This window comes from Cronobacter sakazakii, assembly GCF_000982825.1.
GTDB lineage: Bacteria > Pseudomonadota > Gammaproteobacteria > Enterobacterales > Enterobacteriaceae > Cronobacter > Cronobacter sakazakii.
Genome location: NZ_CP011047.1, coordinates 53781 through 284466 on the forward strand (window position 1 = coordinate 53781; position 230686 = coordinate 284466).

The 230686-nt window shown below is 56.0% G+C and carries 197 protein-coding genes, 3 pseudogenes, 1 riboswitch and 1 other annotated feature (2 of these 202 only partly in view); of the genes and pseudogenes, 82 read left to right on the forward strand and 118 right to left on the reverse strand.

The genetic code is table 11. The annotated features are described in order from the left end of the window. Positions 1-126, reverse strand: the start of a protein-coding gene (gene gmhB / locus CSK29544_RS00340; RefSeq protein ID WP_007864591.1) for a D-glycero-beta-D-manno-heptose 1,7-bisphosphate 7-phosphatase. 435 nt of this gene lie to the left of the window's left edge; the window shows 126 of its 561 coding nt (coding positions 1-126); its start codon is at positions 124-126; the stop codon falls past the left edge of the window. A gap of 190 nt (positions 127-316) precedes the next feature. Between gmhB and metN the strand changes: the two genes are divergently transcribed. From metN to proS, 6 genes are all read left to right on the forward strand, one after another. Continuing rightward, complete coding sequence (gene metN, locus CSK29544_RS00345) at positions 317-1348, forward strand: methionine ABC transporter ATP-binding protein MetN (RefSeq protein ID WP_007896674.1); 1032 nt, start codon at positions 317-319, stop codon at positions 1346-1348. After that, on the forward strand, positions 1341-1994 hold the full coding sequence (locus tag CSK29544_RS00350) for a methionine ABC transporter permease MetI (protein ID WP_004385437.1): 654 nt from the start codon (positions 1341-1343) through the stop codon (positions 1992-1994). Before metN ends, CSK29544_RS00350 begins: the two co-directional genes overlap by 8 nt. A 42-nt stretch (positions 1995-2036) precedes the next feature. Beyond that, positions 2037-2852 (forward strand): MetQ/NlpA family lipoprotein, encoded by an 816-nt coding sequence (locus tag CSK29544_RS00355; RefSeq protein ID WP_004385438.1) that lies wholly within the window; start codon positions 2037-2039, stop codon positions 2850-2852. 112 nt (positions 2853-2964) lie between these two features. Further along, positions 2965-3369, forward strand: coding sequence for an envelope stress sensor lipoprotein RcsF (rcsF, locus tag CSK29544_RS00360; protein WP_004385439.1), 405 nt, complete (start codon positions 2965-2967; stop codon positions 3367-3369). Next, a complete protein-coding gene (gene tsaA, locus CSK29544_RS00365; protein WP_004385440.1) occupies positions 3366-4073 on the forward strand; it encodes a tRNA (N6-threonylcarbamoyladenosine(37)-N6)-methyltransferase TrmO in 708 nt (235 codons plus the stop codon). The genes rcsF and tsaA overlap by 4 nt, the downstream gene beginning before the upstream one ends. A 110-nt stretch (positions 4074-4183) precedes the next feature. Beyond that, positions 4184-5902: a proline--tRNA ligase gene (gene proS, locus CSK29544_RS00370; RefSeq protein WP_007896678.1), complete on the forward strand. Its 1719-nt coding sequence runs from the start codon at positions 4184-4186 to the stop codon at positions 5900-5902. Between the two features lie 69 nt (positions 5903-5971). Here the strand turns inward: proS and nlpE are convergent, their stop codons facing one another. The 3 genes from nlpE to CSK29544_RS00385 are packed head-to-tail and all read right to left on the reverse strand — an operon-like array spanning position 5972 to position 7662. Beyond that, a complete protein-coding gene (gene nlpE, locus CSK29544_RS00375; protein ID WP_007896680.1) occupies positions 5972-6670 on the reverse strand; it encodes an envelope stress response activation lipoprotein NlpE in 699 nt (232 codons plus the stop codon). Positions 6671-6697: 27 nt separating this feature from the next. Then, positions 6698-7120, reverse strand: coding sequence for an alternative ribosome rescue aminoacyl-tRNA hydrolase ArfB (gene arfB, locus CSK29544_RS00380; protein WP_004385443.1), 423 nt, complete (start codon positions 7118-7120; stop codon positions 6698-6700). After that, a complete protein-coding gene (locus CSK29544_RS00385) occupies positions 7117-7662 on the reverse strand; it encodes a YaeQ family protein (RefSeq protein ID WP_007896682.1) in 546 nt (181 codons plus the stop codon). Before CSK29544_RS00385 ends, arfB begins: the two co-directional genes overlap by 4 nt. Before the next feature lie 206 nt (positions 7663-7868). Here CSK29544_RS00385 and CSK29544_RS00390 point away from each other — a divergent pair, with 206 nt between their 5' ends. Continuing rightward, positions 7869-8069, forward strand: coding sequence for a YaeP family protein (locus tag CSK29544_RS00390; RefSeq protein ID WP_007896683.1), 201 nt, complete (start codon positions 7869-7871; stop codon positions 8067-8069). Further along, complete coding sequence (rof, locus tag CSK29544_RS00395; protein WP_007776988.1) at positions 8056-8316, forward strand: Rho-binding antiterminator; 261 nt, start codon at positions 8056-8058, stop codon at positions 8314-8316. Before CSK29544_RS00390 ends, rof begins: the two co-directional genes overlap by 14 nt. 47 nt (positions 8317-8363) lie before the next feature. Here the strand turns inward: rof and CSK29544_RS00400 are convergent, their stop codons facing one another. From CSK29544_RS00400 to rpsB, 22 genes and pseudogenes are all read right to left on the reverse strand, one after another. Beyond that, entirely contained in the window at positions 8364-8678 is a 315-nt protein-coding gene (locus CSK29544_RS00400) for a c-type cytochrome (protein ID WP_029039290.1), read from the reverse strand. Next, positions 8671-9975 carry a tRNA lysidine(34) synthetase TilS gene (gene tilS, locus CSK29544_RS00405; protein ID WP_029039291.1) on the reverse strand — a complete coding sequence of 435 codons (1305 nt, stop codon included), beginning with the start codon at positions 9973-9975 and terminating at the stop codon, positions 8671-8673. The genes CSK29544_RS00400 and tilS overlap by 8 nt, the downstream gene beginning before the upstream one ends. A gap of 64 nt (positions 9976-10039) precedes the next feature. Beyond that, positions 10040-10429 (reverse strand): VOC family protein, encoded by a 390-nt coding sequence (locus tag CSK29544_RS00410; RefSeq protein ID WP_007790895.1) that lies wholly within the window; start codon positions 10427-10429, stop codon positions 10040-10042. Positions 10430-10486: 57 nt separating this feature from the next. Beyond that, positions 10487-12625, reverse strand: a complete 2139-nt coding sequence (locus CSK29544_RS00415; protein WP_029039292.1) for a lysine decarboxylase LdcC — start codon at positions 12623-12625, stop codon at positions 10487-10489. A 147-nt stretch (positions 12626-12772) separates the two neighbouring features. Next, positions 12773-14520 (reverse strand): annotated as a pseudogene (locus tag CSK29544_RS00420) (glycoside hydrolase family 19 protein). A 163-nt stretch (positions 14521-14683) separates the two neighbouring features. Beyond that, the gene (accA, locus tag CSK29544_RS00425; protein WP_007896688.1) at positions 14684-15643 is read right to left on the reverse strand and encodes an acetyl-CoA carboxylase carboxyl transferase subunit alpha; all 960 of its coding nucleotides are present in this window, start codon (positions 15641-15643) and stop codon (positions 14684-14686) included. A 103-nt stretch (positions 15644-15746) separates the two neighbouring features. Continuing rightward, on the reverse strand, positions 15747-19229 hold the full coding sequence (gene dnaE, locus CSK29544_RS00430; protein ID WP_029039293.1) for a DNA polymerase III subunit alpha: 3483 nt from the start codon (positions 19227-19229) through the stop codon (positions 15747-15749). Positions 19230-19258: 29 nt separating this feature from the next. Next, on the reverse strand, positions 19259-19855 hold the full coding sequence (rnhB, locus tag CSK29544_RS00435) for a ribonuclease HII (protein WP_007896690.1): 597 nt from the start codon (positions 19853-19855) through the stop codon (positions 19259-19261). Then, positions 19852-20994 (reverse strand): lipid-A-disaccharide synthase, encoded by a 1143-nt coding sequence (gene lpxB, locus CSK29544_RS00440; protein WP_007896695.1) that lies wholly within the window; start codon positions 20992-20994, stop codon positions 19852-19854. Before lpxB ends, rnhB begins: the two co-directional genes overlap by 4 nt. Beyond that, positions 20994-21782 carry an acyl-ACP--UDP-N-acetylglucosamine O-acyltransferase gene (lpxA, locus tag CSK29544_RS00445; RefSeq protein WP_029039294.1) on the reverse strand — a complete coding sequence of 263 codons (789 nt, stop codon included), beginning with the start codon at positions 21780-21782 and terminating at the stop codon, positions 20994-20996. Before lpxA ends, lpxB begins: the two co-directional genes overlap by 1 nt. Positions 21783-21785: 3 nt before the next feature. Beyond that, positions 21786-22241 carry a 3-hydroxyacyl-ACP dehydratase FabZ gene (gene fabZ / locus CSK29544_RS00450; RefSeq protein WP_004386127.1) on the reverse strand — a complete coding sequence of 152 codons (456 nt, stop codon included), beginning with the start codon at positions 22239-22241 and terminating at the stop codon, positions 21786-21788. 116 nt (positions 22242-22357) lie between these two features. Next, on the reverse strand, positions 22358-23383 hold the full coding sequence (lpxD, locus tag CSK29544_RS00455; RefSeq protein ID WP_007896697.1) for a UDP-3-O-(3-hydroxymyristoyl)glucosamine N-acyltransferase: 1026 nt from the start codon (positions 23381-23383) through the stop codon (positions 22358-22360). A gap of 3 nt (positions 23384-23386) precedes the next feature. Next, complete coding sequence (gene skp, locus CSK29544_RS00460; protein WP_004386129.1) at positions 23387-23881, reverse strand: molecular chaperone Skp; 495 nt, start codon at positions 23879-23881, stop codon at positions 23387-23389. A gap of 122 nt (positions 23882-24003) precedes the next feature. Next, a complete protein-coding gene (bamA, locus tag CSK29544_RS00465; protein ID WP_004386130.1) occupies positions 24004-26418 on the reverse strand; it encodes an outer membrane protein assembly factor BamA in 2415 nt (804 codons plus the stop codon). Between the two features lie 30 nt (positions 26419-26448). Beyond that, entirely contained in the window at positions 26449-27801 is a 1353-nt protein-coding gene (rseP, locus tag CSK29544_RS00470; RefSeq protein ID WP_007896698.1) for a sigma E protease regulator RseP, read from the reverse strand. 11 nt (positions 27802-27812) lie between these two features. Next, the gene (gene cdsA / locus CSK29544_RS00475) at positions 27813-28670 is read right to left on the reverse strand and encodes a phosphatidate cytidylyltransferase (RefSeq protein ID WP_004386133.1); all 858 of its coding nucleotides are present in this window, start codon (positions 28668-28670) and stop codon (positions 27813-27815) included. A gap of 12 nt (positions 28671-28682) precedes the next feature. Then, positions 28683-29441: a (2E,6E)-farnesyl-diphosphate-specific ditrans,polycis-undecaprenyl-diphosphate synthase gene (ispU, locus tag CSK29544_RS00480; RefSeq protein ID WP_004386134.1), complete on the reverse strand. Its 759-nt coding sequence runs from the start codon at positions 29439-29441 to the stop codon at positions 28683-28685. Positions 29442-29629: 188 nt separating this feature from the next. Next, positions 29630-30826 (reverse strand): 1-deoxy-D-xylulose-5-phosphate reductoisomerase, encoded by a 1197-nt coding sequence (gene ispC, locus CSK29544_RS00485; RefSeq protein ID WP_007896699.1) that lies wholly within the window; start codon positions 30824-30826, stop codon positions 29630-29632. Between the two features lie 124 nt (positions 30827-30950). Next, positions 30951-31508: a ribosome recycling factor gene (gene frr, locus CSK29544_RS00490; RefSeq protein WP_004386136.1), complete on the reverse strand. Its 558-nt coding sequence runs from the start codon at positions 31506-31508 to the stop codon at positions 30951-30953. 168 nt (positions 31509-31676) lie between these two features. Beyond that, positions 31677-32402, reverse strand: a complete 726-nt coding sequence (gene pyrH, locus CSK29544_RS00495; protein WP_004386137.1) for a UMP kinase — start codon at positions 32400-32402, stop codon at positions 31677-31679. A 146-nt stretch (positions 32403-32548) separates the two neighbouring features. Next, positions 32549-33400 (reverse strand): translation elongation factor Ts, encoded by an 852-nt coding sequence (gene tsf, locus CSK29544_RS00500; protein ID WP_004386138.1) that lies wholly within the window; start codon positions 33398-33400, stop codon positions 32549-32551. Between the two features lie 156 nt (positions 33401-33556). Then, positions 33557-34282 carry a 30S ribosomal protein S2 gene (gene rpsB / locus CSK29544_RS00505; RefSeq protein WP_004386139.1) on the reverse strand — a complete coding sequence of 242 codons (726 nt, stop codon included), beginning with the start codon at positions 34280-34282 and terminating at the stop codon, positions 33557-33559. Between the two features lie 309 nt (positions 34283-34591). Here rpsB and map point away from each other — a divergent pair, with 309 nt between their 5' ends. The 4 genes from map (at position 34592) to CSK29544_RS00525 (ending at position 39471) form a co-directional block, all read left to right on the forward strand. Further along, the gene (map, locus tag CSK29544_RS00510; RefSeq protein ID WP_007864522.1) at positions 34592-35386 is read left to right on the forward strand and encodes a type I methionyl aminopeptidase; all 795 of its coding nucleotides are present in this window, start codon (positions 34592-34594) and stop codon (positions 35384-35386) included. 43 nt (positions 35387-35429) lie between these two features. Continuing rightward, on the forward strand, positions 35430-38105 hold the full coding sequence (glnD, locus tag CSK29544_RS00515; RefSeq protein WP_007896701.1) for a bifunctional uridylyltransferase/uridylyl-removing protein GlnD: 2676 nt from the start codon (positions 35430-35432) through the stop codon (positions 38103-38105). A gap of 42 nt (positions 38106-38147) precedes the next feature. Then, a complete protein-coding gene (gene dapD / locus CSK29544_RS00520; RefSeq protein ID WP_007896702.1) occupies positions 38148-38972 on the forward strand; it encodes a 2,3,4,5-tetrahydropyridine-2,6-dicarboxylate N-succinyltransferase in 825 nt (274 codons plus the stop codon). A 109-nt stretch (positions 38973-39081) separates the two neighbouring features. After that, a complete protein-coding gene (locus CSK29544_RS00525; protein ID WP_004386143.1) occupies positions 39082-39471 on the forward strand; it encodes a DUF3461 family protein in 390 nt (129 codons plus the stop codon). A gap of 78 nt (positions 39472-39549) precedes the next feature. Here the strand turns inward: CSK29544_RS00525 and degP are convergent, their stop codons facing one another. Together degP and dgt are read right to left on the reverse strand one after the other, a co-directional pair. Further along, positions 39550-40977 carry a serine endoprotease DegP gene (degP, locus tag CSK29544_RS00530; RefSeq protein ID WP_004386144.1) on the reverse strand — a complete coding sequence of 476 codons (1428 nt, stop codon included), beginning with the start codon at positions 40975-40977 and terminating at the stop codon, positions 39550-39552. Positions 40978-41117: 140 nt separating this feature from the next. Further along, positions 41118-42632 carry a dGTPase gene (gene dgt, locus CSK29544_RS00535; RefSeq protein WP_007896705.1) on the reverse strand — a complete coding sequence of 505 codons (1515 nt, stop codon included), beginning with the start codon at positions 42630-42632 and terminating at the stop codon, positions 41118-41120. A gap of 92 nt (positions 42633-42724) precedes the next feature. Between dgt and mtnN the strand changes: the two genes are divergently transcribed. The 3 genes from mtnN to CSK29544_RS00550 are packed head-to-tail and all read left to right on the forward strand — an operon-like array spanning position 42725 to position 44853. Then, positions 42725-43423 carry a 5'-methylthioadenosine/S-adenosylhomocysteine nucleosidase gene (gene mtnN, locus CSK29544_RS00540; protein WP_007896708.1) on the forward strand — a complete coding sequence of 233 codons (699 nt, stop codon included), beginning with the start codon at positions 42725-42727 and terminating at the stop codon, positions 43421-43423. Then, positions 43416-44216, forward strand: a complete 801-nt coding sequence (gene btuF / locus CSK29544_RS00545) for a vitamin B12 ABC transporter substrate-binding protein BtuF (protein ID WP_007896710.1) — start codon at positions 43416-43418, stop codon at positions 44214-44216. The genes mtnN and btuF overlap by 8 nt, the downstream gene beginning before the upstream one ends. Before the next feature lie 16 nt (positions 44217-44232). Further along, positions 44233-44853, forward strand: a complete 621-nt coding sequence (locus CSK29544_RS00550; RefSeq protein WP_007896715.1) for a TRIC cation channel family protein — start codon at positions 44233-44235, stop codon at positions 44851-44853. A 53-nt stretch (positions 44854-44906) separates the two neighbouring features. Here the strand turns inward: CSK29544_RS00550 and erpA are convergent, their stop codons facing one another. Both erpA and clcA read right to left on the reverse strand, forming a co-directional pair. Then, the gene (gene erpA / locus CSK29544_RS00555) at positions 44907-45251 is read right to left on the reverse strand and encodes an iron-sulfur cluster insertion protein ErpA (RefSeq protein WP_004386149.1); all 345 of its coding nucleotides are present in this window, start codon (positions 45249-45251) and stop codon (positions 44907-44909) included. A gap of 81 nt (positions 45252-45332) precedes the next feature. Then, positions 45333-46736 carry a H(+)/Cl(-) exchange transporter ClcA gene (gene clcA, locus CSK29544_RS00560; RefSeq protein ID WP_029039295.1) on the reverse strand — a complete coding sequence of 468 codons (1404 nt, stop codon included), beginning with the start codon at positions 46734-46736 and terminating at the stop codon, positions 45333-45335. Between the two features lie 171 nt (positions 46737-46907). Between clcA and hemL the strand changes: the two genes are divergently transcribed. Continuing rightward, positions 46908-48188, forward strand: coding sequence for a glutamate-1-semialdehyde 2,1-aminomutase (gene hemL, locus CSK29544_RS00565; protein ID WP_004386151.1), 1281 nt, complete (start codon positions 46908-46910; stop codon positions 48186-48188). Between the two features lie 211 nt (positions 48189-48399). Here hemL and fhuB read toward each other — a convergent pair whose 3' ends face one another. The 6 genes from fhuB to hrpB form a co-directional block, all read right to left on the reverse strand. After that, the gene (gene fhuB, locus CSK29544_RS00570) at positions 48400-50385 is read right to left on the reverse strand and encodes a Fe(3+)-hydroxamate ABC transporter permease FhuB (RefSeq protein ID WP_029039296.1); all 1986 of its coding nucleotides are present in this window, start codon (positions 50383-50385) and stop codon (positions 48400-48402) included. Then, positions 50382-51278 (reverse strand): Fe(3+)-hydroxamate ABC transporter substrate-binding protein FhuD, encoded by an 897-nt coding sequence (gene fhuD / locus CSK29544_RS00575; protein ID WP_007896720.1) that lies wholly within the window; start codon positions 51276-51278, stop codon positions 50382-50384. The genes fhuB and fhuD overlap by 4 nt, the downstream gene beginning before the upstream one ends. After that, complete coding sequence (gene fhuC / locus CSK29544_RS00580) at positions 51278-52075, reverse strand: Fe3+-hydroxamate ABC transporter ATP-binding protein FhuC (RefSeq protein WP_029039297.1); 798 nt, start codon at positions 52073-52075, stop codon at positions 51278-51280. The genes fhuD and fhuC overlap by 1 nt, the downstream gene beginning before the upstream one ends. Positions 52076-52122: 47 nt before the next feature. After that, positions 52123-54315 (reverse strand): ferrichrome porin FhuA, encoded by a 2193-nt coding sequence (fhuA, locus tag CSK29544_RS00585; RefSeq protein ID WP_007896722.1) that lies wholly within the window; start codon positions 54313-54315, stop codon positions 52123-52125. Between the two features lie 274 nt (positions 54316-54589). Continuing rightward, on the reverse strand, positions 54590-57121 hold the full coding sequence (gene mrcB, locus CSK29544_RS00590; RefSeq protein ID WP_029039298.1) for a bifunctional glycosyl transferase/transpeptidase: 2532 nt from the start codon (positions 57119-57121) through the stop codon (positions 54590-54592). 103 nt (positions 57122-57224) lie between these two features. After that, positions 57225-59654 carry an ATP-dependent helicase HrpB gene (hrpB, locus tag CSK29544_RS00595; RefSeq protein ID WP_029039299.1) on the reverse strand — a complete coding sequence of 810 codons (2430 nt, stop codon included), beginning with the start codon at positions 59652-59654 and terminating at the stop codon, positions 57225-57227. Between the two features lie 71 nt (positions 59655-59725). Here hrpB and thpR point away from each other — a divergent pair, with 71 nt between their 5' ends. From thpR to panD, 9 genes are all read left to right on the forward strand, one after another. After that, a complete protein-coding gene (gene thpR / locus CSK29544_RS00600) occupies positions 59726-60256 on the forward strand; it encodes an RNA 2',3'-cyclic phosphodiesterase (protein ID WP_007896726.1) in 531 nt (176 codons plus the stop codon). 9 nt (positions 60257-60265) lie between these two features. Beyond that, positions 60266-60970: a DNA/RNA nuclease SfsA gene (gene sfsA / locus CSK29544_RS00605; RefSeq protein WP_004387646.1), complete on the forward strand. Its 705-nt coding sequence runs from the start codon at positions 60266-60268 to the stop codon at positions 60968-60970. Between the two features lie 178 nt (positions 60971-61148). Next, positions 61149-61604: an RNA polymerase-binding protein DksA gene (gene dksA, locus CSK29544_RS00610; protein WP_001155227.1), complete on the forward strand. Its 456-nt coding sequence runs from the start codon at positions 61149-61151 to the stop codon at positions 61602-61604. 69 nt (positions 61605-61673) lie between these two features. Further along, positions 61674-62570 carry a tRNA glutamyl-Q(34) synthetase GluQRS gene (gluQRS, locus tag CSK29544_RS00615; protein ID WP_007896728.1) on the forward strand — a complete coding sequence of 299 codons (897 nt, stop codon included), beginning with the start codon at positions 61674-61676 and terminating at the stop codon, positions 62568-62570. 52 nt (positions 62571-62622) lie between these two features. Continuing rightward, the gene (pcnB, locus tag CSK29544_RS00620) at positions 62623-64023 is read left to right on the forward strand and encodes a polynucleotide adenylyltransferase PcnB (RefSeq protein WP_204352783.1); all 1401 of its coding nucleotides are present in this window, start codon (positions 62623-62625) and stop codon (positions 64021-64023) included. Further along, entirely contained in the window at positions 64020-64499 is a 480-nt protein-coding gene (gene folK, locus CSK29544_RS00625; protein ID WP_007896731.1) for a 2-amino-4-hydroxy-6-hydroxymethyldihydropteridine diphosphokinase, read from the forward strand. Before pcnB ends, folK begins: the two co-directional genes overlap by 4 nt. A gap of 87 nt (positions 64500-64586) precedes the next feature. Continuing rightward, on the forward strand, positions 64587-65381 hold the full coding sequence (panB, locus tag CSK29544_RS00630; RefSeq protein ID WP_007896732.1) for a 3-methyl-2-oxobutanoate hydroxymethyltransferase: 795 nt from the start codon (positions 64587-64589) through the stop codon (positions 65379-65381). A 12-nt stretch (positions 65382-65393) separates the two neighbouring features. Beyond that, the gene (gene panC / locus CSK29544_RS00635; protein ID WP_007896734.1) at positions 65394-66248 is read left to right on the forward strand and encodes a pantoate--beta-alanine ligase; all 855 of its coding nucleotides are present in this window, start codon (positions 65394-65396) and stop codon (positions 66246-66248) included. 97 nt (positions 66249-66345) lie between these two features. Further along, positions 66346-66726, forward strand: coding sequence for an aspartate 1-decarboxylase (gene panD, locus CSK29544_RS00640; RefSeq protein WP_004387652.1), 381 nt, complete (start codon positions 66346-66348; stop codon positions 66724-66726). Positions 66727-66770: 44 nt separating this feature from the next. On the opposite strand, the gene CSK29544_RS00645 is transcribed toward panD, so the two are convergent. The 3 genes from CSK29544_RS00645 to CSK29544_RS00655 all read right to left on the reverse strand — a co-directional run bounded on the left by CSK29544_RS00645 (position 66771) and on the right by CSK29544_RS00655 (position 69876). Further along, on the reverse strand, positions 66771-68018 hold the full coding sequence (locus CSK29544_RS00645; protein WP_007896735.1) for a polysaccharide deacetylase family protein: 1248 nt from the start codon (positions 68016-68018) through the stop codon (positions 66771-66773). A 164-nt stretch (positions 68019-68182) separates the two neighbouring features. Continuing rightward, a complete protein-coding gene (locus CSK29544_RS00650) occupies positions 68183-68953 on the reverse strand; it encodes an ABC transporter permease (protein ID WP_004387654.1) in 771 nt (256 codons plus the stop codon). Beyond that, complete coding sequence (locus tag CSK29544_RS00655; protein WP_007896738.1) at positions 68950-69876, reverse strand: ABC transporter ATP-binding protein; 927 nt, start codon at positions 69874-69876, stop codon at positions 68950-68952. Before CSK29544_RS00655 ends, CSK29544_RS00650 begins: the two co-directional genes overlap by 4 nt. Before the next feature lie 108 nt (positions 69877-69984). Between CSK29544_RS00655 and can the strand changes: the two genes are divergently transcribed. Further along, positions 69985-70647, forward strand: a complete 663-nt coding sequence (gene can, locus CSK29544_RS00660) for a carbonate dehydratase (protein ID WP_004387656.1) — start codon at positions 69985-69987, stop codon at positions 70645-70647. Between the two features lie 54 nt (positions 70648-70701). Here can and hpt read toward each other — a convergent pair whose 3' ends face one another. Continuing rightward, positions 70702-71238, reverse strand: coding sequence for a hypoxanthine phosphoribosyltransferase (gene hpt / locus CSK29544_RS00665; protein ID WP_004387657.1), 537 nt, complete (start codon positions 71236-71238; stop codon positions 70702-70704). A gap of 192 nt (positions 71239-71430) precedes the next feature. Between hpt and CSK29544_RS00670 the strand changes: the two genes are divergently transcribed. Then, positions 71431-73827, forward strand: a complete 2397-nt coding sequence (locus tag CSK29544_RS00670; RefSeq protein WP_029039301.1) for a glucose/quinate/shikimate family membrane-bound PQQ-dependent dehydrogenase — start codon at positions 71431-71433, stop codon at positions 73825-73827. 277 nt (positions 73828-74104) lie between these two features. Here the strand turns inward: CSK29544_RS00670 and cueO are convergent, their stop codons facing one another. Then, on the reverse strand, positions 74105-75667 hold the full coding sequence (gene cueO, locus CSK29544_RS00675) for a multicopper oxidase CueO (protein ID WP_029039302.1): 1563 nt from the start codon (positions 75665-75667) through the stop codon (positions 74105-74107). A 730-nt stretch (positions 75668-76397) separates the two neighbouring features. Here cueO and CSK29544_RS00680 point away from each other — a divergent pair. The 3 genes from CSK29544_RS00680 to speD all read left to right on the forward strand — a co-directional run bounded on the left by CSK29544_RS00680 (position 76398) and on the right by speD (position 78529). After that, positions 76398-76745 (forward strand): YacC family pilotin-like protein, encoded by a 348-nt coding sequence (locus tag CSK29544_RS00680; protein ID WP_015386992.1) that lies wholly within the window; start codon positions 76398-76400, stop codon positions 76743-76745. Positions 76746-76868: 123 nt separating this feature from the next. Continuing rightward, positions 76869-77720 (forward strand): polyamine aminopropyltransferase, encoded by an 852-nt coding sequence (gene speE, locus CSK29544_RS00685; RefSeq protein ID WP_007864424.1) that lies wholly within the window; start codon positions 76869-76871, stop codon positions 77718-77720. A 14-nt stretch (positions 77721-77734) separates the two neighbouring features. Then, the gene (gene speD / locus CSK29544_RS00690) at positions 77735-78529 is read left to right on the forward strand and encodes an adenosylmethionine decarboxylase (protein WP_004387874.1); all 795 of its coding nucleotides are present in this window, start codon (positions 77735-77737) and stop codon (positions 78527-78529) included. Between the two features lie 28 nt (positions 78530-78557). On the opposite strand, the gene yacL is transcribed toward speD, so the two are convergent. Then, complete coding sequence (gene yacL / locus CSK29544_RS00695) at positions 78558-78923, reverse strand: protein YacL (protein WP_007707680.1); 366 nt, start codon at positions 78921-78923, stop codon at positions 78558-78560. Between the two features lie 183 nt (positions 78924-79106). Between yacL and CSK29544_RS00700 the strand changes: the two genes are divergently transcribed. Continuing rightward, on the forward strand, positions 79107-79487 hold the full coding sequence (locus CSK29544_RS00700) for a hypothetical protein (protein ID WP_004387876.1): 381 nt from the start codon (positions 79107-79109) through the stop codon (positions 79485-79487). Positions 79488-79573: 86 nt separating this feature from the next. Here the strand turns inward: CSK29544_RS00700 and acnB are convergent, their stop codons facing one another. Then, on the reverse strand, positions 79574-82171 hold the full coding sequence (gene acnB / locus CSK29544_RS00705) for a bifunctional aconitate hydratase 2/2-methylisocitrate dehydratase (protein WP_085959006.1): 2598 nt from the start codon (positions 82169-82171) through the stop codon (positions 79574-79576). 906 nt (positions 82172-83077) lie between these two features. On the opposite strand from acnB, the gene CSK29544_RS00710 reads away from it, so the two are divergent. Continuing rightward, the gene (locus CSK29544_RS00710) at positions 83078-84562 is read left to right on the forward strand and encodes a DUF3300 domain-containing protein (RefSeq protein ID WP_029039305.1); all 1485 of its coding nucleotides are present in this window, start codon (positions 83078-83080) and stop codon (positions 84560-84562) included. Positions 84563-84575: 13 nt separating this feature from the next. Then, positions 84576-85370: a DUF2950 family protein gene (locus tag CSK29544_RS00715; RefSeq protein ID WP_007897130.1), complete on the forward strand. Its 795-nt coding sequence runs from the start codon at positions 84576-84578 to the stop codon at positions 85368-85370. Between the two features lie 55 nt (positions 85371-85425). Here the strand turns inward: CSK29544_RS00715 and traT are convergent, their stop codons facing one another. The 5 genes from traT to pdhR form a co-directional block, all read right to left on the reverse strand. Next, positions 85426-86157 carry a conjugal transfer complement resistance protein TraT gene (gene traT, locus CSK29544_RS00720; protein ID WP_004388372.1) on the reverse strand — a complete coding sequence of 244 codons (732 nt, stop codon included), beginning with the start codon at positions 86155-86157 and terminating at the stop codon, positions 85426-85428. A 314-nt stretch (positions 86158-86471) separates the two neighbouring features. Beyond that, positions 86472-87896, reverse strand: a complete 1425-nt coding sequence (lpdA, locus tag CSK29544_RS00725; protein WP_004388373.1) for a dihydrolipoyl dehydrogenase — start codon at positions 87894-87896, stop codon at positions 86472-86474. Between the two features lie 206 nt (positions 87897-88102). Then, on the reverse strand, positions 88103-90001 hold the full coding sequence (gene aceF, locus CSK29544_RS00730) for a pyruvate dehydrogenase complex dihydrolipoyllysine-residue acetyltransferase (RefSeq protein WP_029039306.1): 1899 nt from the start codon (positions 89999-90001) through the stop codon (positions 88103-88105). 14 nt (positions 90002-90015) lie between these two features. Then, positions 90016-92679, reverse strand: coding sequence for a pyruvate dehydrogenase (acetyl-transferring), homodimeric type (gene aceE, locus CSK29544_RS00735; RefSeq protein ID WP_007897134.1), 2664 nt, complete (start codon positions 92677-92679; stop codon positions 90016-90018). A gap of 255 nt (positions 92680-92934) precedes the next feature. Continuing rightward, the gene (gene pdhR, locus CSK29544_RS00740; RefSeq protein ID WP_004388376.1) at positions 92935-93699 is read right to left on the reverse strand and encodes a pyruvate dehydrogenase complex transcriptional repressor PdhR; all 765 of its coding nucleotides are present in this window, start codon (positions 93697-93699) and stop codon (positions 92935-92937) included. Positions 93700-94241: 542 nt separating this feature from the next. On the opposite strand from pdhR, the gene aroP reads away from it, so the two are divergent. The 3 genes from aroP to CSK29544_RS00755 all read left to right on the forward strand — a co-directional run bounded on the left by aroP (position 94242) and on the right by CSK29544_RS00755 (position 98132). Continuing rightward, positions 94242-95612, forward strand: coding sequence for an aromatic amino acid transporter AroP (aroP, locus tag CSK29544_RS00745; protein ID WP_029039307.1), 1371 nt, complete (start codon positions 94242-94244; stop codon positions 95610-95612). A 156-nt stretch (positions 95613-95768) separates the two neighbouring features. After that, positions 95769-97169, forward strand: coding sequence for a glycoside-pentoside-hexuronide (GPH):cation symporter (locus CSK29544_RS00750; RefSeq protein ID WP_007897137.1), 1401 nt, complete (start codon positions 95769-95771; stop codon positions 97167-97169). A gap of 9 nt (positions 97170-97178) precedes the next feature. Continuing rightward, a complete protein-coding gene (locus tag CSK29544_RS00755) occupies positions 97179-98132 on the forward strand; it encodes a glycoside hydrolase family 43 protein (protein WP_007897138.1) in 954 nt (317 codons plus the stop codon). A 19-nt stretch (positions 98133-98151) separates the two neighbouring features. Here CSK29544_RS00755 and ampE read toward each other — a convergent pair whose 3' ends face one another. Together ampE and ampD are read right to left on the reverse strand one after the other, a co-directional pair. Beyond that, positions 98152-99006 (reverse strand): beta-lactamase regulator AmpE, encoded by an 855-nt coding sequence (gene ampE, locus CSK29544_RS00760; RefSeq protein WP_007897139.1) that lies wholly within the window; start codon positions 99004-99006, stop codon positions 98152-98154. Beyond that, positions 99003-99566, reverse strand: coding sequence for a 1,6-anhydro-N-acetylmuramyl-L-alanine amidase AmpD (gene ampD, locus CSK29544_RS00765; protein ID WP_007897140.1), 564 nt, complete (start codon positions 99564-99566; stop codon positions 99003-99005). Before ampD ends, ampE begins: the two co-directional genes overlap by 4 nt. A gap of 87 nt (positions 99567-99653) precedes the next feature. Here ampD and nadC point away from each other — a divergent pair, with 87 nt between their 5' ends. From nadC to CSK29544_RS00780, 4 genes are all read left to right on the forward strand, one after another. Further along, the gene (gene nadC, locus CSK29544_RS00770) at positions 99654-100544 is read left to right on the forward strand and encodes a carboxylating nicotinate-nucleotide diphosphorylase (RefSeq protein ID WP_007897141.1); all 891 of its coding nucleotides are present in this window, start codon (positions 99654-99656) and stop codon (positions 100542-100544) included. A 252-nt stretch (positions 100545-100796) separates the two neighbouring features. Next, positions 100797-100880, forward strand: a complete 84-nt coding sequence (locus tag CSK29544_RS25130) for a prepilin-type N-terminal cleavage/methylation domain-containing protein (protein ID WP_071844236.1) — start codon at positions 100797-100799, stop codon at positions 100878-100880. 343 nt (positions 100881-101223) lie between these two features. Next, on the forward strand, positions 101224-102501 hold the full coding sequence (locus CSK29544_RS00775) for a hypothetical protein (RefSeq protein ID WP_007897149.1): 1278 nt from the start codon (positions 101224-101226) through the stop codon (positions 102499-102501). Positions 102502-102506: 5 nt separating this feature from the next. After that, positions 102507-103604, forward strand: coding sequence for a hypothetical protein (locus CSK29544_RS00780; RefSeq protein ID WP_007897150.1), 1098 nt, complete (start codon positions 102507-102509; stop codon positions 103602-103604). A 156-nt stretch (positions 103605-103760) separates the two neighbouring features. On the opposite strand, the gene CSK29544_RS00785 is transcribed toward CSK29544_RS00780, so the two are convergent. The 8 genes from CSK29544_RS00785 to CSK29544_RS00820 form a co-directional block, all read right to left on the reverse strand. Then, positions 103761-104458, reverse strand: a protein-coding gene (locus CSK29544_RS00785) for an IS1-like element IS1B family transposase (RefSeq protein ID WP_095033700.1) whose coding sequence is annotated in 2 segments (ribosomal slippage) — positions 103761-104209 and positions 104209-104458 — 699 coding nt in all. Because the reading frame shifts where the segments join, the coding sequence is not laid out codon by codon here. 60 nt (positions 104459-104518) lie between these two features. After that, positions 104519-105076, reverse strand: a complete 558-nt coding sequence (locus CSK29544_RS00790; protein ID WP_029039528.1) for a recombinase family protein — start codon at positions 105074-105076, stop codon at positions 104519-104521. 234 nt (positions 105077-105310) lie between these two features. Beyond that, the gene (locus CSK29544_RS00795) at positions 105311-105988 is read right to left on the reverse strand and encodes an SLATT domain-containing protein (RefSeq protein ID WP_052367201.1); all 678 of its coding nucleotides are present in this window, start codon (positions 105986-105988) and stop codon (positions 105311-105313) included. 474 nt (positions 105989-106462) lie between these two features. Then, positions 106463-107338, reverse strand: a complete 876-nt coding sequence (locus CSK29544_RS00800; RefSeq protein WP_029039526.1) for a hypothetical protein — start codon at positions 107336-107338, stop codon at positions 106463-106465. Between the two features lie 290 nt (positions 107339-107628). Beyond that, on the reverse strand, positions 107629-107985 hold the full coding sequence (locus tag CSK29544_RS00805) for a hypothetical protein (RefSeq protein WP_029039525.1): 357 nt from the start codon (positions 107983-107985) through the stop codon (positions 107629-107631). A gap of 11 nt (positions 107986-107996) precedes the next feature. Then, complete coding sequence (locus CSK29544_RS22180) at positions 107997-108776, reverse strand: hypothetical protein (protein WP_071844237.1); 780 nt, start codon at positions 108774-108776, stop codon at positions 107997-107999. Positions 108777-109754: 978 nt separating this feature from the next. After that, the gene (locus tag CSK29544_RS00815) at positions 109755-111200 is read right to left on the reverse strand and encodes a DEAD/DEAH box helicase family protein (protein WP_007892858.1); all 1446 of its coding nucleotides are present in this window, start codon (positions 111198-111200) and stop codon (positions 109755-109757) included. A 142-nt stretch (positions 111201-111342) separates the two neighbouring features. Next, positions 111343-112899: a recombinase family protein gene (locus CSK29544_RS00820; protein ID WP_007892860.1), complete on the reverse strand. Its 1557-nt coding sequence runs from the start codon at positions 112897-112899 to the stop codon at positions 111343-111345. A 41-nt stretch (positions 112900-112940) separates the two neighbouring features. On the opposite strand from CSK29544_RS00820, the gene ppdD reads away from it, so the two are divergent. Genes ppdD through hofC form a run of 3 tightly spaced genes read left to right on the forward strand, consistent with a single transcriptional unit; the run spans position 112941 to position 115928 of the window. Next, positions 112941-113339 carry a prepilin peptidase-dependent pilin gene (gene ppdD / locus CSK29544_RS00825; RefSeq protein WP_007892861.1) on the forward strand — a complete coding sequence of 133 codons (399 nt, stop codon included), beginning with the start codon at positions 112941-112943 and terminating at the stop codon, positions 113337-113339. Between the two features lie 14 nt (positions 113340-113353). Next, complete coding sequence (gspE, locus tag CSK29544_RS00830) at positions 113354-114736, forward strand: type II secretion system protein GspE (RefSeq protein ID WP_007892862.1); 1383 nt, start codon at positions 113354-113356, stop codon at positions 114734-114736. Next, on the forward strand, positions 114729-115928 hold the full coding sequence (gene hofC / locus CSK29544_RS00835) for a protein transport protein HofC (protein WP_007892863.1): 1200 nt from the start codon (positions 114729-114731) through the stop codon (positions 115926-115928). The genes gspE and hofC overlap by 8 nt, the downstream gene beginning before the upstream one ends. Before the next feature lie 39 nt (positions 115929-115967). On the opposite strand, the gene CSK29544_RS00840 is transcribed toward hofC, so the two are convergent. Continuing rightward, positions 115968-117011, reverse strand: coding sequence for a GMP reductase (locus tag CSK29544_RS00840; RefSeq protein ID WP_007892866.1), 1044 nt, complete (start codon positions 117009-117011; stop codon positions 115968-115970). Between the two features lie 263 nt (positions 117012-117274). Between CSK29544_RS00840 and coaE the strand changes: the two genes are divergently transcribed. Genes coaE through yacG form a run of 3 tightly spaced genes read left to right on the forward strand, consistent with a single transcriptional unit; the run spans position 117275 to position 118848 of the window. Continuing rightward, a complete protein-coding gene (gene coaE / locus CSK29544_RS00845; RefSeq protein ID WP_007892867.1) occupies positions 117275-117895 on the forward strand; it encodes a dephospho-CoA kinase in 621 nt (206 codons plus the stop codon). Continuing rightward, positions 117895-118638, forward strand: a complete 744-nt coding sequence (gene zapD / locus CSK29544_RS00850; protein WP_004388387.1) for a cell division protein ZapD — start codon at positions 117895-117897, stop codon at positions 118636-118638. The genes coaE and zapD overlap by 1 nt, the downstream gene beginning before the upstream one ends. Before the next feature lie 9 nt (positions 118639-118647). Further along, complete coding sequence (gene yacG, locus CSK29544_RS00855) at positions 118648-118848, forward strand: DNA gyrase inhibitor YacG (protein WP_007892869.1); 201 nt, start codon at positions 118648-118650, stop codon at positions 118846-118848. On the opposite strand, the gene mutT is transcribed toward yacG, so the two are convergent. The 24 genes and pseudogenes from mutT to CSK29544_RS00975 all read right to left on the reverse strand — a co-directional run bounded on the left by mutT (position 118845) and on the right by CSK29544_RS00975 (position 146349). Beyond that, on the reverse strand, positions 118845-119237 hold the full coding sequence (mutT, locus tag CSK29544_RS00860) for an 8-oxo-dGTP diphosphatase MutT (RefSeq protein WP_007892871.1): 393 nt from the start codon (positions 119235-119237) through the stop codon (positions 118845-118847). The genes yacG and mutT overlap by 4 nt on opposite strands. 60 nt (positions 119238-119297) lie before the next feature. Further along, complete coding sequence (gene secA / locus CSK29544_RS00865) at positions 119298-122003, reverse strand: preprotein translocase subunit SecA (protein WP_004388390.1); 2706 nt, start codon at positions 122001-122003, stop codon at positions 119298-119300. Positions 122004-122060: 57 nt separating this feature from the next. Then, on the reverse strand, positions 122061-122564 hold the full coding sequence (gene secM, locus CSK29544_RS00870) for a secA translation cis-regulator SecM (RefSeq protein ID WP_071601446.1): 504 nt from the start codon (positions 122562-122564) through the stop codon (positions 122061-122063). 277 nt (positions 122565-122841) lie between these two features. After that, a complete protein-coding gene (gene lpxC, locus CSK29544_RS00875) occupies positions 122842-123759 on the reverse strand; it encodes a UDP-3-O-acyl-N-acetylglucosamine deacetylase (protein WP_004388392.1) in 918 nt (305 codons plus the stop codon). 101 nt (positions 123760-123860) lie between these two features. Further along, on the reverse strand, positions 123861-125012 hold the full coding sequence (gene ftsZ / locus CSK29544_RS00880; RefSeq protein WP_004388393.1) for a cell division protein FtsZ: 1152 nt from the start codon (positions 125010-125012) through the stop codon (positions 123861-123863). A 63-nt stretch (positions 125013-125075) separates the two neighbouring features. Further along, positions 125076-126332, reverse strand: coding sequence for a cell division protein FtsA (ftsA, locus tag CSK29544_RS00885; RefSeq protein ID WP_004388394.1), 1257 nt, complete (start codon positions 126330-126332; stop codon positions 125076-125078). After that, the gene (ftsQ, locus tag CSK29544_RS00890) at positions 126329-127159 is read right to left on the reverse strand and encodes a cell division protein FtsQ (protein WP_007892886.1); all 831 of its coding nucleotides are present in this window, start codon (positions 127157-127159) and stop codon (positions 126329-126331) included. The genes ftsA and ftsQ overlap by 4 nt, the downstream gene beginning before the upstream one ends. Before the next feature lies 1 nt (position 127160). Then, entirely contained in the window at positions 127161-128081 is a 921-nt protein-coding gene (locus tag CSK29544_RS00895; protein WP_007892889.1) for a D-alanine--D-alanine ligase, read from the reverse strand. Beyond that, the gene (murC, locus tag CSK29544_RS00900) at positions 128074-129540 is read right to left on the reverse strand and encodes a UDP-N-acetylmuramate--L-alanine ligase (RefSeq protein WP_007892894.1); all 1467 of its coding nucleotides are present in this window, start codon (positions 129538-129540) and stop codon (positions 128074-128076) included. Before murC ends, CSK29544_RS00895 begins: the two co-directional genes overlap by 8 nt. Before the next feature lie 67 nt (positions 129541-129607). Then, on the reverse strand, positions 129608-130675 hold the full coding sequence (gene murG, locus CSK29544_RS00905; RefSeq protein WP_007892896.1) for an undecaprenyldiphospho-muramoylpentapeptide beta-N-acetylglucosaminyltransferase: 1068 nt from the start codon (positions 130673-130675) through the stop codon (positions 129608-129610). Then, positions 130672-131916 carry a cell division protein FtsW gene (gene ftsW / locus CSK29544_RS00910; protein ID WP_004386400.1) on the reverse strand — a complete coding sequence of 415 codons (1245 nt, stop codon included), beginning with the start codon at positions 131914-131916 and terminating at the stop codon, positions 130672-130674. The genes murG and ftsW overlap by 4 nt, the downstream gene beginning before the upstream one ends. Beyond that, on the reverse strand, positions 131916-133232 hold the full coding sequence (murD, locus tag CSK29544_RS00915) for a UDP-N-acetylmuramoyl-L-alanine--D-glutamate ligase (protein WP_004386401.1): 1317 nt from the start codon (positions 133230-133232) through the stop codon (positions 131916-131918). The genes ftsW and murD overlap by 1 nt, the downstream gene beginning before the upstream one ends. Before the next feature lie 2 nt (positions 133233-133234). Beyond that, entirely contained in the window at positions 133235-134317 is a 1083-nt protein-coding gene (gene mraY, locus CSK29544_RS00920; protein ID WP_004386403.1) for a phospho-N-acetylmuramoyl-pentapeptide-transferase, read from the reverse strand. Continuing rightward, entirely contained in the window at positions 134311-135669 is a 1359-nt protein-coding gene (murF, locus tag CSK29544_RS00925) for a UDP-N-acetylmuramoyl-tripeptide--D-alanyl-D-alanine ligase (RefSeq protein WP_007892900.1), read from the reverse strand. Before murF ends, mraY begins: the two co-directional genes overlap by 7 nt. After that, positions 135666-137153, reverse strand: coding sequence for a UDP-N-acetylmuramoyl-L-alanyl-D-glutamate--2,6-diaminopimelate ligase (murE, locus tag CSK29544_RS00930; RefSeq protein ID WP_029039522.1), 1488 nt, complete (start codon positions 137151-137153; stop codon positions 135666-135668). The genes murF and murE overlap by 4 nt, the downstream gene beginning before the upstream one ends. Continuing rightward, the gene (ftsI, locus tag CSK29544_RS00935) at positions 137140-138906 is read right to left on the reverse strand and encodes a peptidoglycan DD-transpeptidase PBP3 (RefSeq protein ID WP_007783870.1); all 1767 of its coding nucleotides are present in this window, start codon (positions 138904-138906) and stop codon (positions 137140-137142) included. Before ftsI ends, murE begins: the two co-directional genes overlap by 14 nt. Positions 138907-138921: 15 nt before the next feature. After that, entirely contained in the window at positions 138922-139287 is a 366-nt protein-coding gene (ftsL, locus tag CSK29544_RS00940) for a cell division protein FtsL (protein WP_004386407.1), read from the reverse strand. Further along, positions 139284-140225: a 16S rRNA (cytosine(1402)-N(4))-methyltransferase RsmH gene (rsmH, locus tag CSK29544_RS00945; protein ID WP_007892904.1), complete on the reverse strand. Its 942-nt coding sequence runs from the start codon at positions 140223-140225 to the stop codon at positions 139284-139286. The genes ftsL and rsmH overlap by 4 nt, the downstream gene beginning before the upstream one ends. 3 nt (positions 140226-140228) lie before the next feature. Further along, positions 140229-140687, reverse strand: coding sequence for a division/cell wall cluster transcriptional repressor MraZ (gene mraZ / locus CSK29544_RS00950; RefSeq protein WP_004386409.1), 459 nt, complete (start codon positions 140685-140687; stop codon positions 140229-140231). Positions 140688-141266: 579 nt separating this feature from the next. Then, complete coding sequence (cra, locus tag CSK29544_RS00955; protein WP_007892907.1) at positions 141267-142271, reverse strand: catabolite repressor/activator; 1005 nt, start codon at positions 142269-142271, stop codon at positions 141267-141269. A gap of 177 nt (positions 142272-142448) precedes the next feature. Then, a complete protein-coding gene (gene ilvN / locus CSK29544_RS00960; RefSeq protein ID WP_004386411.1) occupies positions 142449-142940 on the reverse strand; it encodes an acetolactate synthase small subunit in 492 nt (163 codons plus the stop codon). A gap of 2 nt (positions 142941-142942) precedes the next feature. After that, on the reverse strand, positions 142943-144667 hold the full coding sequence (ilvI, locus tag CSK29544_RS00965) for an acetolactate synthase 3 large subunit (protein ID WP_004386412.1): 1725 nt from the start codon (positions 144665-144667) through the stop codon (positions 142943-142945). A gap of 400 nt (positions 144668-145067) precedes the next feature. Further along, positions 145068-145601: pseudogene (gene leuO / locus CSK29544_RS00970) on the reverse strand (transcriptional regulator LeuO); the annotation flags it as partial. 50 nt (positions 145602-145651) lie between these two features. Then, a protein-coding gene (locus CSK29544_RS00975) for an IS1-like element IS1B family transposase (RefSeq protein WP_095033700.1) occupies positions 145652-146349 on the reverse strand; the annotation gives its coding sequence in 2 pieces (ribosomal slippage) (positions 145652-146100 and positions 146100-146349; 699 coding nt in all). 642 nt (positions 146350-146991) lie between these two features. Between CSK29544_RS00975 and leuL the strand changes: the two genes are divergently transcribed. The 5 genes from leuL (at position 146992) to leuD (ending at position 151857) form a co-directional block, all read left to right on the forward strand. Further along, complete coding sequence (gene leuL, locus CSK29544_RS25135; protein WP_100207198.1) at positions 146992-147078, forward strand: leu operon leader peptide; 87 nt, start codon at positions 146992-146994, stop codon at positions 147076-147078. Between the two features lie 97 nt (positions 147079-147175). Further along, the gene (gene leuA, locus CSK29544_RS00980; RefSeq protein ID WP_029039499.1) at positions 147176-148747 is read left to right on the forward strand and encodes a 2-isopropylmalate synthase; all 1572 of its coding nucleotides are present in this window, start codon (positions 147176-147178) and stop codon (positions 148745-148747) included. Next, on the forward strand, positions 148747-149838 hold the full coding sequence (gene leuB, locus CSK29544_RS00985; RefSeq protein WP_007895927.1) for a 3-isopropylmalate dehydrogenase: 1092 nt from the start codon (positions 148747-148749) through the stop codon (positions 149836-149838). Before leuA ends, leuB begins: the two co-directional genes overlap by 1 nt. A gap of 2 nt (positions 149839-149840) precedes the next feature. Then, the gene (gene leuC, locus CSK29544_RS00990) at positions 149841-151241 is read left to right on the forward strand and encodes a 3-isopropylmalate dehydratase large subunit (protein ID WP_007783795.1); all 1401 of its coding nucleotides are present in this window, start codon (positions 149841-149843) and stop codon (positions 151239-151241) included. A 10-nt stretch (positions 151242-151251) separates the two neighbouring features. Then, complete coding sequence (gene leuD / locus CSK29544_RS00995) at positions 151252-151857, forward strand: 3-isopropylmalate dehydratase small subunit (RefSeq protein ID WP_007895930.1); 606 nt, start codon at positions 151252-151254, stop codon at positions 151855-151857. Positions 151858-151974: 117 nt separating this feature from the next. Here leuD and CSK29544_RS01000 read toward each other — a convergent pair whose 3' ends face one another. Beyond that, positions 151975-153153: a sugar efflux transporter gene (locus CSK29544_RS01000; protein ID WP_007895931.1), complete on the reverse strand. Its 1179-nt coding sequence runs from the start codon at positions 153151-153153 to the stop codon at positions 151975-151977. A gap of 119 nt (positions 153154-153272) precedes the next feature. Then, on the reverse strand, positions 153273-153437 hold the full coding sequence (gene sgrT, locus CSK29544_RS01005; protein WP_007847224.1) for a glucose uptake inhibitor SgrT: 165 nt from the start codon (positions 153435-153437) through the stop codon (positions 153273-153275). An 86-nt stretch (positions 153438-153523) separates the two neighbouring features. Here sgrT and sgrR point away from each other — a divergent pair, with 86 nt between their 5' ends. The 4 genes from sgrR to thiQ all read left to right on the forward strand — a co-directional run bounded on the left by sgrR (position 153524) and on the right by thiQ (position 158612). Then, positions 153524-155188: an HTH-type transcriptional regulator SgrR gene (gene sgrR / locus CSK29544_RS01010; RefSeq protein ID WP_007895933.1), complete on the forward strand. Its 1665-nt coding sequence runs from the start codon at positions 153524-153526 to the stop codon at positions 155186-155188. A gap of 35 nt (positions 155189-155223) precedes the next feature. After that, a riboswitch (TPP riboswitch) is annotated at positions 155224-155325 on the forward strand. Between the two features lie 32 nt (positions 155326-155357). Continuing rightward, the gene (gene thiB, locus CSK29544_RS01015) at positions 155358-156341 is read left to right on the forward strand and encodes a thiamine ABC transporter substrate binding subunit (protein ID WP_012125773.1); all 984 of its coding nucleotides are present in this window, start codon (positions 155358-155360) and stop codon (positions 156339-156341) included. Next, the gene (gene thiP / locus CSK29544_RS01020; protein ID WP_029039498.1) at positions 156317-157927 is read left to right on the forward strand and encodes a thiamine/thiamine pyrophosphate ABC transporter permease ThiP; all 1611 of its coding nucleotides are present in this window, start codon (positions 156317-156319) and stop codon (positions 157925-157927) included. Before thiB ends, thiP begins: the two co-directional genes overlap by 25 nt. Beyond that, positions 157911-158612: a thiamine ABC transporter ATP-binding protein ThiQ gene (thiQ, locus tag CSK29544_RS01025; protein ID WP_007895939.1), complete on the forward strand. Its 702-nt coding sequence runs from the start codon at positions 157911-157913 to the stop codon at positions 158610-158612. The genes thiP and thiQ overlap by 17 nt, the downstream gene beginning before the upstream one ends. Here the strand turns inward: thiQ and CSK29544_RS01030 are convergent. Both CSK29544_RS01030 and araC read right to left on the reverse strand, forming a co-directional pair. Beyond that, positions 158606-159376, reverse strand: a complete 771-nt coding sequence (locus tag CSK29544_RS01030) for a DedA family protein (RefSeq protein WP_004386426.1) — start codon at positions 159374-159376, stop codon at positions 158606-158608. The two genes, thiQ and CSK29544_RS01030, sit on opposite strands and share 7 nt — an antisense overlap. 116 nt (positions 159377-159492) lie before the next feature. After that, positions 159493-160338: an arabinose operon transcriptional regulator AraC gene (araC, locus tag CSK29544_RS01035; protein ID WP_085959000.1), complete on the reverse strand. Its 846-nt coding sequence runs from the start codon at positions 160336-160338 to the stop codon at positions 159493-159495. Positions 160339-160677: 339 nt separating this feature from the next. Here araC and araB point away from each other — a divergent pair, with 339 nt between their 5' ends. The 6 genes from araB (at position 160678) to rluA (ending at position 170887) form a co-directional block, all read left to right on the forward strand. Continuing rightward, positions 160678-162390, forward strand: coding sequence for a ribulokinase (gene araB, locus CSK29544_RS01040; RefSeq protein WP_007895944.1), 1713 nt, complete (start codon positions 160678-160680; stop codon positions 162388-162390). Between the two features lie 10 nt (positions 162391-162400). After that, positions 162401-163903, forward strand: coding sequence for an L-arabinose isomerase (gene araA / locus CSK29544_RS01045; RefSeq protein WP_029039497.1), 1503 nt, complete (start codon positions 162401-162403; stop codon positions 163901-163903). Between the two features lie 85 nt (positions 163904-163988). Further along, positions 163989-164684 (forward strand): L-ribulose-5-phosphate 4-epimerase, encoded by a 696-nt coding sequence (gene araD / locus CSK29544_RS01050; protein WP_004386431.1) that lies wholly within the window; start codon positions 163989-163991, stop codon positions 164682-164684. Between the two features lie 133 nt (positions 164685-164817). Next, entirely contained in the window at positions 164818-167178 is a 2361-nt protein-coding gene (polB, locus tag CSK29544_RS01055) for a DNA polymerase II (RefSeq protein WP_007895746.1), read from the forward strand. 133 nt (positions 167179-167311) lie between these two features. Next, positions 167312-170218 carry an RNA polymerase-associated protein RapA gene (rapA, locus tag CSK29544_RS01060; RefSeq protein WP_007895739.1) on the forward strand — a complete coding sequence of 969 codons (2907 nt, stop codon included), beginning with the start codon at positions 167312-167314 and terminating at the stop codon, positions 170216-170218. Positions 170219-170230: 12 nt separating this feature from the next. Then, a complete protein-coding gene (gene rluA, locus CSK29544_RS01065; RefSeq protein ID WP_029039496.1) occupies positions 170231-170887 on the forward strand; it encodes a bifunctional tRNA pseudouridine(32) synthase/23S rRNA pseudouridine(746) synthase RluA in 657 nt (218 codons plus the stop codon). A gap of 83 nt (positions 170888-170970) precedes the next feature. Here the strand turns inward: rluA and djlA are convergent, their stop codons facing one another. After that, on the reverse strand, positions 170971-171783 hold the full coding sequence (gene djlA / locus CSK29544_RS01070; protein ID WP_007864244.1) for a co-chaperone DjlA: 813 nt from the start codon (positions 171781-171783) through the stop codon (positions 170971-170973). Positions 171784-171966: 183 nt separating this feature from the next. Between djlA and lptD the strand changes: the two genes are divergently transcribed. Genes lptD through apaH form a run of 6 tightly spaced genes read left to right on the forward strand, consistent with a single transcriptional unit; the run spans position 171967 to position 178719 of the window. Next, positions 171967-174330 (forward strand): LPS assembly protein LptD, encoded by a 2364-nt coding sequence (lptD, locus tag CSK29544_RS01075; protein ID WP_007895733.1) that lies wholly within the window; start codon positions 171967-171969, stop codon positions 174328-174330. Positions 174331-174383: 53 nt separating this feature from the next. After that, positions 174384-175670, forward strand: coding sequence for a peptidylprolyl isomerase SurA (gene surA / locus CSK29544_RS01080; protein WP_004385577.1), 1287 nt, complete (start codon positions 174384-174386; stop codon positions 175668-175670). Then, positions 175670-176665, forward strand: coding sequence for a 4-hydroxythreonine-4-phosphate dehydrogenase PdxA (pdxA, locus tag CSK29544_RS01085; RefSeq protein ID WP_029039495.1), 996 nt, complete (start codon positions 175670-175672; stop codon positions 176663-176665). The genes surA and pdxA overlap by 1 nt, the downstream gene beginning before the upstream one ends. Continuing rightward, positions 176662-177483: a 16S rRNA (adenine(1518)-N(6)/adenine(1519)-N(6))-dimethyltransferase RsmA gene (gene rsmA, locus CSK29544_RS01090; protein ID WP_004385580.1), complete on the forward strand. Its 822-nt coding sequence runs from the start codon at positions 176662-176664 to the stop codon at positions 177481-177483. The genes pdxA and rsmA overlap by 4 nt, the downstream gene beginning before the upstream one ends. A 2-nt stretch (positions 177484-177485) precedes the next feature. Next, positions 177486-177863, forward strand: coding sequence for a Co2+/Mg2+ efflux facilitator ApaG/CorD (apaG, locus tag CSK29544_RS01095; RefSeq protein WP_004385583.1), 378 nt, complete (start codon positions 177486-177488; stop codon positions 177861-177863). A 4-nt stretch (positions 177864-177867) separates the two neighbouring features. Next, positions 177868-178719 carry a bis(5'-nucleosyl)-tetraphosphatase (symmetrical) ApaH gene (apaH, locus tag CSK29544_RS01100; RefSeq protein ID WP_007895728.1) on the forward strand — a complete coding sequence of 284 codons (852 nt, stop codon included), beginning with the start codon at positions 177868-177870 and terminating at the stop codon, positions 178717-178719. A 168-nt stretch (positions 178720-178887) separates the two neighbouring features. Here the strand turns inward: apaH and folA are convergent, their stop codons facing one another. Beyond that, positions 178888-179367, reverse strand: coding sequence for a type 3 dihydrofolate reductase (gene folA, locus CSK29544_RS01105; protein ID WP_004386239.1), 480 nt, complete (start codon positions 179365-179367; stop codon positions 178888-178890). A 265-nt stretch (positions 179368-179632) separates the two neighbouring features. Here folA and CSK29544_RS01110 point away from each other — a divergent pair, with 265 nt between their 5' ends. Beyond that, positions 179633-180247 carry a LysE family transporter gene (locus CSK29544_RS01110; RefSeq protein ID WP_004386240.1) on the forward strand — a complete coding sequence of 205 codons (615 nt, stop codon included), beginning with the start codon at positions 179633-179635 and terminating at the stop codon, positions 180245-180247. Between the two features lie 51 nt (positions 180248-180298). On the opposite strand, the gene kefC is transcribed toward CSK29544_RS01110, so the two are convergent. The 6 genes from kefC to carA all read right to left on the reverse strand — a co-directional run bounded on the left by kefC (position 180299) and on the right by carA (position 188677). Next, positions 180299-182161 carry a glutathione-regulated potassium-efflux system protein KefC gene (gene kefC, locus CSK29544_RS01115; protein ID WP_007895722.1) on the reverse strand — a complete coding sequence of 621 codons (1863 nt, stop codon included), beginning with the start codon at positions 182159-182161 and terminating at the stop codon, positions 180299-180301. Beyond that, positions 182154-182684, reverse strand: a complete 531-nt coding sequence (gene kefF / locus CSK29544_RS01120) for a glutathione-regulated potassium-efflux system oxidoreductase KefF (protein ID WP_004386241.1) — start codon at positions 182682-182684, stop codon at positions 182154-182156. Before kefF ends, kefC begins: the two co-directional genes overlap by 8 nt. A 213-nt stretch (positions 182685-182897) precedes the next feature. After that, entirely contained in the window at positions 182898-183131 is a 234-nt protein-coding gene (locus CSK29544_RS01125) for a YgdI/YgdR family lipoprotein (RefSeq protein ID WP_007701022.1), read from the reverse strand. A 132-nt stretch (positions 183132-183263) separates the two neighbouring features. Beyond that, positions 183264-184127 (reverse strand): hypothetical protein, encoded by an 864-nt coding sequence (locus tag CSK29544_RS01130; protein ID WP_007895720.1) that lies wholly within the window; start codon positions 184125-184127, stop codon positions 183264-183266. A 159-nt stretch (positions 184128-184286) separates the two neighbouring features. Next, the gene (gene carB / locus CSK29544_RS01135) at positions 184287-187511 is read right to left on the reverse strand and encodes a carbamoyl-phosphate synthase large subunit (RefSeq protein ID WP_007895718.1); all 3225 of its coding nucleotides are present in this window, start codon (positions 187509-187511) and stop codon (positions 184287-184289) included. 17 nt (positions 187512-187528) lie between these two features. Beyond that, positions 187529-188677, reverse strand: a complete 1149-nt coding sequence (gene carA, locus CSK29544_RS01140; protein WP_029039494.1) for a glutamine-hydrolyzing carbamoyl-phosphate synthase small subunit — start codon at positions 188675-188677, stop codon at positions 187529-187531. 190 nt (positions 188678-188867) lie between these two features. On the opposite strand from carA, the gene CSK29544_RS24115 reads away from it, so the two are divergent. Continuing rightward, complete coding sequence (locus CSK29544_RS24115; RefSeq protein WP_155403483.1) at positions 188868-189038, forward strand: hypothetical protein; 171 nt, start codon at positions 188868-188870, stop codon at positions 189036-189038. Between the two features lie 106 nt (positions 189039-189144). On the opposite strand, the gene dapB is transcribed toward CSK29544_RS24115, so the two are convergent. After that, the gene (gene dapB / locus CSK29544_RS01145; RefSeq protein WP_029039493.1) at positions 189145-189966 is read right to left on the reverse strand and encodes a 4-hydroxy-tetrahydrodipicolinate reductase; all 822 of its coding nucleotides are present in this window, start codon (positions 189964-189966) and stop codon (positions 189145-189147) included. A 445-nt stretch (positions 189967-190411) separates the two neighbouring features. Between dapB and CSK29544_RS22200 the strand changes: the two are divergent. The 3 genes and pseudogenes from CSK29544_RS22200 to CSK29544_RS22210 form a co-directional block, all read left to right on the forward strand. Then, positions 190412-190804 (forward strand): annotated as a pseudogene (locus CSK29544_RS22200) (MurR/RpiR family transcriptional regulator); the annotation flags it as partial. Positions 190805-190847: 43 nt separating this feature from the next. Then, a protein-coding gene (locus tag CSK29544_RS01150) for an IS1-like element IS1B family transposase (protein WP_095033700.1) occupies positions 190848-191545 on the forward strand; the annotation gives its coding sequence in 2 pieces (ribosomal slippage) (positions 190848-191097 and positions 191097-191545; 699 coding nt in all). 21 nt (positions 191546-191566) lie between these two features. Continuing rightward, positions 191567-191848, forward strand: a complete 282-nt coding sequence (locus CSK29544_RS22210; protein ID WP_007889605.1) for an SIS domain-containing protein — start codon at positions 191567-191569, stop codon at positions 191846-191848. Positions 191849-191860: 12 nt separating this feature from the next. Here CSK29544_RS22210 and CSK29544_RS01155 read toward each other — a convergent pair whose 3' ends face one another. After that, positions 191861-192604: an oligogalacturonate-specific porin KdgM family protein gene (locus CSK29544_RS01155; protein ID WP_071601447.1), complete on the reverse strand. Its 744-nt coding sequence runs from the start codon at positions 192602-192604 to the stop codon at positions 191861-191863. Between the two features lie 408 nt (positions 192605-193012). Between CSK29544_RS01155 and CSK29544_RS01160 the strand changes: the two genes are divergently transcribed. From CSK29544_RS01160 to CSK29544_RS01170, 3 genes are read left to right on the forward strand one after another with little or no spacing between them, the layout of a single operon-like run. Beyond that, positions 193013-194971 (forward strand): fructose-specific PTS transporter subunit EIIC, encoded by a 1959-nt coding sequence (locus CSK29544_RS01160; protein WP_029039394.1) that lies wholly within the window; start codon positions 193013-193015, stop codon positions 194969-194971. A gap of 17 nt (positions 194972-194988) precedes the next feature. After that, positions 194989-197652, forward strand: coding sequence for a glycoside hydrolase family 38 N-terminal domain-containing protein (locus tag CSK29544_RS01165; protein ID WP_007889615.1), 2664 nt, complete (start codon positions 194989-194991; stop codon positions 197650-197652). Further along, positions 197645-199393 carry a class I mannose-6-phosphate isomerase gene (locus CSK29544_RS01170; protein ID WP_007889618.1) on the forward strand — a complete coding sequence of 583 codons (1749 nt, stop codon included), beginning with the start codon at positions 197645-197647 and terminating at the stop codon, positions 199391-199393. Before CSK29544_RS01165 ends, CSK29544_RS01170 begins: the two co-directional genes overlap by 8 nt. Before the next feature lie 116 nt (positions 199394-199509). On the opposite strand, the gene CSK29544_RS01175 is transcribed toward CSK29544_RS01170, so the two are convergent. Then, positions 199510-200142, reverse strand: a complete 633-nt coding sequence (locus CSK29544_RS01175) for an alanyl-tRNA editing protein (protein WP_007889619.1) — start codon at positions 200140-200142, stop codon at positions 199510-199512. Between the two features lie 94 nt (positions 200143-200236). On the opposite strand from CSK29544_RS01175, the gene CSK29544_RS01180 reads away from it, so the two are divergent. Beyond that, positions 200237-201133, forward strand: a complete 897-nt coding sequence (locus tag CSK29544_RS01180) for a LysR family transcriptional regulator (RefSeq protein ID WP_007889621.1) — start codon at positions 200237-200239, stop codon at positions 201131-201133. Here CSK29544_RS01180 and rihC read toward each other — a convergent pair. The 6 genes from rihC to ribF all read right to left on the reverse strand — a co-directional run bounded on the left by rihC (position 201130) and on the right by ribF (position 207946). Beyond that, complete coding sequence (gene rihC / locus CSK29544_RS01185) at positions 201130-202047, reverse strand: ribonucleoside hydrolase RihC (protein WP_007889623.1); 918 nt, start codon at positions 202045-202047, stop codon at positions 201130-201132. The two genes, CSK29544_RS01180 and rihC, sit on opposite strands and share 4 nt — an antisense overlap. 93 nt (positions 202048-202140) lie before the next feature. Beyond that, on the reverse strand, positions 202141-203091 hold the full coding sequence (ispH, locus tag CSK29544_RS01190; RefSeq protein ID WP_014729624.1) for a 4-hydroxy-3-methylbut-2-enyl diphosphate reductase: 951 nt from the start codon (positions 203089-203091) through the stop codon (positions 202141-202143). After that, entirely contained in the window at positions 203072-203542 is a 471-nt protein-coding gene (gene fkpB / locus CSK29544_RS01195) for an FKBP-type peptidyl-prolyl cis-trans isomerase (protein ID WP_004386255.1), read from the reverse strand. The genes ispH and fkpB overlap by 20 nt, the downstream gene beginning before the upstream one ends. A 103-nt stretch (positions 203543-203645) precedes the next feature. Continuing rightward, a complete protein-coding gene (gene lspA, locus CSK29544_RS01200; protein WP_007864145.1) occupies positions 203646-204143 on the reverse strand; it encodes a signal peptidase II in 498 nt (165 codons plus the stop codon). Continuing rightward, entirely contained in the window at positions 204143-206959 is a 2817-nt protein-coding gene (gene ileS, locus CSK29544_RS01205) for an isoleucine--tRNA ligase (protein ID WP_007889629.1), read from the reverse strand. Before ileS ends, lspA begins: the two co-directional genes overlap by 1 nt. 48 nt (positions 206960-207007) lie before the next feature. Beyond that, on the reverse strand, positions 207008-207946 hold the full coding sequence (gene ribF, locus CSK29544_RS01210; RefSeq protein WP_007864140.1) for a bifunctional riboflavin kinase/FAD synthetase: 939 nt from the start codon (positions 207944-207946) through the stop codon (positions 207008-207010). A 317-nt stretch (positions 207947-208263) separates the two neighbouring features. Here ribF and rpsT point away from each other — a divergent pair, with 317 nt between their 5' ends. Next, the gene (gene rpsT, locus CSK29544_RS01215; RefSeq protein ID WP_004386260.1) at positions 208264-208527 is read left to right on the forward strand and encodes a 30S ribosomal protein S20; all 264 of its coding nucleotides are present in this window, start codon (positions 208264-208266) and stop codon (positions 208525-208527) included. 76 nt (positions 208528-208603) lie between these two features. On the opposite strand, the gene nhaR is transcribed toward rpsT, so the two are convergent. The 3 genes from nhaR to CSK29544_RS01230 all read right to left on the reverse strand — a co-directional run bounded on the left by nhaR (position 208604) and on the right by CSK29544_RS01230 (position 213066). Further along, a complete protein-coding gene (nhaR, locus tag CSK29544_RS01220) occupies positions 208604-209500 on the reverse strand; it encodes a transcriptional activator NhaR (protein ID WP_007889635.1) in 897 nt (298 codons plus the stop codon). Between the two features lie 71 nt (positions 209501-209571). Then, positions 209572-210744 (reverse strand): Na+/H+ antiporter NhaA, encoded by a 1173-nt coding sequence (gene nhaA, locus CSK29544_RS01225; RefSeq protein ID WP_007889638.1) that lies wholly within the window; start codon positions 210742-210744, stop codon positions 209572-209574. 234 nt (positions 210745-210978) lie between these two features. Next, positions 210979-213066 carry a glycoside hydrolase family 18 protein gene (locus CSK29544_RS01230; protein WP_007889641.1) on the reverse strand — a complete coding sequence of 696 codons (2088 nt, stop codon included), beginning with the start codon at positions 213064-213066 and terminating at the stop codon, positions 210979-210981. Between the two features lie 401 nt (positions 213067-213467). On the opposite strand from CSK29544_RS01230, the gene CSK29544_RS01235 reads away from it, so the two are divergent. Both CSK29544_RS01235 and CSK29544_RS01240 read left to right on the forward strand, forming a co-directional pair. Beyond that, positions 213468-213914, forward strand: coding sequence for a winged helix-turn-helix domain-containing protein (locus CSK29544_RS01235; protein WP_004386264.1), 447 nt, complete (start codon positions 213468-213470; stop codon positions 213912-213914). A 21-nt stretch (positions 213915-213935) separates the two neighbouring features. After that, positions 213936-214475 carry a glycoside hydrolase family 108 protein gene (locus CSK29544_RS01240; protein ID WP_007864128.1) on the forward strand — a complete coding sequence of 180 codons (540 nt, stop codon included), beginning with the start codon at positions 213936-213938 and terminating at the stop codon, positions 214473-214475. A gap of 47 nt (positions 214476-214522) precedes the next feature. Here CSK29544_RS01240 and CSK29544_RS01245 read toward each other — a convergent pair whose 3' ends face one another. From CSK29544_RS01245 to dnaK, 5 genes are all read right to left on the reverse strand, one after another. Further along, the gene (locus CSK29544_RS01245; protein WP_004386265.1) at positions 214523-214861 is read right to left on the reverse strand and encodes a phage holin family protein; all 339 of its coding nucleotides are present in this window, start codon (positions 214859-214861) and stop codon (positions 214523-214525) included. 183 nt (positions 214862-215044) lie between these two features. After that, positions 215045-215992 (reverse strand): LysR family transcriptional regulator, encoded by a 948-nt coding sequence (locus tag CSK29544_RS01250; protein WP_029039395.1) that lies wholly within the window; start codon positions 215990-215992, stop codon positions 215045-215047. A 67-nt stretch (positions 215993-216059) separates the two neighbouring features. Beyond that, on the reverse strand, positions 216060-216239 hold the full coding sequence (locus CSK29544_RS01255) for a hypothetical protein (protein ID WP_004386267.1): 180 nt from the start codon (positions 216237-216239) through the stop codon (positions 216060-216062). A 24-nt stretch (positions 216240-216263) separates the two neighbouring features. Next, entirely contained in the window at positions 216264-217403 is a 1140-nt protein-coding gene (dnaJ, locus tag CSK29544_RS01260; protein WP_004386268.1) for a molecular chaperone DnaJ, read from the reverse strand. 84 nt (positions 217404-217487) lie between these two features. Next, complete coding sequence (dnaK, locus tag CSK29544_RS01265) at positions 217488-219392, reverse strand: molecular chaperone DnaK (protein WP_007889114.1); 1905 nt, start codon at positions 219390-219392, stop codon at positions 217488-217490. A gap of 292 nt (positions 219393-219684) precedes the next feature. On the opposite strand from dnaK, the gene satP reads away from it, so the two are divergent. Beyond that, on the forward strand, positions 219685-220251 hold the full coding sequence (gene satP, locus CSK29544_RS01270; RefSeq protein WP_012125808.1) for an acetate uptake transporter: 567 nt from the start codon (positions 219685-219687) through the stop codon (positions 220249-220251). A gap of 57 nt (positions 220252-220308) precedes the next feature. Here the strand turns inward: satP and CSK29544_RS01275 are convergent, their stop codons facing one another. From CSK29544_RS01275 to tal, 3 genes are all read right to left on the reverse strand, one after another. After that, positions 220309-221610 carry an MFS transporter gene (locus CSK29544_RS01275; RefSeq protein WP_007889142.1) on the reverse strand — a complete coding sequence of 434 codons (1302 nt, stop codon included), beginning with the start codon at positions 221608-221610 and terminating at the stop codon, positions 220309-220311. Between the two features lie 127 nt (positions 221611-221737). Next, entirely contained in the window at positions 221738-222325 is a 588-nt protein-coding gene (gene mog / locus CSK29544_RS01280) for a molybdopterin adenylyltransferase (protein ID WP_012125810.1), read from the reverse strand. Positions 222326-222433: 108 nt separating this feature from the next. Beyond that, on the reverse strand, positions 222434-223387 hold the full coding sequence (tal, locus tag CSK29544_RS01285; protein ID WP_004386273.1) for a transaldolase: 954 nt from the start codon (positions 223385-223387) through the stop codon (positions 222434-222436). A gap of 205 nt (positions 223388-223592) precedes the next feature. Here tal and CSK29544_RS01290 point away from each other — a divergent pair, with 205 nt between their 5' ends. Together CSK29544_RS01290 and yaaA are read left to right on the forward strand one after the other, a co-directional pair. Beyond that, positions 223593-225017, forward strand: coding sequence for an alanine/glycine:cation symporter family protein (locus CSK29544_RS01290; RefSeq protein ID WP_007889151.1), 1425 nt, complete (start codon positions 223593-223595; stop codon positions 225015-225017). A 78-nt stretch (positions 225018-225095) separates the two neighbouring features. Continuing rightward, positions 225096-225869, forward strand: a complete 774-nt coding sequence (gene yaaA, locus CSK29544_RS01295) for a peroxide stress protein YaaA (RefSeq protein WP_007889154.1) — start codon at positions 225096-225098, stop codon at positions 225867-225869. A 51-nt stretch (positions 225870-225920) separates the two neighbouring features. On the opposite strand, the gene thrC is transcribed toward yaaA, so the two are convergent. The 3 genes from thrC to thrA are packed head-to-tail and all read right to left on the reverse strand — an operon-like array spanning position 225921 to position 230607. Further along, complete coding sequence (gene thrC, locus CSK29544_RS01300) at positions 225921-227210, reverse strand: threonine synthase (protein ID WP_007889157.1); 1290 nt, start codon at positions 227208-227210, stop codon at positions 225921-225923. A 3-nt stretch (positions 227211-227213) separates the two neighbouring features. Then, on the reverse strand, positions 227214-228143 hold the full coding sequence (gene thrB, locus CSK29544_RS01305) for a homoserine kinase (RefSeq protein ID WP_007889159.1): 930 nt from the start codon (positions 228141-228143) through the stop codon (positions 227214-227216). A gap of 1 nt (position 228144) precedes the next feature. Next, positions 228145-230607 (reverse strand): bifunctional aspartate kinase/homoserine dehydrogenase I, encoded by a 2463-nt coding sequence (gene thrA / locus CSK29544_RS01310; RefSeq protein ID WP_007889161.1) that lies wholly within the window; start codon positions 230605-230607, stop codon positions 228145-228147. Positions 230608-230632: 25 nt separating this feature from the next. Next, positions 230633-230686: a sequence feature (Thr leader region), on the reverse strand (it continues 64 nt past the right edge of the window).

Genomic DNA, 230686 nt, shown 5'->3' on the forward strand with positions numbered 1-230686 from the left:
AAGCTCGCGCATCGCATCGATAACACCGTCGATAAACTCGAAGCGGTCAATCTCAGAGACATAACCGTGATCGATATTAATAGTGCCGTCACGGTCGAGAAAAATTGCCGGTACAGATTTAGCCACCTGAAAAACTCCTGCCTTAAATAATGCCGCCTAGTATCGCATGATTCCTGGACGGAGAAAGTGCTCATTGCAGACAGTCAGATTGATTTAGACGTCTGGATGCCTTAACATCCATTCTGTTTACGGCCAACACCCGTATAAGGCAGAACAAAATGCCACGGCTAACTCCTATAAGATAATAAATAACCAGATGATCAAACTGTCGAATATCACCAAAGTGTTCCAGCAGGGAAACCGCACCATTCAGGCGCTGAATAATGTCAGCTTGCATGTCCCGGCAGGACAGATTTATGGCGTGATTGGTGCCTCAGGCGCCGGTAAAAGTACGCTCATCCGCTGCGTCAATCTACTTGAACGCCCGACTCAGGGCAGCGTGCTGGTCGGCGGCCAGGAGCTGACCGCGCTTTCCGAATCAGAACTGACCAAAGCCCGTCGCCAGATTGGCATGATTTTCCAGCATTTTAATCTGCTGGCATCACGAACTGTTTTTGGCAACATCGCGCTTCCGCTGGAGCTCGATAACACGCCGCGTGACGAAATTAAACGCCGCGTAACCGAACTGCTGGATCTGGTTGGCCTGAGTGAAAAGCAGGACGCCTACCCGGCAAACCTCTCTGGCGGACAGAAACAGCGCGTGGCGATTGCCCGAGCGCTTGCCAGCAACCCGAAAGTGCTGCTGTGCGATGAAGCCACCAGCGCGCTGGACCCGGCCACTACCCGCTCGATTCTGGAATTGCTAAAAGACATCAACCGCCGTCTGGGCCTGACTATTCTGCTCATCACGCATGAAATGGATGTCGTGAAGCGTATCTGCGACTGCGTTGCGGTGATCAGCAACGGCGAGCTTATTGAACAGGACAGCGTCAGCGAAGTGTTCTCGCACCCGAAAACGCCGCTGGCCCAGCAGTTTATTCAGTCCACGCTGCATCTGGATATCCCGGAAGATTACGCCGAGCGTCTTAACGCGCAATCTGATGATGACCGCGTACCGCTGCTGCGCCTTGAATTCACCGGCCAGTCGGTTGACGCTCCGCTCCTCTCCGAAACCGCGCGTCGCTATAACGTGAACAACAACATTATCAGCGCGCAGATGGATTACGCCGGCGGCGTGAAATTCGGCATCATGCTGACGGAAATGCACGGCACACAGGAAGAAACGCAAGCGGCCATCGCTTACCTGCAACAACATCATGTAAAAGTAGAGGTTCTGGGTTATGTCTGAAGCAATGATGTGGTTACTGGTGCGCGGCATCTGGGAAACGCTGGCGATGACCTTTGTTTCCGGCTTTTTTGGTTTTGTGATTGGCCTGCCGGTTGGCGTATTGCTGTACGTAACTCGTCCGGGCCAGATTATCGAAAACGCAAAGCTCTATCGCATTCTTTCTGCGCTGGTGAATATCTTCCGTTCCATTCCTTTTATTATCTTACTGGTATGGATGATCCCGTTTACCCGCGCCATCGTTGGTACTTCCATTGGTCTGCAGGCGGCTATCGTCCCGCTGACCGTGGGTGCCGCGCCGTTTATCGCCCGTATGGTGGAAAACGCCCTGCTGGAGATCCCGTCAGGTCTTATTGAAGCTTCACGCGCGATGGGTGCCACGCCGATGCAGATTGTTCGCAAGGTGCTGCTGCCTGAAGCGCTGCCGGGCCTGGTGAATGCCGCGACCATTACGCTGATTACGCTTGTCGGCTATTCCGCTATGGGCGGCGCGGTCGGCGCAGGCGGTCTGGGACAGATCGGTTATCAGTATGGCTACATTGGCTACAACGCGACCGTGATGAACACCGTATTAGTCTTACTGGTCGTACTGGTGTATTTAATTCAGTTCTCAGGCGATCGCATCGTCCGGGCTGTCACTCACAAGTAACGTTACACACAACATCAATATACTTTCAGTTAAGGAATGGTTATGTCTTTCAAGTTTAAAACCTTTGCGGCAGTAGGCGCCCTTCTCGGCACGCTGGCTCTGGCAGGTTGCGGTCAGGAAGAAAAAGATCCGAACCATATTAAAGTGGGCGTGATTGTGGGTGCGGAACAGCAGGTTGCTGAAGTCGCCAAAAAAGTCGCCAAAGAGAAATATGGTCTCGATGTCGAGCTGGTGACTTTTAACGACTACGTTCTGCCGAACGAAGCGCTGAGCAAAGGCGATATCGACGCGAACGCGTTCCAGCACAAACCGTATCTGGATCAGCAGATCAAAGACCGCGGCTACAAGCTGGTTTCCGTCGGCAACACCTTCGTGTACCCGATCGCTGGTTACTCCCGCAAAATCAAATCGCTGGATGAGCTGCAACCGGGCGCGCAGGTTGCCGTGCCGAACGATCCGACCAACCTTGGCCGTTCCCTGCTGCTGCTGCAGAAAGTCGGTCTTATCAAGCTGAAAGACGATATCGGCCTGCTGCCGACCGTGCTGGATATCACCGAAAACCCGAAAAACCTGAAGATTGTCGAACTGGAAGCGCCGCAGCTGCCGCGCTCGCTGGATGACGACCAGATTGCCCTTGCGGTAATCAACACTACTTACGCCAGCCAGATCAACCTGACGCCAGCGAAAGACGGCATCTTTGTGGAAGACAAAGATTCCCCGTACGTGAACATGATTGTGACCCGCGAAGATAACAAAGACGCAGAAAACGTGAAGAAATTCGTCAAGGCTTATCAGTCTGACGAAGTGAATGAAGCCGCGAACAAAGTCTTCAACGGCGGTGCCGTCAAAGGCTGGTAAGCCGTTTTGATTGCCAGTGGTTATAATTTCAGGACGGGCTTAAGCCCGTCTTGTTATTTCTGCAAGCTCCTGATTCAATAAGCCACGTTTTTATCACCGACGAGGAATTATTATGCGTGCTTTACCGATCTGTCTTTTAGCATTCATCCTGAGCGGCTGCTCCGTGCTAAGCAGATCCCCCGTAGAACCTGTTCAAAGCACCGCGTCGCCGCAAAAATCCGAGCCAGTTCGCCAGAAGACGGTTCGCCCTGCTCCGGTAAAAATCTACACCAACGCAGCCGATCTGGTTGGCAAACCCTTCCGCGATCTGGGCGAAGTGAGTGGCGAATCCTGCCAGGCCTCTAACCAGGATTCTCCGCCGAATATCCCGACGGCCCGTAAGCGCCTGCAGATTAACGCCTCTAAAATGAAAGCGAACGCCGTTCTGCTGCACAGCTGTGAAGTGACCAGCGGCACGCCGGGCTGCTACCGCCAGGCCGTTTGCTTAGGGTCAGCCCTTAGCGTTCCGACCAAATGACGACTTTTGCGTTTGAGCAAATCGGCGTCATCCGCTCGCCTTATAAAGAAAAATTCGCCGTGCCGCGCCAGCCAGGACTGGTTAACAGCGCGCGCGGCGAGCTGCATTTAATCGCGCCTTATAACCAGCCTGACGCCGTGCGCGGGCTGGACGCGTTTAGCCACATCTGGGTCGTGTTTGTTTTTCATCAGACAATGGAAGGCGGCTGGCGGCCTACCGTGCGTCCGCCACGGCTTGGCGGCAACGCCAGAATGGGCGTTTTCGCCACGCGCTCTACCTTTCGCCCGAACCCCGTCGGTATGTCGCTGGTGGAACTTCAGGGCATCCGCTGTGAAAAAGACCGCGTGATCCTGACGCTCGGCGGGCTGGATCTGGTGGACGGCACGCCAGTCATCGATATCAAACCGTATTTGCCCTTTGCCGAAGCGCTGCCCGATGCGCGCGCGGGCTATGCACGGGAAGCACCGGAGGCGGCGATATCCGTCTTTTTTACCGATGAGATTGCGAAGGCCCTGCCGTCGCTTGAGAAACGCTACCCACGGCTTGGCCAGTTTATTTGTGAAGTGCTCGCCCAGGATCCGCGTCCGGCTTATCGTAAAGAGGAAGAAACAGGCAAGAGCTACGCCGTCTGGTTGCTTGATTTCAACGTCCGCTGGCGCGTAACGCCGCAGGGCTTTGAGGTCTATGCCCTGGAGCCGCGTTAATTTCCATAGCCTCTCTTTTGGCGGCCCATTCTCACTGGTACACTAAACCACTTTTTTGTGTCAGGCTTTAGCGTGCCTGAATTCACACGTTCAAACGGAACCGTAACAACATGCGTACTAGCCAATATCTGCTCTCCACTCTGAAGGAGACACCTGCCGACGCGGAGGTTATCAGCCACCAGCTGATGCTGCGCGCCGGGATGATCCGCAAGCTGGCCTCCGGGTTATACACCTGGCTGCCAACCGGCCTGCGCGTCCTGAAAAAAGTCGAAAATATCGTGCGTGAAGAGATGAACAACGCCGGTGCTATCGAGGTGTCGATGCCAGTGGTTCAGCCTGCTGAACTGTGGCAGGAGAGCGGCCGCTGGGAGCAGTACGGTCCGGAACTGCTGCGTTTTGTCGATCGCGGCGATCGCGCGTTTGTGCTCGGCCCGACGCACGAAGAAGTCATCACCGATCTGATCCGCAATGAGCTGAGCTCTTATAAACAGCTGCCGCTCAACTTCTATCAGATCCAGACCAAATTCCGTGACGAAGTGCGCCCGCGTTTTGGCGTGATGCGCTCGCGCGAGTTCCTGATGAAAGACGCCTACTCTTTCCATACCACCCAGGAATCGCTGCAACAGACCTACGACGCGATGTATGAGGCCTACAGCAAAATCTTCACCCGCATGGGGCTTGATTTCCGCCCGGTGCAGGCAGATACCGGCTCAATTGGCGGCAGCGCGTCGCACGAATTCCAGGTGCTGGCGCAGAGCGGCGAAGACGATATCGTCTTCTCTGACACCTCTGACTTCGCGGCAAACATTGAGCTTGCTGAAGCGGTCGCCCCGCTGACCCCACGCGCGGCGGCAACCCAGGAGATGACGCTGGTCGATACGCCGAACGCCAAAACCATTGCCGAGCTGGTTGAGCAGTTCAACCTGCCGGTTGAGAAAACCGTGAAAACCCTGCTGGTGAAAGCGGCTGAAGGCAGCGAGTTCCCGCTGGTGGCGCTGCTGGTGCGCGGCGACCACGAACTGAACGAAGTAAAAGCCGAGAAACTGGCGCAGGTCGCCAGCCCGCTGACGTTCGCGACCGAAGCCGAAATCCGCGCCGCGGTTAACGCCGGTCCGGGTTCGCTTGGCCCGGTAAATATGCCGGTGCCGGTTGTGATTGACCGCAGCGTGGCCGCGATGAGCGATTTCGCCGCAGGCGCGAACATCGACGGTAAACACTATTTCGGCATCAACTGGGATCGCGACGTGGCGACCCCGCAGGTTGCGGATATCCGCAACGTGGTAGCGGGCGATCCAAGCCCGGATGGTCAGGGCACGCTGCTTATCAAACGCGGTATCGAAGTGGGTCACATTTTCCAGCTTGGCACCAAATACTCCGACGCGCTGAAAGCTTCCGTACAGGGCGAAGATGGCCGTAACCAGGTGCTGACGATGGGCTGCTACGGCATCGGCGTTACGCGCGTGGTGGCGGCGGCGATTGAGCAGAACCACGACGAACGCGGCATCGTCTGGCCGGACGCCATTGCGCCGTTCCAGGTCGCGATTCTGCCGATGAACATGCACAAATCCTTCCGCGTGCAGGAACTGGCGGAGAAACTCTACGCTGAGCTGCGCGCCAAAGGCATCGACGTGCTGATGGATGACCGTAAAGAGCGTCCGGGCGTAATGTTTGCGGATATGGAGCTTATCGGCATTCCACACACTGTAGTGATTGGCGATCGCAACCTCGACAACGACGAGATTGAATACAAATACCGTCGCGATGGCGAGAAGAAGATGATCAAAACCGGTGACATCCTCGATTACCTGGTCGCGAATGTGAAGCGCTAAGCGCTCTCCACATTGCATTAAAAAGGCCCTCAGTAGAGGGCCTTTTTCTTATCCGCTTACCTGTCTCCGTTACGGATGATCGCAATCTTTACCGGGCTTAAACGCCACTTTGCGATCGGCGACCAGACGCTTTTGCACCGCGCCGCTCGCCGGATCGACGGTCATGGTAAAGTGCGCTTCCACCACCAGCAGCACCGGTTTCTGGCTCACGCCACCTGCGCTTTGATAGTCATGCGCCAGCGCGGCATGATTTTCTACGTTTGTCTCGCGCCCGGTGGCGCAGTCGGTAAAGGTGGCGGCGCTTGCATTGTGCTGGTACATCCCCGTCATGGTCATCGGCGTTTTCGGCAGCGGATCGCTCACCGGATCGAGCCGGTAATTCAGCGACGACTCAATCGGGTTGCCTTCACGGTCAAGCATCTCCAGCGCCTCGCCGCGCGCGCGGAAATAGGTTTTCTCGCCCTCGCTGTCAGTGAGCACCAGCTTATCAGCGGTGCGCGCCCAGGTGCCGTAAGAGGCGAACACCGCCTGCCCTTTCGCGCCCAGATAGCGTTGATTCATCACCCAGGTGCCGTCTTTTTCTAAAAACAGCGCGGTCTCGATGCCTTCGCAATCGGCGCAGGGCAGCACGCCTTTCCAGCTCTGCTGCATCGGCTTCAGCTCCGCAGCGCTGGTCGGCGCTAAGGTCTGCATTTCTGCCCGGTTGTTACAGCCAAACAGCGTAAACAGGCTTAATGCCGCCGCTGCGCAAAATATGATTTTTTTCACCGTATTTCCTTATTGTTCGTGGTGCTTTTAATCCGGCATACCGCGCACTTTTCCCCGCAGGGCTTTAGTGGCAGATTTATGGGTTTTCGCCTCCAGGCGTCGCACTTTCGAAGCGCGCGTCGGGCGTGTCTCCTTTCGACGCTTTTGGGTGGCGGTAAGTTCCCGCACCAGCATCACAAGACGCGCCAGCGCCGCCTCGCGGTTCATCTCCTGGCTGCGATACTCCTGCGCCTTGATAACCACCACACCCTCGGCGGTAATCAAGTGGTGACTCGCCGCCAGCAGGCGCGCTTTCCACTCATCCGGCAGGCTGGAGGCGTTGATATCAAACCGCAGGTGAATGGCCGTCGAGCTTTTATTTACATGCTGCCCGCCCGCGCCTTGCGCCCGGATGGCGCTGAACGTCACCTCGTCATCGGGCACCGCCACGCTTCGTGAAAACGTAATCATGCCTGAGCTTGCCAGACGGTCGGGTGAAGCTCCAGGTTTTCCTCGCCGCCGGAAAGCCAGATAACGCCTTCCTGCAACGTGGCCTGTAACGTCATGGTTCTCTGCGCCAGCGCGCTCAGCTGGGCGAGCTGGTCATCATTGATATACCAGATAGTCAGGTTCTTATACTGCCGCAGTTTGTCCTGATCCTGCTGCCACCAGATCTGCGCGGCGCGATCATTATAGGTAAACAGCGCCACCTGCTGCGACTGGCTCACCGCCTTCTTAAGGCGTCGCTCTTCCGGCAGCCCGAGTTCAATCCAGAGATCGATGCCGAGATGATCGTTGCGCAGCCAGATCTCCGGCTCGTCATCGGCGCACAGGCCACGGGTAAACTGCAACCGCTCGTCGGCGTACATCATCCAGGCCAGCAGGCGCAGCATCATCCGCTCCTGCGTTTCCGAAGGATGGCGCGCCAGCGTCAGGTTGATGTCGAGAAACTGCTGCCGGTCGAGGTCGGCCACATTGACCGCCGCTTTATAAATGGTTGCTTTTAACGCCATAGGGCCCCCTGAAAAGTTGGGGGGTATTGTAGCGTAATACGTGTCGGCTGGCTGCCGCTTCAAGCGCAGCGCGGTAACGCTGCGAGAGCCTGCGCTATGGCTCTGATGACTATGGTATAGTCACCTTGCTAAACAGAGTTTAACTACGTAGGCTTAGACTTGCATCCCGCGGTGAAGTCTGTCGTCAGGCTCTGACAGGAGGGCATGTGGATAAATATTGTGAATTAATACGACAGCGCTATTCGCAGATAGCCAGCGGCGAACTGGGGTACATTCCCGACGCGCTGGGCTGCGTATTAAGGGCTCTGAATGAGGTGGCCTCTGACGAAACCCTCTCGGAGTCGGTCAGGGAACAGGCGGCGTATGCTGCCGCGAACTTACTGGTGAGCGATTATGTCAATGAATGATGCCTATCAACCCATCAACTGCGATGACTATGACAACCTCGAGCTCGCCTGCCAGCATCACTTATTACTGACGCTGGAACTCAAAAGCGGCGAGGTCATGAAGGCCAAAGCGCAGGATCTGGTTACGCGCAAAAACGTCGAATATTTGATTGCCGATGAAGCCGGTGCCGTACGCGAAGTACGTCTCGACAAAATTGCGAGCTTCAGCCATCCACAAATCGGTACGGTGGTTGTCAGCGAATCCTGACGCGCACGTCACCCTGACGGGCAGCCCTGGCGGCTGCCCGTTTTTTTTCAGGGCTTCTGCCCGGCGTAGTAAGCCGCCAGATTCGCGATATCTTCATCCGACAACCCACTCACATAGGCCTTCATGATTTCCGCCTGCCCGCCGCTGCGCTCGCCTTTTTTGTACGCCTGAAGCGCATGTTCAAGATACGCCTCATTTTGCCCGGCGAGATTCGGATAAATGGGCGCGCTGGCTTTGCCGGACGCGCCGTGGCAGGCGACGCACATGACTGCTTTCTCTTCGCCTGCCGCCGCGTCGCCTTTGGCCTGCGCCGTCACGCTTAACGCCATCAGGCTCGCCAGCCATACGCCATGTTTAATCATCGTTGTGCTCCTTGTGCCAGACCAGACTCCAGCCCGGTTCGTTCTGCGCCTGGCCTTCACGGGTAATGAACAGGCCGGGGGCGCAAATGGGTTGCTCATCATAAAACAGGATTGGCGTTATCTCGCGCTGCCAGGGCGGCACCTGGAGTTCCTGCCAGAGTTTTTTCAGCGTGCGTCCGCGATCGCGCCCGACGATATACAACATCCCTGGCGCGCTGAAGCGCACCGAGACCGTTTCGCCGGGGCGCGGCGGTCGCACCGTGTCGCCTGCCTCACCGAAACGCAGGCAGCCTAGCGATTCCGGCAGGAGCAATGCCTTATGCGGATCGGGCCAGGCAAGCATGGTCTGGCGCTGCCCCTGCCGCGCTCTCACCCACCACAACCGCCCCTGATAACGCCGTGCTTCATAGTCGCCGCATTTCAGGCGCGGCGCGGCATCCTCACGGCTTTGAGCCACTTCATCCCAGATCCGTTGCAGCGTGGCGCGCGAAGGCATCGCCGCGTTCAGCGCGGCCAGCCAGCGGCGGAGCAGCGCGGCGCGTTTCAGCGCGCTCATGGTTTCAAGCGGCGCAATCGCGAGCGTTTTGCCATCCATCAGCGCGGCAAGCTCCGGCGTCAGCAGTTCATCCAGCAGTTGCTCCTGCTCGCCACAGAGTTGTGCGCTGCGCGCCGCCGCCTGGGTGAAGTGCGGCCAGCGCGCTTCCAGCGCAGGCAGAATGCGCAGGCGTAAAAAGTTGCGATCGAAGCGATCGTCCTCGTTGCTTTCATCGTCGATCCACACAAGCTGGTGGCGAGAGGCCCACGCCTCCAGCTGCGTGCGCGGCGTGTTCAGCAGCGGGCGCAGAAGAACGCTGCCCGCAAACGGCAGTTCGGCAGGCATCGCCGCCAGCCCCGCCGGGCCGCTGCCGCGCTTGAGCGCCAGCAGCAGGGTTTCGCACTGGTCATCGAGATGCTGCGCCGTCACCAGCGCTTCGCCCGGCAGAAGTGCAGCTTCAAACGCCTGATAGCGCGCCTTGCGGGCCTGCGCCTCAAGGCCTGAGCCGTCCTGCGCCAGCTCCACGTACGCCAGCTCAAATGGCACCTGCCAGCGGTGACAGAGCGCCTGACAATGCGCCGCCCAGCGGTCGGCGTTCGGGCTGATACCGTGATGAACGTGAATGGCGCGCAGGCGCAGTTCAGGATGCGCCTCGCGCAGCCGCACCAGTTGATGGAGTAACACCGTCGAATCGAGCCCGCCGCTGTATGCCACCAGCAGCTGGCGTCGGCCCCGCAGGGCTGAGAGCAGAGAAGTGTCCATTACATCGCAAGAAAGAAGAGCCATTGCCGGGCAACTTACCGGGCAATGGCGTCGGGAGCAAGCGTTACTGCTGGTAGAGCTCCAGCGGCAGGCCATCCGGATCGTTGAAGAACGTAAAGCGCTTGCCGGTGAGCGGATCCACACGTACCGCCTCGCACGTCACGCCGCGGCTTTCCAGAAACGCCACCGCCGTGTCGACATCGTCCACGCTGAATGCGAGATGGCGCAAACCGCAGGCTTCCGGGCGGCTCGGCCGCGCGGGCGGAAACGGAAACGAAAAGAGCTCGATCACGTACTGTCCGTTCAGCGCCAGATCGCCCTTCCAGGAATCGCGCGCCTCACGATAAACCTCTGACTGCAGGGTGAAGCCCAGCGTATCGCAGTAGAACGCTTTGCTGCGGTGGTAATCCGTCGCGATAATGGCGATATGGTGAATCTGTTTTAAACCCAGCATAATCCCTCCTTATGATTGTCTGGCACGTTACTGAGCCTCATGCGGCAAAACAAGGGGTTACTCGCTTTTTAGGACACGTACCCTATAGACGCCGTCTTCCCCGCACTTCGCGCCGTGGATATCCGTTTCAAAGCCGGGATAGTGCCTGCCGATGGAGCAGAGCATAAGCAGGAAATCGAGCACCGCGCGCGAATCTTCGGTGATCATCTCGCCAGGCATCACCAGCGGCACGCCGGGCGGATACGGCAGGATCATATTGGCAGACACCCGCCCGATCAGCTTTTCGATCTCCACCGTTTCGACATTGCCCTTCACCTGCTGCTGATACATTTCATGCGGCGTCATTTTCATTTCCGGCAGCACGTCAAACGCCCGCAGCATCAGATCCGGCAGATCGTGCTGCTGGATAAGCTTGTGGATCCCCTGCGCTAACTCCTGCACGCGCATGTTGCGGTAGAAATCGGGATCTTCCGCCCAGAGATCGGGCAGCATATTTTTCACCCGCAGGTTGAGATCGTAGGCGCGCTTAAACTCCGTCAGGCCGCGCAGCAGGCCCATCGCGCGGGTTTTATCGATGCCAATGCTAAACAGGAACAGCAGATTGTATGGGCCGGTTTTCTCGACCACCACGCCGCGCTCGTCAAGAAACTTCGCGACCAGCGCCGCGGGGATCCCCTCTTTCTTCATATTGCCCTGCGCGTCCATGCCCGGCGTCAGGATCGTCACCTTCACCGGATCGAGATACATATGATCGCGGTCGGCATGGGTAAAACCGTGCCAGTCGTCGCCGGGCGTAATCGGCCAGCAGTCTGCTTCGTCAATCTCCTCTGGCTGCCAGATATCAAAGAACCAGCTGTCACTCTCCTCGCGAAGACGCTGTACCTCTTTGCGAAAATGCAGCGCGCGCTCCACCGAGCGGTTAATCAAGCGGCGGCCCGGATTACCGCGCAGCATCGCCGCGGCGGTTTCAATCGACGCCACCAGCGGATAACTTGGCGAGGTGGTGGTGTGCATCATATACGCTTCGTTGAACGTCTCTTCGTCATAGTCGCCCTTAATATGGATAAGCGACGCCTGCGACAGCGCCGCCAGCATTTTGTGGGTCGACTGAGTTTCAAAGAACACTTTCCCCGGCACACGCTCGCCGCTCATGCCGCTCTTGCCCTTGTAGATCGGGTGAAAATGGGTGTAAGGCACCCAGGCGGAGTCGAAATGGATCGAGGGAACGTCCAGCGTCTGCTTGATCCAGTTGGTGTTATACAGCAGCCCGTCGTAGGTGGAGTTAGTGATGACCGCATGGACCGGCCAGCTCGCGTCCGGGGTTTGCGCCACTTTTTGGGCGATCGACTCGCGGGTAAATTCCCGCTTCGGAATGCCGCCGAGAATGCCGAGCGCGTTGCGGGTAGGCTTGAGCCATAGCGGCACAATATCGCTCATCATCAGCAGATGCGTCAGCGATTTATGGCAGTTGCGATCGATAAGCACCGTGCTGCCGGCGTGCGCGGCGTACATCCCGATGATTTTATTCGACGTGGATGTGCCATTTGTCACCATATAGCTCTGCTCGGCCCCGAAAGTGCGGGCGATATACTCTTCCGCCTCCAGATGCGGCCCGGTGTGATCGAGCAGCGATCCAAGCTCGGTGACGGAGATCGAAACATCCGCCTTTAACGTATTGCCGCCAAAAAAATCGTAAAACAGGCAGCCGACCGGGCTTTTCTGATACGCCGTGCCGCCCATATGCCCTGGCGTGCAGAACGTATATTTACCCTCTTTCACATAAGTAAACAGCGCTTTGGTAAACGGCGGCGTGATGTTGTCGAGATACTCCTGGGTGTACTGGCGAATGCGCGTCGCGATGTCGTCGGCAATGCCCAGCGAATACTCGAAAAACCAGAGCGCCATGCGCATCTCGTTGGCGCTGACATCCAGCGTCGAGTGCGTATTGATAAACGCATAAAGCGGCAGATATTCATTGAGCTGATTGATTTCACAGCATAAATCGAGACTGTACTCATCCCAGTCGAAAATGACGCCACAGATGCGTGGGTTGTGCTCGATAAACTTCAGCAGATCGTTGCTGTTTTTCGGCCAGATTAGCTGAAAGCCCTGCTGCTGGAGCGCCGCCTGCAACTCTTTCATCGGCTCGTCTTTATAAAAAACGCCGTGCGGCCCCATGATGGCGATGATATTCACTGCTTACCCCCTGGCAAAAAAAACCGTCTGGTAAGCATAGTTGAGCGAAGCGGAACGACGGGCGAGAAGGCAAAAAACCTGCAATCCGCCGTTTGCCTTCTCGCGGTAATCATCCAAAAAGCCAGCCCGCAGGCTGGCTTTGTATGCTTACAGCGCGTTCCAGGCATCCTGCCAGTTAAGGCCTGCGCCTGGCTCATAGTAAGCAGGCGCCACACTGCACCAGCCGCCAGCCGGGAACGGCTTGCACTGATAAAGCGCGCCCTGGTTGAGCACGATGTCGCCCGGCTTCCAGCTATGGCTCGCGGTCCATGACGGGTAGCTCACGGGGCCAGCATCCGGCGTTTTCGCTTTCGCTTTCACGTTGAGGATATAGCTGGTGGTGTCGCTCAGTTTACCGTCGTCCACTTTCAGGCTGATGGTGTACTGCGCGTCGCTGGTGCTCTCTGGCGCGTTAAAGGTCACTACGCTCTTGTCTTTACCGCTCAGCGTCTGCCCGTTTTGCGCCATCCAGGTGTAGGTCAACGCGTCGCCGTTCGCATCGCTGGAGCCCGTCGCGCTCAGCGAGACTTTGCTGCCTGACTCAACCGCGCCCACCGGACCGCTGATACGCGCAACCGGCGCGACATTGCCTGAAGGGGTTGGAGACGGTTGTGGTTGCGGCTCAGGCTGCGGCGCGGGCGTAGTGCCGCCGGAGGCGTCGTTAACGATATTCACGTTAAAGTGATTCTGCACACATTTGGCATAATCCCCCTCTTTGAACGCGCTGAACGGCGTCTGGTAGCATAAGCTTGACCATCCGGCGTTGTGGTGCTCCAGCTCCAGTCCATTTCCCAGTAAATTGGCAGCGCGCCTGCCCCGCCTGCGTCAAATTGCTTCATTTTCTTACAGCCGAGCACTTCATCTGCCGGCACCGGCACTTTCAGGTATTTGGCAAACTCTTTGTAATACGCGATACGGTTCAGCGACTGGGCATTTTCAGCATCGCCGCCACACTCAACGCCGCCGTTGATTATCTGTATGGTCACGCCAAAGCCGGGCACCAGCCCGTTCTCTTTATCGTGTTCGTTCGGCACCCAGGTGCCATCAATCACATGCAGCATGCCAGGCTTAGGCGGTTGCGGATAAACAAAGAAAAAGATCGCGCTGGCGAGATTCAGCCAGGTATCCGCGACCATTTCCGGTTTATCGAGTAGCGGACGCACATCGCCGTACATCGCGTCGGAGAACGGCCCGTAGTTGTAGTTATAGGAGAGCTGCTTGGCGCCGCGCCCGAAATAACTCACATAATCGCCATCTTTATCCTTGCCGCAGGGCCAGGTCTGCCCCTGCCAGGTATCCGGATTACATTCGCCGTTATAACCGCCCTTCTGCCCTTCGCTCCAGCCCATTTCGCGCAGATAAACCAGCGCCTGCCGCCACTCCGGCTGCTCGCGCCAGCTCTCATGGCCGCCGGTCTCCTGTGCGAAGTGCGCAAACATGGTGGCGAGCGATTTCCGGCAAATAGCGTCAGCGTCGCGTCCGTCGCTGTAGCTACCGCACACCGCCGGGAATTTGCCGACGGCTTTCAGAAAGTTGATGTAGGTGTATTCCGGCGCACGCAGCGGAAAGAGATATTCCCAGTCCTGCGCGCTCAGGATTTTCTCGACCCGCTTAACGTTATCCGGGTTCGCGGCGCGCCCCGGCGCTATCTGCTCGACCTGCGCGTTATCCAGCGTGCGGATAGCGCTTTTTACCGACTGCATCAGTGGAAAATTGGTCAGCTCCTGCTCTTTTTTAGTGAGGTCGCTGGCGTTAAGGGTGTAAGGCGTGCTGCTGCTGAGTAGCGGCGCGGCCAGCGCCTGAGCGCCTGCAAGAACCCCTGCGGCACCAATCGCCGCGATTTTTGCTATTTCCATTCCGGTGTCCCCTTGTGGTTGTGGTTCACAAGCGAGTGTAGGAAGGGAGAAAGACGCGTCACCTCACGTTAACTCATTGCAAAAATCACATTTCATCAGCGACGAGCGACCATAAAAAAGGGCCGCTATCGCGACCCTCATTGAGATTTTTATCTGCCGTTTATCAGGCGTAACCGTAGCTCATCAGACGCTGATAACGGCGGTTGAGCAGATCGTCTTTGCTCAGCACGTCGAGATCGGCGAGATCGGCAAGCAGCTGGGTTTTCAGCGACTGCGCCATGGCTTCCGGGTTGCGGTGCGCGCCACCCAGCGGTTCCGGGATCACGCTGTCGATAAGCTTCAGCTCTTTCAGGCGCGGCGCGATGATGCCCATCGCTTCCGCCGCGAGCGGCGCTTTATCAGCGCTTTTCCAGAGAATGGAGGCACAGCCTTCCGGTGAGATAACGGAATAGGTGCTGTATTGCAGCATATTCACTTTATCGCCAACGCCGATAGCCAGCGCGCCGCCGGAGCCGCCTTCACCGATAACGGTGCAGATAACCGGCACTTTCAGGCGAGACATTTCACGCAGGTTGCGGGCGATAGCCTCAGACTGACCGCGCTCTTCCGCGCCCACGCCCGGATATGCGCCCGGGGTGTCGATGAAAGTGATGATTGGCATGTTGAAACGCTCAGCCATTTCCATCAGGCGCAGCGCCTTACGGTAACCTTCCGGGGCGGGCATACCAAAGTTACGACGAATTTTCTCTTTGGTTTCACGGCCTTTCTGATGGCCGATGATCATCACCGGACGCCCATCCAGACGCGCGATACCGCCGACGATAGATTTGTCGTCAGCGTAAGCGCGATCGCCTGCCAGTTCGTCAAATTCGTCAAACGCCAGGCGGACATAATCCAGGGTGTACGGACGCTGTGGATGACGCGCCAGCTGGGCAATCTGCCATGCGCCGAGATCGGCAAAGATTTTGCGCGTCAGTTCTACGCTTTTTTCGCGTAGACGATGCACTTCTTCATCGATGTTAATATCCAGTTTCTCATCCTGACGGCTAACCGCAGTCAGGGAATCGATTTTCGCTTCCAGCTCTGCAATCGGCTGTTCAAAATCAAGGAAATTCAGACTCATAGTATTCCTGTATTAGTCAAACTCCAGTTCCACCTGCTCCGAACCTGGCAGGCCACGCGGATTGAATCCAGCGATTCAGGGGCCTGGCATCTGATGCAACGCATCAGTCAAACTCCAGTTCCACCTGCTCTGAACCAATCAGGCCACGCAGATCGTTGAGTAAACGATCGTTCGGAGAGACACGCCACGTCGCGCCAAAGCGCAGCCGGGCGCGTGCATCCGCCCTCTGATAGTAGAGATGCACTGGAATGGTTCCCGAACGGTGGGGTTCCAGAGACTGACGGAGTCGGTTTAAAAGCTGGTCATCAATTTGCCTGTCCGTCAGCGAGATAGCAAGCCCACGCGCATACTTTTCGCGGGCTTCGTCAATGTCCATGACTTCGCGGGCGGTCATTTTAAGGCCCCCGCTGAAGTCATCAAAGCTGACCTGTCCGCTGACGATAAGGATTCGGTCTTTTTCCAGCAGATGCTGGTATTTTTCCAGAGCGTCGGTGAACAACATCACTTCAAGACGCCCTGAACGGTCATCCAGCGTACAGATGCCGATACGATTGCCGCGCTTGGTGACCATAACCCGCGCGGCAATTATCAAACCCGCCGCCGTGGTCACTTTGCCACGTTCGGTAGGATGCATATCTTTTAAGCGCATGCCGCCGACATAGCGCTCAATCTCTTTCAGATACTGGTTGATGGGGTGACCGGTGAGATACAGCCCCAGCGTTTCACGCTCGCCATCCAGTACCACCTGCTCCGGCCACGGCTGACAGCTGGCGTAGGATTGCTCGATTTGCTCCGGCTCTTCCGCCAGCACGCCGAACATATCCGCCTGGCCGATGGCCTCGGCTTTCGCATGTTGATCCGCCGCTTTCAGCGCGTCGCCGAGCGAATTCATCAGCGCGGCGCGGTGCGGCCCGAGACGGTCGAACGCCCCGGACATGATCAGTTTTTCCAGTACGCGACGGTTGAGCTTTTTGGTGTCGGTACGGGCGCAGAGATCGAACAGCTCGCGGAAGTAGCCGTCTTTATTACGCGCCTCGATGATGGCCTCAATAGGGCCTTCGCCAACGCCTTTGATCGCGCCAATGCCGTAGACAATCTCCCCATCGTCGTTGACGTGGAAATGGTACAGCCCGGAGTTGATATCCGGCGGCAGGATCTTAAGCCCCATGCGCCAGCACTCATCCACCAGCCCCACCACTTTATCGGTGTTGTCCATATCTGCGGTCATGACCGCCGCCATAAACTCCGCCGGATAGTGGGCTTTAAGCCACAGCGTCTGGTATGACACCAAAGCATAGGCGGCAGAGTGCGATTTGTTAAATCCATACCCGGCGAATTTCTCCACCAGGTCAAAGATTTTCATCGCCAGCTCACCGTCGATGCCGTTGTTTTTCGCGCCGTCTTCAAAGATGGAGCGCTGCTTGGCCATCTCTTCGGGTTTCTTTTTACCCATCGCACGACGGAGCATATCCGCGCCGCCGAGGGTATACCCTGAGAGCACCTGGGCTATCTGCATCACCTGTTCCTGATACAGAATGATGCCGTAGGTCGGCTCCAGCACCGGTTTCAGGCTTTCGTGCTGCCACTGAATATCCGGGTAAGAGATAGCCTCGCGTCCGTGCTTACGGTCGATAAAGTTATCCACCATGCCCGACTGCAGCGGCCCCGGACGGAACAGCGCCACCAGGGCTATCATATCTTCGAAGCAGTCTGGCTGCAGACGCTTGATGAGATCTTTCATGCCGCGCGATTCAAGCTGGAAGACCGCGGTGGTTTCCGAGCGCTGAAGCATGTCGAAGCTTTTCTTGTCATCAAGCGGAATGGCCGCGATGTCGATAGGCTCCAGGCCCTGCTTCGCACGACGGGCGTTAATCATCTCCAGCGCCCAGTTGATAATGGTGAGCGTGCGCAGGCCTAAAAAGTCGAACTTCACCAGGCCTGCGTATTCCACGTCGTTTTTATCAAACTGCGTGACCGGATGATGACCCATCTCGTCACAATAGAGCGGCGCGAAATCGGTGATTTTGGTCGGCGCGATCACCACGCCACCGGCGTGTTTACCGGCGTTACGCGTTACGCCTTCGAGCTTGCGCGCCATGTCGATGAGGGCTTTGACCTCTTCATCGGCATCGTAAATTTCCTGCAGCTGCGGTTCGGCTTCAAACGCTTTGGCAAGCGTCATGCCCGGATCGGGTGGCACCAGTTTAGAGATGCGATCGACAAACCCATAAGGATGCCCCAACACGCGGCCTACGTCGCGGATCACCGCTTTCGCCGCCATGGTGCCGAAAGTAATAATCTGGGAAACCGCGTCGCGACCGTACATATCGGCTACGTGCTCAATCACCTGGTCGCGTTTTTCCATGCAGAAGTCGACGTCGAAGTCGGGCATGGAGACACGTTCCGGGTTAAGGAAACGTTCGAACAGCAGGTCGAACTCCAGCGGATCGAGATCGGTGATTTTCAGCGCATACGCCACCAGCGACCCCGCGCCCGAACCACGGCCCGGCCCTACCGGAATACCGTTATCCTTCGACCACTGGATAAACTCCATGACGATCAGGAAGTAACCAGGGAAGCCCATCTGGTTAATCACCTGGAGTTCAATATCCAGGCGCTCATCATATTCCGGGCGTTTCTGCGCGCGGACTTCCGGATCGGGGAACAGGAACTCAAGACGCTCTTCCAGACCCTCTTTCGATTTCATGACCAGGAAATCTTCGGTGGTCATATCGCCGGTCGGGAATTTCGGCAGGAAATATTCGCCAAGGCGAACCGTCACGTTACAGCGACGGGCGATCTCCACGCTGTTTTCCAGCGCCTCCGGGAGATCGGAGAACAGCTCGCACATCTCCTCTTCGGTACGAAGATATTGCTGCGGCGAATAGTGGCGCGGCCTTTTCGGATCGTCGAGCGTAAAGCCGTCATGGATGGCGACGCGGATTTCATGGGCGTCAAAATCGCCAGGCTCGATAAAGCGCACGTCGTTAGTAGCGACGACCGGTACGCCTTTTTCTTCCGCCAGCGCGACGGCGGCATGCAGATATCGCTCTTCATCCGGGCGACCGGTACGCACCAGTTCCAGATAGTAGCGGTCCGGGAAATGTTCCTGATAAAACGCCAGCGCCTGCTCGGCCATGACGTTATTGCCACGAAGTAAACACTTACCAACATCGCCCTGACGGCCGCCGGAGAGCAGGATCAGCCCTTCGCCCAGCTCCGCCAGCCACTGCTGATCGATCCACGGGCCGGCAGCGCCGTAACCACGCTGGTAGGCGCGTGAGATAAGCAGCGTCAGGTTCTGATAGCCGGTATTGTTCGCCGCCAGCACGGTGATATGCGAGAAATCGTCGCCCAGCAACTCGCACTGCATATTGAAGTCGGCGCCGATAATCGGCTTGATGCCGACGCCATGCGCGCCGCCGTAAAATTTGACCAGCCCGCACAGGTTGGTGAAGTCAGTAATGGCAAAGGCAGGCATGCCAAGCGCGGCCGCCTTTTTTACCAGCGGCCCCGTTTTTGCCAGTCCATCAATCATGGAATAGTCACTGTGCACTCTCAGGTGCACAAAACGTGGTTCAGCCATTTCTGTTTCCGGTTAACTCTGTTTCGTCGTTAAGAGGCAATGCCCAGCGCGCGTCTGACCGGCGCAAAGCTACGCCGATGATGCGCCGTCGCGCCGTGCTCGGCAAGCCGCTCAAGGTGAAAGGCGGTCGGATAGCCCTTGTGCTGAGCAAATCCATATTGAGGAAAGGTGAGATCCAGTTCAGCCATTTCCGCATCGCGCGTTACTTTAGCCAGTATCGACGCGGCGCTGATTTCCGCCACCCGGCTGTCGCCTTTGACGACGGCCATGCTCGGCATCGGCAGGGCCGGGCAGCGGTTACCGTCTACCAGCACATATTCCGGCGTAACGGCAAGCCCCGCCACGGCGCGCTGCATGGCGAGCATCGTGGCGTGAAGAATATTGAGCTCGTCAATCTCGTGCGGCTCCGCGCGCCCGAGACTCCAGGCGATCGCCTTCTCTTTGATCTCATCAAACAGCGCGAGGCGACGCTTTTCAGACAGCTTTTTAGAATCCGCCAGCCCCACGATGGGCTTGAGCGGATCGAGGATCACCGCTGCGGTGACTACGGCACCGACCAGCGGGCCGCGGCCCACTTCATCAACGCCCGCCACCAGATGCGTGTGGGGATAGATAAATTCCATCATTGCGCCAGTTCCAGCACCGCGTCCGCCGCCTGTTCATCGGCATTGCAGCGGATCTGCTGATGCAGTTTACGGAAAGTGTCGTGCATCTCATGGCTCTGCTTGCCATCAGCGAGCAGCGGCAACAGCGCGTCGGCGAGCTTCTGCGGCTCGCAGTCATCCTGGAGCAGCTCTTTCACCAGCTCGCGCCCCGCCAGCAGATTAGGCAGCGACACAAATTCAGTTTTCACCAGCCGTTTCGCCAGCCAGAAAGTGAACGACTTCATGCGATAACCGACGACCATCGGACATTTCGCCAGCATACATTCGAGCGCGGCGGTGCCAGAGGCAAGCAGCGCCGCGTCGCTTGCGATCATCGCTTCGCGCGCGTGGCCGTCAAGCAGATGCGCGGTCAGCTCTGGCGCGACTTCCGCTTTGATGCGCTCGAACTGCTCGCGCCGTTTCGCATTGACCAGCGGCACGACGATTTCGAGATCAGGATAATGCTCGCGTAAACGCTGCGCGGTTTTCAGGAAGTCGGCACTCAGCATCTCGACTTCCGCGCTGCGACTGCCCGGCAACAGGGCCAGACAACGGGCGTCATGGGCGATACCGAGCACATCACGCGCCGCGTTTTTGTCCGGGTCCAGCGGCATCCCGTCCGCCATGGTATGGCCGATAAAGCGACACGGCACGTTAAATTTGTCATAAAACGCTTTTTCGAAAGGCAGAAACGCGAGCACCAGATTGGTGGCTCTGCCTATTTTGAAAACGCGTTTCTGGCGCCAGGCCCAGACGGACGGGCTGACGTAGTGAATCGTGCGAATGCCCTGCTTTTTCAGGTTGCCTTCCAGCGTGATGTTGAAATCCGGCGCGTCGATACCGACAAACACATCCGGTTTCAGCGCGGTAAAGCGCTCGGTGAGATCGGCGCGGATATGCAGCAGGCGGCGCAGGCGACCCAGCACTTCCACAATCCCCATCACGGCCAGCTCTTCCATCTCATACCAGGCTTCGCAGCCTTCGGCCTGCATACGCGGGCCCGCGACGCCGACAAAACGCGCGTTCGGCACGCGTGCTTTGAGCGCACGGATGAGACCGGCACCAAGAATATCGCCGGAGGTTTCTCCGGCGACCAGGGCAATCGTCAGCGGGCGGGTCATTAACGAATCAGACCACGCGTGGAACGGGCGAAGAAATCGTAGAACGGCTGCACTTCAGGATGCTTTGCAGCAATCTCTGCGATTTCCGGCTTCACTTCGTCCAGCGTCTTACCGCTGCGATAAAGCAGCTTGTAAGCGTTACGGATAGCGTGCAGCGCTTCTTTGCTGAAGCCGCGACGCTTAAGCCCTTCAATGTTCACACCAAACGGGGTCGCGTGGTTGCCCTGCGCGATGACGTAAGGCGGCACGTCCTGCGCGACGCCGGAGCAGCCGCCGACCATCACGTGCGCCCCGATGATGCAGAACTGATGCACGGCCGTCATGCCGCCGATGATTGCGAAATCATCCACGGAAACATGCCCGGCAAGCGTAGCGTTATTGGCAAGAATGCAGCGATTGCCTACTGTGCAGTCATGCGCGACGTGCGCATTAATCATCAGCAGGTTATCGCTGCCCACCTTCGTCAGACCACCACCCTGTGCCGTGCCGCGATGAATGGTGACGCTTTCGCGGATGCGGTTGCGATCGCCAATTTCAACGCGGGTCGGTTCGCCAGCATATTTCAGATCCTGGTTTACCTCGCCGATAGAGGCGAACTGATAAATCTCGTTATCGCGACCGATCGTAGTATGACCATTCACGACAACGTGCGATTTCAGTACGGTACCTTCACCGATTTCGACATCAGGGCCGACAATACAAAACGGACCAATGTGGGCGTTAGCACCGATAATGGCACCCTCTTCCACAATGGCGGTGGGATGAATAAAGGCGGTCTTATCAATCACGTATCAGGCCTCCCGGCTCCGTGCACACATCATGGTGGCTTCACACACCACTTTACCGTCAACCAGCGCGACGCCTTTGAAGCGGGTCACTCCACGGCGCGTTTTTTCAAAGGTAACTTCCATCACCATCTGGTCGCCTGGCACGACAGGGCGCTTAAAGCGCGCTTCATCGATGCCTGCAAAATAGTAAAGTTCACCCGGTTCCAGTTTGCCAACGCTTTTGAATGCCAGAATGCCGGTGGCCTGTGCCATGGCTTCTAAAATCAACACGCCCGGAAAAATGGGTTTACCAGGAAAGTGACCCTGGAAAAAAGGCTCGTTTACAGAGACATTTTTTACTGCGCGTAGAAAACGACCTTCCTCAAAATCCAGCACGCGATCCACCAGCAGGAATGGATAACGGTGCGGCAGAAGCTCTAAAATCTCTTCAATGTGCAGAGTATGAGTTTCAGTAGTCAAAATACTCTTCCTGTCTAAAAATATACTGAATGGGCAATAATAACACGGCCTGCGGCGATTCTGGATCGCTTGCAGGCCGCGGTTCTGTTGGCGGGCAGGCTTTATATACCGGCGAGTTAGTCTTGCTGAGTGACTTTACGCTCAACTGCTTTTAAGCGTTTGTTCATTTCATCAATATTCATCACCAGCGCCGCCGTTTTGCGCCACACTTTGTTCGGTTGCAGCGGTATGCCTGAAGAGTAGACCCCAGGTTCAGTAATAGGACGCATGACCATCCCCATCCCTGTTACCGTTACTTTGTCGCAGATTTCCATATGGCCGTTAATCACGCTGGCGCCGCCAATCATGCAGTAGCGGCCGATTTTGAGGCTACCAGCCATGATGACGCCGCCTGCGACCGCCGTATTGTCGCCAATCACGACGTTATGTGCAATCTGGCACTGATTATCAATGATCACGCCATTGCCGATAATGGTGTCATCAAGCGCGCCACGGTCGATCGTGGTACAGGCACCAATCTCAACGCGGTCACCGATAATGACGCGCCCAAGCTGCGGAATTTTAACCCAATTGCCGCGATCGTTGGCGTAGCCAAAGCCGTCCGCGCCGATAACGGTGCTGGACTGAATCAGGCAGCTTTCGCCAATCTGAATATCGTGATAAATGCTGACGTTCGCCCACAGGCGAGTACCGGCACCGAGCTTGCTGTTCTTACCAATAAAACAGCCTGGGCCGATAACGACGTTGTCGCCAAGCTCTACGCCGGATTCAATCACAGCGTTAGCGCCAACGGAGACGTTATTGCCAAGCCGTGCGGAGGCGTCAATCACCGCGCTCGGCGCGATGCTGGACGCAGGCTGCGGCGTGGTATCGAGAATCTGAGCCATGCGCGCGTAAGTCAGGTAGGGATTTTTCACTACCAGCGCGGCACAGTTGGCAAAAGGAAGATCGGCCTCGGTCATGACGACCGCAGAGGCCTGGCAGTGCGCCAGTTGTTCACGGTAACGCGGGTTTACCATGAACGTGATTTGCCCTTCCTGCGCAGATTGCATGGAAGCGACGCCGGTGATGGCGATATCGCCATCACCGTGTAACTCCGCATCCAACTGCCGGGCTAAATCAGCCAGTCGAATTGAAGGCATTACTTATTTAACCTGTTTCAGCACATCGGCGGTGATGTCTTTTACATCGTTGCTGGTGTAAGCCACAGTATTGGCGTCTACCACCAGATCGATATCCTGGTCAGCAGCCACTTTTTTCACAGCGCTCTGAATACGAGTCACCAGCTTGCCGCGTTCTTCGTTAGAACGACGTGCACGATCCTGTTCGAACTGCTGCGCTTTGCTGGAGAACTCCTGGCGACCCGCCATGACGTCTTTCTCCAGTTTGCTGCGCTCGCTCGCCTTCATGGTAGAGCCGTCACGCTGCAGACGCTGCATTTTAGCCTGCAGGTCGGTTTCCATGCGCTGCAGTTCGCCGGCACGGCCTTTGAACTCATTTTCCAGCGTTTTAGAAACGCCAGTGCTCTGTGCAACCTGCTGGAACAGATTACCCATGTTAACTACAGCGATCTTGTCAGCAGCCTGAGCTGATGCTGCCATTGCCAGGCCAAGACCTGCAGCGAATAACCACTTTTTCACAATAAACTCCTTACCATCCCATATGTGCCCGAGAGCACTATTCTTTGCGTGGCCCGGATGCGTGCTATGCGCACGCACCGAAAGTCATCGCGACTGCTAAACGCATTCCCTTGTAATGAACATTACCAGGTCTTGCCAATATTGAACTGGAACTGTTCTGCTTTGTCTCCCTCGTATTTCTTGAACGGCTGGGCATAAGAGAACACCAGCGGCCCAAGTGGAGACATCCATTGTAACGCAATACCCGCGGACATACGGATGTTGCTTGGATCGCTATAATCCGGCACGCCTGCCGCACGCATTGCTGCGGTGTTTTTCCAGTTGGTATCCCAGACGGAACCCGCATCGGCAAACAGCGAGGTACGAACGGAGTTCGCGTACTTCTCGCTCAGGAACGGCGTCGGAGTAATAAACTCAAGGCTTGCGACGCCCATCGCGTTACCGCCGACGGCATCATCGGAAGAACAATAGCCACCCACCGCTTTGTCACAGTTATCCAGACCCGGACCGCTGTAATACACCGCTTTAGGACCGATGTTATTGGACTGGAAACCACGCACGGTGCTTGAACCACCCGCATAGAAGTTTTCATAGAACGGCATCTCTTTGCCGCCCAGACCATCGCCGTAACCCCAGCGCGTACGACCCAGAACCACCCACTTATGGTCGTCATCGATAGGCACATAGGTTGCTGTATCGAGCGTGACTTTATAGAACTCATTATCTGAGCCCGGAATCGTCACTTTACCGTTCAGGTTTACACGAGAACCCGACGTCGGGAAGAAGCCACGGTCAAGATGGTTGTACGTCCAGCCGTAGTTCAGCGTGAAGTCGTCCGCCGAGAAACCGTTGTCATCGGAGGTCGTTTTCGCACTCTGGCCTAAGGAATCCAGGTAACGCCACATCGCCACCTGCGGTTCCATATTCGACAGGTCATTGTGCACGTAACCTAAGCCGAGGCGCAGCGTGTTGTATTCGTTAACCGGGAAGCCCAGCGTACCATCCACACCATAGCTTTTGTTGGTGTAGGAGGAGAGATCGGCATCGTCCGCTTTAAAGTCGTTGTAGAAGATGCGCCCGCCGAGGCTCACGCCATCAACCGTAAAGTACGGGTTGGTGACGGAGAATTCAGAATACGTCTGGTAGTCGTTTTTGGTGCCGTTGATGCCAACGGAATAACCGGTACCGAGCCAGTTATCCTGCTGCACGCCAACCTGGAAGCTGACGCCGCTTTCGGTGCCGTAGCCCACGCCGAAGTTAAAGCTGCCGGTATTGCGTTCTTTAACTTTGTAGACCACATCAACCTGATCCGGGCTGCCGGAAACGCGCTGGGTATCCACATCCACGGTCTCGAAATAGCCGAGACGGTTCAGACGCTCTTTACCCTGATCGACCAGATCGCTGCCAAGCCACGCGCCTTCCATCTGACGCATTTCACGGCGCAGTACGGCATCTTTGGAGGTGTCGTTACCTTCAAAGCGAATTTTGCGTACATAGAAACGGTTGCCGGAATCGACATTCACATGCAGCTTAACGGTCTTATCGGCGTCGTTGATTTCCGGCTGCGTCTGTACGCGCGGATACGCATAACCGTAACGGCCAAGCAGTTTTTTGATGTCGTCTTCCATACGGGTCACTTTCGTGCCGTTGTAAAGTTCACCCGGCTGCATTTTGGTCAGCGACTCAATTTCAGCGGAGTGGCCGGCCAGGTTGCCGCTCACTTCAACGCCGGCAATCTTGTACTGATCGCCTTCGGTTACGTTGATGGTGACATAAATGCCTTTTTTATCCGGCGTCAGGCTGACCTGCGTGGAGTCGATATTGAAGCGCGCGTAACCGCGATCGAGGTAGTAGCTACGCAGCGTTTCGAGATCGCCCTGAAGTTTTTGCTTCTGGTATTTGCGATCGCCCACCACGTTCCACCACGGCACTTCGTCACGCAGCTGGAAGTTGGAAATCAACTCTTCGGTGCTGAACGCACGGTTGCCGACAATGTTGATCTGCTGGATTTTGGCGGAGACGCCTTCCTGGAAGACAAGCTTCAGGTCAACGCGGTTACGCGGCAGCGGCGTGACCACGGCTTTTACGCTGGCGCTGTATTTACCGACGCTGTAGTAAAAGTCTTCCAGACCTTTTTCGATATCGGAAAGCGTGGTGCGGTCAAGGGATTCACCCACGCGCACGCCGGAGGCCTCGAGGTTCTGCTTGAGCATGTCATCTTTCACCGACTTGTTGCCGGAGAAAGTAATGCTGGCTATTGTCGGGCGCTCTTTCACCTGAACGAGCAGCGTATCGCCGTCGCGCAGCACCCGAACATCCTCGAAGTTGCCGGAGGCAAACAACGCACGGATAGTATTACTGATATCCTCGTCATTTACCGTGTCGCCAACGCGAACCGGCATGCTGAGGAGGGCCGCACCAACGGCGACTCGCTGCAGGCCTTCGAAATGAATGTCCTTCACTACGAACCCGTCTGCACCGTATACGGTGGCGCTGCTAAACAGCAGCGACGCTATGAGCAACTTTTTCATCGCCATCGTTGTTATGCGTTCTTCCTAACCTGCTCTCTATAGCCGAGAGAAATCATTGAAAAGTGCAAGCCCCATTAACAGCACCAGCAACATTGAGCCAATGCGATAACTAAAGTCTTGAACTCGCTCGGAAACCGGCCCGCCTTTAAGCTTCTCAATCGCCAGAAACAGCAGATGTCCCCCGTCGAGTACGGGTAGCGGGAACAGATTGATAATCCCTAAGTTCACGCTGATCAGCGCCAGAAACATCAGGTAGTAAATCAACCCGAACTCCGCTGACATCCCTGCTCCCTGGGCTATCGAGATTGGCCCACTGAGGTTGTTCAGTTTAACGTCGCCGGTCAGTAATTTTCCCAGCATGTTGACCGTCAGCTTCATCAGCTGCCACGTTTTCTCCGTGGCTTCTGCTATCGCGTTAAACGGCCCATACTGGCGCACTGTTTTGTACTCATCGGGCAGCGGCGCAATTTTCGGCACTACGCCTGCAAACCCTTCCGCCTTTTCATTACCGGGTTTTGTATCCGGTATCAGCGTCAAAGACAAGGGGCTGCCCTGTCTTTCTATTTCGATTGCGAGCGGGCGCGCCGGATTATCGCGCACCATCGTCACAAAGGTCGACCACTCACTGAGCGGCTGACCATCGACTTTAACGATCCTGTCTCCGGCTTGCAAACCCGCTTTACTGGCGGCCGACTTCGGCTGAACCTGCGCAAGCACCGGTTCAATCTTCGGACCAAACGGCCTGATACCAAGCGACGCGACCGGATCTTCTTTATCCGGTTCGAACTGCCACTGACGCAGATCGAGCACTTTATCCGTGGTCGCCGTGTCGCCTGGCGAGGCAATGCTGAGTGTCACGTTCTTGTCGCCGATACGGCCAACCAGCTCAAGACGCACAGCATCCCAGTCTGGCGTTTCGATGCCATCTACGGCTTTTAGTTCCGTGCCAGGTTCGATTTGTGCCTTCGCCGCGATGGAATTGGGCGTTATTTCACCAATCACCGGTTTAAGGCCCGGCACACCCATCATGAAAACGAGCCAGTAGGCGAAAATAGCGAAGAGAAAATTGGCGATGGGTCCGGCGGCGATAATTGCCGCACGCTGCGACACGGTTTTATTGTTGAAGGCTTCGTGGCGTCGTTCCGGCGCAACCGGCTCCACGCGCTCGTCAAGCATTTTGACATAGCCGCCGAGCGGGATCAGGGCAATGACATATTCGGTGCCGTGGCGGTCAGTGCGCCGCCACAACGCCTTACCAAAGCCGACGGAGAAGCGCTCTACGCGCACGCCGACTTTACGGGCAACCCAGAAATGGCCGAACTCATGCACCGTGATAAGAACGCCCAGTGCGATAATAAAAGCCGCCAGATTCCAGAGTATGCTCAACATAATTTATTCCGTTAAATCGTCCTGAAGACCAACAGCAGCAGACAGGCGAAAACCGGCACCGCTGCCGTCAGGCTGTCGATGCGATCGAGAATGCCGCCGTGGCCTGGGATCAGATGTCCGCTGTCTTTAATGCCCGCCTCGCGCTTAAACATGCTCTCGGTCAGGTCACCCAGTACAGAGGCCAGCGCAGCGACAATAGAACAGGTCAACAGCGTAACCGGCGCAACGTTCAGATCCGCCCACGCGCCGTAAATCCAGGAGATGATCGCAGCGGTTACGAGGCCACCGATAAAGCCCTGCCAGGTTTTCCCCGGAGAGACTTTTGGTGCAAGTTTATGCTTGCCGAACATTTTACCGAACATATACGCGCCGGAATCCGCTCCCCAGACGAGGAACATGACATACAGCAGCCAGAGCGCGCCGCTGTAGTGATTCGCGTCGTAATGCCAGGCGCGCAGCGCCACCATGCCCCAGAAAAACGGGACAATCGTCAGCAAGCCAAACACCAGACGCAGCGCTTTTGAATGCCGCCAGAAGGCGGCGGAGTTCGGGTAGAACAACACCAGCAACAGCGCGACCACCCACCAGCCCAGCGATGCCCAGAGCGCGCCTTCGACCAGCGGAACGCTAATCGGCGCCTGGTAAATCGGCAGAAAAAAGAGCATCAGCGCCAGAAGCAGCCCGCAAAGCAGCGCCAGCCATACCCGCTGAGATCGGGAAGTAAAACCGCTCAGTTGTCCCCATTCCCAGGCGGCCAGCACGCAGACGACCAGCGTCGCCATCGCGAACCCCATCGGCGGCAACAAAAACAGCGCGGCGATAACAACCGGTATTAAAACAAACGCAGAAATCAGGCGATACTTCAGCAAAAGCTACCCCCATCAGGCATCGATGCCGCCAGGTGCCGTGCCGCCGAACCGTCTTTCCCGGTTGGCAAAGGCATTTAGCGCACCTTCAAAGTCTTGTTCATCAAAATCAGGCCAGAGAACATCGGTAAAATAGAGCTCTGCATAGGCAATTTGCCACAGCAGGAAATTACTGATTCGATGCTCTCCCCCTGTCCTAATCACTAAATCTACGGGAGCCAGCTCATGCATGCAGATCTGCTTACTGAGCATCTCTTCATCAATCTGGTCAGGACGTAATAATCCTTCCTGGACCTGCGCCGCTAGCTGCTGCACTCCCTGAATAATATCCCAACGTCCGCCATAATTCGCGGCGATATTCAGCGTCAGGCCAGTATTCTGGCTGGTTAACGCTTCGGCTTTGTGGATACGATCCTGCAAACGAGTATTGAAACGGCTAATATCGCCGATAACCCGCAGACGCACATTATGGCGATGCAGGCTTTTGACTTCGCTGTCGAGCGCCCAGACAAATAACTCCATCAGCGCGCTGACTTCCTGGGCAGGACGGTTCCAGTTTTCGCTGCTGAATGCGTAAAGCGTCAGTGCCTCAATACCATTGTTTGCAGCGAAAGAAACCGCGCGGCGAACCGACTTCGCCCCCGCTTTATGACCAAAGGCTCTGATTTTCCCTTGTCTTTTCGCCCAGCGGCCGTTGCCATCCATAATAATGGCAACATGGCGCGCGCCATGTGCGGGCAAGTTTTCGCTTAATGGAAGGTTTACAGACAACATAACGCGTATTTATTCCCTGATAAGGATTAAGCGGTACTCAGGAATACTGAAGCCTTTGCATAAAAAAGCCGTGACAACCACGGCTCGCCCGACAGGCCAGGCTCACCCACCCGTATTCAGGTGGCGCAGACTATATCACCGAAGCAGAGCGCTCACAAATAACCTCGCCTTCACCGTATGATTAATCATCAGCTTGCGAGACGCGTCACCCGTTTCTGCGCAACAACACGCGCTTCGGCGTCGACGGTGAGCACTTCATCCACACTTTGCGGTTCGCGAAGATCCATTTCATCCAGCACCGCCTGATTAAGCGCTGCGATATCCGTAAAACGAATCTCTCCGGCAAGAAAAGCGGCGACCGTAATTTCATTCGCCGCGTTAAGCGCTGTCGTCGCCGCCTGCCCTTTTTCGAAGGCATCAATGGCAAGCTTCAGACAGGGATAACGCTGATAATCCGGCTCACCGAAGCTCAACGTCGCTATCTTGCAAAAATCCAGGTGCTGTACGCCGGAAGGAACGCGCGCCGGCCAGGCCATCGTATGCGCGATGGGGGTGCGCATATCGGGTTCGCCCAGTTGTGCCAGCACGCTGCCGTCAGCATAACGTACCATGGAATGAATCACCGACTGTGGATGAATCAATACTTCCATCTGGTCTGCCCGGGCATTAAAAAGCCAGCGAGCTTCAATGTATTCGAGACCTTTATTCATCATGGTAGCCGAATCGACGGATATTTTACGCCCCATCGACCAGTTAGGATGACGGCACGCCTGGTCTGGCGTCATTGCGGCCAGTTCAGGCAAAGGCGTCTGTCGAAACGGTCCACCAGATCCGGTGAGGATAATCGAAGAAACTCCGCTTTCCTCAAGTTTAGCGTACCCCAGGTTGTGTTGAATTGTTGCCGGTAAACTCTGAAAAATCGCGTTGTGCTCGCTGTCCACCGGCAGCAGTTGCGCCCCGCTCTGCGCGACCGCGTCCATAAAAAGTCGCCCGCAGGTCACCAGCGATTCTTTATTCGCCAGTAACACTTGCTTACCGGCAGCGATAGCCGCAAGCGTCGGCAGAAGCCCGGCGGCACCGACAATGGCCGCCATCACCTGGGTCACGTCGTCGAGCGCAGCCATCTCGCAGGCGGCGTCGCGCCCTGCTAATACTTCAGTGCGGCTGCCGTGCTGGCGCAGCGTTTCACGCAATTCACGGGCGCTCGCCTCATCATCCATTACCGCGAAACGGGGGCTAAACTCCAGGCATTGCTCAACCATTCTGGCGACATTCTTTCCCGCCACCAGGGCGGTCACCGAAAATTCTTCCGGATTATGGCGAATAACATCAAGGGTGCTGCAACCGATAGAGCCGGTTGAGCCGAGAATGGTTAAATGCTTCATGAGGCGCTCAACGTGAAATAAGAATAAACGCATCGCGCAGGCGCGCGATCCAATGCAAAACGCCGCCAGCGAAAACCGCGATGCGGCTCTCCTGTACGGCGTTTACAGTATCATCAGAAAGGGCTTAGAACTGCATCAGCTCGGCTTCTTTATCAGCCAGCGCCGCGTCCACTTTCTTGATGGCGGCGTCAGTCAGTTTCTGAACGTCGTCCTGAGAGCGGCGATCTTCATCTTCGCCAATCTCTTTATCTTTCAGCAGCGCTTTGACTTTATCGTTCGCGTCGCGACGGACGTTACGGATAGCCACGCGCGCCTGCTCGGCTTCGCCACGCACGACTTTGATGAGGTCTTTACGACGCTCCTCAGTCAGCGGCGGCAGCGGAACGCGGATATCGCTGCCCGCGGAGCTTGGGTTCAGACCGAGGTCAGATGCCATAATCGCTTTCTCAACGGCCGGGCCCATGGAGCGATCGAACACGTTGATTTTCAGCGTACGGGAGTCTTCTACGGTGACGTTAGCCAGCTGACGCAGCGGCGTCGGCGTGCCGTAGTATTCCACCACGATCCCGTCCAGCAGGCTCGGGGAAGCGCGGCCGGTACGCACTTTGCTGATTTGGGTTTTGAATGCTTCAACGCACTTGTCCATGCGTACTTCAGCATCTTTTCTGATATCGCTAATCACGTTACGAATCCTTGAAAACTGGTTATCAGGCAGACCACACCCGCGCCACGATGCCTTGCGGCTGCGTGCTAAGTATAGCCTTCTTTATCTTGCGGCACCCGACGGGTCGCCTGGTCACGGAAACTGATTTTAAAGCGGAATCTTACCCTGATTCCCTTCAAACGAAAATTATTCCGTAATCAAAGTGCCTTCTTTTTCGCCCATTACCACGCGGCGCAGCGCGCCCGGCTTATTCATGTTGAAAACACGAATCGGCAATTTGTGGTCGCGTGCGAGCGTAAAGGCCGCCAGATCCATGACTTTCAGCTCTTTTTCGAGCACTTCCTGATAGGAGAGCTGATCGTAGAGCGTCGCGGTCGGATCTTTCATTGGGTCTGCGGAGTAGACGCCGTCTACTTTCGTCGCCTTCAGCACCACTTCCGCTTCGATTTCGATGCCGCGCAGGCAGGCGGCGGAATCGGTGGTGAAGAACGGGTTGCCGGTACCGGCGGAGAAAATAACCACGCGGTTGTTACGCAGCAGACTGATAGCTTCAGCCCAGCTATAGTTGTCGCACACGCCGTTTAACGGGAAGGCAGACATCAGGCGAGCGTTAACATAGGCGCGATGCAGCGCGTCGCGCATCGCAAGGCCGTTCATTACGGTTGCGAGCATACCCATGTGGTCGCCCACGACACGGTTCATACCGGCTTTGGCAAGGCCAGCGCCGCGGAATAAGTTGCCGCCGCCGATCACCACCCCGACCTGGATGCCCAGCTCCACCAGCTCTTTAATTTCCTGCGCCATGCGATCCAGAATGCTCGCATCAATACCGAAGCCTTCTGCTCCTTGCAGCGCTTCGCCACTCAGCTTGAGCAGAATGCGTTTATAGACGGGTTTTGCATTGGTAGCCATGTTTCTTTCCTGGAACTGTCAACGAATGGGATGGTTAATTCAGGCGACATGATGCGTCGCATTCCGGCTCCGGCTATATAAGAGCAGGCCGAAATTTATGAATGACGGATAAAAAGGAGCCGCCCTCAGGCGGCTCTTTTACACCATTAAGACTGGCGGGACATGGCAGCAACTTCTGCTGCAAAGTCAGTCTCAACTTTCTGGATGCCTTCGCCCACTTCAAAGCGGATGAAGTTAGTGACGTCAGCGTTGTGCTCTTTCAGCAGCTGAGCAACAGTTTTGCTCGGGTCCATAACGAACGGCTGACCGGTCAGAGAAACTTCGCCGGTGAATTTCTTCATGCGGCCTTCAACCATTTTCTCTGCGATTTCTTTCGGCTTGCCAGACTGCATGGCGATGTCCAGCTGTACCTGGTACTCTTTTTCTACCACGTCAGCAGACACGTCTTCCGGCTTAACGAATTCCGGCTTGCTTGCAGCAACGTGCATCGCCAGCTGTTTAACCAGCTCTTCGTCAGCGTTTTTAGCCGCAACCAGAACGCCGATACGCGCGCCGTGCAGGTAGCTCGCCAGAACGTCGCCTTCCAGGGATGCGATACGACGGATGTTGATGTTCTCGCCGATTTTAGCAACCAGTGCAACGCGCTCTTCTTCGAACTGCGCTTTCAGTGCTTCAACGTCGGTGATTTTGCCCGCAAAAGCCGCGTCCAGCACTTTGTCAGCGAACGCCTGGAAACCGCCGTCTTTAGCAACGAAGTCGGTCTGGCAGTTAACTTCCAGGATCACGCCGTAGTTGCCTTCGATCTTGGTTTTGATCACGCCGTCAGCAGCTACGTTGCCTGCTTTTTTCGCCGCTTTGATCGCGCCAGATTTACGCATGTTTTCGATAGCCAGCTCGATGTCGCCATTAGCTTCAACCAGAGCTTTTTTACATTCCATCATGCCTGCGCCAGTACGTTCGCGCAGCTCTTTTACCAGGGAAGCGGTAATTTCAGCCATTCTATAATCCTCGGTTATCTCGTGCGGGGAGATAAGTCCAGGCCTGTCGGATACTACCGACACACCCGACTCAAACAAAAAAGGGAGCCTGAGACAGGCCCCCTAACCAAACTTGTTACTACCTGGTTAATAAGGGCTCTAAACGAGCATGCCTTATTATTCAGCTTCTACGAAGCTTTCTTCCGCCTGAGCAGCCAGATCCTGAGAACGGCCTTCACGAACGGTTGCAGCAACAGCATTCAGGTACAGGCTGACGGCACGGATGGCGTCATCGTTACCCGGGATAACGAAGTCAACACCGTCCGGATCGGAGTTGGTATCAACGATAGCAAATACCGGGATACCCAGGTTGTTTGCTTCTTTGATAGCGATGTGCTCGTGGTCAGCGTCGATAACGAACAGTGCGTCCGGCAGGCCGCCCATGTCTTTGATACCGCCGAGGCTGTTTTCCAGCTTTTCCAGCTCACGGGTGCGCATCAGCGCTTCTTTTTTGGTCAGCTTATCGAAGGTGCCGTCCTGAGACTGAGTTTCCAGATCTTTCAGGCGCTTGATGGACTGACGAACGGTTTTCCAGTTAGTCAGCATACCGCCCAGCCAGCGATGGTTCACGAAGAACTGGTCGCAGCTGTTAGCAGCTTCTTTCACCGCTTCGCTTGCAGCGCGTTTGGTACCGACGAACAGAATCTTACCTTTACGGGAAGAAATTTTGCTCAGCTCAGCCAGGGCTTCGTTGAACATCGGTACGGTTTTCTCAAGGTTGATGATGTGAACTTTGTTACGCGCACCGAAGATGAACGGCTTCATTTTCGGGTTCCAGTAACGGGTCTGGTGACCGAAGTGAACACCAGCCTTGAGCATGTCGCGCATGGAAACAGTTGCCATGATTTAAAACCTCTGTTTAAAAGTTGGGGTTATGCCTCCACGTATCCCATATTACCGACCCCGAAGGGCACCCCGGAATATGTGCCGATACGTGTGTGTTATTACACAAAGTGAGAGTAGTCGCCTCTGTGCCAGGATTCTGGTACAGAAGTCCGGCGCGCTTTATATCACAAATTCGGCCAGGACTCCAATAGTTGTTCGCAGGACGTGCCCTTAATGATTCTCAATTTGGCACCTTCCTGATGCCCTGATACCATTGTTTTACATTTATCAGTATTGCCGACTTTTCCGGCACCAGCGGACCAGATTATGGCTATTTCAATCAAAACTCCTGAAGAAATCGAAAAAATGCGCGTCGCGGGCAGGCTTGCCGCTGAAGTGCTTGAGATGATCGAAGAACATGTGAAGCCGGGCGTCAGCACGGGCGAGCTGGATCGTATCTGCCACGATTATATTACCAATCACCAGCATGCGATCTCCGCGTGCCTGAACTACCACGGTTTCCCGAAATCCGTGTGCATCTCCATTAACGAAGTGGTGTGCCACGGGATCCCTGATGACGGCAAGCTGCTGAAAGATGGCGACATCGTTAACATCGACGTGACCGTCATTAAAGATGACTACCACGGCGACACGTCCAAAATGTTTATCGTCGGCAAACCGACCATTCTGGGCGAGCGCCTGTGCCGCATTACGCAGGAAAGCCTCTATCTGGCGCTGCGTATGGTGAAACCCGGCATCCGCCTGCGCACGCTCGGTGCCGCCATTCAGAAATTCGTCGAAGCGGAAGGCTTTTCTGTGGTGCGCGAGTATTGCGGACACGGCATTGGCCGCGGCTTTCATGAAGAGCCGCAGGTGCTGCATTACGATGCCGACGACGGCGGCGTGGTGCTACAACCGGGCATGACCTTTACGGTCGAGCCGATGGTGAACGCCGGCGATTACCGCATCCGCACCATGAAGGATGGCTGGACGGTGAAAACCAAGGATCGCAGCTTGTCTGCACAGTACGAGCATACTATTGTGGTGACGGATAACGGCTGCGAAATTCTGACGTTGCGTAAAGACGACACCATACCCAACATCATTTCGCATAACGACTAATAAGAAGCCGGCAAACGCCGGCTTTTTTTATGGGTGGCGCATGATGAGTAACACATTACCCGAGCAGTCTGTGAATACCACGCTTGCTCCTCTTCCCGGACAGCCTGATTACCCCGCCACCTGGCCTGCCGACGCGCTTAACTGCGCGCAAATCAAACAGCATCTCGACGCTTTTCAGCAGTGGCTGGGCGCGGCGTTTGACGACGGCTACACCGCCGAACAACTCATTGAAGCCCGCACTGAATTTATTGACCAGCTCCTGCAACGGCTGTGGATTGCCGCGGGCTTTGGCGACACTCCGGACACCGCGCTGGTCGCGGTCGGCGGTTACGGGCGCGGCGAGCTGCACCCGCTATCCGATATCGATCTGCTGATCCTGAGCCGCAAGCGCTTAAGCGAAGCGCAGGCGCAAAAAGTGGGCGAGCTGCTGACGCTCCTGTGGGACGTGAAGCTGGAAGTGGGCCACAGTGTTCGCACGCTGGAAGAGTGTCTGCTGGAAGGGCTTTCGGATCTCACCGTTGCCACAAACCTTATCGAATCACGCCTGCTGATTGGCGACGTGGCGCTTTTCCTTGAGCTGCAAAAGCACATCTTTAGCGACGGCTTCTGGCCTTCAGAGAAATTTTTCGCCGCCAAAGTGGAAGAGCAAAATGAGCGCCACCAGCGCTATCACGGCACCAGCTACAATCTGGAGCCGGACATTAAAAGCAGCCCTGGCGGCCTGCGCGATATCCACACGCTGCAATGGGTGGCGCGCCGCCACTTTGGCGCCACGTCGCTGCGCGAAATGGTCGGCTTCGGCTTTCTGACGGAAGCCGAGCGCAACGAGCTTGACGAGTGCCAGCATCTGCTGTGGCGCATTCGTTTTGCGCTGCATCTGGAACTCAACCGCTACGACAACCGCCTGCTGTTTGACCGCCAGTTGAGCGTAGCTCAGCGCCTGCGTTATGAAGGCGAAGGCAACGAGCCGGTTGAGCATATGATGAAGGATTTTTACCGCGTCACGCGCCGCGTCGGCGAGCTCAACCAGATGCTGCTGCAACTGTTCGACGAAGCGATTCTCGCGCTCACCACCGATGAAAAGCCGCGCGTGCTGGATGACGATTTCCAGTTGCGCGGCACGCTTATCGATCTGCGCGACGAGACGCTATTTATTCGCGAGCCGCAGGCTATTCTGCGCATGTTTTATATGATGGTGCGTAACCGCGGCATCACCGGGATCTACTCCACCACGTTGCGCCATCTGCGCCACGCGCGCCGCCATCTTAAACAGCCGCTGTGTTACATCCCGGAAGCCCGTTCACTGTTTCTGGCGATGCTGCGCCATCCGGGCGCGGTAAGCCGCGGCCTGTTGCCGATGCATCGCCACAGCGTGTTATGGGCTTACATGCCGCAATGGTCGCATATCGTCGGTCAGATGCAGTTCGACCTTTTCCATGCCTATACGGTGGATGAACACACCATCCGCGTGCTGCTGAAGCTGGAAAGCTTCGCCAAAGAAGAGACGCGCGCGAAACACCCGCTCTGCGTGGATCTCTGGCCGCGCCTGTCGCACCCGGAACTGATCCTCATCGCCGCGCTGTTCCATGATATTGCCAAAGGCCGTGGCGGCGATCACTCGGTGCTGGGCGCGCAGGACATCCTGAAATTTGCCGAGCTGCACGGCCTCAACTCGCGTGAAACGCAGCTGGTCGCCTGGCTGGTGCGCCACCATCTGCTGATGTCGGTCACGGCGCAGCGCCGCGATATTCAGGACCCGGAAGTCATTAAACAGTTTGCCGAGGAAGTGCAGACCGAAAACCGGCTGCGTTTCCTCGTCTGCCTGACGGTGGCGGATATCTGCGCTACCAACGAAACGCTCTGGAACAGCTGGAAGCAGAGCCTGCTGCGCGAGCTCTACTTCGCGACCGAAAAACAGCTGCGTCGCGGCATGCAAAGCACGCCCGACATGCGCGAGCGGGTGCGCCATCACCAGCTTCAGGCGCTGGCGCTGCTGCGTATGGAAAACATCGACGAAGAGGCGTTGCATCACATCTGGGGACGTTGTCGCGCCAACTACTTTGTGCGCCACAGTCCCAATCAGCTCGCCTGGCACGCGCGGCATCTGCTCCGTCACGATCTCAGCAAGCCGCTTATCCTGTTAAGCCCGCAGGCGACGCGCGGCGGCACCGAGATATTTATCTGGAGCCCGGACCGCCCTTACCTCTTCGCCGCCGTCTGCGCCGAGCTTGACCGGCGCAACCTGAGCGTACACGACGCGCAGATCTTCACGACCCGCGACGACATGGCGATGGATACTTTTATTGTACTGGAGCCGGACGGCAGCCCGCTCTCTCCCGACCGCCACGAGGCGATTCGCCACGGTCTTGAGCAGGCAATTACCCAGCGCACCTGGCAGCCGCCGCAGCCGCGCCGTCAGCCGGCCAAACTGCGGCACTTTACGGTGGAAACCGAGGTCAATTTCCTGCCAACGCACACCGACAGAAAATCGTTTCTGGAGCTTATCGCGCTCGATCAGCCCGGCCTTCTGGCGCGCGTCGGGCAGGTCTTCGCCGACCTCGGCATTTCGCTGCACGGGGCCCGGATCAGTACAATCGGGGAGCGAGTAGAAGATTTATTTATAATCGCGACAGCGGACCGGCGTGGGCTTAATAATCTGCTCCAGCAAGAGGTGAGACAACGGTTGACAGAGGCCCTCAATCCAAACGATAAAGTGTAGTGAATTTTTAATACCCAAAAGTTATCAGGAAAGAAGCTAATTATGCAGCAGCTACAGAACGTTATTGAATCCGCTTTCGAGCGCCGCGCCGACATCACGCCGGCGAACGTCGATGCCGTCACCCGCGAGGCGGTCAACCAGGTTATCGCCCTGCTGGACAGCGGCGAACTGCGCGTCGCAGAGAAGATCAACGGCGAATGGGTCACCCACCAGTGGCTGAAAAAAGCGGTGCTGCTCTCCTTCCGTATCAATGACAACCAGGTGATTGAAGGCGCGGAAAGCCGCTACTTCGACAAAGTGCCGATGAAATTCGCCAGCTACGACGAAGCGCGCTTCCAGAAAGAAGGCTTTCGCGTAGTGCCGCCTGCGGCCGTGCGCCAGGGTGCGTTTATCGCCCGCAACACCGTGCTGATGCCGTCATATGTCAACATCGGCGCGTATGTCGATGAAGGCACCATGGTGGACACCTGGGCGACCGTTGGCTCCTGCGCGCAAATCGGTAAAAACGTTCACCTCTCCGGCGGCGTCGGCATCGGCGGCGTACTGGAGCCGCTGCAGGCCAACCCGACCATCATTGAAGACAACTGCTTTATTGGCGCGCGCTCCGAAGTGGTGGAAGGCGTTATCGTCGAAGAAGGCTCTGTTATCTCGATGGGCGTTTACATCGGCCAGAGCACTAAAATTTACGACCGCGAAACCGGCGAAGTCTTCTACGGTCGCGTGCCGGCAGGCTCCGTGGTGGTTTCCGGTAACCTGCCGTCGAAAGATGGCTCATACAGCCTCTACTGCGCGGTGATTGTGAAGAAGGTCGACGCGAAAACCCGCGGTAAAGTGGGTATCAACGAACTGCTGCGCACCATCGACTAAGCAGAACGAAAAAAGGCGGGCCTGGCCCGCCTTTTTCGCATCTGAGGGTGGCGCGATGGGATCTTTTCATTAATTATCTAAAGGTTATTATTTCCCCAGGGGGATCGCTATGTACGACAACCTTAAGAGTCTTGGCATAACCAATCCTGATGAAATCGACCGTTACAGTCTGCGCCAGGAAGCGAACAACGATATCCTGAAGATCTACTTCCATAAGGATAAGGGCGAGTTCTTCGCCAAAAGCGTGAAGTTTAAATACCCACGCCAGCGCAAAACCGTGGTCGCCGACGGCGTCGGTCAGGGTTATAAAGAAGTGCAGGAGATCAGCCCTAACCTGCGCTACGTGATAGACGAGCTGGATCAACTCTGCCAGCGCGACCGCACCGAAGTGGATCTCAAACGCAAAATCCTGGACGACCTGCGCCATCTGGAAAGCGTCGTGGCGAACAAGATCTCAGAGATCGAATCCGACCTCGAAAAGCTCACCCGCAACAAATAAGCGTCGCCCGCGCATTTCGCGCCGGGCATTGGACGTAAAAAAGGCCGCAATCGCGGCCTTTTGTTTTCAGAGCATCGGTTACTGCATCAGCAGATAGATGGAGCTGTCGCCACGCTGAATATTCAGCGCCAGCACCGACGGCTTGCTGTCGAGGATTTTGCGCAGTTCAGCGATATTGCTCACCGGCTGCTGGTTCGCGCCGACGATAACATCGCCTTTCTTCAGGCCGATACGGGCCGCAGGCGAGCCCGCTTTCACGCTGTTGACCACCACGCCTTTCTCTTTACCGGCGCGGTTGCTCATCTCCGCCCCTTCGATACCGCTAAAGATGGAAGAGGAGTCTACCTGCGTCTGGCTGCTCTGTTGCAGCACCAGATCGACATTCACCGGTTTACCGTCGCGCAGCAGACCGAGCGTCAGTTTCGTGCCGACCGGCATGGTGCCGACCTGCGCACGCAGCGCGGCGAAGCTGCTAATCGGTTTGCCGTTCAGCGACACAATCACGTCGCCCGCTTTCACACCCGCTTTGGCGGCGGAAGAGTTCGCCAGCACCTGGCTTACAAACGCGCCGCGCTGGGCGTCCACTTTCATCGCTTTGGCAAGTTCAGAGTTCAGCTCGGTGCCCATGATGCCCAGCTCGCCGCGTTTCACCTGGCCATATTCGACCATCTGCGACGTCAGGCTTTTCACCATATTGCTCGGAATAGCGAAGCCGATACCGATGTTGCCGCCGTCCGGCGCAAGAATTGCGGTGTTAATACCGATAAGCTCACCGTTCAGGTTCACCAGCGCGCCGCCGGAGTTCCCGCGGTTAATTGCCGCATCGGTCTGGATAAAGTTCTCATAGTTTTCCGCGTTCAGGCCGCTGCGGCCCAGCGCCGAGACGATACCGGAGGTCACCGTTTCGCCAAGCCCGAACGGGTTGCCGATAGCCACGGCGTAGTCGCCGACGCGCAGGCTGTCGGAGTCGGCAAGTTTAATCGCCGTCAGGTTTTTCGGATCCTGAATCTGGATAAGCGCGATATCGGAGCGCGGATCTTTACCCACGATTTTCGCATCCAGCTTACGGCCATCGCTCAGCTGCACTTTAATCGTGGTAGCGTTATCCACCACGTGGTTGTTGGTAACCACATAACCTTTGGCGGCATCGATAATCACACCGGAGCCGAGCGCCATAAATTTCTGCTGCTGGCCACCGTCATCCGCGCCGCCAGGGCCGCCCTGGCAGAAAGGCGAACTCTGGAACGGTGAGCCTTCCTGGCAGAACGGCGAATCATCGCCGAAGAATTGCTGGAAGTTGCGCGGCATACGCGGCGTATTCACCGTGGTGCTGCCTTCAACGTTAATGCTGACGACAGAAGGCATGACTTTTTCCAGCATCGGCGCCAGGCTCGGCATCGCCTGCGACGTCACGGCGGACGCGGTTTCAGCGGCGAAGGAAGCCGGGCTTAAAGCCAGCCCCAGGCTCAGGGCCAGCGCACTCATTGCTAACGTGGTTTTTTTCATCGATTCATTCTCAACTAACAAGTAACGCAAATAAATTGCTGTGAAGGTGTCTGTCAGAGTCGATTTATAGCGCGAAGTTCCGTCGTTAATTTTCTGAAAAAAGTAAAAATTTATTGTCCGTCTTTACAAAACGAAGCGGCTTATTCTACCGCCATCAGTTTGCGATATTCATCCCAGGCGTAGAGATCGGTCATGCCGCTGATATAGTCCTGAATGAGTCGGCAACGATAATAATATTCCCAAACCGGGAAATCTGCCGCCTGCGGATGCAAATGACTGACAGCCTCGATATAAGCCAGCCGGTGCCGGGAAGAAAGTTTATGGTAAAGACGCGATTCAATCGGCAGCGACCGCACGCTCTCTTTGTCCACCAGCTCGCGAAATTGCGCGAGCGTCAGTGCAAGCAGCGGGCTGTAAATATCCAGCAACCCGCTAATAACCCGGTAGCCCTGCAACTCCAGCTGCTCGACGTCAGGGTGGTTAAATACATGACGCACCGCGACATTTTTATACAGCTCCAGCAGGCGGCTGTACGGGCTGTCATCCTCCAGCAGCGCATGATTAAACGAACCGTTAAAGACGTCCGGCAAATTATCAATAAAGCGCTGCGCGGCGTAAGGCGCCAGCCGATTTAATGTATTCACGCGCAGATACATAAAGAACTGATCTTCCGCGCTGTGGTGCAATTGATTAGTGCCCGATTTATCCCAGGCGTTTTGCACCACCAGATTAAAGAGATCGCCCGGCGCATGTTCACCCCAGGCGTCATAGAGATGTTGATATAACTGCTCAACGCTGAAAATACGTTTTTCAACCGCATCTTCGAGATCCGCCACGCAATAAGAAATATCGTCAGCCGCTTCCATAATCCAGGCAAGCGGGAAGCGACTGTAAGTGTCTAATTGCAGTTCTTTACGCAACCGCGAAATATATTGATCTTCGGAGAGATAAAACCCCGGCTTTTTCATCAGGTAGCTGTGGGTTTCCGGCACCGGGCCGTGGTGCCAGGCCGGGCGCGTATATTTGAGGATACCGCCAACCTGCGCCCAGGTGAGATTCATGCGCAACAGCGTATGCACCAGCCGAATGCCCTGCGCGTTCCCCTCGAAATGACACAGATCGCGGCGCACGTTGCCGCGCAGGGCGTTAAGCGCTTCTTCACCCTCCTGCAGGCGCAGCGTCTGCACCGTGCAGCGGTCCTGGCTTACGGGTAGGTTTTCGGCATCGGCCGGAAAGAGCCGCTGGCTGAACCAGTCGTTAATCGCGGCCTCACCGAAGTGGCCAAACGGCGGATTGCCGATGTCATGCATCAGGCACGACATCTCGACAATACTTTCAAACGGCCCGGTCAGCTCCGCCAGGCCATACGCCTCAAGCAGCCCCTGCTCTTTCAGGCGGCTCAACACTTCTTTGGCGATATAGCGCCCCACCTGTTGCACTTCCAGAGAGTGCGTAAGGCGCGTGCGCACCGCGGCGTTGCGCTCAAGGGGAAAAACCTGGGTTTTCTGTTGCAGGCGGCGGATCGCGGGCGAGTTGATAATACGGCCGCGATCGCTTTCAAAAATACGCAGGATCTCGTGTTCACTCTTCACGCCCTGCGGCGAGCGATACCGGCGATGCCAGTTGATTTTGTTTCGGAAATCGATTTTCTCCATCCGCCCTCCCGGTCTGCGCGCACGCGAATTAAATCCTTGCTGTCTGCCATGATAGACTATGCCTCTGAATCCATCATTTAGCGAGTATCTCTATGAAAGCAGGCATTATTGGCGCAATGGAAGAAGAAGTGACGCTGCTGCGTGACAAAATCGACAACCGCCAGACCCTGACTATCGCCGGCTGCGAAATTTACACCGGCACCCTCAACGGCGTGGATGTGGCGCTGCTGAAATCGGGCATCGGTAAAGTTTCCGCCGCGATGGGCGCGACGCTGCTGCTGGAGCACTGCAAACCTGACGTGATTATCAACACCGGCTCGGCGGGCGGTCTCGCGCCCTCGCTGAAAGTGGGCGACATCGTGGTGTCCGACGAAGTGCGCTACCACGACGCCGACGTCACCGCGTTCGGCTACGAATATGGCCAGATGGCGGGCTGCCCGGCGGCGTTCAAAGCCGATGAAAAACTGATCGCGGCGGCGCAGGAAACCATCGAAAAACTGAACCTGCACGCGGTGCGCGGGCTGGTAGTCAGCGGCGACGCCTTTATTAACGGCTCCGTGAACCTCGCGAAAATCCGCCACAACTTCCCGCAGGCGATTGCCGTAGAGATGGAAGCGACCGCCATTGGTCACGTCTGTCATAACTTCGGCGTGCCGTTTGTCGTCGTGCGCGCTATCTCTGACGTTGCCGATCAGCAATCACACCTGAGCTTTGAAGAGTTCCTGGCGGTGGCGGCGAAGCAGTCGAGCCTGATGGTCGAGACGCTGCTCACGAGCCTGAACCGTGGCTAAACGCTGGCTTACCGGGGCGCTTGTCGCCCTGTTGGTTCTCCCGGCGTGGCTTTTTGCCGCGCCGCGGGTCATTACCCTCTCCCCTGCCAATACCGAACTCGCCTTTGCCGCCGGGATCACGCCGGTTGCGGTAAGCGCTTACTCTGACTACCCCGACGCCGCGCGTCAGCTCGAACAGGTGGCGAACTGGCAGGGGATGAACGTGGAGCGTATCGCGGCGCTTAAACCCGATCTGCTGGTCGCCTGGCGCGGCGGCAACCCGGAACGGCAGATAAACCAGCTCAAATCGCTCGGCATTCACGTGCTCTGGCTCGATCCGCAAAATGTCGCGCAGGTGGCCGACGCGCTGCGCGCGCTGGCCCCTTACAGCCCGACGCCGGAAAAGGCGCAGGCCGCGGCGCGCGAGCTTGAACAGCGCTGGCAAGCGCTCATCGCGCGTTATAAAAGCCAGCCGAAAAAGCGCGTGTTTTTGCAGTTCGGCACGCGTCCGCTTTTTACCACCAGCAAAGCCTCCATCCAGAATGAAATCGTCGGGGCCTGCGGCGGCGAGAATATCTTCGCCGACAGCCCCGTTCCCTGGCCGCAGGTGAGCCGCGAACAGGTGCTGGCGCGCCATCCCGAGGCCGTCGTCATTACCGGCGGCGAGAAGTCTATCGCCGCCACGCAGCAGTTCTGGCAGCCTCAGCAAAATGTTCCTGTCATAAGCATTAACGATGACTGGTTTGAGCGCGCAGGCCCGCGTATTATCCTCGCCGCGAATCAGCTCTGTCAGGCGCTGGCAGAGGTAAAATAACGAGTCGAGGAACATCATGCTGGTTTACTGGCTGGATATTATTGGCACTGCGGTGTTTGCCATCTCCGGCGTTTTGCTGGCGGGCAAACTGCGTATGGATCCTTTCGGCGTACTGGTGCTGGGCGTCGTCACTGCGGTGGGCGGTGGCACGATCCGCGATATGGCGCTCGATCACGGCCCAGTGTTCTGGGTGAAAGATCCCACCGATCTGGTGGTGGCGATGGTGACGTGTCTGCTGACGATTGCGCTGGTGCGCCAGCCGCGTCGCCTGCCGAAATGGGTACTGCCGGTGCTGGACGCCGTAGGCCTCGCGGTGTTTGTCGGCATCGGCGTGAATAAAGCATTTATGGCCGGCACCGGGCCGCTGGTGGCGATTTGCATGGGCGTGATAACGGGCGTCGGCGGCGGTATTATTCGTGACGTGCTGGCGCGCGAAATCCCGATGATCCTGCGAACCGAAATCTACGCCACGGCATGCATCGTGGGCGGCATCGTCCATGCGACAGCGTTTTACACCTTTGAAGTGCCGCTGGAGCAGGCAAGCATGATGGGCATGGTGGTGACGCTTGCGATCCGTCTTGCCGCGATCCGCTGGCACCTGAAGCTCCCCACCTTCGCGCTGGACGAAAAAGCGTAAGCCATAAAAAAAGCCGTGTCGCAAAACACGGCTTTTTTATTTCAGCACGGCAATCAGATGCTGAAGGAAGAACCACACCCGCAGGTGCTGGTGGCGTTCGGGTTATTCACCACAAAGCGCGAGCCTTCGAGGCCTTCGGTGTAATCCACCGCGCCGCCCACCAGGTATTGCAGGCTCATCGGGTCTACGACCAGCGACACGCCCTGCTTCTCGATAGTCATATCGCCATCGTTAATCTGGTCATCAAAGGTAAAACCATACTGGAAGCCGCTGCAACCACCACCGGTGATGTAGACGCGCAGCTTGAGATTCGGGTTGTCCTCGTCTGCGATCAGGCTTTTTACTTTATTGGCGGCTGCGTCGGTAAACTGCAGCGGCAGCGCTACGTCATCACTCATTTTTTGCTCCCGTTGAAACCAGCAATCGGGCAAAGAATAACCCGATCTTTAGGGCCATTATCTATTACCCTGGTAAATCGTTCAAGTATTCCGCCCGTCGGTCTGCGCCTGTCGTTCCGCCTCCTGTTTCGCAAGCGTTCGCGCGAGGATAGTGGAATAGAGCGGCTTGCCGCCGAGGAACTGGGCGAGCAGTGTCGCGCCGAGGCAGGTAATAATCATTGGCAAAATGAGCTGGTAATTATCCGTCATCTCCAGCACCAGCACGATACCCGTAATCGGCGCCCTGACCGAGGCGGCAAGCAGCGCGCCCATGCCCGCGATGGCGAACGTGCCCGCCTGTAAGTGCCACTGCGGGAACCAGGCGGCGCAGGCCATGCCGAACGCGCTGCCAAGCAGCGTGCCGAGCGCCAACATCGGGGCGAAAATCCCGCCCGGCGCGCCGGAGGAGAAACAGAACACCGTCGTCACTACGCGCGCGATGAAAATAAACAGCAGCATCCCGACGGTAAAATTACCCGCCGCGGCGATGGGGATTAACCCAAACCCGCCGCCCGCTGCAGCAGGCTCCCACAGCGCAAGCAGACCACACGCGCCGCCAATCGCGCCGCCGAGCAGCACCCAGCGGGTAGTATTGCCGCCATGAATACGCGCGAATACGTCCTGCATCCCGAGCACCAGACGGTTAAACAGCGGCCCCACGGCACCGAAAATAATCCCCAGCAGCAGATAGAGCCAGAGCGTATAAACTGGCGCGTCGGTCAATTGCCCGACTTCAATCACCGATTTTTCGCCATTGAAAATGCGAAAGACGATGGTCGACATAATGACCCCGGTAAACACCGCTTTAATGGAAATCAGGTTGTAGTGAAACTGCGTGCGCATCTCTTCAATAATGAACAGAATGCCCGCGAGCGGCGCGTTAAAAGCCGCTGCCAGACCTGCCGCCGCCCCTGTCGCCAGCAACGTATGGCGCGCCTCGGCATCCGGGCGATGAAAAATATCCAGCACCATGCGCCCGATATTGCCGCCCATCTGCACCATAGGGCCTTCGCGGCCGAGCACCATGCCTGCGCCAAGCGTGCCCATCCCGCCGAAAAACTTCACCGGCAGCACGCGCCACCAGCGCACCGGGCGTAACTCCTCCAGCGCGCCTTCGATTTCAGGAATACCCGAACCGCCCGCCTCCGGCGCGAAGCGGCGCACCAGAAAATAGCCCACCATCGCCAGCAGCGCGGAAAACAAAAACGCCAGCGGCCAGACGAGCCACGGGTTGTACGCCACCTGCGCCAGACCTTCAATGCGATGCGCCGTCACCCAGGCGACCGCTTTTTCAAATGCCACGCCCGCAAGCCCCGCCAGTACGCCAGTGAGAGACGCCAGCAGCAAAATCGTCAGCGGCGTTTTGTCGCGCGACAATAACTGGCGGATAACCGCGGCGTGTTGAAATCCTCTGACGCGGCGGTTGGGTGTCGTCTGCGGGGTCATACGAACAGTTCTCCGAAAAGCATTCAGGCCGCGCATTATACGTCGCGCGGCCGCGTCATTCAAAAAAGCCCTGCCCGCTGTCTGGGTTTAATTGGGCAAAACTTTCATAACGTGGAAGGGATGACTTAGAATAACCCGTTATCCCTCTTTTCCCGAATCAGGAGCCGATTCATGAGTAAGTCTGAACACCTCTTTGCCGCCGCCCGCGAACTTATCCCAGGCGGCGTTAACTCGCCGGTGCGCGCCTTTACCGGCGTGGGCGGCACACCGCTCTTTATCGAACGGGCGGACGGGGCTTATCTCTATGACGCCGACGGCAAAGCCTATATCGACTATGTCGGCTCCTGGGGCCCGATGGTGCTCGGCCATAACCACCCGGCGATTCGCAACGCGGTGATTGAAGCGGCAGAGCGTGGTCTGAGCTTCGGCGCGCCGACGGAAATGGAAGTGAAAATGGCGCAGCTCGTCACCGAACTGGTGCCGACGATGGATATGGTGCGTATGGTGAACTCCGGCACCGAAGCGACCATGAGCGCCATCCGTCTGGCGCGCGGTTTTACCCGTCGCGATAAAATCATCAAGTTCGAAGGCTGCTACCACGGCCACGCGGATCACCTGCTGGTGAAAGCGGGCTCCGGCGCGCTGACCCTCGGCCAGCCAAACTCACCGGGCGTACCGGCAGATTTCGCCAAACATACCCTGACCTGTACCTATAACGATCTCGCCTCTGTGCGCGAGGCCTTCGAGCTTTACCCGCAGGATATCGCCTGCATTATCGTTGAGCCGGTAGCGGGCAACATGAACTGCATCCCGCCGCAGCCCGATTTCCTGCCGGGCCTGCGTGCGCTGTGCGACGAATTCGGCGCGCTGCTGATCATTGATGAAGTGATGACGGGTTTCCGCGTCGCGCTCGCGGGCGCGCAGGCGTACTACAACGTGGTGCCGGATCTGACCTGTCTTGGCAAAATCATCGGCGGCGGTATGCCGGTGGGCGCGTTCGGCGGACGCCGCGAAGTGATGGAAGCGCTGGCGCCGACTGGCCCGGTTTATCAGGCGGGCACGCTCTCTGGTAACCCGATTGCGATGGCGGCGGGCTTCGCATGTCTGAGCGAAGTGGCGCAGCCTGGCGTTCACAGCACCCTCGACGCGCTGACGACCCAACTGGCGGAAGGCCTGCTCGACGCCGCGCAGGAAGCCGGCGTGCCGCTGGTGGTGAACCACGTCGGCGGGATGTTCGGCTTCTTCTTTACCGATGCCGACAGCGTGACCTGCTATCAGGATGTGGTGAAATGCGATGTTGAGCGCTTTAAGCGTTTCTTCCATCTGATGCTGGAAGAAGGGGTTTATTTCGCGCCGTCAGCGTTTGAAGCGGGCTTTATGTCTGTCGCGCACAGCGAAGAAGATATCAACAACACCATCGACGCCGCGCGCCGGGTGTTCGCGAAGCTGTAATCGTTTTTTGACCGTGGCGGGTGCGCATACGCTTACCCGCCCTACAATGCATTAACAAAGGTGAGTCAATGTAGGGTGGGTAAGCGAAGCGCACCCACCGTTCACCCACCAAACGCCCCTCGTAGGGTGGGTAAGCGAAGCCCACCCACCTTTCACCCATCAAACGCCCCACCGTTCCCCCAGGCAACCCACCACGATTTCCTGCCTCTGATTAACGGCTCTGCTTACGCAACAAATACACAAAATACGGCGCGCCGATAAACGTCGCCAGCAGCCCCGCCGGGATCTGGTACGGGAACATCACCATCCGCCCTGCCCAGTCCGCCAGCATCATCAACATACCGCCCAGCAACGAAGCGATAATAAGCTGCGGCAACGCGCGGCGAAAACCGAGCATCCGCGTAATGTGCGGCGCCATCAGCCCGATAAAACTCAGCGGCCCGATGGTCAGCGTCGCCGCGGCGGTCAGCGCTGAAGCCAGCAACAGCAGCACAATGCGGGTCGGCGTCAGCGCCATCCCGACCGCGCGCGCGGTCTCGCCGCCAAGCGGCAGCACCGTCAGCCAGCGGCGGCACAGCGGCGTCAGCGCCAGCAATATCAGCATCACCCACAGCGAATTTCGCGCCTGCTGCGGCGTTACGCTGTAGGTGGAGCCGGAGATCCAGGTGATCACCTGCGCCATACGCGGATCGCCGCTCGCCTGCAGCATTACCAGCAGCATCGTAAACGCGGTGCTGAGCGCCATCCCCGCGAGCAGCATCCGGTGCGGCGAAAACCCGCCGCGTCCGGCGGCAATCAGGATGACCATCAGCGTCGCCGCCGCCCCGACGCTGCCCGCCGGCAGCAGCCAGCCGAACGCGTCGCCCGGCACAAACAGCAGCATCAACACCACGCCGAACGCCGCGCCGGAGCTAATGCCCAGCACTTCCGGGCTTGCCATCGGGTTGCCGGTCAGCCGCTGGATAATACAGCCCGCCGCCGCCAGCATCGTGCCTGCGCACAGCGCCGCCAGCACGCGCGGCCAGCGCCAGCCGAGCAGCTCGCGCAGCACGTCGCCCTGCGCCCACACCCAGCCGTGCGCGTCGCGGCCAAAGCAGAGCGCCAGCGCCGCCACGCCCAGCAGCAGTAACAGCCCCGCCAGCGTCCAGCGCGCCACATGGCCACGCTCGGCCGGGATCGTGTCGCCCGCGTTCATCGCCGGCGCGCTCATGGTACGCAGACGCGGCAGGAGCCACAGCAGCAGCGGCGCGCCAAACAGCGCCGTCGCCATCCCGGTGGAGACTTCCAGCCAGACGCGGGAGAGCCAGAGGATAAACTGATCCGACAGCCACAGCAGCAGCGCGCCGATAAACGACGCCAGCAGCAGCCGCGCCAGCAGCCGACGCGCGCCGAGCATCTTCGCGAGCAGCGGCGCAAACAGCCCGATAAACCCGATAATCCCGACCGCGTTGACCAGCAGGGCGCTGATAACAATCGCCAGCGTCAGCGTCGCGAGCCGCGCCAGCGACAGCGCAAGCCCAAGATTGCGCGCCACGCCGTCATCCAGCCCCATCAGCGTAAGCGGGCGTAACAGCAGCAGCGTCAGTAAAAAACCCGCCAGCAGTTGCGGCCAGAGCCGCGCCGCCACGCTCCAGTCGTTCTGGTTAAGCGCGCCGGTGCTCCATAAAAACATGCTTTGCAGCTGATCGTGATGGAACAACACCAGCAACTGATTGACGGCACCGCAGTAGAGGCTCACCACCAGGCCCGCCAGAATCAGCGTGACCGGCGAGAGGCGTTTACCCCAGGCGACGCCAAACACCAGCAACCCGACCACGCAGGCACCGGCCAGCGCCGCGAACTGCGCGGTCAGCACGCCGCCCGGCAGCGCCCAGAGCGTCGCCACGGTCACGCCAAGCTGCGCGCCGGTCGCCACGCCGAGCGTGGTCGGCTCCGCCAGCGGGTTACGCAGCACCTGCTGGAACAGTACGCCAACCAGCCCAAGCCCGGCACCGACCAACAGCGATACCACAAAGCGCGGCAGCAGGCTGTAATGAAAAAGCATCTGATCGATGGCGTCGATATTGGGGCGCCACAGCGCCTCTTGCCACTGCGCGCGCGGCAGCCAGGCGTTCAGGTTGGCCCAGCTCAGGCCGAGCGCCAGCGCAAGCAGCAGTCCCAGCAGCAGCGCCGGGAAAAGCAGATGATGTCGCCTCATGCCCGGCCTCCCAGCGCGTTTTCCAGCACGCGGCCAAAGCGCATCGCCGAGAGCGTCGCGCCGTAAAACCAGACGGCGGGCACGCGCTGAAAACGGCCCTCGCGTACGAACGGCATCGCCTGCCAGAGCGGCGTGGCGGCAAGCTGGCGCATCGCCTGATCATCGCCATGCTCAAAGCAGATGACGTCAGCGTCGCGGAACTGCGCGAGGCGCTCGACGCCGACAATCGCGCTGCCCCAGAAATTGGTCTTATCCTGCCAGGCGTTGGGGATCTTCACCGCGTCCAGCACCGGCTGAAACAGGCTGTTAGTGCCAAGCGTCAGCGCGTGGCGTGAATCCAGCAGCGACATCATCAGAAGCGGACGCGGCTCGCGTCCCGCCAGGCGCACTTTCATCTGCGTAAGAAACTGTTCGAATTCATCAAGGTGAGCATGGGCCGCTTTCTCAAGGCCCAGCCGTTCGGCCAGCGTCAGCAGCGACTGCCGCGCCATCGCGAGCGGCGCTTTACCGTCGGTAAACGTCACGCCCATGCCGGGTGCGATACGCTTAAGCTGCGCTTCCGACGGGCCATAGCCCGCCGACCAGATCATCAGCGACGGCTTAAGCTCAGTGAGCAGCTCCAGATTGGGCTCGGTGCGCAGCCCGACGTCGATGACGGCATCCGGCAGCGGCGGATAATCAACCCACAGGCGGTAGTTCGGCACATCCGCCACCGCGTAAGGCATCACGCCAAGCGCGATCAGCTGTTCGACGGGCAGCCATTCGAGCGCCACGATACGTTTGAGATCCACCGATGCCGCACGGGCTTTCGCCATGTGCCACATCAGCGGCGAGAGAGCCATCGCCGTCATCAGACGCCGACGGCTGAAAGGGGTTGAGAGAACGTCGCGCATCAGCAGACAAAGCTCACGGGTGCGAGGCCCGCCGGATGCGGCAGGATGCCCATCGGAATGCCATAAATCTGTTTGAGCGTTTCGCCGTTCATCAGTTCCAGCGGGCTGCCCTGGGCTATCATCTCCCCGCCGCGCAGCGCCACCAGATGGTCGCAGTAACGCGCGGCCATGTTGATGTCGTGCAGTACCGCAATCACGGTTAACCCGCGCTGCTGGCTTAAACGGTGGATCAGCGCCAGCACGTCCACCTGATGAGCGATATCCAGCGCCGAGGTCGGTTCGTCGAGCAGCAGGCAGCGGCTGTTCTGCGCCACCAGCATGGCAATCCAGGCCCGCTGGCGCTCGCCGCCGGACAGGCTATCCACCAGCCGGTGCGCAAGCGCTTTAAGCCCCACCAGGCTAATGGCTTCCTCCACCCGTTCACGGTCTTCCGCCCCAAAACGCCCAAGCGCGCCGTGCCACGGGTAACGACCAATCGCCACCAGCTCGCGCACCGTCATGCCTTCGGCGGCGGGCAACTGCTGCGGCAGATACGCGACTTCACGCGCGAACGCTTTGCTGTTCCAGCCCGCCAGCGGCTCGCCGTTAAGCAGAATGTCGCCACCGGAGGGTTTCTGATGACGACCAAGCATTTTCAGAAGCGTGGATTTGCCGGAGCCGTTATGGCCGATAAGGCCGGTGACTTTGCCCGCCGGAAAGGTGAGCGATAAGGGGTGCAGCAGCGTGCGTCCGGGCACGCGAAAAGTGACATCTTTTAACGAAAAACCAGCATCGGGCGGGGAAATTTTGTCCTGCATGGTAGCCAACTTGTTGAAGGGCACGCCAAAGCGTGCCCAAAGACGGATCAGAAGCGGAATGTGGCGGTCGCCGTAACCTGACGTTCCGCGCCCCAGTAGCATGCGTAGTCTTTGTAGCAGCTGGAGACATACTCGCGATCAAACAGGTTATTGACGTTTAAGGCGACAGACGAGCCCGGCAGGCCTAAACGCGCCAGATCGTATTTCACCATCGCATCCGCCACGGTGTAGCTTGCAACGTTAAACGGTTGGTTCTGTTTATCACCGTAGGCGTAATAGCTGACGGTATTGCCGACATAGCGGCCGCCAGCGCCGACAGTCAGGCCGCTCAGCGCGGTATCGTGGAAGGTATAATCTGCCCACAGCGACGCCATATTGCGCGGCACTTCCGCCGGACGCTTGTCTTCAAAGAGCGTGTCATGCGTATATTTCGCATCGGTAAAACTATAAGACGCGGTCACATTCACATTCGCTGACACGGCCGCTTTCGCTTCCAGTTCAATGCCGCGGGAACGGATCTCACCGCCCTGGACGCTGAAGCTGTTATTCGCCGGATCGGCCGTCAGGTTTTTATCTTTCGTGAGCTGATATACCGCGGCCGTCAGCACGACCGGCATATCCTTCGGCACATATTTCACGCCCGCTTCATACTGCTTGCCGCGTGAGGGCTCGAACGGTTTGCGGCCTAAGGTGGAACCAGAAACAGGCTCAAACGATTCGCTGTAGCTGAAGTACGGCGATACGCCGTTATCGAACAGATAGTTGATGCCGCCGCGCCAGGTGAACTGCTGATCGTTAATCTCAGCAAGCGCGCCGGAGGAGCGGGTATAAGTGGACGTTTTCGCGAAATCGTAACGGCCGCCTAAAGTCATTACCCACTTGTTCCACTCTGCCTGATCCTGCACATACAGGCCCGTTTGCTCCTGACGATTAATCACGTCATAGAGGAAGTTCACGTTAATGTCAGGGTTGCCGTACTGCGGATCCAGCATATTGAGCGGGCTGGCGGTGCCGTAGTCCGCGTTAATGTCGTTACGCATGCGGGAGTAATCAACGCCGGTCAGCAGCTTATGATCCACCGCGCCAGTCGCGAAATCAGACTGCAACTGCGTATCGACGCTGAAGGCGTTCATGTCCTCATCGGAACGGACATACGCGCGGTTAATCGTGGACGGCGCAACAAACGCATTGCCGTACACCGAGCGGTAGAGCGTGTGCTCGCGGGTGTAACGCAGGTTCTGGCGCAGCGTGAAGGTGTCATCGAAGGCGTGCGAGAAGCTGTAGCCAACCATCTGCTGACGGCGAGACATCTTGTTATTTTCTTCGCCTTCGTTGAAATCGGTCGGCAGTTTATGCGCCTTACCGTTAGCGTCGTAATACGGCACGATCGTGCCGGAGCGCGGCAGCCAGCCGTAGAAACCGGCGTACGGGTCGCTCTGGAAGTTACTCAGGAACGTAAAATCGGTGTTGTTATCCGGACGCCAGCTGAACGAAGGGGCGATCGCGTAACGCGACGATTTCGCCATCTCCTGCTGAGCATTTTGGCTGCGGCCTAAACCGGTCAGACGATAAGACCACACGCCCGCGTCATCAATCGCGTCGCTGAAATCAAAACCGGTCTGCCAGAGATTATGGCTGCCCATTTTGAACTGCACTTCGCGCAGCGGCTCGGTGGTCGGACGTTTGCTGACCATGCTGACGATACCGCCGGGGTTGCTGTTGCCATAGAGCACGGACGTCGGCCCGCGCATCAGCTCCACGCGTTCCAGGAAATAAGGATCCATGGAAATTTCAGAGTAGTTGTTGCCCTGAAGCTTCATTCCATCGAGGTACTGGTTAGTGTTCACCGTGGTCGAGGTCGTAAAACCGCGGATGGTCACGACATCGTAAGTGGAGGAGCTGCCGCGTGTGGAGAAAACGCTCGGGCTATAGCTCAACGCTTCTTTCACGGTGGTCGGCTGACGGGTATCCATCTCTTCGCGCGTCACGACGGACACGGACTGCGGCGTTTTTTCAATCGGGGTATCGGTTTTGGTGGCGGTCGCGGAACGCTTCGCCGCAATGGTCGGGGCCGGGCCCCAGGCGCTTTCCTGCGCAGCAGCAGCGGAAACGGTGATGGTTTCCTCTTTCTGGCCGTCAGCGGCTAACGTGGAAGCGGAAAATCCCCCGCACGCCGTGGCAATAAGAACCGCCAGTCTGCAAATCCTGGTATTGATCTGAGTGTGAATAGAACGCGCCATGCTAATTTCTCTGAGTGATAATGACAAATGATAACGTAAACGAGAATTATTATTATGCGCCCGAGATGATATGCGAAAGGTTGTTTATATAGCAAGCGCCTGGCGCAGCGCGGGCGGCCAATGGCCCAATTAATCACCAGAGGAAATTATCTGGTTAATCAGCGGATAGCGAATCGTTACCGGCACTTTAAAAAGCGGTGACAATAAAAAAGGGCTTAGCCCTCATCCCGCCGAAGCCGGAGAGGCGCTAAGCCCTGTGTTCCCAAACGGAGCGTCAGTTGCTGCCGAACATGTCTTTAATCCAGCCCGCGACGCCGTCGCTCTTCTCTTCCTGCTGCGGTGCCTGCTGAGGCTGTTGCTGTTGCGGCTGCTGCGGCGCGGACTGATCGAACGGATTGCCCGATGGCGCGACCGGCTGACTCTGCTGGCAGAGCGCGTTCGGATCGCTGGTCCACACCGGCAGCGTACGCATGCCACCGCCGCCGCACAGGAAGTTGCCCATATCATCAACGCCCATGTCGACGATATCTTCAGGCGGCGTCAGATCCAGCGGGATCGGCGACTGGTTAGTCAGATAACGCTGGTAAATCGCCATCGCGCCACTGGCCCCGTAGAGCTTGGTCGGCTGGTTATTGTCGCGGCCCACCCAGGTGATCACCACTTCACGTCCGTCGATACCGGCAAACCAGGTGTCGACGTTGTTGTTGGTGGTCCCGGTTTTCCCGGCGAGATGCAGTTTCGGGAATTTCACCGCCAGCGCATGGCCGGTACCGCGCTGCACAACCTGCTGCATCGTCCAGAGCGTCAGGTAGGCGGCCTGCGCCGGTACGGCGCGCTCCGACTGCGGGAAGCTCTGATACAGCACGGTGCCATCTTCGGCAATGACCGAGCGCAGCACCGAGAGCTGGGCGCGGTTACCGCCGCTCGCGATGGTCTGGAACGCCTGCGCCACTTCAACCGGCGTCAGGTTCAGCGCACCGAGCAGCATGGCCGGAACCGGATGCAGCTGATTTTCCGGCGCGCCCAGTTTTTTCCAGGTGTCCGTCACGGCTGGCAGACCGAGCGCCATACCGAGGTTTACCGTCGGCACGTTCATGGAGCGCGTCAGCGCATCCACCAGCATCACCTGGCCGCTGAAGCGGTGATCATCGTTCTGCGGCGACCACACCTGCCCGTTCGGCTGGCGCAGGGAGATCGGCGCATCGGCGATCCAGGTATTCAGACGATAGGTGTTCGGCTGGCTTAACGCAGTCAGATAGGTCGCCGGTTTGGCGAGCGAGCCAATCGAGCGACGCGCCTGCATCGCGCGGTTATAGCCCGCGAACTGCGGATTCGCACCGCCGACCATCGCGCGGACTTCGCCGGTGAAACGGTCCACCACCACCATCGCGGTTTCCAGATCTTTCAGCTTACGCTGTTTAATCAGCGCCGGAATGCCTTCCACCGCCGCTTTCTCCGCCGCGTCCTGCGCGACCGAGTCAAACGTGGTGAAAATCTTCACGCCGGAGAGATCTTTCACTTTATCGCCAAGCTTCGCCTGCAGCTCCTGACGCACCATCTGCATAAACGCCGGCTGCGGGGAGATCACGCCGCCGCGCGGCTGCACCCCGAGCGGACGTGCGCTCAGCATGTCGTAAAGCTCCTGGTCGATAACCTTCTGCTCCTGTAACAGGCGCAGCACCAGGTTACGACGCTCCAGCGCCAGTTTCGGGTTACGCCACGGGTTATAGAGCGACGCACCCTTCACCATGCCCACCAGCAGCGCCTGCTGATCGAGGCTCAGCTCTTCAACCGGACGACCAAAGTAATAGAGGCTCGCCAGCGGGAAGCCGCGGATCTGATCGTCGCCGCTCTGGCCGAGATACACCTCGTTCAGGTACAGCTCAAGGATGCGGTCCTTGTCATAACGCGCGTCCATGATAAGCGCCATGTACGCTTCGTTGGCTTTACGCCACAGGGTACGCTTGTTGGTCAGGAACAGGTTTTTCACCAGCTGCTGCGTCAGCGTACTGCCGCCCTGCACCGCGCGGCCCGCCGTCAGGTTCGCCAGCACCGCACGGCCAATCGACCAGACGCTGATGCCGTCATGCTCGTAGAAGTGGCGGTCTTCCGTCGCGACGAGCGTGTCCACCAGCAGATCCGGGAATCCGGAGCGCGGCACAAACAGGCGCTGCTCGCCGTTCGGCGATGACAGCATCGTAATCAGCCGCGGATCGAGGCGGAAGAAACCGAAGTTACGGTTGCTGTCCATGTTCTCGATAGAGGCCAGATGGTCGCCGTCAAACTCCAGACGCGCGCGGATCTGCCCTTCTTTACTGTCCGGGAAATCGAACGGGCGGCGGATCATCTCAATGCTGTTGGCCTGGACGGTAAACTCGCCAGGACGCGTCATTTTCGTCACCTGACGATACTGCGTCGCCTCCAGCAGCTTCACCATCTCCTGCTTGCTGATGGTCATATCCGGCTCAAGGTTAACCATGCGCCCGTAGACCGCCGCCGGCAGTTGCCAGACTTTGCCATCGATACGGCTGCGGATTTTCTGATCGAGATAGACGCCGTAGATAGCCAGCAGCACCACAAAAATCACAAACAGCTTTAACAGAAGCCACAGCCAGCGGCGTTTGCCGCCCTGTTTTCCGCCTTTGCCTTTTTTGCCTTTTACCTTACGCGGCATCGGCTCCTCATCATCGTCTTCATATTCATCGTCATAATCCTCATCCCTGAGACGACGACGGCTTACCTTCTGTTTTGCCGGACGCGTCGGTCGTCCTTTGCGTCCGATAGGTTCGCGGTCATTCCCCGCCATGCTTTTTCTCCACAACGTACAGGCGCAAAGGCCAGATTCTTGGCTCTTCCGCACGCAGGCGGAAGAAGAAAGCTCTCAAATCATCACGACGGCAACGCCGCCGTTACTGATACTTTTTGGTGCGCCGGGTTGGCAGCGCGTTGGCCGGATCGTCCGGCCAGACATGTTTCGGGTAGCGCCCTTTCATCTCTTTCTGCACCTCTTTCCAGGCGCCGCGCCAGAACGCGCTGAGATCGCGCGTGATCTGTAGCGGCCGCTGGGCGGGTGAAAGCAGTTCAAGGGTGAGCGGCACCCGGCCTTCGGCGATAACCGGTGTTTCGGCTTCACCGAACATCTCCTGGATGCGCACCGCCAGCGCCGGTGGGTTTTCCTCATGATAGCGAATCGCTATCCGGCTGCCGGTCGGCACAGTGTAATGCGCCGGCAGCGCACTATCCAGCCGTTGCCGCTGCGTCCAGTCGAGTAAATGCAGCAGCGCCTGGGCGAGATTGATGTTTTTCAGCGCGCGCAGCGAATGCACGCCGTGAAGCGCCGGTAACAGCCAGACATCAAGCGACGCCAGCAGCGCCTCGTCGCTGACGTCCGGCCACGGCTGCTCCGGCAGCCAGCGCGCCGCACAGTGCAAACGCAGGCGCAACTGCTCCGCCTCTGGCGTCCAGTTAAGAACAGAAAGCCCTTTTTCGCGAATGCCGTTAAGCATCGCCTGGTGAAGTTCGTCTTCGGAGGGTTTTGAGAGCGGCTGCGTTTTCAGCACCAGTTGCCCGACCTGCCAGCGACGCTGCGCGCGCAGCGTGCCCTGTTCGTCATTCCACTCCAGCGAATCGCGCTGGCTCAGCAGATGCGGGCATTCATCAATGAGCGCGTCAATATCCAGCGGCAGCGCCTGTAAAATCCGCGCGTCGGCGCTGTTACTGCCCTGCAATAAGAGCGGCGCGATAAGCCACTCATAGCGCGTCAGTGCGTCATCCTGACTGAGCATCGCGCCCATGCCGTTGGCGAGCTGATAACGCCCTTCCTGCCCGCGACGACGCGCGATGCGGTCGCTGAACGCGCAGGCAAGCAGCGCGGGCGCCAGCGAGAGCGACGGCGTGCCGCCGCGGGCGTTAAGCCGCTTCATGAGTTGCGCGCTGCGGGCCTGCCAGTTGCCCTGGCTGCGGGAAAAGGCGCTGCGCAAATCCGCCTCTGCGCCGCGCGGCGGCTCTTCAAGGATGGCGGCAAGCCGCGCCGCCGTTGCCTGCGCGTCAGCGCCTTCTGCGCTGGCCAGCATCGCGGCGAGGCGCGGATCGTTGCCGAACTGCGCCATCTGGCGTCCACGCGCGGTGAGCTGGCCCTCTTTCAGCGCGCCCAGCGCCGTGAGCAGTTCGCGCGCGGCGGCAAGGTTCACCGCAGGCGGCAGATCGAGCCACTGGAGATCCGTCACGTCACGGCATCCCCACATCAGCAGCTCCAGCAGCAGCCCGGAGAGATCGCTTTGCGTGATCTCCGCTTCCGCCTGCGCGGCGGCGCGTTCCGCCTGCTCTTTTGGCAGAAGATGCAGGCAGATGCCCGGCTCAAGACGTCCGGCGCGTCCGGCGCGCTGGGTCATCGACGCCTGGCTGATGCGCTGCGTGATAAGGCGCGTCAGCCCGGTGCGGGCATCAAAGCGCGCCACGCGCTCCTGGGCGCTGTCGACCACCAGTCGGATGCCTTCGATGGTCAGGCTGGTTTCGGCGATATTGGTGGCGAGCACCACTTTGCGAAAGCCGGGCGGCGCGGGCAGGATAGCCTTGCGCTGCTCCGCGAGCGGCAGCGCGCCGTAGAGCGGACACAGCAGCACGTCGCGCCCCACGCGCTCCGCAAGCTGCGTCTGCACGCGCTGGATCTCACCGACGCCCGGTAAAAACAGCAGCAGCGAACCGGGTTCTTCACGTAGCAGCCCGCTCACCGCCTGCGCCACCGCCTCATCGAAACGCTGATGCGCGGAAAGCGCCTGATAGCGCCGCTCTACCGGAAAGCTGCGCCCTTCGGAGACCACCGTCGGCGCCTGCGGCAGCAGCGCCTGCAGGCGCGCGTTGTCGAGCGTCGCAGACATAATCAGCAGTTTGAGATCCTCACGCAGCCCCTGCTGGACATCGAGCAGCAGCGCCAGCGCCAGATCCGCCTGCACGCTGCGCTCGTGGAATTCATCGAGGATCACCAGCGACACGCCGGAAAGCTCCGGGTCGCGCTGCAACAGCCGCGTCAGCATGCCTTCGGTCACCACTTCCAGCCGCGTGGCCGGGCCGGTGCAGCTTTCGGCGCGCATCCGGTAGCCCACGGTTTCGCCGCACGGCTCGCCGAGCAGATCCGCCAGACGCTGCGCCACGTTGCGCGCCGCGAGTCGTCTGGGCTCCAGCATGATGATTTTCCCGTCCAGCATGCCGGACTTTAAAATTTCCAGCGGCAGCCAGGTCGATTTCCCCGCGCCGGTCGGGGCGCACAGCAGCACCTGCGGCGCGTGCTGCAGGGCGTTGAGAAGTTCAGGCAAAACGGCGGCGACCGGTAAAGACGACACGACAGGCTCCAGAGGGTTACTATGAAAGGCACGCATTGTAGCATTCCGCCCGATCATTACGAGTTACCGCTATGTCAGACCAGAAACGGCTGTTTTTCGCGCTGCCCCTGCCAGCCGACCTTCAGCAACAGATTATCGAGTGGCGCGCCGCACACTTTGCGCCGGACGCGGGCAGGCCGATTGCCGCCGCGAATTTGCATATCACGCTCGCGTTTTTAGGTGACGTCAGCGCGCAGAAACAGCGCACGTTAAGCGAGCTTGCCGGGCGCATTCAGCAGCCGGGGTTTACGCTTACGCTGGACGACGCCGGACACTGGCCGCGCTCGCAGGTCGTCTGGCTCGGCTCCCGTCAGCCGCCGCGCGGCCTGTTGCAGCTCGCGAATTTACTGCGCGCGCAGGCGGCGCGCAGCGGTTGCTCACAAAGCGCACAACCCTTTCATCCGCATGTCACATTACTGCGTAACGCTCAGCACCCGGTCAGGCTGCCGCCGCCAGGGTTTGGCTGGCAGCTTCCGGTGCGGGAGTTTGTGCTGTATGAATCGCGATTTGAACAGGGACGTACCCGTTACCAGCCGCTGCAACGCTGGTCTCTGAATCCATAAGGAAGCGACATGGAATTTACCCCCGCACTGCAACCGGCCCGGTTGATTCAGCGCTATAAGCGCTTTCTCGCCGATGTGGTCACGCCGCAAGGCGAAACCTTAACCCTGCACTGCCCGAACACCGGTGCGATGACCGGCTGCGCGACGCCCGGAGATACCGTCTGGTATTCCACCTCAAGCGTCGCGACGCGCAAATATCCGCACACGTGGGAATTAACCCAGACCCGTGACGGCGCGCTGATTTGCGTGAATACGCTGCGCGCCAACACGGTGGTGAAAGAGGCGTTGCAGGCGCAGCGCCTGCCTGCGCTCGCCGGTTACGAGAGCCTTAAGAGCGAAGTCAAGTACGGGGCCGAACGCAGCCGCATCGACTTTATGTTGCAGGCGAGTGACAAGGTTAACTGCTATATTGAGGTGAAATCCGTGACGCTGTCGGAGCAGGATTCAGGCTACTTCCCGGATGCGGTGACCGCGCGCGGTCAGAAGCATTTACGGGAGCTGATGAGCGTAGTGGAACAAGGGGATCGCGCCGTGCTGCTGTTCGCCGTGCTGCACTCCGCCATTACGCAGGTTGCCCCGGCGCGCCATATCGATGAGCGCTATGCTGAGCTGTTAAGCGAGGCGCAGCGCAAGGGGGTGGAAGTGCTGGCCTGGAAGGCCTCGCTCTCCGCCAGTGAGATAACGCTGACGTCGCCTTTGCCGGTTCGCTTATAACCAGTTGATCCGCAATCGACTAATAATGATACGGCCGCGTGCGCAAATACGCTTTTCCTCACAGGGTTGTCAAGTGTAACGTTTAGATAATTGCTATCCGGAAAAGCTTCTGTTATTTATAGCGGCCTGATTTTTCCCCCGAGAAGGGGATCGATAGTGCGTGTTAAGGAGAAGCAACATGCAAGAAGGGCAAAACCGTAAAACATCGTCCCTGAGTATTCTCGCCATCGCTGGGGTGGAGCCGTATCAGGAGAAACCGGGCGAAGAGTATATGAACGAAGCCCAGCTGGCGCACTTCAGGCGTATTCTTGAGGCATGGCGTAATCAACTCCGGGATGAAGTCGATCGCACCGTAACCCACATGCAGGATGAAGCTGCAAACTTCCCGGATCCGGTAGACCGTGCCGCCCAGGAAGAGGAGTTCAGCCTTGAGCTGCGTAACCGCGACCGCGAACGCAAGCTTATCAAGAAGATTGAAAAGACGCTGAAAAAAGTGGAAGACGAAGATTTCGGCTACTGCGAATCCTGCGGTGTTGAAATCGGCATCCGTCGTCTGGAAGCCCGTCCGACCGCCGATCTGTGCATCGACTGTAAGACGCTCGCTGAAATCCGCGAAAAACAGATGGCCGGCTAATCGCTGACACAAATTACTCACACTTACGGCGGGATTTTCCCGCCGTATTCTTTTATCTCTGCCATCACCATGTCTGTTAAGCCATACATCGGGCGTTTCGCCCCCTCTCCTTCCGGCGAACTGCATTTCGGCTCGCTGATTGCCGCGCTCGGCAGTTATCTTCAGGCCCGCGCATTACAAGGTCAGTGGCTTGTCCGTATCGAAGATATCGATCCGCCGCGCGAAGTACCGGGTGCCGCCGACGCGATTTTGCGCCAGCTTGATCATTACGGCCTGCACTGGGACGGCGAGGTGCTGTATCAGTCGCAGCGTCACGAGGCCTACCGCGAGGCGCTGGCGTACCTGCGCGAGCACGGACTAAGCTACTACTGCACCTGCCCGCGCAGCCGTATTCAGCAACTGGGCGGCATTTATGATGGCCACTGCCGCGCGTTACGTTACGGCCCGGAGAACGCCGCCGTGCGGCTCGTGCAGACGCACCCGGTCATGGCGTTTACCGATAAACTGCGTGGCAACATTACCGCCGACCCGGCGCTCGCCCGCGAAGATTTTATGATTCACCGCCGCGACGGGCTGTTCGCCTATAACCTGGCGGTCGTTGTCGATGACCATTTCCAGGGCGTGACGGAAATCGTGCGCGGGGCGGATCTTATCGAGCCGACGGTGCGCCAGATTTCGCTCTATCAGCAGTTTGGCTGGCAAGCGCCGGATTACGTTCACCTGCCGCTGGTGGTGAACCTGGATGGCAACAAGCTTTCCAAACAGAACCACGCGCCGCCGCTGCCGGAAGGCGACCCGCGTCCGGTGCTGGTTGAGGCGCTGGCGTTTTTAAACCAGCCGGTCGATGACGACTGGCGCGCGCTTTCCACCGAAACGCTGCTGCGTCAGGCGGTGGAAAAATGGGATCTCAGCGCGGTGCCTGCGGCGGCGGCCGCGAATCCGGCATTCTCAAATGCGTTGCGCTGAGCTATATTAGCCGCTGTTTTTTGTCCAGAGTCTGACACTACCGAGGTGCACCATTTTTACCCGAGTCGCTAATTTTTGCCGTAAGGTGTTAAACCGCGAGGAGAGCGTGGTTGACGAAGGCGTCGCACAGCCCGCCATAACCATTATCCCGCGTGAACAGCACGCTATCTCCCGCAAAGATATCAGCGAGAACGCGCTTAAAGTGATGTACCGCCTGAATAAAGCCGGTTATGAAGCCTGGCTTGTCGGCGGTGGTGTGCGCGATCTGCTGCTTGGCAAAAAGCCGAAAGATTTCGACGTCACCACCAACGCCACGCCGGATCAGGTACGCAAGCTGTTCCGCAACTGCCGCCTGGTTGGCCGCCGTTTCCGCCTGGCCCACGTCATGTTCGGGCCGGAAATCATTGAAGTCGCCACCTTTCGCGGTCATCACGAAGAGAACGCGGGCGATCGCGCCACCTCCCAGCGCGGCCAGAACGGCATGCTGCTGCGCGACAACATTTTCGGCTCTATCGAAGAAGACGCCCAGCGTCGCGATTTCACCATCAACAGCCTCTATTACAGCGTGGCCGATTTCACAGTACGTGATTACGTCGGCGGCCTGAACGATCTTAAAGAAGGGATTATCCGTCTTATCGGCGATCCGGAAACCCGCTACCGCGAAGATCCGGTGCGTATGCTGCGCGCGGTGCGCTTCGCCGCCCGGCTTGATATGCGCATCAGCCCGGAAACCGGCGAGCCTATCCCGCGCCTCGCCACGCTGCTCAATGACGTGCCGCCGGCGCGTCTGTTTGAAGAGTCGCTGAAGCTGTTGCAGACCGGTTATGGCTATGCGACTTATCGCCTGCTGTGTGAATACAATCTGTTCCAGCCGCTGTTCCCCGGCATCAGCCGCTATTTCACCGAGAAAGGCGACAGCCCGATGGAGCGCATCATCGCGCAGGTGCTGAAGAACACCGATCACCGCATCCATAACGACATGCGCGTGAACCCGGCGTTCCTGTTCGCCGCGATGTACTGGTATCCGCAGCTCGAAATGGCGCAGAAAATCGCCCAGGAGAGCGGCCTTGCCTACTACGACGCCTTCGCGCTCGCCATGAACGATGTGCTGGATGAAGCCTGCCGCTCGCTCGCGATCCCGAAACGCATCACCACGCTTATCCGTGATATCTGGATGCTGCAGCTGCGCCTGTCGCGCCGTCAGGGCAAACGCGCCTGGAAGCTGATGGAGCATCCGAAATTCCGCGCGGCTTACGACCTGCTGGCGCTGCGCGCCGAAGCGGAAAACAACAGCGAGCTGCAACGTCTGACGAACTGGTGGGGCGAATTCCAGTCCGCCGCGCCGCCGATGCAAAAAGATATGCTCAACGATCTGGGCGACGAGCCGGCCGCGCGTCGCCGCACGCGTCGTCCACGCCGTCGCACCTCCCCGCGCCGCGAGGGTAACGCGTGACGCTGGCCTTTATCGCGCTCGGCAGCAATCTTGCCGAGCCGCTTTCCCAGGTGAATAACGCGCTGGCTGCGCTGGCGCGTATTCCGGGTAGCCGCATTGTGGCGACCTCTTCGTTTTATCGCACTCCGCCGCTTGGCCCGCAGGATCAGCCCGATTATCTGAACGCCGCCGTGGCGCTGGAGACGACGCTTAGCGCCGAAGCACTTCTTGATAACACGCAGCGCATTGAGCTTGAGCAGGGGCGCGTACGTAAAGCGGAGCGCTGGGGGCCACGCACGCTCGATCTCGATATCATGCTGTTTGGCGATGCGACGATAAACACCGAGCGCCTGATCGTTCCTCACTACGACATGAAAAACCGCGCTTTTATGCTGCTGCCGCTTTCAGAGATTGCGCCCGCGCTGCGCTTCCCGGATGGCGAGCGCCTGGCCGACGTGCTCGAACGCCTTGATTGTTCAGCAATTCGCCACTGGTAAATCAAAAAGTTCCCCTTCGTATTTCCTCGCGGTATCCTCCCGTAAACGCATCGTTTACACTGCTTTTTTTCTGTTTGCGGGACACCCATGAAACCGACAACCATTTCTCAATTGCGACGCCTGAAGGAAACCGGCAAAAAATTCGCCACCATCACCGCCTACGATTTCAGCTTTGCGAAACTCTTTGAAGAAGAAGGAATTGGCGTCATGCTGGTGGGGGATTCGCTGGGCATGACCGTCCAGGGACATGACTCCACCCTGCCGGTCACCGTCGACGATATCGCCTACCATACCCGAGCCGTTCGCCGCGGCGCGCCGCACTGTCTGCTGCTCGCCGATTTACCCTTTATGGCTTACGCTACGCCTGAGCAGGCCTTTGAGAACAGCGCCGCGATTATGCGCGCGGGCGCCAATATGGTGAAAATCGAAGGCGGCCAGTGGCTTGCCGACACGGTACGCATGCTGACCGAGCGCGCCGTACCGGTGTGCGGGCATTTGGGGCTGACCCCGCAATCCGTGAATATTTTCGGCGGCTATAAAGTGCAGGGCCGCGATGAAGCCGCCGCGCAGACGCTGCTTAACGACGCGCTGGCCTTAGAAGCCGCGGGCGCGCAGCTTCTGGTGCTGGAGTGTGTGCCGGTCGCACTCGCGCAGCGCATCACCGACGCGCTTTCCATTCCGGTTATCGGCATCGGTGCCGGTAACGTCACTGACGGGCAGATCCTCGTGATGCATGACGCCTTCGGTATTACCGGCGGCCACATCCCGAAATTCGCCAAAAACTTCCTGGCTGAAGCGGGCGATATGCGCGCCGCGGTGCGCCAGTATATTGCTGAAGTGGAGTCCGGCGCGTACCCGGGCGAAGAACACAGCTTTCACTAAAGGAGTGTCATTGTGCTGATTATTGAAACCGTGCCGCTGCTGCGCCAGCAGATCCGTCGCCTGCGCATGGAGGGCAAACGTATCGCCCTGGTGCCGACCATGGGGAATCTCCATGACGGCCATATGAAGCTGGTGGACGAGGCGAAAGCCAGTGCCGACGCGGTAGTGGTAAGTATTTTCGTTAATCCGATGCAGTTTGACCGCGCCGACGATCTGGCGCGCTATCCGCGCACGCTTCAGGAAGATTGCGAGAAGCTGAATAAACGCGGTGCCGATTTCGTGTTCGCACCGACGCCGGAAGAGGTTTATCCGCAGGGCATGAGCGATCAGACCTATGTTGACGTTCCCGGCCTCTCCACGATGCTCGAAGGCGCAAGCCGTCCGGGGCATTTCCGGGGCGTCTCGACCGTAGTGAGCAAGCTTTTTAACCTGGTGCAGCCGGATGTCGCCTGCTTTGGCGAAAAGGATTATCAGCAGCTTGCGCTTATTCGCAAAATGACGGCCGATATGGGTTATGACATTGAGATTATCGGTGTACCGACGGTACGAGCGAAAGACGGGCTGGCGCTCAGCTCCCGCAACGGTTATCTCACCAGCGACCAGCGCAAAATCGCGCCGGGCTTGAGCAAAGTGATGAATACGATGGCGGAGAAACTGCGCGCGGGCGAGCGCGATCTGGAGGCGATTATCGCCGCGGCAAGCGAAGCGCTTAGCGAGAAAGGCTTCCGCCCGGACGACCTGCAAATCCGCGATGCCGACACGCTGCTGGCACTCTCACCGGCAAGCCAGCGCGCGGTGATTCTGATGGCCGCGTGGCTCGGCCAGGCGCGGCTCATCGACAATCAGACCGTGGAATTAACCCAGTAGACAGCATGGGTAAAAAGGGCAATACTGCCCGGGATAAATTCCTGGAGCCGGGTCACCGCCCGGCTCTGACGACATTCAGGTAAACAGGGTTCAAGTTATGATTCGCACCATGTTGCAGGGCAAACTGCACCGCGTCAAAGTTACTCAGGCGGACCTGCATTATGAAGGCTCCTGCGCCATCGATCAGGATTTCCTCGAGGCCGCGGGCATTCTGGAATATGAAGCCATTGATATCTACAACGTGACCAATGGCAAACGCTTTTCGACGTACGCCATCGCGGGCGAGCGCGGCTCGAAGATCATTTCGGTGAACGGTGCCGCGGCCCACTGCGCGGATGTCGGCGATATCCTGATTATCGCAAGCTACGTGACCATGCCGGATGAGCAGGCGCGCAGCTGGCAGCCGAAAGTCGCCTATTTCGACGGCGACAACGAGATGAAACGACTCGCCAAAGCGGTGCCGGTGCAGGTGGCGTAAGCGCTACGCGCACAAGAAAAAAGCCCTCCTCGCGAGGGCTTTTTTTATCCCTGCGGCTGGTTACTGATGATTTTCGACATCGTTTCCAGCGAATCGGTGCGCAGAATATAGAGCCGCTTTAACAGATACGGGTTATCGCCCGGCTTCACTTTGCCCTTCACCGTTGTCACCGCCAGATGAAACCCGGCGTCGCCCGCCGCCTTCACGGCTTTGTCGTCATACCCGCCGAACGGATAAGAGAGAAACAGCACGTGCGGATTAAACTGCGAGAGCGCGCGGCGCGAACGCTGATAATCAAAGAGAATGTTGTGATATGTGCGGCTTAACAGAATCGGATGGCGCGCTCCGTCGGTGCGGTGCAGAAAATGGGTGTGCGACTGGATATCAAACACGTCCTGAATCGCTTTCAGCTCCGACACGCTCATAAACTGGAGCGTTTTTGGATCCCACCGCTGCGGATGGCGCTTGATGCGCGACGAGATAATAAACGCCGTCGCCTTAAAGCCATATTCTTTCATCACCGGATACGCATAGCGGTAGACCGATTTCAGGCCATCGTCGAAGGTGATCGCCACCGCGCGGGCGGGAAGATTAATGCGGTTATGCACGTAGCCGTCGAGATCGTAGAGGCTAATCGTCGCGTAGCCCTGGTCGCGCAGCCACGTCATCTGGTTGCTGAACGCGCGCACGGACGTGGTGGTGGAGGTGTGGCGAAACCGGGTGTTCTCTTCATCGCGCAGAATGTGGTGGTACGTCAGCACCGGAATGCCGTTATCCTCCTGCGCGTCCAGGCTACTGATATAGCCCAGCCGATCGCCAATGCGGATCTGATACCAGGTCTGGTTCAGCCTGTCTTTCAGCTTGCCGACAATCGGGTAACGCAGATTTTCGGCCAGCGTGCCGAACGGTTCGCTGTTCACGTCCGGTTCGTTGTAGATAGTGACATCCCGCCAGGTCAGCAAATTTTGATTGCTGAGCGGCTTATTCAGATCGCCCAGGCTGTCCGTCACGCGTTTTTTGCCCTGTACGTCGGTCAGGTGGGCTTTGTCGATAAACCCGGTGCCGAAGCCAAATCGAAATTCATAGTAGTCAGCGGCAATCGGCACCACGGCAAGCAACTGCCCTTCACGAATGATACCAACCGTCTGCACGTTATCACCGACCTTCGCCCAGATCGCGGCATCTTCGGTAATTTGCATATATTGCGGGGAGGGTTGCTCGCTACCAAGCAGGCTGGCCTGCGCGACGCCTGCCACCAGAAGGAGCAGACACAAAAAGAGACGATTTAGCATAGGAATGAAAGAACAGTCACTGCCAGAGGTGAAATTATGCACATTTTAACAAAAGTGACATGAATACCAAGCCCGGTTGTTATTTATTGCACCTTACACATTCCGGGCACGGGTCGCGGGCGACGCGCTGGCGTGAATGTTTCCACGCCAGCACGCTGAGTCTGTCAGGAGCGCAGGCCGCGTCCGCGGCTGATGAGATACCAGCACAGCAGATAGAACGCGATGATAAAGCACGCCAGCACCGCAACGGTAAACAGCAGCGGGACATCGGTTATCCCGAGGAAACCAAAGCGGAAGCCGCTTATCATGTAGACGATCGGGTTTAAATGCGACAGCGCCTGCCAGAACGGCGGCAGCAGCGTCAGCGAATAAAACACCCCGCCGAGATAAGTCAGCGGCGTCAGCACGAACGTCGGGATCAGGCTGATGTCGTCAAAGGTTTTGGCGAATACGGCGTTCAGCAGCCCGGCGAGCGAGAACAGAATAGCGGTCATCAGCAGCGTCAGGGCGACAAACAGCCATGAGTGCACCTGGAACGGCACGAAAAACAGCGACACCGCCGTCACCAGAATACCGACGCACAACCCGCGCGCCACACCACCGCCCACGTAACCGGCGATAATCACATGCGTCGGCACCGGTGCCACCAGCAGCTCTTCGATATTGCGCTGGAACTTGGCGCTAAAGAAGGACGACGCCACGTTCGCGTAAGAGTTGGTGATCACCGCCATCATGATAAGGCCCGGCACGATAAACTGCATGTACGTAAAGCCATGCATTTCGCCGATACGCGAGCCGATAAGATTGCCGAAAATAATAAAATAGAGGGTCATGGTGATGACCGGCGGCACCAGGGTCTGCACCCAGATACGGGCAAAACGGTTCACCTCTTTCGCCCAGATACTTTTCAGGGCGACCCAGTAAAGCTGCATCATGCGCGCTCTCCTTGTTTTTCATTCACCAGCGTGACGAACAGCTCTTCAAGACGGTTCGCTTTGTTGCGCATACTCAGCACCTGAACACCCTGCGCGGTCAGCTGATTAAAAACGCTGTTAATGCCCTGCTCGCGCAGTACTTCCACCTCAAGCGTCGAGGTATCTACCAGACGATACTGATAACCTTCAAGCTTCGGCAGCGGGCTTTTCGCCGCCAGATCGAGGATAAACGTCTCCGATTTAAGTTTAGAGAGCAGCGATTTCATCGAGGTGTTCTCCACCAGCTCTCCGCGCTGGATGATGCCGATATTGCGGCACAGCATCTCCGCTTCTTCGAGATAGTGGGTGGTGAGGATAATCGTGGTGCCTTTATCGTTGAGATCTTTAAGAAAGCCCCACATTGAACGGCGCAGTTCGATATCCACGCCTGCCGTCGGTTCATCAAGAATCAGCAGTTTCGGCTCATGCATCAGCGCGCGGGCGATCATCAGACGACGCTTCATCCCGCCCGAGAGCATACGCGCGCGTTCGTTGCGTTTTTCCCACAGATCGAGCTGATTTAAATACTTTTCGCTGCGTGCAATCGCTTCGCGACGCTCAACGCCGTAGTAGCCCGCCTGGTTGACGACGATCTGCTGCACGGTCTCGAAGGGGTTGAAGTTAAACTCCTGCGGCACCAGCCCAAGCTGGCGTTTGGCGTTAACCACATCCCGTTCCAGATCGTACCCAAACACGCGCACCCGACCGGACGTTTTATTGACCAGCGAGCTGATAATACCGATGGTGGTGGATTTACCGGCCCCGTTCGGCCCCAGCAGCGCGTAGAAATCTCCCGCTTCGACTTGTAAATCAATGCCGCGCAGCGCCTGTACGCCGCCGGGATATGTCTTTTTAAGCTGCTCCAGTTCCAGTGCAATGGTCATGAAAGTACAGTCACCTTATTTTCTTGCAGAAGTTGTGTGGTTTAAAAAAAAGTTTAGTTGCCCTATATTACCCCAACGCAATTGTCTGGTTACAGGTCGTTAACCTCTATGAAAGATATCAGCACACTTATTAGTAATAACGAAATCTGGTCAAAAATGCTGGTCAAAGAAGACCCTGGCTTTTTTGAACGTCTGGCGAAAGCGCAGAAACCGCGCTTCCTGTGGATCGGTTGTTCCGACAGCCGCGTACCGGCTGAACGCCTCACTGGCCTTGAGCCGGGCGAGATCTTCGTTCACCGCAACGTGGCGAACCTGGTTATCCACACCGACCTTAACTGCCTCTCCGTCGTTCAGTACGCGGTGGACGTGCTGGAAGTGGAGCACATCATCATCTGTGGTCACTACGGCTGCGGCGGCGTGCAGGCGGCGGTGGAGAACCCGGAGCTGGGCCTGATTAACAACTGGCTGCTGCACATTCGCGACATCTGGCTGAAACACAACGCCCTGCTGAGCGAGCTGCCGCAGGAAAAACGTCTCGACACTCTGTGCGAGCTGAACGTGATGGAGCAGGTTTATAACCTTGGCCACTCCACCATCATGCAGTCCGCCTGGAAACGCGGCCAGAACGTCACGCTGCACGGCTGGGCGTATGGCATTCACGACGGCCTGCTGCGCGATCTGGACGTGACCGCGACCGACCGCGAAACGCTGGAGCAGGGTTACCGCAAAGGCGTATCCAACATCCAGAAAACACACGCCAGCCATAAATAAGGGCGAGCGTGACATAAAAAAAGGGGCCGGTGGCCCCTTTTTTGTGCGCCGGATTTACTCTTCCAGCATCACCACGTTGCCGATATACGGCAGATGACGATAGCGCTGGGCATAATCGATGCCGTAGCCCACCACAAATTTATCCGGGATCGAGAAGCCGACATACTCCACTTCGACGTCCACTTCACGGCGCGACGGTTTATCGAGCAGCGTACAGATGGCGAGCGATTTCGGCTCGCGCAGGCTCAGGATTTCACGCACTTTGGAGAGCGTGTTGCCGGAGTCGATAATATCTTCGACGATCAGCACATCTTTACCGCGGATATCTTCATCCAGATCTTTGAGGATTTTGACATCGCGCGTGGAAGACATGCCGCTGCCGTAGCTGGAGGCGGTCATAAAATCGACTTCATGCGCCACGTGAACCTGACGGCACAGGTCCGCCATGAACATAAAAGAGCCGCGCAGCAGCCCTACCAGCACCATTTCGCTGCCGCTGTCCTGATAACGCTCAGTAATCTGACGCCCCAGTTCTTCAACGCGTGCCTTAATTTCCGCCTCGGAAATCATCACTTCAACAGTATGTTTCATATCGCTAACCGTTTGATTTAAAAATAAATCAGCGTTACCAACGGTGCCTGCCGCCGGTAACGCTCGATAAGCGGGGCAGTATACCAGTAAAACGCCCGTCCGACAGAAAAGTGCGAAAAGCTCTTTTTGTGATTAAGATCACATATGTTAACAACTATAATAACTTGCTACTTAAAAATTAAGAGTGTGGTTATGGCAGAAACAAAAAAGACACAATCACGACTTCTCGTGATGCTCACAGCCCTGTTCGCAGCATTATCAGGGCTGTATTTATTGGTTGGTGGTATATGGCTGGTTTCAATTGGTGGTTCCTGGTACTACCCCATCGCCGGGGTGGGTATGCTGGCGACCGCCTGGCTGCTGTGGAGACGTAACGCTGCGGCGCTGTGGCTCTACGCTATCATCTTATTAGGCACAATGGCGTGGGGCATCTGGGAAGTCGGCTTCGACTTCTGGGCGCTGACGCCGCGCTGCGACGTCCTGGTGTTCTTCGGCGTATGGCTGATTCTGCCATTCGTCTGGCGTCGCCTCAGCACGCCGTCCCGCGCAGGCGTACCGGCGCTGCTGGTCTCGCTTATCATCACCGCGGGGCTGCTCTTCTGGGCGGGCTTTAACGATCCGCAGGAAATCAACGGCACCCTCAGCGCGGACAGCACCCCTGCCGCCGTGAACGGCAGCCAGAGCATTCCTGACGGCGACTGGCCGGCTTACGGGCGTAACCAGGAAGGCCAGCGTTACTCTCCGCTCAAGCAGATCAACACCGACAACGTTCACAAGCTGAAAGAAGCCTGGGTGTTCCGCACCGGTGACCTGAAGCTGCCGACCGATCCGGGTGAGATCACCAACGAAGTGACGCCGATTAAAGTCGGTGACACCCTGTTCCTCTGCACCGCGCACCAGCATCTTTTCGCCGTTGATGCCGCAACCGGTAAAGAGAAATGGCACTTCGATCCGCAGCTGAATACCAATCCGTCATTCCAGCATGTGACCTGCCGCGGCGTGTCGTATCACGAAGCGACAGCCGCGAACGCCAGCCCGGATGTCGTCGCGGATTGTCCGCGTCGTATTATCCTGCCGGTGAACGACGGTCGTCTGTTTGCGGTGAATGCGGATAACGGCAAGCTGTGTGAAAGCTTCGCCAATAAAGGCATTCTGAACCTGCAGACCAACATGCCGGTCACTACGCCGGGTATGTATGAGCCGACTTCGCCGCCGATCGTTACCGATAAGGTGATTGTGATTGCTGGCGCGGTGACCGATAACTTCTCCACCCGTGAGCCGTCCGGCGTCATCCGTGGTTTTGATATCAACACCGGTAAACTGCTGTGGGCCTTCGATCCGGGTGCGAAAGACCCGAACGCGATCCCGGCTGACGAGCATCATTTCTCGCTGAACTCCCCGAACTCCTGGGCACCGGCGTCTTATGATGCGAAGCTCGACATGGTTTACCTGCCGATGGGCGTAACCACGCCGGATATCTGGGGTGGTAACCGCACGCCGGAGCAGGAGCGCTATGCGAGTTCTATCGTCGCGCTGAATGCGTCCACCGGTAAGCTGGTATGGTCTTATCAGACCGTTCACCACGACCTGTGGGATATGGACCTGCCGGCGCAGCCGACCCTTGCCGACATTACCGTGAAAGGCGAAACCGTTCCGGTCATCTACGCGCCAGCGAAAACCGGTAACATTTTCGTGCTGGATCGCCGCAACGGTAAGCTCGTCGTCCCGGCACCGGAAAAACCGGTTCCGCAGGGTGCCGCGAAAGGCGACTACGTGACGCCGACGCAGCCGTTCTCTGACCTTTCCTTCCGTCCGAAGAAAGATCTGAGCGGCGCGGATATGTGGGGTGCCACGATGTATGACCAGCTGGTCTGCCGCGTGATGTTCCATAGCCTGCGTTACGAAGGCATCTTCACGCCGCCGTCCGAGCAGGGCACGCTGGTGTTCCCGGGTAACCTGGGGATGTTCGAATGGGGCGGCCTGGCCATTGACCCGCACCGTCAGGTGGCGATTGCCAACCCGATGGCGCTGCCGTTCGTATCGAAGCTTATCCCGCGTGGTCCTGGCAACCCGATGGAGCAGCCGAAAGACGCGAAGGGCACCGGTACAGAAGCCGGTATCCAGCCGCAGTACGGCGTGCCGTATGGCGTTACTCTGAACCCGTTCCTCTCTCCGTTTGGTCTGCCGTGTAAGCAGCCGGCATGGGGTTATATCTCCGCGCTGGATCTGAAGACCAACGACGTGGTGTGGAAAAAACGTATCGGTACGCCGCGCGACAGCATGCCGTTCCCGATGCCGTTCCCGGTGCCGTTTAACATGGGTATGCCGATGCTTGGCGGCCCGATCACCACCGGCGGTAACGTGCTGTTTATCGGTGCGACTGCGGATAACTATCTGCGCGCGTACAACGTGACCAACGGCGAGAAGCTGTGGGAAGCCCGCCTGCCGGCTGGCGGCCAGGCGACGCCGATGACCTATGAAGTGAACGGCAAGCAGTATGTCGTGATCTCCGCAGGCGGCCACGGCTCGTTCGGCACCAAAATGGGCGACTATATCGTTGCCTATGCCCTGCCGGATGATGCGAAGTAAAACCGTATCGGAAAGCAAAAAGCCCCTCATCGAGGGGCTTTTTTATGGGCGGGGTTTTATTTGATGATGCCGGGGTGTGTTATGTGGGAGCAGGTGTTTTTGCAGTGTGGTTTATTGGGGGGACAGGTGGGTGCGCTTCGCTTACCCACCCTACACAGCGCTCACCGTAACCCTTTTGTAGGGCGGGTAAGCGCAGCGCATCCGCCGTTTAAATTTCACCGCCCTTACCGCAGGGCGGGTAAGCGCACCCGCCGTTAATACCTCCGCCAAACATCCATCACGCCACCGTAAACCCTAACATCATCCCGGTGTCTTCATGCTCTAACAGATGGCAATGCGCCATATAGGCGTGCTCGGCTGACGCCGCGTAATCAAACCGCACCAACACTTCGCTGCGCGCGCCTTCCACCCACACGGTATCTTTCCATCCAGCGCGTTGCGCGGCGGGCGGCTTGCCGTTCTCGGTCAAAATACGGAACTGCGTACCGTGGATATGGAATGGATGCAACATCATGTCGCCCTCGCCGGAAATGGTCCAGCGCTCATATTTGCCGAGCGCCGCCGCAAACGCGGGCGTGTTCATATCAAACGCTTTGCCGTTAATCTTATTGGCGTTATGGAAATCAAACCCGTGGCCGCCGTGGTTCATGCCGCCATGCGACATTTTCCCGTGCCCCATCTGGCCCATCATCTGCCCGTGCGCATTGCCCGCGAGCGCCTGCTTACCGTAGCGCTTGACCAGTTCGTCCATGCCCATCATATCCAGCATCGGGTCCATCATTAATTGCAGCCAGCGCTCCTGAAGCCCGTCGAGCGAAGGCAGCGGCGGAACCTCCACCAGCTTATCCGGCAGCGTCCCTGAGGCGGGCACCACGATGGGCTGAATACGCACCACCGGCTGCGGTTTATCAAACGGCGCGACCGTCATGCCCATCTGTGTGACCGGCAGCGTCACGATATCGAAAGGCCGTGCGTCGCTGGTATCCACCAGCACTTCAAAACGCTCGCCCATCAGCATCGGCAGTTCGGTCACTTTCATCGGTTCCGCCAGCAGACCGCCGTCGCTGGCGATAACATACAGCGGACGGTTATCGCTCGCGGCAATCTTCAGCGAGCGCGCGTTACAGCCGTTCAGCAGGCGCAGACGCAGCCACCCTTTCGGCGGCGTATGCTGCGGATACACCGCGCCGTTGCACAGCAGCGTATCGCCAAACCAGCCGACGGCGGCGGTCATTACGTCGAGCTGATAATCGACATTGCCGTCGGCGGTAAATTTCTTGTCCTGAATAATCAGCGGCACGTCGTCAACGCCCCAGATTTTGGGCAGCATCAGTTGCAGGCTTTCGGTATCTTCGATAAGCACCAGCCCCGCCAGCCCCATCGCTACCTGATGCCCGTTTTTGCCGTGCTGATGCGGGTGGAACCAGCAGGTCGCGGCGCGCTGCTCAGGCGTGAAGCTTACGCTGCGCGTCTGCCCCGGCGCGATAATGCCCTGCGGCCCGCCGTCCACCGCGCCCGGCACTTTCAGACCGTGCCAGTGCACCGTGGTCTCTTCGGCGAGGTTATTGCGGATATTGATATTGACCGGCGTGCCCTGGCGCAGCTTAATCGCCGGGCCCAGCAGCGAGCCGTTATATCCCCAGGTCGTGGCATTTTTACCGGCAAATGTGGTTTTGCCGGCCTGAACCGTCAGCTGAATGCTGCTGCGGGCGTCCGGCGTCAGCAGCGCGGGGATGGGCAGCGCGGGCTGCTCTGCGGCAAACGCGGCCCGGCTCCATGTCGGCAGCGCGCTGAGCGCCCCCAGCGCGGCGGTGTACTTGATAAACTCTCGGCGTTGCATCTTCCCGTCCTTATCGTCAACGTGCACCCGTTGAGCTTAAACCCTCCCCTTGCGGGAAGGTCAAGTGTGACGGCGAGGGAATTGGATATGAGACTGCCTGTACGGCAGTGAACGAGCCCGGCGCTGCAATGATCTACATCACTCGTTTCTAAGCTGCCTGTACGGCAGTGAACTGGAGCAGAGCAGAAAAACGAGCGCGAATAATTTTCTAAGCTGCCTGTACGGCAGTGAACGACATCTGCTGCGTGTAGTAGCAGCCCTCAGTTTTCTAAGCTGCCTGTACGGCAGTGAACGCCGCGATACTCAATCAGCTCGTTTTCTGGTCTTTCTAAGCTGCCTGTACGGCAGTGAACAAGAGCGAATATTACCGGAATGCCTGAATTAAAAACAAATTTTTGCTTTTAATGCCTGAAACCCTTTTTTATCACCACAACTGCACGCATTAAAAATCAACGCCTTACAAGCGGAGCATAAAAAAGGGTTTAGACGTCCTGGCGCAACGCCCATCACTTTTATCGTTTCATTCGTTCAGTGGTTTGCTCTTCGGTGCGTTAACGTGCGCGATTGCCGTATCGTATAGAGGGATTTTTCTGCTGCTTTCTTATCGATAATGTTCTTACAACATCGCCTGAAACAGGCAGTTATCCGCGCGTTAAAGGCAAGAAATCTCCTCGTCGCGCCTGAACGAAATGTGCTATCGTTGGGTATTGGTTGGCGAGTGGTAGACGTGATGAGAAAAGTAGTCAGGCTAATGTTTCTGGGCTGTCTGTTGGCCTTTTCCACTAACAGTTTTGCGCTCAGTGAATCAGAAGCGGAAGACATGGCCGACCTGACGGCGGTTTTTGTTTTTCTGAAAAATGATTGTGGCTACCAGAACCTGCCGAACGGGCAGATCCGTCGCGCACTGGTCTTTTTCGCCCAGCAGAATCAGTGGGATTTAAGCAATTACGACAGCTTTAATATGAAGGCGCTCGGCGAGGACAGTTACCGCGATCTGAGCGGCATCGCTATTCCTACCGCTAAAAAGTGCAAAGCCCTGGCGCGTGATTCGCTAAGCCTGCTTGCCTACGTGAAGTAATCCCCTCCCCCGCTCCTTTGGTGAAATGGTGACCGTGCATCCACGGTCATAGTTAGCTATGATGTTGCGCCCGTTTTTATGGGGTGTTAACGAAGGAGGAATCAGCCCGTGACCGAGAATCCTATGTGGCACGAAACGCTGCACGATCAGTTTGGTCAATACTTTGCCGTCGACAAAGTGCTCTATCGCGAAAAAACCGATCATCAGGATCTGATTATTTTCGAAAACTCCGCCTTTGGCCGGGTGATGGCGCTGGACGGCGTGGTGCAAACCACCGAACGCGATGAATTTATCTATCACGAAATGATGACGCATGTGCCGCTGCTGGCCCACGGCCACGCGAAGCGCGTGCTGATCATCGGCGGCGGCGATGGCGCGATGCTGCGTGAAGTGACGCGTCATCAGAGCGTGGAATCCATCACGATGGTGGAAATCGACGCCGGCGTGGTGGCGTTTTGCCGCGAGCATCTGCCTAACCACAATGCCGGTAGCTATGACGATCCGCGCTTTACGCTGGTGATTGACGACGGTGTGAATTTCGTCAACCAGACCACCCAGAAATTTGATGTGATTATCTCCGACTGCACCGATCCCATCGGGCCGGGAGAGAGCCTGTTCACGTCGGCGTTTTATGAAGGGTGCAAGCGCTGCCTGAATCCGGGCGGGATTTTCGTCGCGCAGAACGGCGTCTGCTTTCTCCAGCAGGATGAAGCCATCGACAGCCATAAAAAGCTCAGCCACTACTTTGGCGACGTGAGCTTTTATCAGGCGGCGATCCCCACCTATTACGGCGGCATTATGACGTTCGCCTGGGCGACCGATAACGACGCCCTGCGCAAACTCCCGCTCGAAACTTTACAGGCGCGCTTTCACACCGCGGGGCTGAAGTGCCGTTATTACAATCCGGCCATTCATACGGCAGCGTTCGCTCTGCCGCAATATTTGCAAGATGCCCTGGCGTCTCAGGCATCCTAAGGAGGTGATAAAAATTGAAAAAGCTGAAACTGCATGGCTTTAACAACCTGACCAAAAGCCTGAGTTTTTGTATTTACGATATTTGCTACGCCAAAACGGCGGAAGAACGCGATGGCTATATCGCGTATATCGATGAACTCTATAACGCCAACCGTCTTACGGAAATCCTGACGGAAACCTGCTCGATTATCGGCGCCAATATTCTGAATATCGCACGTCAGGACTATGAGCCACAGGGTGCCAGCGTCACGATTCTGGTGAGCGAAGAGCCGGTCGACCCGCAGCTTATCGACAAAACCGAGCACCCCGGCCCGCTGCCGGAAACCGTGGTCGCGCACCTCGACAAGAGCCATATCTGCGTCCACACCTACCCGGAAAGCCACCCGGAAGGCGGCCTGTGTACTTTCCGCGCCGACATTGAAGTGTCAACCTGCGGCGTGATTTCGCCTCTGAAGGCGCTGAATTATTTAATCCATCAGCTTGAGTCCGATATCGTGACTATCGACTACCGCGTGCGCGGCTTTACCCGCGACGTCAACGGTATGAAACACTTTATCGATCATGAGATTAACTCGATACAGAACTTTATGTCAGACGACATTAAATCGCTGTATGACATGATGGATGTGAACGTTTATCAGGAAAATATCTTCCATACCAAAATGTTGCTTAAAGAGTTCGACCTTAAGCACTACATGTTCCACACCCGGCCGGAAGAGTTAACCGAAGAAGAGCGCAAGGTCATTACCGACCAGCTCTGGAAAGAGATGCGTGAAATCTATTACGGACGCAATATCCCGTCCGTATGATCCTGCGCGGCGCACGGAAGCGCCGCCGTTATCCGTATTGCGCCAGAAAATCGCGGTACGCCTGCACCACCTGAAGGAAATCCTCAACGCCGCAGAGCGACAGGCTTTCTTCATCGTAGTAGCTCATTCCTTCTTCCATTTCGTCGCCGGAGAATTCCAGTTGATTGGCGCGCACCATGACTTCTTCGCCATCCAGCCACAGCGTGTATTCATGGCCGGTTTTCTGCCACTGCCGCTCGCTGCCCTTGACGTCGCGCGCCGCCGCTTCGACTTCATCCAGCAGCGCCAGATTGCCTTTCACCTCTTCGTTGAACCAGTGCCCGAGCGCTTCGTGGCCCATTGAGAGACGGACTTTCACCACGCCGGTGATGTCGCGCAAGAATTCATAATCCATGGTGTTTTCCTCTGGCCGGGCGTCGCCTGGCCGCTGCTTTGTTTATCTCTTGTTATTATCGCAGCATGAAACGGAAAGAAAAGCGCAGCCGCCGACGAAACTGACAACACCCTTGTAGACAAGCCGTTGCATGAGCTGTGTTACTCTTGGTTTATCTTAAGTGCTGTTGTATTGAGGTTGCCTGTGAACTTTACTCTTCTGCGCCGCGCGCTGCTGCTCGTCGCGCTGCCGCTCTCCCACGCGTATGCCGGTGAAGCGGTTCGCCTTGAATGCGTTAATCGCGGCAATGTGCTGGTCTCGTTTTTTAAATATCACCTCTCCACGATGAAGTGGAAAGATCACTTCCAGATAGCCTCCGGCATTGAAAAGAGCAAAACCGACAACGGCGTGCCTTATGAAATGATTTCGTTTCGTAACGGCGACGATCTGATCTATTTCCCCGACAAAGAGCGCTATGTGCTGTTTGACGCCGGTAAGCAGAAACCGGAGCGCTGTCAGGTGGAAGGCGAGTTTACTTATCCGGTGGTGAGCCTGCCGCGCTACGACGGCAAAGCGGAGTCGTGAGCCGTTAACCGCAATAAAAAAGGGAAGCCATTGGGCTTCCCTTTTTACTGTCTGTCCCGACGCGAATAACGCCGGGCAGAGGTGCGTTATACCGCCGTCTGGAAAATCACGCCGTCCGCTTTCTCAGTGTACTGATCAAGCTGGTCGAAGTTCAGGTAACGGTAGGTGTCCACGGCGGTTTTATCCACCTGGGACATGAACTGCTGATACTCTTCCGGCGTCGGCAGACGGCCAATCAGCGCCGCGACGGCGGCGAGTTCGGCAGACGCCAGGTAGACGTTCGCGCCGGTACCGAGACGGTTCGGGAAGTTACGGGTCGAGGTGGACACCACCGTCGCGCCGTCCGCCACGCGCGCCTGGTTACCCATGCACAGCGAGCAGCCCGGGATCTCGATACGCGCACCGCTCTTACCAAAGACGCTGTAGTAGCCCTCTTCGGTGAGCTGCGCGGCGTCCATACGGGTCGGCGGCGCCACCCACAGACGGGTCGGCAGCTGGCCTTTATGGGTATCCAGCAGCTTACCGGCCGCACGGAAGTGACCGATGTTGGTCATGCACGAACCGATAAACACTTCGTCAATTTTATCGCCGGTCACGTCAGAGAGCAGACGTGCGTCGTCCGGGTCGTTCGGCGCGCAGAGAATCGGCTCTTTGATCTCGTTGAGATCGATCTCGATCACCGCCGCGTATTCCGCGTCAGCATCCGCTTCCAGCAGTTGCGGATCGGCAAGCCACTTCTCCATGCCCTGAATACGACGCTCCAGCGTACGGCGATCGCCGTAGCCTTCTGCAATCATCCACTTCAGCAACACGATGTTGGAGTTGAGATACTCGATGATCGGTTCTTTGTTGAGCTTGATGGTGCAGCCCGCCGCAGAACGCTCGGCAGAGGCGTCGGTCAGCTCAAACGCCTGCTCCACTTTCAGGTCCGGCAAACCTTCGATTTCCAGGATGCGGCCCGAGAAGATGTTTTTCTTCCCTTTCTTCTCAACGGTCAGCAGGCCCTGCTGAATGGCGTAATACGGGATCGCATGTACCAGATCGCGAAGCGTAATGCCCGGCTGCATCTGGCCCTTAAAGCGCACCAGCACCGATTCCGGCATATCGAGCGGCATCACGCCGGTCGCGGCAGCGAACGCCACCAGGCCAGAGCCCGCCGGGAACGAAATCCCGATCGGGAAACGGGTGTGGGAGTCGCCGCCGGTGCCGACGGTATCCGGCAGCAGCATACGGTTCAGCCAGGAGTGGATCACGCCGTCGCCAGGACGCAGCGACACGCCGCCGCGGTTCATGATGAAGTCCGGCAGCGTGTGATGCGTGGTGACGTCAACCGGCTTCGGATACGCCGCCGTGTGGCAGAAGGACTGCATCACGAGATCGGCGGAGAAGCCGAGGCACGCCAGATCTTTCAGTTCATCACGGGTCATCGGACCGGTGGTGTCCTGAGAACCCACGGAGGTCATTTTCGGCTCGCAATAGGCCCCCGGACGGACACCCGCGACGCCGCAGGCGCGACCGACCATTTTTTGCGCCAGCGAGTAGCCGCGATTGCTTTCAGCCACATCTTTCGCATGACGGAACACGTCGCTGTGCGGCAGGCCCAGTGCTTCACGCGCTTTGGTGGTCAGGCCGCGGCCGATGATCAGCGGAATACGACCGCCCGCGCGTACTTCGTCGATCAGCACGTCGGTTTTCAGTTCAAAATTCGCCAGCAGCTCACCGGTTTCGTGGTGGCGCACTTCACCTTTGAACGGGTAGATGTCAATCACATCGCCCATGTTCAGGTTTGACACATCCACTTCGATCGGCAGCGCGCCCGCATCTTCCATCGTGTTGAAGAAAATCGGCGCGATTTTGCCGCCAAGCACCACGCCGCCGCCGCGTTTGTTCGGCACGTACGGGATGTCGTCGCCCATAAACCACAGCACGGAGTTGGTGGCGGATTTACGCGATGAGCCGGTGCCCACGACGTCGCCAACGTAGGCCAGCGGGAAACCTTTCTGCTGGAGCGCTTCAATCTGTTTGATCGGGCCAACGCTGCCCGGCTGATCCGGCTCAATGCCTTCGCGGGCGTTTTTCAGCATCGCCAGAGCGTGCAGCGGAATATCCGGACGCGACCAAGCATCCGGCGCAGGTGAGAGATCGTCGGTGTTGGTTTCACCGGTCACTTTAAACACGGTGACGGTGATTTTTTCTGCCAGCGCCGGGCGCGACAGGAACCATTCGGCGTCCGCCCAGGACTGCATGATCTGCTTCGCGTAAGCGTTGCCCGCTTTCGCTTTCTCTTCGACATCGTAGAAGTTATCGAACATCAGCAGCGTGTGGGACAGCGCTTTGGCGGCGATCGGTGCCAGTTTGTCGTTATCCAGCGCTTCAATCAGCGGATGAATGTTATAACCGCCCTGCATGGTGCCTAACAGTTCAACGGCTTTTTCAGGGGTGACCAGCGGGGAGGTGGCTTCGCCTTTGGCGACAGCGGCAAGGAAACCTGCTTTTACATAGGCGGCTTCGTCAACGCCAGGGGGTACACGGTTGGTCAGCAGGTCTAACAGAAACTCTTCTTCACCCGCGGGCGGGTTCTTCAGCAGCTCGACGAGTGCGGCCATTTGGGTTGCATCTAAGGGTTTGGCTACAATCCCCTCGGCGGCACGCTCAGCTACGTGCTTACGGTATTCTTCTAGCACGACGGTTCTCCTCGCTCTCATTGTCATAGTGGGAGCCAGGCTTCTCTCTTCACGCTCCTGTGAGACAGCAGTTTGTAGGGTAAATGCCCGGATCCGCGACGGGCAGAATAGCAGGAATTTGGTGGGGTGTTAATCTGTTTACAAAAAAGCAACATTAAATCTTTGCTGAATCGTTAAGCTACGCAGAACACGTTTCAGAAGTGTGTTTTCGGGCACAAAAAAACCGCCGGGTGGCGGTTTCTCTGTTGTGCGCGAGTGGTAGCAGACACCGTTGCACAGATTATATGGCAGGTATAACACAGGGCAAATAGTGACATCAGAAAGACAGGCCCGCAAGCCCGGATGTACGTTTTGCGTACCGCTTTCAGAATTTACATGTAAGTCGCTGCAAACGCCGAAAAGCCCTTTGAGCCTTTTCTCCGGCTCGCTACAGTAGCGCCTGGCCTGCTTCGCTGGGGTAGCAGCCAGTCACCGGGCCCGGAAGCAGTTCCAACAACCTACGTGGCAGGTATAACACACTTGCCTGGTTCTGCCTTTCCCGGTGAAGAGAGGATCAACGTAGCGCCTTCGGGACTACTCGCAATGGAGATGCGTTGGCTTTTTGCGCTCATCGTTGCGCTGGGTTCACTGCTGGCGGCATCACACGGTGGCTGGAATATTTCCGACATCACGGTGCTGCTGGTGTTGAATCTGGGCAATTAAGCTGCTGACCGCCCGCAAGGGCGGTCTTTTACGACTCCCTACCCTGCGCTTCGTTATCAGTTATAATTGCGTAATAAATACTCACACTCTTATTCCGGACTCACGCGTCCCTTTCCCTGTTAAGGTTAAAAAAGGAAAACTCGGGTAGATAATACTCGCGGCAACGTCAGCGCCCGTATGGCGCCATGAGCCCCGGAGTCATCTATGAAGTTGCCTTTAAAGCCACACCTGCTCGCGTTGCTGTGCAGCGCCGGGCTGTTCGGCGCCTCAGGCGTCCTGTTTGTGAAAAGTCAGGTGCCTTCCGCCGCCGAAGCGCCTGTCGCGGCACTACCCACCGCGCCGGTGCCGCCTCAACCCACGCCTGCGCCCGCAACCACACCGACATATTCCGCCGCGCAAATCGACCAGTGGGTCGCGCCCATCGCGCTCTACCCTGATGCGCTGTTGTCGCAGATCCTGATGGCCTCCACTTACCCGATGAATATGGTGCAGGCCGCGCAGTGGTCACAGGACCATCCCACGCTCCAGGGCGACGCCGCCATTCAGGCAGTCGCCGGGCAGCCGTGGGACGCCAGCGTTAAATCCCTGGTGGCGTTTCCGCAATTAATGTCACTGCTGGGGCAGAACCCGCCGTGGATACAAAACCTGGGCGATGCTTTTCTGGCGCAGCCTGATGACGTCATGGCGTCGGTACAGCGCCTGCGCGCGCTGGCTCAACAGACTGGCGCGCTCACCTCTTCGCCACAGCAAAAGGTAACAACCATCACCAGAACCGCGCCGCCAGTCTCACCGGAAAAACCTGCCGCCGCGCCGCGCAGTTCAACCGTTATCGAAATTGAACCGGCGAGCCCCGAGATGGTGTATGTGCCCACCTATAATCCGGCAACCGTGTATGGCACCTGGCAGAACCCGGCGTACCCGCCTGTTTATTTGCCGCCAACGCCCGGCGAGCAGTTCGGCAACAGTTTTGTGAGGGGATTAGGCTACAGTCTTGGTGTCGCCACAACGTATGCGCTTTTCAGCGCCATTGACTGGGATGATGATGATGACCACCACCATCATCATGACGATGACTACCATCATCACGATCGCCACGACGGCGGCTACTGGCACAATGGCGATAACATCAATATTAACGTGAATAACTACAACCGAATAACCGGTGAAAACCGGCGCGGAAACACGATGCCCTGGCACCCCAATCCGGCGTATCGCAACGGTATGGACAATCCCGATACCCGTGTCGTCACACCGCTTCACCGCCCTGCCAGCGCAACAGACCCTATTGCCGACAACCGCGCCTCGCAGCGCCAGGCGGCGGCCGCGCGCTTTCAGCAGGCCACGGGACACAGTGCCACGGTGAATACCCCGCACCAGGCCGCCCGACAGTCGTTGCAGGCGCGCGCCCAGCGTAGCAACTATCGCGGTTACGATATCAAACCCGAAAGCGCACGGCTGGCCAGTCACGCGCATAACGCGTCGGAACGCCCTTTCCATGACGCGACACGACACGCGCCTTATCGCGATCTGCACGCCAGCGCGTTCAGCGGTAACGACAGCCGTTCCGCCCGCTGGCAGGTGCAACAGCAGCGCGGCATCGAAAGCCGGCATCTGGCGGCAACCCACCGCCCGGACACGCCGGTAAGAGAGCGGCACATTGAGCATCGTCAGCATGAACGCCATCACTAAGAAGGAGAAAAAGGTGAAATCGACATTTCTCGCCGCGCTGGCGTTCGGGTTGTCCGCATCGCACGCCTTTGCGCAGGCGCAATTCAGCACGCCGGATCAGGCCGCTGACGCCCTGACGCAGGCAATTTCGACACACGACGAGGCGGCCTTAAATCATCTTCTTGGCGATGCGTGGCGCGAGATTTTGCCACCCGAAGGTGCCGATCCTGAGGAAGTCAGCCGTTTTCTGCGCGACTGGAAAGTAAATCATCATATCGTCCTGCAGGGTGATACGGCGCATCTGCAAGTGGGCGCGCAGGACTGGCAATTGCCCGTTCCTCTCGTCAAACACGCGCAGGGCTGGCAGTTCGACATGCAGGGCGCGGCGGAGGAAATTCTCACCCGCACGATCGGGCGCAACGAACTCGCCGCGATTACCGCACTCCATGCCGGCGTCGATGCTCAGCAGAGCTATTACGCCCTGAATCAGCGTTACGCAGAGAAAATTGTCAGCAGCGAGGGGAAAAAAGATGGCCTCTACTGGCCGGTGAAACCCGGTGAAGCGCCAAGTCCGCTTGGCCCGGCGTTCAGCCCGCAACAGCAGGTTATGGGCTATCACGGCTATCATTTCCGCCTTTTGCCCACTCACGACAACGGCTTTGCGATGTTAGCCTGGCCTGTTAGCTACGGCGAAACGGGCGTAATGAGTTTTATTGTAAAGCTGGACGATCGGGTGCTTCAGGCAAACCTGGGGACGGATACGGCGCAGCGCGCCAGCACTATTGACCCGGCTCATCTCGATAACACGTGGGACCCCGTCGCTCCGTAAGGATTTTACGCAAAAAACCGATGGGCCGTGTACTGACGGCCCATCGTTATGCCGCTTACAGAATGCTGGCGACAGATTTCGCCAGCTGCGCTTCCAGCGCAGGCTTAGCTTCTTCAAATTTCAGGTTAACTTTGTTGGCGCTGGACACCACACGCGTCTGGTATTTCGCACGGTTACCCTGCTCGGTGCTGGTTTGCAGCTTCACGCCGGAGGTGCCCTGACGCAGCGCGGCAATATTATCCGTCGTCACTGTCGCTTTGCTGCGCTCGGAAATTTGCAGGTCGGTGACCATTGTATAGTTCACATCTTCGACCATCGCATCAGCCGCCATGCCGATAAGCCCCGCCGCCAGGCCAACGCCTAACGCCGCGCCGGAAGAATTGCTGTTGTACGCGGTGATGCCCGCACCCAGCGCGGCACCCGCGACGGCGCCTTCATAACCGGTTTTCAGGTAGCCCTGCGCTTCACGCAGATCCATTTTGTCGGCTTTCAGGACGTTCGCCTGGATCCAGTAGTAGGCAGAGTCAGGCGAGCTGGTGACTTTGTACCCTTTGGCGGAGAGATCGTTCGCCAGCAGGGTTTGCAGGTTACTCATGTCTTTGTCTGACGTGTTTTTCACCTGGATATACACGGTTTTCTCAGAAGACGGCTCAAGCCAGATGGTCTGGCTCATCTGGGTTTTCACCTCAAGATTGCGTTTCTTGATAGCGGTGGTCATTGCCCCGCAGCCAGTGAGGGTAAACGCGGCTAATACCAGGCTAACGACAGCCAGTTTTTTTACAGACATACCTTTTCCTTTTTTATTGAAAGTCACCCGAGTGAAAAAAAGAGACACGCCGTTGACAGCAAGACGCCGTCACCGTGTTGAGATGAGCAAAGCAAAGCGGGGATGAATACGTTCCTTGTCCACACAGTCCTGAGCATCCAGAGCGTGCCGTCGGCGGCAAAAACGCCTTTATTACGTTGTTATCGGCGATACAAGGAAGAAGATTAGCGAAAATTTCCTACCAGATTAGGTAGTTAAAGAATAAGGGAAGACGCACTGCTGAATAACAGCCATAAAAAACGCCTCCGAAGAGGCGTTTATTTTTGCGAGAAAACTTACTTTTTCTTCGCTTTCGGGTTCGGCAGGTCGGTAATGCTGCCTTCGAACACTTCTGCCGCCAGACCTACGGACTCGTGCAGGGTCGGGTGCGCGTGGATGGTGAGCGCGATATCTTCCGCGTCACAACCCATTTCGATAGCCAGACCGATTTCACCCAGCAGCTCGCCGCCGTTGGTGCCGACAATCGCGCCGCCGATGACACGGTGGGTTTCTTTGTCGAAAATCAGTTTGGTCATGCCGTCTGCGCAATCGGAAGCGATAGCACGGCCAGAGGCTGCCCACGGGAAGGTGGCAGTTTCGTAGCTGATGCCTTTCTCTTTCGCTTCTTTCTCGGTCAGACCCACCCATGCCACTTCCGGCTCGGTGTAAGCGATAGACGGGATAACTTTCGGGTCGAAGTAGTGTTTCATGCCCGCGATAACTTCAGCGGCAACGTGACCTTCGTGAACGCCTTTGTGCGCCAGCATCGGCTGACCGACGATATCGCCGATCGCATAGATGTGCGGCACGTTGGTGCGCATTTGTTTGTCAACGCGGATAAAGCCACGGTCGTCCACTTCCACGCCCGCTTTGCCTGCATCCAGGTTTTTGCCGTTCGGCACACGGCCGATAGCTACCAGCACCGCGTCGTAACGCTGCGCTTCCGCCGGCGCTTTTTTGCCTTCCATGGAAACGTAAATACCGTCTTCTTTCGCTTCAACGGCAGTCACTTTGGTTTCCAGCATCAGGTTGAATTTCTTGCTGATGCGTTTGGTGAAGACTTTCACTACGTCTTTGTCGGCAGCCGGGATAACCTGGTCGAACATTTCAACCACGTCGATCTCTGAACCCAGCGCGTGGTAAACGGTACCCATCTCCAGACCGATGATACCGCCGCCCATAACCAGCATACGCTTCGGCACTTCTTTCAGTTCCAGTGCGTCGGTGGAATCCCATACGCGCGGATCTTCATGCGGAATAAACGGCAGCTGAATCGGACGAGAACCCGCCGCGATGATCGCGTTGTCGAAGTTAATCACGGTTTTGCCGTTCTCGCCTTCCACTTCCAGGGTGTTCGCGCCGGTGAATTTACCCAGGCCGTTCACCACTTTCACTTTACGGCCTTTGGCCATACCAGACAGACCGCCGGTCAGCTGATTGATGACTTTTTCTTTCCAGGTGCGGATTTTATCAATGTCGGTTTTCGGCTCGCCGAAAACGATGCCGTGCTCGGCAAGCGCTTTGGCTTCTTCGATAACTTTCGCTACGTGCAGCAGCGCTTTAGAAGGGATACAGCCTACGTTCAGGCAAACACCGCCCAGGGTGCTGTAACGCTCGACGATTACGGTTTCCAGACCTAAGTCAGCGCAACGGAAGGCTGCAGAGTAACCTGCCGGGCCTGCCCCAAGTACCACGACCTGAGTTTTGATTTCAGTACTCATCATGACCTCTTTGTAATTTTCCGGCGGGTCTGACGCTTAAGTTTTAACGCCCATCATCCACCGGGACGTTCTATCCGCTCGCATTTTACAAAACTGTTAACAATTTTGAAACAACAAACGGCAGACGAATCCTTTTGGCACCTGATAATTTCGCACAGTCAGGCGGAATTACCAGAAAAAAGCCGGCCGTCAGGCCGGCTTTTCGCTTACATCACCAGGCGGCGAATGTCCGACAGGGTGTTGTTGATGATGGTGATGAAACGCGCACCATCAGCACCGTCGATCACGCGGTGGTCGAAGGACAGAGAGATCGGCAGCATCAGGCGCGGCACGAACTCTTTACCATTCCACACCGGCTCCATCGCAGACTTGGAGACGCCGAGGATAGCCACTTCCGGCGCGTTCACGATCGGCGCGAAGTGGGTGGTGCCCAGGCCGCCGATGCTGGAGATGGTGAAGCAGCCGCCCTGCATTTCGCCGGCGGTCAACTTGCCATCGCGCGCTTTTTTGGAGATGGTCATCAGCTCGCGAGAAAGCTCGATGATGCCTTTCTTGTTCACATCTTTGAACACCGGTACAACCAGGCCGTTCGGGGTATCCACCGCCACGCCGATGTTGATGTATTTTTTCAGCGTCAGACGCTGACCGTCTTCAGACAGCGAGCTGTTAAAGCGCGGCATCTGCTCAAGGGCAGCGGCAACGGCTTTCATGATGAAGACAACCGGGGTGATCTTCACATCCAGCTTACGCTTCTCAGCTTCGGCGTTCTGCTGCTTACGGAACGCTTCCAGATCGGTGATATCGGTTTTGTCGAAGTGCGTAACGTGCGGGATCATCACCCAGTTACGGCTCAGGTTCGCGCCAGAGATTTTCTGGATACGGCCCAGTTCCACTTCTTCCACTTCACCAAACTTGCTGAAGTCCACTTTCGGCCACGGCAGCAGGCCCGGCAGAGAACCACCGGTCGCGCCAGCGGCAGGTGCGGATTCGGCACGTTTAACCGCGTCTTTCACGTAAGCCTGAACGTCTTCGCGCAGGATGCGGCCTTTACGACCGGTGCCTTTCACTTTCGCGAGGTTCACGCCGAATTCGCGCGCCAGGCGGCGGATCAGCGGCGTCGCGTGGACGTAAGCGTCGTTTTCAGCAAATTCAGATTTGCCTTCGGCTTTCGCCGGAGCCGCAGCCGGTTTGTCAGCTTTCGCCGCCGGAGCCGGAGCCGCCGCTTCCTGTTTCGCCGCCGGAGCCACCGCAGGCGCTGCGCCTTCTACTTCGAAGACCATGATAAGCGACCCGGTGGAGACTTTATCGCCCACGTTCACCTTCAGCTCTTTCACGGTACCTGCGAACGGTGCCGGAACTTCCATAGAGGCTTTGTCGCCTTCTACGGTGATAAGAGACTGTTCAGCGGTGACTTTGTCGCCCACTTTCACCAGCACTTCGGTCACTTCGACTTCATCGCCGCCGATATCCGGCACGTTGACGTCTTTCGCGCCAGCGGCTGCCGCCGGTGCAGATGCCGCCTGCTCGGTAACCTGCGGTTTGGCTTCAGCCGCAGACGCAGCGCCCGCCACTTCGAAGACCATGATCAGGGAGCCAGTGGAAACTTTGTCGCCGGTGTTGATTTTGATCTCTTTCACGGTGCCCGCGAACGGTGCCGGCACTTCCATAGAGGCTTTGTCGCCTTCTACGGTGATAAGAGACTGCTCGGCTTCAACTTTGTCGCCGACTTTCACCAGGATCTCGGTGACTTCGACTTCGTCGCCGCCGATGTCCGGTACGTTAACGTCTTTTGCTGCCGCGGCTGCCGGTGCTGCTGCCGGAGCGGCTTCTTTCTTCTCTTCAGCCTTCGCAGGTGCAGCGGCTGCTGCACCTTCGGCGGAATCGAAAATCATGATCAGTTTGCCGGTTTCGACTTTGTCGCCCACGGACACTTTGATCTCTTTGACCACGCCCGCCTGCGGAGACGGGACTTCCATAGAGGCTTTGTCGCCTTCTACGGTGATAAGCGACTGTTCAGCTTCAACCTTGTCGCCCACTTTGACCAGGATCTCGGTGACTTCAACTTCGTCCGCCCCGATGTCCGGTACATTGATTTCGATAGCCATTCTTTCTTTACCTCTTATGCCAGACGCGGGTTGACTTTCTCTGCATCGATATTGAATTTGGTGATAGCGTCAGCCACCACTTTCTTATCGATTTCACCACGTTTAGCCAGTTCGCCCAGCGCAGCGACAACCACGTAAGAAGCGTCAACTTCGAAGTGGTGGCGCAGGTTTTCGCGGCTGTCAGAGCGGCCAAAGCCGTCGGTGCCCAGTACGCGATAATCATCAGCCGGTACATAAGTACGAACCTGCTCGGCGAACAGTTTCATGTAGTCGGTGGAAGCGACCGCCGGTGCGTCGTTCATCACCTGAGCGATGTACGGTACACGCGGCGTTTCCAGCGGGTGCAGCATGTTCCAGCGCTCGCAGTCCTGGCCGTCGCGCGCCAGTTCGGTGAAGGAGGTCACGCTGTAGACATCGGAGCCTACGCCGTACTCTTTCGCCAGAATCTCTGCCGCTTCACGGACGTGACGCAGGATAGAGCCGGAGCCCAGCAGCTGAACTTTACCTTTGCTACCTTCGAGGGTTTCGAGTTTGTAGATACCTTTGCGGATACCTTCCTCGGCACCTTCCGGCATCGCCGGCATGTGGTAGTTTTCGTTCAGCGTGGTGATGTAGTAGTAGACGTTTTCCTGCGCTTCGCCGTACATACGCTGCAGACCATCATGCATGATGACAGCGACTTCATAAGCGTAAGCCGGATCGTAGGAGATACAGTTCGGGATAGTCAGCGACTGAATGTGGCTGTGACCATCTTCGTGCTGCAGACCTTCGCCGTTAAGCGTGGTACGACCGGAAGTACCGCCGATCAGGAAGCCGCGCGCCTGCTGGTCACCTGCTGCCCAGCACAGGTCGCCGATACGCTGGAACCCGAACATGGAGTAGTAGATGTAGAACGGGATCATCGGCAGGTTGTTGGTGCTGTAAGAGGTCGCAGCGGCAAGCCAGGAAGAACCTGCGCCCAGCTCGTTGATCCCTTCCTGCAGAATCTGGCCTTTCTCGTCTTCTTTGTAGTACGCCACCTGCTCACGGTCCTGCGGGGTGTACTGCTGGCCGTTCGGGCTGTAGATACCAATCTGACGGAACAGACCTTCCATACCGAAGGTACGGGCTTCGTCCGCGATGATAGGAACCAGACGGTCTTTGATAGACGGGTTTTTCAGCATCACGTTCAGGGCGCGTACGAAAGCGATGGTGGTGGAGATCTCTTTGCTCTGCTCATCCAGCAGGGAGCGGAAATCTTCCAGCGCCGGCAGCTCCAGCTTCTCGGTGAAGTTCGGCTGACGAGACGGCAGGTAACCGTGCAGCGCCTGACGGCGTTCATGCAGGTACTTGTACTCTTCAGAGCCTTCCGGGAAGGTGATGTACGGCAGTTTTTCCAGGTCTTCGTCGGCCACCGGCACGCTGAAACGATCGCGGACGTAGCGAACGCCGTCCATGTTCATTTTCTTCACCTGGTGAGCGATGTTCTTACCTTCGGCGGTGTCGCCCATGCCGTAACCTTTAATGGTGTGAGCAAGGATAACGGTCGCTTTGCCTTTGGTTTCTTTCGCTTTTTTGAATGCAGCGTAGATTTTCTTCGGATCGTGGCCGCCACGGTTCAGCGCCCAAATCTCATCGTCAGACCAGTCTGCAACCAGCGCTGCGGTCTCCGGGTATTTACCGAAGAAGTGCTCACGCACGTACGCGCCGTTTTTGGATTTGAAGGTCTGGTAGTCGCCGTCAACGGTTTCGTTCATCAGCTGAACCAGTTTGCCGCTGGTGTCTTTACGCAGCAGCTCGTCCCAACGGGAACCCCACATCACCTTGATAACGTTCCAGCCAGCGCCTTCGAAGATGCCTTCCAGTTCGTTGATGATTTTGCCGTTACCGGTGACCGGGCCGTCCAGACGCTGCAGGTTGCAGTTGATGACGAAGACCAGGTTGTCCAGTTTTTCGCGGGTCGCGATGGTGATGGCGCCTTTAGATTCCGGCTCATCCATCTCACCGTCGCCGAGGAACGCGTAAACGGTCTGCTCAGAGGTATCTTTCAGGCCGCGGTGTTCCAGATATTTCAGGAACTTCGCCTGGTAGATAGCGCCGATCGGGCCAAGGCCCATCGATACGGTCGGGAACTGCCAGAATTCCGGCATCAGTTTCGGGTGCGGGTAAGAGGACAGACCGTTGCCGTGAACTTCCTGACGGAAGTTGTTCATCTGCTCTTCGGTCAGGCGGCCTTCAAGGAACGCACGCGCGTAAACGCCCGGAGAGATGTGGCCCTGGAAGTACACCAGGTCGCCGCCGTCTTTGTCGTTGCGCGCACGGAAGAAGTGGTTAAAGCACACTTCGTAGACGGTCGCGGAAGACTGGAAGGACGCCATGTGGCCGCCGAGCTCGAGGTCTTTTTTGGACGCACGCAGCACGGTCATAATGGCGTTCCAGCGGATAGCAGAACGAATACGGCGCTCCAGTTCCAGATTACCCGGGTATTCCGGCTCTTCTTCAACGGGGATGGTATTGATGTACTGACGGGCGGCACTGCCCGCCGCTACGTTCACGCCGCCTTTACGGGCTTCGGAAAGCAGCTGATCGATCAGATACTGAGCACGCTCAACACCTTCTTCACGGATTACCGATTCGATCGCCTGTAGCCAGTCGCGAGTTTCGATCGGATCCACGTCATTTTGTAAACGTTCTGACATGGGGGTATTCCTTATCATCTATCTAATACGTTGATTTATCTGGAACCTGTCCCATTGCACTCTGTGCTCTTACAGCGTCCGGCTGCGTCTGTAGCGGCTGTGCGCCCCCTTTCTTTTCAAGGGCTTCATCTTGCCGCCGCGATGCAACCTGAACTACGGGCACTTAACAAAGCGCAATAAGACAGGTTCTGGGTTTAGTTGCCGCGCTTCAATGGCGCTTTTGGTACAAATCTTCCGGCACAAACCGGAAAAACATTAATTCTTACGTTGCTCCAGACGACGCAGCGAGCGGTCACGACGGCTCTGCTCACGGCTGCGGTCCAGCAAAATTTCTTCAATGAACGCCAGGTGACGATGCGAGGCTTCCCGCGCCTGCTCCGGCTCCCGCGCCATAATCGCCTCGTAAATCCGGGTGCGATGGCCGCTGACCAGCGGCAGCATTTCACGTCGCGCGTAGAGCAATTCGAAGTTCTGACGGACGTTTTGCGCCAGCATCGGCTCCATGCAGCGTAGCAGATGAAGCAGCACTACATTATGCGCGGCTTCCGTGACCGCTATCTGATACTGCACCACCGCGTTTGATTCTGCGTCCAGATCGCCGGACTCCTGAGCGCGCTCAATAGCCTGATGACATTCGCTCATCCGCGCTCTGTCTTCGTCGGTGCTGCGCAGCGCCGCGTAGTACGCAGCGATGCCTTCCAGCGCGTGACGCGTCTCAAGAAGATCAAACTGGGATTCGGGGTGGTCAGAGAGGAGTTCTACCAGCGGGTCGCTGAAGCTTTGCCAGAGCGTACTCTGAACAAAAGTACCGCCGCCCTGGCGACGAAGCAGCAGGCCCTTCGCTTCGAGACGCTGAATCGCCTCTCGCAGGGAGGGTCGGGAAACGTCGAACTGTTTAGCCAGCTCGCGCTCAGGAGGCAGTTTTTCGCCGGGACGCAGCGTCCCTTCGAGGATCAAAAACTCCAGTTGCTGCTCAATCACATCGGAAAGTTTTGGTTGGCGGATTTTGCTGTAGGCCATTATTCCCTGTCTCTGCCATTCGCCCGGAGTCAATTGGTATGACCAATTTAACGTTCGTGTTGGTAAAGTAACAAAGTATTCACCTTCTGTCCATCCTGGTTTTGATTGAAATCAGGAAAGCCCGCATATTTTAACAATGATAAAGAAATAACGTTTCAGAAATGTAACTCCGCGCAAATGAACCCGTTACCTCAAAAGCGGTAGTTTTAACTCAAATGAAACGTAAAGGCGTGCAACCTGAACCGTTTCATTAGTTTAAAATATGAATATCTATTCAATATCTGCGCTTAAGATGAATACGCGCGCCCGTCCGTGAAATAACCGCAGCGATTTACAAATGGTTTCTTTTTATTCACTCCGCGAGTGCCCGCTGAGAAAGCAGGTGCATTTGGCAGCGCTTATCACTATTCTTGGCGCTGCGGTAGTCGTTATTAGAAATTTCATCCTTATTGGCTGTAAAGAAAAGACTACACACAGCGACATAACAACATTACAGCAGCGCCACGCTGCGGATTAAAAATAACCACAAACGAGGTTTTATGATGGAAGGTCAACAGCACGGCGACACGCTGAAGCGCGGCCTCAAAAACCGCCATATTCAGCTTATCGCGCTGGGTGGTGCTATTGGTACGGGCCTGTTTCTGGGCAGCGCCTCTGTAATCCAGTCCGCAGGGCCGGGGATTATTCTCGGTTACGCCATCGCGGGGTTTATTGCCTTTCTGATCATGCGCCAGCTTGGCGAAATGGTCGTGGAAGAACCGGTGGCAGGCTCTTTTAGCCATTTTGCCTATAAATATTGGGGCGGTTTCGCAGGCTTCGCGTCCGGCTGGAACTACTGGGTGCTGTATGTGCTGGTGGCGATGGCGGAGCTGACCGCAGTCGGTAAATATATCCAGTTCTGGTGGCCGGAGATCCCGACCTGGGCCTCTGCCGCCGTCTTCTTTGTGGTTATCAACGCCATCAACCTGACCAACGTAAAAGTATTCGGCGAGATGGAGTTCTGGTTCGCCATTATTAAAGTTATCGCGGTCGTCGCGATGATCCTGTTCGGCGCCTGGCTGCTCTTTAGCGGCACCGCAGGCCCGCAGGCCACGGTGCGCAACCTGTGGGAACATGGCGGCTTCCTGCCGCATGGCGTCTCGGGGCTGGTCATGATGATGGCGATTATCATGTTCTCGTTCGGCGGCCTGGAGCTGGTCGGCATTACGGCGGCGGAAGCCGACGAGCCGGAAAAAAGCATTCCGAAAGCCACCAACCAGGTTATCTATCGCATTCTTATCTTTTATGTAGGTTCGCTGGCGGTGCTGCTCTCTCTGCTGCCGTGGACGCGTATCACGGCCGATACCAGCCCGTTTGTTCTGATTTTCCATGAGCTGGGCGACTCTCTCGTGGCGAACGCGCTCAACATCGTGGTGCTGACTGCGGCGCTCTCCGTCTATAACAGCTGCGTTTACTGCAACAGCCGTATGCTGTTCGGTCTCGCCAGACAAGGCAACGCCCCGAAAGCGCTGCAAAAAGTCGACAAGCGCGGCGTGCCGGTCAACACCATTCTGGTCTCCGCCGCCTTTACCGCGCTGTGCGTGCTGATTAACTACCTGGCCCCGCAGGAAGCCTTTGGCCTGCTGATGGCGCTGGTGGTTTCCGCGCTGGTGATTAACTGGGCGATGATTAGCCTTGCCCATATGCGTTTTCGCCGCGCCAAACAGCAACAGGGGGTGACGCCGCGCTTCCCGGCGCTCTTCTACCCGCTCGGCAACTGGCTATGCCTGCTCTTTATGGCTGCGGTGCTGGTCATTATGCTGATGACGCCGGGTATGGCGATCTCCGTGTGGCTGATCCCGGTATGGCTGCTTATCCTGGCTATCGGTTACTTCATTAAAGAGAAAAAAGCGAAAGCGGCGCACGCCCGCTAAGCTATCAAACCCTCACTCGTCCGGGTGAGGGTTGTTACCTTCCTCACAAATTCCTTCGCACAACACGATTATCCATCTCTGCGACTTATTACTGCTGCGCAGTTTTGCTTAGGCCGAATGATACTTCCGTCCATATCATTCACCGGAGATGTGTCGATGGAAAACAGCAGACTCTCTGTCAAAGAAAAAATAGGCTACGGAATGGGTGACGCTGGCTGCAATATTATCTTTGGCGCCATCATGTTGTTTGTTAATTACTTCTATACCGATATTTTTGGCCTGGCCCCGGCGCTGGTTGGCGTATTGCTTCTGTCGATTCGCGTCATTGACGCAGTGACCGACCCGATTATGGGTGCCATCGCCGACCGCACCCGCAGCCGCTTCGGGCGTTTTCGTCCATGGCTACTGTGGATAGCGTTCCCCTACGCGTTATTCAGCGTGCTGATGTTTACCACGCCGGACTGGAGCTACAGCAGCAAAGTTGTCTATGCCTTTGTGACCTACTTCCTGCTTTCCATTACCTACACCGCCATCAACATTCCCTACTGTTCGCTTGGCAGCGTGATAACCAATGACCCGAAAGAGCGTGTCGCCTGTCAGTCTTATCGCTTTGTGATGGTGGGTATCGCCACGCTGCTGCTCTCCCTGACGCTGCTGCCGATGGTGGATTACTTCGGCGGCGGGGACAAAGCCAAAGGCTATCAAATCGCCATGACCATTCTGGCGTTGATCGGCATGTGCATGTTCCTGTTCAGTTTCGCCACGGTGCGCGAGCGCATCCGCCCGGCGGTACCGACCAATGACGACTTAAAAGCCGATCTGAAAGATGTCTGGAAAAACGACCAGTGGGTGCGCATTCTGCTGCTGACCATCTGCAACGTCTGCCCGGGCTTTATCCGCATGGCGGCGACCATGTATTACGTCACCTGGGTTATGCAGCAGAGCACCAGTTTCGCCACGATGTTTATCAGCCTCGGCGTGATCGGCATGATGATTGGCAGCACGCTTGCCAAAGTGCTGACCGACCGCTGGTGCAAGCTGAAAGTCTTCTTCTGGACCAACATCGTGCTGGCGATTTTCTCCAGCGGTTTCTACTTCCTGAATCCGCACGCCACCGTACTGATTGTGGTGATGTATTTCCTGCTGAACGTGCTGCATCAGATCCCATCGCCGCTGCACTGGTCGCTGATGGCGGACGTGGATGATTATGGCGAATGGAAAACCGGCAAGCGCATCACCGGCATTAGCTTCTCTGGCAACCTCTTTTTCCTGAAATTAGGGCTGGCGATTGCTGGCGCGCTGGTAGGCTTTCTGCTCTCCTGGTATGGCTATGACGCGGGTGCCAAAGCCCAGAGCGCCACAGCGCTTAACGGCATCCTCATGCTCTTTACCGTGATCCCGGGCGTCGGGTATCTGATTACCGCGGGCGTTGTTCGCCTGCTGAAAGTGGACCGTGAACTGATGGCGCGTATTCAGAGCGACCTCGAAAAACGCCGCGAAAACTACCGCGAGCTGTCTGAATACCCGCAGACTAAACCTGTGGAAGCAAAACCGTAAGGAGCGATGATGAATACTTCACCCTGGCCAAACCCGCTGATTGAGCAGCGCGCTGACCCATTTATTCTGCGCCATCAGGGCCAGTACTACTTTATCGCCTCTGTGCCGGAGTATGACCGGCTGGAAATTCGCCGCGCGCCGTCGATTGAATCACTGCGCCAGGCGCAACCGGTGGTGGTCTGGCGTAAGCCGGATACCGGGCCGATGAGCGAGCTCATCTGGGCACCGGAGCTGCATTACATCAATGGCAAATGGTACATCTACTTCGCCGCGGCCCCGACACGCGCGCTGAAAGACAATATGTTTCAGCACCGGATGTACGTGCTGGAATGTGCAGACAGCGACCCGCTGACCGGCACCTGGACGGATAAAGGCCAGATTCAGACGCCTTACGATACCTTCTCACTGGACGCCACGACCTTCGAACATCAGGGCAAGCTCTGGTATCTGTGGGCGCAAAAAGCACCGACTATTCCGGGTAACTCTAATTTGTATCTGTGTGAGATGGAAAATCCGTGGACGCTGAAAGGCGAGCCGGTGATGCTGAGCAAGCCTGAGCTGGAGTGGGAGTGCCGCGGCTTTTTGGTCAACGAAGGCCCTGCGGTGGTGAAACACGGCGAACGCCTGTTCGTGACTTACTCTGCGAGCGCCACCGACGAAAACTACTGCATGGGGCTGCTCTGGATAGATCAGGCGGCGGATTTACGTGACTCGCGTAACTGGCATAAATCGCCGCAGCCCGTTTTCACCACCAGTTATGAAAACCGGCAGTACGGACCGGGCCACAACAGCTTCACCACGACACCGGATGGTCAGGACGTGCTGGTCTACCATGCGCGCAACTATACGGAAATCGAAGGCGATCCGCTCTGGGACCCGAACCGCCATACCCGCGTGAAGCTGGTCACCTGGGATGACGACGGCATGCCGCAGTTTGGCACTCCGCCCGCCGATCACCCCTGAGGTATCTTCAGCGGCACGCTCACATGAGCGTGCCGTAAATCGTTAACAACGCCACCACCACCACAATTACCAGCGTCGCTTTCTTCGCCATCGACACCGCCGCCCTCGGCGTTGCTACCTTATCCACGTGTGGCTCACGCGCCAGCGCAAACTGCGCCAGGCCCGTTAATACCTGATACTGCGAGGTATAGCGATCGAGCAGTGAGGCAAACCACGCAGGCAGCGCTTTCTCACCATGCCCGACGAGCGCATACACCACGCCCGCAAGACGCACCGGCACCCAGTCCAGCACATGCAATATGGCGTCGATGCCCGAAAGCAATCGCTGGTGCGGGGTGTGATGACGGGCAACCCAGCTCTGCCAGGCACGTAAGAAAGCATAACCCGTCAGCGTCACCGGCCCCCACATACCGCCCACCACAAACCAGAACATCGGTGCCAGATAAAAGCGGTAGTTAATCCACAACAGACCGTTTTGCAGTTCGCGCAAATACTCACGCTCATCGCAACCCGGCGGCACGCCGTGAATAAGCGTCAGCTCATACGCCATGTTTTCGCGCGCGTGGCTGTCATCCTGGCTCGCCGCTTTAAGGTAAGCATGATAGTGCCTGCGCACCCCGCCCGCCCCGATACACAGCACGCCGATTAAGATCCAGAAGATCAGCAGCGGCACATTAAAGAACCAGCCTTCCAGCGCGTTCAGGCACAGAAAGACCACCAACATTGCCAGCACTGCCATACCGAGCGTAAAGAACAGCGAAAAGTGGCGCACGCGGCGAAACAGCGGCTCAAGGCGATGATCCAGTTGCCAGTGCTCGCCCAGTTTGAAAAGCCGTTCGGCGATAAGCACCAGCAGCAGGGTGAAAAGCGTCATCTCATCTCCTTATCAGACGGGTCGGCCACCAGCGCGCGAAAGCGCGGCCAGTCAAAAGCCGGACCGGGATCGGTTTTACGTTCAGGCGCGATATCGCTGTGGCCGGTCATATGACTTTTCATCGCCGGGTAAAGGCTTATCAGCGTGCGCGTCACGGCGGCCAGTTGCCGGTACTGCGCATCGGTGTAGGGCTCTGTGTCCGTTCCTTCAAGCTCAATGCCAATAGAAAAGTCGTTGCAGCGCTCGCGCCCCTCGTAGCAGGATACGCCAGCGTGCCAGGCGCGTTTATTAAAAGGCACATACTGCACAATTTCACCATCGCGACGAATCAGGCAGTGCGCCGAAACGCGCAGGTGGGCGATGCCTGCGAAATAAGGGTGCGCCTGAGGGTCAAGCGTACCGGCGAACAGCGCATCGATCCACGGGCCACCGAACTCGCCCGGCGGCAGGCTGATGTTATGCACCACCAGCAACGAAGGCGCTTCATCCTCAGGCCGGCAGTCATGATGCGGCGAGGGCGCGTGCCGGGCATCCACCAGCCAGCCATCTTTCACCTGCATGTGCAATTCTCCTTTCTGTGGTACTCAAACTCGCTTCAGAGTAGCATGTTTCATTCTTTTGATTAGCCACCAATCTGGAGTTATATCATGCCACCTCGCCGTTACAATCCGGACCATCGACGTGACGCGCTACTGGAACGAATCGCCCTGGATATCCCCTTTACCGTCGCTCAGGCTCTGCGTGAAGATCTTGGCGGCGAGACCGATGCCAGCCGCGATATTACCGCGCAGTTGTTACCGCCAGACAGTCGCTCGCATGCGGTCGTCATTACGCGCGAGGCGGGCGTATTCTGCGGTAAGCGTTGGGTTGATGAGGTGTTTATCCAGCTTGGCGGCGATGTCCGCGTCACGTGGCACGTAAAAGATGGTGACGACGTGCAGCCCGATCAGCCGCTTTTTGAGCTTGAAGGCGCCTCCCGCGTTCTGCTGACGGGCGAACGCACCGCGCTGAATTTCGTCCAGACGCTTTCCGGTGTGGCTACCGAAGTGCGCCGCTATGTGGCGCTGCTGGAAGGTACGCGCACACAACTGCTCGACACCCGTAAAACCATACCGGGCCTGCGCAGCGCGCTGAAATACGCGGTACTGTGCGGCGGCGGCGCTAACCATCGTCTTGGGCTTTCTGATGCCTTTCTTATCAAAGAAAACCATATTATCGCTTCCGGCTCGGTGCGCCAGGCGGTTGAGAAAGCGTTCTGGCTGCACCCTGACGTGCCGGTAGAAGTCGAGGTGGAATCGCTTGATGAGCTGGACGCCGCGCTGAAAGCCGGTGCCGATATCATCATGCTCGACAACTTTACCGTCGATCAGATGCGTGAAGCGGTAAAACGTACTGCGGGCCAGGCACGGCTGGAAGTTTCCGGCAACGTCACGCTGGAAACGCTGCGCGAATTCGCAGAAACCGGCGTGGATTTCATCTCTGTGGGTGCATTGACTAAACATATTCGCGCGCTCGACCTCTCCATGCGTTTTCGCTGACTCATACCGGGCAGGTTTTCGCCTGCCCTCTCCTTTTCTTGCCGTTATCTTCCTGTGTCCTCTCTTTTTTGTCTCCGTGTTTTTTCAACACTCTGTTGTTTATTAAACAATTTGCGAGACGTTACGCAACCGCGTTGCAGTTTCATGCAACAACATAATTTTCTTCTGAAGACAGATTCCTGAATCGGTTTCTTTGTCTGGAGCAGCCTTTTACGGCCTGCCAGAGTGGCGTCACCCAAACAAGGAGGAACCATGAACAGACAGGGCGGCTTTACACTCATTGAACTGATGGTGGTAATTAACAGTAAATTACTGTACAAATACCGCATCTGTTAATTCATCTCTCGCCCACAATGCCATAATCCATAAGATATTGATTTTAATATATAATGATATCAAAAGGATTTGATCAATCTTAACCATCACTTCCTATTTTTAGACCCCCTTCTACTATATTTCTCGTCAGTAGAGATCTAATGGCATCTTTTCGCCTATGTACTAATAAAGTATCCTTTGCTTTCGCCAAAATGGTGGTAATCATCTTCAGAACATAGTAAAAATGCTATTGATTTCTATATAGTTCTACCTCTCCTTTAGTTTTTATTAAGATGGCAGTTTCAAATCAGGAACACACAGGTATCATGTACTAACAGCTATAAAACTTAATCAGGTGCTAACCATGGACTCGAAATCTCTTGTTGAACTTTCCCATGACATACAATCTGGACTAGGAAACATTGACGTTCCAGATTTTGATAACATCAAAACTATCGGAATGGCATCAATACTAGCAATGCATATACGAGGATTGGGAGAAATTGATTATGAAGTTTTAAGGAAAGTCAGTGACTTTTTTTTCAACATACCTTCATATGCTTTAAAAAGCGTATTGGAAGTACTGGCTGAGATAGAATATGTAGATTTAATAACGAAAGACAAAAGAATATTGTCAGTAATTCCAAACGTTCCTCGATTCAAAGATCTCTATCAAGGTGTTGGTGATTATTTCACATTTAGCGATCTCAACGAACATGAGCAAGGCACATTGATAATATTATCTAATCTTCAAAACAAACCCGAAAACAGAGACAAACTAATTCATTCTACAGGCATCGACAATACTCTTTTTTCTCGTTGTTTAGAGATTGGTGAAAAAGGTAATTACTTTAGAAATTATAGAGCTAGAGGAAAAAACATCATAGCTAGCCCATTTTATTTTGCCGATAATTTAGAGTCACTTGTCGATATTTCAGCCAAAATTGGTTCAAATGATATTGATGCTGTTTTAAAAATTATAAAAGATAATCAGGGATGGCCTCTCTCACTGATCGAATCACAATTAGAAATCGGTGGAAAAAAGCTAACAAAAGTACAAAAAGAACTTTTAATTGGTTTTTGCCAAGAGGGTGTACTCAAACCCCCTTCAATTGATTTCGGAAACCAAAAACAAGAAACATTCATATTCACACCGAGGCCCGGAAATATAAAATTGAATGCAGCTAACAGAGAGATTTATGAACGAGCAATGGCGTTAGTTTCTTGTGTTAGGAAAGGACAATTACTGCACGACAAATATAGAATAAGGCTTCCAGTTAGAATATTGGAATCATTAAAAGAAAAAGGTTATCTTAATCAAAATTCAGAAGCTGCATCCCAGTATAGGAATCTGGTGTTTTTAAAAGTTGGAATGCTAAAAGCTAAGGATCATAACAAGTGGGAATTTCATTTAATAAAAACAGAAGAAAATATTGAAGCATTAGATTTAGCAATAAGTCTCTTAAAAACAGGAGAACTTGCAAATTTAGAAGTTGATCAAAATGCAAAAATAGCATTAACTCAAGATGAAAAATACATTCAATCTATCATTAGCTCCGCAGAACTTAGAACTAGAGACAAGATAAAACAAAGCGAGGAAGCAAAAGAACAATTTGAACAACTGATTTTCGAAATGGAGTAATGGTAATGGCTAACTTAGATAAAGACCTAGGTTTGAAGCAAGACGCTATAAGGTTTTGCTTGATAAATGGTTACTTGCCATTTTTAGAAGTTAACGTTGAAAACTATAGGGAACTTTCTGATACATCTACAATTATAACAGATGTAGATGTTTTAGGGGTTGCTTTTGATATAACTGGAAAAACCAGAAAGATAATTTTCGATTGTAAAACCCTTAAAAATACCAGCCCTATTAATAGAGCGTTTTGGGCTTCCGGTGTTATGAATTTTTTAGGCTATGATGAAGCATTCATCATATTAAGAAAGAAAGCAAGTGAGGCCCATAGACTTTCCGCAAAAACAATTAATGTCCACCTTTTTGATGAAGATCAAATGAAAGGATATGCACAATCATTTTCGATGAATTTCAATATTGATTTAAGCTACTCTACGGATATTAATAATTGGATAAGTATACAGGAAGTATATAAAACAGATAAAACCATCCAAAAATATGGCGAATTTTTAGCAAGTTCGGTTCCTACAGAAAATGATCCAGCGAAGAATTTGAGAAGATTTATTGCTGCTTTACAAAAAGTGAAGAATGAACTAGACCCTCAAAAAAATAAACACAGAGCAATTTACTTGCATAGCTTAATGACATTCTCATATATTATGGCATGCTTAGTACAGCAACTAAGAGGGTTAATTGATTTTGATTATAATCAGAATGAATTTACAAGACTTCTCAAATATTATATCTGGGGAGGGAAAGATAGCTTTATATTAAGACATAAGATGAGAGAACTAATCTCATCTAATGACAGTTCGATTCAAAATATAGAGCCAGAGTTAAGGAATTGGGATGACTTTATTGAACTCACAAGGAGTCTACTTGACTCTCCTAATGATATAATTAAATGTTGCCATGTGTTACGTGAATTTAGTTTTTCAGAACTATCCATGCATGACATTAAAAAGGATGAGCAACTATCCACTCTAATTTCAGATAATTCAAGAATTCGTCAATTTATAATGATAATGGCTAGATACTTGACCAATTCGATGAAAATGCCAAAAGATTTCATTAACGACCTGGTATCAATATTTGATAGATTGAGATAAAAAGAAGAGCAGGCTCGAATTAAATTTCGTGCCTGCTCACCATATAAACAAATGATATTAATGCATTCAACCAGATAATATTTAATTCAAGGCAGTAATGATTTCCTTAATAACAATTACCCTTTCTGAATCCAATCTCAGGGTAATGACTCCAACTTATTGATAGTGTTTTATGTTCAGATAATGCCCGATGACTTTGTCATGCAGCTCCACCGATTTTGAGAACGACAGCGACTTCCGTCCCAGCCGTGCCAGGTGCTGCCTCAGATTCAGGTTATGCCGCTCAATTCGCTGCGTATATCGCTTGCTGATTACGTGCAGCTTTCCCTTCAGGCGGGATTCATACAGCGGCCAGCCATCCGTCATCCATATCACCACGTCAAAGGGTGACAGCAGGCTCATAAGACGCCCCAGCGTCGCCATAGTGCGTTCACCGAATACGTGCGCAACAACCGTCTTCCGGAGCCTGTCATACGCGTAAAACAGCCAGCGCTGGCGCGATTTAGCCCCGACGTATCCCCACTGTTCGTCCATTTCCGCGCAGACGATGACGTCACTGCCCGGCTGTATGCGCGAGGTTACCGACTGCGGCCTGAGTTTTTTAAATGGCGGAAAATCGTGTTGAGGCCAACGCCCATAATGCGGGCGGTTGCCCGGCATCCAACGCCATTCATGGCCATATCAATGATTTTCTGGTGCGTACCGGGTTGAGAAGCGGTGTAAGTGAACTGCAGTTGCCATGTTTTACGGCAGTGAGAGCAGAGATAGCGCTGATGTCCGGCGGTGCTTTTGCCGTTACGCACCACCCCGTCAGTAGCTGAACAGGAGGGACAGCTGATAGAAACAGAAGCCACTGGAGCACCTCAAAAACACCATCATACACTAAATCAGTAAGTTGGCAGCATCACCCAATCTCAGGAGGCATTCATTTCTTTCTTCACGCGAAACACTGTAGCCCTGCCACAATCGCACAGCTTTGCGATCTCGTCTGGTGTGTTTTTTCCGGCTTTTAACATATCGATAATCTTGCTGTGTAGTTCTTTGTTCTTTTGCTTGCCCTTGTACTTCTTAGCTTCTTTGGCAATAGCGATCCCCTCGTTGCGGCGTGATGCGATCATGCCACGCTCAAATTCCGCTACTGCCCCCATCATAGTCAGGATCAGGCGTGATTGTGGGGAGTTGTCGAAGCTCATCGAGTTTGCGAGGAATTGAACAGTAATCCCGCGATCAACGAGATTATCAATCATCACCAACAAATCGCGGGTATTACGTGCGAGGCGATCAATGGAATGGGTAACGAGGGTGTCCCCTTCGCGGAGGTGAGAAAGCATGTTCAACAGTTCAGGTCTTTCGCTGGTGGATTTCCCTGACTCTTTCTCTGTAACAATTTTGTCACAAATAGGTTCCAGTACTGCCAACTGACGCTCAAGATTCTGATCCTTCGTTGAGACTCTCGCATAACCAAAAATCATTTTCCTACCCTCACTACTGATCAGTATCATTTAAATTATCTCAATGATACAGTATCATTTATATCCCTTCAACATTTAAATGATACGAAGTGAGACAGGAAAACCGAGTATCGTTGGGGAGTACTCAAAAGAGATTTTGCACTGCTCATTTTTTAATCTCAAATAGCAAATTACATTTTTCACTTTGCCTTAAAGATACGATGTAATTAGTGTATGGCATACATTGATAATGAACTAATTAAAATATGATGTAAAAATACTTGTCATTCCCATAATATCTGAAATGAAAAGTACTTCGCATACAATCAAAAACGTTGGAATGATATATGGGAAAAATCTAATAGCATAACCTTTAACAAATTTCCAAAGCCTAACAATTCCAGTTATATTAAAATCATTACGGGATTCTAAAGTTGCAAAGAGATAGTCGACCCGCTTGTGATTTTCACAGCTACAAGTAACCTTATTATACATCTTGTGGTACTTGTTTAAATCAACCACAGCCACCTCCGATTCAGGTTCAAAAATTTCTGCTCTAAGCCTCCTGATAAGCTCTTTTATTTTAACACCACATTCATCAAGTAATGCTGCTCTTAGTTCATATTTTGAAGTTGCAATAACCACAGAATAAACAAGAACTGAAACAGCTAAGAATATTTGAATTACAGTTAAAGCATTGGAGCTATAATGCATCTCCCTGCCTGTTATTTGGAATAAAGGAATAAAAATCAACCCAAGGGATAGGATTGTAGTTGTAAAAAAAGAATAGAAACTAATATTTTTTAACGACTCAGCCCTATTGAAGCGACATCTTGATGTCACACGCATACTGTTAAGTAATTTTATTTTAGGATCTTGAATTTCCCTTTCTACCGGATTTAAAGATAAAAACCAAAAAAACATTTTTTTCATAGCCACCTCTATTTTCTGAGAAAACTTTTTAGTAAACATAATTGTTATCAATGAAAAGAAGTTAAAGTGTATACAAAACCACAAAGAAAAACATATTAAATTTCATCTTTTGTCAGGAATATCAAATTTTTACTAACATGTACTTACACAAAAAAATTGCCACCTACGATTCAACAAACAATTCTTATAGATGGGAAAGATTTTATAGTTCCCGAGACAATGAAAATATTATAACGAGGCCTGAGTTTTTTAGTCAATTCAGGTTTAGTAAAAAGCTCAGTACTGAGAGCTGAGTACACTGCATTTGGTCGGCGGGGTTGAACCTGACCATACGAACGAGATTTCAAATCGTGCAGAAAAAAACTGACTGTACTTTTATCTCAGTAAACGATCCCTTTAACTTTTGAACCAGAAAAAGGGATGACTAATTTTATATTATTTTATGCTCTTAAGGCAGGTAACCATAGCTACTTTTCAAATATTAAGCTCTTTTGATAATCCATTAGCCTTAACATTCTCAATATCTTCTTCGGATGGATGAAAGAATGGTTCAATCCCAAACAGTTTTTTTTCTCTAAGTAAAGATGAAAATTTATTCATTTCTATAAGAAATTCACTGGGTTTAGTAGAAATTCGATGTATAGGTGGTTTTTCCCCTTTTAAAACACTATGTACTGCTTCAGGTATGCTAGGATAATGTTCAATACCATGAACTATATACTTTTGACAAAACCACGCCAATCTATCGTTAGTGCAATTGTTATATTCTTTTCTATCTTCATCAACGCATAGAATATTAAATGCTATAAAAACCTCCTTATGTATTTCTTGTGGATTAAAAAGTATTCCTCTACTTTTATCTTTAAAAGGATGTGCGACCCAACGATCTCTAATAGAAATAATCCCAGAATCCTTTATCCGTTTACATAGACTATTAATATAACCAAAGTCAGATTTGAATTCTGGTGACATAGATATATCTTTCATATTAAACTTAATGAGTTCATAAAAGATATTAAAATTCAGTATGACACTATTTACAAAAGGCTCATTGAAAGCAATAAAGGCTTTTTTTTCATCATCAGCATTCTGGAAAGCATTTGGATAATTACCTATCATATATCTAAAGCTCAGATATGAACTTCCAATATTAAACAATGAATTGTAAACTCTATCAATGCCTATTTTTTTGTTCAAGAAACGCTCAACATTTTCATTGAAATAATTTTTAGAAATATTAAAATCAGTATTACCATACTTTGACTTAAGGTAATTATCTTGAGGGAACGTATAAAATTTTATAAGAAGGAAAAGTATCTCTTTCTGATTCAATGATAAATTATCAAACATAACAAATCCCTCGTGGAATTAACAATAATAAAATCTATCATAGTACATAAAAACCTAACCAATTCGGTGTTGTGACCGTCTATAGTATATCATTATAGTTTCAGTATACAAATAATCTGTATGGTATATACGTTGAGTATGCCCAAGTTTAGAAAAAAATAATCTTAATCAAAAATTAGACACTTTTCCAATTTCACTACTATCAATTTAAATTTTAAAGGATAATGTACCCATACTCATATTCATCACTTGAATACAGGCCGATTACACGGCCTTATTTGTAACATTAATCATTGAGAACGATCCAGTACCATATATGTGGGTTGGCACATGCTGCCACGCTCCTGTAACCAGTAGTAATCCAAATCGGCAACTCGAACATTCAGACCTGAATCAACACGGTTGATCTGTAGCCGTAGCCCTACAGTATCCTTGTACGATAAACCAGATTTAACATTGTATTTGTACTTAACCCCGTTTTCTTCTTCAAATGACTTGAGATAAGGGGTGATTTGCTTCTGAATTTCTTTCAAACAAATAACTTCATTGCCAACAATAAAGGGTTTTTCTATTTTTCCGTCTGGTACTGCCGCTATTGAAGAGACAGAAACACAAAATAGCATGGCTGCGATAGAAGTTTTTTTCATTTTAATATTCCTTATTGAAGGTTAGTACTTAATACTTCACCAGTATCAGCATTGTATGTGCAGGAGTATTGTATATTTTTAAACGCACCGAAACCGTTTTGAGCCTGTGCTCGATGCCCGTAAAGAGTAACTAATCTCCTGTTTTTATCGTACCAACTTAGAGAGGAAAATTTTGGTTCTGTAATTCCATCAGTCCACTTAAATTCGTACTTAGCAGAATCCTCGACAGCTTTTTCACATACATAATCTCCTCGTTCATGTTTCGATATATAGCATTCTGGATTGTCACTACGCATGCATTCAATCTCTTGTTCTTTTGCCTTTTGTTCTTTCTCTGCTGCAAGAGCTGCATCCTGAGCGGCTTTGGCTTCAGCTTTAGATTTCTGCTCTGCCAAATACTTTGCGTAATCAGTAGCATTGGTAATGTTATTTTCACGGGCGTGAGAAAAATCTCTACCGTCTTTAAAACCAAGTTTTTGTGCTCTCGCTTCATCGCTTGAAGAACGGGCTGCACCTGCCGCGATAACAAGTCCGATGATCAATACTGGCACTGTATAATTGTTCACGATTTTATAGGGTAAGTACTTCGCTTTGAGCGTACCAGACCCCAAAACAGCCCAACCTATAGCGATAACACATGCCACCAATTGGCACAATCCAGCGGCTGTAAGCATTACGACCGACGAGAAGCCAGTACCGGCTGCGAAAAGATCACCAAATTTCTCCATTGACGCAAGGAATAAAAATACGCCCCAAATTCCATAGATTCCTATTTTTAAAAACTTATTCACTGTAATTTTCCTTTAAAAATTTTCCAAGTCAGATAGTTCATTCCATTTATATAATCGGCAATAATTCGTTTGCCTTTAGGTATCTCTCTCAAAAAGAAATCCCCCAATTATTAGTTGTACAACTCTCACTGCTTTATCACTCCCGTTAGCTTCTTTCAGGCCAAAAGTACGGACTGAAACCATCCGTTTTCAAGCTCTCAAGAGTAACACGTACACCCATCATTGATCGATATTAACGATCAATAATTAGATAATTGATCGTTCTAATCTATCAAAATCTATTAATTCAATACAAATCAATAGGTAAAAACGATCAAGGGGATTCGTAGAACATGAAAAAGGCTATGTGTCTGATTTCAATACGGGGAGGACTGTCGATTCCATTACGTAAACGCTCTTAAAGAGTCGCTACGGCGTTCTATGCGTTTTTGTGCGTTCAGGTATGTCAGTGATGAACAACGCGTTCAGGGGCTTCCTGTGCATTTTGTCGGGAACACCATCATGGAAAGGGATTGATCGGATCGGGTTCGCTTCTCTCAGAGCAGTACTTATAGGGCTTTTCCAGTAACTGTAACGGCAGATCCCCCACTAAGTACAAAAAGGAATTTTTTGTATAATAAGTAATTAAATAACAATCGGTTATGTACTTAGTGACAGAACTAAAAACGCGATTGGTTCGCTCTGCCAGTGACTGAAAGGAACGCAGCAGTAGAACCGAATCCAGCGAACAGTACACGCAAAGCGGGTGCTGTTTAAATGTTTTATTTGTATAAACAATGGGATAGCTATCAAGTACTCACTACGTGAGCACTCTCACTAACTACCCGAAACAGTTCGCTTGCTTCGCCGCTCCTGCTTTCAGGTAGTTAATTCGCATTCGCTCTTTGTGATGTCGGAAATTAATTACCTATTGATTTATAAGGTATTATTTTTCGGACATTTGCTGTATATGATGGTGTTCCCGACAGGGAAGCAGAGCTATTTCTGTTTCTTTTTTGCTGCTTTTTCGTACTTCTCGTACATGGCTGCCCTTTCCTCAGTACTGAGATCTTCGTTAGTAGCATTGGCAAGAAACGCCCTGAACGCTTCTAACTCAAGCCCTGGATTGTTGTCTTTCCAGCGTCTGAAACGCGTTGCTTTAGTGTCATCAAGAGTGAAACGCTTTTCCTTGTTCATTGAGCCTTGTGGCCTGCCTCTCTGCCCTTGTTCATCATCATCAATACCGAGATCTATGTACTCAATATTGTCTGTGAGTGATCTGGCTTGCCATTCATCAAAAACATAGACTATCTGCGTTTCAGCACTGTCAAAATTCCTCGAAATCCCTCGTAGTACGAACTGGTGTAGACTTTCGTACTCCCTTGCAACGTGTATCGCTTCGCCGTCAATCTTAAAGAACAATTCACACTGTTTAGCTTCTGTTTCAGAGGGACGCATACAAGCCAACCAAACGCACGTGAGCAAGTGTTGGTACTGGTTAAATCCTCTGGCATCCGGGCTTATCTCTGTGCCGTTCTTGAGGCTCTGAGAATCGCTTTTGTTCTTCGTCCAGTAGAAGTCCTGTCCCTCAAGTTTTTCATCAATAAATGAGTATATTCTTTGTAATTTATCAGGGTTGTTAGTTTTCCATGTCCTTGATAGTTTATGATTTTTTGAGAAGTAATAAACCTTTAATCTGTCTTTGAGATCTGTTTTTCGTGTTAATAATCCGCTAAGGGGAGTACTTTCAAAGAGTTCTTTATTGCCTTTATAGATCAATGACTTTTCAAAATTAGCACCGAGAAAGGTAATTGATACGTCTTTGTACTTATTGAGATCTTTCCATGCGGTAATATTAAGCTGTTCCTTTTCGATATCGGTAAAGTACTCATTATTCATTATAAAAAGATCATTATCATTCAATACTGAAAGTTGATTTAAAATGTTCTTTACTATATCCCCCTTTACGTCTGGGTTTCTTTCAGCCGCAATATACATATTTTTGTCATCTAAAATTTGCACTTTATGGATTAAAACATTGCGGATAACATTTTTTATTTCTGGACTACCTTCATTGATATTTTGAAAAGAGTGAAAATTAGTCACATCGTCAATATAAACATTCCAGTTAGATAACAATTCACGAGGTATTTTGAAAAACGTTTTATCTGTTATGATTAATGTTTTATTACTTCCAGATGAAAGAAATTCAATGACTGAACTAATAACACTTTCATCTTTTGGTACTGTATCCGTAATAATATACTCACAGTTATTGATTTGTTTTGCTGTCTGCTTAATAAGTTCTTGAGTGTTCTGTACTAAAATATATTTTTCAGTACTTTCGCTTTCGTTAATTATTTTACATATTGCACGGGTCTTACCCGAACCACACTCAGCAGATATGTACTTAAACTTGTTATAAATAGGTGTAGGATTAATCATTTGCACACGCTCCATATTGATTAATTTAGAAAGGCCGATTCGTTCCAGTGAGTCGGCCTTTCGTCGTTTTAGTTATTAGTATTTAGAGTATACATTATCAAGCTTAAATCCCAAACTATAATGAATACACTCAGAAAGGGAATTAGTTCCTAATTAGATGTTCAACTTTTTTTAAGTCATCATTCTGAACACCCATGTACAGTACCTCACCACTTTTGCTATTAATTACGATAGCTTGTTTTTCATTAATGGCAATATAATTAACAACCAAAAATATTGTATCGCTATATCTTTTTATAATTATACTTTTGATTACACGTTTAACCTTGATGTTAAAGTCGAGTCTTAAATCCACATTCAACGGATCACGCAATTCCTCTGAATATTTTTTCAACTCGTCGAATGTACTGACATTCACATTCAAACGTTTTAGATTAGATATTTCAGATTCAATTTCTCCAATTTTCTTCTGTAGATTTTTCAATATCCTTCTGTCATTAGGATCGGGTATATCCTCTTTCTCGATATCTTGCAATATCTCATCTCTGTATTTTATGTGCGTTAACAATTCAATTGAGAGATGATTTACTCTAATCTGAACTTCAGACTCATTCGCATTCAATGACGAGAAATCAAAATTCCTGATATGTTGCAATAATGCATTTTCGAAAAGCTTGTATTTGAATCCACGTTCCTGACATCTATCAATCTTAACAAGACTGCCGCCACAACGAAAGTATGACTCACCACTTGGTTCAACACTGTTAACCTGAACATATCTACCACATTCCATGCATATACATAATCCAGCAAATAAGTTATTTGCCTTGCGATGTATTTTCCCAACAGGATTACGCTGTTTCCGTAGTTGGTCAACGATATGAAATAGTGATAAATCTACAACTACTGGATATATAACAAGACCACTCAGTTTTTTCCTACCAGTTGAATTAAACTTTCCAATCAATCGCTCATCTTTTATTATCTTGTTTAAGTGAGCAATAGTTGGTTCACTATCATTGATTAACATATTCCTTTCTTTTAATACATCGCGTATTGCGGCAGGACCGAAACCATCAGCATACATCTGGAATATAAGATTGTACTTTTCCTTCTCCCCTTCTTTGATTACATATCCATTGTCTTTTACTTCCAACCACGATGGGACTCGATTAGTCAGTACTGCTTTACCATCGATCGCGTTTTTAATTCGTTCATCCCAATTCTTGATACTCAATCGGGCTTTACGTTTACTCTCGTTATGAGCACGTTGTAACCCACCTGTAATGATACTGAGGTCACTACTGGAATGATGTATTGTTTCAGTTTCGACTTCATGGATATCACATCCGGCAGTAATCAAATTGAGGAATAGATTAGCGGCTTTAATTGGTTCTGCTCGACTAAATCGGTCAAGATTCTCGATAACTAAAACCGCATTGATAATCTTACGCTCCAATACATCATCAATGAATGATTTCAGCACTGAACCATCTTCTATGTTCTTACCGCTATACGCCGAGATACCTTCTGCGTACAACCAGTTAACCGATCCTAACTCGTATCCTCGATTATGTAGAGAATCATCGTATGCAGCAACGTAATCTCGCAGCATTGTTTGCTGTCTTGGCATGCCATAACCATCTTTAGCCTGCCCTCGCGAACTGACACGAGCATAGCAATACACCGTTTTTTGCATTCTATTTTACCAAAACCTATGACAGTAAAATTCAGTATATCATGGTGGTGATAGGCATCATCGCCATACTTAGCGCCATTGGCGTACCGGCATATCAGAATTACCTGCGCAAAGCAGCGCTGACGGACATGCTGCAAACCGTTATCCCTTATCGCACTGCTATTGAGCTGTGCGCTATAGATCGCGGTGGGCTTAGCAGCTGTGATGCAGGCGCAAACGGCATTCCGGCCCCTAAAACCACCCGTTATGTGAGCGAAATGACTATCGCACAAGGCGTGATAAGCGCTACCGGGCAGGATAGCCTTAACGGCTTATCGGTGACGCTCACACCGCAGTGGAACACCACTAACGGTATGGAAGGCTGGAAGCGAACCTGTGATACCAGCGATACCGCATTGAAGCAGGCCTGCGAAGACGTCTTTCGCAGCTCGTTACCTTAAGCGAGGACGCTGCAATGCCAATCGATTACCTGCATACGTTATGCCAGCGCTATAACGCTCTGGTACTGGATATCGATGACGCCACGGTGCATATCGCCGTGGCGGGCGAACCCAGTAATGAGCTGATGGATGCGCTACGTTTTTCCACGCACCGGCATATTGATATTGAATGCTGGAGCCCTGAACGGCTGGAAAAAGAACGGCAACTGGCGGCAGAGCCGTTACGCCAGACAGCTCAGGAGGAAACCGCTTCTGTGGTGGAGCTGGTTAACCAGACGCTGCAACAGGCGCTACAGCGGCGCGCTTCCGATATCCACTTTGAGCCTGCCGAAGCGCACTACCAGGTAAGATTTCGTATCGACGGCGTTTTACATCCATTGCCGCCGCTACCTGCAACGCTTGCTGATGCGCTGACGGCGCGTCTGAAAGTGCTGGGTAATCTTGACATTGCGGAGCGCAGGCTCCCGCAAGACGGACAATTCAGCATCGAGCTTGGCGGGCGAACAGTCTCTTTTCGCATCTCTACCCTGCTTTGCCGCTGTGGCGAAAAGGTGGTTTTGCGTCTGTTACAGCAAACGGAACAACCACTGGAAGTCCAGGCACTGGGGCTGTCGCAGGCGCAGCAGACACTTTTTTGTCAGGCGTTACAGCGCCCTCAAGGGTTAATCCTGGTGACTGGCCCGACAGGGAGCGGTAAAACCGTCACGTTGTACACTGCGCTCAATACACTTAATGCACCACAGGTAAATATCTGTAGCGTGGAGGACCCCGTCGAAATTCCTGTAACGGGCCTGAACCAGACGCCGGTGCTGCCGAAGGCCGGACTGACTTTTCAGGCGGTGCTACGGGCGTTGCTCAGGCAAGATCCTGACGTAATCATGATTGGCGAGATTCGCGATCTCGAAACTGCTGAAATCGCGGTTAAAGCGGCGCAGACCGGGCATCTGGTGCTCTCCACGCTTCACACTAACTCTACAACCGAAACCCTGGTGCGGCTTGAACAGATGGGTTTGCCGCGCTGGATGCTGGCCTCCGCACTTGAGCTGGTCATCGCACAACGGCTGGTGAGGAAGCTTTGCCCTTACTGCCGCGTCTTTTCACAGGAACCAGTGACGCTCCCGGCTTCACTCTGGCCGCGCCCGATTCATTCCTATAAAGCCTGTGGGTGCGAGCGCTGTTACGGCGGTTATTACGGGCGTATCGCGCTTTTCGAGCTGCTCAGCATTAATGCCGCGCTGCGCCAGACTATCGCCAGCGGCGCGCCGCCTGAAGAGATCGCTTTACAAGCGCGGGCGCAGGGCATGACCACTCTGTTTGAGCATGGGTTACAGGCTGTCGAAGCGGGGCTGACGACGCCTGAAGAGCTTTATCGCGTTTCGGGTATGCCGCATGGATAACTTGTTATGGCGTTGGCGCGGCGTTAATAAAGAAGGCGCAAGCTGCGAAGGCATGGTCTGGGCGTCAGATAAAATCAACGCATCGCTGCAGCTGATGGATGACGAGGTGCAACCTTTCATGCTTAAGCGCGCCAGCATAAACCCACGCCACTGGGGCAGCGAACATAAAATTCTGGCAATCCGCCAACTGGCGGCCCTGCTCCAGGCAGGCGTCAGCCTGACGCAAGGGTTAATGATGCTGGCAAGCCAGCATCCCATCGCACAGTGGCGCGCACTTCTTGGGGAACTTGCGAAACAGCTCGGTCGAGGCGTCGCCTTTTCAGAAACCTTGCGCCAGTGGCCGGCGGTTTTTCCGCCACTCTATATCCTGCTTATGCGCACCGGTGAACTGACCGGAAAGCTTGACGTATGCTGCCGGCAGCTGGCGCAACAGCAGGAAGATCAGCAAAAACTGCGTAAGCAGGTCATTAAAGCGCTGCGCTATCCGGCATTTATTTTTACCGTCGCGTTGTTGCTGACACTCGGGATGACCTGCTTTGTTCTCCCGCAGTTTACGGCTATCTACCGCTCCTTCAATACGCCGCTGCCGCTGGTGACGCGCGCTGTTATCGCATTGTCTGAAGCTTTGATACAGCACGCCGCCTTGTGGCTCAGTGTTCTGGTGATTACGCCTGCGGTCATTATCAGGCTTCGCCGCAGACCACAATGGCAGCTACGTGAGGCCGCATGGCTGCTGAAGATGCCGCTTTTTGGCGCGCTGATTCGCGGCCAGCAGTTAAGCCAGATCTATACGGTCCTGTCACTCATGCAGCGCGCCGGTATTCCGTTACTGCAAAGCCTGGGAAATGTGGAAGAGACTCTGGCATCGCCTTTGTGGCAACAGGCTGTCGGGCGCGTTAAAGCCAGCATCGCCGGTGGCCTGCCGTTCTGGAAGGCTCTGGAACAGGAATCCGTTTTTACCGCCCTGTGTATTCAACTGGTTCGCACTGGCGAAGAAACCGGCTCGCTGGATCTGATGCTGGAGAAACTTGCCGAATGGCATCTCGGTCAAACGTCTGAGCGCGCACAAACGCTGGCGGCCACGCTGGAGCCGCTCATGATGATGGTTATCGGGTTAATCGTCGGTACGCTGGTGGTGGCGATGTATCTGCCGATATTCCGGCTCGGGGATGCGATGAGTGGAATGAATTAATGCTGGCGCAAGAAGTGCGCCAGCATAATGTTCAGCCCCTCAGAGACTGTTGAATACGCGGTTTTCCTGCTCCAGCACACGAATAAACGTGGTGCGCTTGGTCAGTTCTTTCAGACGAGAGGCACCGACATAGGTACAGGCAGAACGCAGGCCGCCCAGGATGTCGCGCGCGGTGTTTTCTACTGGCCCACGCAGAGGTAGTTTAACCGTTTTGCCTTCTGCAGCACGATACTGCGCTACACCGCCAACGTGACGATTCATGGCGGACTCAGAGCTCATACCGTAAAAGAGCATGAATTTTTCACCGTTCTGCTCAACGACCGTACCACCGCTTTCGTCATGACCGGCCAGCATTCCGCCCAGCATGACAAAATCTGCGCCGCCGCCGAAGGCCTTGGCCACATCGCCTGGTACAGTGCAGCCACCATCGCTGATGATCTGGCCGCCGAGGCCGTGTGCAGCATCTGCACATTCGATTACCGCAGAAAGCTGCGGATAACCCACACCGGTTTTTACGCGTGTGGTGCAGACAGACCCCGGACCAATACCGACTTTAACGATATCGGCACCCGCGAGGATCAGTTCTTCGCACATTTCACCGGTGACGACGTTACCGGCGATAATCGCTTTATCAGGCCAGGCGGCACGTGCTTTAGCAACGAACTGCACGAAATGCTCTGAATAGCCGTTCGCAACGTCAATACAGATAAACTTTAAGGACGCAGAAAGCGCGAGGATTTCCTTGGTTTTTTCAAAATCAGCATCGGAAGTGCCCGTAGATACCATAACGTGCTTCAGCACATCCGGAGAAACGGCCTCAATAAACCCTGCCCAGTCCTGAACGCTGTAATGTTTATGCACCGCCGTCAGGATATCGAAACCGGCCAGCGCCTGCGCCATTGCGAAAGTCCCGACGGTATCCATATTGGCAGCGATGATCGGAACACCGGACCATTGAACGCGGGAATGTTTAAAAGTGAACTGGCGCTCAAGTTCAACGTCAGAGCGGCTTTTGAGAGTGGAGCGTTTCGGGCGGATAAGAACGTCTTTAAAACCTAACTTCAAATCTTCTTCAATACGCATGTGCGATTCCTGGTTAATGGCGATGAGCACAGAACATGTGCGGCGGGACAACAGCCAACTCCAGTGACGTTATCATACGCACTAATAATGGCGCCGCAAGACTGCGAAAGCGCGCTTTTTTACGCTACAATCCTATAAATTTACCTTGCGCACGAGGTCGATAAGCGAGCCCGCTAGTGACGTTAATTCGTTCTGCGCAACTATTTGAATAGACTGTTTTTTATATTATCACGCATACTTCAACACTTTGGGATGACGGCTTTATGGTTTATACGGTAGCACTGACGGGCGGTATCGGAAGCGGCAAAAGTACAGTCGCTGACACCTTTGCCCGTCTCGGTGTTACCGTTGTTGATGCCGACATCATCGCACGCCAGGTGGTGGCGCCTGGTACGCCCGGATTACAGGCCATTATTGCGCGTTTCGGCTCGACCATTTGTCACGCCGACGGCACGCTTAATCGCCGCGCACTTCGCGAAATCATCTTCTCAAGCCCGCAGGAAAAAGCCTGGCTGAATGGCCTCCTGCACCCGCTTATTCATCAACAGACGCAGACTGAAATAGCACGCGCCACGTCGGCCTATGTGCTGTGGGTCGTTCCGCTGCTGATTGAAAACCAATTACACAGCAAAGCTAACCGTGTGCTGGTGGTGGATGTCCCCCCCGAAACACAGATACAGCGCACTATGCAGCGCGATGGGGTTTCTCGCGAGCATGCTGAGCTTATCCTCAACGCACAGGCCACACGTGAAGCCCGGTTAGCGGTCGCTGATGACGTCATAGATAATAACGGCTCGCCGGAAACGATAGAGGCTGATGTGGCGCGCCTGCATCAGCGCTATCTGCAACTGGCGGCGCAGGCCGTACCACAGGAAAATAAGTAATGCAGACTCACGTTCTTTTTGAACATCCCCTGAATGAAAAAATGCGCACCTGGCTGCGTATCGAATTTCTCATCCAGCAAATGAAAGCGCTGCTGCCTGTCAGCGATCATGCCTCTGCGCTGCACTTCTTTCGCAACGTCGGCGATTTGCTGGACGTCTTTGAGCGTGGTGATACCCGCACTGAGCTCTTAAAAGAGCTGGAACGTCAGCAGCGTAAACTGCAAAGCTGGGCAGAAGTGCCGGGGGTGGATAACGAGCGCATTGAGTCACTGCGCCACGAACTGAAAGCACGCAGCAGTATGCTGATGGCCGCCCCCCGCCTCGGGCAAACATTGCGTGAAGATCGTCTTATCGCTCTGGTGCGCCAGCGACTGAGCATTCCGGGCGGCTGTTGCAGCTTCGATTTACCACTGCTGCACGTCTGGCTCTGCTCGCCGCAGGAAGAACGTGACGTTCAGGTCAATAGCTGGCTGGCCACGCTACAACCGCTGACGTATACACTGGATATGATCCTCGATCTTATTCGCCAGTCAGCGCCGTTTCGCAAACAAACCAGCCTGAATGGGTTTTATCAGGATAACGGCGATGATGCCGACCTGCTGCGCCTGCAACTTCCGCTTCAGGAAGCGCTTTACCCACAGATTTCCGGCCACAAGAGCCGTTTTGCGATCCGCTTTATGCCGCTCGACAGCGAGCATGGCCGCGTACCGGAACGGTTCGATTTTGAACTGGCCTGCTGTTAAGGAATTATGATGTCAGACGCTACTATTGTTAACTGCCCGACCTGCGGCAAAGAAGTCATCTGGGGCGAAAAGAGTTCGTTTCGTCCTTTCTGTTCAAAACGCTGCCAGCTTATCGATCTGGGTGAATGGGCCGCTGAAGAGAAACGTATTCCCAGCAGCAGCGATCGCTCCGACACCGACGGCTGGAGCGATGAAGAAAACCAGCCTTAAGACTGCGCGCGAAGCTTAGCAATCACAGGCTCGTTGGCGGGCGGAAACGCCTGCGCATCCAGAGCCTGTTGATGCACCCAATGCCCCGGTTGCCCCTCTTTGCCCCACGGCTCTCCTTCCCAGCGTTCTACCAGGTAAAACCACAGGCTGATGTGGCGGTCCGGGAATTCATAATCCAGCGTTTCAAACAGCGTGGCGGAAGTTACGGTTATGCCGGTCTCTTCCTGAAGCTCGCGGCGAAGCGCCGCTTCAGGCGTTTCGCCCGCTTCAATTTTACCGCCAGGGAACTCCCATTTATTCGCCATATGCGCATCGGCGGCACGTTGCGTAATAAAGATTTCGCCTTTTGCGTTACGCACGATACCTACCGCAATCTGTAATTTTTTCATGCATTTCTTCCTGTAAAAAAGGCGCAGATATCTGCGCCTTTTATGTCGGTTAACAACCGGTTAGCTTAAGCGGCCGTGGCACTGCTTATACTTTTTACCGGAGCCGCACGGGCAAGGATCGTTGCGGCCGACTTTACGCTCGCCGGTCTGCTCAGCGAGTGCTGCAGCGGCAGCGGTGTCGTCGTCCTGATGGCTGAGCTGCTGCATCTGCGCCAGGCGCTCCGCCTCTTCGCGGCGCTGCTGCTCCATCGCTTCCACTTCTTCCGGCATGCGCACCTGCACTTTGCTGATGGTGCTGATTACTTCATATTTCAGCGATTCCAGCATAGCCGCAAACATGGCGAACGATTCGCGCTTATATTCCTGCTTCGGATCTTTCTGTGCATAACCGCGCAGGTGAATACCCTGACGCAGGTAGTCCATCGCCGCCAGGTGCTCTTTCCACAGGGAATCCAGGGTTTGCAGCATCACGCCTTTCTCGAAGTGACGCATCATCTCTGCGCCTACGACTTCCTCTTTACGCGCATACACTTCTTTCGCGCTTTCCAGAATACGTTCACGCAGCGTTTCTTCGTGCAGCTCTGGCTCTTTATCCAGCCACTGCGCAATCGGCAGTTCCAGATCGAAGTCGTTTTTCAGGCGCTCTTCCAGACCCGGAATATCCCACATCTCTTCCAGCGACTGCGGCGGGATATGGGCATCAATGGTCGCCTTGAAGACATCTTCACGGATGCTGTTGATGGTTTCGCTAATGTCCGCCACATCCAGCAGTTCGTTACGCTGGGTGTAGATAGCGCGACGCTGGTCATTGGCCACGTCATCATATTCCAGCAGTTGCTTACGAATATCGAAGTTGCGGCTTTCTACTTTGCGCTGCGCGTTGGCGATGGCCTTGGTCACCCACGGGTGTTCAATCGCTTCGCCCGGCTTCATGCCCAGTTTACGCATCATGTTGGCGACGCGATCCGAGGCGAAAATACGCATCAGCGCATCTTCCATGGAGAGGTAGAAACGGGAGGAACCCGGATCGCCCTGACGGCCAGAACGGCCACGCAGCTGGTTATCGATACGACGCGATTCGTGGCGCTCGGTACCGATGATGTGCAGGCCACCTGAGGCCAGCACCGCGTCGTGGCGTTTCTGCCAGTCGGCTTTAATCTGCGCGATCTGCTCTTCGCTCGGCGCTTCCAGCTCGGCGACTTCCGCCTGCCAGCTACCGCCCAGCATGATGTCGGTACCACGGCCTGCCATATTGGTGGCGATGGTAACCGCACCCGGGTAGCCCGCCTGCGCAACGATATCCGCTTCGCGGGCGTGGAATTTGGCGTTCAGGACGTTGTGTTCGATGCCTGCTTTGGTGAGCGCCTGAGAGATTACTTCAGATTTCTCGATAGAGATGGTCCCCACCAGAACCGGCTGGCCTTTGGCGGTGCGCTCTTTGATATCTTCAATAATTGCGTCGATTTTCTCGGCTTCGGTCATGTAGACCAGATCCGGCAGGTCTTTACGAATCATCGGACGGTTGGTCGGTACCACGACGGTATCGAGCTTATAGATAGAGCTGAATTCAAACGCTTCGGTATCTGCCGTACCGGTCATCCCCGCCAGTTTTTCATAGAGACGGAAATAGTTCTGGAAGGTGATAGAAGCCAGTGTCTGGTTTTCATTCTGGATCTCCACGCCCTCTTTGGCTTCCACCGCCTGATGCAGACCATCAGACCAGCGGCGACCCTGCATGGTACGACCGGTGTGTTCATCGACGATAATGACTTCGCCATCTTTGACGATGTAATCAACGTCGCGGGTAAAGAGCACGTGCGCGCGCAGCGCGGCAGTCACGTGGTGCATCAGCATGATGTTGCCCGGCGAGTAGAGCGATTCGCCTTCATCCATGATGCCTTCTTTCACCAGCAGCTCTTCAACTAACACCAGACCGCGCTCGGTCAGGTTAACCTGACGCGCTTTTTCGTCCACAGAGAAGTGGCCTTCGCCCTGGAACGTATCGGAGTCTTCTTTCTCCTGACGTACCAGATGCGGGATAATTTTGTTCACTTTCTTGTAAAGCTCGGAGCTGTCTTCGGCCGGGCCGGAGATAATCAGCGGCGTACGCGCTTCATCGATAAGAATGGAGTCAACTTCATCCACCAGCGCGTAGTGAAGCTTACGCTGCACGCGCTCCTCCGGGCTGAACGCCATATTATCGCGCAGATAGTCGAAACCATATTCGTTGTTGGTGCCGTAGGTGATATCCGCGGCGTAGGCTTCGCGTTTTGCCGGTGCCGGCATGCCGGACATGTTAACCGCAACGCTCATGCCTAAAAATTCAAATAGCGGGCGGTTGTTTTCGGCGTCACGCTGCGCCAGATAGTCGTTGACGGTGACCACGTGAACGCCTTTACCGGTCAACGCGTTCAGGTAGGCTGGCAGCGTCGCGGTCAGGGTTTTACCTTCACCGGTACGCATCTCCGCGATGCAGCGATCGTTAAGCACCATGCCGCCCAGCAGCTGAACGTCAAAGTGACGCATGCCGAAGACGCGCTTGCTTGCTTCACGCACCACCGCGAACGCTTCCGGCAGCAGGTTTTCCAGCGTTTCGCCTTTTTCCAGACGCGCGCGGAACTCTGCGGTTTTCGCTTTCAACTCTTCATCGGAGAGTTTCTCCAGCGCTGGTTCCATGCCGTTAATAAGCGCAACGACCTTACGCATACGACGTAAAGTACGATCGTTACGACTCCCAAATACCTTGGTTAACATTTTGATCAACATAATAAATTCTCTGAAGCCTCGCACAGGCAAAAAGTAAGTGGATAAGAATGAAAATACTCAGGCGAGGAGACGAGGACCGGCGCGGATACCCTGTACCTGGCGAATCCAGGCAGAGACCGTAAAAGAAAGAGGAGGAAGCAAACGCGGTGCGGGCTGCACCTGCGCGGCGGCAGGCTGCAAATCCTGCGTTAGCATCGCGCTCAGGGTGTCCAGCAGCGCGAGATGCTGTGCATTTAGCGGCAGGCTTTCTTCCATCGCCATCGGCAGCGCCTGCGGCGCCATGGCGAAAGAGAGATGACGGATAACGGTGCGAATGGCGTGCTGCTGCCAGTAATCCACACCGAATGATGCAGAGCGACGCGAGGTTTCACTAATCAGCGCCAGTGAATCAAAACTGCGTAGCGTACCGGTATGGCTGGTGCTGGCCTCGGCAGGCGCGGCGGGTTCAGCGTTGTTATTAAGCGCAGGCAGGCCAAGACTGGCCGCGACCATCCCCAAAAGGAGATGCGGCCAGAAATAGCGTCTTCCAAACTGTCGCCAACGCGTGAATATACCAGGCACTGTAACCCACCGGATAACGCCGGCTTTTGCCCGCGTTATGTTGTCTGTTAATAAGGGGATAAATATTACCATCATTCCCGCGAGGCAGCAGCAGTATCACTGCGATACCTTACGCAATCCGCACAAGAAACCAGCAGTTAATCATCAACAGGGAGATGGTAAAGCAGGGTAAAAGGCGAAGAGAAAAATGGCTGTTTAAGAGCAATAAAAAACGACTGGTGAACACAGGCCGGAGAGAGTACCTGGTCTACCAGTCGTCTTTAGTCAGACTATGCTGTTACGCCAGCACCAGCGACGGCGCTTTGAAGGCCAGAGGCAGTTCAGCCTCGTCTTCATAGGTGACATATTCCCAGGCTTCTTGTTTCGCAAGAACCGCCTGCAGCAATTTGTTGTTCAGCGCATGACCAGACTTATAGGCGGTAAACGCGCCGATAATGTTGTGGCCACACATGAACAGGTCACCAATCGCATCCAGCATTTTGTGACGAACAAATTCGTCTTCAAAACGCAGGCCGTCTTCGTTCAGTACGCGATAATCGTCAACAACGATGGCACAATCGAAGCTGCCGCCCAGGCACAAACCACGGGACTGCAGATATTCGATATCACGCATGAAACCGAAAGTACGAGCGCGGCTAATCTGGCGCATAAACGCGTCTGCAGAGAAATTCATGCAGTAGCGCTGGTTGCTCGCATCAATCGCCGGGTGGTTGAAGTCGATGGTGAAGTCCAAGGAAAAACCGTTGTACGGTTTAAATTCCGCCCACTTATCGCCATCTTCAACACGCACGGTTTCTTTAATGCGCACGAATTTCTTCGCCACATTCAGCTCATCAATACCTGCATCAACGAGCAGGTAAACGAACGGTGCAGCACTGCCATCCATAATCGGGATTTCAGGCGCATCCACTTCGACGATGATGTTGTCGATACCGAGGCCAGCCAGCGCGGCGTTCAGGTGCTCAACGGTAGAAATCCGCACATCATGCTCATTCACCAGGCACGTACAGAGCATGGTATCACGCACAGATTTGGCATCGGCCGGGAAGTCTACCGGAGGATTCAAGTCGGTGCGACGATAGATGACCCCGGTATTTGCCGGCGCAGGGCGCAGCGTCAGGGTGACTTTTTTGCCGGTATGTAAACCGACGCCAGTCGCCTGAACGATACGTTTAAGAGTCCTTTGTTTGATCATCGTATAATCTCGCCAAATAATTCACCTTACCGATAGTGTACATCACAACCGGTGGGCCATTTTAGCACAAAGAGCGAATATGCCCAACTTCCGGCTTATTCTTAATCAGCCTGCTTACGCAGAAACGCCGGAATATCCAGATAATCTGGCTCTTTTGCCGTCTGCGGCGTCGGGTCGTTAACCACTTTAGAAGCCGGTTTCTGCTCCTGGGTCAGCGGCGCCATACCGTGCTGCTGATAACGATCCATTGCAGGCTGCTGCGTCTGCTTATTGGTCACCAGCGTGATTTCAGGACGCTTATCCATGCCGATACCGGTCGCAACCACAGTCACGCGCAGTTCGTCGTTCATATCCGGGTCGAGAGATGTACCGATAACCACGGTCGCGTTATCCGATGCGAAGGCGCGGATGGTGTTACCCACGGTTTCGAACTCATCAAGACGCAGGTCAAAGCCCGCCGTGATGTTGACCAGAACGCCACGCGCGCCGGACAGATCGATATCTTCCAGCAGCGGGCTGGAGATGGCCATTTCGGCCGCTTCTTCCGCACGGTCTTCGCCGCTTGCCACACCCGAGCCCATCATGGCGTAGCCCATTTCAGACATCACGGTGCGCACGTCTGCAAAGTCGACGTTCATCAGACCCGGACGCGTAATCAGCTCGGCGATACCCTGCACCGCGCCTTTCAGCACGTCGTTCGCAGCACCAAACGCGTCCAGCAGAGAGATCCCACGACCCAGCACTTTCAGCAGCTTGTCGTTAGGAATGGTGATCAGGGAGTCGACATGACGGGAGAGCTCGGCAATACCCTGTTCGGCAAAAGCCATACGCTTCTTGCCTTCAAAGTTAAACGGCTTGGTCACGACAGCCACGGTCAGAATGCCGAGGTCTTTCGCCACTTCAGCGACAACCGGCGCAGCACCAGTGCCCGTACCGCCGCCCATACCGGCTGCGATAAACACCATGTCAGCGCCATCTAACGCAGCACGCAGCGCTTCGCGGTCTTCTTCCGCAGCGTTGCGCCCCACTTCCGGGTTTGCGCCCGCACCCAGACCTTTAGTGATGCCACTACCAATCTGGATGGTCTGGCCGACTGCGGTTTTACGCAGCGCCTGGGCATCGGTGTTGACTGCGAAGAACTCAACCCCTTCGATGCGCTCGCGCACCATATGTTCTACGGCATTACCGCCGCCGCCACCGACGCCGATGACTTTAATCACCGCGTCGTTGGTCAGTTCCATAGGTTCAAACATAATGTCTCTCCGTTTTGTGCCTTTCGCCTGAGACCGCTAATTTTGTCCGGTCTCTGAAAAAAATTAAAACTCTTTTCGCAGCCAGCTGTTGATCCGTTTGATCCACGAGCCGACTGAAGTCCGTTTTTCCACTTCCGCCTCACCGCTTAAATGCGATTCTTTACCATAGTGAAGTAAACCCACCGCCGTGGAGTAGTAAGGCTCCTGGGCGTAATCGGTAAGGCCAGTAATATTTAAGGGTTGCCCGATACGCACCTGCGTATGAAACACCCGCTGCGCGCACGCCGCCAGACCTTCAATTTGCGCCGCGCCGCCGGTTAATACAATCCCCGCCGCAAGATGATGTTTCACACCCTGCTGGCGAAGCTGCTCCTGCAACTGCAAAATTTCTTCGTTGACCAGATTAAGCAGCTCGGTATAACGCGGCTCAATCACTTCTGCCAGCGTCTGGCGTTGCAGGCTGCGCGGCGGACGACCGCCTACGCTCGGCACTTCAACGCTCTCGTCTTTACCGACCAGCGACCCGAGCGCGCAGCCATGGCGCACTTTAATTGCCTCAGCATCGCTCGGCGGCGTGCCGAAAGCATAAGCGATATCACTGGTCACCACGTTACCGGCATACGGAATCACTTTAGTGTGACGCAGCGCACCACCGGTGTAGACCGCGATATCCATTGTACCACCGCCGATATCCACCACGCAGACGCCCAGCTCACGCTCATCTTCCGTTAAAACGGAGTAGCTGGATGCCAGGCCCGCGAAAATAAGTTGGTCAACTTTCAGACCGCAACGTTCCACTGCCTTGACGATGTTTTTCGCCATGTCATTGTGGCAGGTGATTAAATGTACTTTCGCCTGCATGCGAACGCCGGATAAGCCAACCGGGTTTTTAATCCCTTCCTGGTAATCAATAGCGTATTCCTGAGGAATCACATGCAATACGCGATGTTCATCGCGTACGCGTACTGATTTTGCGGTATGGACAACATTTTCAACATCTTCCTGCGTCACTTCCTCTTCGGAGATCGGCACCATACCGATTTCGTTCTGGCAACTAATATGCTTGCCGGAAAGCGCCAGGTAGACGGAAGAGATCTGGCAATCCGCCATCAGTTCGGCCTGGTCAATCGCGCGCTGAACGCATTTCACCACCGATTCCAGATCGTTAACGCCGCCTTTATCCATCCCGCGGGACGGACAGCTTCCCACGCCAATGATATTGATCATACCGTCGGGCAGAACTTCCCCTACCAAAGCGGCGACCTTCGCAGTGCCAATCTCCAGTCCAACTACCAGTTTTCTGTCCGTCGCCTTAATCATTGTTGCTCTGCCTGTGCCTGATTCTGTTGCTGATTAGTTTCCTCAGTGGGGGCCGGCTCCCAGCCGACCGCCGCGCCGGAGTCGTAGCGTAAATCGACATAGCTTATCTGCTTATGGTCAGTTTGCGCTTGCTGTTGCAGAACCGGGTACAGCTCTACAAAGCGTTCCAGGCGTTTCATTGTGTCATCCCGGCCAAAATTGAGCTTGATATTATTGCTCAACGTCACCTGCCAGGAGCGACGCGCGGTCATCGCCGCTTCCTTCAGTGTAAATTTATCTTTCGCCAGCACCTGGCCCATCGCGCGAAAACCCTGCAGCACTTCGTTCTCGCTACCTTCAGGGCCATAGAGCAGCGGTAAGGTCTGCTTACTGGCGCGATCGGACGGCACGCTGAAGGACGTTCCGTCGGTGTCGATCATGTGCTGGTCATTCCAGCGTGCTATCGGCACATATTCAACCAGATGAATCTTCAATTCGTCCGGCCATTGCTTTCTTACGCTTGCCTGCTTGATCCACGGCAAACGTTCTATCTGATTCTGGATGATATTCACGTCCTGCGTCATAAACGTGCCCGGCGCGCCCAGCGCCAGGATGGACTGGCGAATATCATCATTGCGGGTGTAATGGCGCTCGCCCGTTACCACCAGCTTTGAAAGCGGCAGGCGCTGGGCGTCTTCCATCCACCCCAAAACCATCCAGCCGCCGAATATCACGGTTAACACGACCGCCAGCAGAAAGACGATGCCTGCGAGACGGGTCCCATTATTACGGCGCGAAACCGTATTTTCTTCAGGACGATTTTTCGTGTTCAGCGCAGCCTGCGACATATCAGTTCGCCAGCTCCAGAATACGCACCACCAGTTGCGAGAAGCTCATGCCCGCCTGACGCGCCGCCATCGGCACCAGACTATGGCTGGTCATGCCAGGCGCCGTATTTACCTCAAGCAGATAAAACTCACCGTCGCTGTCCTGCATCACGTCCACGCGGCCCCAGCCCCGGCAGCCCAGCACACGCCAGGCGTCCATCACCAGCGCCTGTAACGCCTGCTCGCGTTCGGCATCAATGCCCGCCGGACAAAAATATTGCGTCTCGTCCGAGAGATATTTCGCCTCGTAGTCATAAAACACGCCAGCAGGCTGGATGCGAATCGAAGGCAGGATCTCATCGCCAAGGATGGCGACGGTAAATTCCGGGCCGCTCAGCCATTTCTCCACCAGCACTTCGCTGTCGTGTTCAAACGCCAGTTCGAGCGCGGGCAGTAACGCTTCCGCGCTGTCCACTTTCGACATGCCGACGCTTGAACCTTCGCGGCTCGGCTTCACGATAACCGGCAGGCCCAGCGCCGCGATACGCGCGCTTAATGCCTCGCTAAGGCCACCGGTGATGTCCCCACGCTCCAGCGCCACCCACGGCGCTACCGGTAAACCTGCGCCCTGCCAGAGCAGTTTGGTGCGCAGTTTATCCATGGTGATGGCCGACGCCATCACGCCGCTGCCGGTATAAGGCAGGCCGAGATACTCCAGCATCCCCTGCAGCGTGCCGTCTTCACCGCCGCGACCATGCAGCGCGATAAAGACTTTATCGAACCCTTCTTCTTTCAGCGTCGTTACGCACACATCGCGCGGATCGACAGCGTACGCGTCAACGCCCGCCTCTTTCAGACCCGCGAGCACCGCGCTGCCGGATTGCAGGGAAACGTCACGTTCCGCCGAGTGACCGCCCAGCAGTACAGCGATTTTTTCAGCCATGCGCGTTCTCCTCGGGTTGCAGCTTCGCTTCCGCCAGCTGGCGCGCGATTTTACCGATATTGCCCGCGCCCTGAACCAGAATCAAATCGTTGCCCGACAGCACGGGTGCCAGCATCGCGGCGACCTGCGCCGGATCGGAGACCAGAATCGGGTCCACTTTGCCGCGCGCGCGGATAGTACGGCACAGCGAACGGCTGTCGGCACCCGGAATCGGCGCTTCGCCCGCCGGATAGACATCCAGCATCAGCAGCACATCCACCTGCGACAGCACGTTAGCGAAATCGTCATACAGATCGCGCGTGCGGGTATAACGGTGCGGCTGGAAAATCATGACCAGGTTTTTCTCCGGCCAGCCTGCACGGGCGGCGCGCACGGTCGCATCCACTTCTGTCGGGTGATGGCCGTAGTCATCGACCAGCATCGCCGTGCCGGATTTGCCGTTGACGTTTGCCAGCGGGAACTCGCCCAGGAAGTCAAAACGACGTCCGGTGCCCTGGAAGCTTTCCAGCGCGCGCAGAATGGCATCGTCTTCAATCCCCTCTTCTGTCGCTACGGACACCGCCGCCGCCGCGTTCAACGCGTTATGGCGGCCTGGCGCGTTCAGCGTTACGTGCAGTTCCGGCTTGTCCTGACGCACCAGAGTGAAGTGCCCCTGCGCGCCGGTCTGGCGATAATTTTCCACACGTACATCGGCATCTTCGCTGAAACCATAAGTGGTAATTTGACGCCCGACGCGCGGCAGCAGCTCGCGGATCACCGGGTCGTCAACACACATCACCGCACGGCCATAAAACGGCAGGTTATGCAGGAAGTTAATAAACGTCTGTTTCAGGTTCTCAAAGTCGCCATGATAGGTGTCCATATGGTCGGCTTCGATATTGGTCACAATCGCGACCATCGGCTGCAAATGCAGGAATGACGCGTCACTCTCGTCAGCTTCGGCAATCAGATAACGGCTGTTGCCAAGCCGCGCGTGCGTCCCCGCCGCTTTCACCAGACCGCCGTTGACGAACGTCGGGTCGAGGCCCGCTTCGGCATAAATACTCGACACCATCGCAGTGGTCGTCGTTTTGCCATGCGTACCGGCAACCGCGATACCGTGACGAAAACGCATCAGCTCCGCCAGCATCTCGGCGCGGCGGATAACCGGAATACGCGCCTCATGCGCCGCCACGATCTCCGGGTTATCCGCAGAGATAGCGCTCGACACCACCACCACGCTCGCATCGAGCACGTTTTCCGGGCGATGGTTGAAATAAATGGTGGCGCCCAGCGCCGTCAACTGCTGCGTGACAGCGTTCGGCGCCAGATCGGATCCGCTGATCTGGTAGCCTTCATTCGCCAGCACTTCCGCAATGCCGCCCATACCGGCGCCGCCGATGCCAACGAAGTGAATGTGCCGGACGCGACGCATCTCGGGCACGATAGAACGCAGTTTCGCCAGTTGTTGTGTATTCATTCTTTAAAAGCCTTTGGCAAACGCCATAACATCATCAATCACGCGGAACAAACATTATCCGCAATCGTCACGCGCGGGCGACCGCGCGTACTTCATCTGCGACCCTTTCGGTCGCGTCGGGAATGGCGGCCGCTCTTGCCCGCTCAGCCATTTCAAGCAGCGTGGCGCGATCCCACCCTTTCAGCGTCTCGCTTACCGCGTCGACGGTAAACTGCGGCTGCTCCAGAATCTTCGCCGCACCCGCTTTCTCAAGCGGCAGCGCGTTCCAGTATTGCTGCCGGTCTTTATGCTGGAACGGCACAAACAGGGCCGGCAGACCCGCAGCGGCGATTTCGCTCACCGTCAGCGCACCGGAGCGGCATACCACCACATCCGCCCACGCGTAGGCTGCCGCCATATCATCGATAAATTCGGTCACTTTATGCTGCGGCTGGCTCGCAGCGGCATACGCCTGCTGGACATCCGCCTGCGCGCCTTTACCGCTCTGATGCCAGATAGTCACGGCATCGCCCAGACGCGCCGCGACCTGCGGCATCGTCTGGTTCAGGATGCGCGCGCCCTGCGAGCCGCCAACCACCAGCACGCGCACCGGGCCTTCACGGCCCGCGAGACGCGCCTGCGGCAGCGGCAGCGCCAGCACGTCGGTGCGCACCGGGTTGCCCACCACTTCCGCCTTCGGGAACGCGCCGGGGAACGCCTGCATCACGCGGCTCGCGATTTTCGCGAGCCATTTGTTGGTCAGCCCCGCGATGCCGTTCTGCTCATGCAGGACGACAGGAATACCGAGCGACCACGCCGCCAGCCCGCCAGGGCCGGATACATAGCCGCCCATGCCCAGCACCACATCGGGCTTAAAACGTTTCATGATCGCCCGCGCCTGCCGCCAGGCGTTAAAAATACGCACCGGGGCCAGCAGCAGCGCTTTCACGCCTTTTCCACGCAGGCCGGAGATCCGGATAAAATCGATCTCAATGCCGTGTTTCGGCACCAGGTCTGCTTCCATGCGATCGGCGGTCCCCAGCCAGCGAACCTGCCATCCCTGCGCCATCAGATGGTGCGCTACGGCAAGGCCTGGAAAGAGGTGTCCGCCCGTTCCGCCCGCCATCACCATCAGCCGCTTTGGTTGACCACTCATCGTGAACCTCGTGTAAACGCCTGCGCTTTCTCCAGACGCGTTTCATAATCTATGCGTAACAACAACATAATCGCCGTCGACATAATCAGCAGGCTCGAACCGCCGTAACTGATAAGCGGCAGCGTCAGGCCTTTGGTCGGCAGCATACCCGCCGCCGCGCCGACGTTAACCAGCGCCTGGAAACTAAACCAGATACCGATAGAACAGGCCAAAAAGCCCGCGAAACGCTGATCGGTTTCCAGCGCGCGACGCCCTATCGACATGGCGCGAAAAGCCACGAAGAATACCATCAAAAGCGCCAGTACCACACCGATATATCCCAGTTCTTCCCCAATAATGGAGAAGATGAAGTCGGTATGCGCTTCGGGTAAATACTCCAGTTTCTGCACCGAATTCCCAAGCCCCTGCCCCCACAACTCGCCGCGGCCAAATGCCATCAGCGACTGGGTCAGCTGGTAGCCGCTGCCGAAGGGATCTTCCCACGGGTTCCAGAACGAGGTGACGCGGCGAATACGGTAAGGCTCGGCGAGGATCAGCAGCACGACCGCCGAAATGCCCATGCCGATAATCGCGATGAACTGCCAGAGCTTGGCGCCTGCGAGAAAGAGCATCGCAAGCGTCGTCACAAACAGCACTACCACCGTACCGAGGTCAGGCTGAGCCAGCAGAAGTACCGCCATCACCAGAATGACGCCCATCGGTTTTAAGAAGCCGCGCAGGTTGTTGCGCACTTCATCGACCTTACGCACCAGGTAGTTCGACAGATAACAAAAGAGCGACAGCTTGGAGAATTCCGCCGGCTGAATACGCAGCGGGCCGAGCGCAATCCAGCGCGACGCACCGTTCACCGAACTGCCCACCACGAGCACGATAAGCAGCATCACAATCGAGGCGATAAGCATCGCCGCGCTGTGGCGCTGCCAGAACTCCATCGGCAGGCGCAGCGTAATCAGCGCCAGGCCAAACGCCAGCAGCAGATAGATGCCGTCACGCTTGGCGAACAGGAACGGATCGTTCGCCAGACGCTGACCAACCGGCATCGACGCTGAGGTCACCATGATGAAGCCAATCGCCGCAAGCCCCAGCGTCAGCCAGAGCAGCGTACGGTCGTACATCACAAGGCTGGTGGTGTCTTTCTCGCGAGAGCCCATCACCCAGCCGCGAAGCGCCCGGAAAATCCAGGCAAGAATGCCCATTCCGGGGAACCGCGGCAGGCGAAGGCGTGGGAGCGATAAGCGCATCAGCCAAGCTCCTTCGCAAGACGCGTAAACACGTCGCCGCGCTGTTCGAAGTTTTTAAACTGATCGAGGCTCGCGCAGGCGGGCGAGAGCAGGACCATGTCGCCTGGCTGAACGCGTCCGGCGATGACTTTCATCGCCTCTTCCATGGTGTCCATACGCTCGGAGATTTCAGGGCGCAGCGCCGCCAGCGCGTCGCCGTCACGGCCAAAGCAGTAGAGACGCACACGATCGCCCGTCAGGTAATGCGCAAGCGGTGAGAAATCGGCGGATTTGCCGTCGCCACCCAACAGTAAATGCAGCGTGCCGTCGAGATGCAGGCCGTTGAGCGCCGCCTCGGTGCTGCCGACATTGGTGGCTTTGGAATCGTTAATCCAGCGCACGCCGTTATGCTCATAAGCGAGCTGGAAACGGTGCGCCAGCCCGCCAAACGTCGTCAGCGCTTTCAGGCTACTGGCACGCGGCAGGCCTGCGGCATCCGCCAGCGCCAGCGCCGCCAGGGCGTTGGTGTAGTTATGCTGGCCAACGAGCTTCATCTCCTTCACGTTAAGGACTTTCTCGCCCCGCACGCGCAGCCAGATTTCGCCCTGCTGACGGTTAAGGTGATAATCCCCGACATCAATGCCGAAGCTCACGCAGCGCTCGTCCGCGCCGCGTACCGGCATGGTCAGCGCGTCGTCGGCGTTTACCACGCACACCGTCGCGTTTTCATATATCCGTAACTTCGCCGCACGATACTGCTGCAACCCGAGCGGATAACGATCCATATGATCTTCGGTGACGTTAAGAATGGTCGCGGCGGCAGCCTTCAGGCTAAAGGTAGTTTCGAGCTGGAAGCTGGAAAGCTCAAGTACATACAGCTCGCGGCCCTCTTCCAGCAGCATCAGCGCGGGCAGGCCAATATTGCCACCCACGCCCACGTTAACACCCGCCGCTTTCGCCATTTCGCCCACCAGCGTCGTTACGGTGCTTTTGCCGTTCGAGCCGGTAATGGCGATGACAGGTGCCTGCGCTTCGCGACAAAACAGTTCGATATCGCCAACAATCTCAACGCCTGCTTCTGCCGCCGCGCTCAGCGCCGGATGCGCGAGGGCGATGCCTGGGCTTGCGACGATCAGATCGGCGTTCATCAGCCAGTTTTCATTGAGCGAGCCGAGATGGCGCTCCACCTCTTCCGGCAGCTTATCCAGCCCCGGCGGGGAGATTCGGGTATCCATCACGCGCGGCGTCACGCCGCGCGCCAGGAAAAAGTCCACGCAGGAAAGGCCGGTTAACCCAAGCCCGATGATGACGACTTTTTTACCCTGATAATCTGCCATGTTTAACGTACCTTAAGCGTAGCCAGGCCAATCAGCACCAGCATCAGCGAAATCACCCAGAAGCGCACGATCACGCGCGGCTCCGGCCAGCCTTTCAGTTCATAGTGGTGATGAATCGGCGCCATGCGGAAAATGCGCTGTCCGCGCAGCTTAAAGGAGCCTACCTGCAGGATGACCGACAGGGTTTCCACCACGAAAACGCCGCCCATAATCACCAGCAGGAACTCCTGACGCAGCAGCACGGCGATAATGCCGAGCGCGCCGCCTAAGGCCAGCGAGCCGACATCACCCATAAAGACCTGCGCCGGATAGGTGTTAAACCACAGAAAGCCCAGGCCCGCGCCGACAATCGCGGTGCAGACAATCACCAGCTCACCCGCGTGACGCAGATACGGAATATGCAGGTAGCTTGCGAAATTCATGTTACCTGTCGCCCACGCCACCAGCGCGAAACCGCCTGCCACCAGTACGGTAGGCATAATGGCGAGGCCGTCCAGACCGTCGGTCAGGTTTACCGCGTTGCCGGTGCCGACAATAACGAAATAAGCGAGCAGCACATAGAAAATGCCGAGCTGCGGCATCACGTCTTTAAAGAACGGCACCACCAGTTCTGTTGCAGGCGTGCCTTTACCGGTGATGTAAAGCGCAAACGCCACCGTCAGGGCAATCAACGACATCCAGAAATATTTCCAGCGGGCGATCAGGCCCTTGGTGTCTTTACGCACCACCTTACGGTAATCGTCGACAAAACCGACCGCGCCGTAACCGACCAGCACAAACAGCACGCACCAGACATACGGGTTGGAAGGGTAAGCCCACAGCAGCACCGACACCACAATAGAGGTGAGGATCATGATGCCGCCCATGGTCGGCGTGCCGCGTTTGCTGAAATGCGACTCCGGGCCGTCGTTACGCACAACCTGCCCGAAGGAAAGCTTCTGTAAATGCGCGATCAGGCGCGGTCCCATCCATAACGAAATAAACAGCGCGGTCAGCAGGCTGACGATGGCGCGAAACGTCAGATACGAAAAGACGTTAAAGCCGGAATAATATTTGACCAGATGCTCGGCCAGCCACACTAACATGTCCTGTTCTCCTGTAATGCGCGCACCACCTCTTCCATGGCAGCACTACGTGAACCTTTCACTAAAAGGGTAATGATGGAATGCTCGTTGATAAGCGTCTTCAGGCGTGCAATCACGGCCTGCTTATCGCGGAAATGTTCGCCTACGCCGCTGGCGCGGCTGATGCCTTCGCTGAGGGTGCCGACGCTCAGGACTTTATCGATGCCTGCGGCTTTCGCCGCTTCGCCCACCTGCTGATGGCAGGCTTCGGCTTCATCGCCAAGCTCAGCCATGTCGCCCACCACCATCACGCGATAGCCGGGCATTTCAGAGAGCACCTGCGCGGCAGCGGTCATAGAGCCAACGTTGGCGTTGTAGCTATCATCCAGCAACAGCTGGTTTTCGCCGAGATGCACCGGGAACAGACGCCCTGGCACTGCTTTGAGCTTCGCAAGACCGGCTTTAATCGCCTCAAGCGGCGCGCCGACGGCCATCGCCAGTGCCGAGGCGGCGAGCGCGTTAGCGATGTTGTGACGCCCTGGCAGCGGCAGCAGAACGTCCACGTCGCCCGTTGGCGTACGCAGCGTAAACTCCGTGCCGTGACTGGTGATATGGATATTGGTGGCGCTGAAATCGCTGGTATCGAGGTTCGGCGAGAAGCGCCAGACCTTGCGATCGCCAATCACGCTCTGCCAGTTCAGCCAGTCGTTGTTATCGGCGTTCAGAATCGCGATGCCGTTTGCCGGCAAGCCCGTGAAGATCTCGCCTTTGGCCTTTGCCACGCCCGCGAGCGAGCCAAAACCTTCCAGATGCGCCGCCGCCAGGTTATTGACCAGCGCGGCTTCCGGGCGCGTCAGGCTTACGGTCCAGGCGATTTCGCCCTGATGGTTCGCGCCAAGCTCAATCACCGCATACTCGTGCTCTGGCGTGAGGCGCAGCAGCGTCATCGGTACGCCGATGTCATTATTCAGATTGCCTGCGGTGTAGAGCGTGTTGCCGCACTCGCCAAGAATGGCGGCGGTCATCTCTTTCACCGAGGTTTTGCCGGAAGAGCCCGTCAGCGCGACCACGCGCGCGGGCACCTGTTGTCTGACCCACGCCGCCAGTTCGCCAAACGCCAGACGCGTGTCGGCGACCACCAGCTGCGGCAGGTCGATATCCAGCTTGCGGCTCACCAGCAGCGCGCCCGCGCCGCCCGCCAGCGCCTGGCCTGCAAAATCGTGCGCGTCGAAACGCTCGCCTTTCAGCGCCACAAACAGGCAGCCTGGCGTCAGTTTGCGGGTGTCGGTCGTTACCGCGTCGATATCAGCATCGGCGCCGTGCAGCTCGCCATTCAGAATGGCGGCAAGCTGGCTCAGAGATACGCGAATCATGCCACTGCTCCCAGCAGACGCGCCGCAGTGACGCGATCGGAATAGTCAAGACGGCGGGTGCCGACAATCTGGTAATCCTCATGGCCTTTGCCCGCCAGCAGCACGACGTCGTTTTCCGCCGCCTGCATAATGGCGTTGGTCACGGCTTCGGCGCGGCCTTCAACGACCCGCGCGCGGCCCGCATCCAGCATGCCGGTCAGGATATCCGCGATGATCGCCTTCGGATCTTCGGTGCGCGGGTTGTCATCTGTGACCACCACGACATCGGCGAATTGCTCGGCAATCGCGCCCATCAGCGGGCGTTTGCCTTTATCGCGATCGCCGCCGCAACCGAATACGCACCACAGCTTGCCCGCACAGTGCAGACGCGCGGCCTGCAACGCTTTTTCAAGCGCGTCCGGCGTGTGGGCGTAATCGACCACCACGGTCGGTTTGCCCGGCGCGCTGAACACTTCCATGCGCCCGTTAACCGGCTGGAGGCGGGGCGCGCTTTCGAGCAGCGCGGCGAGCGGGTAACCGAGCGCCAGCAGCGTGCCGAGCGCCAGCAACAGATTGCTGACGTTAAACGCGCCCATCAGACGGCTTTCGATTTCGCCATCGCCCCAGGAGGAGCTGAAGCGCAGGGTCGCACCGCGGTCGTGATATTCCACCGCATCCGCGCGCAGCCAGCGGCCGTGACAGCCCGGATTAATGTTGTTTTCCATCGACACCGCGACGGCATCCGGCAGCTTCGCCAGCCACCGGCGGCCGACTTCATCATCGGCGTTGATCACCGCCTGTCCGTAATGGTGTGCGGAAAACAGCAGCCATTTCGCCGCTTCGTAATGTTCCATATCGCCGTGATAGTCGAGATGATCGCGGCTTAAATTGGTAAATACCGTGGCGGCGAATTTCAGTGCCGCCACGCGATGCTGTACCAGACCGTGGGACGAGACTTCCATCGCGGCCACGGTCGCGCCCTGTGCGGCGAGCCCTGACAGCACATGCTGAACATCCACCGCAGAGCCGGTGGTATTTTCCGTCGGGATCACTTTGCCAAGCAGCCCGTTGCCCACGGTACCCATGACGGCGCTGGTTTCGCCCAGCCGCTGGCACCACTGCGCGATAAGCTGCGTGGTGGTGGTTTTACCGTTGGTGCCCGTCACGCCAATCAGGCGCAGACGCTCGGATGGCTCATCATAAAAACGCCCCGCCAGCGCCGAGAGACGCTCGTTCAGCTGGCTTAAATAGATAACCGGCACGCCGTGGATCTCACGGACTTCGCCGTCCGTCGCCTCGCCTTTCGCTTCGGCGACGATGGCAGCTACACCTTGCGCTATCGCCTGCGGGATATACCGACGCCCGTCCGCCTGATGACCGACCACCGCCACAAAGAGATCCCCCGCCGCCGCCACGCGGCTGTCCAGGGTCATCTCCCGCAGAGCTCGCGCAGGCAGACCAGCTACCCACGGAGCGAGAAGGTCGCGCAAATTACGATCTGCCACCTGTTCCCTCTTCTCGATTAATTACGAATTCACTTTTTTCGCCCGTTGTCAGCGCATCCGGCTCGATGTTCATGGTGCGCAGCACGCCGCCCATAATGGCACCGAAGACCGGCGCGGAAACGGCGCCGCCGTAGTATTTGCCCGCCTGCGGATCGTTAATCACCACCACCAGCGCGAAACGCGGATTGCTGGCAGGTGCAACGCCTGCGGTGTAAGCAATGTATTTGTTGATATAACGCCCGTCCGGCCCGACTTTTTTCGCCGTACCGGTTTTAATCGCAATGCGGTAGCCTTTGATCGCCGCCTTCACGCCGCCGCCGCCAGGCAGCGCCACGCTTTCCATCATATGCACCACGGTGCGCACGATAGATTCCGGGAAAATGCGCTCGCCCGGCACGGGCGGATCGACTTTGGTAATCGACAGCGGGCGGTAGACGCCATAGCTGCCGATGGTTGCGTAGACTCGCGCTAACTGTAACGGCGTTACCATTAGCCCGTAGCCGAATGAGAAGGTGGCCCTCTCTATGTCAGACCACCGTTGTTTTTGTGGGAATAAGCCACTGCGTTCTCCGACCAGCCCCAGATTGGTCGACTTTCCAAGTCCAAAGCGTGAGTAAGTATCCACTAACGCTGAGGAGGGCATCGCTAACGCCAGTTTAGAAACCCCGACGTTACTCGACTTCTGTAACACCCCGGTAAGGGTCAGCTCGCTGTAGCGGGCGACGTCTTTAATCTCGTGACCGTTAATGCGGTACGGAACGGTGTTGAGCACCGTATTTTCCTGGACCACGCCGCGTTGCAGCGCCGTCATGACCACCATCGGTTTCACCGTAGAACCTGGCTCGAAAACGTCCGTAATGGTGCGGTTACGCATTACGTCTTTCGGCGTGCCGGTGATGTTGTTCGGGTTATAAGAGGGGCTATTGGCCATCGCCAGCACTTCGCCGGTATTCACATCCACCAGCACGGCGCTGCCGGATTCCGCCTTGTTGAACGCGACGGCGTTGTTAAGCTCACGGTAAACCAGCGCCTGGAGGCGTTCGTCAATGCTGAGCGCCAGGTTGTGCGCCGCCTGGCTGTCGGTCGAGGAGATATCCTCAATGACGCGGCCATAGCGGTCTTTACGCACGATACGCTCGCCGGGCTGGCCGGTGAGCCATTTATCAAAGCTTTTTTCGACACCCTCAATCCCCTGGCTGTCGACGTTGGTAAAGCCGATGAGGTGAGCGGTCACTGCGCCGGAAGGATAGTAACGGCGCGACTCTTCGCGCAGGTGAATACCAGGGAGCTTAAGCTTTTTGATGTAATCGCCAATGTCCGGGTTGACCTGGCGCGCGAGATAGATAAAGCGGCCTTTCGGGTTGGCATTGACGCGCGCGGCCAGTTGATCGAGCGGAATTTTCAGCGCGTCGGAGAGCGCCTTCCAGCGGTTGTCGAGCGTAATACCGCCTGCGTCGTGCAGCTCTTTCGGGTCAGCCCAGATAGCTTTTACCGGCACGCTGACCGCGAGCGGTCGGCCGGAGCGGTCGGTTATCATGCCTCGCGCGGTAGAAACCTCCTGCACGCGCAGCGAGCGCATATCCCCCTGACGCACCAGCATATCCGGGTCAATAATCTGCAACCAGGCGACGCGCGCCAGCAGAAACGCCAGAGCCAGCAAAATGCAGCCGCAAAGCAACGCAAAACGCCAACTGATAAAGTTGGCCTGTTCTTCCTGACGTTTTGGTTTAAGCGTCTTTGCTGCTGCTTTCATTCGCCTGGTCAGTCCTTATTTCTGCACCACAATATTTTCCTGCGAGGGATCGACATGCTGCATTTGCAGCTTTTCCGTTGCGATCCGTTCTACCCGGCTGTGATCGCCGAGCGCGTTTTCTTCAAGGATCAGGTTGCGCCATTCGATATCCAGCGCATCGCGTTCCAGCACCAGCTGCTCGCGCTGCGCGGTCAGCAGGCGAGTGTGGTGCGCGGTGGTGACCACGAAAATCGCAGTCACGATAATGGCAATAAACAGAAAGAGCGGCAGTTTCCCGTAGCGCAGAAGATCGCCGCCGATCACGGCAGGCAGCGCATGACGTTCCGTGCTGCTAAGCGATCCGGTTACTTTGCTTAAGGTCTCTGTCACCCGGCTTATCATGCGCCCGTCCTCTCGGCGACGCGCAGTACGGAACTACGCGCGCGCGGGTTCTCAGCCACTTCCGCCTCGCCCGGCATCAGCTTGCCAAGCGCGCGCAGTTCGCGACCACCGAGCTTTTGCAGCTGCGCTTCGGTCATCGGCAAACCGGCCGGCACCTGCGGGCCGCGGCTCTGCTCGCGCATAAAGCGTTTCACCAGGCGATCTTCCAGCGAGTGGAAGCTGATAACCGAAAGCCGTCCGCCCGGCGCCAGCACCTCGACCGCGCCTTTCAGCGCCTGCTCAATCTCTTCAAGTTCGCTGTTCACCCAGATGCGCACCGCCTGGAAAGTGCGGGTGGCAGGATGCTTGAACTTGTCTTTGACCGGCGTCGCGGCGGCCACGACCTCCGCCAGCTCTTTGGTACGTGTCATGGGCAGTTCGCGGTTGCGCTCGACTATGGCGCGCGCGATACGTTTAGCAAAGCGCTCTTCGCCGAAGGTTTTCAGCACCCAGGCGATATCCGCTTCTTCCGCGTTGCGCAGCCATTCGGCGGCAGATTGCCCACGGGTAGGATCCATGCGCATATCGAGCGGGCCATCGCGCATAAAGGAGAAGCCGCGCTCAGGGTCGTCAAGTTGCGGCGATGAAACGCCGAGATCGAGAAGGATGCCGTTGATTTTGCCCTGTAATTCGCGTTCGCGAACGTAATCGCCGAGCGCCGAGAAAGGGCCATGAATGATGGAGAAACGCGGATCGTCAATGGCAGCGGCCGCCGCGATCGCCTGCGGATCGCGATCGATCGCCAGTAATCGGCCCTGTTCGCCCAGCTGTGAAAGGATAAGGCGCGAGTGTCCGCCGCGGCCAAAAGTGCCGTCAATGTAAATGCCGTCCGGACGTATATTCAGGCCATTGACGGCCTCGTCCAGGAGCACCGTCGTATGTTTATAATTTTCCATCATATTTTATAAAGACAAATCCTGCAGCCGTTCCGACAACACTTCAGAAGATGACTGCTCAGCGTCGATATCTTCCCTGACCTGTTGATGCCAAGTCGCTTCGTCCCACAGCTCAAATTTATTGAACTGCCCGACCAGCATCACTTGTTTGGTCAATCCGGCGTGTTGCCGTAAAACGGGTGCTAATAAAAGACGGCCCGCACTGTCCATCTGGCATTCGCTGGCATGGCCCAGCAGCAGGCGCTGCACGCGACGTTCTGCGGGGTTCATGCTCGACAGACGCGACAATTTTTGTTCAATAATGACCCATTCGGGCAGGGTATAAAGCAACAGGCAGGGATGGTGAATATCAATGGTGCAAACCATCTGGCCGGACGAGGCGTCGTTCAATAAATCGCGATAGCGCGTCGGAACGGATAACCGCCCTTTGCTGTCGAGATTCACCAACGTTGCGCCACGAAACATTAAAGCCTCACTGAGCTCTGCCCTTTTTCACCACTTTATCCCACAAAATCCCACCCACCGGAGTTTACGGAGCGGAGGAAAAGCTTGTCAAGCCAGCACCGGGGCAGCCTTCAACAAAAGATTCGGCGCTGACAAAGAGAAAGCGGCAAATAAAATCCCTGCCATGCTAACGAGGCAAAATTAACGCTATGAATATTTGTAAGAAAAAAGACGAATACACACAGGACCGTTAAAAACCACTTAATACGATCGGTGAAGAGGACTAAGTGTTGAGTTTGCGACGCGAGCGGCATTTTAAGGGAAAAGCCCTGGAGTTAACAGCGTCTGCTGTGGTTTAGCGCGCTTTTCTCAACCGTTCGGGAAACACCTGAAAACAAAAACCATACGCCTGCGGCTTAAGACATCTGCCCGGTTACAAATTTACACACAAGAAATGATTGGTTACCACTTATACGGTAGCTCACACCGTTTCTTCATCGTCAGGAGAGGGAGTGTCAGAATGTGTAAAAAGGTGCCGGAATTATCTGAATCCAAAGAAAAGGCAGCCGAAGCTGCCTTTTTATCTTTTTGCACTTAGCTTTAACGACGGCTTAAACTACCGCGCCGGTATAGATTACGGCGAATACGGGTGAGACCAGGCCGTGGTTTGCGTGGCTCATCGAGGCTTGCCAGCACCAGCTCCAGCACGCGCTCCGCGACATCGCGATGGCGCTGCGCCACGGCAAGAACCGGGCATTGCAGGAAATCGAGCAGTTCGTTATCGCCAAACGTCGCGATAGCGAGCTCTGACGGCAAGCGCCCTTCGCGCTTCAGCGTCACGTCCATGACGCCCTGCAATAAAGCGAAAGAGGTGGTGAACAGCGCCTGTGGCATCGGGTGCGTTTCCAGCCATTTTTCAAACAGCGCGGCGGCGGCTTCACGCTCGTAGCTGTTGGCATAAAGGAAGTGCACTTCGCGCGGGTCATCTTTCCATGCGTTGCGAAAACCCTGCTCACGCAGAAAACTTACTGAGAGCTCCGGCAGCGCGCCCAGATAGAGGACGGTTTCAGCCGGAAACGTGCGCAGCTCGCTTGCCAGCATTTCCGCGTCGTCCTGATCGGCACCGACAACGCTGGTGAAGTGTTCGCGATCCAGCGCCCGGTCCAGCGCCACGATCGGAAATGCGTCGTTCGCCCAGCGCTGATAAAACGGATGTTCAGGCGGTAAAGAAGTGGAAACGATGATAGCGTCAACCTGGCGTTGCAGCAGATGCTCAATGCAGCGCATTTCGTTATCGGGCTGATCTTCAGAACAGGCGATAAGCAGCTGATATCCGCGCTGGCGCGCCTGGCGCTCAAGATAGTTGGCGATGCGGGTATAGCTGGTGTTTTCAAGATCGGGGATAACAAGGCCAATCGAGCGTGTTCTTCCTGCGCGCAGGCCTGCGGCGACGGCGTTCGGGTGGTAATTATGCTCACGCACCACCGCCATCACTTTCTCAACGGTTTTATCACTCACACGGTACTGCCGGGCTTTTCCATTAATGACGTAGCTCGCCGTGGTGCGCGACACGCCAGCCAGCCGCGCGATTTCATCCAGTTTCACGTTTACCCCTTAACAAGAGTGTTACTCCATAACCTTTCAAGGGTTATAAGTTAAAATCCTTAACATCTAAGCGCAGAATAGTACCCTGAGCAACTGCTTTTGCGCGCGCCTGTCGCGCCCGCTGCAAAAAAAAGCCCGGCAGGTGCCGGGCGGATGCATAACAAGGCAATAACAGGACTAACGCATGATCTTTTCGCCGCGGGAGAGCCCCACTACGCCAGAGCGCGCCACTTCCACAATTTTCGCCACATCGCGAATGCTTGCGAGAAACGCGTCGAGCTTTTCGCTGGTACCCGCCAGCTGCACGGTATAAAGCGACGGCGTGACGTCGATAATCTGCCCGCGAAAAATCTCCGCGCTGCGTTTAACTTCTTCACGCCCGTAACCGCTCGCCTGAATTTTCACCAGCATGATTTCGCGCTCGACATGCGCGCCCTGCCCCAGCTCGCTGACGCGCAGCACGTCCACCAGCTTATGCAGCTGCTTTTCGATCTGCTCAAGGACTTTTTCGTCACCGACCGTCTGGATGGTCATCCTGGAGAGTGTCGGATCGTCGGTCGGTGCTACGGTCAGGCTTTCGATGTTATAGCCGCGCTGTGCGAAAAGCCCAATCACACGAGACAACGAGCCCGATTCGTTTTCCAGCAATACTGATAATATCCGGCGCATAATCAGGTTCTCTCCGTTTTGCTTAACCACATTTCATCCATTCCACCGCCGCGAACCTGCATCGGATAAACGTGCTCGGTGCCGTCCACGGTGACATCGACAAACACCAGCCGGTTATTGCGCACATGTTCCAGCGCCTCGCTGAGTTTGCTTTCCAGCTCTTCCGGGCGGGTGATGGAAATCCCGATATGGCCGTAAGCCTCCGCCAGTTTGACGAAATCCGGCAGCGATTCCATATAGGACTGCGAGTGGCGTCCAGAGTAAATCATGTCCTGCCACTGCTTCACCATGCCCAGATAGCGGTTGTTGAGGTTAAGCACCAGTACCGGCAACTCATATTGCAGCGCGGTGGAAAGCTCCTGAATATTCATCTGGATACTGCCGTCACCGGTCACACACACGACGGTCTCTTCCGGTAACGCGAGCTTCACGCCGAGCGCCGCCGGCAAGCCGAAGCCCATCGTCCCAAGCCCGCCGGAGTTTATCCAGCGGCGCGGTTTATCAAAGGTGTAATGGAGCGCCGCAAACATCTGATGCTGGCCTACATCGGACGTCACGTAGGCATCGCCTTTGGTCAGACGATACAGCGTTTCGATAGCCGCCTGCGGTTTAATACTGCCGCTTTCGCGGTCGTAATTCAGGCACTGACGGGCGCGCCACTGTTCAATCTGCTGCCACCAGTCGCGAATATCGTCCAGCGGCTGCTGGCTCTCTTCCTGGCCCAGCAGCTCCAGCATCTGACTCAGCACCTGGCGCGCATCGCCGACAATCGGCACATCCGCCGCCACGGTTTTAGAGATAGACGTCGGGTCGATATCGATATGCAGCACGGTGGCGTTCGGGCAGTACTTCGCGAGGTTATTGGTCGTGCGATCGTCAAAGCGCACGCCGACTGCGAAAATAACGTCCGCATTATGCATCGTCATGTTCGCTTCAAAGGTGCCGTGCATCCCCAGCATCCCCAGCGCCTGGCGGTGCGTGCCCGGAAAAGCGCCCAGCCCCATTAATGAAGAGACCACCGGCACGTTGAGTTTTTCCGCCACGGCGCGCAGTTCATTTTCACAGGCGGCGGTAATCGCGCCGCCGCCCACGTACATGACCGGCTTTTTCGCGGCGATAAGCGTCTGCAGGGCGCGTTTGATCTGCCCTTTATGGCCCTGCGTTGTCGGGTTGTAAGAGCGCATGCTGACGGTTTCCGGCCAGACATACGGCAGCTTTTTCGCCGGGTTGAGGATATCTTTCGGCAAATCGACCACCACCGGGCCTGGTCTGCCGCTGGCGGCGAGCCAGAACGCCTTTTTCAGCACCGTCGGGATATCTTCGGTTTGCTTCACCAGGAAACTGTGTTTAACCACCGGGCGGGAGATCCCCACCATGTCGCACTCCTGAAATGCATCGTAGCCAATCAGCGAGGTTGCGACCTGGCCTGACAGCACCACCAGCGGAATGGAGTCCATATAAGCCGTAGCGATACCGGTAATCGCGTTGGTGGCGCCAGGGCCGGAAGTCACCAGCACCACGCCCACCTCACCGGTCGCGCGCGCCAGACCATCCGCCATATGCACCGCGGCTTGCTCATGGCGCACCAGCACATGATCAATACCGCCAACGGTATGTAGCGCGTCATAAATATCAAGCACCGCGCCACCGGGGTAACCGAATACTTGCTTTACGCCCTGATCGATAAGCGATCGGACGACCATCTCGGCTCCAGACAACATCTCCATGGTTTGCCTCCAGGCTTTTGTTTACGGACTGACGGCAGAAGTCATTTTCCGCACGGTCACTGGTACAGGTGTGATGCCCTGTCGTTAATTATCGTTATGGGTTTCCCCTAACATAACCGCTGAAAATGAGGCAGGCAATTAGCAATCAGGCGTCGCCGGGCGCGCCAAATGGCGTCGCGACGCTGAAGAAAAGCGATTAAACGGAGAGATATGCTGAATATAAGCGGCGCTTATGACCGTTAATTTCGCAACGCCCATTTCTGACAGTGATAAATCAAAAAAAACGGCGGGAAGGGAATGCGCCACGAAGCAGGGATTAATAACAGAATAAAATATCACGAAAGAGAGCATCTACAGAAAAACGGGCGGCTACTGCCACCCGTTTTTTTTTCAGCGTCGGTTATCGCCGACAGACGTTTGATAACAGCTCTTCCATCCATTGATGGCCCTTATCGCGCCCGGCCGCTTCATGCCAGGAGAGATAACAGGTACGGCTGTTTAATTTAAACGGCAGCGGCATAATTTGCAGTTGCAGCGACTGCTCATAATCCTGCGCCAGCCAGCGCGGCGCGATGGTAATAAGATTCGTGCGCGATACGACATTTAATACGCTGGTCAGCGCCATACCCTGATAAGCGATGGCGGCCTGTTTTTCTGCGGTGTCATACCACGGCAAACTAAAAGAGCTAAAACGATCTAACGCCACCACCGCATGCTGCTCTTTAAATACTTCACTTTCACGTAACAAATTATCCTTACGCGGATGGCTCTTACTGCTTACCAGCACCATTTCATCTTTAAATAGCGGTACGCAGGTAAACTCCGGGCGACGGAATTCATCGTAACCAATGACAAATTCGGTCTCCTGGTATCGCAGTTGATGTTCGATATTCTGATTTAAAGAAGATTTAAAGACTAAATGAATATTGGGCGCGGGTAATGACTCCAACTTATTGATAGTGTTTTATGGGTAATGACTCCAACTTATTGATAGTGTTTTATGTTCAGATAATGCCCGATGACTTTGTCATGCAGCTCCACCGATTTTGAGAACGACAGCGACTTCCGTCCCAGCCGTGCCAGGTGCTGCCTCAGATTCAGGTTATGCCGCTCAATTCGCTGCGTATATCGCTTGCTGATTACGTGCAGCTTTCCCTTCAGGCGGGATTCATACAGCGGCCAGCCATCCGTCATCCATATCACCACGTCAAAGGGTGACAGCAGGCTCATAAGACGCCCCAGCGTCGCCATAGTGCGTTCACCGAATACGTGCGCAACAACCGTCTTCCGGAGCCTGTCATACGCGTAAAACAGCCAGCGCTGGCGCGATTTAGCCCCGACGTATCCCCACTGTTCGTCCATTTCCGCGCAGACGATGACGTCACTGCCCGGCTGTATGCGCGAGGTTACCGACTGCGGCCTGAGTTTTTTAAATGGCGGAAAATCGTGTTGAGGCCAACGCCCATAATGCGGGCGGTTGCCCGGCATCCAACGCCATTCATGGCCATATCAATGATTTTCTGGTGCGTACCGGGTTGAGAAGCGGTGTAAGTGAACTGCAGTTGCCATGTTTTACGGCAGTGAGAGCAGAGATAGCGCTGATGTCCGGCGGTGCTTTTGCCGTTACGCACCACCCCGTCAGTAGCTGAACAGGAGGGACAGCTGATAGAAACAGAAGCCACTGGAGCACCTCAAAAACACCATCATACACTAAATCAGTAAGTTGGCAGCATCACCTGCATGCATTACCCAGAACATTCCGTTTATCATGTAGCAATTTCAGGCAAAAGAGGAGGTTCAAAAACTCATAAAAAGTTGCTGTTTTGAATTAAAAGTTCATTAATAGACAATAAAAATAAATCTCCTGATATTTTAGGACCTTGTTTATCATGGTACTTTTCTTACAGCCCGATCAAATCATAAAAAAGACGAATAAACAATAATTCACTTAATGAATTATCAATTAAGTTTTCGTAAATACTTCACTTTTTTAATAAATGCGACGGCGTGCTTTGAATTATTCACGCTCAAATGTCATCACATCCTCACTCGCGCTTTTAATTCATTGATATGATAAATAATCTAACGCAATTAAACCGATAAAAAGGAACTAAAAATGCGCATCCAAAGGGCTTCAACACTTACGCCTCGCTTAACGTATACATATATTTTATATAACTGCGATTACTCAGCATAATCCACTAAATCCGCATCTGGCGTCGCCCGTTTGGGTTAACTGTAGAATTACGGACAGGGGGTTGACATGGTCTGTGGTATCAAGTACCACTAAAAGCCTGTTAACGCATTTATTCGGGACATGATTCATGATTCGCATCGTTCGTTTCGCTGGTCTACTACTACTAAACGCATCCTCAGTGCGCGGTAGACTGGTGCGCGACGTTCAGCGGTAACGCTTGAGTCAGGTCATCAGAAATAAAAAACCCGCGCCGCTGCGCGGGTTTTTTTATGCTCACGCAAGGCGCCCCAGGACAAAAAAGGACACCAACCATGAGCCAGCAAGTCATTATTTTTGATACCACATTGCGTGACGGTGAGCAGGCGCTCCAGGCGAGCCTGAGCGTAAAGGAAAAACTGCAAATCGCGCTGGCGCTTGAGCGCATGGGTGTCGATGTCATGGAGGTCGGTTTTCCGGTCTCTTCGCCGGGCGATTTCGAGTCGGTCCAGACCATTGCCCGTCAGGTAAAAAACAGCCGCGTCTGCGCCCTGGCGCGCTGCGTGGAAAAAGATATCGATGTGGCCGCCGAATCCCTGAAAGTTGCCGAGGCGTTTCGTATTCACACTTTCATCGCCACCTCGCCGATGCACATCGCGACCAAACTGCGCAGCACCCTGGATGAAGTGATTGAGCGCGCCGTTTATATGGTAAAGCGCGCCCGCAACTATACCGATGACGTCGAATTCTCCTGCGAAGACGCAGGCCGCACGCCGATTGCCGATCTGGCGCGCGTGGTGGAAGCCGCCATCAACGCGGGTGCCACCACCATTAATATCCCGGACACCGTCGGCTACACCCTGCCTTTCGAATTCAGCAATATCATCAGCGGCCTGTACGAGCGCGTACCGAACATCGATAAAGCGGTTATCTCCGTTCATACCCATGACGATCTGGGCATGGCCGTCGGCAACGCCCTGGCCGCCGTGCAGGCGGGCGCGCGTCAGGTGGAAGGTACGTTAAATGGTATCGGCGAACGCGCGGGCAACTGCGCGCTGGAAGAAGTCATTATGGCTATCAAGCTGCGCCAGAACCTGATGAACGTCCACACCCGCATTAATCACCAGGAGATCTGGCGCACCAGCCAGACGGTGAGCCAGATCTGCAACATGCCGATCCCGGCGAACAAAGCGGTGGTCGGCTCTGGCGCCTTCGCCCACTCGTCCGGCATCCACCAGGACGGCGTCCTGAAAAACCGCGAAAACTACGAAATCATGACGCCGGAATCCATCGGCCTGAATCAGGTGCAACTGAACCTGACCTCCCGCTCCGGCCGCGCTGCCGTGAAGCATCGCATGGAGGAGATGGGCTACCAAGAAAACGACTACAACCTGGATGACCTGTACGATGCCTTCCTGAAACTGGCCGACAAAAAAGGCCAGGTGTTTGATTACGATCTGGAAGCGCTGGCCTTTATTAATAAACAGCAGGAAGAGCCTGAGCATTTCCGTCTGGAATATTTCAGTGTGCAGTCCGGCTCAAACGCCATGGCGACCGCCTCTGTGAAGCTCGCCTGCGGCGAGGAGATCAAAGCCGAAGCCGCTAACGGCAACGGCCCGGTCGATGCCGTCTATCAGGCCATCAACCGCATTACCGATTACGACATTGAGCTGGTGAAATATCAGTTAGGCGCAAAAGGCCATGGCAAAAACGCGCTGGGCCAGGTGGATATCGTGGTCAGCTACAACGGCCGCCACTTCCACGGCGTGGGGCTGACGACCGATATCGTCGAATCCTCCGCCCGCGCGATGATCAACGTGCTGAACAACATCTGGCGCGCCGGTGAAGTCGAGAAAGAATTGCAACGCAAAGCACAGAATAAAGAACACAATCAGGAAACCGTGTGATGTCTAAAAATTATCATATTGCAGTTTTGCCGGGCGACGGTATTGGCCCGGAAGTGATGGCGCAAGCCCTGAAAGTACTGGATGCCGTTCGTGGTCGTTTTGATATGCGTATCACCACCAGCCACTACGACGTTGGCGGCATTGCCATCGATCGCCACGGCAACCCGCTGCCGCAGGCAACCGTGGAAGGCTGCGAGCAGGCCGATGCTATTCTCTTTGGCTCGGTCGGCGGCCCGAAGTGGGAAAATCTGCCGCCAGCGCAGCAGCCGGAGCGCGGCGCGCTGCTGCCGCTGCGTAAACACTTCAAACTGTTCAGCAACCTGCGCCCGGCGAAGCTCTACCCGGGGCTGGAAGAATTTTGCCCGCTGCGCGCCGATATCGCCACCAACGGCTTTGACATCCTCTGCGTGCGCGAGCTGACCGGCGGTATTTATTTCGGCCAGCCGAAGGGCCGTGAAGGCAGCGGCATGCATGAAAAAGCGTTCGACACCGAGGTCTACCACCGTTTTGAAATCGAACGCATCGCCCGCATCGCGTTTGAGTCGGCGCGCAAACGCCGTAATAAAGTCACCTCGATTGATAAAGCGAACGTGCTGCAAACCTCGCTGCTATGGCGTGAAATCGTCAATGAAATCGGCAAAGAGTACCCGGACGTCGAGCTGGCGCACATGTACATCGACAACGCCACCATGCAGCTGATTAAAGATCCGTCGCAGTTCGACGTGCTGCTCTGCTCCAACCTGTTTGGCGATATTCTGTCTGACGAATGCGCCATGATCACCGGCTCTATGGGGATGCTGCCTTCCGCGAGCCTCAACGAGCAGGGCTTTGGCCTTTACGAGCCGGCAGGCGGCTCCGCGCCGGATATCGCCGGGAAAAACATCGCCAACCCGATAGCCCAGATCCTCTCGCTGTCGCTGCTGCTGCGCTACAGCCTGGAAGCCGACGACGCGGCGACGGCGATTGAAAACGCGATTAACCGCGCGCTCGCAGAAGGCGTGCGTACCGGCGACCTGGCCCGCGGCGGCCAGGCTGTCAGCACCGATGAAATGGGCGATATCATCGCCCGCTATGTGGCCGAAGGGGTGTAACCATGGCAAAGACCTTATATCAGAAGCTGTTTGACGCTCACGTGGTTCATGAGGCCCCGAACGAAACGCCGCTGCTCTACATCGACCGTCATCTGGTGCATGAAGTCACCTCGCCGCAGGCATTTGACGGCCTGCGCGCCCATGGCCGCCCGGTGCGCCAGCCGCGTAAAACCTTCGCCACGATGGATCACAACGTCTCCACCCAGACCAAAGACATTAATGCGTCCGGTGAAATGGCCCGCATTCAGATGCAGGAGCTGATTAAAAACTGCAACGAGTTCGGCGTTGAGCTGTACGATTTGAATCATCCGTATCAGGGCATCGTGCACGTGATGGGGCCAGAACAGGGCATCACCCTGCCGGGCATGACCATCGTCTGCGGCGATTCCCACACCGCGACCCACGGCGCGTTCGGCGCGCTGGCGTTCGGCATCGGCACTTCGGAAGTGGAGCATGTGCTGGCAACCCAGACGCTCAAACAGGGCCGCGCGAAGACCATGAAAATCGAGGTCAATGGCCGCGCCGCGCCGGGTATCACCGCGAAAGATATCGTGCTGGCGATTATCGGTAAAACCGGCAGCGCCGGCGGCACCGGCTATGTGGTGGAATTCTGCGGCGACGCTATCCGCGCGCTCAGCATGGAAGGCCGCATGACGCTGTGCAACATGGCGATCGAAATGGGTGCCAAAGCGGGCCTGGTGGCACCGGATGAAACGACCTTCAACTATGTTAAAGGCCGTCTGCATGCGCCGAAAGGCCAGGATTTCGACGAGGCCGTGGCGTACTGGAAAACCCTGAAAACCGACGACGGCGCGCAGTTTGACGCGGTTGTCACGCTCAATGCCGAAGAGATAGCCCCGCAAGTCACCTGGGGCACCAACCCAGGCCAGGTGATCGCCGTAAGCGACGCCATTCCCGATCCGGCCTCATTCGCCGATCCGGTTGAGCGCGCCTCCGCCGAGAAAGCGCTGGCCTATATGGGCCTCAAGCCCGGCGTGCCGCTGACTGATGTGGCTATCGATAAAGTGTTTATCGGCTCCTGCACCAACTCGCGCATTGAAGATCTGCGCGCCGCGGCTGAAATTGCCCGTGGTCGTAAAGTGGCGCCCGGCGTTCAGGCGCTGGTGGTGCCAGGCTCAGGCCCGGTGAAAGCACAGGCGGAAGCCGAAGGGCTGGATAAGATTTTCATTGAGGCTGGTTTTGAATGGCGTCTGCCTGGCTGCTCGATGTGCCTTGCGATGAACAACGACCGCCTGAACCCGGGCGAGCGCTGTGCCTCAACCAGCAACCGTAACTTTGAAGGCCGTCAGGGCCGCGGCGGGCGCACGCACCTGGTCAGCCCGGCGATGGCCGCCGCCGCCGCTGTAACCGGCCGTTTCGCCGATATCCGTAGTCTGAAATAAGGGGAACCCCATGGCAGAGAAATTTACCCAACACACCGGTCTGGTAGTTCCGCTGGATGCGGCGAACGTGGATACCGACGCGATTATCCCGAAGCAATTCCTGCAAAAGGTGACGCGTACCGGCTTTGGCGCGCATCTGTTTAACGACTGGCGTTTTCTGGATGACAAAGGCCAGCAGCCGAACCCGGAGTTTGTGCTGAATTTCCCGGAGTATCAGGGCGCGTCTATCCTGCTGGCGCGTGAAAACTTCGGCTGCGGCTCGTCGCGCGAGCACGCCCCGTGGGCACTGACCGATTACGGGTTTAAAGTGGTGATTGCGCCGAGTTTCGCCGATATCTTCTACGGCAACAGCTTTAACAACCAGCTGCTGCCGGTGACGCTCAGCGATGAAGAAGTGGATGAGATGTTTGCGCTGGTGAAGGCCAACCCTGGCATTCGCTTTGAAGTGGATTTAGAAGCGCAAGTGGTGAAAGCGGGCGATAAGACGTATAGCTTTAACATCGACGCGTTTCGTCGCCACTGCATGCTGAACGGACTGGACAGTATCGGCCTGACGTTGCAGCACGAGGACGCCATCGCGGCGTATGAGAAAAAACAGCCCGCGTTTATGGGGTGAGTTTTTGCGGTTTACCTGGTGTTTACGGCGGGTGCGCGTGGCTTACCCGCCCTACGAAAATACGTTTAAGAGTTTGTAGGGCGGGTAAGCGCAGCGCACCCGCCATCAGACAATGACTTACACGTCTTTAACCCGACTCGTCAGCCACAGCGCCACCAGCGCAACCCCGGTCATCACCGGGTATACCGCGTAATGCCCGAAACTCTCCACCAGCGCCCCTTGCACCACACCCGCCAGGATCACACCCGTCGAAATACTGTTGCTGAAAAGCGTGGTAGCGGAACCCGCGCGCCCCGGCATCAAATCCTGAAACCAGATCATCCCAAGCCCGGCGACAATCCCGATAAACAGCGCGTTAAAGAGCTGCAACCCAAGCAGCGCCTCGCGACTGTGAAAGAGATTAAGCCCGGCGTAGAACAGCACGCCCGCAGCCACCGCCAGCAGCATCATTGGCTTTTTACCGAACCGCTTCACGTAAAACCCGGCCAGCAGCATCGCCGGGATCTCAAGCCCCGCCGCGGTGCCCATCAGCACGCCCGCGAGGCTCTCCGGCAGCGCCAACTCCTGGCTCACCCACAGCGGCATATCGATGATATACATCGTATTGCAGGTCCACATCAGCACGGAGGCGATAAACAGCATCCGAACGTTCTTGTCCTTCCAGCCGCTCACCTGCGTGATGGCCACATCGGCGGGCTGTTCAATACGCGCCACCGAGGGCAGCGCGAAAAAGATAATCACCAGGCTCAGGATAAAAATCCCGGCGGCGATTAAAAACATGGTGGTAAAGCCGAAACTCAGCGCCAGCATAAACGACAGCGGCGGCCCGATAACCCACGCGAGCGAAAGCTGGGCGCGCATGACCGAACTGAACATCACCGCCTCGCGGGCAGAGTTATCGGCATACTCACGCGCCAGCGCGAAAAGCTGCGGCATGGCGGTATTCGCAAGCGACGCCAGCAGCACGCCTGCGGTAATCAGCGTCAGGTAGTGACGGTTAAAGGCGAACAGCACACAGTTGCCGACCGCCATCAGGCAGCAAAAAAGGATCAGCTTGCGTCGGTCGCCCCGGCTGTCGGAGCGCTTCGCCAGTAGCAGGCTGACGGCAATCCCGGCAATCGCGTTCACCGTATAAAACAGCCCGACCCAGAACGGCGGCGCGCCCACTTCACGGCTTAAAAACAGGCTCAGCGTCGGCGCCTGCAGCGCGCCTGCCACGCCCATCATGAACGCGACGACCATAAAAGCGAGATAGACGACATTAAGCCGTCGGACAAACGTAAGAAACCACAGCATCGGGCGCATCCTTTCAGTTGAGGCGGGCGAAATCGTGCTCATAATAGACGAAAAAAGCCAGCAGTAGCACACTGCTGGCAGGTGAAAAGCACCAATACTCAGTTACACGTGATGTCCGCTTAGCGGCGCTTAAACGTCACCGGGAATGTCACATCCCACTGCATGATCTCATCCAGCATTCGTTGCGGCGTTTTACCGTTCAGGCGGGCCAGCCATGAGCCGGAAAGACGTTGCGTTGCGCTGAAATACTGCTGATAAAACCTGCATGTTGACGACGTTTTCATAAGCCCCTCCGCTTTCATCGAAGAGAAGTATTGCCGTAATATAGGGAATATTAAATTGATGAGTTTCGAGCGGGAGTTCCTCTTTTATGCCTTCAGGTCGTCTGCAACAACAATTCATTCGTTTGTGGCAATGCTGTGATGGCAAGCCGCAGCAAACGACGCTCAACGAACTGGCCGAACTGCTGAGTTGCTCGCGCCGCCACATGCGCACGCTGCTGAACGCCATGCAGGCGCGCGGCTGGCTGACATGGGAAGCCGAGGCCGGACGCGGCAAACGCTCCAGGCTCCAGTTCCTCTATACCGGGCTCGCGCTGCAACAGCAGCGGGCAGAAGATCTGCTGGAGCAGGACAGAATCGATCAGCTGGTGCAGATCGTCGGCGACAAATCCACGGTGCGTCAGATGCTGCTCTCGCATCTGGGCCGCAGTTTCCGCCAGGGACGCCATATTCTGCGCGTGCTCTATTACCGCCCGCTGCAAAATCTGCTGCCCGGCAGCGCCTTGCGCCGTTCAGAAACCCACATCGCCCGGCAGATTTTCAACGGCCTGACACGCATAAACGAGGAAAACGGGGAACTGGAAGCTGACATCGCGCACCACTGGCAGCGTATTTCCCCTTTCCACTGGCGCTTTTTCTTACGCCCCGGCATCCATTTTCACCATGGCCGCGAGCTGGACATGCTCGATGTCATCAGCTCGCTCCAGCGCATCTGCGCCCTGCCGCTCTACGCGCATATCCGTGAAGTGGTCTCTCCCACCGCCTGGACGCTGGATATTCATCTGAGCGAGCCCGACGACTGGCTGCCGTGGCTGATGGGTAGCGTGCCGGCGATGATCCTGCCGCGGGAATGGCCGGAGCTGCCGAAATTCGCGAACCAGCCCGTCGGCACCGGCCCGTACGCGGTGGTACGCAATAACAGCAACCAGCTTAAGATCCGCGCTTTTGATGACTACTTTGGCTATCGCGCGCTGATTGATGAAGTGAATTTCTGGGTACTGCCGGAGATAGGCGAAGAGCTGAGCTGCGCCGTTCAGCTTGAAGGCCCGACGCGCGACGCCGACGAAAAAGCCGTAGAAAGCCGCCTCGAAGAAGGCTGCTACTACCTGCTGTTTGATTCCCGCTCGCGCGTGGGCGCGATGCCGGAGGTACGCCGCTGGATAAGCTCGCGCTTTACGCCTGCCCGCCTGCTGCACCGCGCCGCGCCGCACTATCAGCGCCTCTGGTTTCCGGCTTACGGCCTGCTGCCGCGCTGGCACCACGCGCCGCAAATTCCTGAGGCGCAGAAACCCGCCGGGCTTGAGCGTCTGACGCTCACCTTTTATGGCGACCACAATGAAAACCGCATTATCGGCGCGTTGTTGCGCGACATTCTGGCGCAGGAGCAGGTGGAGCTGGAATTGCGGGAAGTGAGCTATGAGGAGTGGTATCAGGGCGATATCACCAGCGATCTGTGGCTTAACAGCGCCAACTTTACGCTGCCGCTCGATTTCTCGCTGTTCGCGCACCTGTGCGAAGTGCCGCTCATTCAGCGCTGCATCCCGCTCGACTGGCAGGGCGACGCGCAGCGCTGGCGCACCGGCGCGCTGAACCTGCCGCAGTGGTGCCGCACGATGCTGGAGCGTCAGGACATTCTGCCGCTGATTCATCACTGGCTGATGCTCCAGGGCCAGCGCAGTATGCGCGGCGTGCGCATGAACACGCTCGGCTGGTTTGATTTTAAATCCGCCTGGTTTGCGCCGCCGGAGCCGTAACCCTTTCGCAACATTACGCAAATCATTACAATGGGCCGTTCTCAACGGGGTGCTGCCGGCTGACCGGTGCGCTGAGATAATACCCGTCGAACCTGATCCGGATAACGCCGGCGAAGGGATTTGAGGCTACCGCTCAAAATCCTTTGCCCCCATTTGATAAAGGTGCAAAGTGTTAAAAAAACTGCTTCCTCTGCTGGCGCTCGCCGCCGCTCCGGCTTTCGCCAAACCTGTTCTGACCGTCTACACCTACGACTCTTTCTCCTCGGAGTGGGGCCCTGGCCCGAAAATTAAAACCGCCTTTGAAGCCGACTGCGGCTGCGAGCTGAAATTCGTGGCGCTGGAAGATGGCGTCTCGCTGCTTAACCGCCTGCGCATGGAAGGCAAAAACAGCAAAGCCGATGTGGTGCTGGGCCTGGATAACAACCTGCTTCAGGCCGCAACCGCAACCGGGCTGTTCGCGAAAAGCGGCGTTCCGGCAGGTGAAGTTAACGTGCCGGGCGGCTGGAATAACGACACCTTTGTACCGTTCGACTACGGCTGGTTCGCCTTCGTTTATGACAAAAACAAACTGAAAAACCCGCCGAAAAGCCTGAAAGAGCTGGTTGAGAGCGATCAGAAATGGCGCGTGATCTATGAAGATCCGCGCACCAGCACGCCGGGGCTCGGCCTGCTGCTGTGGATGCAGAAAGTCTATGGCGATAACGCGCCGGACGCCTGGCAGAAGCTCGCTGCAAAAACCGTTACCGTCACCAAAGGCTGGAGCGAAGCCTACGGCCTGTTCCTGAAAGGCGAAGGCGATTTGGTGCTGAGCTACACCACCTCGCCCGCCTACCACATTATTGAAGAGAAAAAAGAGAACTACGCCGCCGCGAATTTCAGCGAAGGCCACTACCTGCAGGTGGAAGTCGCGGCACGCACCGCCGCCAGCAAACAGCCGGCGCTGGCGGAAAAATTCCTGAAGTTTATGGTTTCGCCTGCGTTCCAGAATGCAATTCCTGCCGGCAACTGGATGTACCCGGTGACCAGCGTCGCGCTGCCGGAAGGCTTTAACGCGCTGACCCGGCCGCAGACCACCCTGCAATTCACCTCACAGGAAGTGGCCGCACAGCGCGCGCAATGGACGAGTGAATGGCAACGCGCCGTGAGCCGCTGATCCCCGGCTGGCTCTGGCCCGGCCTCACCGCCGCCCTGCTGATGGCGGCGGTGGCGCTGGCGGCGTTCGCAGCACTCTGGACACACGCGCCGCACACCGATGCACGCGCGCTGCTGCACGACAGCTATCTGTGGCACGTGGTGCGCTTCTCGTTCTGGCAGGCATTTCTCTCCGCGCTGCTTTCCGTCGTGCCCGCTATTCCACTCGCCCGCGCGCTCTACCGCCGCCGCTTTCCGGGGCGGCGAATGCTGCTGCGCCTGTGCGCCATGACGCTTATCCTGCCGGTGCTGGTGGCGATTTTCGGCCTACTTAGCGTCTACGGGCGCAGCGGCTGGCTCGCCGCGCTCTGCGCAATGCTCGGCATCGAATGGACGTTCTCGCCTTATGGATTACAGGGCATCCTGCTGGCGCATCTCTTTTTTAATATGCCGATGGCGACCCGCCTGCTCTACCAGACGCTGATGCAGATCCCCGGCGAACAGCGACAGCTCGCCGCGCAGCTCGGCATGCGCGGCTGGGACTTCTTCCGGCTGGTGGAGTGGCCCTGGCTGCGCCGCCAGATCCCGCCGGTGGCGGCGCTCATTTTTATGCTCTGCTTCGCCAGTTTCGCCACGGTGCTGGCGCTCGGCGGCGGGCCGCAGGCGACAACCATTGAGCTCGCCATCTACCAGGCGCTGAGCTATGACTACGATCCGGGCCGCGCGGCGCTGCTGGCGCTTATCCAGATGGGCTGCTGCCTGTCGCTTATTCTGTTAAGCCAGCGGCTCAGCAAAGCGATTCCGGTCGGCGCGACGCTGGCACGCGGCTGGCGCAACCCGGAGGATTCGTGGCGCAGCAAGCTTACCGATTCAGCGCTGATTGGTGCCGCACTCTTGCTTCTCCTGCCGCCGCTGCTGGCGGTGCTGGTGGATGGCTTGCGCGGCGATATAAACCATGCGCTGGCCGACCCGGCGCTGTGGCGCGCGCTCTGGACGTCGCTGCGTATTGCGCTCTGCGCGGGGGGGCTGTGCGTTATCCTGACCATGATGCTGCTCTGGAGCACGCGCGAGCTGTACCTGCGCCAGCGTCGTCTTGCCGGACAAAGCCTTGAGCTCTGCGGTGTGCTGATCCTCGCGATGCCGGGCATCGTGCTGGCGACCGGGTTTTTCCTGCTGCTGAACGCCACCATCGGCCTGCCGGAACGCGCCGATGCGATTGTGATTTTTACCAACGCCCTGATGGCTATCCCTTACGCGCTGAAAGTGCTCGATAACCCGATGCGCGATATCGCCGCGCGTTACGGCGCGCTCTGCGCGTCGCTTGAGATACGCGGCCTGAACCGGCTGCGGCTGGTGGAAACTCGCGCGCTGCGGGTGCCGCTCGCCCAGGCGATGGCGTTCGCCTGCGTATTGTCGATTGGCGACTTCGGCGTCGTGGCGCTGCTTGGCAATGAGGATTTCCGCACGCTGCCCTTTTATCTCTACCAGCAGATCGGTGCCTACCGCAGCGACGCAGGCGCGGTCACGGCGCTGCTGCTGCTGTTACTCTGTTTCCTGCTGTTCACCTTGATTGAAAAACTTCCGGGGCGCCATGCTGACACTGACTGATCTCACCTGGCTGTATCACCACCTGCCGATGCGCTTTACGCTGGACGTGCGCGAGGGCGAACGCGTGGCGGTACTGGGGCCAAGCGGCGCGGGCAAAAGCACGCTGCTCAATCTGATTGCCGGTTTTCTCGCGCCCGCCAGCGGCACGCTCACTATCAACGGCGCGGATCACACCCACACGCCGCCGTCAAAACGCCCGGTGTCGATGCTGTTTCAGGAAAATAATCTCTTTAACCATCTGACGGTGCGCCAGAACATTGCGCTCGGGCTGTCGCCCGGCCTGCGGCTGAACGCGCAGCAGAAGCGTCAGGTCGAGGCGATAGCCGACAACATGGCGATTGGCGATCTGCTGGAGCGGCTGCCGGACGCGCTCTCCGGCGGCCAGCGTCAGCGGGCGGCGCTGGCGCGCTGTCTGGTGCGAAAGCGCCCCGTTCTGCTGCTGGATGAGCCGTTTTCCGCGCTCGATCCGGCGCTGCGTCAGGAGATGCTGACGCTGCTGGAAACCTTATGCGAGGAGGAAGGCACGACGCTGCTCATGGTGTCGCACAGCGTGGAGGATGCGGCGCGCATCGCCGCGCGCAGTCTGGTGGTGGTTGAAGGACGCATCGTCTGGGACGGCCCCACCGCGCAGTTGCTGAGCGGCGAGGCCAGCGCGTCGGCGCTGCTCGGCATTACGCCTCACTGAGCGCCGGTCACCACTTTCCACAGAATGCTGCGATACACCGGCATCAGCGGGTGGCTCTGAATGGCGAACAGCGCCACGGCCGCCGCCACCGCCACGCCGGGAGCCAGCCAGTGCAGACGCGCGCGCGGCAGATAGCGCGTGAGGCGATCCTGCGTTTTACCGCTGCGCCACCAGCGCCAGAGCAGCCACGCCGCCAGCCAGATCAGCAGCGCCACGCCGCCGAGCAACCATTTAAACGCACCGCTTTTCATCTCCGGCGGAATGTCGATAGCGGCGCCCGCGAGAATGCCCGGCAGAAAGTAAAACGGCGGCCAGAGCAGGCAGCCAACGATATTCGGCGGGAGGAATTTACGCACCGGCAGGTCGAGCATTCCCGCCACCATCGGCACCAGCGGGCGCGTCGGCCCGACAAAGCGCCCGACGAGAATGGTAAACATGCTGTGCTGATGCAGCGCGTGTTCGGTTTTATCGAGCAGCGCCTTGTGCTTTTTCAGGAAGGACCAGCGGTGCAGCGGTTTCTTAAAGCGCCAGCCGAGCCAGAATGAGATCCAGTCGCCAAGCAGGCAGCCAATAATCCCCACGGCCCAGGCCTCATAGAAATTGACCTCGCCGCTGCCGATGAGCGCGCCCAGGGCTGCCATCAGTACGGTGCCGGGCAGCAGTAACCCGACCAGCGCCAGGGATTCGAGGAACGCTACCAGCGTAATAGCAATCAGCGAATAGGCGACTGACTGAGTGATAAAGTGTTCCAGAAAGGCTTCCATAACGCATCCGGTAAAGTGTGGAACAGAGGATTCTCCTGAGCGCTATGCCCTGCGTCAAGCCATCCTTCTTTAACCATACTTTACTTTACCGGGCATGACACGAAACCCACGTTGCGTTATTCGCATCCGGCGCGGAATTCACTCGGGCTCGCCCCGGTGCATTTCTTAAACACACGCGAGAAATAGAGCTGATCTTCAAAGCCCACGTTGCGCCCGACGCTCGCTATCGGCATGCGTGTGGTGCTGAGCAGAAGCTTCGCCTGGCTGATGCGCTGATCTTCGCGCCAGCTCAGCACGCTGACGCCCAACTGCTGACGGAAGAGATGCGACAGGCGCGACGGCGACAGGCAGACATGCTGAGCGACGCTTGCAATATCAAAATGGCTGTCGGCCAGGTGATCGCTGATGTACTGGCAGGCATCGCGCACGCGGCTGTCGAGCGGCGCTTTCAGCGATTCGCTGATCGCCTCAACGCGGCGCAGCAGCAACTGCTCCAGCAAGTTTATCGCCAGCAGCTCGGCATAACGCCCCGGCCCCTGGGCGGCGTCGATAATCGCCTGAAACAGCGAAGAAAACTGTTCGTGATGCGCCTCGTCCGGGCAGTAAAAACCGGTATTGGCGAAAATGGCGGGCCAGTTCAGCCACTCGTGCCAGTAGGCGCGCGGGCGGAAATAGACCCACTGGTGATACCACTCTTTCGCCTCCGGGTTACGGCCATAGTGATGCACTTCGCCCGGTGGGAACAGCAGCATATCGCCGGGGCGGCAGAGATATTCTTTACCCTGATTTTTCACCACCCCTTCGCCGCGCACCGTCAGGTTGAGAATATAACCTTTCATGCCGAGCGGCCGGTCAATGAAAAAATCGAGCCAGCCGTCGGCCTCAATCGGCGTCAGTCCGGCCACAAGATGGGCGTTAAACGAGTAACCAGGCAGCAGAGGATCGTTTTGCGTTTCAGCCATTTTCACGGCGCTCCGAAGCGAGAGTGAAGAAACCATTTGTCCATATCGTTATTTTCGCCAGCAGCGGCAGGCACCTGAGCGCCTGGCACAACAGCGGCGGCGGCTTAAGCCCGCTTTATTACAGAAAATAACCTGTATTGCCTTCGCTGTCAGGCTTTTTAATCCATAACCGAAGTGTCTATAAGCGCGGCAGAAATGTCCACATCGAATATTTGCGTGGCGTCACAAATTCTCGCTTCACAGCATTTTCGTCCATAAGTTCAGCGGATCCACCCTGACCCTTTTGGCGGGGTAAAACTAATGTTCTCTCCATGTTTGTTTATCGCATGGAGTATGAAGATGGCTATTGCGCTGGGACTCGATTTTGGCAGCGACTCGGTGAGAGCTTTGGCGGTGGACTGCACCACCGGTGCCGAGCTTGCCACCAGCGTGGAGTGGTATCCACGCTGGCAGGAAGGGCGCTATTGCGACGCGGCCCGTAACCAGTTCCGCCATCATCCGCGGGATTACATTGAATCAATGGAAGCGGCGTTAAAAACCGTGCTGGCGGCACTCTCGCCAGAGCAGCGCGCCGCCGTGGTTGGCATCGGCGTTGACAGCACCGGCTCCACGCCCGCCCCGATTGACGCCGACGGTAACGTGCTGGCGCTTAATCCGGAGTTTGCCGACAACCCCAACGCGATGTTCGTGCTGTGGAAAGATCACACCTCGGTGGAGGAAGCGGAAGCAATCACCCGCCTGTGCCATACGCCCGGCAAAACGGACTATTCGCGCTACATCGGCGGGATTTACTCCAGTGAATGGTTCTGGGCCAAGATCCTGCATGTGACGCGCCAGGACAGCGCCGTCGCGCAGGCCGCCGCCTCGTGGATTGAGCTGTGCGACTGGGTACCTGCCCTGCTCTCCGGCACCACCCGCCCGGCGGATATTCGCCGCGGCCGTTGCAGCGCCGGTCATAAATCGCTGTGGCATGAAAGCTGGGGCGGCCTGCCGCCGGCAAGCTTCTTCGATGAGCTTGATCCGCTGATTAACCAGCATCTCGATTACCCGATGTTCACCGACACCTTCACCGCCGACATTCCGGTGGGCAACCTGTGCGCCGACTGGGCGCAGCGCCTCGGCCTGCCGGAAAGCGTGGTGATTTCCGGCGGCGCGTTTGACTGCCATATGGGCGCGGTCGGCGCGGGCGCACAGCCGAATACGCTCGTGAAAGTGATCGGCACCTCCACCTGCGACATCCTGGTGGCGGAGAAAGCAGACGTCGGCGAGCGCGCCGTGAAAGGTATTTGTGGTCAGGTGGATGGCAGCGTGGTGCCGGATTTCATCGGCCTCGAAGCCGGGCAATCCGCCTTTGGCGATATCTACGCCTGGTTTGGTCGTCTGCTCGGCTGGCCGCTGGATACGCTCGCGAAGCAGCACCCGGAACTGAAACCCCAGATTGAAGCCAGCAAAAAACAGCTGCTGCCTGCGCTTACGGAAGCCTGGGCGAAAAACCCGTCGCTCGATCATCTGCCGGTGATCCTCGACTGGTTTAACGGCCGCCGTACGCCGTTCGCCAACCAGCGCCTGAAAGGCGTCATTACCGATCTTAACCTCGCCACCGACGCGCCGCTGCTCTTCGGCGGGCTTATCGCCGCCACCGCCTTTGGTGCGCGCGCCATTCAGGAGTGTTTTGTCGATCAGGGCATAGCGGTGAATAACGTGATGGCGCTCGGCGGCATCGCCCGTAAAAACCCGGTGATCATGCAGGTCTGTTGCGACGTACTAAACCGCCCGCTGCAAATCGTCGCCTCCGATCAGTGCTGTGCGCTGGGCGCGGCCATTTTCGCCGCCGTCGCCGCAGGCGCTCATGCCGATATCCCGCAGGCGCAGCAGGCGATGGCAAGCCAGATTGAAAGCACGCTACAGCCGCAGCCGGAGAGCGCCGCGCGCTTCGAACAACTCTACCGCCGCTTCCAGCAATGGTCGCAAAGCGCGGAACAACACTATCTCCCTTCAGCCGCCATCCCGCAGTCTGCCGAGCGCGCAGGCCAGGCGGCCCTGACACATTAAGGACACGATGATGACAATTTTCGATCAGTATGAAGTGTGGTTTGTGATTGGCAGCCAGCACCTTTACGGCCCTGAAACGCTGCGTCAGGTCAACCAGCACGCCGAACAGGTGGTGAACGCGCTGAACGCTGAAGCGAAGCTGCCGTGCAAACTGGTGTTGAAGCCGCTCGGCACCACGCCGGACGAGATCACCGCCATTTGCCGCGACGCCAACTATGACGACAAATGCGCGGGTCTGGTGGTCTGGCTGCATACGTTCTCGCCGGCGAAGATGTGGATCAACGGCCTTTCCATCCTTAACAAACCGCTGCTGCAATTCCATACCCAGTTCAATGCGCAGATCCCGTGGGGCAGCATCGACATGGACTTTATGAACCTGAACCAGACCGCGCACGGCGGCCGCGAGTTCGGCTTCATCGGCGCGCGGATGCGTCTGCAACATAGCGTGGTGACGGGGCACTGGCAGGACAAACAGTCTCAGGGGCGTCTCGGCGCGTGGATGCGCCAGGCGGTATCGAAACAGGATACCCGTCACCTGAAAGTGGCGCGCTTTGGCGACAACATGCGTGAAGTCGCCGTGACCGAAGGGGATAAAGTCGCCGCGCAGATCAAGTTCGGCTTCTCGGTGAACACCTGGGGCGTGGGCGATCTGGTGGCCGTGGTTAACGACGTCAGCGAAGGCGATATCAACGCGCTGGTGGATGAATATGAAAGCAGCTACCGCCTGACCCCTGCCGCGCAAATTAACGGCGACAAGCGCCAGAACGTCCTCGACGCCGCGCGCATCGAACTTGGCATGAAGCGTTTCCTGGAGGACGGCGGCTTCCACGCCTTCACCACGACGTTTGAAGATTTACACGGACTGAAACAGCTGCCGGGCCTTGCGGTACAGCGTCTGATGCAGCAGGGCTACGGCTTTGCGGGCGAAGGCGACTGGAAAACCGCCGCGCTGCTGCGCATCATGAAAGTGATGTCGACTGGCCTTGAAGGCGGCACCTCCTTTATGGAGGACTACACCTATAACTTCGAGAACGGCAACGACATGGTGCTCGGCTCCCACATGCTGGAAGTCTGCCCGACCATCGCCACGCCGGAAAAACCGATCCTCGACGTGCAATACCTCGGCATTGGCGGTAAAGCCGATCCGGCGCGCCTGATCTTCTCCACCTCCACCGGTCCTGCCGTCAACGCCAGCCTTATCGATCTGGGCGATCGTTTCCGCCTGCTGGTGAACTGCGTCGACGCGGTAAAAACCCCGCACGACCTGCCGAAGCTGCCGGTGGCCAACGCGCTGTGGAAAGCGCAGCCGGATCTGCCGACCGCGTCTGAAGCCTGGATCCTCGCCGGTGGCGCGCACCATACCGTCTTCAGCCAGGCGCTGACGCTCGACGATATGCGCCTGTTCGCGGAGATGCATGACCTTGAACTCGCCGTGATCGACAACGAGACCCGCCTGCCCGCGTTTAAAGACGCGCTGCGCTGGAACGAAGTCTATTACGGCTTCAAACGTTAAACCCCAGTGCCCGGTGACGCGTCGTGCGCCGGGCCTGTGACTTCGCAGGCTCGCTCGCGACACGTCATCCGGCGTGGAGAGAGGTATGTTAGAAGAACTCAAGCGTCAGGTGCTGGAAGCCAATCTGGCGCTGCCGAAGCATAATCTGGTGACGCTCACGTGGGGCAACGTGAGCGCCGTTGACCGCGAGCGCGGCCTGTTTGTTATCAAGCCCTCGGGCGTCGATTACAGCGTGATGACCGCAGAAGATATGGTAGTGGTCAGCATCGAGACCGGCGAAGTCGTCGAAGGCACGAAAAAGCCATCGTCCGATACGCCCACGCATCGCCTGCTCTATCAGCAGTTCCCGACGATCGGCGGCATTGTGCATACCCATTCGCGCCACGCGACAATCTGGGCGCAGGCGGGGCTGCCGATCCCGGCGACCGGCACCACGCATGCCGATTACTTTTACGGGGAGATCCCCTGCACTCGTAAAATGACGGATGACGAGATCAACGGCGCGTATGAGTGGGAAACCGGCGTGGTGATCGCCGAAACCTTCCGCCAGCGCGATATCGATCCGGCTCAGATGCCCGGCGTGCTGGTGCACTCCCACGGCCCGTTCGCCTGGGGTAAAGATGCGGTCGACGCGGTGCATAACGCGATCGTGCTGGAAGAGATCGCCTATATGGGGATCTTCTGCCGCCAGCTCGCCCCGGAACTGCCGCCAATGCAGCAGACGCTGCTGGATAAACATTATCTGCGCAAACACGGCGCGAAAGCGTATTACGGGCAGTAAACCGCGCCCGGTGGCGCGACGCTTACCGGGCTTGCGGGCAACCTGTAATACCACCGCGTACCTGTATAAAACCCCAGCAAAACAGACGCAACCAGGCTATAATCACGCCTGGTTTTTTATGTGAGTACGCCGCGTGTCTGAAGCGCATCAGGGGTTTATTTTAAGCCGTCACTGGCGGGATACACCGCAGGGAACGGAGATCGAATTCTGGCTCGCGACGGATGCCGGGCCGCTGCGCGTCTGCCTGCCGCCGCAGGAGTCCGTCGCGTTTATTCCCGAAGCCGAACGCGCGCGCGCCGAAAGCCTGCTTGCGCAGGAGAACGACGCGCGCTTTGCGGCACTTTCACTGAAAGATTTTCAGCGTCAGCCTGTGTGCGGCCTTTACTGCCGCTCGCACCGCCAGCTGATGCGGCTTGAAAAGCTGCTGCGCGAAAACGGCGTCACGGTCTATGAGGCGGATATTCGCCCGCCGGAACGTTTTCTGATGGAGCGGTTTATCACGGCACCCGTGTGGGTCAGCGGCGAGCGTCAGGGCGAGCGGCTGATTAATGCGCGCCTGAAGCCGAGCCCGCACTATCGCCCGCCGCTCAAATGGGTGTCGCTTGATATCGAAACCAACCGCCACGGCGAGCTTTACTGCATTGGTCTTGAAGGCTGCGGCTCGCGCGTGGTCTACATGCTCGGGCCGGAAAACGGCAATTCCCGCGGCCTTGATTTCGAACTGGAATATGTCGCAAGTCGCCCGCAGCTGATTGAAAAACTCAACACCTGGTTTGCACGGCATGACCCGGATGTGCTGATCGGCTGGAACGTTATCCAGTTCGATCTGCGGATGCTGCAAAAACATGCCGAGCGTTACGGCGTGCCCTTGCGGCTTGGGCGCGGCAACAGCGAGCTGGAGTGGCGCGAACACGGCTTTAAGAATGGCGTCTTTTTCGCGCAGGCCGCCGGGCGGTTAATCATCGACGGCATTGAAGCGCTAAAATCCGCCTTCTGGAATTTTTCATCGTTTTCACTGGAGTCGGTGTCTCAGGAGCTGCTCGGCGAAGGCAAAGCCATCGACAACCCGTGGCAGCGCATGGATGAAATCGACCGGCGCTTCGCGGAGGATAAACCCGCGCTCGCCACCTACAACCTGAAAGACTGCGAGCTGGTAACGCGCATCTTCCATAAAACGGAGATCATGCCGTTTCTGCTGGAACGCGCCACGGTGAACGGCCTGCCGGTGGATCGCCACGGCGGCTCGGTCGCGGCGTTCAGCCACCTCTATTTTCCACGCATGCACCGCGCGGGTTTTGTCGCGCCCAATCTCGGCGCGGTGCCGCCGCAGGCCAGTCCCGGCGGCTATGTGATGGATTCACAGCCCGGCCTGTATGATTCGGTGCTGGTGCTGGATTACAAAAGCCTTTATCCGTCGATCATCCGCACCTTTTTAATCGATCCGGTGGGTCTGGTGGAAGGGCTGGGCGCGCCGGAACCCGCGGCGAGCGTGGAAGGCTTTATTGGCGCCTGGTTTTCGCGCGAGACGCACTGCCTGCCGGAGATCGTCACGCAGATCTGGCAGGGACGTGAAGAGGCTAAACGCCTCGGCAATAAACCACTCTCCCAGGCGCTGAAAATCATCATGAACGCGTTTTACGGCGTGCTCGGCACCAGCGCGTGCCGGTTCTACGATCCGCGCCTCGCCTCCTCGATCACCATGCGCGGCCACGAGATCATGCGTCAGACCAAAGCGCTGATCGAAGCGCAGGGCTATACGGTGATTTACGGCGATACCGACTCCACGTTCGTCTGGCTTAAACGGGCGCATAAAGAAGACGAGGCCGCAGAGATAGGCCAGCGGCTGATTGCACACGTTAACGCCTGGTGGCAGCGTCACCTTAAAGAGAGTATTGGCCTTGAGAGCGCGCTGGAGCTGGAGTACGAAACTCACTTCAGCCGTTTTCTGATGCCGACCATTCGCGGCGCGGAGATGGGCAGCAAAAAGCGCTACGCCGGGCTGATTCAGGAAGGGGACAGCCAGCGCATGGTCTTTAAAGGGCTGGAAACGGTGCGCACCGACTGGACGCCGCTCGCGCAGCAGTTCCAGCAAAATCTCTACCTGCGTATTTTTCGCCGCGAGCCGTACCAGGATTACATTCGCGACACTATCGCGCGGCTGATGGCGGGCGAACTGGACGATCAACTGGTCTACCGCAAACGCCTGCGCCGCCCGCTCAGCGAATACCAGCGTAACGTGCCGCCGCACGTGCGCGCCGCGCGGCTTGCCGATGAGCATAACGCGCGTCTCGGGCGTCCGGCGCAGTACCAGAACCGCGGCACGATTAAATATGTCTGGACAATGAACGGCCCGGAGCCGGTGGATTATCAGCAGGGCGCGCCCGACTACGATCACTATTTAACGAAGCAGTTACAGCCCGTCGCGGACGGCATCCTGCCTTTTATGGAGGATGACTTTGCTACACTGATGACAGGGCAGATGGGGCTTTTTTGACACGTGACGAACGTCCTGGCATCCAGTACCATAGCGCCCTTTTCACATCACCCTGATTGCGACACCCCGCCTGCACGCAGGCGGGAGTTATACTATTGCCTGCAAATCTGATAAGAGAATAGAGCCGATATATATGCCTTTTACACTTGGTCAACGCTGGATCAGCGATACGGAAAGCGAACTGGGACTGGGCACCGTGGTGGCGATTGATGCCCGCATGGTGACTCTGCTTTTCCCGGCTACCGGTGAAAATCGTCTGTATGCCCGAAATGACTCCCCGGTCACCCGCGTAATGTTCAACCCGGGCGATACCGTGACCAGCCACGAAGGCTGGCAGTTGAAAGTGGATGAAGTAAAGGAAGAAAACGGCTTACTTATTTATATCGGCACCCGTCTGGATACGCTTGAGGAAAATGTCGCGCTGCGCGAAGTGTTCCTCGACAGCAAACTGGTGTTCAGCAAACCGCAGGACCGCCTGTTCGCCGGTCAGATTGACAGAATGGACCGCTTTGCCCTGCGCTATCGCGCCCGCAAGTACCAGAGCGAACAGTACCGGATGCCGTGGAGCGGCCTGCGCGGCCAGCGCACGAACCTTATCCCGCACCAGCTCAATATCGCCAATGACGTGGGCCGCCGCCACGCGCCGCGCGTGCTGCTGGCCGATGAAGTGGGTCTCGGCAAAACCATCGAGGCCGGGATGATCATTCATCAGCAGCTGCTTGCAGGCGCGGCCGAGCGCGTGCTGATTGTCGTGCCGGAAACGCTGCAACACCAGTGGCTGGTGGAGATGCTGCGCCGCTTCAACCTGCGCTTCTCGCTGTTTGATGACGAGCGTTACGCCGAAGCCCAGCATGAATCCGACAACCCGTTCGACACCGAACAACTGGTGATCTGCTCGCTGGATTTCGTGCGCCGCAACAAGCAGCGCCTTGAGCATCTGTGCGACGCCGAGTGGGATCTGCTGGTGGTGGATGAAGCCCATCACCTGGTCTGGAGCGAAGATGCCCCGAGCCGTGAATATCAGGCGATTGAACAGCTGGCCGAACGCGTGCCAGGCGTACTGCTGCTGACCGCGACGCCGGAACAGCTCGGTATGGAGAGCCACTTCGCGCGTCTGCGCCTGCTGGACCCAAACCGTTTCCACGATTTCGAGCAGTTTGTCGAAGAACAGCAGAACTATCGCCCGGTGGCGGACGCCGTGGCGCTGCTGCTGGCGGGCACGCACCTGAACGATGAACAGCTCAACACCTTAAGCGAACTGATTGGCGAACAGGATATCGAGCCGCTGCTGCAAACCGCCAACAGCGACCGCGACGGCGCCGAAAGCGCGCGTCAGGAGCTGGTCTCCATGCTGATGGACCGCCACGGCACCAGCCGCGTGCTGTTCCGTAACACCCGCAACGGCGTGAAAGGCTTCCCGCAGCGCGAGTTGCACACCATTAAGCTGCCGCTGCCGACGCAGTACCAGACCGCGATTAAAGTCTCTGGCATCATGGGCACGCGTAAATCTGCCGAAGAGCGCGCGCGCGATATGCTCTACCCGGAGCAGATTTATCAGGAATTTGAAGGCGACAGCGGCACCTGGTGGAACTTCGACCCGCGCGTGGAGTGGCTGATGGGCTATCTGACCAGCCACCGCTCGCAGAAAGTGCTGGTGATTTGCGCCAAAGCCGCCACCGCCCTGCAACTGGAGCAGGTGCTGCGCGAGCGAGAAGGCATCCGCGCCGCCGTGTTCCATGAAGGCATGTCGATTATCGAGCGCGACCGCGCGGCGGCCTGGTTTGCTGAAGAAGATACCGGCGCGCAGGTGCTGCTGTGCTCGGAAATCGGCTCCGAAGGCCGCAACTTCCAGTTCGCCAGCCAGCTGGTGATGTTCGATCTGCCGTTCAACCCCGATCTGCTGGAACAGCGTATCGGCCGTCTGGACCGTATCGGCCAGGCGCATGATATCCAGATCCATGTGCCGTACCTTGAGAAAACCGCGCAATCCGTGCTGGTGCGCTGGTATCACGAAGGGCTGGACGCGTTCGAACACACCTGCCCTACCGGACGCGCCATTTATGACAGCGTCTATGAGCAGCTGATTGGCTACCTCGCCGCCCCGGAGAACACCGAAGGCTTTGACGCGTTGATTCAGGCGTGCCGCAAACAGCACGATGAACTGAAAGCGCAGCTTGAGCAGGGCCGCGACCGCCTGCTGGAGATCCACTCTAACGGCGGCGAAAAAGCCCAGCAGCTGGCTGATGCCATCGCTGAACAGGATGACGATACGGGCCTGGTGAATTTCGCCATGAACCTGTTCGACATCGTCGGCATCAATCAGGACGATCGCGGCGAACATATGATTGTGCTGACGCCATCCGATCATATGCTGGTGCCGGATTTCCCCGGCCTGCCGGAAGATGGCTGTACCATTACGTTTAACCGCGACGTGGCGCTGTCGCGCGAAGACGCGCAGTTCATCACCTGGGAGCACCCGCTTATCCGCAACGGTCTGGATCTGATCCTTTCCGGCGACACCGGCAGCTGCACCATTTCGCTGCTGAAAAACAAAGCGTTACCGGTCGGCACGCTGCTGCTGGAACTGATTTACGTGGTCGAAGCCAAAGCGCCGAAGCAGTTGCAGCTTAACCGCTTCCTGCCGCCGACGCCGGTCCGCATGCTGCTTGATAAAAACGGCAATAACCTGGCAGGCCAGGTGGAGTTTGAAAGCTTCAACCGCCAGCTCAGCGCCGTGAACCGCCATACCGGCAGCAAGCTGGTGAACGCGGTGCAGCAGGAAGTGCATGCGATTCTGCAGGGCGGCGAAGCGCAGGTGGAGAAAGCGGCACGCGAGCTTATCGACGCGGCGCGTCAGGAAGCCGATGACAAACTCTCCGCCGAGCTGTCGCGTCTCGAAGCGCTGCGCGCCGTGAACCCGAATATTCGCGACGACGAACTGGCGGCGATTGAGCATAACCGTCAGCAGGTACTGGAGAATCTTAACCAGGCGAGCTGGCGACTGGATGCGCTGCGTCTTATCGTAGTGACTCATCAGTAACCGGAGCGAAACATGCTGGATGCCTATAACCCGCCGCAAGACCCGTGGCTGCTCATTCTTTATCAGGATGAGCATATTATGGTGGTCAATAAACCCAGCGGTCTGCTCTCCGTGCCAGGACGGCTTGAGGAGCACAAAGACAGCGTGATGATCCGCATTCAGCGTGATTTCCCGAAGGCAGAGTCGGTGCACCGGCTGGATATGGCCACCAGCGGGGTGATTGCGGTGGCGCTCACCAAAGCCGCGGAGCGCGAGCTTAAACGGCAGTTCCGCGAACGCGAGCCGAAGAAGCACTACGTGGCGCGCGTCTGGGGGCACCCGGAAAACGCGCAGGGGGTGGTGGATTTACCGCTGATTTGCGATTGGCCGAACCGGCCAAAGCAGAAGGTCTGCTATGAAACGGGCAAAGCGGCGCAAACCGAGTATGAGGTGCTGGAGTACGCGGACGATAACACCGCCCGCGTGTTGCTCAGGCCGATTACCGGGCGTTCGCATCAGCTGCGCGTGCATATGATGGCGCTTGGCCACCCGATTCTGGGCGATAAGTTTTACGCGACACCCGACGCGTTCGCGCGCGCGCCGCGTCTGCTGCTGCACGCCGAGCAGCTCACGATTACGCATCCGGCCTACGGCACGCCGATGACGTTCCGGGCACCTGCGGATTTCTGAGCCGCTCCCGGTAACCCATACGTAGTCACCCATAAATGAAAAGAGACGCAGATGCGTCTCTTTTTGTTTGGCTCAGGCTTTGCTTAACGAAACCCTTTCGCCGACTTGATCATGTCGTAGGCTTTCTGAATTTCCTGCGCCTTCTGCTGCGCCATTTGCATCATCTGCGGCGGCAGCCCTTTGGCAACCAGTTTGTCAGGATGATGCTCGCTCATCAGCTTGCGGTACGCGCGTTTGATAGTCGTGGCGTCATCGGTCGTTTTGACACCCAGCACGTTGCAGGCGTCTTCCAGCGTCGGCCCGCGCGGTGCCTGCTGCGCATCGCCGTTGTGCCAGGATTGCTGACCGGAGCCAAACTGCGCGCCGCCCTGCATCATGCGCAGGAACTGATCGAACTGCATGCGGGAAATCCCCAGCTCTTCGCCAATCACATACAGCACGTCGCGCTCTTTCGGGTGCAGCGAGCCGTCCGCAAACGCGGTCTGGATCTGAATTTCCAGAAACATCCGAATCAGATCAAAGCGGCCAAAGCAGACGCTGCGAAGCTGGCGCATTTTATCGCGCAACGGATAGCCATTTTCCTTGCCCACGCGAAACGCGTTGCGGGCCGCGTCTCGCGACGCGCCGTGCAGGTTCATGCGATCCATAAACTGCGTCGCCACCTGAATATCGGCTTCCGTGACACGACCTTTCGATTTGGTCAGGTGTCCCATCACCTCAAACGTAGTGGCGAAGAAGAGCGACTGACGTTCCTGCTGGCTGGTGAACCAGACGGTACGACGGCTGCGCGCTTTGTCTATCATATGGCCTATTACGAGGCCTAAGATGACGCCCCAGACTCCACCGCCGACCAGCAGCCCGGTGAGCCCTCCAACCAGTTTTCCCCAATACTGCATATACTCCCCAAATGGTCATGCCGTCAGCCAGAAATTCCTTTATCATACCTGCCATTCAAAGCGGTGCCTAACCGGCAGGCAGAAAAGCAGACAGGATAACACTGGCGCTGTAGTGATGAGTAAGTTAGTCTCTGACCGTTTGCCGACGCGAAGCCATTGATGATGGAACCACGAATAACTCGTATGAAAAAACGTATTCCCACCTTGCTGGCCACCATGATTGGCGCAGCCCTTTACAGCCAACAAGGCATGGCTGCCGATCTTGCTTCTCAATGTAAGCTTGGCATACCCACCTATAATCGTCCTCTGGTACAGGGCGACCCTAACCAGTTGCCGGTGACCATTAACGCCGATCACGCGAAAGGTAACTACCCGGACAACGCGGTATTTACTGGTAATGTTGATATTCAGCAAGGTAATGGTCGCCTGCAGGCCGATGAAGTACAGCTTCATCAAAAGCAGGTGGAAGGCCAGCCAACGCCTGTGCGCACGGTCGATGCCCTGGGTAATGTGCACTATGATGACAATCAGGTCATCCTGAAAGGTCCTAAAGCGTGGGCAAATTTAAATACTAAAGATACCAACGTCTGGGAAGGCGATTACCAGATGGTAGGGCGTCAGGGCCGCGGTAAAGCGGATCTGATGAAACAGCGCGGCGAAAACCGCTATACCATTCTGGAAAACGGTTCATTTACTTCCTGTCTGCCGGGTTCCGACACCTGGAGCGTGGTCGGTAGTGAAGTTATCCACGACCGCGAAGAGCAGGTCGCCGAAATCTGGAACGCCCGTTTTAAACTCGGCCCGGTGCCAGTGTTCTACAGCCCCTATTTGCAGCTGCCGGTTGGCGATAAACGTCGTTCCGGCTTCCTTATCCCGAACGCGCAATACAGTAAGAACAACTATTTCGAGTTCTCCTTACCGTATTACTGGAATATCGCACCGAACTTCGATGCCACCATTACCCCGCACTACATGCATAAGCGCGGTAACGTGCAGTGGCAGAATGAATTCCGCTATCTGACGCACGCAGGCGCGGGCCTGATGGAATTCGACTATCTGCCGTCGGATAACGTCTATCAGGATGAGCATCCGGAGATGGATTCTAAGCACCGCTGGCTGTACTACTGGCAGCACGTTGGTGTAATGGATCAGGTGTGGCGCTTTAACGTTAACTACACCAAGGTTAGCGATACCAGCTACTTTAACGATTTCAACTCGAAATACGGCTCGAGTACCGACGGTTACGCAACGCAGTTCTTCAGCGTGGGATATGCGGTCCAGAACTTCGACGCGACACTTTCCGCACGCCAGTTCCAGGTGTTTGATGCCAACCGGGGTAGCGCTTACCGTGCCGAGCCGCAGCTTGACGTCAATTTCTACCAGAACGACGTCGGGCCGTTCGATACGCATCTTTACGCTCAGGCCGTCCATTTCACTAACGTGAACGAGAATTACCCGGAAGCGACGCGTCTGCACCTTGAGCCGACCATCAATCTGCCGATGTCTAACGACTGGGGCAGCCTGAATGCCGAGGCAAAACTGCTGGCGACACATTATCAGCAGGACAATCTCGAACGTTACCGGAACTATCTTGGCGGCAATAACGAAGCGGCTAACAATCTTGAAGATTCCGTTAACCGCGTTCTGCCGCAGTTTAAGCTCGACGGTAAAGTGGTCTTCGAGCGTGACGCCAATCTTATCGGCGATGGTTTTACCCAGACCCTGGAGCCGCGCGCGCAGTATCTCTATGTGCCGTACCGCGATCAGAGCACGATCAACAACTATGACTCCTCATTGCTGCAGTCCGACTACTCTGGCCTGTTCCGTGACCGTACTTACGGCGGCCTTGACCGTATCGCGTCTGCAAATCAGGTCACAACGGGCGTGACGTCACGTATTTATGATGACGCCGCGGTTGAACGTTTTAACGTTTCTGTAGGTCAAATCTACTACTTCACCCAGTCCCGTACCGGCGATGACAACATCAACTGGGAGAAGAATAAAGATACGGGCTCGATGGTCTGGGCAGGTGATACTTACTGGCGCATCAGCGATCGCTGGGGCCTGCGCGGTGGCGTGCAGTATGACGCGCGCCTTGCTAACGTTGCCACCGGCAATGGCGTCATCGAGTACCGTCGTGATGAAGATCGCGTGGTGCAGCTGAACTACCGTTACGCAAGCCCGGAGTATATCCAGGCGACGCTGCCGACTTTTGCGCGATCAGAACAGTATAAAGACGGTATTAATCAGGTGGGCATGACGGCGAGCTGGCCGGTTGTGGATCGCTGGTCGGTCGTGGGCGCGTATTACTACGACACCAATACCAACGAAGCGGCCGATCAGATGCTCGGCGTGCAGTACAACTCCTGCTGTTATGCCATCCGCGTCGGTTATGAGCGGAAACTCAACGGCTGGGATATTGATAAGAGCAAATACGATGAAGTCATTGGCTTCAACATTGAGCTGCGCGGCCTGAGCTCCAACTACGGTCTCGGCACTCAGCAGATGCTGCGCTCGAATATTCTGCCGTATCAGCGCTCCATGTAATGCTCAGATTTTGAAACATCCTCCGCTTTGCGGTTAAACGAAATGGAAAAGGTATGAAGAACTGGAAAACGCTGCTTCTCGGTATCACCCTGGTGGTGAATACCAGCTTCGCTGCTCCGCAGGTTGTCGATAAAGTTGCAGCCGTCGTGAACAACGGCGTGGTACTGGAAAGTGACGTTGATGGCCTCATGCAGTCGGTAAAGCTTAACGCCAACCAGGCAGGCCAGCAGCTCCCGGATGACAGCACGCTGCGTCATCAGATTCTGGAACGTCTGATCATGGATCAGATTATGTTGCAGATGGGCCAGAAAATGGGCGTGAAAATCAGCGATGAACAGCTTGACCAGGCTATCGCTAATATCGCCAAACAAAACAACATGACGCTCGATCAGATGCGTAGCCGTCTGGCCTATGACGGCCTGAACTACAACACCTATCGCGCCCAGATCCGCAAAGAGATGATCATCTCTGAAGTGCGTAATAACGAAGTGCGTCGTCGCGTTACTATCCTGCCGCAGGAAGTGGAAACCCTGGCCGAGCAGGTCGGCAACCAGAACGACGCCAGCACCGAACTGAACCTGAGCCACATTCTGATCCCGCTGCCGGAAAACCCGACCGCCGATCAGGTGAGCGAAGCCGAAGCGCAGGCGCGTTCGATTATCGATCAGGCGCGTAACGGCGGTGATTTCGGTAAGCTTGCGATTACCTATTCCGCAGACCAGCAGGCGCTGAAAGGCGGCCAGATGGGCTGGGGCCGTATTCAGGAGCTGCCATCGGTATTCGCCCAGGCGCTGAGCACGGCGAAGAAAGGCGACGTGATTGGCCCGATCCGCTCAGGCGTCGGCTTCCATATCATTAAAGTGAACGATCTGCGTGGCCAGTCTCAGACCGTGTCGGTCACTGAAGTCCATGCGCGTCACATTCTGCTCAAGCCGTCGCCGATCATGACCGATCAGCAGGCGCGTCAGAAACTTGAAGAGATCGCCGCTGATATCAAGAGTGGTAAAACCACCTTTGCTCAGGCCGCGCGTGAATTCTCTCAGGATCCGGGCTCTGCTAACCAGGGCGGGGATCTCGGCTGGGCGGCAGCGGATGTTTACGATCCGGCTTTCCGCGATGCGCTGATGAGCCTCAGCAAAGGCCAGATGAGCACGCCGGTACACTCGTCTTTCGGCTGGCATCTGATCGAACTGCTGGATACCCGCAAGTCTGACCGTACTGACGCGGCCCAAAAAGATCGCGCCTACCGCATGCTGTTTAACCGCAAATTCTCCGAAGAAGCGGCGACCTGGATGCAGGAACAACGCGCCAGCGCCTACGTGAAAATTCTGAGCAACTGATGGTAAAAACCCCTCGCGTGGTCATTACGCCCGGCGAACCCGCCGGGATTGGCCCCGACCTGGTTGTCGCGCTGGCCCAGAATAGCTGGCCTGCGCAACTGGTCGTCTGCGCCGACCCGTCGCTACTTACCGCGCGGGCGGCGCAGCTCGGTTTACCGCTTACGCTATTGCCCTTCTCGTCTGATAAACCCGCCGCACCCCAGGCGGCTGGCACGCTCACACTTCTGCCCGTTACGCTAAAAGCGCCTGTCCTTCCCGGTACGCTCGATGCAGCAAACGGCAGTTACGTGGTGGAAACCCTGGCGCGCGCCTGCGATGGCTGCCTGAGCGGCGAATTCGACGCGCTGGTCACAGGCCCGGTGCACAAAGGGATTATCAACGACGCGGGCATTCCGTTTACCGGCCATACCGAGTTCTTTGAAGCGCGCAGTCATAGCGAAAAAGTCGTGATGATGCTCGCCACCGAAACGCTGCGCGTCGCCCTGGTCACGACACATCTGCCGCTGAAAGCGGTGGCGGACGCCATTACGCCGGATCTCCTGCGCCATATCCTCACGACGCTGCATCACGACCTGCAAAGCAAATTTGGTATCGCGAACCCGCACGTGCTGGTCTGCGGTCTGAACCCGCACGCGGGCGAAGGCGGTCATATGGGCACCGAGGAGATCGATACGATTATCCCTGTGCTGGAAGCGATGCGCGCGAAAGGAATGCGTCTCACCGGCCCGCTGCCCGCCGATACCCTTTTTCAGCCCAAATACCTCGAAAACGCCGATGCGGTGCTGGCGATGTACCACGATCAGGGCCTGCCCGTGCTAAAATACCAGGGATTTGGCCGCGCGGTGAACATTACGCTCGGCCTGCCCTTTATCCGCACGTCGGTCGATCACGGCACCGCGCTGGAGCTGGCAGGTTCCGGAAACGCCAGCGTCGGCAGTTTTATTACGGCGCTTAATCTCGCCATCAGCATGATTGTGAACAGTAAGAATCAATGAATAATCGAGTCCATCAGGGCCATTTAGCCCGCAAACGCTTCGGGCAAAACTTTCTTAACGATCAATTCGTTATAGACAGCATCGTCTCTGCAATTAACCCACAAAAAGGCCAGGCGATGGTAGAAATCGGCCCGGGCCTTGCCGCATTAACCGAGCCGGTGGGCGAACGCCTTGACCAGCTTACCGTTATCGAGCTTGACCGCGATCTGGCAGCGCGCCTGCAAACGCATCCGTTCCTTGGCCCGAAGCTGACCATTTATCAGCAGGACGCCATGACCATGGATTTCGGCGAACTGTCGCAGAAAATGGGCCAGCCGCTGCGCGTGTTCGGTAACCTGCCATACAACATCTCGACCCCGCTGATGTTCCACCTCTTTAGCTATACTGATGCGATTGCCGACATGCACTTCATGCTGCAAAAAGAGGTGGTCAACCGTCTGGTTGCGGGGCCGAACAGCAAGGCGTACGGTCGTTTAAGCGTGATGGCGCAATATTTCTGCCAGGTTATTCCTGTGCTTGAAGTACCGCCGACCGCCTTTACGCCGCCGCCTAAAGTGGATTCCGCCGTGGTGCGCCTTGTGCCGCACGCCACGCCGCCGCATCCGGTGAAAGAGCTGCGTCTGTTAAGCCGTCTCACCACCGAAGCGTTTAACCAGCGCCGTAAAACGATTCGCAACAGCCTTGGCAATGTGTTCAGCCCTGAGGTTCTGACGTCGCTCGGCATCGACCCGGCTATGCGCGCCGAGAATATTTCTGTTGCGCAGTATTGCCAGATGGCGAATTATTTAGCTGATAATCCGCCCTCGAAGGAGAGCTAAACATGGCTGATTCACCCCGCGTTTGCGTACAGGTACAAAGCGTTTATATCGAAGCCCAGTCTTCACCGGAGGATGAACGTTTCGTCTTTGCCTATACCGTCACCGTTCGCAATCTGGGGCGAACGCCTGTTCAGCTGCTGGGCCGCTACTGGCTTATCACCAACGGCAACGGTAAAGAGACCGAAGTCCAGGGTGAAGGCGTGGTAGGGGTTCAGCCCCATATCCAGCCCGGCGGCGAATACCAGTACACCAGCGGCGCGGTCATTGAAACGCCGTTCGGCACAATGCAGGGCCACTACGAAATGGTGGACGATCAGGGCAACGGTTTTCACCTTGATATCCCGGTTTTCCGCCTCGCCGTTCCCACACTGATCCATTAATACCATGTCTACATATCTGATTGGCGACGTTCATGGTTGCTACGATGAACTTGTCGCGCTGTTACAGCAGGTCGAATTTACACCAGGCCAGGATACGCTCTGGCTGACCGGCGATCTGGTGGCCCGTGGCCCCGGCTCGCTGGAGGTGCTGCGCTATGTCCGTTCACTCGGCGATTCCGTTCGCATGGTGCTGGGCAACCACGATCTGCATCTGCTGGCGGTTTTCGCGGGTATCAGCCGTAATAAACCGAAAGATCGCGTGACGCCGTTGCTGGAAGCGCCGGACGCCGACGAGCTTATCAACTGGCTGCGCCGCCAGCCGCTGTTGCAGGTGGACGAAGATAAAAAGCTGGTGATGGCCCACGCGGGTATTACGCCACAGTGGGATCTCGCTACCGCTCAGGCGTGCGCGCGCGATGTCGAGGCGGTGCTGTCGAGCGACAGCTATCCGCTGTTCCTCGACGCCATGTACGGCGATATGCCTAACAACTGGTCGCCGGAGCTGACGGGCCTTGCGCGCCTGCGCTTTATTTCCAACGCCTTTACGCGCATGCGTTATTGCTTCCCAAACGGCCAGCTCGATATGTATTGCAAAGAGAGCCCGGAAAGCGCGCCCGCGCCGCTGAAACCGTGGTTCGCCATTCCGGGGCCGGTGGCGCAGGAGTACGCCATTGTCTTCGGGCACTGGGCGTCGCTGGAAGGAAAAGGCACGCCGGAGAATATCTACGCGCTCGATACCGGCTGCTGCTGGGGCGGTACCCTGACCTGTCTGCGCTGGGAAGATAAAGCGGTGTTCACGCAGCACTCCAATCGCCAGGCCGACAGCGACGACGACAAAGCCGCGATCGCATCCTGATCGTTTTTTGTAAAAGGTGGATGCGCTCCGCTTATCCACCCTACCTTTCATCATCACTATCCTCGTAGGGCGGGTAAGCGAAGCGCACCCGCCGTCGCAAGCCAATAAAAAAAGCGGACGCGCCATGCGCATCCGCTTTTTCAACACAACCGTCAACCCAGACGCGGCTTAACGGCGCTCCAGAATCTCGAAACAATAGCTGTGTGAGTTCTTCTCATCGGCGTCATGGAATTCGCTAAACACCGACTGCCACTCGTCCGGCTCGTAATCCGGGAAATGGGTATCGCCTTCCACTTCCGCATCGATATGGGTGAGATAAAGACGCTGCGCACGCGGCAGGAACTGCTCGTAAACGCGACCGCCGCCAATCACCATCACTTCTTCGGCATCACCGCAGGCCTGTAGCGCTTCCTCAACGGAGCGCACCCACACCACGCGGTCATCGTCGCCCGGACGGCTGCTGAGCACAATATTTTTACGGCCCGGCAGCGGGCGACCGATCGATTCCCAGGTCAGACGCCCCATGATAACCGGTTTGTTAAGCGTGTTACGTTTAAACCAGGCGAGATCGGCAGGGAGGTCCCACGGCATGGCGTTTTCCATACCAATCACGCGATCCACCGCTAAAGCCGCAATCAGACTGATCATTGATAATTTCCCAGGTATAAAAAATTGCCGCCACTATACGGAAAGCGCAATCTTTAGTCGACTGGCGACCCGAACCAGATAAAGAATTTTTTTTGTTCTGCTGTGGAGGGCACGATGCAGCGTTTTTCGCCGCTTCGTTATGCGTATGAAACCAAAAGCGTTTCGACTTTACACCCGTGTAAACCCGTTTTGTTGCCTGAAGGCAGCAGATGTCAAAATGTACTGAATGCTTTATAGTGCGCGCTTGCTGAAGTGAGGATTGACCATGCTGGAAACCACCCTTTTTGTTGCCACCATTGCGGCGCTGGGCATGCTGTCGCCGGGCCCCGATTTCTTTCTGGTTATCAAAAACGCCGCGCGCTATCCGCGCAGCGCCGCGATGATGACGGCCGCAGGCGTCATCGCAGGCGTTGTGACGCATATGACCTACTGCGTGGCGGGAATCGCGGTGGTCATTACCACCACGCCCTGGCTTTTCGGCGCGCTGAAATATGTCGGCGCGGCGTATCTCGTCTGGCTTGGCGTGAATGCGCTGCTGGCGCGCGGCACCACCAGTCTGGCGCTCGATGGCGTGGCGCAGGAAAGCACCTCGCTTAAAAAAGCGTTTATTCAGGGCTACCTCTGTAACCTGCTGAACCCTAAAGCCACGCTGTTCTTTCTGGCGATGTTCACTCAGGTACTGAACGTAAACTCCGGTCTGATGGAAAAACTCTGGTACGCGGGCATTATCGTCGCCCTGACGCTGGTCTGGTGGCCGCTGCTGGTCTTGTTGATTCAGAGCCAGCCGGTGCGCCGCGGCCTGACCAAAGCACAGAAGGTGATCGACAAACTGCTGGGCGGCATGCTGCTGGCCCTTGGCATCAAAGTGGCGCTGAGCTAACGCCGCGCTCTGCCTTCGCGCAAAAGAAAACGCCCCGACAGGGGCGTTTTTTTATGGCTGCGGTTTTACTTCCGGCTCGTCGGCCTCATTGCCGGTGTGTTTGCCTTCCTGTGTCCCCTGCCAGCCGTGACGCTGGATCAGCGACAAGTGCGCGCGGTCTTCGCTAATGATCTCCGTCAGCATCGCACTGGTGCGCCTGAAGGTGGCAGCGCGCGCCGAGGTGTCGTTGTCGCCTTCAGCCATTTCATCCACCATTTGCTGGTTATAACAACGAAACAGATCGGCGCGCTCGCGCGCTTCGTAACTGCCGATGCCCAGCTCCTCCAGCGCCATGCGCCCTACCCGCAGCGCGCCTTCGAACGTTTCACGCTCCGGCTGCGCGACACCCGCCTGACGCAGGCGAATGTAATGATCGACATCGCGCGCGCGGGCGATAATCCGCACCTGCGGAAAGTGCGTCTGCACCAGCTCCGTCAGTTGCAGATTCGCCTGCGGATCGTCAATGGCGTTAATCAGCACTTCGGCTTTCGCCACGCCCGCCGATTCCAGCAGGTCGACGCGGGTGGCGTCGCCATAAAACACTTTCATGCCAAATTTGCGCAGCGTTTCGATATGGTCCGGATCGTGATCGAGAACCACCATCTTCACGCCGCTGGAGAGCAGCAAACGGCCGGCTATCTGACCAAATCGCCCGAAGCCCGCGATAATCACCCGCGGCTGCTCTTCATCAATCTCATCAGCTTCACGCGCCTGCTGCTGCCCCGATTTTTCAAGGCGGGTTAACAGCACCAGCAGCAGCGGCGTCGCGGCCATGGAGAGCGCCACCGCGAGCGTCAGCGCTTTCGCCCATTCGGCATCCAGCACTTCGGCGCTGCGCGCCGCGCCGAAAATCACGAAGGCGAACTCACTTCCCTGCCCTAACAGCACGGCAAACCAGCGCCCCTGACGCCCCGGCACCTTCAGCGGTTTAGCGACAAGCCACAGCGTGACGGTTTTGATAAACAGGAAGCCGAACAAAAGAATAAGCACGCGCAGCGGATGCGCCACCAGCGTGCCGAAATCAATCGACATCCCGACGCCGATAAAAAATAACCCCAGCAGCAGCCCTTTGAACGGCTCGATATCGCTCTCCAGCGCGTGGCGGTATTCTGAGCTTGCCAGCAACACGCCCGCGAGAAACGCGCCCATCGCCATCGACAGCCCGGCCTCTTCCAGCAGCAGCCCGAAGCCGAACACCAGAAACAGCGCTACGGCGCTGAACACCTCGCGAAGCCCGGAGCGCGCCACAAAACGCAGCGCCGGTCGCGCGACAAAACGCCCGAGCAACACTACCAGCGCCAGCGCGCCGACCACTTTCAGCGCCGAGAGAAGAAACGCGCTGGCGGTCGTCGCCTCACCGCTCGCGGCCAGCAGCGGGATCATCGCCACCAGCGGGATCGCGGCGATATCCTGGAACAGCAGCACGGCAAAGGCGCTGCGCCCCATTTGTGATGCCGTCAGGTTGCGCTCGTTCATCGCCTGCATGGCGATGGCCGTTGAAGAAAGCGCAAGCGTCAGGCCAATCAGCAGCGCCACCTGCCAGCGCAGCCCGAGCGCCACGCAAAAGCCGCCGAGCAGCAGGCCGCACGCGCCCATCTGCAACGCGCCGCCGCCAAAGACCGAGGCGCGCAGTTTCCACAGGCGCTGCGGATCAAGCTCCAGCCCGATGACAAACAGCATCAGCACCACGCCGATTTCCGCGAAATGCAAAATCGCCTGCGCGTCCGTCACCAGCCGTAATCCCCACGGGCCAATCAGCCCGCCGGCAATCAGATATCCCAGCACTGAGCCAAGCCCGAGGCGCACCGCGACGGGCACAATCAGCGCGGCCGATCCGAGGTAGATCAGCGCCTGTATCAACGTATGACTATCCATGATGGCGCTCCTGCCAGTCGGTTAAGCGTTTCAGGTATTCCCGCGCTTTGCCTTCGAGCGTTTCGTCGTCGCAGACAAACGTGCGGTGCATCGCATAGGGTGTTAGCCAGTTCAGGCCGCAATAGAGCGCGGTGGCCTGTAACGGCTGCGCGAGCACGTCGAAGCCCGGATGGTCGCCAAGATCAAAATGGTGTTTATCGCCGCCGGTCGTTACGGCCCACAGCACGCTTTTGCCCCTGAGCGCCGTTCCGCCTTTGCCATAGGCCCAGCCGTGCGACAACACTTTGTCTATCCAGAGTTTGAACAGCGGCGGCACGCTGTACCACTGCATCGGATGCTGCCAGACGATGAGATCGGCGCGCGCCAGCGCCTCCTGCTCGGCGGGCACGTTGATGTTGAAATCGGGATAAAGCTGATAAAGCGAGCGCACCTCGATATCGTCCAGCCCCTGCACATGCTCCAGCATTCGCCGGTTGGCGTGGGAGTGATGCGGATAGGGGTGCGCATAAATAATTAAAATCATAACCTTGCCTGTGTCCTGCCCACCGTGGGAATGCAATGAGTGTAGCCAGTTAACGGGCGCGCTTACAGGGGCAATCCGCAGGGGTATTAGGCGGGGATGAAGCAGAAAGGGTTTGCTGCGATTTACCAGCCGGCATAACGCGTCTTGCGGTAAAAACAAAAACGGATGCATCAGCATCCGTTTTTTCAGGCGTGAGAATAAAAAACGCCGTAATTAATTATCCAGCTCGCTCATGGATTTTACCTGGTCGCGATTGATCTGCTCGGTCTGGCCGGTCTGGGCGTTTTTATAAGAGACCAGCCCGGTATCGCTGTCGACTTCCGGCTTACCGTCGGTGACCACGGTTTTACCGTCGGTCGTCTTAACGGCCTGGTTAGATGAACAGCCCGCGACGGTAAACAGCGTAGCGGCAGCAAAAATGGACGTAATCAGTAGTTTCGATCGCATGGTGTTCTCCCCTGCTTTCAGTGTGTTTTAATGACTTACTTTATTATTTTAGATTAACTTACTGATAACAGATGGAAATACAGACGGTTCTGAGGCCGGGCATCCTGAATGCCGATGCCCGGCGGTCAGATGTTACTGCTTCAGCTCCAGAATGGAGCTCATCATGGTGTGATTCAGGTTGGTCATAATTTCATAATAACGGGTCAATTCTTCACCGCCCGCTTTAGGGTTACGCCATTTCTCGCGGTTCTGTTTGTCGAACGCTTTGAGCAAATCTTTTTGGTCACCTGCCGATTCGGCATGAATAAAGTCATTATAAATTTTGGTGGCTTCATTCAGGTTTTGCTGAAGTTCAGGCGAAGTAAACTGCGCGGTGATTTCAGGCGGCTGGTAACGCGACTCCGTGATACGCATGTTTTCAGTGTATTCCACGGAAGGCGAAAACTGATTGTTGTAATAATCCTTAAACTCTTCGAGACGGAAAAGTTTCGTTTTGTAGTTATCCGCAGAGGTCGATGACATCGACTCCGGGAAAGGCTCTGTCGGGTTCAGCTCCCACTCTTTCGTAAAATTATCGATAAACAGCCCGCTGCCCATATCTTCGAACGGGCCGGTCACGGTCTGCCCGTCAATCGTCAGGGTGTGAACATCGCCGTTTTCACTGGACGGCGTTACGCCTTCCGCCAGATATTTTTGTATCACGTAGATGTAACGGGTACGGGTCGGGTTGATAAGACCGCTCACGCCCGAGCGAGGCATCGCGCTAAAGACGCTGAATTTCACCTTATCGCCATTCTCAAGCGTCAGCGTATGCTGGCCCGCGTCCAGTTTAATCGTTTGTGATTGCTCTGCCGCAAGCGTGATTTTTTGATCGTCTACCGAAATCGCGAGCGGTTTCCCGGTCGGGTTATCTATCAGGAACTCTTTGCTGTCACCACCGCCAAAGCAGGCGGTTAATGCCAGACAGGTACCCAGAAGCAGGACTTTTTTTAACACGTGTTTCTCCTTAAACGTAAACCGGGAAGTCGGCAAACGAGACAGCCTGAAGGGTAACGGATGGCCGTGCAGGAGTGAAAAACTAATTGGCTATTAAATTTAGGGGGGCGCATATGAAAAAAGCCAGCTTACGCTGGCTTTTGTGTGGTTCACGGCGTCTTACTTCGTGATTTGCGCGTGCATCTCCTGAACGGAAATCACCTTCTCGGTGGCGTCAGCGTTCAGCGCCATCGCGGTGGCGAAGCCGCCGTTCAGCGTGGTGTCGTAATGCACTTTGTATTGCAGCGCGCTGCGGCGAATCAGTTTGGAATCTTCAATCGCCTGGCGGCCTGCGGTGGTGTTGATGATGTAGGTGTATTCGCCATTCTTAATGCGATCCTGAATGTGCGGACGACCTTCATGCACCTTGTTCACCAGACGCGGGTTGATGCCCGCCTCACCCAGCACAATCGCGGTGCCGTGGGTGGCGTCCAGCTCAAAGCCGAATTTCAGCAGCTTGGCGGCGAGATCCACCACGCGCTCTTTATCGCCTTCACGCACCGAGAGCAGCGCGCGGCCATGTTTCTTCATGGTGGAGTTGCTGCCGAGCTGCGCTTTGGCGAACGCTTCCGCGAAGGTGCGGCCCACGCCCATGACTTCGCCGGTGGAGCGCATTTCCGGCCCCAGCAGCGGGTCGACGCCCGGGAATTTGTTGAACGGCAGCACCACTTCTTTCACCGAGTAGTACGGCGGGATGATCTCTTTGGTCACACCCTGCTCGCTCAGCGTCTTGCCCGCCATAACGCGCGCCGCCACTTTCGCCAGCGGCACGCCGGTAGCTTTGGAGACGAACGGCACGGTACGCGCGGCGCGCGGGTTCACTTCAATCAGATAGACTTCGTTATCTTTCACGGCGAACTGGACGTTCATCAGGCCGCGCACCTGGAGTTCAAAGGCCAGTTTCTGCACCTGCTGGCGCATCACGTCCTGGATCTCCTGGCTTAAGGTGTAAGCCGGCAGAGAGCACGCGGAGTCGCCGGAGTGTACGCCCGCCTGTTCGATATGCTCCATGATGCCGCCAATCAGCACCATTTCGCCGTCGCAGATGGCGTCGACATCCACTTCCACCGCGTCATCCAGGAAGCGGTCCAGCAGCACCGGCGCGTCATTGGAAACACTCACCGCCGTCTGGAAGTAGCGACGCAGGTCGGCTTCGTCGTAGACGATTTCCATCGCGCGGCCGCCCAGTACGTAAGACGGACGCACCACCAGCGGGTAGCCAATCTCTTTCGCCTTCTCGACGGCCTGTTCGATAGCCGTCACGGTGGCGTTCGCCGGTTGCTTGAGCTTCAGGCGATCCACCGCCTGCTGGAAGCGCTCGCGGTCTTCCGCGCGGTCAATCGCGTCCGGGCTGGTGCCGATAACCGGCACGCCTGCCGCTTCCAGCGCGCGCGCCAGTTTCAGCGGGGTCTGACCGCCGTACTGCACGATAACGCCTTTCGGTTTCTCGATACGCACGATTTCCAGCACATCTTCCAGCGTTACCGGCTCGAAGTAGAGACGGTCGGAGGTGTCGTAGTCGGTGGAGACCGTTTCCGGGTTACAGTTAACCATAATGGTTTCGTAACCGTCTTCACGCAGCGCGAGCGCGGCGTGTACGCAGCAGTAGTCAAACTCAATGCCCTGGCCGATACGGTTCGGCCCGCCGCCCAGCACCATGATTTTTTCGCGATCCTGGTTCGGGTTGGCTTCGCACTCTTCTTCATAGGTGGAGTACATGTAGGCGGTATCGGTTGAGAACTCCGCCGCGCAGGTATCCACACGTTTGTAGACCGGGTGCAGATTGTACTGCTCGCGAAGCTTGCGGATTTCCGATTCGCTGACGCCCGCGAGTTTCGCAAGACGCGCATCGGCGAAGCCTTTACGCTTGAGCATACGCAGGAAATCGGCGCTGAGACCGTTAATGCCCTGCTCGGCCACCTGTTCTTCGAGGCGCACCAGCTCTTCAATCTGCACCAGGAACCAGCGGTCGATATTGGTCAGGTTGAACACGCCGTCAACTGACAGACCAGCACGGAACGCGTCGGCGATGTACCAGATACGCTCGGCGCCCGCGTCTTTCAGCTCGCGGCGAATTTTCGTCAGCGCTTCCGGGTCATCAAGGCTCACTTTCGGGTCAAAACCGGTCGCGCCCACTTCGAGGCCGCGCAGCGCTTTCTGCATCGACTCCTGCTGGGTGCGGCCAATAGCCATCACTTCGCCCACCGATTTCATCTGCGTGGTCAGACGGTCATTGGCACCGGCGAATTTCTCGAAGTTAAAGCGTGGGATTTTGGTGACCACGTAGTCGATGGACGGCTCGAACGACGCCGGGGTACGGCCGCCGGTGATGTCGTTCATCAGCTCATCAAGGGTGTAACCCACCGCCAGTTTCGCCGCCACTTTGGCAATCGGGAAACCGGTCGCTTTAGAGGCCAGCGCCGAAGAGCGCGACACGCGCGGGTTCATTTCAATCACAATCAGACGGCCGTTTTTCGGGTTCACCGCAAACTGCACGTTGGAGCCGCCGGTTTCGACGCCGATTTCACGCAATACCGCCATCGAGGCGTTACGCATGATTTGATACTCTTTATCGGTCAGCGTCTGGGCTGGCGCCACAGTGATGGAGTCGCCGGTGTGGATACCCATGGCGTCGAAGTTTTCAATCGAGCAGACGATGATGCAGTTGTCGTTTTTATCACGCACCACTTCCATCTCGTACTCTTTCCAGCCGATCAGCGATTCATCGATGAGCAGCTCTTTGGTCGGCGAGAGATCCAGGCCGCGGGCGCAAATCTCTTCGAACTCTTCGCGGTTGTACGCGATGCCGCCGCCGGTGCCGCCCATGGTGAACGACGGGCGAATAATGCACGGATAACCGACATCCGCCGCTACCGCCAGCGCTTCTTCCATATTGTGCGCGATGCCGGAGCGCGCGGTGTCGAGGCCGATTTTCTTCATCGCGACGTCAAAACGGCGACGGTCTTCGGCTTTATCAATCGCATCGGCGGTCGCGCCAATCATGGTCACGCCGAACTCTTCCAGTACGCCCTGACGCTCCAGCTCCAGCGCGCAGTTGAGCGCCGTCTGGCCGCCCATGGTCGGCAGCACCGCGTCCGGGCGCTCTTTTTCGATGATTTTACGCACCACTTCCCAGTGGATCGGCTCGATGTAGGTTGCATCGGCCATCTCCGGGTCGGTCATGATGGTCGCCGGGTTGGAGTTCACCAGAATGACGCGATAGCCCTCTTCGCGCAGCGCCTTACACGCCTGGGCACCGGAGTAGTCGAATTCACACGCCTGGCCGATAACAATCGGGCCTGCGCCAAGAATCAGGATGCTTTTAATATCTGTACGTTTTGGCATTGTTTTCTTTCTCCCGATTATTTGGCGGTCTTACGGTACTGCTCAATTAATTCGATAAAGTGGTCAAACAGCGGCGCGGCGTCATGCGGGCCGGGGCTCGCTTCAGGGTGTCCCTGGAAGCTGAAAGCCGGTTTATCGGTGCGGTGAATGCCCTGGAGCGTATTATCGAACAGGGATTTATGGGTGACGCGCAGCGTTGACGGCATGGAGGCTTCATCTACCGCAAAACCGTGGTTCTGGGCGGTGATCATCACGCGGTTGTTATCGATATCTTTCACCGGATGGTTACCGCCGTGATGGCCGAACTTCATCTTCACGGTTTTCGCGCCGCTCGCGAGCGCCAGCAGCTGATGGCCGAGGCAGATGCCGAAGACCGGTACGTGAGTTTCGAGGAATTTCTGGATGGCTTCGATGGCGTAGTCACACGGTGCCGGGTCGCCAGGGCCGTTGGAGAGGAACACGCCGTCCGGGTTCATTTTCAGGACGTCTTCGGCGGAGGTTTGCGCCGGGACGACCGTCAGGCGGCAGCCTCTGTCCACCAGCATGCGCAGGATGTTGCGCTTCACGCCGTAGTCATACGCCACCACGTGATACGGCAGCTCTTCTTCTTTTTTGGCTTCCGGCAGTTCGCCTGCGAGCGTCCAGCTGCCCTGCGTCCAGCTATAAGCTTCCGCCGTAGTCACTTCTTTCGCCAGATCCATGCCGTTCAGGCCAGGGAAGGCTTTCGCTTTTTCCAGCGCCAGCGCGGCATCGACATTATCCCCTGCGATGATGCAACCGTTCTGGGCGCCTTTCTCACGCAGCAGACGCGTCAGCTTGCGGGTATCGATATCGGCAATCGCCACGATGTTATGGCGCTTCAGGTAAGAAGAGAGATCCTCGGTGTTGCGGTAGTTGCTCGCAATCAGCGGTAAATCACGGATTACAAGGCCCTGCGCGTGTACCTGGGAGGATTCAGCGTCAGCATCGTTAGTGCCGACATTACCAATATGAGGATAAGTGAGAGTGACAATCTGGCGGGAGTAGGAAGGATCAGTGAGGATTTCTTGATAACCGGTCATTGAAGTATTGAAAACGACTTCCCCTACTGCCGTACCTGTTGCCCCGATGGCCCGACCGTAGAATTGGGTTCCGTCTTCCAGAACCAACAGCGCTGACTTAATCAAAACGTCCTCCAGGGAATAAACAGTCAATTTATTTGCATATTAATTCAACCAGTATGGCTAAATCAACGCAAAAACGCCTGAACAGCGAATTTTTGGCAAACGGCGGCATTCTAGAGATAACTCAGGGGGAAGTCTACCTGAAAACGCACTTTTTATTGTTTTTTTGAAGGCTTTGAGGAAAACACAGGAAATGAAGGGCAAAAAACAAAGAAAACGAAGCGCAGAAAACGGTTGCCCGGCAAGAAAAGTAAAAACGAAGCATAACACAGCTTTTAAAATGGACCAAACGGTCAAAATTCACAAACCATTAACGCAAAATCAGTTAAAAACACTCTGTTTTAAGCAGCTAAGGTTAACTTAACAACGAAAGTCGCAAAAATAAATAAAACAAAAAAGGGCAATAAATTATTGCCCTTCCAATCAGAAATTTATGATTGTAATAACCACATCACGATGGGTAACAAGAATCACAAATCATTCAGATTAAGCACATCCCGCATATCAAAAAAACCCTTTTTTTGCGCTTTAAGCCACAGCGCCGCCCGGACGGCACCATTAGCAAATGTCATCCGGCTGGAGGCTTTATGGGTGATTTCGATGCGCTCGCCAATGTCGGCGAACATCGCGGTGTGCTCACCGACAATATCGCCCGCGCGTACGGTCGCAAATCCAATGGTGCCGGGCACGCGCTCGCCGGTGTAGCCTTCACGCGCATAGACCGCACAGCTTTTCAGATCTTTATTCAGCGCGCCGGCAATCGCCTCGCCCATCGCGAGCGCCGTACCGGAAGGCGCATCCACTTTATGGCGGTGATGCGCTTCAATAATTTCGATATCGGTGTAATCGCCCATCACCTGAGCGGCTTTTTCCAGCAGTTTCAGCATCACGTTAACCCCAACGCTGAAGTTAGCGGCGAACACCACAGGGATCGCCGTGCCGGCTTCACGGATGGCCGCTTTACCGGCGTCGTCAAACCCGGTAGTGCCGATCACCATGCCTTTATTATGCGCGCGGCAGAACGCCAGGTACGCCAGCGTGCCTTCCGGACGCGTAAAATCGATAAGCACATCGAAATCGTCTTTCACCGCCTCAAGACTGCTCTTGAGAGTGACGCCGGTTGCGCCTGCGCCCGCCAGTTCACCCGCATCAGCGCCGAGCAGCGTTGAGCCTTCACGCACCAGCGCGGCACCGAGCGCCACGCCATCCATCGCAAGTGCTGCCTGGATTAACTGCCGTCCCATACGGCCATTCGCCCCCGCGATCGCGACGCGGACCTGTGCTTCTTGCATAGTTATACTCTTTATATGTTAAAAAATTGCTTATAAAACGTTCTCAGGTTAACCAGCGTTTCGTCGTGCTGCCAGCCCAAAACATCGATAATTAGAATTTAATGATAAACAGGGAGGGATATCAGTAAAAGGCATAATGGGCAGGAAAAACCGCAGGCCACTGTGTGTGAACGGCGGAAAAATAGTGACAGCCTTTTCAGGGCTACGTGTTAATCCCTGTCTCTCTGTTTGCGGTTTTCTCGCGCCAGGTTTCATATTAACGCGAGCTGGCTCCAGAATTTTTAACTTCCGCAGAGATAAACTCATTTATTATTTTACAAAAATACGTCTGCTCGATTAATATTACTTTCCAAAAGAAGGGATGTTTTTTCCGATTACTAATTTCAAATTGATAACATACACAAGGTTTACACGGATCACTATAAATGTAAAACGGGATCATGTAATGAATAACCTCTCAAGGACAGAGCGCATTGTCTATGAATATATACTATGCAATATTCACAGATTATCATGCATCTCTGCAAAGATGATTGCCAGCCAGACGTTTACCACGACAACGTCGGTTAATCGGGTCTGTAAAAAAATGGGATATTCGGGATATACCGAATTACGATATAAATGCGGATTCCCGTTACAAACAAAACCGCACGTGTCTGACAAAATGTCAAACGGGCAGGAGAAAGATATTGCGGAACTCTGCCAGCAGTTACATCAAGCGCAGCATATCTATTTATATGCCAGGGGCGGAACACTGACCAGCCTGAGCTATTTATCTCGTTTCTTATCTATTGCTGGTATTCCTCATTTAATGTTAACGGATGTGGGTGATGCTGCCAACTTACTGATTTAGTGTATGATGGTGTTTTTGAGGTGCTCCAGTGGCTTCTGTTTCTATCAGCTGTCCCTCCTGTTCAGCTACTGACGGGGTGGTGCGTAACGGCAAAAGCACCGCCGGACATCAGCGCTATCTCTGCTCTCACTGCCGTAAAACATGGCAACTGCAGTTCACTTACACCGCTTCTCAACCCGGTACGCACCAGAAAATCATTGATATGGCCATGAATGGCGTTGGATGCCGGGCAACCGCCCGCATTATGGGCGTTGGCCTCAACACGATTTTCCGCCATTTAAAAAACTCAGGCCGCAGTCGGTAACCTCGCGCATACAGCCGGGCAGTGACGTCATCGTCTGCGCGGAAATGGACGAACAGTGGGGATACGTCGGGGCTAAATCGCGCCAGCGCTGGCTGTTTTACGCGTATGACAGGCTCCGGAAGACGGTTGTTGCGCACGTATTCGGTGAACGCACTATGGCGACGCTGGGGCGTCTTATGAGCCTGCTGTCACCCTTTGACGTGGTGATATGGATGACGGATGGCTGGCCGCTGTATGAATCCCGCCTGAAGGGAAAGCTGCACGTAATCAGCAAGCGATATACGCAGCGAATTGAGCGGCATAACCTGAATCTGAGGCAGCACCTGGCACGGCTGGGACGGAAGTCGCTGTCGTTCTCAAAATCGGTGGAGCTGCATGACAAAGTCATCGGGCATTATCTGAACATAAAACACTATCAATAAGTTGGAGTCATTACCACGGATGTGCATCAACTGGCGTTAATAAATAAAGGCACGCTCTTACTGGTCAGCAAATCGGGAGAAACGAAAGCCATTGTTGAAATGGCGCGCAACGCGAAGCGTAAAAATATCCGGGTCATGGCAATTACCCGTAATAATTCTTCTTTATCTCAGGTTGCTTCCCGCACATGGGCTGTTGAAGATACTGACGAGGCGTCATCGCTGTATCAAAGGGAGTCGCAAATAAAAATACTGGATTTTATTGATAGCATCGGATGCAAATTACTGACGACACCCGATGCATAATACACAGAAAAATTATAACTTTTTAGTAATCCCTAAGCGGCCGACGAACTCATTTTTATGCGTTCCGTGGTCATCCACATAGGTTTTGTCAAGAGAACCAAGCTCGATATAAGGCGTCCAGTCATCGTCCATTTTATAGCTGAATGCCAGCGTATGCTCCCAGTACGTGTCTCTCCCGGTTCCCTGATCGACGCCATCCTGGTAACGGAAGCGAGGGTTCCAGGACATACCGAAGCGCCCGATATTATAGGCAATCCAGATATCAAACTGATGCGATTTACGACGGGTATACTCATCGCTGTCGAGCTTTCTGTCGCTATGGGCATCATTCACCGTGTTATAGCGATAGCGGGCAGCGAGATTAATCCCGTTGTCAAATGCCTTCCATCCCTGGATAAAAGGGCGATAGTGCGTATTGGTTTTAGTGAAAACGGTCGTCAGACCGGGAGCTATGGAATAACCATTACCGAGCGGGAATTGCCACCGCGTTTCTATTTCCTGCGAGACACCGGTCACGCCATCTTCTTTACCATCCCGGCTATCTTCATCACCAAAAAAAGATTCATTATGGCTCTGAGTCGCTTCAGCAGAAAAATAGAAGCCATTCGTTGCCTGATGCATAAATTTAATACGCGTTTCATTCGTATCCGCGCGTATATTATGCGCGCCACGCACATCTACCCAGGTTGTGCCCGTCCACCCCGACACACTATATATAACAGGAATACACAGGCATACCTTTAACAGATTATTCATATACTCTCCCCAAAAGTTACACAAAAAAATCCGTAATCAGATTGCTCTGGCAACCACAAGGTGAACACTATTTTCTGATACATTTGTTGTATCACCATACAAATGACAGCGGTGTTGTATCTGCGCTCTAATTATCGTGATTGCTTAATCATGGCTGGCAGTTTGAATCGGAAGCACTTTACTCCGATTTATCGTAGTGCACGCCGTTACAGCATTCATTAAACCATTAGCGGTTGTTTTAAAAAGAATCGCTAAGCGTAAACCACATTTTTCAGCCTCATACTTGTGTCGCACATTGTTATTTATTAGCTCAGTGAACGCACTGCGCCGATATATGAGCAATCCGTCGCATTTATAAGGCCTGATCTCGATTAACCTGTCGACAACTCTGATTTTCAGGGAGGATTTATGGTGTTAAGCGGCGTGACTTCCCCTAATTTGATTCTCCTCGATAAGGAATGGAATACCCGTGAATCCATTCTGGAGAATCTCTCCATGCTTTTATACCAAGAAGGGAAAGTCTCCGATCAAGCAGCGTTTCTCCGTGCTGTATGGGAGCGGGAAAACATTTCTGAAACAGGCTTTGAACAAGGTATCGCCATCCCGCACGGCAAATCGCCCGTCGTAAAACAGCCTGCCTTTGCTGCCGTCCGGCTCACACAGCCTGTTGATGACTGGCCCACCATTGAGGGCGAGGAAAAGGTCTCTCTGGTCTTTTTACTTGCGGTGCCGCTTGGCGATGATGACGGGCACCTGCGCCTGCTTTCGACATTAAGCCTGGCACTGATGGATGAAGATAATGTCAGCGCGCTTAAAGCAGCACCTACCGTGGACGCCTTTCTCGCGCTGCTGGATGCGCATGAATCTGCTGGCGAAAAAACGCTCATTAACGCCAGCGGGCAAAGTTTGATTGTCATCACCTCGTGCTCTACCGGTATCGCGCATACCTACATGGCCGCAGAGGCGCTGGAAAAAGCAGGCGCCGCGCGCGGTATCCGGGTTTATAGCGAAAAACAGGGCGCGAACGGTATTGAAGATGAGGTAAATGAAACGCAAATCCGCGAGGCGAGCGGCGTCATTTTTGCCGCTGCGCTGCCCCCTAAAGGCAAAGCACGCTTCAACGGCAAGCCCTTCATCGCAACCTCCGTTTCTGAGCCGCTGAAAGACGCGGCGGGGTTAATTGAGCGCGTACTCACCAACCCTGACGGTATCGTCAATGAATCAAACGCCACGGAAAGCCCAACCCCAGCGCATAAACGCTCTTTTGGCAGTCAGCTCTATCAGGGCATCTCCAGCGGTATTTCCTATATGATCCCGGTTATCGTCGCGGCAGGCTTGATGATGGGCTTCGGCCAGTTAGCCGCCAGCATGCTGGGCGTCACCGATATCGGCAACGCGCGTTACGCGACCGAACACAACACAATGCTGGTCATGTGCCATTACCTGACGCTCTACGGCAACATGATCATGAAGTTTATGTACCCGATCTTTGCCGCCTATATGGCATGGAGCATTGCCGACCGACCAGGCCTGGTGCCCGGTTTCGTTGGCGGTGCCTTTGCCGGCGGGCTGCATTACACCTTCTGGGCGGTTAACGGCGGCATTCCTTCCGGCTTTCTCGGCGCTCTTATTCTGGGCGCGCTTGCCGGGTTCATCGCCAACTTTCTGAATCAACATATCCGCCTGCATAAGCACTTACAGGCCATGAAGCCGATGTTGATCGTGCCGGGTTTATCGGTCCTCGCGATCTTCTTTATCAACTTCTATTTTGTCGATCCGGTTTTTGGCGGCATCAATAAATTTCTTCAGCAGTTTATTACCGAGCACGGTGCCTCCAGCGCGTTAATGCTGGCTGTCATTATCGCCGCGCTGACCGCCTTTGATTTAGGGGGGCCTGTGAATAAATCCGCAGGTGCCATCGCCATCGGGCTGGCGGCTGATCATATTTTCCCGCTGACAGCGCGCGTGCTGGGAATCGTTATTCCCCCTATTGGCCTGGGCCTTGCAACGGTTATCGATCGTTTCCTCGTCAGGCGGCGGGTGTTTGACGAAAACCAACGTGTCACCGGCACTACCTCGCTAATCCTCGGGTTCCTGGCGATCGGCGAAGGCGCTATCCCTTTTATGCTCAGAAATCCGGTGATTACCATCTCGATTAACATTACAGGCGCCATTATCGGTGCAGTGACGGCCATTACCTTAGGCTCAGTGCAGTGGTTCCCGCTGCCTGCCATCTGGGGTTGGCCACTGGTGCAAAATCTTCCCGCTTATCTCTTTGGGATGTTTCTCGGCGTAGCGTTTATCGCTTTTGCTAACGTTTTTGTCCGCTATTACCTGATAACCACAGGCAAGCTTAAGCTGAACTGACAGGGAGGTTGTTTCTAATGGTCAAAAAAAAGGTGTATGTCGTTCCCCACTGCCATTGGGACGCTGAATGGTATTTTACCTGCGAGGACTCACATATTCTGCTGGTCGAGAATATGGATTATTTGCTGGATCTGCTGGAAAAAGATGCGGATTTTCCAAGCTATACGTTTGACGGCCTGGCGATCGTGCTCGATGACTACCTCAAAGAACGCCCGGAAAATACATCGCGCATTCATGCGTTGATACGTCAGCGGCGGCTTTTTGTGGGTCCCTGGTATACACAATGCGACTCGTTGCTGATACGCACGGAATCACTGATCCGTAATTTGCAGTACGGCATTCGCACCGCGACACAGTTTGGCCATTCAATGAATGTTGGTTATTTACCGGATATTTTCGGCCAGCATGCCTGGTTGCCCGCCTTTTTTACGGACGCCGGTATCGATTACTGCGTTCTGCAAAGAGGGATTTATACGGATCAGCTTCGTGGCGATCTCAATTTTTACTGGCGGGCACCAAACCAGAAATCCATCGCCACCAACTATCTCTATTATGGTTATGGGCCTGGTAAGTTTTTGTCCGCTAAACCTGATTATTTACAGCACCGCCTCCTGCCTATTCTTGAACAGTTGAGCGTGATGAACCGCCATACCGATAAGCTGCTCTTACCCTGTGGCGGCGATCAGGTGTTGCCCAACGCCCGGTATCCGCAAACGGTAAACGCCTTAAACCAGCGCGGATTGCCTTATCAGTTCGTTATGTCTGACTATGAGAGCTATATGCGTGAAACCTGGCGTGACGGTGAATTTACCCACGTGATTGAGGGGGAGCTGTTCGCCTGTCAGAAATCCCGCATTCACCGAACCTGCCACTCAACGCGTTATGACATTAAACGCCAGACCTGGGAAACCGAGCATCTGCTGATCGATAAACTTGAACCGCTCACCGTTATGGCTTCATTACTGGGTATTCACTGGCCGCAACCGTTAATGGCCTCGCTCTGGAAAACCCTGTTTTGCGCACATGCTCATAACGGTATTGAGGCGACCAATGCCGACCCGGTCAATCAGAACATTAAACAGCGGCTCATCAGCGTGGAACGCTCTGCGCTGAGCCTGATTAATCTGCTGAAAAAGAAAATCAGCCACGCCATTAGTCTGCAGTCCGAGCAACGCAATATTCTGGTGGTTTTTAACAGTGATATCAGCCCGCTGGATAGCCTGGTTCAGGCTGTTGTGTTCACGAAAGATAAACAGGTTTCGCTGCGACGTGGTGGCAAACCCGTCGCCTGTACGGTGCTGGAACAACGAAGACTGGATGGCGGCCAGCAGGTCATCGTGACCGCGCAGGGCGAAAAGCTGGAAACGGTGGAAGGCTATTATCGCAGCGTTATTCTTTTCAGGGCTGATGGCCTTCACGGGCTGGGTTATCAGACATGGCTCATTGATGAACAAACGGCGAGCCCGTCACTGACCCTGAGCCACGAAGAGACCATTGAAAATACACGCTTGCGAATCTCACTTCATCAGGGCGTACTCTCGCTGGAAAACCGCGGTACCGGCCAACGTATCGACAATCTTCTGACCTTCGTTGACTGCGGGGATGATGGCGATGAATTCGATTTTGCGCCTGTGGAGCATGAGCAGCCTGTAAGCGTCAGCACCTTTACGCTTATAGCCTGCGAAACGAGCCCGATGGTGTCGCGCATGACGCTGGAAACCACGCTTGTGCTGCCCAAAGATATGCAGCAACGACGGAATGCGGCACCGACACAGCCCATGACCATCCAAACGACGCTGGAACTCCGCCAGCATGAAAACTATGTGCGTGTGCAGCATCATCTGGTCAACGAGGCTCATGACCATCGTCTTCGCGTGCATATCAGAACACCGGTGAAAGCCCCCGATTACGCCTTTGCCGATCAGGGCTACGCCTTACTGCGTCGCGAGACCCGGAGCCGTTACGTAAACGGCTGGCGAGAGCAAGGTTTTGTTGAGAAACCCGTGCCTGTTTACACCCTGGAAAACTGCGTGGCGTTACGCGATGACAACCATCTCTTCGCGGCTATCACCAAAGGCATCAAAGAGTATGAAGTTTTACCGGACGAAGACGTACTGGCGCTGACGTTATTTCGAAGCGTCGGCTTGCTTGGGAAAGACGATACGCCGTGGCGACCTGGCCGGGCGTCAGGCATCAATAATAAAATCGTCGACACACCGGATGCTCAAATGCTGCAGCCGATGACGTTTGATTATGCGCTGATGATGGATAGCGGAATCGACGATGCCGCCTTATTTAATGCGTGCAAACAGTATCGTGAGCACTATCTGAGCTATCAATTGCAGCAGCTCAATACCTTTGAAGAACGCCTGGAGCGTTTCACTATCCCGCTACCGGAAAAAGGCCTCGCCCCGGCGTTCACCTGGCTCACACAGAATAATCCAGCCATTCAGATGAGCATGTGTAAGCCCGGCGATGGAGAACACACCGTTATCATCAGGTTATTCAACCCTGGCGACACGCCGCAGACCGTCGAGCTCGCTTCTCCTTTTACCTGCAGAATTTATCGGCTGTCACTGCTGGAAGAAATTCAGGAAACGGTGAAAGACAACCCGACTATCGCCGCGAAAGACTATCTGACGCTGGCCATACACCTTATGCAGGATCACAGCCATGAGTAGCGCGTCGTATGACAAATTTCCGGAAGTTGCAGTTTCCGGTTATGCGAATCACGCCGCGCAGGGCTGGCCAGCAGTAGTGAAAAAAGTGCGCGAACGGCTCCCGCCCGCTGAGAAAACGGTATTGGTTATCGACTGTTACCCCGGCGTGCGTCTTGAGGAGCTGGCGGAGCGCTTTTTCCCTGGCCTCAATGCAACCCTGGTTCTCAACGTGGAAACCGCTCGCCGCGATGAGCGGGAACTTCAGTCTTTACTGGCTTACAACCTTACGAACGATCGCGTTTTCGGCGTGATCTCCTGCCACCAGCTCACTGACTTTTTTGATGAGGCGAAACTCACTGCGCTGCGGGAACGGGTCGATGCAATAAGTACAGGCCTGGTTATTGTCTATGGCTCTGGCGCGGCGCTGGTACATGACGGCGATATGCTGATCTATGCCGATATGCCGCGCTGGGAGATCCAGCAGCGTATGCGCCGGGGCGAGCTTGGCAACTGGGGCGCGGATAACCAGCACGAAGATATGCTTCGTCGCTACAAGCGTGCTTACTTTATCGAATGGCGTGTCTTCGATCGCCACAAAACGCCACTGCTAAAACGCGCCGATTTTCTGTTAGATACCACGCTTGCGAATCAACCCGCCATCGTCAGCGGTTACGCGTTCCGCGCAGGCCTGGAGCAACTGACAACGCGGCCTTTCCGGGTAGTGCCGTTTTTTGACCCCGGCGTCTGGGGCGGACAGTGGATGAAGCGCACATTTGATCTCGATCCATCCATGCCCAATTACGCCTGGTGCTTTGACTGCGTGCCAGAAGAAAACAGCCTGTTCCTGCGTTTTGGCACGGTGCGAACAGAAATTCCTGCACAGGATCTGGTGCTGCTTTACCCACGGCCTTTGCTTGGTGAAAACGTTCATGCGCGCTTCGGTGCTGAGTTTCCGATTCGCTTTGACATGCTGGATACCATCGGCGGCCAGAATCTCAGCCTCCAGGTTCATCCGGTGACGGACTATATTCAGCAGCAGTTCGGCATGCATTACACCCAGGATGAAAGCTACTACATTCTCGATGCGGAACCGGACGCAGTGGTTTATCTCGGCGTCCAGACCGGGACGCAGCCTGTGCAGATGGTTGATGCACTCAGACGCGCCGCGCGTGGAGAGAAAGCCTTTGACGATGCCCGGTTCGTTAACCCGATCCCCGCCCATAAACACGATCATTTCCTGATCCCGGCAGGAACGGTACATGGCGCAGGCGCGGGAACGATGGTGCTTGAGATAAGCGCCACGCCGTATATTTTTACCTTCAAACTCTGGGACTGGGGACGCCTCGGTATGGATGGCCTTCCCCGCCCCGTACATCTTGAGCACGGGGCGCAGGTGATCGACTGGGAAAGGGATACACAATGGGTGCGCCGCCATCTGGTGAACCAGGCAGAACCTCGCGCTGGCGGCGACGGCTGGCGAGAAGAGCGTACTGGCCTGCATGAGCGCGAGTTTATCGAAACCCGGAGACACTGGTTTGATAAACCGGTACTGCATCATACCCATGGCACCGTTAACGTGCTTAATCTCGTCGAGGGTGCCGAAGCGTTAGTGGAGAGCCCCAATGGCACGTTTGAGCCGTTCGTGGTGCATTACGCCGAAACCTTTATCGTCCCGGCGGCAGCAGGTGCCTACCGCATCTCTCCCTTTGGCAAAGGGATCGGGCAGCAACTGGCGACGATAAAAGCCTGGGTGAGAGGATGACGCGCTTCGCGCACGTGTTTCAGCCTGGCGTTCAGCCTGACTGAAACGGAATCCCTGGCGGGTGGCTGTCAGGCGACAGAGAAAGAAACGGCAGGCGCGTTGACCTGCCGTGAGGCTTACTCTGCCACCTGGTAAGCCACCAGCAGCTGGCCTTTCTTTACTTTAATGCCCGTGAGCGTCACCTCGCCGACCTGCGAGAGCGACGACACATGGGTGCCGCCGCAGCCGTAGACGGGCAGTTCGCCAAAGCGCACCTGCCGCCGCCCGTCCACGAAATCGACATAGCGTGGCAAATCGGCGGCAACCCACGCGGCGATCTTCTCGCTTAACGCGTTGGCATCCGGCACGTCTGACGCCTGCGCCGGGGCAAACGTAATTTTGCCTTCGCCAGGCCAGTGGTGCGCTTTCACGGGCTGCCAGCCGAGCTGCTCACCGGCATAGCCAATCAGGTGACCCGCCGAGTGCCAGCGTGTATGGCGGTGACGCAACGTGTCATCGACCACGAGCGTGACGGGGCCGGTCCCCAGCGGCTGCGCCAGCAGATGAATCACCAAATCGCCGCGGTTTTCGACGCGCAGCACTGGCACGCCGTTTATCGTGCCGCTGTCTGAAGGCTGTCCGCCGCCCTGCGGGTGAAACAGCGTCGTATCCAGCTCCACTTCATACTCGCCCTGCGCATTTTGTTCGCAGCGCAGTACGTTTGCTTCACCCTGCAGCGCATCGCTCAGGTAGTACTCTCTGTGTGTCATCGTTGTCCTCCCGGTTCACCACACAGTATATTTGTTATTCCCGCAGCGATAATCCTGCGCGGCGACAACGAACCTTTGCACCAGGCGCACAAATATGAATTTAGCCCTTCTGCCCGATATCGCGGTTTTCGTTCAGGTGGTGGAGAGCGGCAGCTTCTCCGCCGCCGCGCGCAAGCTCGGCACCACGCCCTCTTCCGTCAGCCGCAGCGTCTCTCGCCTGGAGCGCGAGCTGGGCTGCAAGCTGCTGGTGCGCACCACGCGCAAATTGCGCCTCAGCGAGGCGGGCAACGGCGTGTTTCAGCGCGCCGCCAGTATGATGGATGCCGCCCGCGATGTGATGGCCCGGGGCGGTACCGCCTCACAGTCACCACAGGGGCGCGTCACGCTTGGCGTGCCGAAAGCGGTGGGCCGTTTTGTGATCCATCCGCTAATGGAAGAGTTTCTGACGCGCTACCCGCAGGTGGATATCTGCCTGCGTCTGGAAGACCGGTATATGGATCTGATCGATGATGAGGTGGATCTGGCGCTGCGTATTACCGATTCCCCTTCTCCCGGCCTGTACGGCAAACCGCTGATGCCAATAGAGCATCTGCTGTGCGCCACGCCGGACTATCTCGCGCGCCACGGCACGCCGGAAACGCCGCAGGCATTACGTCATCACAGCTGCATCAGCCTGGGTGAAACGGCGGCGGACGCGCGCTGGAAGTTTCGTCGCGACGGGAAAAGCGTGGTGGTGCAGACGCACGGGCGGTACGCCGCCAACCATACCGGCGTGCGGTTGGACGCCGTGAAGCGCCATCTGGGCATCGGCAGCCTGCCGCGTTTTACCGCCAGCGACGCGCTGGCGGCAGGCGAGATAGTGCAGGTGCTGCCGGAGTGGGAGTTTATCAGCAGCTATTCCGGCAGGCTCTGGCTGCTGTGGTCCACGAGCCGTCATATGCCTGCCAAAATCCGGGCGCTCATCGACTACCTGACGGAAAAGCTCAGTTAAGGCGCAAGCGTGAGCGTTTGTGCAACCCAGTCGCGAAACGCAGCCACGTCGATACTGAGCGCGACCTGCACATTCGCAGGCTGGTTTAACTTGCCTTCAATATCCACCACCGTGGTGCCCGCCGTGTAGTCGCCACGCGTCTCTACCGCCACGAAACAGGGTTTGAGCGTAAACAGTTCAGGCTTAACCAGCCAGGCGATAGCGCAGAGATCGTGCATACGCAGGCCCGTCGTCATGCTGCCGCTGCGGTAATGGCTGAACAGCGCATGCAGCATTTTCCCGGTGCGGTTAAGCGAGGGCAACGCCGCGAGATAATCAGGCGTCAGCACAGCCTGGTTGGTGACATCCAGCCCGCACATCACAATCTCAATGCCACTGTCAAACACCCGCGCGGCAGCCTCCGGATCGATGGCGATATTAAATTCGGCGTTGGGGGTAAAGTTGCCGCGCCCTGCCGAACCGCCCATCATTACCAGCCGTTTGATTTTCGCTTTACATGCCGGATAGTGCGTCAGCAGCAGCGCGATATTGGTCAGAGGCCCGATGGTGACGAGCGTCAGCGGCTCCGTGGCGGCCGTCAGGCGTTCGTAAATCGCCTGAAACGCCGGAACGTCGAGCGCCAGCCGGTCGTGTTCGACAAATTCGTAGCCTTCCATCCCCGATTCGCCATGCACCGACGCGGCATCGCGCAGCGGGCGCACCAGCGGCGTGGCGGCACCCTGCGCCACCGGCACATCAGCATTCCAGAAATGCAGCAGTTGCAGCGCGTTGCGTGTCGTTTTCTCGACGGACACATTGCCTGCGACGGTAGTGATGAGCTGTAAATCAAGCTCTGGTGAAAACAGCGCGGCGGCGATAGCCACGGCATCGTCAATACCGGGATCGGTATCGAGAATAATCGGCGTTTTTGTCATGGGCGCTCCTTATTGTCTGGCCTGCCGTCAGGATAAAAAAATGCCGGACGATCTTCACCGTCCGGCATGCAGTTCTGGTACGCGCGTAAAAAATTACTGCACTTCGCGCGCGTCGATGCGCAGCTCCTTCGGCACTTCGAAAACGATGTTTTCTTCGCGACCGGTCAGCTCGTGGGCGTCGCTGCCGCCAAGCGCTTTGAGGCGCGTAATGACGTTCTGCACCAGAATATCCGGTGCCGAGGCGCCCGCGGTCACGCCGACACAGGCGGCGTTCTGCACCCAGGCTTCCTGAATGTCGTTGGCGTCGTCGATAAGATACGCCGTTTTGCCCATGCGCTGTGCCAGCTCCGCCAGACGGTTGGAGTTAGAGGAGTTTTTCGACCCCACCACTAACACGACGTCCGCCTGCTCCGCCAGCGCACGCACCGCTTCCTGACGGTTGGTGGTGGCGTAGCAGATATCGTCTTTACGCGGCCCGACGATTTTCGGGAAACGGCTGCGCAGCGCGTCGATCACTTCGGAAGTGTCGTCCACCGACAGCGTCGTCTGGGTCATAAAGGAGAGATTATTCTCATCCTTCACGGTAATTTTCCAGACATCTTCCGGCGACTCCACCAGGTACATGCCCCCTTCCGGGTTGCTGTACTGGCCCATCGTGCCTTCCACTTCCGGGTGCCCGGCGTGGCCGATAAGAATGGCTTCTTCACCGCGGCGGCTGGATCGCGCCACTTCCATATGCACTTTGGTCACCAGCGGGCAGGTGGCGTCAAACACCGTCAGATCGCGGCTTTTCGCTTCATTGCGTACTGCCTGAGAAACGCCGTGGGCGGAGAAAATCAGGATCGCGCCATCCGGCACTTCGCTGATTTGCTCGATAAAAATCGCGCCGCGCTCGCGCAGGCTGTCCACCACGTAACGGTTATGGACCACTTCATGGCGAACGTAGATAGGCGCGCCATAAATCGCCAGCGCGTTTTCCACAATGCTGATAGCGCGGTCCACGCCTGCGCAGAAGCCGCGCGGGTTAGCCAACAGGATCTGCATCAGAACTCTCCAGCGCCGGATCGATCTCCAGCACGTCTATATCAAAATGAAGGGTATGCCCGGCGAGCGGATGGTTGAAATCCACGGTGATGGAGTCGCCGTTAATTTCACGGATGACGCCCGGCATTTCGCTGCCGTCCATTGCGGTAAAGAGCATGATAGCCCCGATATCCGGCTCGCCCGCGTCGATAAACTCGCGGCGGGAGAAGTACTGGATGAGATCCGGGCTTGGCGTACCGAACGCGTCTTCCGGCAGGAGCGTAAACGCTTTTTTGTCGCCGGCATGCAGGCCGAGCAACTCGCGCTCCAGGCCCTGCGACAGCGAGCCGTCGCCCAGGCGAAACAGCGCGGGTTTGCCGCTGTTGCGGCTGGACTCCGCCGTGGAGCCGTCTTCAAGCTTCAGCGTAAAGTGCACAAGCACCGCGCTGTTGCTCTGTATGGATGTAGACATGCAGGTTGCTCACTTATTTTGGGTCGTCTGTCTGCCCGGTATCGGGAAAACAGACGGCCGCACATTCTGTGGGCCGGGAAGCGTAGCGCCGCCCGGCCAGAGGTTACGCCGTGGCTTTCTGTTTAGAAGGCAGGAAGCCTTCCAGCACCACTAACGCCGCGCCGATACAAATGGCGGTATCGGCCAGATTGAACGTCGCGAAGTGCCAGTCGCCGACATAGAAGTCGATCATATCGACCACGAAGCCGTGCCACAGACGGTCAAACAGATTGCCCAGCGCGCCGCCAATAATCAGCGCGTAAGCAATGTTGTTGAGCTTCTGACTCGCCTTCGCGCGATACATCATGACCACCAGCAGCACGCAGATACCGATAGCGATACCGGCGAAGAACCAGCGCTGCCAGCCGCCTTTGTCCGCGAGGAAGCTGAACGCCGCGCCGTAGTTGCGCGCATAATGCAGATTGAGCGACGGGAACAGCGAGACGGTTTCCCCCAGCGCGAAATGCTGGAGGATTAACGCCTTGCTACCCAGATCGACAATCAGCACGACCACTACCAGCCACAGCCAGCGCAGACCGGTTGAAAGAATCGGTTTACTCATCAGGCAAACTTACGTTTTTCGCCGTCACCGGCGACGTTGCTGACACAGCGACCGCAGATTTCTGCGTGTTCCGCCACCTTGCCGATATCGGTGGTGTAGTGCCAGCAGCGCGGGCACTTCTCCCCTTCGGCTTTTGCGAGCGCCACTTTCAGCCCTTTGAGCAGTTCGCTCTGCTGGGCATCCGCGGCAGCGCTGGCATAATCCTCAACCTTCGCCTGCGAGGTCAACAGGACAAATCGCAATTCCTCGCCAAGCGCGGTGAGTTTCGCCGCCAGCTCCGGCTCCGCGTACAGGGTAACCGCCGCTTCCAGCGAGCCGCCGACTTTCTTATCGGCACGCGCCTGCTCAATCACCTTGTTCACTTCGCCGCGCACTTTCAGCAGCGCGTCCCAGTAAGCGTCGTTCATCGCTTCGGTATCGGCAAGGCCAAACAGGCCGTCGTACCATTCACCGGTAAAGACATACTTCTCGCGCTCGCCCGGCAGGTAGCCCCACACTTCATCTGCAGTGAAGGAGAGGATCGGCGCCATCCAGCGCACCAGCGCTTCACTGATGTGATAAAGCGCGGTCTGGCAGCTGCGGCGCGCCACGCTGTCAGCTTTCGCGGTGTACTGACGGTCTTTGATGATATCGAGATAGAACGAGCCCATTTCGATGGAGCAGAAGCGCATCAGGCGCTGCACCACTTCGTGGAAATCGTACGCTTCATACGCTTTTACGATATCGTCCTGCGCGGCTTTCGCGCAGCCGACCGCCCAGCGATCCAGCACGACCATCTCTTCCGGTTTCACCATGTCTTTCGCCGGATCGAAACCGTTCAGGTTCGCCAGCAGGAAGCGCGCGGTGTTACGGATACGGCGATACGCATCGGCGGCGCGTTTTAAGATCTCGTCAGAGACTGCCATCTCGCCGGTGTAGTCGGTGGATGCCACCCACAGACGCAGAATATCCGCGCCCAGTTTGTTCATCACATCCTGCGGAGAGACCGTATTGCCGATGGATTTCGACATCTTGCGGCCCTGGCCGTCAACGGTGAAACCGTGGGTCAGTACCTGGCGATATGGCGCTTTGCCTTTCATCGCGGTGGAGATCATCAGCGAGGACATAAACCAGCCGCGATGCTGGTCAGAGCCTTCGAGATACATATCCGCCGCATGGCCTGAGAATTCCGGGCGCACGTCAACCACAGATGAGTGGGTAGAGCCGGAGTCGAACCATACATCCAGCGTATCCGGCACTTTTTCATAGACATCGGCGTCATCGCCCATGATGTCGCGCGGGTCGAGATCCCACCACGCCTGGATGCCGTCCTGCTCAACGCGTTTTGCCACTTCTTCCATCAGCTCCAGCGTGCGCGGGTGCAGCTCCTGCGTCTCTTTATGGACGAACAGAGACATCGGCACGCCCCAGGTACGCTGACGGGAGATACACCAGTCCGGGCGGTTGGCGACCATCGACTCGATACGCGCCTGACCCCAGTCCGGGATCCACTGCACACCTTTGATCTCTTTGAGCGACTGCGCGCGCAGGCCTTTTTGATCCATGCTGACGAACCACTGCGGCGTGGCGCGGAAGATGATCGGCGTTTTATGACGCCAGCAGCACGGATAGCTGTGCAGCAGCTTCGCGACGTTCAGCAGCGCGCCTTTTTCACGCAGCAGTTCAACAATCTGATCGTTCGCTTTGAAGACGTTAACGCCATCCAGACCCGGATACGTGCCCGGCAGGTACGCGCCGTCTGGACCGACCGGATTGGCAATCTCCAGACTATATTTCTGGCTGATGGTGTAGTCGTCCGGGCCGTGGCCGCCTGCGGTATGCACCGCACCGGTACCGGCGTCGAGCGTCACGTGCTCGCCGAGAATAGCCGGAACGTCAAAGCCCATGAACGGGTGCGTAAAGCGCATCAGCTCAAGCTGCGCGCCTTTGGTTTCGCCAAGCACGGTGTAATCGGCGACGTTGATGCGCTTCATCACGCTCTCAAGCAGGTCTTTCGCCACGATCAGCGCCTGGCCTTCGATCTGCACCAGCACATAGTCGATTTCAGCGTGCAGAGAGATAGCGCGGTTCGCCGGCAGCGTCCACGGCGTGGTGGTCCAGATAACCAGCGATACCGGGCCGTTGACGTTCTGCGCGCCAAACTTCGCCGCGACCGCCGCCGCGTCTACCGCGTTAAAGGCAACATCAATAGAAGGCGACGTTTTGTCGTAATACTCCACTTCCGCCTCGGCGAGCGCGGAGCGGCAGTCGACGCACCAGTGTACCGGCTTCGCGCCTTTGTGCAGATGGCCGTTGCCGATGATTTTACCGAGCGCGCGAATGATGTTGGCTTCGGTGTTGAAATCCATGGTCAGGTACGGGTGCGACCAGTCGCCGAGCACGCCCAGACGGATAAAGTCTTTACGCTGGCCGTCAACCTGAGTGGCTGCGTATTCACGGCATTTGGCGCGGAATTCGGCCGCGGTGAATTTCTCACCCGGCTTGCCAAACTCTTGCTCCACTTTCAGTTCGATCGGCAGACCGTGGCAGTCCCAGCCCGGCACGTACGGAGAGTCATAACCGGCAAGCCCTTTGGACTTCACGATAATGTCTTTCAGAATCTTGTTAACCGAGTGACCAATATGAATGCTGCCATTCGCATAAGGAGGGCCGTCATGCAGAATGAAGGTTTTTTTGCCTTTTTTGGCTGCACGGATGATGCCGTAGAGGTCATCATCGGTCCAACGCGCCAGCATTCCCGGTTCGCGCTTGGCGAGATCGCCGCGCATCGGGAACCCTGTTTCCGGCAAATTCAGGGTTGATTTATAGTCACTCATCAGATTCTCGGTTCCGTATTTCGGTTTGATAATTAGCCGATTCAGGCGTTACGCCGGTGTCGGTAGCCCAAAAAAGTCGCGGGCGGTGATCACGTCTCTGGCGATTTGCGCCTTGAGTTCATCAAGCGAGGCAAACCGCTGTTCATTGCGTATTTTTTTACGCAGCACTACATCTATATGGCGGCCGTAGAGGTCGATTGCAACGTCCAGCAAGTGAACTTCCAGCTGCTGGCGCAGGCCGGCCACCGTCGGGCGGGTGCCGATATTGGCGACGCCGGGCAGCGGTTTGTCGCTGATGCCCAGCACCTCCACCGCATAAACGCCCTTAACGGGCGAAACCTGACGGCGCAGCGGTAAATTCGCCGTCGGGAAACCTATGGTGCGTCCGAGCGCGTCGCCGTGAACCACACGCCCGGAGATGGCGAATGGCCGTCCGAGCAGGTTTTCTGCGAGGCTTAAGTCATCCTGCGCGAGCGCCTGGCGTACAGCGGTGCTGCTGATGCGCACGCCCTCTTCGCAAAACGTTTGCGTGCTGGTGACTTCAAAACCATATTCGCGCCCGGCTTTCTGTAATAACAAGAAATCCCCTTCGCGACCAGCGCCAAAGCGGAAATCGTCACCGGTTGCCAGGAATTTCACGCCGAGGCGCTCGACCAGCAGATCGCTGACGAAATTCTGAGCCGTCAGCGCGGCAAAGCGGCGGTCAAAACGAATGCACAGCACGTAATCCACGCCGCAACGGGCGAGGTAGCGCAGCTTTTCGCGCAGCCGGGTAAGCCGTGCAGGCGCTTTATCGGCCGCGAAAAGTTCAAGCGGCTGCGGCTCGAAAATCATGACCATAACGGGCAGGCCGCGTTCGCGCCCTTGCGCGCATAGCCCGGCAAGCAAAGCCTGGTGCCCACGATGCACGCCATCGAAATTGCCGATGGTCAGCACGCAACCGTGATGCTCAGAGGTGAGATTATGTATGCCGCGTATCAGCTTCATGACTGGCTCAGAACAGTGAAAATCGTCGGATTATACCTTGTACAGCCTATAAGGTTAACCGACGATTTGGCCCTGTCAGCCATAAACTGGCAACGATTTCATCGCGCTGCGTCAGGGTTTCGCACTGAACGCGAATTTTGTCCCACAAAGACTGTATTCGCACGAGGCAAGCTGGTAGAATCTTGCGCCATCACTACGTAACGAGCGCCGCATAACAACGGCGCTTATTTGCACAAATCCATTGACAAAAGAAGGCTGAAAGGGCATATTCCTCGGCCTTTGAATTGTCCACATAGATCATATTTGGGAGTTGGACCTTGGCTAATATCAAATCAGCTAAGAAGCGTGCCGTTCAGTCTGAAAAGGCCCGTAAGCACAACGCAAGCCGTCGCTCTATGATGCGTACTTTCGTTAAGAAAGTGTACGCAGCGATTGAAGCTGGCGACAAAGCTGCTGCACAGAAAGCATTTAACGAAATGCAACCAATCGTGGATCGTCAGGCTGCTAAAGGTCTGATCCACAAAAACAAAGCTGCTCGTCATAAAGCTAACCTGGCTGCACAGATCAGCAAACTGGCTTAATCGCCATTCGCTGTCGCTTGTTGCAAGCAGCTTGTTAAAAAAACCCGCTTATGCGGGTTTTTTTATGCCTGCTGATTTATTTTGGCGGCACAAACAGCGCCGAATAGTCACGATTGCAGATGCGCTGCACCGCCGGATGCTGAATCATTCGCTCTGCGAAAATCGCGTGATACTCCTCCATCACGTTATCCATGCGCCCTATCTCCACAATATTCTCATCCTCGTAAAAATCGTGCGCGTAGAGACTTGGCGCGACAAAAACAGCATTGTGCGCCGCGCCGAAGGCTTTCATCAGCGCCGCGTCGTCAAACTCGCCGAGAATTTCCACCTTCAGACCCTGCGAGTGGATCCAGTTCAGTAATTTACGCCCAAGCATGGAACGACGCCCGGGTATCAGTAACCGGCGCTCTTCAAGACACGCCGGGAACGGCTTTGCCGGCGCCGGACTCTGACACCAGAAGCTCACGCTGCACTCGCCAATTTTGACGGAAAACAGGCCCGCCTGCTGCGTGGAGTCGATGGGGCAATCGGAGATAATCATATCGAGCTTATGCTGGCTCAGTTGCTCAAGCAGCATCTCGTGCGTCGATTCAAAACAGCGCAGGTGGATTTGCTCATCTTCCACCACCGCCGCGTCGAGCACGCCGCTGACCAGCCTTTTCGAAAGGGCGTCCGCCACGCCGACATCAAACAATAAGTGAGATTCTTTGCGATAGTTGATGATGTCCAGCATCTCCTGGCTTAGGGTGAACATGCGGTCGGCATAACGAAACACCAGTTGCCCCAGCTCGCTCGGCTCAAGCCCTCTTCCCTTACGCTTAAACAGTTTGCCCTGTAGCCTCTCCTCCAGCGCTTTTATCTGTCCGGTAATGGTTTGCGGCGTAAGGTAGAGCGCCTCGGCTGCACCGACGACCGAGCCCTCCTTACAAACCTGCCAGAAGTAATATAAGTGGTTGTAATTGATATGAGACATAAGCGCGTTCTCTGTGGAGTCCCTGAGGCAAAGCGGCCTTCACTCCGAAAGGCCGCATGATAAACCAGACGTTAAGGTGCCCGTGATAAATGGCTGCGCAGGAGCGCATAGCCGATGACCGCAGCCAGTAATGAACCGACCAGAATGCCAAGCTTAGCCCAGGTCACCAGGGCTGCGTCGACATCACCAAAAGCCAGCGACGCGATGAAAATGGACATCGTAAAGCCGATACCACACAGCACGCCGACGGCCAGAATCGTCTTCTGGCTGACGCCCGGCGGGAGTGTTGCCCACTTAAGCTTTACCGCCAACGCGCAGAACAGGCTGATGCCGAGCGGCTTACCGATAAACAAACCGGCGATAATGCCAAGCGGCAGCAGCGACGTCAGGCCCGCCAGCGTGACGCCATCCAGCGAAACGCCTGCGTTCGCGAACGCAAACAGCGGCAGGATGAGAAAACCCACCCACGGGTGTAGCGCATGCTCAAGCGTGCCTGCGGGCGAATGTCCCTTCTGCGCTTTAAGCGGTACGAAAAAGCCGATAATGACGCCCGCAAGCGTGGCATGGACACCCGATTTCAGCACCGCCGTCCAGAGCACGACGCCCACCAGAATATAAACCCCGACGCGGCGCACGTTGCAGAGATTAAGCACTGCCAGTACAGCGATAGCGCCAACTGCCACCATCAGCGACACCATCGACAGCGAACTGGTATAGAACAGCGCAATAATCACAATCGCGCCGAGATCGTCGATGATAGCCAGCGCCATCAGGAAAATTTTCAGCGCGGGCGGCACACGGTTACCGAGCAGCGCCAGAATCCCCAGGGCGAACGCGATATCCGTCGCCGCCGGAATAGCCCAGCCCGCGCGGGTTATCGGATCCTGAAAATTGAACGCCAGATAGAGCGCGGCAGGCAACACCATCCCGCCCAGCGCGGCAATCACCGGCAGCGACGCCTGTCGACGGCTGGCGAGCGAGCCCTGTACCAGCTCACGCTTCACCTCAAGCCCCACCAACAGGAAGAACACGGCCATCAGCGCGTCGTTCACCCATAGCAGCATGTTCTTTTTAATCTCCAGCGCCCCGAATTTTAATTCTACCGGCGTACTGAGAAAGCCGGTGTAGAGCTCTTGAGTGGCGTTGAGGTTTGCCAGAAGCATGGCCAGCGCGGCGGCGGCGATCAGCACAATGCCGCCTGCTGCGTCACTTTTAAAGAAACGTTCTACTTTTTTTATCATCATTGTCTACCCAGAATTATAGAGTCACGTATTCACTGACTTACACCAGGTATAAGGATAGCGGCCTTTATCCATCGGAAAAGCAGTTTATTCTGGGCATACAGATCGTTTAAAACGAATTATTGGAAATGACATCGGGTAAATGGCAGGCAAAAAAAGCCCCGGTAATCCATCCCCGGGACCAGAGGTCCGCTCAAACACGGGCAGAGCGGCAAATATCATCGTGACGTTGACGACTCAATAGGTTCCGATATCTGTCCAGACCTGATAAGGCCCGCTGTTGAGATCGGGCTGCTCGCCCTGCGAATACCAGTTCACCTGATAGTTGTGGCCTTTCCAGCTGACTTTCTCGAAAGATCCCCATTTCGCCCCGTAAATCGTGCCGGCATCCCAGAGCGGATACGGCGCGCTGCCGGTATCCGGGGTCGGGGTGGGCGTCGGAGTGGGGGTCGGGTCCGGTGTCGGCTCAGGCGTCGGTTGTGGCACCGGAGTGTCGCCGCCCGCAGGTGCATTACCCGGCACGGCAGTGACAACAAAGCGCTGCTGTGACGAAGGCTCATTTTTGGTGTCGCGGACAAACAGCGTGAACTGGTAATCGGTGCTCTGGGTAACAACAGGCACGTCAAACTCAATCACGGCGGCGCTCTTATCCGCGACGGTAATCGTCGCTGGCACGCCCCAGCTAAAGCTCAGCGCATCGTTGTCGTCATCATGCGACGCCTCGCCGGAGAGCTGAATACGCGAACCGCCGACCACCCGCAACTGGATAGCCGCCACGGGCGCATGGTTGACTGTCGGTTGCGGCTCGCTATCACCGCCGCTGTTATCCGGCTCAGCAACATTGATGCCTTCGAAGTAGAACGGCTTCATATCGATGGTCTGGGTGTCGATTTCATAACCCAACCCTTCACGTGCGGCATTCACCAGCACGCCGTTATCCTGGTCAATCGTCCAGGTAAATAACCCGCCGAGGTTACGCGACGCGGCATACTGGCCTTTCGCTTTTACCGAGCGCGGCGTGTCGAGCGACATAAACAGTTTGCTTTGCGGGTTATAGAGATAATCCGCGTTAGCGACTTTATCGGTATAGACGTTAAAGCCGTTGCGCCCTTTCTGGTTTTCCAGATCCAGATAGTTATAAATGGTGTCGTACCATTCGGTACTCCCGGATTCAAAACTCCCGGTCGTGGTGCCGTTGCCCGGAGAATAAGACCCTTTCAGCGGGGAGAAACTTTCAATCACCGCATTGCGGGCGTTACGGGTATAGCCTGCATAGCCAATGTTGATACGATCGGACGGGAAGCCTTCGGCAATCAGATAATCCACAACCGCCTCAATACTCCAGCCACCCGCGGTGAGCGGCGTCAGGTTGGTGTGGTGTGTCAGCGTATCCGCCCACGGGGTGCCGAAGAAGTCATAGGTCATGACGTTAATGGCGTAGAGACCCGCGTCCAGCAGCGCTTTGACATTGGAATACTCAAGCGTAGAGACAACCGCTGAGCTGGCGATCGAGATTTTCACATCGCTGCGCCCTGCCGCGCTGAGCTGCTTTTTCATCTCAGCGATAAGCAACGCGTAATTCGCGCCATCTTCCGGGCCATGCGGGTTGCCGTTGCCTTCGGCGTTTGGATATTCCCAGTCGATATCCACTTCGCTAAACATCGGGAATTGTTTGAACAGCTTCACCACGCCGGCGGCGAACGTTTTGCGCGATGAGTCGGTTTTCGACATCTCGTGGAAACCGTTACTCATGGTCCAGCCACCGATACTCATCGACAACACCAGGGTATGTCCCTGCTGTTTCGCTTTTTGCTGGAGATCGCGCAGGCCGCCCAGCAGCCCTTTGGTTGTCGCCTGGGTTACCGTGGCCGGGTCGATATCCCAGCCGCTGGTGGTGTGGCCGCAGTTTTCATAAGACTGAAAATCCCCCCACGGATCGAGGAAAGTGGGTTCGTTGGTGTTTTTGTTGGTCTGGCGAGCCGCGTTTTCAATGGTGTATTGCTTTTCGCCTTTATCGCCAACAATACCGAGGAAACCAAAAACGATTTTGTCATACGCAGTAGGCGAGACCTTCGCCAGATCATAGCCGCGACCCCGGTTAGCGGGGCTGTCATCACCCTGCAGGCGTCCATCATATTGCGACCAGTCAGTATAATAACCAAATACTTTTGGTTTATTAGCAGCCTTATATTTGTTATATACCGGTTTCGCCACGCGGGCTGAAGTATAACTGTATTTTTCAGTTTCGCTTGCTGGATTAAAACCATCGGCAGCATTACTGGTTTCTGTCAGGCTATCGCCCTGAATTAATTTACTTGTAGCCATGTTTATTTTCCTTCGTGAAAAGTGAGTGCAGTAATTTCTGCGCTAACTATCATGATCGGCCAGTTTCTATTCCTCCAGTCACAACCAATAAAAATGATTTTAAAAAACAACAATGATTTAAAGAGCGCTTTCAAAAGAACAAACAAAACCCATCTTTTTGATTTTTTATCACTGTATTCAACCAGTTGAAACTCAATATAGCATACATTAAAGATTAAACTGCCGTTAATTCCAACTTAAAAGAGATTTAAAAAGCCAGGGGAATCGTGATCCGTATTAGCGTTTCGCTAAATAAAAACGCATTTTTATTCTATTCTGTGGAAATTAACAAAGTGCCTCCCTACTCTTAAAGGCGCCAGAGAACCTCCCGCCATATATTCGTATCTGTTCACAGGTGATATATGAAAAGTTATCTGATTAACCATAATTGTATTTTTACTGAGGCTAATAACGAATTAAAAAATACCGATAACGCATGCGTCATCAAAATGACGTCCATGCGGGCACGATGCTTAAGTTTTATTATTGAAAACGCCAAAAATGGTGTGATTGAAAAGCAACAAATCGCCGCTTTCTTGTGGGGCAACCGGGGACAATTCATCAGCGATGCCAACCTGACGCAGGTGCTGTACCTGCTGCGCCGGGACCTGCGCGCGCTCGGCATTAATGACCTCTTTGTCACCATTCCTAAGCTTGGCATCAAAGTGAATGATGATGTGCCGGTCGACATCCTGACCGAAGAAAAAAAGAAAAAGCCAAAACGCGCGCTCTGGACCGCGGCGGTGTTTGCCGTGTTCATCCTCTGTGTCCTGACGCTTTTAACTCTGACGGATGTAAGTAACCCATAAACTCTGTTGCGAGGAATCACTATGAATCCTGTTATCGACGGTATTCTGAATATTGAAGGCAGTTATGTGGATAATCCGGCCGATCGGGGAGGCCCGACGAAATGGGGTATTACCGAAAAAACGGCAAGAGCGCACGGCTACAAAGGGAATATGCGGGATCTGAGCCGCGATGAGGCGTACCGCATACTGGAGCAAGATTACTGGACAGCGCCGGGGTTTGACCAGGTCGCACAATACTCGCTGCCTGTCGCGTTTGAGCTATGCGAAGCGGGGACGAATATCGGGCCTTCGGTGCCTGCCCGGTGGCTGCAGCGCTGGCTGAACGTATTCAACAATCAACAAGCGTTTTATCACGATTTGACCGTGGACGGCGTTATCGGAAGAAACACCCTGAATGCGTTAAAAACGTATCTGGATAAGCGTGGCAAAGAGGGTGAGAGCGTGCTGGTCAAGGCGCTTAACTGTACGCAAGGCGATTACTATCTGGAGATTACGGAAAAACGCGAGGCAAACGAGGCGTTCATCTATGGCTGGCTGCGTGAAAGAGTCACGCTCTCCTGACTGGCCTGAAAAAAAGCCCGCTTATCACAGCGGGCTTTTTGTTGTGCTTATTTTAGCAACGAGGCGCCACTCAGGAAGTTTTTCACTTTCTCGCTCAGCACCCGCAATATCGGCGTGGCAAACACCCCACCGAGCCCTGCGACCATCAGCACCATATTAAAACTCATGTTGCGATCAATAGCCGCCACGCTCAACAGAAAAGCGGTAAAGCAGGAAATCGCTATCTGAGCCAGACAATCCATAATATCTTTATGGGTGTCATTTCTTTCACGCTTCATCAGATAACTGACAAAGCCCCCCCACCCTCCAATTGCAATAATCGTTAATAAGATCTCCAGTTCAACCAGAACCAGTTTAGGGGCGGCGACATGAGCTGCAATAGACATAATAAACCTCGGTAATAAGTAGACGATAAATAATTACGCCGTCTGGCGATGCGATAAAGTTAGCAATCTAACCAGTAGGTCGCTAATCATTTAATCTCATGCCCGGTCTTCATCGCTTCTTTGACGCATCGATGTTTTTTTTACCGATTTTTTTTAGCCAGTGATTTACGTGTCTGTGAAAGGCTATTTACGATAATTGATAAGAGTTTGCAGCATTGCAATAACATCTCTAATCTGATCGCGTTGCGGGTTATGACGATACCAGTAGGCATAAATCTTAATTATTTCAAACTCTATGGCGTCAGGAAGATCGATTAATGCAATACGATACCGTCCCTGCGACTGAAAAAAACGCGCTATCTTTTCCGGTAATATCGCTATCATGGATGAGTTTTCAATAATACTTAATAACCCATTTATTGATTCTGTATTATACCCAACTGAAAAATGGCTATTAAAAAAAGAGAAGGATTCATTGTTTGTGATTTCTTTTTTTAGTCTTGGTGTTATCGCGTAAGGATAATAAATGGCATGCCGGGAGGTAAAAAGATTCGCGAGCGTTAACTGCTGTAGTTCACAAAGCGGATTCTGAACATGACAGACGGCGGTATAAGTACGGTATTGATCAAGAATGATCTGCTCAATATCGGGATCGCTGAAATAATGTGTGCTTATCAGCAGATCGCCCTTTCCGTTTCTTATGTCGCTGATTTTCTTTGAGGAATCTTTCCCTGAGACTGATGAGCAATGCAGCCGAAAACGCTCAAACATTTCCATATCAAACAGTTGCGAAATGTAGTACTGCTCGCTGATATCGTCACCCATAATTTTCATTTCACACCAGGGCGATATCCTGGCGTCATGATCAAAGGTGGCGTCAATCATATCCAGCACCTTAATATAGGCGCGGTGAATTTCGTGCGCACGCGGTGTTGGCATCAGACCTTCGCGAGTACGAATAAAAAGTTCTTCGTTATAGGTTTGCTGGAGACGTTGAATAGCAAGCGTAATGGCGGCAGGAGTGACCTGAAGTTGACGGGAAGCACGAGTGGCATTGCCCGCGGTGATCACCGCATCAAGGACTTTGATTAGATTATAATCAAATTCTTTGACACCATTCTTCTTCTTCATCTCACAGAGTGTCCTGGCGCCGGTAGGGGAAGGTACAAAATATAAGCTTCGACGGCTGCTGGCAAAATCAATTTATATCTTCTACAACGTCCTTATCTAAAATGGCGGCGCAAGCCACACTATTTGTTCCTGAGCCACCAGACTGGCGCAAGACAATGTTAATATCCGCTTCGCTGTTATTTATTATGATTAAGTAAAAACTGAGTATAAAAAAAGCCTGAAACGGCAAATACCGTTTCAGGCTCATCCATGATTCGTTAAAACCGAAAGGTTAACGGGTCAGGTCGTCAAAGAACTTTTTCACACCGTCGAAAAAGCTTTTAGAGCGTGGGCTGTTCTTTTCGCCAGTCGGGCCGCCAAAGCTTTCCTGCAGCTCCTGAAGCAGCGCTTTCTGACGATCGTTCAGGCCGACCGGGGTTTCCACCACGACACGACACAGTAAATCACCCTGCGCGCCGCCACGGACCGATTTCACGCCTTTACCACGCATGCGGAACAGCTTACCGGTCTGGGTTTCGCTCGGCACTTTCAGCATCACACGGCCATCCAGCGTCGGAACTTCAATCTCGCCGCCCAGCGCCGCCATCGCAAAGTTGATAGGCACTTCGCAGTAGAGATTGTTACCTTCACGCTCAAAGATCGGGTGCTGTTTCACCTGCACCTGAACGTACAGATCGCCTGCCGGTGCGCCCTGCTCACCCGCTTCGCCTTCACCAGCCAGACGAATGCGATCACCGGTATCCACGCCCGCCGGGATTTTCACCGACAGCGTTTTGGTTTTCTCGATACGCCCGTGACCGTGGCAGCTGTTGCACGGATCTTTAATCAGCGTACCGCGGCCCTGACAGTGCGGACAGGTCTGCTGTACCGCGAAAAAGCCCTGACGCATCTGTACCTGGCCTGCGCCATGACAGGTCGGACAGGTCTGCGGCTGGCTGCCTGGTTTGGCACCGCTGCCGTGGCAAACTTCACACTCTTCCAGCGTCGGGATACGAATTTCTTTCGTCACGCCACGAACCGCTTCTTCGAGCGTCAGCTCCATGTTATAGCGTAAATCCGCGCCGCGAGAAGCGCGACGGCCGCGTCCACCGCCAAAAATATCGCCGAAGACGTCGCCGAAAATATCGCTGAAGTCTGCGCCGTTACCAAAACCGCCGCCGAAACCGCCGCCGCCCATACCGCCTTGTTCAAAGGCCGCGTGGCCGTACTGATCGTAGGCGGCGCGTTTTTGCGCATCGGTGAGGATTTCGTAAGCTTCTTTAATTTCTTTGAATTTGGCTTCGGCCTCTTTATCACCCTGGTTACGGTCCGGGTGAAATTTCATGGCCAGGCGTTTATACGCCTTTTTTATTTCACGCTCGTCCGCCGTTTTCGGGACGCCTAAAATTTCGTAATAGTCTTTCTTCGCCATGTTTTATCTGCCCCTGACATGCGTGCACGGGCGTGGAGAAACTCCTACGCCCGTGCCAGTGTTATCTACCCTGCATCAGGGCGATTATTTTTTGTCTTTTACTTCTTCGAACTCAGCGTCAACGACGTCGTCATCTTTCGCATTGTTCGCAGAAGCGTCAGCGGAGCCCGCCTGCTGCTGCTGAGCGATTTCCATCAGCTTCTGGGAAACCTGCGCCAGCGCCTGCATTTTCGCTTCGATATCCGCTTTGTCTTCGCCTTTCAGGGACGCTTCCAGCGCGCTCAGAGCGGATTCGATAGCGGTTTTGTCATCAGCCGGCAGTTTGTCGCCTGCTTCTTCAACCTGCTTACGGGTGCTGTGTACCAGGTGATCCGCCTGGTTACGGGTCTGCACCAGCTCTTCGAACTTACGGTCAGCTTCAGCGTTCGCTTCCGCTTCACGCACCATTTTCTGGATTTCTTCTTCATTCAGACCAGAAGAAGCCTTAATGGTGATTTTCTGTTCTTTACCGCTGTTTTTGTCTTTCGCAGACACGTGCAGAATACCGTCGGCGTCGATGTCAAAGGTGACTTCGATCTGCGGCATACCGCGCGGCGCCGGGTTAATGCCATCCAGGTTGAACTGACCCAGAGACTTGTTATCCGCAGCGCGTTTACGCTCACCCTGCAGCACGTGAATGGTCACGGCAGACTGGTTGTCTTCTGCAGTAGAGAACACCTGGCTGTGCTTGGTCGGGATCGTGGTGTTTTTGGTGATGAGCGGGGTCATCACGCCACCCATAGTTTCGATACCCAGAGACAGCGGGGTAACGTCCAGCAGCAGTACGTCTTTCACGTCACCGGTCAGTACGCCGCCCTGAACCGCTGCACCAATAGCCACAGCTTCGTCCGGGTTAACGTCTTTACGCGGCTCTTTACCAAAGAACTCAGCCACTTTCTTCTGAACCATCGGCATACGGGTCTGACCACCGACCAGGATAACGTCGTTGATGTCAGAAACCGACAGGCCAGCGTCCTGCAGTGCAACTTTCAGCGGCTCGATAGAACGGTTCACCAGGTCTTCCACCAGGCTTTCCAGTTTCGCGCGAGTCACTTTGATGTTCATGTGTTTCGGACCGGTCGCGTCTGCGGTGATGTACGGCAGGTTCACGTCGGTCTGCTGCGCAGAAGAAAGCTCGATTTTCGCTTTTTCTGCGGCTTCTTTCAGGCGCTGCATCGCCAGCGGGTCGTTACGCAGGTCGATACCCTGATCTTTCTTGAATTCTTCTACCAGATAGTTGATCAGGCGGCTGTCGAAGTCTTCACCACCCAGGTGGGTATCACCGTTGGTCGCCAGAACTTCGAAGGTTTTTTCGCCGTCAACTTCATCGATTTCGATGATGGAGATATCGAACGTACCGCCACCCAGGTCATAGACCGCGATGGTGCGGTTGCCGGTTTCTTTATCAAGACCGTAAGCCAGTGCAGCGGCGGTCGGTTCGTTGATGATACGTTTTACTTCCAGACCCGCGATACGACCGGCGTCTTTGGTCGCCTGGCGCTGCGCGTCGTTGAAGTAAGCCGGAACGGTAATGACCGCTTCAGTCACCGGCTCGCCCAGGTAATCCTCGGCGGTTTTCTTCATTTTCTTCAGCACTTCCGCGGAGATCTGCGGCGGTGCCATTTTCTGGCCTTTCACATCCAGCCAGGCGTCGCCGTTATCAGCGGAAATGATTTTGTACGGCATGATAGACACGTCGCGCTGAACTTCTTCGTCCTGGAAGCGGCGGCCGATCAGGCGTTTGATCGCAAACAGGGTGTTCTGCGGGTTAGTCACTGCCTGACGTTTAGCCGGCTGACCTACCAGAGTTTCACCATCCTGAGTGTATGCAATGATTGAAGGCGTGGTGCGATCGCCTTCCGCATTTTCCAGCACGCGAGCCTGAGTGCCATCCATAATCGCTACACAAGAGTTGGTTGTACCCAGGTCAATACCAATAATTTTACCCATCTAAACGTCTCCACTAAAAAATCGTCATCATGTGGTATGAACCTGTTATGCGGGCTAACGGTGGGGATTCAACCGTCCACCGCCCTTTTTTTTCAGGCTCATCCTTTGCGGTTGACTACAAGATGGGGTCGGCTTGTCCGCCATCAAGGGGCAATACGCAAAATTTTTTTATTTTCTCCCCTCCGGGATCATAGACGGCGCGAAACGGCCTGATTATGATGCCGCGCCCCGCCACGGAAGATAACGTACGGGGCGTTACTTTTTGCAAATTTTCTTCTTCTTTTGAGGGTTTATGGGCAACATTAAGTTGGCTAATCCGGCCCCCCTGGGGTTAATGGGCTTTGGTATGACTACCATTCTGCTCAATCTGCACAACATCGGGATGTTCCCGCTGGACGGCATTATTCTGGCGATGGGGATTTTTTACGGCGGTATCGCGCAAATTTTTGCCGGTCTGCTGGAGTATAAAAAAGGCAATACCTTCGGCTTAACGGCGTTTACGTCCTATGGCTCATTCTGGCTGACGCTGGTCGCTATTCTGCTGCTGCCGAAAATGGGCCTGGCGGACGCGGCCAACGGGCATTTCCTCGGCGTTTACTTAGGCATCTGGGGCGTGTTCACGCTGTTTATGTTCTTTGGCACGCTGGGTGGCGCTCGCATGCTGCAGTTCGTCTTCCTGAGCCTGACGGTGCTGTTCGCGCTGTTGGCCGTCGGTCATCTGATGGATAACGAAAGCATCGTACATATCGCAGGCTGGATTGGTCTGGTGTGCGGCGCGAGCGCTATCTGGCTGGCGATGGGCGAAGTGCTGAACGAACAGTATGGCCGTACCGTACTGCCGATCGGCGAGAAACGCTGATTTACCCGACGTCGTGCCCGCGGGCACGACGTCGCTTCTTTATTATTCCCGCCTGAACTACGGTTGCGCCGCCACCGCGCTCCGGCTCTCAACCTGCCGCTTTCGGCCAAGCCACACGCCAAGCCCAAGCCCCATAACGGAAAGTGCCAGCACGTACCACGCGGGTGCCATCGGCGAGACGCCCATCAGCATCGTCACCGCGACAGGTGTTAGCCCACCGAAAATGGCGTACGCCACGTTGTAGGAGAATGAAATGCCGGTAAAGCGCACTTCGGCCGGGAACGCGCGCACCATCACGAACGGGACGGCACCCACCACGCCGACGCACAGCCCCACCAGCCCATAGAGGAGAAAGAGCTGTTCCGGGTGCGTACCGGAAAGGTGATAAAACGCCCAGCTGGCAGCCGCCAGCAGCACGCTGCCGACAATAAACGTCCGGCTTGCGCCGAAACGGTCTGCGGCAAGCCCGGCCAGCAGGCAACCGGCGCAGAGCATGACGGTCGCGATGCTGTTAGCCTGTAACGTCACCGCAGGCGCAAAGCCGTACTGTTTTTGCAGCCACACCGGCGACATCAGAATCACAACCACAATCCCCGCCGACAGCAGCCAGGTCAGCAGCATGGAAACGGCAACGGCCTGACGATGCTTCACCACCACGGCTTTCACCGGCAGCTCCTGCGCCAGCACCTTACGCTGCTGCATCTCAAGAAAAATCGGCGTCTCCTGGAGCCAGCGGCGCAGATACATCGCCACCAGGCCAAACGCGCCGCCAAGCAGGAAAGGAATACGCCAGCCGCCGTCATGAATAGCCTGCTGCGTCATGCTGGTGTTAATAATCGTGGCGACGACGGAGCCGAGCAGAATGCCCACCGTCAGGCCCGCCGTCAGCGTGCCACAGGCGATACCGATGCGTTTTTCCGGCACATGTTCCGCCACAAACACCCACGCGCCGGGCACCTCGCCGCCAATCGCCGCGCCCTGCAAAATGCGCATCAGCAGCAGCAACACCGGTGCGGCGATGCCCATCGCGGCGTAATCCGGCAACAGGCCTATCAGCAGCGTCGGCACCGCCATGAGCAAAATGCTCAGGGTAAACATCTTTTTGCGCCCGACCAGATCGCCGAAGTGCGCCATGATAATGCCGCCAAGCGGCCTTGCCAGATAACCCGCGGCGAAGATCCCAAACGTCTGCACCTGACGCAGCCACTCCGGAATATCCGGCGGGAAGAAAAGCTCCCCTACCACTGCCGCGAAAAAGACGAAGATAATGAAATCGTAGAATTCCAGCGCGCCGCCAAGGGCCGCCAGCGTCAGGGTTTTATAATCCTGACGATTAAGAGGGCGTGTTTGCTGTTCCATAACGAACCGTTTGTAAAGAGGTGGGCGTGAATTAGCTTACTGCAAAAGCGTAAACTAAAAGTGACTATATCGTTAAATCACGATCACGCCACGCCCAACGGTTCTTTATGCCAGGAACAGCAAATAATTAGTTTTTTACGTCGCGAATTGCGCTTTTGGGACGAAAAGCCGCTACCACGCTGGCGTTAGTCTCAACGTAAGGGCCATCCAGCAGCTGGATGCAGTACGGCACGCTGGCAAATATTCCTGCCACTTTCACTTTTCCCTGCTCATCTTTCAGCCCTTCAAGCGTCTCCTGAATGGATTTTGGCTGGCCGGGAAGATTAAGGATCAGCGCCTGCTTGCGAATGACGCCCACCTGGCGCGACAGAATCGCGGTCGGCACAAAGTTGAGGCTAATCTGGCGCATCTGTTCGCCAAAGCCCGGCATTTCACGGTCGGCGATAGCAAGCGTGGCGTCCGGCGTCACATCGCGACGCGCAGGGCCGGTGCCGCCAGTGGTCAGCACCAGGTGGCAGCCCATTTCATCCACCAGTTCGCAGAGCGTCTGTTCGATGAGCGGCTGCTCGTCAGGCACCAGACGCGTCTCCAGCACGAACGGGGTCGTCAGCGCCTGCGTAAGCCACGCTTCGAGCGCCGGGATGCCTTTATCCTGATACACACCGCTGGAAGCGCGGTCAGAAACTGAAACTAAGCCTATGCGTAACGTATCCATATCATTTCCGAAAATCAGTGCAGTTTTGCGAAATGATACACGCCAGCGCGGTTTGCAGACAGGGAGAGAGTGCAAGAAACGTGGCCGGCGGAACCGGCCACGGAGGGATTACAGCAGTTCTTCGACCATTTTTTCCAGTTTTTCCTGGTCAATGGCGAACTTGCGGATACCGTCCGCCAGTTTGTCCACAGCCATCGGATCCTGGTTGTGCTCCCAGAAGAACTGGGATTCGGTCAGACGTGCCGGACGCGCTTTCACCTCGCCGTTGAACGCGAGTTTGCGCTCAACCGCGCCTTCGCTTTCCGCCAGCTCTTTCAGGAGCGCAGGCGCGATGGTCAGACGGTCGCAACCCGCCAGCTCAAGGATTTCGCCAACGTTACGGAAGCTTGCGCCCATTACCACGGTTTCATAGCCGTGCTGTTTGTAGTACTGGTAGATTTCCGTCACAGACACCACGCCCGGATCTTCCTGCGGCGCGTATTCTTTCTTGTCGGTGTTCGCTTTGTACCAGTCGAGGATACGGCCCACAAACGGGGAGATCAGATACACGCCCGCTTCAGCACAGGCACGCGCCTGCGCGAAGGAGAACAACAGCGTCAGGTTACAGTTGATGCCTTCTTTTTCCAGCTGCTCTGCCGCGCGGATGCCCTGCCAGGTGGAAGCCAGTTTGATCAGGATGCGATCGTTGCTGATGCCGGCGTCGTTGTAGAGTTTAATCAGGCGCTTGGCTTTGGCGATGCTGCCTTCGGTGTCATAGGACAGACGCGCGTCCACTTCGGTAGAGATACGGCCAGGGATAAGCTTCAGGATTTCCAGACCGATATTCACTGCTAGTTTGTCGGTGGCGTCCACGACCTGCTGCGCGCGGTCGCTGCTCTGGCTTTTCGCCCAGGTCACCGCATCGTCAATCAGTTTACGGTATTCAGGGATCTGCGCGGCGTTAAGGATCAGAGAAGGGTTAGTCGTGGCATCCTGCGGCTGGTACAGCTTCATTGCCGCGATATCTCCAGTGTCAGCAACCACAGTGGTGAACTGACGAAGGGAGGTCAATTTATCCGTCATGATAGTGTTTCTCTTTTGAACTACGTGTCAGGGAATGTAACCGGTCTGCGGTGATGATATCACGAGACTTTTCGAGCGCAACCGGGGCAATCGCGTCGTTGCCATGTGATAAACTGCTTTTATTTCAGGCTCTGCGCTTTCATGGAAGGCATGTCGGCATCCCCGCCGCAGGCAATAAGGCAGAGTCACGCTGCGAGGAACAGGCATGTCGGATTTTCTGTTATTTATCAGCGAAATATTATGGGAATCAGCGATGCTGTACCTGCTCGCAGGCGCGGGTCTCTGGTTTTCCTGGCGCACACGGTTTATTCAGTTCCGCTATCTGCGCTTTTTCCCGCGCGCGTTAAGCCGCAGCCTGCGCCCTTCCGGCAGCGGGCTGACGGCGTTCGAAGCGCTCTGCACCAGCATCGCCGCGCGCGTCGGCAGCGGCAATATCGCGGGCGTTGCGCTCGCCATCATCAGCGGCGGGCCGGGTGCCGTGTTCTGGATGTGGGTCGCAGGCCTTATCGGCATGGCCACCTCTTTTGCTGAAAACGCGCTGGGCCAGCTCTATAAAGGGCGAGACAGAGACGGTTATTTTCGCGGCGGGCCCGCCTGGTATATGGAGCGTGGGCTCGGCATGCGCTGGCTGGGCGTGCTGTTTTCCCTCTTTTTAATCTTCACTTTCGGACTTCTCTTTAATGCCGCGCAGGCGGGCGCGCTCTCAAAAGCGCTTAGCAACACCTTCACCCTCTCCCTGCCCGTCAGCAGCGGAGTGCTCGCTTTGTGCCTGCTGCCGATGCTGGTGCTCAGCTTCAACCGCGTGGCGCGCCTGATGCGTTTCGCCGTGCCGCCAATTGCAGGCATCTGGATCATCACGGCGCTGGTAGTGATGGCGATGCATATCGCCGCGCTGCCCGAGATCCTCTGGCTAATCGTTCGCAGCGCTTTTGGCTGGCATGAAGCCGCCGCTGGCGCGGCCGGCTGGACGATAAGCCAGGCGCTGACCAGCGGTTTTCAGCGCGGTATGTTCTCCAACGAAGCAGGGATGGGCGCGTCGCCCAATGCGGCGGCGGCGGCCACCTCATGGCCGCCGCATCCTGCGGCGCAGGGCATCGTGCAGATGATCGGCGTGTTTGTCGACACGCTGGTTATCTGTTCGTCTACCGCGTTTATCGTGCTGCTGGCGTACCCGTCTGCGACAGCAACCGACGGACTGACGCTCGCGCGCGAATCGCTGGGCCTGCTCGCTGGCCCCTGGGCAAAAGATCTGGTGACAGGCGTGATTGTGCTCTTCGCGTTTATCTCCATCGTCGCCAATTACGCCTATGCCGAAAACAACCTGGTGTTTTTGCGCCGCTATACGCCGCCTTATCGCTGGCTGCTTCGCACGTCAGTCATCGCGATGGTGTTTGCCGGGCCGTTCCTGAATCTGCCGCTGCTGCGCCAGGTCGCCGAAGTGGCGATGGCGTTAATGGCCGTCATGAATCTCACCGCCATTCTGCTGCTCTCGCCGGTCGTGAAGTGCATTGCTGACGACTACCTGCGCCAGCGCAGGCTCGGCTTACGGCCCGTCTTTAACACCGATCGCTACCCGGAGATAGCGCGTCAGGTGGAACCGGAAGTCTGGCGCAGCGCGCCGCTGGATTAAGCGCTTTCAATCGCAGCCATTGGTTCACTTTGCGGCGTTCTTTGGTAGAGTTTCGGGAAAACCAAGAAAGGAAACGTCATGCTGATTCTTATTTCCCCCGCCAAGACGCTGGATTACCAGAGCCCGCTTGCCACAACGCGTTTCACGCAGCCTGAACTGCTCGATCATGCGCAGCAACTTATTGATGTGGCCCGCCGCTTAACCGACGAAGAGATTGCCAATCTCATGAGTATCAGCAGCAAGCTGGCGTCGCTGAACGCCACTCGTTTTAATGACTGGCAGCCGGATTTCACACCGGATAACGCCCGTCAGGCGATTCTGGCGTTTAAAGGCGATGTTTACACCGGCCTGCAGGCGGAAACTTTCAGCGACGCGGATTTCGATTTCGCCCAGCAGCACCTGCGGATGCTCTCCGGGCTTTACGGCGTGCTGCGCCCGCTCGATCTGATGCAGCCGTACCGTCTGGAGATGGGCACGCGGCTCGCCACCCCGAAAGGCAAAGATCTTTACAGCTTCTGGGGCGAGACGATTACCCAAAAACTCAATGAGGCGATCGCCGCTCAGGGCGATAACGTGGTGGTGAATCTGGCGTCAGATGAATATTTCAAAGCGGTGAAGCCTGCGAAACTGAACGCGAAAATCATCAAGCCGGTGTTCCTCGATGAGAAGAACGGCAAGTTTAAAGTCATCAGCTTCTATGCCAAAAAAGCGCGCGGCCTGATGAGCCGTTACATCATTGAACATCGCCTGACAAAACCGGAACAGCTGACGGCGTTCGACAGCGAAGGTTACTTCTTCGACGAAGCGTCATCAGCAGGCAACGAATTGGTCTTTAAGCGCCACGAGCAATAAAAAAACCGCCTGCGAAACAGGCGGCTTTTCCCTTTATTCAGCCTGCGCCGCTTACGGCGCTTTGCTCATCATCAGCTCACGCAGCGCGACGAAATCCGCCGGCAGCGAATGCGACAGCAGCGGCAGATCGACGCGCTCTGCAAGCTCAGGCGGAAGCTCCAGCGTTTCGCCAAGCACCGCTTCCACGCTCTCTTTGAATTTCGCCGGGTGCGCGGTGCCGAGGAACAGCCCGTACTCGCCAGGACGCAGCTGATCGCGCAGCGCGCGGTACGCCACCGCCGCGTGCGGCTCAGAGAGATATCCCAGCTCGCGCAGTTCGCGCATGGTTGCCTTTGTGGTGTCATCGTCGATGGTTGCCACACCCAGCTCGTTAAGACGCCAGATTTTACGGCGGAAGAGTTCTTCCACGCGCGGCCAGTTGTTTGGCTGTGACACATCCATCGCGTTCGAGAGCGTCGCCACCGTCGCATTCGGCAGCCACTCGCCGTGTTGCAGGAAACGCGGCACGGTGTCGTTGGCATTGGTGGCGGCGATAAAGCGCTTCACCGGCAGCCCGGCGGATTTTGCCAGCAGCCCGGCGGTGAGATCGCCAAAGTTGCCGCTCGGCACCGACACCACCAGCTGGTTGCGGGCTTCCTGCGGCAGCTGCGCGACAGCCTCAAAGTAGTAGCAGATCTGCGCCAGCAGACGGCTGATGTTAATGGAGTTGGCAGAGTTAAGGCCGAGTTTCGCCTTCAGCTCTTCGTCGTCAAACGCCTGTTTCACCAGTGCCTGGCAGGCGTCGAAATCGCCGTCGATGGCGACCGTTTCAATATTGCCGCCAAGCGTGCAGAACAGTTTTTCCTGCAGCGGGCTGATTTTGCCGCGCGGATAGAGGATAACCACCTGCACGTTTTTCAGGCCGTAAAACGCGTGGGCTACCGCCGCGCCCGTGTCGCCGGACGTCGCGGTCAGAATGGTTACCGGTTTATCGCCGCTGATTTGCGTCAGCATCTGCGCCATAAAACGGCCGCCGAAATCTTTGAACGCCAGCGTCGGGCCGTGGAACAGCTCCAGACAGCCGATATCTTCCGTTACCTGGCTTACCGGCGCCGGGAAGGTGAACGCCTTTTCCACGCGCTGACGCAGCGTGTCCGCCGGGATTTCATCGCCAATATAGGCGGAGAGGATTTTGCTGCTGCGGGAGACAAAATCCATCTCCAGCATTTCGTCGATCTCAGTCAGGCTGAATTCCGGCAAATCGTGCGGGAAAAACAGCCCCTGATTTTTGCCCAGTCCCTGCGTGACGGCCTGCGCAAAGCTGACCTGCTCGTTATGATCTTTCAGATTATAAAGTTTCATGCGTTATCCCAGTACTCGTGCGCCAGCCGTGTCGAGACGGCAAATATGTACAAAGCCTTCCTGATTTTGCAGATAGTGCTGCTTCAGCCACTCTGCCACCCGCTGCGCGGTGTCGGTTTTATCGCAGACCGCGAACAGCGTCGGGCCGGAGCCGGAGATCCCGCAAGCGAGCGCCCCGGTCTCCAGCGCCGCCTGACGCGCCTCGCTAAAGCCCGGCAGCAGTTTTGTGCGGTAAGGCTCGGCGATGACGTCACGCATCAGTTTAGCGGCAAGCTGCGGCTGGAGCGTATGGCAGGCGTGAATAAAGCCCGCGAGATAGCGCCCGTGGCTGATGCAATCCTGACGGCGATACTGCGCCGGTAAAATCGCCCGCGCCTCGGCGGTGGAGACTTTAATGCCGGGATACGCCATCACCCACAGCCACTCGTCAAAACACGGCACCGGCTGGCTGATAATGTTGTTTTCTTCCAGCATCAGCTGCAGCCCGCCCAGAAAACAGGGCGCGACGTTATCGTAATGAATGCTGCCGGAGATGCGGCCTTCCAGCTCGCCCATCAGCGTCAGCAGGCGGTCATCGCTAAGCGGCTTGCCGCAAAATTCGTTCATCGCCATCAGGCCCGCGACCACCGAACAGGCGCTGGAGCCTAGCCCGGAGCCTATCGGCATATTTTTTTCAAGCGTCATGGCGACCGGCACGGTTTTGCCTATCTCCTGACAAAAACGCTCCCAGCACTGCCAGGCGATATTTTCGCGCGGCTCGGCGGGCAGCTTGCTGACGAAGCGCCCGGTGTTGGTCAACGAAAATTCCGCCGCCGCTTCCACCGTTACGCAGTCGCCCAACAGCTCGCCATTCACCGGCGATACCGCCGCGCCTAATACGTCAAACCCCACGCTGACGTTGCCAATGGAGGCAGGGGCATACACTTTAACCATCTTAAACTCCTAACTTCCATGACAGGGTGCGCAGCAGATCGGCGAACACGCCCGCCGCCGTGACATCATTACCTGCGCCGTAGCCGCGCAGCACCAGCGGCAGCGGCTGATAGTAACGGCTGTAGAACGCCAGCGCGTTTTCGCCGTTTTTCACTTTATAAAGCGGATCGTTGCCGTCAACGGCGGCGATTTTCACGCGGCAGACGCCATCTTCTTCAATGGTGCCGATATAACGCAGCACTTTGCCTTCATCGCGGGCCTGGGCCACGCGGGCGGCGAACTCGTCGTCCAGTTGCGGCAGGCGCGCCATAAAGCTTTCGGTATCGCCGCTGTCGTCAAAGCTTTCCGGCAGTACCGGCTCAATAACGATATCGCTAAGCTCAAGATGGCGGCCTGTTTCACGCGCCAGGATCAGCAGTTTACGCGCCACATCCATGCCGGAGAGATCGTCGCGCGGATCCGGCTCGGTATAGCCCATTTTGCGCGCGGTGGTGGTTGCTTCAGAGAGGCTCATGCCCTCATCCAGCTTACCGAAGATAAAAGAGAGCGAACCGGAGAGAATGCCCGCGAAGCGTTGCAGCTCATCGCCCGCATTCAACAGGTTTTGCAGGTTTTCGATAACCGGCAGCCCCGCGCCAACGTTGGTGTCGTAGAGGAATTTACGGCGCGACGCGGCGGCGGCGTGGCGCAACTGGTGGTAGTACGCCATCGACGAGGTGTTGGCCTTTTTGTTCGGCGTCACCACGTGGAAGCCTTCGCGCAGGAAGTCGGCGTATTGATCCGCCACCGCCTGGTTGGAGGTACAGTCGACAATCACCGGGTTCAGCAGGTGATACTCTTTCACGAGACGGATCAGGCGCCCAAGGTTAAACGGCTCGTTGGCCTCCTCCAGCGCCGCGCGCCAGTTCTCAAGATCGAGGCCGTGAACGTTGGTCAGCAAGGCGCGAGAATTCGCAACACCGCAAACGCGCAGATCGATATGCTTCTGCTTGAGCCACGCCTGCTGGCGCTTAAGCTGCTCCAGCAGCGCGCCGCCAACGCCGCCAACGCCGATAACAAACACTTCAATCACCTGATCGGTGTTAAACAGCATCTGGTGCGTGACGCGCACGCCGGTGGTGGCGTCGTCATTACTCACCACCACAGAGATAGAGCGTTCAGACGAGCCCTGCGCGATCGCCACAATATTGATATTGGCGCGGGCGAGGGCCGCGAAGAATTTGGCGGAGATGCCGCGCAGCGTGCGCATGCCGTCGCCCACCACCGAGATAATAGCCAGGCGCTCCATGATGGAGAGCGGCTCCAGCAGCCCTTCTTTCAGCTCCAGATAGAATTCCTCTTCCATTGCCCGCTGCGCGCGGGCGCAGTCGCTTTGCGGCACGCAGAAGCTGATGCTGTACTCTGACGACGACTGGGTGATCAGCACCACCGAGATCCCGGCGCGGGACATGGTGGCGAACACGCGCGCTGCCATGCCCACCATGCCTTTCATGCCGGGGCCGGAGACGTTAAACATCGCCATATTGTTCAGGTTGCTGATGCCTTTCACCGGCAGGCCGTCTTCATCACTGGACGCGCCAATCAGCGTGCCTGGCGCCTGCGGGTTACCGGTATTTTTAATCAGACAAGGGATCTGGAACTGGGCGATGGGGGTGATGGTGCGGGGGTGAAGAACTTTAGCGCCGAAGTAGGAGAGCTCCATGGCCTCCTGATACGACATCGACTTCAGGAGCCTGGCGTCCGGCACCTGGCGCGGGTCACAGGTATAAACGCCGTCGACGTCGGTCCAGATCTCACAACAGTCGGCGCGCAGACACGCCGCCAGCACCGCGGCGGAGTAATCAGAGCCGTTACGTCCGAGCACCACCAGCTCGCCTTTGTCGTTCCCGGCGGTAAAACCGGCCATCAGGATCATGTGATCCGCCGGGATTTTGCTGGCCGCGATGCGGCGGGTGGATTCGGTGATATCGACCGTGGATTCAAGGTAATGGCCGACCGCGAGCAGTTTCTCCACCGGATCAATGACCGTCACTTTATGGCCGCGCGCCTCAAGCAGCGCCGACATAATAGCGATCGAAAGCTTTTCGCCGCGGCAGATCAGCGCCGCGTTGATGCTGTCCGGGCACTGGCCGAGCAGGCTGATGCCGTGCAGCACATGTTTAATTTGGGCGAATTCCTGATCGACCAGCGCTTTCATCTGCGCATACGGGAATTCAGGCTGGGCGTCGCTGAGGCCTTTCAGGAGTTCGGCAAAAATACGTTCGGCATCGCTGATATTCGGCAGGGCATCCTGGCCACTGATGGTTTTTTCAATCATCGCCACCAGATGGTTGGTGATTTTTGCGGGGGCAGAAAGAACGGTCGCTACCTGCCCCTGCCTGGCATTGCTCTCCAGAATGTCGGCGACACGCATAAAGCGTTCTGCGTTCGCGACCGATGTACCGCCGAATTTCAACACTCGCATTGTTGTTACCCCTTGATTTTATGCCGAAAAAAAAGCCCGCACTGTTCAGGTGCGGGCTTTTTTCAGTTTTTCCTGTACG

Coding starts and splice junctions, on each gene's coding strand:
- CSK29544_RS00895 (WP_007892889.1), bottom strand. CDS start 128,081: ATGGCTGAAAAAATCGCTGTACTGCTGGGCGGTCACTCGGCGGAACGT.
- CSK29544_RS00400 (WP_029039290.1), bottom strand. CDS start 8,678: ATGATTAAACATGGCGTATGGCTGGCGAGCCTGATGGCGTTAAGCGTG.
- can (WP_004387656.1), top strand. CDS start 69,985: ATGAAAGATATCAGCACACTTATTAGTAATAACGAAATCTGGTCAAAA.
- araD (WP_004386431.1), top strand. CDS start 163,989: ATGTTAGAAGAACTCAAGCGTCAGGTGCTGGAAGCCAATCTGGCGCTG.
- leuL (WP_100207198.1), top strand. CDS start 146,992: ATGATTCGCATCGTTCGTTTCGCTGGTCTACTACTACTAAACGCATCC.
- apaH (WP_007895728.1), top strand. CDS start 177,868: ATGTCTACATATCTGATTGGCGACGTTCATGGTTGCTACGATGAACTT.
- lspA (WP_007864145.1), bottom strand. CDS start 204,143: ATGAGTAAACCGATTCTTTCAACCGGTCTGCGCTGGCTGTGGCTGGTA.
- dapD (WP_007896702.1), top strand. CDS start 38,148: ATGCAGCAGCTACAGAACGTTATTGAATCCGCTTTCGAGCGCCGCGCC.
- lpxB (WP_007896695.1), bottom strand. CDS start 20,994: ATGACCCGCCCGCTGACGATTGCCCTGGTCGCCGGAGAAACCTCCGGC.
- CSK29544_RS01125 (WP_007701022.1), bottom strand. CDS start 183,131: ATGCGATCGAAACTACTGATTACGTCCATTTTTGCTGCCGCTACGCTG.
- CSK29544_RS01250 (WP_029039395.1), bottom strand. CDS start 215,992: ATGAAGAAGAAGAATGGTGTCAAAGAATTTGATTATAATCTAATCAAA.
- aceF (WP_029039306.1), bottom strand. CDS start 90,001: ATGGCTATCGAAATCAATGTACCGGACATCGGGGCGGACGAAGTTGAA.
- CSK29544_RS00680 (WP_015386992.1), top strand. CDS start 76,398: ATGAGAAAAGTAGTCAGGCTAATGTTTCTGGGCTGTCTGTTGGCCTTT.
- CSK29544_RS00655 (WP_007896738.1), bottom strand. CDS start 69,876: ATGACCATTGCACTGGAACTGGAGCAGCTTAAAAAGACATATCCCGGC.
- thrB (WP_007889159.1), bottom strand. CDS start 228,143: ATGGTTAAAGTGTATGCCCCTGCCTCCATTGGCAACGTCAGCGTGGGG.
- ftsZ (WP_004388393.1), bottom strand. CDS start 125,012: ATGTTTGAACCTATGGAACTGACCAACGACGCGGTGATTAAAGTCATC.
- thrC (WP_007889157.1), bottom strand. CDS start 227,210: ATGAAACTTTATAATCTGAAAGATCATAACGAGCAGGTCAGCTTTGCG.
- CSK29544_RS00755 (WP_007897138.1), top strand. CDS start 97,179: ATGAATACTTCACCCTGGCCAAACCCGCTGATTGAGCAGCGCGCTGAC.
- CSK29544_RS01155 (WP_071601447.1), bottom strand. CDS start 192,604: ATGAATAATCTGTTAAAGGTATGCCTGTGTATTCCTGTTATATATAGT.
- ftsW (WP_004386400.1), bottom strand. CDS start 131,916: ATGCGCTTATCGCTCCCACGCCTTCGCCTGCCGCGGTTCCCCGGAATG.
- tsf (WP_004386138.1), bottom strand. CDS start 33,400: ATGGCTGAAATTACCGCTTCCCTGGTAAAAGAGCTGCGCGAACGTACT.
- yaaA (WP_007889154.1), top strand. CDS start 225,096: ATGCTGATTCTTATTTCCCCCGCCAAGACGCTGGATTACCAGAGCCCG.
- fhuB (WP_029039296.1), bottom strand. CDS start 50,385: ATGAGGCGACATCATCTGCTTTTCCCGGCGCTGCTGCTGGGACTGCTG.
- rsmA (WP_004385580.1), top strand. CDS start 176,662: ATGAATAATCGAGTCCATCAGGGCCATTTAGCCCGCAAACGCTTCGGG.
- pdhR (WP_004388376.1), bottom strand. CDS start 93,699: ATGGCCTACAGCAAAATCCGCCAACCAAAACTTTCCGATGTGATTGAG.
- CSK29544_RS01235 (WP_004386264.1), top strand. CDS start 213,468: ATGAAAAGTTATCTGATTAACCATAATTGTATTTTTACTGAGGCTAAT.
- erpA (WP_004386149.1), bottom strand. CDS start 45,251: ATGAGTGATGACGTAGCGCTGCCGCTGCAGTTTACCGACGCAGCCGCC.
- secA (WP_004388390.1), bottom strand. CDS start 122,003: ATGTTGATCAAAATGTTAACCAAGGTATTTGGGAGTCGTAACGATCGT.
- yacG (WP_007892869.1), top strand. CDS start 118,648: ATGTCAGACGCTACTATTGTTAACTGCCCGACCTGCGGCAAAGAAGTC.
- nadC (WP_007897141.1), top strand. CDS start 99,654: ATGCCACCTCGCCGTTACAATCCGGACCATCGACGTGACGCGCTACTG.
- rsmH (WP_007892904.1), bottom strand. CDS start 140,225: ATGATGGAAAATTATAAACATACGACGGTGCTCCTGGACGAGGCCGTC.
- tilS (WP_029039291.1), bottom strand. CDS start 9,975: ATGGACACTTCTCTGCTCTCAGCCCTGCGGGGCCGACGCCAGCTGCTG.
- kefC (WP_007895722.1), bottom strand. CDS start 182,161: ATGGATAGTCATACGTTGATACAGGCGCTGATCTACCTCGGATCGGCC.
- CSK29544_RS00840 (WP_007892866.1), bottom strand. CDS start 117,011: ATGCGTATTGAAGAAGATTTGAAGTTAGGTTTTAAAGACGTTCTTATC.
- lpxD (WP_007896697.1), bottom strand. CDS start 23,383: ATGCCTTCAATTCGACTGGCTGATTTAGCCCGGCAGTTGGATGCGGAG.
- rseP (WP_007896698.1), bottom strand. CDS start 27,801: ATGTTGAGCATACTCTGGAATCTGGCGGCTTTTATTATCGCACTGGGC.
- rcsF (WP_004385439.1), top strand. CDS start 2,965: ATGCGTGCTTTACCGATCTGTCTTTTAGCATTCATCCTGAGCGGCTGC.
- murC (WP_007892894.1), bottom strand. CDS start 129,540: ATGAATACACAACAACTGGCGAAACTGCGTTCTATCGTGCCCGAGATG.
- clcA (WP_029039295.1), bottom strand. CDS start 46,736: ATGACCCCGCAGACGACACCCAACCGCCGCGTCAGAGGATTTCAACAC.
- CSK29544_RS00670 (WP_029039301.1), top strand. CDS start 71,431: ATGGCAGAAACAAAAAAGACACAATCACGACTTCTCGTGATGCTCACA.
- CSK29544_RS01030 (WP_004386426.1), bottom strand. CDS start 159,376: ATGGAAGCCTTTCTGGAACACTTTATCACTCAGTCAGTCGCCTATTCG.
- CSK29544_RS00350 (WP_004385437.1), top strand. CDS start 1,341: ATGTCTGAAGCAATGATGTGGTTACTGGTGCGCGGCATCTGGGAAACG.
- fkpB (WP_004386255.1), bottom strand. CDS start 203,542: ATGTCTACATCCATACAGAGCAACAGCGCGGTGCTTGTGCACTTTACG.
- lpxC (WP_004388392.1), bottom strand. CDS start 123,759: ATGATCAAACAAAGGACTCTTAAACGTATCGTTCAGGCGACTGGCGTC.
- murD (WP_004386401.1), bottom strand. CDS start 133,232: ATGGCAGATTATCAGGGTAAAAAAGTCGTCATCATCGGGCTTGGGTTA.
- leuD (WP_007895930.1), top strand. CDS start 151,252: ATGGCAGAGAAATTTACCCAACACACCGGTCTGGTAGTTCCGCTGGAT.
- ampE (WP_007897139.1), bottom strand. CDS start 99,006: ATGACGCTTTTCACCCTGCTGCTGGTGCTTATCGCCGAACGGCTTTTC.
- leuA (WP_029039499.1), top strand. CDS start 147,176: ATGAGCCAGCAAGTCATTATTTTTGATACCACATTGCGTGACGGTGAG.
- CSK29544_RS01180 (WP_007889621.1), top strand. CDS start 200,237: ATGAATTTAGCCCTTCTGCCCGATATCGCGGTTTTCGTTCAGGTGGTG.
- kefF (WP_004386241.1), bottom strand. CDS start 182,684: ATGATTTTAATTATTTATGCGCACCCCTATCCGCATCACTCCCACGCC.
- aroP (WP_029039307.1), top strand. CDS start 94,242: ATGGAAGGTCAACAGCACGGCGACACGCTGAAGCGCGGCCTCAAAAAC.
- CSK29544_RS01110 (WP_004386240.1), top strand. CDS start 179,633: ATGCTGGAAACCACCCTTTTTGTTGCCACCATTGCGGCGCTGGGCATG.
- zapD (WP_004388387.1), top strand. CDS start 117,895: ATGCAGACTCACGTTCTTTTTGAACATCCCCTGAATGAAAAAATGCGC.
- CSK29544_RS00355 (WP_004385438.1), top strand. CDS start 2,037: ATGTCTTTCAAGTTTAAAACCTTTGCGGCAGTAGGCGCCCTTCTCGGC.
- dksA (WP_001155227.1), top strand. CDS start 61,149: ATGCAAGAAGGGCAAAACCGTAAAACATCGTCCCTGAGTATTCTCGCC.
- ftsL (WP_004386407.1), bottom strand. CDS start 139,287: ATGATAAGCCGGGTGACAGAGACCTTAAGCAAAGTAACCGGATCGCTT.
- CSK29544_RS00805 (WP_029039525.1), bottom strand. CDS start 107,985: ATGAAAAAAACTTCTATCGCAGCCATGCTATTTTGTGTTTCTGTCTCT.
- tal (WP_004386273.1), bottom strand. CDS start 223,387: ATGACGGATAAATTGACCTCCCTTCGTCAGTTCACCACTGTGGTTGCT.
- ilvI (WP_004386412.1), bottom strand. CDS start 144,667: ATGGAGATGTTGTCTGGAGCCGAGATGGTCGTCCGATCGCTTATCGAT.
- ileS (WP_007889629.1), bottom strand. CDS start 206,959: ATGAGTGACTATAAATCAACCCTGAATTTGCCGGAAACAGGGTTCCCG.
- dapB (WP_029039493.1), bottom strand. CDS start 189,966: ATGCAAGAAGCACAGGTCCGCGTCGCGATCGCGGGGGCGAATGGCCGT.
- dnaE (WP_029039293.1), bottom strand. CDS start 19,229: ATGGCTGAACCACGTTTTGTGCACCTGAGAGTGCACAGTGACTATTCC.
- dnaK (WP_007889114.1), bottom strand. CDS start 219,392: ATGGGTAAAATTATTGGTATTGACCTGGGTACAACCAACTCTTGTGTA.
- cueO (WP_029039302.1), bottom strand. CDS start 75,667: ATGCAACGCCGAGAGTTTATCAAGTACACCGCCGCGCTGGGGGCGCTC.
- CSK29544_RS00775 (WP_007897149.1), top strand. CDS start 101,224: ATGGACTCGAAATCTCTTGTTGAACTTTCCCATGACATACAATCTGGA.
- rpsB (WP_004386139.1), bottom strand. CDS start 34,282: ATGGCAACTGTTTCCATGCGCGACATGCTCAAGGCTGGTGTTCACTTC.
- CSK29544_RS01165 (WP_007889615.1), top strand. CDS start 194,989: ATGGTCAAAAAAAAGGTGTATGTCGTTCCCCACTGCCATTGGGACGCT.
- murF (WP_007892900.1), bottom strand. CDS start 135,669: ATGATTCGCGTATCTCTGAGCCAGCTTGCCGCCATTCTGAATGGCGAG.
- CSK29544_RS00385 (WP_007896682.1), bottom strand. CDS start 7,662: ATGGCGTTAAAAGCAACCATTTATAAAGCGGCGGTCAATGTGGCCGAC.
- tsaA (WP_004385440.1), top strand. CDS start 3,366: ATGACGACTTTTGCGTTTGAGCAAATCGGCGTCATCCGCTCGCCTTAT.
- metN (WP_007896674.1), top strand. CDS start 317: ATGATCAAACTGTCGAATATCACCAAAGTGTTCCAGCAGGGAAACCGC.
- thiQ (WP_007895939.1), top strand. CDS start 157,911: ATGCTGACACTGACTGATCTCACCTGGCTGTATCACCACCTGCCGATG.
- CSK29544_RS00550 (WP_007896715.1), top strand. CDS start 44,233: ATGCTGGTTTACTGGCTGGATATTATTGGCACTGCGGTGTTTGCCATC.
- dnaJ (WP_004386268.1), bottom strand. CDS start 217,403: ATGGCGAAGAAAGACTATTACGAAATTTTAGGCGTCCCGAAAACGGCG.
- araB (WP_007895944.1), top strand. CDS start 160,678: ATGGCTATTGCGCTGGGACTCGATTTTGGCAGCGACTCGGTGAGAGCT.
- apaG (WP_004385583.1), top strand. CDS start 177,486: ATGGCTGATTCACCCCGCGTTTGCGTACAGGTACAAAGCGTTTATATC.
- leuC (WP_007783795.1), top strand. CDS start 149,841: ATGGCAAAGACCTTATATCAGAAGCTGTTTGACGCTCACGTGGTTCAT.
- murG (WP_007892896.1), bottom strand. CDS start 130,675: ATGAGTGGTCAACCAAAGCGGCTGATGGTGATGGCGGGCGGAACGGGC.
- ftsQ (WP_007892886.1), bottom strand. CDS start 127,159: ATGTCGCAGGCTGCGCTGAACACGAAAAATCGTCCTGAAGAAAATACG.
- fhuA (WP_007896722.1), bottom strand. CDS start 54,315: ATGGCGCGTTCTATTCACACTCAGATCAATACCAGGATTTGCAGACTG.
- hofC (WP_007892863.1), top strand. CDS start 114,729: ATGGATAACTTGTTATGGCGTTGGCGCGGCGTTAATAAAGAAGGCGCA.
- accA (WP_007896688.1), bottom strand. CDS start 15,643: ATGAGTCTGAATTTCCTTGATTTTGAACAGCCGATTGCAGAGCTGGAA.
- sgrT (WP_007847224.1), bottom strand. CDS start 153,437: ATGAAAACGTCGTCAACATGCAGGTTTTATCAGCAGTATTTCAGCGCA.
- panD (WP_004387652.1), top strand. CDS start 66,346: ATGATTCGCACCATGTTGCAGGGCAAACTGCACCGCGTCAAAGTTACT.
- hemL (WP_004386151.1), top strand. CDS start 46,908: ATGAGTAAGTCTGAACACCTCTTTGCCGCCGCCCGCGAACTTATCCCA.
- CSK29544_RS00815 (WP_007892858.1), bottom strand. CDS start 111,200: ATGATTAATCCTACACCTATTTATAACAAGTTTAAGTACATATCTGCT.
- rapA (WP_007895739.1), top strand. CDS start 167,312: ATGCCTTTTACACTTGGTCAACGCTGGATCAGCGATACGGAAAGCGAA.
- CSK29544_RS00650 (WP_004387654.1), bottom strand. CDS start 68,953: ATGATGCAGCTTTACTGGGTCGCCCTGAAAAGTATCTGGGCGAAAGAG.
- surA (WP_004385577.1), top strand. CDS start 174,384: ATGAAGAACTGGAAAACGCTGCTTCTCGGTATCACCCTGGTGGTGAAT.
- CSK29544_RS01240 (WP_007864128.1), top strand. CDS start 213,936: ATGAATCCTGTTATCGACGGTATTCTGAATATTGAAGGCAGTTATGTG.
- ilvN (WP_004386411.1), bottom strand. CDS start 142,940: ATGCGCCGGATATTATCAGTATTGCTGGAAAACGAATCGGGCTCGTTG.
- mog (WP_012125810.1), bottom strand. CDS start 222,325: ATGGATACGTTACGCATAGGCTTAGTTTCAGTTTCTGACCGCGCTTCC.
- CSK29544_RS24115 (WP_155403483.1), top strand. CDS start 188,868: ATGAAGGGCAAAAAACAAAGAAAACGAAGCGCAGAAAACGGTTGCCCG.
- CSK29544_RS00790 (WP_029039528.1), bottom strand. CDS start 105,076: ATGATTTTTGGTTATGCGAGAGTCTCAACGAAGGATCAGAATCTTGAG.
- CSK29544_RS00525 (WP_004386143.1), top strand. CDS start 39,082: ATGTACGACAACCTTAAGAGTCTTGGCATAACCAATCCTGATGAAATC.
- ribF (WP_007864140.1), bottom strand. CDS start 207,946: ATGAAGCTGATACGCGGCATACATAATCTCACCTCTGAGCATCACGGT.
- CSK29544_RS01230 (WP_007889641.1), bottom strand. CDS start 213,066: ATGGCTACAAGTAAATTAATTCAGGGCGATAGCCTGACAGAAACCAGT.
- djlA (WP_007864244.1), bottom strand. CDS start 171,783: ATGCAGTATTGGGGAAAACTGGTTGGAGGGCTCACCGGGCTGCTGGTC.
- rnhB (WP_007896690.1), bottom strand. CDS start 19,855: ATGATGGAATTTATCTATCCCCACACGCATCTGGTGGCGGGCGTTGAT.
- thpR (WP_007896726.1), top strand. CDS start 59,726: ATGTCAGACCAGAAACGGCTGTTTTTCGCGCTGCCCCTGCCAGCCGAC.
- carB (WP_007895718.1), bottom strand. CDS start 187,511: ATGCCAAAACGTACAGATATTAAAAGCATCCTGATTCTTGGCGCAGGC.
- lptD (WP_007895733.1), top strand. CDS start 171,967: ATGAAAAAACGTATTCCCACCTTGCTGGCCACCATGATTGGCGCAGCC.
- lpdA (WP_004388373.1), bottom strand. CDS start 87,896: ATGAGTACTGAAATCAAAACTCAGGTCGTGGTACTTGGGGCAGGCCCG.
- gspE (WP_007892862.1), top strand. CDS start 113,354: ATGCCAATCGATTACCTGCATACGTTATGCCAGCGCTATAACGCTCTG.
- CSK29544_RS00820 (WP_007892860.1), bottom strand. CDS start 112,899: ATGCAAAAAACGGTGTATTGCTATGCTCGTGTCAGTTCGCGAGGGCAG.
- mraZ (WP_004386409.1), bottom strand. CDS start 140,687: ATGTTTCGTGGCGCAACGTTGGTGAATCTCGACAGCAAAGGGCGGTTA.
- rihC (WP_007889623.1), bottom strand. CDS start 202,047: ATGACAAAAACGCCGATTATTCTCGATACCGATCCCGGTATTGACGAT.
- CSK29544_RS01245 (WP_004386265.1), bottom strand. CDS start 214,861: ATGTCTATTGCAGCTCATGTCGCCGCCCCTAAACTGGTTCTGGTTGAA.
- mutT (WP_007892871.1), bottom strand. CDS start 119,237: ATGAAAAAATTACAGATTGCGGTAGGTATCGTGCGTAACGCAAAAGGC.
- ispH (WP_014729624.1), bottom strand. CDS start 203,091: ATGCAGATCCTGTTGGCTAACCCGCGCGGCTTCTGCGCAGGCGTGGAC.
- pyrH (WP_004386137.1), bottom strand. CDS start 32,402: ATGGCTACCAATGCAAAACCCGTCTATAAACGCATTCTGCTCAAGCTG.
- gluQRS (WP_007896728.1), top strand. CDS start 61,674: ATGTCTGTTAAGCCATACATCGGGCGTTTCGCCCCCTCTCCTTCCGGC.
- dgt (WP_007896705.1), bottom strand. CDS start 42,632: ATGGAGAAAATCGATTTCCGAAACAAAATCAACTGGCATCGCCGGTAT.
- leuB (WP_007895927.1), top strand. CDS start 148,747: ATGTCTAAAAATTATCATATTGCAGTTTTGCCGGGCGACGGTATTGGC.
- CSK29544_RS00780 (WP_007897150.1), top strand. CDS start 102,507: ATGGCTAACTTAGATAAAGACCTAGGTTTGAAGCAAGACGCTATAAGG.
- mtnN (WP_007896708.1), top strand. CDS start 42,725: ATGAAAGCAGGCATTATTGGCGCAATGGAAGAAGAAGTGACGCTGCTG.
- speE (WP_007864424.1), top strand. CDS start 76,869: ATGTGGCACGAAACGCTGCACGATCAGTTTGGTCAATACTTTGCCGTC.
- pdxA (WP_029039495.1), top strand. CDS start 175,670: ATGGTAAAAACCCCTCGCGTGGTCATTACGCCCGGCGAACCCGCCGGG.
- rof (WP_007776988.1), top strand. CDS start 8,056: ATGTCAATGAATGATGCCTATCAACCCATCAACTGCGATGACTATGAC.
- thiP (WP_029039498.1), top strand. CDS start 156,317: ATGGCAACGCGCCGTGAGCCGCTGATCCCCGGCTGGCTCTGGCCCGGC.
- thrA (WP_007889161.1), bottom strand. CDS start 230,607: ATGCGAGTGTTGAAATTCGGCGGTACATCGGTCGCGAACGCAGAACGC.
- coaE (WP_007892867.1), top strand. CDS start 117,275: ATGGTTTATACGGTAGCACTGACGGGCGGTATCGGAAGCGGCAAAAGT.
- hpt (WP_004387657.1), bottom strand. CDS start 71,238: ATGAAACATACTGTTGAAGTGATGATTTCCGAGGCGGAAATTAAGGCA.
- ftsA (WP_004388394.1), bottom strand. CDS start 126,332: ATGATTAAGGCGACGGACAGAAAACTGGTAGTTGGACTGGAGATTGGC.
- arfB (WP_004385443.1), bottom strand. CDS start 7,120: ATGATTACGTTTTCACGAAGCGTGGCGGTGCCCGATGACGAGGTGACG.
- CSK29544_RS00800 (WP_029039526.1), bottom strand. CDS start 107,338: ATGTTTGATAATTTATCATTGAATCAGAAAGAGATACTTTTCCTTCTT.
- fhuD (WP_007896720.1), bottom strand. CDS start 51,278: ATGCGCGACGTTCTCTCAACCCCTTTCAGCCGTCGGCGTCTGATGACG.
- ispU (WP_004386134.1), bottom strand. CDS start 29,441: ATGTTGTCTGTAAACCTTCCATTAAGCGAAAACTTGCCCGCACATGGC.
- CSK29544_RS01290 (WP_007889151.1), top strand. CDS start 223,593: ATGTCGGATTTTCTGTTATTTATCAGCGAAATATTATGGGAATCAGCG.
- CSK29544_RS25130 (WP_071844236.1), top strand. CDS start 100,797: ATGAACAGACAGGGCGGCTTTACACTCATTGAACTGATGGTGGTAATT.
- fhuC (WP_029039297.1), bottom strand. CDS start 52,075: ATGCAGGACAAAATTTCCCCGCCCGATGCTGGTTTTTCGTTAAAAGAT.
- yacL (WP_007707680.1), bottom strand. CDS start 78,923: ATGGATTATGAATTCTTGCGCGACATCACCGGCGTGGTGAAAGTCCGT.
- folA (WP_004386239.1), bottom strand. CDS start 179,367: ATGATCAGTCTGATTGCGGCTTTAGCGGTGGATCGCGTGATTGGTATG.
- ftsI (WP_007783870.1), bottom strand. CDS start 138,906: ATGAAAGCAGCAGCAAAGACGCTTAAACCAAAACGTCAGGAAGAACAG.
- CSK29544_RS01000 (WP_007895931.1), bottom strand. CDS start 153,153: ATGCTGTGGTTTCTTACGTTTGTCCGACGGCTTAATGTCGTCTATCTC.
- mrcB (WP_029039298.1), bottom strand. CDS start 57,121: ATGGCGGGGAATGACCGCGAACCTATCGGACGCAAAGGACGACCGACG.
- nhaR (WP_007889635.1), bottom strand. CDS start 209,500: ATGTCTCATATCAATTACAACCACTTATATTACTTCTGGCAGGTTTGT.
- panB (WP_007896732.1), top strand. CDS start 64,587: ATGAAACCGACAACCATTTCTCAATTGCGACGCCTGAAGGAAACCGGC.
- ppdD (WP_007892861.1), top strand. CDS start 112,941: ATGGTGGTGATAGGCATCATCGCCATACTTAGCGCCATTGGCGTACCG.
- CSK29544_RS01160 (WP_029039394.1), top strand. CDS start 193,013: ATGGTGTTAAGCGGCGTGACTTCCCCTAATTTGATTCTCCTCGATAAG.
- CSK29544_RS00710 (WP_029039305.1), top strand. CDS start 83,078: ATGAAGTTGCCTTTAAAGCCACACCTGCTCGCGTTGCTGTGCAGCGCC.
- araA (WP_029039497.1), top strand. CDS start 162,401: ATGACAATTTTCGATCAGTATGAAGTGTGGTTTGTGATTGGCAGCCAG.
- ispC (WP_007896699.1), bottom strand. CDS start 30,826: ATGAAGCATTTAACCATTCTCGGCTCAACCGGCTCTATCGGTTGCAGC.
- satP (WP_012125808.1), top strand. CDS start 219,685: ATGGGCAACATTAAGTTGGCTAATCCGGCCCCCCTGGGGTTAATGGGC.
- mraY (WP_004386403.1), bottom strand. CDS start 134,317: ATGTTAGTGTGGCTGGCCGAGCATCTGGTCAAATATTATTCCGGCTTT.
- CSK29544_RS00795 (WP_052367201.1), bottom strand. CDS start 105,988: ATGAAAAAAATGTTTTTTTGGTTTTTATCTTTAAATCCGGTAGAAAGG.
- CSK29544_RS01255 (WP_004386267.1), bottom strand. CDS start 216,239: ATGAGCCTGAAACGGTATTTGCCGTTTCAGGCTTTTTTTATACTCAGT.
- glnD (WP_007896701.1), top strand. CDS start 35,430: ATGAGTAACACATTACCCGAGCAGTCTGTGAATACCACGCTTGCTCCT.
- bamA (WP_004386130.1), bottom strand. CDS start 26,418: ATGGCGATGAAAAAGTTGCTCATAGCGTCGCTGCTGTTTAGCAGCGCC.
- aceE (WP_007897134.1), bottom strand. CDS start 92,679: ATGTCAGAACGTTTACAAAATGACGTGGATCCGATCGAAACTCGCGAC.
- CSK29544_RS01170 (WP_007889618.1), top strand. CDS start 197,645: ATGAGTAGCGCGTCGTATGACAAATTTCCGGAAGTTGCAGTTTCCGGT.
- CSK29544_RS00645 (WP_007896735.1), bottom strand. CDS start 68,018: ATGCTAAATCGTCTCTTTTTGTGTCTGCTCCTTCTGGTGGCAGGCGTC.
- CSK29544_RS00410 (WP_007790895.1), bottom strand. CDS start 10,429: ATGCTGGGTTTAAAACAGATTCACCATATCGCCATTATCGCGACGGAT.
- ampD (WP_007897140.1), bottom strand. CDS start 99,566: ATGCAGGTGAAAGATGGCTGGCTGGTGGATGCCCGGCACGCGCCCTCG.
- nhaA (WP_007889638.1), bottom strand. CDS start 210,744: ATGATGATAAAAAAAGTAGAACGTTTCTTTAAAAGTGACGCAGCAGGC.
- CSK29544_RS01175 (WP_007889619.1), bottom strand. CDS start 200,142: ATGACACACAGAGAGTACTACCTGAGCGATGCGCTGCAGGGTGAAGCA.
- degP (WP_004386144.1), bottom strand. CDS start 40,977: ATGAAAAAAACCACGTTAGCAATGAGTGCGCTGGCCCTGAGCCTGGGG.
- CSK29544_RS00750 (WP_007897137.1), top strand. CDS start 95,769: ATGGAAAACAGCAGACTCTCTGTCAAAGAAAAAATAGGCTACGGAATG.
- traT (WP_004388372.1), bottom strand. CDS start 86,157: ATGTCTGTAAAAAAACTGGCTGTCGTTAGCCTGGTATTAGCCGCGTTT.
- map (WP_007864522.1), top strand. CDS start 34,592: ATGGCTATTTCAATCAAAACTCCTGAAGAAATCGAAAAAATGCGCGTC.
- sgrR (WP_007895933.1), top strand. CDS start 153,524: ATGCCTTCAGGTCGTCTGCAACAACAATTCATTCGTTTGTGGCAATGC.
- sfsA (WP_004387646.1), top strand. CDS start 60,266: ATGGAATTTACCCCCGCACTGCAACCGGCCCGGTTGATTCAGCGCTAT.
- CSK29544_RS01275 (WP_007889142.1), bottom strand. CDS start 221,610: ATGGAACAGCAAACACGCCCTCTTAATCGTCAGGATTATAAAACCCTG.
- araC (WP_085959000.1), bottom strand. CDS start 160,338: ATGGCTGAAACGCAAAACGATCCTCTGCTGCCTGGTTACTCGTTTAAC.
- proS (WP_007896678.1), top strand. CDS start 4,184: ATGCGTACTAGCCAATATCTGCTCTCCACTCTGAAGGAGACACCTGCC.
- rluA (WP_029039496.1), top strand. CDS start 170,231: ATGCTGGATGCCTATAACCCGCCGCAAGACCCGTGGCTGCTCATTCTT.